205 protein-coding genes, 1 tRNA gene and 9 pseudogenes (2 of these 215 only partly in view) are annotated in these 228475 nt (G+C 66.2%); 88 read left to right on the top strand and 127 right to left on the bottom strand.

Features of this window, described 5'->3' with window-relative positions; all coding sequences use genetic code 11:
• Window positions 1-193: the 5' end (the start) of a GNAT family N-acetyltransferase gene (locus QO058_RS11740; RefSeq protein ID WP_284172194.1), read on the bottom strand. 671 nt of this gene lie to the left of the window's left edge; the window shows 193 of its 864 coding nt (coding positions 1-193); the start codon lies at window positions 191-193; its stop codon lies beyond the left edge, outside the window.
• Between the two features lie 188 nt (window positions 194-381).
• Between QO058_RS11740 and QO058_RS11735 the strand changes: the two genes are divergently transcribed.
• Window positions 382-1659 carry an NAD(P)/FAD-dependent oxidoreductase gene (locus QO058_RS11735; RefSeq protein WP_284172193.1) on the top strand — a complete coding sequence of 426 codons (1278 nt, stop codon included), beginning with the start codon at window positions 382-384 and terminating at the stop codon, window positions 1657-1659.
• A gap of 154 nt (window positions 1660-1813) precedes the next feature.
• Here the strand turns inward: QO058_RS11735 and QO058_RS11730 are convergent, their stop codons facing one another.
• From QO058_RS11730 to QO058_RS11705, 6 genes are all read right to left on the bottom strand, one after another.
• On the bottom strand, window positions 1814-2599 hold the full coding sequence (locus QO058_RS11730) for an ABC transporter permease (RefSeq protein ID WP_284172192.1): 786 nt from the start codon (window positions 2597-2599) through the stop codon (window positions 1814-1816).
• Window positions 2596-3465, bottom strand: coding sequence for an ABC transporter permease (locus QO058_RS11725; protein ID WP_284172190.1), 870 nt, complete (start codon window positions 3463-3465; stop codon window positions 2596-2598). The genes QO058_RS11730 and QO058_RS11725 overlap by 4 nt, the downstream gene beginning before the upstream one ends.
• Before the next feature lie 51 nt (window positions 3466-3516).
• Window positions 3517-4515, bottom strand: a complete 999-nt coding sequence (locus QO058_RS11720) for an ABC transporter substrate-binding protein (RefSeq protein ID WP_284172871.1) — start codon at window positions 4513-4515, stop codon at window positions 3517-3519.
• A 96-nt stretch (window positions 4516-4611) separates the two neighbouring features.
• Window positions 4612-5958 carry an NAD(P)/FAD-dependent oxidoreductase gene (locus tag QO058_RS11715; RefSeq protein ID WP_432212038.1) on the bottom strand — a complete coding sequence of 449 codons (1347 nt, stop codon included), beginning with the start codon at window positions 5956-5958 and terminating at the stop codon, window positions 4612-4614.
• The gene (locus QO058_RS11710) at window positions 5933-6637 is read right to left on the bottom strand and encodes an HAD-IA family hydrolase (RefSeq protein WP_284172187.1); all 705 of its coding nucleotides are present in this window, start codon (window positions 6635-6637) and stop codon (window positions 5933-5935) included. The genes QO058_RS11715 and QO058_RS11710 overlap by 26 nt, the downstream gene beginning before the upstream one ends.
• A 26-nt stretch (window positions 6638-6663) precedes the next feature.
• Window positions 6664-7749 carry an ABC transporter ATP-binding protein gene (locus tag QO058_RS11705; RefSeq protein ID WP_284172185.1) on the bottom strand — a complete coding sequence of 362 codons (1086 nt, stop codon included), beginning with the start codon at window positions 7747-7749 and terminating at the stop codon, window positions 6664-6666.
• 230 nt (window positions 7750-7979) lie between these two features.
• Between QO058_RS11705 and QO058_RS11700 the strand changes: the two genes are divergently transcribed.
• Complete coding sequence (locus tag QO058_RS11700) at window positions 7980-8933, top strand: LysR family transcriptional regulator (RefSeq protein ID WP_284172183.1); 954 nt, start codon at window positions 7980-7982, stop codon at window positions 8931-8933.
• Between the two features lie 18 nt (window positions 8934-8951).
• Here QO058_RS11700 and QO058_RS11695 read toward each other — a convergent pair whose 3' ends face one another.
• Together QO058_RS11695 and QO058_RS11690 are read right to left on the bottom strand one after the other, a co-directional pair.
• Entirely contained in the window at window positions 8952-10421 is a 1470-nt protein-coding gene (locus QO058_RS11695) for an aldehyde dehydrogenase family protein (RefSeq protein WP_284172181.1), read from the bottom strand.
• A 2-nt stretch (window positions 10422-10423) separates the two neighbouring features.
• Window positions 10424-11092: a haloacid dehalogenase type II gene (locus QO058_RS11690; RefSeq protein WP_284172180.1), complete on the bottom strand. Its 669-nt coding sequence runs from the start codon at window positions 11090-11092 to the stop codon at window positions 10424-10426.
• 213 nt (window positions 11093-11305) lie between these two features.
• On the opposite strand from QO058_RS11690, the gene argE reads away from it, so the two are divergent.
• Window positions 11306-12448 (top strand): acetylornithine deacetylase, encoded by a 1143-nt coding sequence (argE, locus tag QO058_RS11685; protein ID WP_284172179.1) that lies wholly within the window; start codon window positions 11306-11308, stop codon window positions 12446-12448.
• Window positions 12449-12451: 3 nt separating this feature from the next.
• Here the strand turns inward: argE and QO058_RS11680 are convergent, their stop codons facing one another.
• Complete coding sequence (locus QO058_RS11680; RefSeq protein ID WP_284172178.1) at window positions 12452-13774, bottom strand: NAD(P)/FAD-dependent oxidoreductase; 1323 nt, start codon at window positions 13772-13774, stop codon at window positions 12452-12454.
• Between the two features lie 64 nt (window positions 13775-13838).
• Window positions 13839-15167 (bottom strand): NAD(P)/FAD-dependent oxidoreductase, encoded by a 1329-nt coding sequence (locus QO058_RS11675; RefSeq protein ID WP_284172177.1) that lies wholly within the window; start codon window positions 15165-15167, stop codon window positions 13839-13841.
• 279 nt (window positions 15168-15446) lie between these two features.
• Here QO058_RS11675 and QO058_RS31400 point away from each other — a divergent pair.
• The 4 genes and pseudogenes from QO058_RS31400 (at window position 15447) to QO058_RS11655 (ending at window position 19753) form a co-directional block, all read left to right on the top strand.
• Window positions 15447-17130: pseudogene (locus QO058_RS31400) on the top strand (peptide ABC transporter substrate-binding protein).
• A gap of 60 nt (window positions 17131-17190) precedes the next feature.
• A complete protein-coding gene (locus tag QO058_RS11665; RefSeq protein ID WP_284172176.1) occupies window positions 17191-18147 on the top strand; it encodes an ABC transporter permease in 957 nt (318 codons plus the stop codon).
• Entirely contained in the window at window positions 18144-19043 is a 900-nt protein-coding gene (locus tag QO058_RS11660) for an ABC transporter permease (protein ID WP_284172174.1), read from the top strand. Before QO058_RS11665 ends, QO058_RS11660 begins: the two co-directional genes overlap by 4 nt.
• Window positions 19040-19753, top strand: a complete 714-nt coding sequence (locus QO058_RS11655; protein ID WP_284172173.1) for an MOSC domain-containing protein — start codon at window positions 19040-19042, stop codon at window positions 19751-19753. Before QO058_RS11660 ends, QO058_RS11655 begins: the two co-directional genes overlap by 4 nt.
• Before the next feature lie 10 nt (window positions 19754-19763).
• On the opposite strand, the gene QO058_RS11650 is transcribed toward QO058_RS11655, so the two are convergent.
• From QO058_RS11650 to QO058_RS11610, 9 genes are all read right to left on the bottom strand, one after another.
• A complete protein-coding gene (locus QO058_RS11650) occupies window positions 19764-21767 on the bottom strand; it encodes a hydantoinase B/oxoprolinase family protein (protein ID WP_284172172.1) in 2004 nt (667 codons plus the stop codon).
• A 2-nt stretch (window positions 21768-21769) separates the two neighbouring features.
• Window positions 21770-23821: a hydantoinase/oxoprolinase family protein gene (locus tag QO058_RS11645; RefSeq protein WP_284172171.1), complete on the bottom strand. Its 2052-nt coding sequence runs from the start codon at window positions 23819-23821 to the stop codon at window positions 21770-21772.
• 90 nt (window positions 23822-23911) lie between these two features.
• Complete coding sequence (locus QO058_RS11640) at window positions 23912-24829, bottom strand: LysR family transcriptional regulator (RefSeq protein WP_284172170.1); 918 nt, start codon at window positions 24827-24829, stop codon at window positions 23912-23914.
• A gap of 210 nt (window positions 24830-25039) precedes the next feature.
• Window positions 25040-26080: a LacI family DNA-binding transcriptional regulator gene (locus QO058_RS11635; protein WP_284172167.1), complete on the bottom strand. Its 1041-nt coding sequence runs from the start codon at window positions 26078-26080 to the stop codon at window positions 25040-25042.
• Between the two features lie 128 nt (window positions 26081-26208).
• The gene (locus QO058_RS11630) at window positions 26209-26853 is read right to left on the bottom strand and encodes a ThuA domain-containing protein (protein WP_091841604.1); all 645 of its coding nucleotides are present in this window, start codon (window positions 26851-26853) and stop codon (window positions 26209-26211) included.
• Window positions 26854-26865: 12 nt separating this feature from the next.
• Window positions 26866-27963 carry a Gfo/Idh/MocA family protein gene (locus tag QO058_RS11625; protein ID WP_284172163.1) on the bottom strand — a complete coding sequence of 366 codons (1098 nt, stop codon included), beginning with the start codon at window positions 27961-27963 and terminating at the stop codon, window positions 26866-26868.
• Window positions 27964-27997: 34 nt separating this feature from the next.
• Window positions 27998-28858, bottom strand: a complete 861-nt coding sequence (locus QO058_RS11620) for a carbohydrate ABC transporter permease (RefSeq protein ID WP_284172162.1) — start codon at window positions 28856-28858, stop codon at window positions 27998-28000.
• Window positions 28851-29741 carry a carbohydrate ABC transporter permease gene (locus QO058_RS11615; protein WP_284172161.1) on the bottom strand — a complete coding sequence of 297 codons (891 nt, stop codon included), beginning with the start codon at window positions 29739-29741 and terminating at the stop codon, window positions 28851-28853. Before QO058_RS11615 ends, QO058_RS11620 begins: the two co-directional genes overlap by 8 nt.
• 116 nt (window positions 29742-29857) lie before the next feature.
• Window positions 29858-31117 carry an ABC transporter substrate-binding protein gene (locus QO058_RS11610; protein WP_284172159.1) on the bottom strand — a complete coding sequence of 420 codons (1260 nt, stop codon included), beginning with the start codon at window positions 31115-31117 and terminating at the stop codon, window positions 29858-29860.
• A 141-nt stretch (window positions 31118-31258) separates the two neighbouring features.
• Here QO058_RS11610 and QO058_RS11605 point away from each other — a divergent pair, with 141 nt between their 5' ends.
• Complete coding sequence (locus QO058_RS11605; RefSeq protein WP_284172158.1) at window positions 31259-32020, top strand: SDR family NAD(P)-dependent oxidoreductase; 762 nt, start codon at window positions 31259-31261, stop codon at window positions 32018-32020.
• Here the strand turns inward: QO058_RS11605 and QO058_RS31395 are convergent.
• A complete protein-coding gene (locus QO058_RS31395) occupies window positions 31949-32287 on the bottom strand; it encodes an alpha-hydroxy-acid oxidizing protein (protein WP_432212059.1) in 339 nt (112 codons plus the stop codon). The genes QO058_RS11605 and QO058_RS31395 overlap by 72 nt on opposite strands.
• A 299-nt stretch (window positions 32288-32586) precedes the next feature.
• On the opposite strand from QO058_RS31395, the gene QO058_RS11600 reads away from it, so the two are divergent.
• The 5 genes and pseudogenes from QO058_RS11600 to QO058_RS11580 all read left to right on the top strand — a co-directional run bounded on the left by QO058_RS11600 (window position 32587) and on the right by QO058_RS11580 (window position 37553).
• A complete protein-coding gene (locus QO058_RS11600; protein ID WP_284172157.1) occupies window positions 32587-32820 on the top strand; it encodes a hypothetical protein in 234 nt (77 codons plus the stop codon).
• 215 nt (window positions 32821-33035) lie between these two features.
• The gene (locus tag QO058_RS11595) at window positions 33036-35060 is read left to right on the top strand and encodes a caspase family protein (protein WP_284172156.1); all 2025 of its coding nucleotides are present in this window, start codon (window positions 33036-33038) and stop codon (window positions 35058-35060) included.
• Window positions 35061-35271: 211 nt separating this feature from the next.
• Window positions 35272-36588 carry a hypothetical protein gene (locus QO058_RS11590; RefSeq protein WP_284172154.1) on the top strand — a complete coding sequence of 439 codons (1317 nt, stop codon included), beginning with the start codon at window positions 35272-35274 and terminating at the stop codon, window positions 36586-36588.
• Between the two features lie 234 nt (window positions 36589-36822).
• Window positions 36823-37002 (top strand): annotated as a pseudogene (locus QO058_RS11585) (hypothetical protein); the annotation flags it as partial.
• Window positions 36999-37553, top strand: a complete 555-nt coding sequence (locus QO058_RS11580; protein WP_284172152.1) for an NADPH-dependent FMN reductase — start codon at window positions 36999-37001, stop codon at window positions 37551-37553. The pseudogene QO058_RS11585 and the gene QO058_RS11580, both read left to right, overlap by 4 nt.
• 11 nt (window positions 37554-37564) lie before the next feature.
• Here the strand turns inward: QO058_RS11580 and QO058_RS11575 are convergent, their stop codons facing one another.
• The 8 genes and pseudogenes from QO058_RS11575 to QO058_RS11540 form a co-directional block, all read right to left on the bottom strand.
• A complete protein-coding gene (locus QO058_RS11575) occupies window positions 37565-39115 on the bottom strand; it encodes a VOC family protein (RefSeq protein WP_284172151.1) in 1551 nt (516 codons plus the stop codon).
• Complete coding sequence (locus QO058_RS11570; protein ID WP_284173094.1) at window positions 39112-39537, bottom strand: hypothetical protein; 426 nt, start codon at window positions 39535-39537, stop codon at window positions 39112-39114. The genes QO058_RS11575 and QO058_RS11570 overlap by 4 nt, the downstream gene beginning before the upstream one ends.
• Window positions 39538-39785: 248 nt before the next feature.
• Window positions 39786-40163 carry a response regulator gene (locus QO058_RS11565; protein WP_284172150.1) on the bottom strand — a complete coding sequence of 126 codons (378 nt, stop codon included), beginning with the start codon at window positions 40161-40163 and terminating at the stop codon, window positions 39786-39788.
• 1 nt (window position 40164) lies between these two features.
• Window positions 40165-42558 carry a PAS domain-containing protein gene (locus QO058_RS11560; RefSeq protein WP_284172149.1) on the bottom strand — a complete coding sequence of 798 codons (2394 nt, stop codon included), beginning with the start codon at window positions 42556-42558 and terminating at the stop codon, window positions 40165-40167.
• A 44-nt stretch (window positions 42559-42602) separates the two neighbouring features.
• Window positions 42603-43604: pseudogene (locus tag QO058_RS11555) on the bottom strand (chemotaxis protein CheB); the annotation flags it as partial.
• A gap of 791 nt (window positions 43605-44395) precedes the next feature.
• Entirely contained in the window at window positions 44396-44956 is a 561-nt protein-coding gene (locus QO058_RS31390; protein ID WP_432212058.1) for a hypothetical protein, read from the bottom strand.
• The gene (locus QO058_RS11545; protein WP_284172147.1) at window positions 44953-45252 is read right to left on the bottom strand and encodes a PepSY domain-containing protein; all 300 of its coding nucleotides are present in this window, start codon (window positions 45250-45252) and stop codon (window positions 44953-44955) included. The genes QO058_RS31390 and QO058_RS11545 overlap by 4 nt, the downstream gene beginning before the upstream one ends.
• A 508-nt stretch (window positions 45253-45760) precedes the next feature.
• Entirely contained in the window at window positions 45761-46015 is a 255-nt protein-coding gene (locus QO058_RS11540; protein ID WP_284172146.1) for a hypothetical protein, read from the bottom strand.
• A 119-nt stretch (window positions 46016-46134) separates the two neighbouring features.
• On the opposite strand from QO058_RS11540, the gene QO058_RS11535 reads away from it, so the two are divergent.
• Both QO058_RS11535 and QO058_RS11530 read left to right on the top strand, forming a co-directional pair.
• On the top strand, window positions 46135-46641 hold the full coding sequence (locus QO058_RS11535; protein ID WP_284172870.1) for a YciE/YciF ferroxidase family protein: 507 nt from the start codon (window positions 46135-46137) through the stop codon (window positions 46639-46641).
• Between the two features lie 294 nt (window positions 46642-46935).
• Window positions 46936-47286 carry an AraC family ligand binding domain-containing protein gene (locus QO058_RS11530; RefSeq protein WP_284172145.1) on the top strand — a complete coding sequence of 117 codons (351 nt, stop codon included), beginning with the start codon at window positions 46936-46938 and terminating at the stop codon, window positions 47284-47286.
• A gap of 98 nt (window positions 47287-47384) precedes the next feature.
• Here QO058_RS11530 and QO058_RS11525 read toward each other — a convergent pair whose 3' ends face one another.
• On the bottom strand, window positions 47385-48092 hold the full coding sequence (locus QO058_RS11525) for a helix-turn-helix transcriptional regulator (protein ID WP_284172144.1): 708 nt from the start codon (window positions 48090-48092) through the stop codon (window positions 47385-47387).
• Between the two features lie 176 nt (window positions 48093-48268).
• Between QO058_RS11525 and QO058_RS11520 the strand changes: the two genes are divergently transcribed.
• The 4 genes from QO058_RS11520 to QO058_RS11505 all read left to right on the top strand — a co-directional run bounded on the left by QO058_RS11520 (window position 48269) and on the right by QO058_RS11505 (window position 52648).
• A complete protein-coding gene (locus QO058_RS11520; protein ID WP_284172143.1) occupies window positions 48269-49558 on the top strand; it encodes a DUF3137 domain-containing protein in 1290 nt (429 codons plus the stop codon).
• A gap of 13 nt (window positions 49559-49571) precedes the next feature.
• The gene (locus QO058_RS11515) at window positions 49572-50141 is read left to right on the top strand and encodes a LemA family protein (RefSeq protein ID WP_284172142.1); all 570 of its coding nucleotides are present in this window, start codon (window positions 49572-49574) and stop codon (window positions 50139-50141) included.
• A gap of 282 nt (window positions 50142-50423) precedes the next feature.
• On the top strand, window positions 50424-51476 hold the full coding sequence (locus tag QO058_RS11510) for a serine/threonine-protein kinase (protein WP_284172141.1): 1053 nt from the start codon (window positions 50424-50426) through the stop codon (window positions 51474-51476).
• Window positions 51470-52648, top strand: a complete 1179-nt coding sequence (locus QO058_RS11505) for a tetratricopeptide repeat protein (protein WP_284172140.1) — start codon at window positions 51470-51472, stop codon at window positions 52646-52648. The genes QO058_RS11510 and QO058_RS11505 overlap by 7 nt, the downstream gene beginning before the upstream one ends.
• On the opposite strand, the gene QO058_RS11500 is transcribed toward QO058_RS11505, so the two are convergent.
• Genes QO058_RS11500 through QO058_RS11470 form a run of 7 tightly spaced genes read right to left on the bottom strand, consistent with a single transcriptional unit; the run spans window position 52639 to window position 58934 of the window.
• Window positions 52639-53193 carry an ECF-type sigma factor gene (locus tag QO058_RS11500; protein WP_284172139.1) on the bottom strand — a complete coding sequence of 185 codons (555 nt, stop codon included), beginning with the start codon at window positions 53191-53193 and terminating at the stop codon, window positions 52639-52641. The two genes, QO058_RS11505 and QO058_RS11500, sit on opposite strands and share 10 nt — an antisense overlap.
• 17 nt (window positions 53194-53210) lie before the next feature.
• Window positions 53211-54077: an ABC transporter permease gene (locus QO058_RS11495; RefSeq protein WP_284172138.1), complete on the bottom strand. Its 867-nt coding sequence runs from the start codon at window positions 54075-54077 to the stop codon at window positions 53211-53213.
• Window positions 54074-55018: an ABC transporter permease gene (locus QO058_RS11490; RefSeq protein ID WP_284172137.1), complete on the bottom strand. Its 945-nt coding sequence runs from the start codon at window positions 55016-55018 to the stop codon at window positions 54074-54076. The genes QO058_RS11495 and QO058_RS11490 overlap by 4 nt, the downstream gene beginning before the upstream one ends.
• Window positions 55015-56145 carry an NAD(P)/FAD-dependent oxidoreductase gene (locus QO058_RS11485; protein ID WP_284172136.1) on the bottom strand — a complete coding sequence of 377 codons (1131 nt, stop codon included), beginning with the start codon at window positions 56143-56145 and terminating at the stop codon, window positions 55015-55017. Before QO058_RS11485 ends, QO058_RS11490 begins: the two co-directional genes overlap by 4 nt.
• Window positions 56142-57542, bottom strand: a complete 1401-nt coding sequence (locus tag QO058_RS11480) for an FAD/NAD(P)-dependent oxidoreductase (protein WP_284172135.1) — start codon at window positions 57540-57542, stop codon at window positions 56142-56144. The genes QO058_RS11485 and QO058_RS11480 overlap by 4 nt, the downstream gene beginning before the upstream one ends.
• Window positions 57539-57835, bottom strand: coding sequence for a (2Fe-2S)-binding protein (locus QO058_RS11475; protein WP_284172134.1), 297 nt, complete (start codon window positions 57833-57835; stop codon window positions 57539-57541). Before QO058_RS11475 ends, QO058_RS11480 begins: the two co-directional genes overlap by 4 nt.
• The gene (locus QO058_RS11470; protein ID WP_284172133.1) at window positions 57816-58934 is read right to left on the bottom strand and encodes an NAD(P)/FAD-dependent oxidoreductase; all 1119 of its coding nucleotides are present in this window, start codon (window positions 58932-58934) and stop codon (window positions 57816-57818) included. The genes QO058_RS11475 and QO058_RS11470 overlap by 20 nt, the downstream gene beginning before the upstream one ends.
• A gap of 108 nt (window positions 58935-59042) precedes the next feature.
• On the opposite strand from QO058_RS11470, the gene QO058_RS11465 reads away from it, so the two are divergent.
• Complete coding sequence (locus QO058_RS11465) at window positions 59043-59948, top strand: LysR substrate-binding domain-containing protein (RefSeq protein WP_284172132.1); 906 nt, start codon at window positions 59043-59045, stop codon at window positions 59946-59948.
• On the opposite strand, the gene QO058_RS11460 is transcribed toward QO058_RS11465, so the two are convergent.
• Window positions 59923-61272: an MmgE/PrpD family protein gene (locus QO058_RS11460; RefSeq protein ID WP_284172131.1), complete on the bottom strand. Its 1350-nt coding sequence runs from the start codon at window positions 61270-61272 to the stop codon at window positions 59923-59925. The genes QO058_RS11465 and QO058_RS11460 overlap by 26 nt on opposite strands.
• Before the next feature lie 20 nt (window positions 61273-61292).
• Window positions 61293-62843, bottom strand: coding sequence for an ABC transporter substrate-binding protein (locus QO058_RS11455; protein WP_284172130.1), 1551 nt, complete (start codon window positions 62841-62843; stop codon window positions 61293-61295).
• A 262-nt stretch (window positions 62844-63105) separates the two neighbouring features.
• Here QO058_RS11455 and QO058_RS11450 point away from each other — a divergent pair, with 262 nt between their 5' ends.
• Entirely contained in the window at window positions 63106-64956 is a 1851-nt protein-coding gene (locus QO058_RS11450) for an ABC transporter ATP-binding protein (RefSeq protein WP_284172129.1), read from the top strand.
• Window positions 64957-65016: 60 nt separating this feature from the next.
• On the opposite strand, the gene QO058_RS11445 is transcribed toward QO058_RS11450, so the two are convergent.
• The 6 genes and pseudogenes from QO058_RS11445 to QO058_RS11420 all read right to left on the bottom strand — a co-directional run bounded on the left by QO058_RS11445 (window position 65017) and on the right by QO058_RS11420 (window position 72633).
• Window positions 65017-66000 (bottom strand): peptide ABC transporter ATP-binding protein, encoded by a 984-nt coding sequence (locus QO058_RS11445; protein ID WP_284172128.1) that lies wholly within the window; start codon window positions 65998-66000, stop codon window positions 65017-65019.
• Window positions 65997-67019 (bottom strand): ABC transporter ATP-binding protein, encoded by a 1023-nt coding sequence (locus tag QO058_RS11440; RefSeq protein ID WP_284172127.1) that lies wholly within the window; start codon window positions 67017-67019, stop codon window positions 65997-65999. Before QO058_RS11440 ends, QO058_RS11445 begins: the two co-directional genes overlap by 4 nt.
• A 4-nt stretch (window positions 67020-67023) precedes the next feature.
• Entirely contained in the window at window positions 67024-67929 is a 906-nt protein-coding gene (locus QO058_RS11435) for an ABC transporter permease subunit (RefSeq protein WP_284172126.1), read from the bottom strand.
• A 40-nt stretch (window positions 67930-67969) separates the two neighbouring features.
• A pseudogene (locus QO058_RS11430) lies at window positions 67970-68981 on the bottom strand (ABC transporter permease subunit).
• A gap of 283 nt (window positions 68982-69264) precedes the next feature.
• Entirely contained in the window at window positions 69265-70881 is a 1617-nt protein-coding gene (locus QO058_RS11425) for an ABC transporter substrate-binding protein (protein ID WP_284172125.1), read from the bottom strand.
• Between the two features lie 162 nt (window positions 70882-71043).
• Window positions 71044-72633, bottom strand: coding sequence for an ABC transporter substrate-binding protein (locus QO058_RS11420; protein WP_284172124.1), 1590 nt, complete (start codon window positions 72631-72633; stop codon window positions 71044-71046).
• Between the two features lie 270 nt (window positions 72634-72903).
• Here QO058_RS11420 and QO058_RS11415 point away from each other — a divergent pair.
• A pseudogene (locus tag QO058_RS11415) lies at window positions 72904-74239 on the top strand (8-oxoguanine deaminase).
• Here QO058_RS11415 and QO058_RS11410 read toward each other — a convergent pair.
• The 4 genes from QO058_RS11410 to QO058_RS11395 form a co-directional block, all read right to left on the bottom strand.
• Complete coding sequence (locus QO058_RS11410) at window positions 74230-74994, bottom strand: pyrimidine 5'-nucleotidase (RefSeq protein ID WP_284172123.1); 765 nt, start codon at window positions 74992-74994, stop codon at window positions 74230-74232. The pseudogene QO058_RS11415 and the gene QO058_RS11410 sit on opposite strands and share 10 nt — an antisense overlap.
• Before the next feature lie 249 nt (window positions 74995-75243).
• Window positions 75244-76140: an acetylglutamate kinase gene (argB, locus tag QO058_RS11405; protein WP_284172122.1), complete on the bottom strand. Its 897-nt coding sequence runs from the start codon at window positions 76138-76140 to the stop codon at window positions 75244-75246.
• Window positions 76141-76228: 88 nt separating this feature from the next.
• A complete protein-coding gene (locus QO058_RS11400) occupies window positions 76229-76600 on the bottom strand; it encodes a DUF423 domain-containing protein (protein ID WP_284172121.1) in 372 nt (123 codons plus the stop codon).
• Window positions 76601-76713: 113 nt separating this feature from the next.
• Window positions 76714-77739 carry a YihY/virulence factor BrkB family protein gene (locus QO058_RS11395; protein WP_284172120.1) on the bottom strand — a complete coding sequence of 342 codons (1026 nt, stop codon included), beginning with the start codon at window positions 77737-77739 and terminating at the stop codon, window positions 76714-76716.
• Window positions 77740-77948: 209 nt separating this feature from the next.
• Here QO058_RS11395 and QO058_RS11390 point away from each other — a divergent pair, with 209 nt between their 5' ends.
• Entirely contained in the window at window positions 77949-78659 is a 711-nt protein-coding gene (locus QO058_RS11390; RefSeq protein WP_284172119.1) for an outer membrane protein, read from the top strand.
• Between the two features lie 11 nt (window positions 78660-78670).
• On the opposite strand, the gene QO058_RS11385 is transcribed toward QO058_RS11390, so the two are convergent.
• Window positions 78671-79495, bottom strand: coding sequence for an AraC family transcriptional regulator (locus tag QO058_RS11385; RefSeq protein WP_284172118.1), 825 nt, complete (start codon window positions 79493-79495; stop codon window positions 78671-78673).
• Between the two features lie 65 nt (window positions 79496-79560).
• On the opposite strand from QO058_RS11385, the gene QO058_RS11380 reads away from it, so the two are divergent.
• Together QO058_RS11380 and QO058_RS11375 are read left to right on the top strand one after the other, a co-directional pair.
• Window positions 79561-80736 carry an amidohydrolase gene (locus tag QO058_RS11380; RefSeq protein ID WP_284172117.1) on the top strand — a complete coding sequence of 392 codons (1176 nt, stop codon included), beginning with the start codon at window positions 79561-79563 and terminating at the stop codon, window positions 80734-80736.
• Window positions 80733-81863, top strand: coding sequence for an aminotransferase class I/II-fold pyridoxal phosphate-dependent enzyme (locus tag QO058_RS11375; protein WP_284172116.1), 1131 nt, complete (start codon window positions 80733-80735; stop codon window positions 81861-81863). Before QO058_RS11380 ends, QO058_RS11375 begins: the two co-directional genes overlap by 4 nt.
• A gap of 2 nt (window positions 81864-81865) precedes the next feature.
• Here QO058_RS11375 and QO058_RS11370 read toward each other — a convergent pair whose 3' ends face one another.
• The 5 genes and pseudogenes from QO058_RS11370 to QO058_RS11350 form a co-directional block, all read right to left on the bottom strand.
• Window positions 81866-82174, bottom strand: coding sequence for a DUF6958 family protein (locus QO058_RS11370; RefSeq protein ID WP_284172115.1), 309 nt, complete (start codon window positions 82172-82174; stop codon window positions 81866-81868).
• Window positions 82167-82322, bottom strand: coding sequence for a hypothetical protein (locus QO058_RS11365; RefSeq protein WP_284173093.1), 156 nt, complete (start codon window positions 82320-82322; stop codon window positions 82167-82169). Before QO058_RS11365 ends, QO058_RS11370 begins: the two co-directional genes overlap by 8 nt.
• 109 nt (window positions 82323-82431) lie before the next feature.
• Window positions 82432-82692 (bottom strand): annotated as a pseudogene (locus tag QO058_RS11360) (GFA family protein); the annotation flags it as partial.
• Entirely contained in the window at window positions 82643-83335 is a 693-nt protein-coding gene (locus QO058_RS11355; protein ID WP_284172114.1) for a TetR/AcrR family transcriptional regulator, read from the bottom strand. The pseudogene QO058_RS11360 and the gene QO058_RS11355, both read right to left, overlap by 50 nt.
• A 49-nt stretch (window positions 83336-83384) precedes the next feature.
• Window positions 83385-84254 (bottom strand): LysR substrate-binding domain-containing protein, encoded by an 870-nt coding sequence (locus QO058_RS11350; RefSeq protein ID WP_284172113.1) that lies wholly within the window; start codon window positions 84252-84254, stop codon window positions 83385-83387.
• Between the two features lie 131 nt (window positions 84255-84385).
• Between QO058_RS11350 and QO058_RS11345 the strand changes: the two genes are divergently transcribed.
• Window positions 84386-85090 (top strand): SDR family oxidoreductase, encoded by a 705-nt coding sequence (locus tag QO058_RS11345; protein ID WP_284172112.1) that lies wholly within the window; start codon window positions 84386-84388, stop codon window positions 85088-85090.
• A 44-nt stretch (window positions 85091-85134) separates the two neighbouring features.
• Window positions 85135-85917 (top strand): trans-aconitate 2-methyltransferase, encoded by a 783-nt coding sequence (tam, locus tag QO058_RS11340; RefSeq protein WP_284172111.1) that lies wholly within the window; start codon window positions 85135-85137, stop codon window positions 85915-85917.
• A 9-nt stretch (window positions 85918-85926) separates the two neighbouring features.
• Here the strand turns inward: tam and QO058_RS11335 are convergent, their stop codons facing one another.
• The 6 genes from QO058_RS11335 to QO058_RS11310 form a co-directional block, all read right to left on the bottom strand.
• On the bottom strand, window positions 85927-87567 hold the full coding sequence (locus QO058_RS11335) for a Na+/H+ antiporter (RefSeq protein ID WP_284172110.1): 1641 nt from the start codon (window positions 87565-87567) through the stop codon (window positions 85927-85929).
• Between the two features lie 96 nt (window positions 87568-87663).
• A complete protein-coding gene (gene kce, locus QO058_RS11330) occupies window positions 87664-88596 on the bottom strand; it encodes a 3,5-dioxohexanoate:acetyl-CoA acetone transferase (protein WP_057191367.1) in 933 nt (310 codons plus the stop codon).
• 34 nt (window positions 88597-88630) lie between these two features.
• Complete coding sequence (locus tag QO058_RS11325) at window positions 88631-89572, bottom strand: 3-hydroxyacyl-CoA dehydrogenase (protein ID WP_284172109.1); 942 nt, start codon at window positions 89570-89572, stop codon at window positions 88631-88633.
• A gap of 202 nt (window positions 89573-89774) precedes the next feature.
• Window positions 89775-92300, bottom strand: a complete 2526-nt coding sequence (locus QO058_RS11320; RefSeq protein ID WP_284172108.1) for a branched-chain amino acid ABC transporter ATP-binding protein/permease — start codon at window positions 92298-92300, stop codon at window positions 89775-89777.
• Between the two features lie 7 nt (window positions 92301-92307).
• On the bottom strand, window positions 92308-93183 hold the full coding sequence (locus QO058_RS11315) for a branched-chain amino acid ABC transporter permease (RefSeq protein ID WP_057191370.1): 876 nt from the start codon (window positions 93181-93183) through the stop codon (window positions 92308-92310).
• A gap of 167 nt (window positions 93184-93350) precedes the next feature.
• Window positions 93351-94610 (bottom strand): ABC transporter substrate-binding protein, encoded by a 1260-nt coding sequence (locus tag QO058_RS11310; RefSeq protein ID WP_284172107.1) that lies wholly within the window; start codon window positions 94608-94610, stop codon window positions 93351-93353.
• Window positions 94611-94804: 194 nt separating this feature from the next.
• Between QO058_RS11310 and QO058_RS11305 the strand changes: the two genes are divergently transcribed.
• The 12 genes from QO058_RS11305 (at window position 94805) to QO058_RS11250 (ending at window position 107843) form a co-directional block, all read left to right on the top strand.
• Window positions 94805-95494 carry a GntR family transcriptional regulator gene (locus tag QO058_RS11305; protein ID WP_284172106.1) on the top strand — a complete coding sequence of 230 codons (690 nt, stop codon included), beginning with the start codon at window positions 94805-94807 and terminating at the stop codon, window positions 95492-95494.
• 38 nt (window positions 95495-95532) lie between these two features.
• Window positions 95533-96309 (top strand): SDR family oxidoreductase, encoded by a 777-nt coding sequence (locus tag QO058_RS11300; protein ID WP_284172105.1) that lies wholly within the window; start codon window positions 95533-95535, stop codon window positions 96307-96309.
• Between the two features lie 207 nt (window positions 96310-96516).
• Entirely contained in the window at window positions 96517-96954 is a 438-nt protein-coding gene (locus QO058_RS11295; protein ID WP_284172104.1) for an SxtJ family membrane protein, read from the top strand.
• A 13-nt stretch (window positions 96955-96967) separates the two neighbouring features.
• Window positions 96968-97117 carry a DUF5989 family protein gene (locus QO058_RS11290; protein WP_164470445.1) on the top strand — a complete coding sequence of 50 codons (150 nt, stop codon included), beginning with the start codon at window positions 96968-96970 and terminating at the stop codon, window positions 97115-97117.
• Between the two features lie 14 nt (window positions 97118-97131).
• Window positions 97132-98964 (top strand): carbamoyltransferase family protein, encoded by a 1833-nt coding sequence (locus tag QO058_RS11285; protein ID WP_284172103.1) that lies wholly within the window; start codon window positions 97132-97134, stop codon window positions 98962-98964.
• 106 nt (window positions 98965-99070) lie between these two features.
• Window positions 99071-100516 (top strand): DUF2793 domain-containing protein, encoded by a 1446-nt coding sequence (locus tag QO058_RS11280; protein WP_284172102.1) that lies wholly within the window; start codon window positions 99071-99073, stop codon window positions 100514-100516.
• A gap of 89 nt (window positions 100517-100605) precedes the next feature.
• A complete protein-coding gene (gene asnB / locus QO058_RS11275) occupies window positions 100606-102504 on the top strand; it encodes an asparagine synthase (glutamine-hydrolyzing) (protein ID WP_284172101.1) in 1899 nt (632 codons plus the stop codon).
• Between the two features lie 2 nt (window positions 102505-102506).
• Entirely contained in the window at window positions 102507-103199 is a 693-nt protein-coding gene (locus tag QO058_RS11270) for an ElyC/SanA/YdcF family protein (RefSeq protein WP_284172100.1), read from the top strand.
• A gap of 154 nt (window positions 103200-103353) precedes the next feature.
• A complete protein-coding gene (locus QO058_RS11265; RefSeq protein ID WP_284172099.1) occupies window positions 103354-104274 on the top strand; it encodes a class I SAM-dependent methyltransferase in 921 nt (306 codons plus the stop codon).
• Complete coding sequence (locus QO058_RS11260; RefSeq protein ID WP_284172098.1) at window positions 104271-105533, top strand: polysaccharide pyruvyl transferase family protein; 1263 nt, start codon at window positions 104271-104273, stop codon at window positions 105531-105533. Before QO058_RS11265 ends, QO058_RS11260 begins: the two co-directional genes overlap by 4 nt.
• 5 nt (window positions 105534-105538) lie before the next feature.
• Window positions 105539-106474 (top strand): lysylphosphatidylglycerol synthase domain-containing protein, encoded by a 936-nt coding sequence (locus QO058_RS11255; protein WP_284172097.1) that lies wholly within the window; start codon window positions 105539-105541, stop codon window positions 106472-106474.
• Window positions 106467-107843: a Coenzyme F420 hydrogenase/dehydrogenase, beta subunit C-terminal domain gene (locus tag QO058_RS11250; protein ID WP_284172096.1), complete on the top strand. Its 1377-nt coding sequence runs from the start codon at window positions 106467-106469 to the stop codon at window positions 107841-107843. Before QO058_RS11255 ends, QO058_RS11250 begins: the two co-directional genes overlap by 8 nt.
• Window positions 107844-107849: 6 nt before the next feature.
• Here the strand turns inward: QO058_RS11250 and QO058_RS11245 are convergent, their stop codons facing one another.
• The 5 genes from QO058_RS11245 to QO058_RS11225 form a co-directional block, all read right to left on the bottom strand.
• Entirely contained in the window at window positions 107850-109031 is a 1182-nt protein-coding gene (locus QO058_RS11245; RefSeq protein ID WP_284172095.1) for an N-acetyl sugar amidotransferase, read from the bottom strand.
• A 67-nt stretch (window positions 109032-109098) separates the two neighbouring features.
• A complete protein-coding gene (locus tag QO058_RS11240) occupies window positions 109099-109854 on the bottom strand; it encodes an AglZ/HisF2 family acetamidino modification protein (RefSeq protein ID WP_284172094.1) in 756 nt (251 codons plus the stop codon).
• Window positions 109855-109857: 3 nt separating this feature from the next.
• Window positions 109858-110490, bottom strand: coding sequence for an imidazole glycerol phosphate synthase subunit HisH (gene hisH, locus QO058_RS11235; RefSeq protein WP_284172093.1), 633 nt, complete (start codon window positions 110488-110490; stop codon window positions 109858-109860).
• Window positions 110484-111758 carry a glycosyltransferase gene (locus QO058_RS11230; protein ID WP_284172092.1) on the bottom strand — a complete coding sequence of 425 codons (1275 nt, stop codon included), beginning with the start codon at window positions 111756-111758 and terminating at the stop codon, window positions 110484-110486. Before QO058_RS11230 ends, hisH begins: the two co-directional genes overlap by 7 nt.
• Window positions 111755-115051, bottom strand: a complete 3297-nt coding sequence (locus QO058_RS11225) for a hypothetical protein (protein ID WP_284172091.1) — start codon at window positions 115049-115051, stop codon at window positions 111755-111757. Before QO058_RS11225 ends, QO058_RS11230 begins: the two co-directional genes overlap by 4 nt.
• Before the next feature lie 135 nt (window positions 115052-115186).
• On the opposite strand from QO058_RS11225, the gene QO058_RS11220 reads away from it, so the two are divergent.
• The 4 genes from QO058_RS11220 to QO058_RS11205 are packed head-to-tail and all read left to right on the top strand — an operon-like array spanning window position 115187 to window position 120070.
• Complete coding sequence (locus QO058_RS11220) at window positions 115187-116083, top strand: class I SAM-dependent methyltransferase (RefSeq protein ID WP_284172090.1); 897 nt, start codon at window positions 115187-115189, stop codon at window positions 116081-116083.
• Entirely contained in the window at window positions 116080-117120 is a 1041-nt protein-coding gene (locus QO058_RS11215) for a lysylphosphatidylglycerol synthase transmembrane domain-containing protein (protein WP_284172089.1), read from the top strand. Before QO058_RS11220 ends, QO058_RS11215 begins: the two co-directional genes overlap by 4 nt.
• Window positions 117117-119090 (top strand): hypothetical protein, encoded by a 1974-nt coding sequence (locus tag QO058_RS11210; protein ID WP_284172088.1) that lies wholly within the window; start codon window positions 117117-117119, stop codon window positions 119088-119090. Before QO058_RS11215 ends, QO058_RS11210 begins: the two co-directional genes overlap by 4 nt.
• Window positions 119087-120070, top strand: a complete 984-nt coding sequence (locus QO058_RS11205; RefSeq protein WP_284172087.1) for a GNAT family N-acetyltransferase — start codon at window positions 119087-119089, stop codon at window positions 120068-120070. The genes QO058_RS11210 and QO058_RS11205 overlap by 4 nt, the downstream gene beginning before the upstream one ends.
• 15 nt (window positions 120071-120085) lie before the next feature.
• On the opposite strand, the gene QO058_RS11200 is transcribed toward QO058_RS11205, so the two are convergent.
• Genes QO058_RS11200 through QO058_RS11190 form a run of 3 tightly spaced genes read right to left on the bottom strand, consistent with a single transcriptional unit; the run spans window position 120086 to window position 123000 of the window.
• On the bottom strand, window positions 120086-120865 hold the full coding sequence (locus tag QO058_RS11200; RefSeq protein WP_284172086.1) for a hypothetical protein: 780 nt from the start codon (window positions 120863-120865) through the stop codon (window positions 120086-120088).
• A 23-nt stretch (window positions 120866-120888) separates the two neighbouring features.
• Complete coding sequence (locus QO058_RS11195) at window positions 120889-122172, bottom strand: ABC transporter ATP-binding protein (RefSeq protein WP_284172085.1); 1284 nt, start codon at window positions 122170-122172, stop codon at window positions 120889-120891.
• 18 nt (window positions 122173-122190) lie between these two features.
• Window positions 122191-123000, bottom strand: coding sequence for an ABC transporter permease (locus QO058_RS11190; RefSeq protein ID WP_284172084.1), 810 nt, complete (start codon window positions 122998-123000; stop codon window positions 122191-122193).
• Between the two features lie 312 nt (window positions 123001-123312).
• Between QO058_RS11190 and QO058_RS11185 the strand changes: the two genes are divergently transcribed.
• Window positions 123313-124269 carry a glycosyltransferase family 2 protein gene (locus QO058_RS11185; protein ID WP_284172083.1) on the top strand — a complete coding sequence of 319 codons (957 nt, stop codon included), beginning with the start codon at window positions 123313-123315 and terminating at the stop codon, window positions 124267-124269.
• A 22-nt stretch (window positions 124270-124291) separates the two neighbouring features.
• Here QO058_RS11185 and QO058_RS11180 read toward each other — a convergent pair whose 3' ends face one another.
• The 10 genes from QO058_RS11180 to QO058_RS11135 all read right to left on the bottom strand — a co-directional run bounded on the left by QO058_RS11180 (window position 124292) and on the right by QO058_RS11135 (window position 135473).
• A complete protein-coding gene (locus QO058_RS11180; RefSeq protein WP_284172082.1) occupies window positions 124292-125566 on the bottom strand; it encodes a glycosyltransferase in 1275 nt (424 codons plus the stop codon).
• Window positions 125556-126767 carry a glycosyltransferase gene (locus tag QO058_RS11175; protein WP_284172081.1) on the bottom strand — a complete coding sequence of 404 codons (1212 nt, stop codon included), beginning with the start codon at window positions 126765-126767 and terminating at the stop codon, window positions 125556-125558. Before QO058_RS11175 ends, QO058_RS11180 begins: the two co-directional genes overlap by 11 nt.
• 134 nt (window positions 126768-126901) lie before the next feature.
• Window positions 126902-128002, bottom strand: coding sequence for a glycosyltransferase family 4 protein (locus tag QO058_RS11170; RefSeq protein WP_284172080.1), 1101 nt, complete (start codon window positions 128000-128002; stop codon window positions 126902-126904).
• The gene (locus tag QO058_RS11165; RefSeq protein WP_284172079.1) at window positions 127999-129156 is read right to left on the bottom strand and encodes a DegT/DnrJ/EryC1/StrS family aminotransferase; all 1158 of its coding nucleotides are present in this window, start codon (window positions 129154-129156) and stop codon (window positions 127999-128001) included. The genes QO058_RS11170 and QO058_RS11165 overlap by 4 nt, the downstream gene beginning before the upstream one ends.
• The gene (locus QO058_RS11160; protein ID WP_432212037.1) at window positions 129156-129755 is read right to left on the bottom strand and encodes an acyltransferase; all 600 of its coding nucleotides are present in this window, start codon (window positions 129753-129755) and stop codon (window positions 129156-129158) included. The genes QO058_RS11165 and QO058_RS11160 overlap by 1 nt, the downstream gene beginning before the upstream one ends.
• A 6-nt stretch (window positions 129756-129761) precedes the next feature.
• Window positions 129762-130700 carry a Gfo/Idh/MocA family oxidoreductase gene (locus QO058_RS11155; RefSeq protein ID WP_284172078.1) on the bottom strand — a complete coding sequence of 313 codons (939 nt, stop codon included), beginning with the start codon at window positions 130698-130700 and terminating at the stop codon, window positions 129762-129764.
• A 61-nt stretch (window positions 130701-130761) separates the two neighbouring features.
• Complete coding sequence (locus QO058_RS11150; RefSeq protein ID WP_284172077.1) at window positions 130762-132102, bottom strand: nucleotide sugar dehydrogenase; 1341 nt, start codon at window positions 132100-132102, stop codon at window positions 130762-130764.
• A 156-nt stretch (window positions 132103-132258) separates the two neighbouring features.
• Window positions 132259-133008 (bottom strand): FkbM family methyltransferase, encoded by a 750-nt coding sequence (locus QO058_RS11145; RefSeq protein ID WP_284172076.1) that lies wholly within the window; start codon window positions 133006-133008, stop codon window positions 132259-132261.
• 66 nt (window positions 133009-133074) lie between these two features.
• Window positions 133075-133926, bottom strand: coding sequence for a metallophosphoesterase family protein (locus tag QO058_RS11140; RefSeq protein WP_284172075.1), 852 nt, complete (start codon window positions 133924-133926; stop codon window positions 133075-133077).
• Window positions 133923-135473 carry an ABC transporter substrate-binding protein gene (locus QO058_RS11135; RefSeq protein ID WP_284172074.1) on the bottom strand — a complete coding sequence of 517 codons (1551 nt, stop codon included), beginning with the start codon at window positions 135471-135473 and terminating at the stop codon, window positions 133923-133925. The genes QO058_RS11140 and QO058_RS11135 overlap by 4 nt, the downstream gene beginning before the upstream one ends.
• Window positions 135474-135622: 149 nt before the next feature.
• On the opposite strand from QO058_RS11135, the gene QO058_RS11130 reads away from it, so the two are divergent.
• A complete protein-coding gene (locus tag QO058_RS11130; RefSeq protein WP_284172073.1) occupies window positions 135623-136477 on the top strand; it encodes a transglutaminase-like domain-containing protein in 855 nt (284 codons plus the stop codon).
• 63 nt (window positions 136478-136540) lie between these two features.
• Here QO058_RS11130 and araD read toward each other — a convergent pair whose 3' ends face one another.
• From araD to QO058_RS11115, 3 genes are all read right to left on the bottom strand, one after another.
• Complete coding sequence (gene araD, locus QO058_RS11125) at window positions 136541-138271, bottom strand: L-arabinonate dehydratase (protein ID WP_284172072.1); 1731 nt, start codon at window positions 138269-138271, stop codon at window positions 136541-136543.
• Between the two features lie 171 nt (window positions 138272-138442).
• Entirely contained in the window at window positions 138443-139357 is a 915-nt protein-coding gene (locus tag QO058_RS11120) for a dihydrodipicolinate synthase family protein (protein WP_284172071.1), read from the bottom strand.
• Entirely contained in the window at window positions 139350-140054 is a 705-nt protein-coding gene (locus QO058_RS11115; RefSeq protein ID WP_284172070.1) for a GntR family transcriptional regulator, read from the bottom strand. Before QO058_RS11115 ends, QO058_RS11120 begins: the two co-directional genes overlap by 8 nt.
• A 203-nt stretch (window positions 140055-140257) precedes the next feature.
• Between QO058_RS11115 and QO058_RS11110 the strand changes: the two genes are divergently transcribed.
• From QO058_RS11110 to QO058_RS11100, 3 genes are all read left to right on the top strand, one after another.
• Window positions 140258-141244, top strand: coding sequence for a Bug family tripartite tricarboxylate transporter substrate binding protein (locus tag QO058_RS11110; RefSeq protein WP_284172069.1), 987 nt, complete (start codon window positions 140258-140260; stop codon window positions 141242-141244).
• A gap of 159 nt (window positions 141245-141403) precedes the next feature.
• Window positions 141404-142123, top strand: a complete 720-nt coding sequence (locus QO058_RS11105; RefSeq protein ID WP_284172068.1) for a ribonuclease activity regulator RraA — start codon at window positions 141404-141406, stop codon at window positions 142121-142123.
• 125 nt (window positions 142124-142248) lie between these two features.
• Window positions 142249-143331 (top strand): SMP-30/gluconolactonase/LRE family protein, encoded by a 1083-nt coding sequence (locus tag QO058_RS11100; protein WP_432212036.1) that lies wholly within the window; start codon window positions 142249-142251, stop codon window positions 143329-143331.
• Between the two features lies 1 nt (window position 143332).
• On the opposite strand, the gene QO058_RS11095 is transcribed toward QO058_RS11100, so the two are convergent.
• On the bottom strand, window positions 143333-144370 hold the full coding sequence (locus QO058_RS11095) for an LLM class flavin-dependent oxidoreductase (RefSeq protein WP_284172066.1): 1038 nt from the start codon (window positions 144368-144370) through the stop codon (window positions 143333-143335).
• 243 nt (window positions 144371-144613) lie between these two features.
• Here QO058_RS11095 and QO058_RS11090 point away from each other — a divergent pair, with 243 nt between their 5' ends.
• On the top strand, window positions 144614-144811 hold the full coding sequence (locus tag QO058_RS11090; protein ID WP_284172065.1) for a hypothetical protein: 198 nt from the start codon (window positions 144614-144616) through the stop codon (window positions 144809-144811).
• Between the two features lie 546 nt (window positions 144812-145357).
• On the opposite strand, the gene QO058_RS11085 is transcribed toward QO058_RS11090, so the two are convergent.
• The 5 genes and pseudogenes from QO058_RS11085 to QO058_RS11065 form a co-directional block, all read right to left on the bottom strand.
• Window positions 145358-145579 carry a flavin reductase gene (locus tag QO058_RS11085; RefSeq protein WP_284172064.1) on the bottom strand — a complete coding sequence of 74 codons (222 nt, stop codon included), beginning with the start codon at window positions 145577-145579 and terminating at the stop codon, window positions 145358-145360.
• A 75-nt stretch (window positions 145580-145654) separates the two neighbouring features.
• Window positions 145655-146104 carry an RrF2 family transcriptional regulator gene (locus QO058_RS11080; RefSeq protein WP_284172063.1) on the bottom strand — a complete coding sequence of 150 codons (450 nt, stop codon included), beginning with the start codon at window positions 146102-146104 and terminating at the stop codon, window positions 145655-145657.
• Window positions 146105-146195: 91 nt separating this feature from the next.
• Complete coding sequence (locus QO058_RS11075; RefSeq protein ID WP_284172062.1) at window positions 146196-146420, bottom strand: hypothetical protein; 225 nt, start codon at window positions 146418-146420, stop codon at window positions 146196-146198.
• Window positions 146421-146454: 34 nt separating this feature from the next.
• Window positions 146455-146712 (bottom strand): annotated as a pseudogene (locus QO058_RS11070) (transporter substrate-binding domain-containing protein); the annotation flags it as partial.
• Window positions 146713-147179: 467 nt separating this feature from the next.
• Window positions 147180-148321, bottom strand: a pseudogene (locus QO058_RS11065) (acyl-CoA dehydrogenase family protein).
• A gap of 162 nt (window positions 148322-148483) precedes the next feature.
• On the opposite strand from QO058_RS11065, the gene QO058_RS11060 reads away from it, so the two are divergent.
• Window positions 148484-149176: a winged helix-turn-helix transcriptional regulator gene (locus QO058_RS11060; protein ID WP_284172060.1), complete on the top strand. Its 693-nt coding sequence runs from the start codon at window positions 148484-148486 to the stop codon at window positions 149174-149176.
• 103 nt (window positions 149177-149279) lie between these two features.
• Window positions 149280-150308, top strand: a complete 1029-nt coding sequence (locus QO058_RS11055; protein WP_284172059.1) for an IS110 family RNA-guided transposase — start codon at window positions 149280-149282, stop codon at window positions 150306-150308.
• Window positions 150309-150642: 334 nt separating this feature from the next.
• Here QO058_RS11055 and QO058_RS11050 read toward each other — a convergent pair whose 3' ends face one another.
• The 10 genes from QO058_RS11050 to mnmA form a co-directional block, all read right to left on the bottom strand.
• Window positions 150643-151203: a PRC-barrel domain-containing protein gene (locus QO058_RS11050; protein WP_284172058.1), complete on the bottom strand. Its 561-nt coding sequence runs from the start codon at window positions 151201-151203 to the stop codon at window positions 150643-150645.
• A gap of 232 nt (window positions 151204-151435) precedes the next feature.
• On the bottom strand, window positions 151436-151771 hold the full coding sequence (locus tag QO058_RS11045; RefSeq protein WP_284172057.1) for a cytochrome C oxidase subunit IV family protein: 336 nt from the start codon (window positions 151769-151771) through the stop codon (window positions 151436-151438).
• An 11-nt stretch (window positions 151772-151782) separates the two neighbouring features.
• The gene (locus tag QO058_RS11040; RefSeq protein ID WP_284172056.1) at window positions 151783-152505 is read right to left on the bottom strand and encodes a heme-copper oxidase subunit III family protein; all 723 of its coding nucleotides are present in this window, start codon (window positions 152503-152505) and stop codon (window positions 151783-151785) included.
• Between the two features lie 23 nt (window positions 152506-152528).
• Entirely contained in the window at window positions 152529-153251 is a 723-nt protein-coding gene (locus QO058_RS11035; protein ID WP_284172055.1) for a cytochrome c oxidase subunit 3, read from the bottom strand.
• 12 nt (window positions 153252-153263) lie between these two features.
• Window positions 153264-155024 carry a cbb3-type cytochrome c oxidase subunit I gene (locus tag QO058_RS11030; RefSeq protein WP_284172054.1) on the bottom strand — a complete coding sequence of 587 codons (1761 nt, stop codon included), beginning with the start codon at window positions 155022-155024 and terminating at the stop codon, window positions 153264-153266.
• A gap of 63 nt (window positions 155025-155087) precedes the next feature.
• On the bottom strand, window positions 155088-155903 hold the full coding sequence (locus QO058_RS11025) for a cytochrome c oxidase subunit II (RefSeq protein ID WP_284172053.1): 816 nt from the start codon (window positions 155901-155903) through the stop codon (window positions 155088-155090).
• Window positions 155904-156339: 436 nt separating this feature from the next.
• Entirely contained in the window at window positions 156340-156729 is a 390-nt protein-coding gene (locus tag QO058_RS11020) for a c-type cytochrome (RefSeq protein WP_284172052.1), read from the bottom strand.
• A gap of 342 nt (window positions 156730-157071) precedes the next feature.
• Window positions 157072-157148: transfer RNA gene (locus QO058_RS11015), tRNA-Met, on the bottom strand.
• 90 nt (window positions 157149-157238) lie between these two features.
• Window positions 157239-157868, bottom strand: coding sequence for a class I SAM-dependent methyltransferase (locus tag QO058_RS11010; RefSeq protein ID WP_284172051.1), 630 nt, complete (start codon window positions 157866-157868; stop codon window positions 157239-157241).
• Window positions 157865-159049, bottom strand: coding sequence for a tRNA 2-thiouridine(34) synthase MnmA (gene mnmA, locus QO058_RS11005; RefSeq protein ID WP_284172050.1), 1185 nt, complete (start codon window positions 159047-159049; stop codon window positions 157865-157867). The genes QO058_RS11010 and mnmA overlap by 4 nt, the downstream gene beginning before the upstream one ends.
• Before the next feature lie 251 nt (window positions 159050-159300).
• Here mnmA and QO058_RS11000 point away from each other — a divergent pair, with 251 nt between their 5' ends.
• The 9 genes from QO058_RS11000 to flbD all read left to right on the top strand — a co-directional run bounded on the left by QO058_RS11000 (window position 159301) and on the right by flbD (window position 167449).
• Window positions 159301-160149 (top strand): hypothetical protein, encoded by an 849-nt coding sequence (locus QO058_RS11000; RefSeq protein ID WP_284172049.1) that lies wholly within the window; start codon window positions 159301-159303, stop codon window positions 160147-160149.
• Window positions 160031-160912 carry a flagellar hook-length control protein FliK gene (locus tag QO058_RS31065; protein ID WP_347976312.1) on the top strand — a complete coding sequence of 294 codons (882 nt, stop codon included), beginning with the start codon at window positions 160031-160033 and terminating at the stop codon, window positions 160910-160912. Before QO058_RS11000 ends, QO058_RS31065 begins: the two co-directional genes overlap by 119 nt.
• 14 nt (window positions 160913-160926) lie before the next feature.
• Complete coding sequence (locus QO058_RS10990; protein ID WP_284172048.1) at window positions 160927-161604, top strand: flagellar hook assembly protein FlgD; 678 nt, start codon at window positions 160927-160929, stop codon at window positions 161602-161604.
• A gap of 223 nt (window positions 161605-161827) precedes the next feature.
• Window positions 161828-162103 carry a CtrA inhibitor SciP gene (sciP, locus tag QO058_RS10985; protein ID WP_038359348.1) on the top strand — a complete coding sequence of 92 codons (276 nt, stop codon included), beginning with the start codon at window positions 161828-161830 and terminating at the stop codon, window positions 162101-162103.
• A gap of 200 nt (window positions 162104-162303) precedes the next feature.
• Window positions 162304-163992 carry a flagellar basal-body MS-ring/collar protein FliF gene (gene fliF / locus QO058_RS10980; RefSeq protein WP_284172047.1) on the top strand — a complete coding sequence of 563 codons (1689 nt, stop codon included), beginning with the start codon at window positions 162304-162306 and terminating at the stop codon, window positions 163990-163992.
• A gap of 95 nt (window positions 163993-164087) precedes the next feature.
• On the top strand, window positions 164088-165092 hold the full coding sequence (fliG, locus tag QO058_RS10975) for a flagellar motor switch protein FliG (protein ID WP_284172867.1): 1005 nt from the start codon (window positions 164088-164090) through the stop codon (window positions 165090-165092).
• A 1-nt stretch (window position 165093) separates the two neighbouring features.
• Window positions 165094-165678: a FliH/SctL family protein gene (locus QO058_RS10970; RefSeq protein WP_284172046.1), complete on the top strand. Its 585-nt coding sequence runs from the start codon at window positions 165094-165096 to the stop codon at window positions 165676-165678.
• A 5-nt stretch (window positions 165679-165683) separates the two neighbouring features.
• Window positions 165684-166040, top strand: coding sequence for a flagellar motor switch protein FliN (gene fliN, locus QO058_RS10965; RefSeq protein WP_284172045.1), 357 nt, complete (start codon window positions 165684-165686; stop codon window positions 166038-166040).
• A gap of 44 nt (window positions 166041-166084) precedes the next feature.
• On the top strand, window positions 166085-167449 hold the full coding sequence (gene flbD / locus QO058_RS10960; RefSeq protein ID WP_284172044.1) for a sigma-54-dependent transcriptional regulator FlbD: 1365 nt from the start codon (window positions 166085-166087) through the stop codon (window positions 167447-167449).
• A gap of 55 nt (window positions 167450-167504) precedes the next feature.
• Here the strand turns inward: flbD and QO058_RS10955 are convergent, their stop codons facing one another.
• The 3 genes from QO058_RS10955 to QO058_RS10945 form a co-directional block, all read right to left on the bottom strand.
• Complete coding sequence (locus tag QO058_RS10955) at window positions 167505-167789, bottom strand: hypothetical protein (protein ID WP_126115404.1); 285 nt, start codon at window positions 167787-167789, stop codon at window positions 167505-167507.
• A gap of 185 nt (window positions 167790-167974) precedes the next feature.
• A complete protein-coding gene (locus QO058_RS10950) occupies window positions 167975-169405 on the bottom strand; it encodes an MFS transporter (RefSeq protein ID WP_284172043.1) in 1431 nt (476 codons plus the stop codon).
• Between the two features lie 83 nt (window positions 169406-169488).
• Window positions 169489-169806, bottom strand: coding sequence for a hypothetical protein (locus QO058_RS10945; protein WP_284172042.1), 318 nt, complete (start codon window positions 169804-169806; stop codon window positions 169489-169491).
• A gap of 224 nt (window positions 169807-170030) precedes the next feature.
• On the opposite strand from QO058_RS10945, the gene flhA reads away from it, so the two are divergent.
• A complete protein-coding gene (gene flhA / locus QO058_RS10940) occupies window positions 170031-172154 on the top strand; it encodes a flagellar biosynthesis protein FlhA (protein WP_284172041.1) in 2124 nt (707 codons plus the stop codon).
• A gap of 6 nt (window positions 172155-172160) precedes the next feature.
• Here the strand turns inward: flhA and QO058_RS10935 are convergent, their stop codons facing one another.
• On the bottom strand, window positions 172161-172715 hold the full coding sequence (locus tag QO058_RS10935; RefSeq protein ID WP_284172040.1) for a helix-turn-helix domain-containing protein: 555 nt from the start codon (window positions 172713-172715) through the stop codon (window positions 172161-172163).
• Between the two features lie 138 nt (window positions 172716-172853).
• On the opposite strand from QO058_RS10935, the gene QO058_RS10930 reads away from it, so the two are divergent.
• Entirely contained in the window at window positions 172854-173741 is an 888-nt protein-coding gene (locus QO058_RS10930) for a DMT family transporter (protein ID WP_284172039.1), read from the top strand.
• Here the strand turns inward: QO058_RS10930 and QO058_RS10925 are convergent.
• The 11 genes from QO058_RS10925 to soxY form a co-directional block, all read right to left on the bottom strand.
• Complete coding sequence (locus QO058_RS10925) at window positions 173738-174832, bottom strand: lysylphosphatidylglycerol synthase transmembrane domain-containing protein (protein WP_284172038.1); 1095 nt, start codon at window positions 174830-174832, stop codon at window positions 173738-173740. The genes QO058_RS10930 and QO058_RS10925 overlap by 4 nt on opposite strands.
• 178 nt (window positions 174833-175010) lie before the next feature.
• Window positions 175011-175394: a CopM family metallochaperone gene (copM, locus tag QO058_RS10920; protein ID WP_284172037.1), complete on the bottom strand. Its 384-nt coding sequence runs from the start codon at window positions 175392-175394 to the stop codon at window positions 175011-175013.
• 87 nt (window positions 175395-175481) lie between these two features.
• Window positions 175482-175871 carry a c-type cytochrome gene (locus QO058_RS10915; protein WP_284172036.1) on the bottom strand — a complete coding sequence of 130 codons (390 nt, stop codon included), beginning with the start codon at window positions 175869-175871 and terminating at the stop codon, window positions 175482-175484.
• A 67-nt stretch (window positions 175872-175938) separates the two neighbouring features.
• Window positions 175939-177213, bottom strand: a complete 1275-nt coding sequence (locus QO058_RS10910; RefSeq protein WP_284172035.1) for an NAD(P)/FAD-dependent oxidoreductase — start codon at window positions 177211-177213, stop codon at window positions 175939-175941.
• A gap of 47 nt (window positions 177214-177260) precedes the next feature.
• On the bottom strand, window positions 177261-177788 hold the full coding sequence (locus QO058_RS10905; protein ID WP_284172034.1) for a DsrE family protein: 528 nt from the start codon (window positions 177786-177788) through the stop codon (window positions 177261-177263).
• Window positions 177789-177820: 32 nt separating this feature from the next.
• A complete protein-coding gene (locus tag QO058_RS10900; protein ID WP_284172033.1) occupies window positions 177821-178138 on the bottom strand; it encodes a c-type cytochrome in 318 nt (105 codons plus the stop codon).
• Window positions 178138-178875 carry a c-type cytochrome gene (locus QO058_RS10895; protein ID WP_284172032.1) on the bottom strand — a complete coding sequence of 246 codons (738 nt, stop codon included), beginning with the start codon at window positions 178873-178875 and terminating at the stop codon, window positions 178138-178140. The genes QO058_RS10900 and QO058_RS10895 overlap by 1 nt, the downstream gene beginning before the upstream one ends.
• On the bottom strand, window positions 178859-180133 hold the full coding sequence (soxC, locus tag QO058_RS10890) for a sulfite dehydrogenase (RefSeq protein WP_284172031.1): 1275 nt from the start codon (window positions 180131-180133) through the stop codon (window positions 178859-178861). The genes QO058_RS10895 and soxC overlap by 17 nt, the downstream gene beginning before the upstream one ends.
• 43 nt (window positions 180134-180176) lie before the next feature.
• Window positions 180177-181874: a thiosulfohydrolase SoxB gene (gene soxB / locus QO058_RS10885; protein WP_284172030.1), complete on the bottom strand. Its 1698-nt coding sequence runs from the start codon at window positions 181872-181874 to the stop codon at window positions 180177-180179.
• An 89-nt stretch (window positions 181875-181963) separates the two neighbouring features.
• Window positions 181964-182293: a thiosulfate oxidation carrier complex protein SoxZ gene (soxZ, locus tag QO058_RS10880; protein ID WP_284172029.1), complete on the bottom strand. Its 330-nt coding sequence runs from the start codon at window positions 182291-182293 to the stop codon at window positions 181964-181966.
• A gap of 43 nt (window positions 182294-182336) precedes the next feature.
• Window positions 182337-182801: a thiosulfate oxidation carrier protein SoxY gene (gene soxY, locus QO058_RS10875; protein WP_284172028.1), complete on the bottom strand. Its 465-nt coding sequence runs from the start codon at window positions 182799-182801 to the stop codon at window positions 182337-182339.
• 171 nt (window positions 182802-182972) lie between these two features.
• Between soxY and soxA the strand changes: the two genes are divergently transcribed.
• From soxA to QO058_RS10860, 3 genes are read left to right on the top strand one after another with little or no spacing between them, the layout of a single operon-like run.
• Window positions 182973-183806 (top strand): sulfur oxidation c-type cytochrome SoxA, encoded by an 834-nt coding sequence (gene soxA, locus QO058_RS10870; protein ID WP_284172027.1) that lies wholly within the window; start codon window positions 182973-182975, stop codon window positions 183804-183806.
• Between the two features lie 11 nt (window positions 183807-183817).
• A complete protein-coding gene (gene soxX, locus QO058_RS10865; protein ID WP_432212035.1) occupies window positions 183818-184441 on the top strand; it encodes a sulfur oxidation c-type cytochrome SoxX in 624 nt (207 codons plus the stop codon).
• A 17-nt stretch (window positions 184442-184458) separates the two neighbouring features.
• On the top strand, window positions 184459-185349 hold the full coding sequence (locus tag QO058_RS10860) for an MBL fold metallo-hydrolase (protein ID WP_284172026.1): 891 nt from the start codon (window positions 184459-184461) through the stop codon (window positions 185347-185349).
• On the opposite strand, the gene QO058_RS10855 is transcribed toward QO058_RS10860, so the two are convergent.
• Genes QO058_RS10855 through QO058_RS10845 form a run of 3 tightly spaced genes read right to left on the bottom strand, consistent with a single transcriptional unit; the run spans window position 185270 to window position 187258 of the window.
• Complete coding sequence (locus QO058_RS10855; RefSeq protein WP_284172025.1) at window positions 185270-186448, bottom strand: YeeE/YedE family protein; 1179 nt, start codon at window positions 186446-186448, stop codon at window positions 185270-185272. The genes QO058_RS10860 and QO058_RS10855 overlap by 80 nt on opposite strands.
• A 28-nt stretch (window positions 186449-186476) precedes the next feature.
• Window positions 186477-186857 (bottom strand): ArsR/SmtB family transcription factor, encoded by a 381-nt coding sequence (locus QO058_RS10850; protein WP_091837552.1) that lies wholly within the window; start codon window positions 186855-186857, stop codon window positions 186477-186479.
• A complete protein-coding gene (locus QO058_RS10845; RefSeq protein ID WP_284172024.1) occupies window positions 186854-187258 on the bottom strand; it encodes a thioredoxin family protein in 405 nt (134 codons plus the stop codon). The genes QO058_RS10850 and QO058_RS10845 overlap by 4 nt, the downstream gene beginning before the upstream one ends.
• A gap of 68 nt (window positions 187259-187326) precedes the next feature.
• Here QO058_RS10845 and QO058_RS10840 point away from each other — a divergent pair, with 68 nt between their 5' ends.
• A complete protein-coding gene (locus tag QO058_RS10840; RefSeq protein ID WP_284172023.1) occupies window positions 187327-187845 on the top strand; it encodes a thioredoxin family protein in 519 nt (172 codons plus the stop codon).
• 26 nt (window positions 187846-187871) lie between these two features.
• Here the strand turns inward: QO058_RS10840 and QO058_RS10835 are convergent, their stop codons facing one another.
• From QO058_RS10835 to phnD, 5 genes are all read right to left on the bottom strand, one after another.
• On the bottom strand, window positions 187872-188408 hold the full coding sequence (locus QO058_RS10835; RefSeq protein ID WP_284172021.1) for a chromate transporter: 537 nt from the start codon (window positions 188406-188408) through the stop codon (window positions 187872-187874).
• A gap of 9 nt (window positions 188409-188417) precedes the next feature.
• A complete protein-coding gene (locus QO058_RS10830) occupies window positions 188418-188966 on the bottom strand; it encodes a chromate transporter (RefSeq protein ID WP_284172020.1) in 549 nt (182 codons plus the stop codon).
• Window positions 188967-189061: 95 nt separating this feature from the next.
• Window positions 189062-190693 (bottom strand): phosphonate ABC transporter, permease protein PhnE, encoded by a 1632-nt coding sequence (phnE, locus tag QO058_RS10825; protein WP_284172019.1) that lies wholly within the window; start codon window positions 190691-190693, stop codon window positions 189062-189064.
• The gene (phnC, locus tag QO058_RS10820; RefSeq protein ID WP_284172018.1) at window positions 190690-191481 is read right to left on the bottom strand and encodes a phosphonate ABC transporter ATP-binding protein; all 792 of its coding nucleotides are present in this window, start codon (window positions 191479-191481) and stop codon (window positions 190690-190692) included. The genes phnE and phnC overlap by 4 nt, the downstream gene beginning before the upstream one ends.
• A 21-nt stretch (window positions 191482-191502) precedes the next feature.
• On the bottom strand, window positions 191503-192552 hold the full coding sequence (gene phnD / locus QO058_RS10815; RefSeq protein WP_284172016.1) for a phosphate/phosphite/phosphonate ABC transporter substrate-binding protein: 1050 nt from the start codon (window positions 192550-192552) through the stop codon (window positions 191503-191505).
• 145 nt (window positions 192553-192697) lie between these two features.
• Between phnD and QO058_RS10810 the strand changes: the two genes are divergently transcribed.
• Window positions 192698-193579: a TIGR01459 family HAD-type hydrolase gene (locus tag QO058_RS10810; protein ID WP_284172015.1), complete on the top strand. Its 882-nt coding sequence runs from the start codon at window positions 192698-192700 to the stop codon at window positions 193577-193579.
• Between the two features lie 12 nt (window positions 193580-193591).
• Here the strand turns inward: QO058_RS10810 and QO058_RS10805 are convergent, their stop codons facing one another.
• The gene (locus tag QO058_RS10805; RefSeq protein ID WP_284172014.1) at window positions 193592-194605 is read right to left on the bottom strand and encodes an inorganic phosphate transporter; all 1014 of its coding nucleotides are present in this window, start codon (window positions 194603-194605) and stop codon (window positions 193592-193594) included.
• Window positions 194606-194620: 15 nt separating this feature from the next.
• On the bottom strand, window positions 194621-195265 hold the full coding sequence (locus tag QO058_RS10800) for a DUF47 domain-containing protein (RefSeq protein ID WP_284172013.1): 645 nt from the start codon (window positions 195263-195265) through the stop codon (window positions 194621-194623).
• Between the two features lie 161 nt (window positions 195266-195426).
• Here QO058_RS10800 and QO058_RS10795 point away from each other — a divergent pair, with 161 nt between their 5' ends.
• The 5 genes from QO058_RS10795 (at window position 195427) to QO058_RS10775 (ending at window position 200593) form a co-directional block, all read left to right on the top strand.
• Window positions 195427-196755, top strand: coding sequence for an ABC transporter substrate-binding protein (locus QO058_RS10795; protein WP_284172012.1), 1329 nt, complete (start codon window positions 195427-195429; stop codon window positions 196753-196755).
• Between the two features lie 139 nt (window positions 196756-196894).
• Window positions 196895-198601 (top strand): ABC transporter permease, encoded by a 1707-nt coding sequence (locus tag QO058_RS10790; protein WP_284172011.1) that lies wholly within the window; start codon window positions 196895-196897, stop codon window positions 198599-198601.
• Window positions 198598-199716: an ABC transporter ATP-binding protein gene (locus QO058_RS10785; protein WP_284172010.1), complete on the top strand. Its 1119-nt coding sequence runs from the start codon at window positions 198598-198600 to the stop codon at window positions 199714-199716. Before QO058_RS10790 ends, QO058_RS10785 begins: the two co-directional genes overlap by 4 nt.
• 92 nt (window positions 199717-199808) lie before the next feature.
• Entirely contained in the window at window positions 199809-200093 is a 285-nt protein-coding gene (locus QO058_RS10780) for a heavy-metal-associated domain-containing protein (protein WP_284172009.1), read from the top strand.
• 8 nt (window positions 200094-200101) lie between these two features.
• Entirely contained in the window at window positions 200102-200593 is a 492-nt protein-coding gene (locus QO058_RS10775) for a DUF411 domain-containing protein (RefSeq protein ID WP_284172008.1), read from the top strand.
• A gap of 25 nt (window positions 200594-200618) precedes the next feature.
• Here QO058_RS10775 and QO058_RS10770 read toward each other — a convergent pair whose 3' ends face one another.
• Window positions 200619-201557: a LysR family transcriptional regulator gene (locus tag QO058_RS10770; protein WP_284172007.1), complete on the bottom strand. Its 939-nt coding sequence runs from the start codon at window positions 201555-201557 to the stop codon at window positions 200619-200621.
• A 79-nt stretch (window positions 201558-201636) separates the two neighbouring features.
• Between QO058_RS10770 and mdlC the strand changes: the two are divergent.
• From mdlC to QO058_RS10735, 7 genes and pseudogenes are all read left to right on the top strand, one after another.
• Window positions 201637-202803: pseudogene (gene mdlC / locus QO058_RS10765) on the top strand (benzoylformate decarboxylase); the annotation flags it as partial.
• A gap of 465 nt (window positions 202804-203268) precedes the next feature.
• Window positions 203269-204723 (top strand): aldehyde dehydrogenase, encoded by a 1455-nt coding sequence (locus QO058_RS10760; protein ID WP_284172006.1) that lies wholly within the window; start codon window positions 203269-203271, stop codon window positions 204721-204723.
• Between the two features lie 231 nt (window positions 204724-204954).
• The gene (locus QO058_RS10755) at window positions 204955-205503 is read left to right on the top strand and encodes a TRAP transporter small permease (protein WP_284172005.1); all 549 of its coding nucleotides are present in this window, start codon (window positions 204955-204957) and stop codon (window positions 205501-205503) included.
• The gene (locus QO058_RS10750; RefSeq protein ID WP_284172004.1) at window positions 205500-206834 is read left to right on the top strand and encodes a TRAP transporter large permease; all 1335 of its coding nucleotides are present in this window, start codon (window positions 205500-205502) and stop codon (window positions 206832-206834) included. Before QO058_RS10755 ends, QO058_RS10750 begins: the two co-directional genes overlap by 4 nt.
• A 46-nt stretch (window positions 206835-206880) precedes the next feature.
• Window positions 206881-207945 carry a TRAP transporter substrate-binding protein gene (locus QO058_RS10745; RefSeq protein ID WP_284172002.1) on the top strand — a complete coding sequence of 355 codons (1065 nt, stop codon included), beginning with the start codon at window positions 206881-206883 and terminating at the stop codon, window positions 207943-207945.
• A gap of 148 nt (window positions 207946-208093) precedes the next feature.
• Complete coding sequence (locus QO058_RS10740) at window positions 208094-208990, top strand: polyphosphate kinase 2 family protein (RefSeq protein ID WP_284172001.1); 897 nt, start codon at window positions 208094-208096, stop codon at window positions 208988-208990.
• Between the two features lie 72 nt (window positions 208991-209062).
• Entirely contained in the window at window positions 209063-210298 is a 1236-nt protein-coding gene (locus tag QO058_RS10735) for an MFS transporter (RefSeq protein WP_284172000.1), read from the top strand.
• Between the two features lie 108 nt (window positions 210299-210406).
• Here the strand turns inward: QO058_RS10735 and QO058_RS10730 are convergent, their stop codons facing one another.
• Window positions 210407-211618 (bottom strand): MFS transporter, encoded by a 1212-nt coding sequence (locus tag QO058_RS10730; RefSeq protein WP_284171999.1) that lies wholly within the window; start codon window positions 211616-211618, stop codon window positions 210407-210409.
• Between the two features lie 131 nt (window positions 211619-211749).
• Entirely contained in the window at window positions 211750-212196 is a 447-nt protein-coding gene (locus tag QO058_RS10725) for a VOC family protein (RefSeq protein WP_284171998.1), read from the bottom strand.
• A 274-nt stretch (window positions 212197-212470) separates the two neighbouring features.
• Here QO058_RS10725 and QO058_RS10720 point away from each other — a divergent pair, with 274 nt between their 5' ends.
• From QO058_RS10720 to QO058_RS10680, 9 genes are all read left to right on the top strand, one after another.
• Window positions 212471-213457, top strand: coding sequence for a LytTR family transcriptional regulator DNA-binding domain-containing protein (locus QO058_RS10720; RefSeq protein ID WP_284171997.1), 987 nt, complete (start codon window positions 212471-212473; stop codon window positions 213455-213457).
• 175 nt (window positions 213458-213632) lie between these two features.
• Window positions 213633-214844, top strand: coding sequence for a D-alanyl-D-alanine-carboxypeptidase/endopeptidase AmpH (ampH, locus tag QO058_RS10715; RefSeq protein ID WP_284171996.1), 1212 nt, complete (start codon window positions 213633-213635; stop codon window positions 214842-214844).
• A gap of 56 nt (window positions 214845-214900) precedes the next feature.
• The gene (locus QO058_RS10710; protein WP_284171995.1) at window positions 214901-221419 is read left to right on the top strand and encodes an autotransporter domain-containing protein; all 6519 of its coding nucleotides are present in this window, start codon (window positions 214901-214903) and stop codon (window positions 221417-221419) included.
• A gap of 183 nt (window positions 221420-221602) precedes the next feature.
• The gene (locus tag QO058_RS10705; protein WP_284171994.1) at window positions 221603-222643 is read left to right on the top strand and encodes an ABC transporter ATP-binding protein; all 1041 of its coding nucleotides are present in this window, start codon (window positions 221603-221605) and stop codon (window positions 222641-222643) included.
• Between the two features lie 54 nt (window positions 222644-222697).
• A complete protein-coding gene (locus QO058_RS10700; protein WP_284171992.1) occupies window positions 222698-223987 on the top strand; it encodes an ABC transporter substrate-binding protein in 1290 nt (429 codons plus the stop codon).
• A 4-nt stretch (window positions 223988-223991) separates the two neighbouring features.
• The gene (locus QO058_RS10695) at window positions 223992-224870 is read left to right on the top strand and encodes a carbohydrate ABC transporter permease (RefSeq protein ID WP_284171991.1); all 879 of its coding nucleotides are present in this window, start codon (window positions 223992-223994) and stop codon (window positions 224868-224870) included.
• Window positions 224867-225733: a carbohydrate ABC transporter permease gene (locus QO058_RS10690; RefSeq protein ID WP_284171990.1), complete on the top strand. Its 867-nt coding sequence runs from the start codon at window positions 224867-224869 to the stop codon at window positions 225731-225733. The genes QO058_RS10695 and QO058_RS10690 overlap by 4 nt, the downstream gene beginning before the upstream one ends.
• A 33-nt stretch (window positions 225734-225766) precedes the next feature.
• Window positions 225767-226609, top strand: coding sequence for an endonuclease/exonuclease/phosphatase family protein (locus QO058_RS10685; RefSeq protein WP_284171989.1), 843 nt, complete (start codon window positions 225767-225769; stop codon window positions 226607-226609).
• 38 nt (window positions 226610-226647) lie between these two features.
• Window positions 226648-227478 carry an inositol monophosphatase family protein gene (locus QO058_RS10680; protein ID WP_284171988.1) on the top strand — a complete coding sequence of 277 codons (831 nt, stop codon included), beginning with the start codon at window positions 226648-226650 and terminating at the stop codon, window positions 227476-227478.
• On the opposite strand, the gene QO058_RS10675 is transcribed toward QO058_RS10680, so the two are convergent.
• Window positions 227475-228475, bottom strand: the 3' portion of a protein-coding gene (locus QO058_RS10675) for an NAD(P)/FAD-dependent oxidoreductase (RefSeq protein ID WP_284171987.1). The gene runs 328 nt beyond the window's last position; 1001 of the gene's 1329 nt are visible here — the last part of the coding sequence; its start codon lies off the right edge, out of view — the gene reads right to left on this strand; its stop codon occupies window positions 227475-227477. The two genes, QO058_RS10680 and QO058_RS10675, sit on opposite strands and share 4 nt — an antisense overlap.

The following is a 228475-nucleotide window of genomic DNA, read 5'->3' as shown; positions in this document are numbered from 1 at the left end:
ACCACATCGCCGAAGCCAGGGCCCGGTCGATCGCGTCGCAGGCGACGAAGCCGTGCCCGACTTCCAGCACGAAGCGCCAGTCCTCCGGCCGGTGCGGCCAGCTGACACCGACGGAGAGCTGGTGCGCCTGGGAGATATCCGCTTCTGTCATTGGCCTGATGGCGAGCTCGTAGTCGAGCCGGCGCCGAGCCATTCCGTGAGCCACCGTTGCAGGCCTCGTTCCTCGAATGCGAGGCGACTATAGGCAGGCACCGGGCTGCGGAGAACTGCAAAATTGTCCAAGAACCTGCCCGGCAAGACGGTATTCTCGACGGTCGGAGCCGGCTCGCCCGGCGGGGCGCGGCCGGTGCCGCCTGTCCGGAGCGCTGAGACCGTAATCTCATGAAACTCGAACCCTACTGGCTCGCGACGGCGCCGGGATTCACTGCCGGCTCCACGGCTCCGCTCGCCGGCAAGGTCGACGTCGCCATTGTCGGCGGCGGCTTCACCGGCCTGTCGGCGGCTCTCGCCTTGGCGAAATCGGGCGCGAGCGTCGCCGTGTTGGAAGCTGGCCGCGTGATCGGCGAGGCCTCCGGCCGCAATGGCGGACATTGCAACAACGGCCTCGCGCATGATCTCGGGAGCCTTGCCGCCAGCCTCGGCGAAGATCGGGCGGTCGCGCTCTATCGCGCCTTCGACAGCGCGGTCGACACCGTCGAGGCGCTGGTCGCGCACGAGGCGATCGACTGCGATTTCATCCGCACTGGCAAGATCAAGCTCGCGGCCAAGCCGGAGCATTTCGCCAAGCTGGAGAAGAGCGCCGTGCTGCTGCGGCGCACGGTCGAGCCGGACCTGACCGTCGTATCGCCGTCCGAGATTCGCCGCGAGATCGGCACGGACGGCTTCTTCGGCGGCCTCGTCTATCCGCGCAGCGCGCATATGCACATGGGCCGCTTCGGCGTCGGCCTCGCCGAGGCGGCGGCGCGAAATGGCGCGGCGATCCATGAGAATGCCGCAGTGACCGGGCTCGAGCGGCTGAACGGCCAGGTCCATCGCGTCGTCACCAGCCGTGGCACGCTGGAGGCGGGGCAGGTGCTCCTCGCGACCGGCGCCTCGCGCCGGGGGCCTTTCGCCTGGCTGAGGCGGCGGATCGTGCCGGTCGGCAGCTTCATCATCGCCACCGAGCCGCTCTCGCCCGAGCGCGCCGAGGCGATCATGCCGACGCGGCGGACGGCGACGACGACGAAGAATATCGGCAACTATTTCCGGCTCACCCCCGACAACCGGCTGATCTTCGGGGGGCGGGCGCGCTTTGCCCTGTCGAGCCCGGCATCGGACGCCAAGAGCGGTGCGATCCTGAGGGCCCGCATGCTGGAGCTCTTCCCCGAGCTTTCCGGCACGCGCATCGACTATTGCTGGGGTGGACTCGTCGACATGACGGCAGACCGGCTGCCGCGCGCCGGCGAGCGCGACGGCGTCTTCCACGCGCTCGGCTATAGCGGCCATGGCACCCAGATGTCGGTGCATATGGGCCAGGCGATGGCGAGGGTGATGGGCGGAGAGGCGAAGGCGAACCCCTTCGCCGGGCTCGAATGGCCGGCTGTGCCCGGCCATTTCGGCCCGCCCTGGTTCCTGCCCTTCGTCGGCGCTTATTACCGCTATCAGGACTGGCGCCACTGAGGGCGCTCCGGAACGCTACTCCGACGGCCGCCTGACGCGGCCGTCTGCGCTTCCGGTGCTCACGGACGAAAAGTCCGCTCCGCTCCGGTTCTCGACGACCACGCCAGTCGACTCGCCGGAGCGCGTTCCACAGCGCCCTCAGACGTGGCCTGCGCTACGCCTCCTTCTTCTGCCCGCTCATGGCGAGCAGGACGAGCAGGAAGGAAGCCGCCGTCAGCAGGGTCGAGATCGAGGCGATGGTCGGGTCGATCTCGTCGCGGAGCGCGGTGAACATGCGCTTGGTCAGGGTCTGATACTGACCGCCGGAGACGAAGAGCGCGATGATCGTTTCGTCGATCGCCGAGATGAAGGCGAAGACGGCGCCGGCGAAGACGCTGGCCTTGATCTGCGGCAGCGTCACGGTGAGGAAGGCCCGCAGGCGGTTCATGCCGAGGCTGCGCGCCACCATCTCCTGCGTCTTGTCGAAACTCTGCAGGCCGGCGACGACCGAGGTGATGACATAGGGCAGGCCGAGCATGACATTGGCCAGCACCAGCCCGGTCAGGGTCTGGATCAGGCCGAGCTTGGCGTAGACGAAGAAGATGCCGATCGCGACGATGATGATCGGCACGATCAGCGGCAGCATCAGCACCATGTGCAGCGACCGCATCAGCCGGTTCTGGGCATTGCTGATCGCATAGGCGGCGGCGGTGCCGAGCGGCGTCGCGATCAGCACGGTCAGCACGCCGAGCATCAGGCTCATCCGCGTGCCCTGCATCCAGTTCGGATTGCCGAAATACTCAGCGTACCAGCGTAGCGACAGCGCCGGCGGCGGGAAGGTCAGGAAGCGCGTGCTCGAGAACGACATCGGCACGATGATCAGCACCGGCAGCATCAGGTAGATCAGGATCAGCCCGATGAGGAGGCCGAAGGCCAGGCGCGGCAGCAGCGAGGTTTTCATTTCTGCCCCAGCATCTTGTCGAGCGGGATGATGCGGCCGACCGCGGCGAAGATCGCGAGCACGCAGACAAGGAGAACGACTCCAACTGCGCTCGCTGCGCCCCATTGCGCGTAGAGCTCGACATTGCGGCTCACCACCATCGAGATCATCACGGTGCGTCCGCCGCCGAGCAGCTCGGGCGTGATGTAGAAGCCGAGCGTCAGCACGAAGACGAGGGTGAGCCCGGCGACGACGCCCGGCAACGACAGCGGCAGGAAGATGTGCCGGAAGCTGTAGAGCGGGCCGCCGCCGAGGCTGGCGCCAGCGAGCATCAGCTCGCGCGGGATCTTCTGCATGGTCGAGTAGAGCGGCAGCACCATGAACGGCAGGAGGATGTGGACCGTGGCGATGACCGTGCCGAGCTCGTTGTGCACCATCGCCAAGGGTTCGGTGGTCAGCCCGAAGCGTTCGAGCAGCTGGTTGGCGACGCCGGTGCGCTGCAGCAGAACGAGCCAGGCATAAGCGCGCACCAGCACGCTGGTCCAGAACGGCAGCATCACGCAGGCCAGGATCAGCACGTTCCAGGGCCGCTTGGCGTGAGCCGCCGCATAGGCGACCGGATAGCCGAGCAGCAAGGTGAGGAGCGTCACCATCAAAGCGATGCGGAAGGTCAGCGCGAAGCTGCGCCAGTAGACTTCTTCCGTGAAGATGCGGCGGTAGTGCTCCAGCGTGAAGCCGTTGTCGTAGACGGACTGGGCCGCCAGCCATCCCACAGGGATCACCACCAGCGCGACGATCACCAGCACGGCGGGCGCCGCGAGCAGGGTCATCAGCGCCTGCTCGCGGCGCTGATGACGGAGGGATGGGTCGATCGTGCTAATGCTCATCTCGTCGCCCTCGTCATGCTCGGGCCTGGCCCGAGCATCTCCTGCGTCGGTTCACTTCTGCATGAACTGGAGCCAGCGCTTCTCGGCGGCCTCGCCGGCCGGCGAGGTCCACCAGGCATAGGACATCAGGGTCTGCACCTTGGCGTTCTCGGGCGCGCTCGGCAGCTCCTTGACCCGTGCCTCGGAGATGACCTTGGTGTCATAGGCCTTCGGATTGGCCGGGCCGTAGTCGATATGCAGCGGCAGGTTGGCCTGGTGCACCGGATCGACCGCCTCGTTCAGGAACTTGATTGCGGTCGGGAGGTTGGGCGCGCCCTTCAGCACGCAGAGCGAGGTACTCTGCAGGATGCCCTGGTTGTAGGTGTAGGTGACCTTGGCGCCTTCCTTGGCGAGCGCGCTGATGCGGCCGTTCCAGGCCATCACCATGTCGACCTCGCCATCGTTGAGGAGCTGCGCCGACTGGGCGCCGGAGGTCCACCACACCGTGATGTTCGGCTTGATTTCCTCGAGCTTCTTGAAGGCGCGGTCGACATCGAGCGGGTAGAGCTTGTCGGCGGCGACGCCGTCGGCCATCAGCGCCGCTTCCAGCGTCGCCAGCGGGTGGTTGCGCAGCGAACGGCGGCCGGGGAATTTCTTCACGTCCCAGAAATCGGCCCAGCTCTTGGGCGCGCTGGCCGCGTCCGGGAATTTCTTCAGATTGTAGCCGAGCACGCTCGAATAGAACTCGTAGGCGACCGAATAGTCGCTGCGATACTCGGCCGGCATCGCCGCGGCGTTCGGGATCTTGCTGAAGTCGAGCTTCTCGACGATGCCCTGCTCGCCGCCGCGCAGGCAGAAATTGGTGGCGACGTCGACGACGTCCCAGGTCGGCTTACCGGTCGCGACCTGCGAGCGCATGATCGGCCAGGCATCGGGCACGCTGTCCTGGTTGATGGTGATGCCGAGCTTCTTGGCGCTCGGGTCGAGGATTGCGATGGTCTGCGCCTTCTGATAGGCGCCGCCCTGCGAGACGAACATGATCTGCTCGGCTGCCATAGCGGAGCCGAGCATTGCGAGGGAAAACCCCGCTGCGGCGCAGGCGGTCCGGAAGTTCAAGCTCTTAGCCATGTCCTGTTCCCCTATTGTTTTGGATCGGAGCTTCGAGGCCTACCGTCCGATCGCATCCAGAAACTGGTACCAGCCGGCGACCAGACGGACCGCCGGTTCTCGAAGCGCATAGAAGGGCACGGGCCGCATGCGGCCGACGTCGAGCAGCCCGACATCGGGGCGTTCGCCGCGCGCGAAGGCGGCAAGGTAACGCCCCATCAGGCTGGACATGGCGACACCGGCGCCGTTGTAGCCCATGGCGACCATGACCCGGTCGTCGACGCGGCCGACATGCGGCACGGAATCGAGCGTCATCGCCACCAGCCCGGACCAGGAAAAGGCCAGCGGCACATCGGCGACCTGCGGGAAGATGCCGATCATCGCCTTGTGCAGGGCGGCGAAGGCGGCAGCGGAATCCGTCTTGCCGAAGGCGCCACGGCCGCCGAAGACGATCCGGTCGTCGACCATGCGGAACCAGCGCATCATCCGCTTGGTCTCGGTATAGGTCCGGCCCGTCGGCATCACGCTGGCAGCGAGATTTGGCGAGAGCTTTTCGGTCGCGATGATGGCGCTGCGGAACGGGATCAGGGTGCGCTGGTACTCGCGGGTCGCGGGCGTGAGATCCGAATAGCTGTTGGTGGCGATGATCGCCTGCTTCGCGCGCACGGTGCCGCGTGGCGTCTCGACCAGCACGCCGTCGCGCTCGCGTTTGAGGCTGAGTGCCGGCGTCTGGCTATGGACGGGGATGCCTTGTGCGGTCAGGCCGCGGGCGAGGCCGCGCAGATAGTTGAGCGGGTGGATGCCGCCCGAGCCGGCATTGAGCACGCCTCCGACGAAGCCGGCGGAGCCCGTCTCCTCGCGCACCTGCCCGGCATCGAGCACGGTCATCGTGGTGTCGCCGAATTCGGTGCGAAGCCACTGCGCTTCCTTCACCGCATAGGCCAGCGTCTCATGGTTGTGCGCGGCCTTGATCTGGCCGGCGCGGGTCAATCCGGCATCCCGGATGCCGTGGGTGTCGACCAGCTCGGCGACGATATCGGTCGCCTCATGGGCGATATCGTACATGCGTTTCGCCATGCCCCGGCCATGGCCGGCGGCGATCGCCGGGAAGGACAGGCGGAATTTGGCGGTGATGACGCCGCCATTGCGCCCGCTCGCGCCCCAGCCGGGCTCGTTCGCCTCGAGCACCAGTGGCGCAAGGCCGCTGGCTGCGAGATGGTGGGCAGCCGAGAGCCCGGTATAGCCGGCACCGATGATCACGACATCCGCCTGCGCATCGCCGGCGAGCGGCGACAAAGCGGGTAGCGGCGATGCCGTCGCCCGCCAGAGCGAGGGCGCGGCGTCGAGGGCCTGCCAGGATGTCGGCGCGGCCGTCACGGGATCAGGCCCGTTCCGCCTCGACCGCATCGGCAAGCGCCTTCAGCGTCGTGAAGTGATAATCGGGCTTGGTGATCTCGGGCACCGCCGGCGTGCCGCCGAAGCCCTTCTGCCCCTGACGCCGCTCGATCCAGCAGGTGGCATAGCCGAGCGACTTGGCGACGCGGATATCGTGATACTGGCTCTGCGCGACGTGGAGGATCTCCTCCTGCTTGTAGCCGAAGGCCGATTGCCGGCCGCGATTATAGGCGAAGTAGAGCGGATCGGGCTTGGGGTGGATCGCCTCGTCAGCGGTGATGCTGTCGTGGAACGGATTGCCGAGCGTGTGCGAGTAGCAGGTGAAGCTCGGCCGATCGGCATTGGTCATCGCCACCAGCCGGTAGTGCTTGCGCAGCCGCGTCAGAGCCTCTGCCGAATCCGGGAAGGCGGGATGGCGCAGGATGGCGAGCTGGAAGGCGTCGGCCGTGGCATCGTCATGCGGTAGGCCGAGCTCCTTGGCGAGGTGGATGTAGACCAGCTTCATCACCTCGCTGGAGCGCTCGTAATGCAGCTCGCGGCCCTTGAGGTAGGGCGCGAAGATCTCGTCGTCGCTGAGCCTGGCGGCCGCCGGGCCGCCGAGGCGCCGGACCGCGCCGAGGACGCCGGCCTCGAAGTCGATCAGCGTGCCGACGACGTCGAATGTGAGAACCTTGAAATCGCTGAGGGCCATGGTTTGGTATCTCTGCTCGGGAGGGGTCAGGCGCCGGCTTTCGGCACGATGATCGTGTCCTGCGGGTGGAGGCTGAGGGCGAGGCGCTCGCCGACCGGCGGGATGCGGCGGGCGGCTTCGTAGTGGCTGGGCTGGCGCAGGCTCAAGAGCGTGCCGTCGTCGAGGGTGAGGAAGACGCGCAGGCTCTCGCCCTGGAAGACGACATCGGTGACGCGGGCTTCGAGCCGGTTGCGCTCCGGGCTGCCGGAACCGTCCTCGACCAGCAGCTTCTCGGTCTGGATCGCGAGCACGAGTTCGCCATTAGGCGCGATCGGGCGGGCGCTCTTCAGCACCGTCCCGGCGAGGGAGACGCTGTCCGACCCCACGCGCTCGACCGGAAGCAACGTCGCCTCGCCGATGAAGCTGGCGACGAAGGCGTTGGCCGGGTGGTCGTGCAGGCGCTCGGGCCGGTCGATCTGGACCAGCTTGCCATCCTTCAGGATGGCGACCCGGTCGCTCATCGTCAGCGCCTCGCGCTGGTCGTGGGTGACGTAGATGATCGTCGCGCCCAGCCGCTTGTGGAGCTGGCGCAGCTCGATTTGCATATTTTCGCGTAGTTGCTTGTCGAGCGCCGAGAGCGGCTCGTCCATCAGGATCAGGCGCGGCTCGAAGATCATGGCGCGGGCGAGCGCGACGCGCTGGCGCTGGCCACCGGAGAGCTGGCCGATGCCGCGTTCCTCGTAGCCGGCGAGGTCGACCATGGCGAGCGCACCGCGGACCTTCTCGGCATAGGTCGATTTGGGCAGGCGCCGGGCCCGCAGGGGGAAGGCGACGTTCTCGCCGACGCTCATATGCGGGAAGAGCGCGTAGTTCTGGAAGACGATGCCGATGTCGCGCTTGTGCGGCGGGGTATAGGTGACGTCGCGCCCGCCGAGATGGACCGAGCCGCCGGAAGGCTGGATGAAGCCGCCGAGGATGCCGAGCAGGGTGGTCTTGCCCGAGCCGGACGGGCCGAGCAGCGAGACGAATTCCTGCGGGGCGATGTCGAGCGAGACGTCGTCGAGCGCGCGCACCGAGCCGTAATGCTTGCTCGCGGATCTGATCTCGACGCGTTCGCCGCCTATGTTGGCCATGGCACTCTCCCGTCCGGATACAGCGACATCGCGGCACTGCGTAGGCAAAGACCGTTTTCGGGACGGGCCATAAGGTGATCTTATGGCGATCCATGCCGGCGCTGGTGCTGTTCGACGGTGCGAGCCTCTGCCGGGCCGTCACCGCAAGCTGCATTCGATCAGCTCATGAAACGGGATTTCAGCTCCTTGTCGCAATTGCCAAATAATCAGGGAAAACATAACCTGGTGTAATGTCAGAGCTGCGCCGCATGGTCTCGTCGAGCAATGCGCTCTTCGTCTTCGAGGCGGCGGCGCGCAGTGGCAGTTTCACCCGCGCAGCCGAGGAGCTGAACGTTACACAGCCGGCGGTCAGCCGCATGCTGTCGCGCTTCGAGAGCCATCTCGGCCTGCGCCTGTTCGAGCGCGGCGGGAGGGGCGCGATCCTGACGCCGGAGGGCGAAGTGCTCTATCGCCGCGTCGCCGATGGCTTCCGCAGCATCGAAGCGGGCCTGCGCGAGGTCGAGCAGCTGCGCGGCGGCAAGGAGACGGTGACGATCTCGGTCTCCTCCGCCTTCACCACGCATTGGCTGATGCCGCGCATGGATCATTTCCAGCGCCGGTTTCCCTCGGTCGACCTGCGCTTCCAGATGATCGCCGGCTCGCTGCGCGGCCCGGTCGACAATGTCGATCTCGGCATGCGCTTCCTCGATGGCGACGAAGCGGTGCCAGCCGAGGCGATGGTGGTGCGCGAGGTCATGCTGCCGATCTGCAGCCCCGGCTACCGGCAGGCCGAGCCCGAAGCCGAGGTGACGGGCGAGGGCAACACGATCATCAACCTGACCGATTCCGCGCTCGACTGGGCCGAGCGCTATCCGCCCTTCGCCACCGGCCGGTCCGGGCCGGTCAAGACGCTGAGCTTCTCGGACTATGCCGTTGTGGTGCAGGCCGCGCTGCTCGGCCAGGGTGTCGCCTTCGGCTGGATCACGGTCGTCTCGCATGCGCTGAGGTCTGGCGCGCTGGTGCCGGCCAGCGACCGGCTGACGCGCGGCGAGCGCAACTGCGTGCTGCTGACGCCGCGCAACCGCCCGCCGAGCCCGGTCGTCCGCGAGATCCGGGACTGGATCGGGGCGGAGCTGAAGGCCGAGATCGAGGCGATCGACGCGCTCCACCCCGGCCTCGGTCTGAGGCAGGCCTGCTATGGCTGACGACGCTGCGCGGCGCCGTCAGCTTGCTATGTCGATCAGCACCGTCTTGTGCCGCAGGTTCTGCTCGACCGCCTGCCGGCCGAGATCCTTGCCGATGCCGGAACTCTTGTAGCCGCCGGTCGGCAGGATGAAGTCGAGCGTGCGGCTGTAGCGGTTGACCCAGACGGTGCCGGCCTGCAACCGGCGCACGGCACGCAGGCCGCGGCCGAGATCGCGGGTGTAGACGCCAGCGGCGAGGCCGTATTCGGGATGGTCGGCGAGGGCGAAGCCCTCGTCCTCGTCGGCGAAGGTCTGGATGGTGAGGACCGGTCCGAAGACCTCCTCGCGCACCGCCGCATTGTCGCCGGTCACGTTGGCGACGATCGTCGGCTGGTAGTAGGCGCCGCCATAGCCGGCCATCAGGCCGCCGCCGAGCAGCACCTCGCCGCCTTGCTCCCGGCTGGCGGTAACGATGCGGTCGATGCGGCGGGCCTGCGCCTCGGACACGATCGGGCCGAAATCGGTCGCAGCCTTCCAGGTATGCCCCGGCGTGATCCGGGGGAGCTTGACCTTCAGCAGGTCGATCAGGGCCTCCGCGATCGGGCGCTGCACGATCACCCGTGAGCCGGCGACGCAACCCTGGCCGGAATTGGCCAGGATCGAACCGGCAATGCAGCTTGCCGCCTTCTCCAGATCGGCATCGGCAAAGACGAGCTGCGGGCTCTTTCCGCCGAGCTCGAGCGTCACCGGCTTGATGCCGCTTTCGGCCGCCGCCTTCATGATCGCCGCGCCGGTCCGGGTCGATCCGGTGAACGAGATTTTGCCGATACCCGGATGGCGCGCCAGGGCATCGCCTGTGACGCCGGTACCCTGGACGATATTGAAGATGCCGGCCGGCATGCCCGCTTCGATCGCGAGCTGCGCCAGTCTGACGGCAGAAAAGGGCGTCAGTTCCGACGGCTTCAGCACGACGGCATTGCCTGCCGCGAGCGCCGGGCCGAGCTTCCATGACGCGGTGCTGAGCGGCACGTTCCAGGGCGCGATCGCGCCGACGACGCCATAAGGCTCGGAGACGATCAGGCCGAGATTGTCGCTGTGCGTCGCCGCGACCTCGCCCCCGAGCTTGTCGGCCCATTCGGCGAAGAAGCGGATGCCGTCGGCCGTGGCTGCGACGTCGCCGGTCACGGCCTGCGAGATCGGCCGCGTCGATCCGACGGCTTCGATCCGGCCGAGTTCTTCGGCATTGGCTTCGATGAGCTCGGCCCAGCGCCTCAAGATGCGGGCGCGCTCGCGGGGCGGTCTCGTCGCCCAGCCGCTGGCCGCGACTGCTGCATGGGCGCTGCCGACGGCCCGGTCGACCATGGCGGCGTCGGCTATCGGGATCTCGGCATAGTCGACGAGATCGGATGGGCGAGCGACCGTCATCGTCTCGCCGCCGCCGATCGCCTCGCCGGCGATGAAGTGCCCTGTCGTGACGTGTATCGCGGCCGGGTCGAAATCACCCGGCATGATCAGAGCCCGACCAGGCCCGGCAGGCCGCCAATGTCCTTGATCTCGTGCGTGCTGTAGTAGGGGTTGGACGGCTCGTGGCCGCGATTGACGAAGACGCGGCGGGCGATCTTCATGTCATAGGCGGTCATCTGGTCGTAGCGGAAGCTCGACGAGCAGTGCATCACATCCTGCGGCCCGCAGCCGAGCATGTCGAACATGTACTCGAAGGCGCGCATGCGGGGCTTGTAGGCCTGGGCTTCCTGCGCGGTGTAGGCGGCGTGGAAGGGCGCGCCGAGCCTGGCGACCGAATGCGGGATCAGACTCGTCATCGAGTTGGAGAGGATGACGAGCGGAATTTCCTTGGCGACCTTGGCAAGACCTGCCGGCACGTCGGGATGCGGGCCCCAGCTCGGGATCTCGTCGATGATGGCCTGGGCATCGGCCGGATCATAGGCGATGCCGAGCAGCTTGCAGCTCCGCTCCACCGCATTGCTGACGACGTCCTGATAGGGCTTCCAGGCGCCGAGGACCTCGTCGAGGCGATAGCTTGAGAAGGCGTCGCAGAAGGCGTCCATCTGCTCGGGCGAAAGCCGGCTGGCATAGGCGCGCCGGGCGGCCGGAGCCATCTCGAAATAGATCAGCGTGCCGTAGCAGTCGAAGGTGATGAATTTCGGCCGGAAGCTGCTCATCGTCTCGCTCTCGATCGTTGCGACGGCTCTCTGCCGTTGGGAAGAGGCTAGAGTGAGAGCGCGGGGAGGGAGGCGGAATCCGATCGGCGCGACCGAATATTCTGCCGATGAACCGGCTTGCTTCGGCATGGATTGCTGCGGCCGCCGGAGCAGGATGGACAGGCCAGTCCGCCTCGCCGAAGTTCGGCTGAACCAACCCTCAAGCGAATCCCCATGACCGTCGAAACTGTTCTCGCCGATCTCGTCGGCTTTCCCTCCGTCTGCCGCACCCCGAACGGGGCGATCATCGAGCATGTCCGGGCCTATCTCGCCGGCCATGACGTCGACAGCGTGATCGTGCCGGGGCCGGAGGGTGACCGCGCCAACCTGTTCGCGACGATCGGGCCGAAGGTCGAAGGCGGCGTCATCCTCTCGGCCCATCTCGATGTGGTTCCGGCGGCGCCGGAAGGCTGGGTCGGCGATCCCTTCAAGCTGCGGCGCGACGGCGAGCGCCTGATCGGGCGCGGCGCGGTCGACATGAAAGGCTTCGTCGCCTGCATGCTGGCGAGCGTTCCCGACCTCATCGGCAAGAAGCTGGCGCGGCCGGTGCATATCGCGCTGTCCTATGACGAGGAGGTCGGCTGCGTCGGCGTGCGCCATCTGATCGCGCGCCTGCCGGAGCTATGTCCGCCGGTGATCGGCTGCATCGTCGGTGAGCCGAGCGGTTTGCGGCCGGTGCTGGCCCATAAGGGCAAGATCGCCCAGCGCGTCACGGTCGATGGCAAGGCAGGCCATTCCTCGCGCACCGATCTCGGCGACAACGCGATCCACTATGCCGCCGGCCTCATTGCCGCGATCCATGAAGAGGCGCTGCGCCATGCCCGGCAGGGGCCTTTCGCCGAAGCTTTTGCGCCGCCCTATTCGACGATCCAGGTCGGCGTGATCAAGGGCGGCACCGGCATCAACATCGTGCCGGCGCAATGCGTGTTCGAGGTCGAGGCCCGCGCCATCGCCGGGCAGGAGCCCGCCGCGCTGCTCGGCTTCCTGCCCGGTGTCGCCGAGCGGATCGCGCGCGAGGCTGCCGCGACCGGGCACAAGGTCGCGTTCAGCTTCGAGACCATGAGCGACTACCCGCCGCTCGCCCTCGACGAGACCGATCCGCTGGTCGCCTTCACCGAGGCTGCTTCTGGCCAGGCGCGCCAGGCCGCCGTCAGCTATGGCACCGAGGCCGGCCGGTTCCAGCGCGCCGGCATCGCCGCGATCGTCTGCGGCCCCGGCGATGTCGACCGCGCCCACAAGCCGGAAGAGTACATCACCGACGCCGAGCTCGCCGGAGCGATGGCGATGATCGCTGATGTCGCCGACCGGCTCAGCTGACCTTCAGAACTCGCCGATCGCGCCGCGGGAGCCGTCGACGAGGCGCGAATGCCTGAACGGGCTGGGGTCAACGATCGGCGTGTCGCCGGTGGCGAGATCGGCGGCGAGATGGCCGGCGGCAGGGCCGAGGCCGAAGCCGTGGCCGCTGAAGCCGGCCGCCAGCACGAAGCCCGAGAGGCCGGCAACCGGCGAGATCACCGGCACGGCGTCTGGCGTTGAATCGATATAGGCGCCCCAGCTTTCGCGCACGGCGACGGTCTTGAGGGTCGGGAACATGGCGTGGGCACGCTCCAGCAGGGTTGTCACCGCACGCCGGCTGGGCGCCGGATCGAGCACGCGGATCGTCTCGAAGGGCGTGACCTCGTCGAGCTTCCAGCTGCCGAAGGCCTCCGGCCCGCTGAAGAAGGAGGAGCCGATGCCGAGCTCGACCGCCTTCAGCCGCTTGATGAACATCGGCAGGAACTCGCGGGCATAGCGCAGGCCCTGCGGCGTGATCTCGAGCGTGCCCTTGCCGCTGATAGCAACCGTGTAGCTGCCGTCGAGCCGGCGGGTCAGCGCGATCTCCGGTGTATAGAACGCGTCGAGGAAGTCCGGCGCTGCTTCGGTGCGCAGGCTTGTGGCGCGGATGCTCGCCTGCGGGAAGGCGATGCCATGGCGGAGGCAGAAGGCCGAGGCCCAGGCGCCGCCGGCGAGCACGACCGCATTGGTCCGGATCGTGCCCTTCTCGGTGACGACACCGGTGACCGCGCCATTGGTGATGTCGAGCCCGCGTGCGGCGCAGCCTTGATGGACGCTGGCGCCGTTGCGGCGGGCGCCGTCGGCCATCAGCGGCGCTGCGAGCGACGGCTCGGCCTTGCCGTCGGTGACGGAATGCAGGCCGCCTAGCCAGCTCTGCCCGCTGGCGGCGGTCATCGCCGCGGTCTCGTGCCCGGTGAGCATCGTGGTCTCGACGTCGAAGGCCTTGGCCGTCTCGCGCCATCGCTCCCATTGCGCCAGCTGCGCGGCGTCGTTGCTGGCGTAGACCAAGCCGCAGCGCCGGAAGCCGCTGTCGCGGCCGAGCTGCTCGCTCAGTCTCTCCCAGAGGTCCATGGCGCGGATCGCGAGCGGCAGTTCGCGGGCGTCGCGGTTCTGCTTGCGGCACCAGCCCCAGTTGCGGCTCGACTGCTCACCGCCGACCACGCCCTTCTCGACCAGCGCCACCGAGCGGCCGCGCCGCGCCAGATAATAGGCGGCGGCGGCGCCGACGATGCCGCCGCCGATGACGACGACATCCGCTGCCGCAGGCAGCGCCTCGCTGCTGGCGATGCGTTCGATGGTCGGCGGCATGGAAGGCTCCGGAAGAAGCTGCACCGCAGGGCGGCTGGACTGCGTGGTCAGGGCAGGGCGAGCGTCACATCAGCCCGGGCTCGCCGAGGTCGGTCCCGTCGACGAGGCGGCTGTAGCGATAGGGGGTGGGATCGACGATCGGGCTGTCGCCGGTGACGATGTCGGCCGCGAGCCGCCCCGCCGCGGGGCCGATGCCGAAGCCATGGCCGCTGAAGCCGGCCGAGACGTGCAGGCCCGGCAGCTTGTCGACCGCGGAGATGACCGGCACCCAGTCGGGCGTGAAGTCGATCAGCCCGCCATATTTGTGCTTGATCTCGACAGTGGCGAGCTGCGGAAAGATCTCGGCGAGCCGCTTCTTGGCGAAGGTGATCAACTCTTCCTGCGCCGGCGGGTCATAGGTCCGCATCCGCTCGAAGGGCGAGATCGAACCATTGCTCCAGCGCATCAGCGCCTCGGGGCCGAAGAAGAAGGACTTGCCCGCGCGGATGGTGAGGAGTCTGTGGCGCTTCTTGAAGGTGCGCCAGAACGGCTTGGCGTTGAGCATGCCGTGCGGCGAGAGCTCGAGCAGGCCGCGCCCGCTGATGCCGACCGTGTATCCGCCATCGACCCGGCGGCGGATGGTGAGGTCGGGCGTCGAGATGCCGCCGGTCGTGATCTCCGGCGCCGGCCCGGTGAAGAACGAGGTCGACTTGATGCCGGCAAGCGGCATGCTGATGCCGTGGTGGCGGGCAAACATCGCCGTCCAGACACCGCCGGAGAGCAGCACCGTGGCGGTGCGGATCGTGCCTTTCTCGGTGACGACGCCGGAGACACGTCCCGCCGCGGTCTCGAGCCCGCGCGCTGCGCAATCCTGGTGGATGGTGACGCCGAGACGGCGCGCCGCTTCGGCGATGGCCGGAACCGCCATCGCCGGCTCGGCGCGGCCATCGGTCGGCGAATGCACGCCGCCGACCCAGTCACCCTTGGCGTGCGGTGCCAGAGCCCGGGCCTCCTCGGGGCTCAGCATGCGCGTCTGCATCTGGTACTGGCGGGCCTTCTCGCCCCAGCCCTCCCAGGCATCAAGGTCGGATTGGCGCGTCGTCAGATAGGTCAGGCCGCTGCGGCGGAAGCCGACATCGGCTCCGACCTCTTCGGAGAGTCCGTTCCACATCTCGACCGCCCGCATCGCCAGCGGCAGCTCGCGCAGGTCGCGGTTCTGCTGGCGGCACCAGCCCCAGTTCCGGCTCGACTGCTCGCCGGCGAGATAGCCTTTCTCGACCAGTGCGACCGAATGGCCCTTCTTCGCCAGGTGGTAGGCGGCGGTGACGCCGGCGATGCCGCCGCCGATGACCACGACATCGGCTGCTGCGGGGAAGGCTCCGTCGCTTTGGACGCGGTTGACCGGGGGCGACATGGCGGCGTTGTCCTTGGCGGGAGAGGTCGTGCTGGCAGCGCCGACCGGGCGGGAGGCCGGTATTCAAGCCCGATCCGCCTGGAACCCTATGCCAAAGGGAGGGCAGGATTCGGCAGATTCTTTTAGTTGTCCCCGCACAGGACGGTGACCATCGCCGGTCGCGGCCTGCCTATGATGGGGCCGGGCCGTCAATTCGACGGCCGATACGGCCAGCCGCCAAGCAAAAGGCGGCGGCCGTGCCACGGTCTCGTGAGGCCGTCGACAACGAGGGGATCAACGATGAACAAGCCGTCCATGAAGGCGTCCGGCCTTGCTCTGCCTGCCCTGCATCGCCGCGAGGTCCTGGCGCTGGGCGCCGGCGGCATCCTCGCCGCGTCCGGTCTTGGCGCTCGCGCCCAGGGCAAGGCGCCGCCGCCCCCACCCGCAAAGCCGAGCGGCCAGGTCGTGGTCGGCCTGTCGCAGGAGCCGACGGCCTTCAACCCGCTGATGCCCGGCATCGAGGTCGACGAGACCGTCTGGATGCAGGTCTTCAACACCATGTGGCTGGCCCAGCCCGACGGCTCGCTGGTCCCCGACCTCGCGGCCGAGGTGCCGAGCGAGGCCAATGGCGGCATCTCGGAAGGCGGCCTCGCCTGGAAGGTCAAGCTGCGCGAGGGCATCACCTGGCACGACGGGGCGCCCTTCACCGCAGAAGACGTCAAGTACACGCTCGAGCTGATCAATGCGCCGGGCTTCAAGGCGCGCACCCGCGTTGGCCACTCGCTCGTCAAGGACATCAAGGTCACCGGCCCGCTGGAGATCTCCTGGCGCATGGAGAAGGCCTATGCGCCCTATCTCGCGCTGCTCTCCAACACCTTCATCGTGCCCAAGCACCTCCTGGAGAAGGCGGCCGACCCGAACACCGCGCCGTTCAATGGCGCGCCGGTCGGCACCGGCCCGTTCAAATGGGGCACGCGCACGCCGGGCGACAACATCCAGCTCGTCGCCAATGAGAAGTACCACGGCAAGGGGCCGTATCTGGAGAAGGCGGTGCTGAAATACGTGCCCGACCAGACCGCGCTCTATGCCCAGTTCCGCACCGGCCAGGTCGACCTGATCATCGGCACCGGCATCCCGGCGAATTTCTACGCCGAGGCGATCAAGCTGCCCGGCCGCAAGGTGGTGAAGATCCCGAGCGCTTCGCTCGAGGTGCTGATGCCGAACCTCGAGCACCCCGTTCTGTCCGACAAGGCGGTGCGCAAGGCCCTCTATGCCTCGATCAACAAGCAGGCGATCATCGACATCGTCTTCTACGGCCTGCACATCCCGACCGAATCCTTCATGCCGCAGGAATCCTGGGCCTATGACCCTAACCTGCCCAAGCAGGTCTACGATCCGGCGCTCGCCGGCAAGATCCCTCGACGATGCCGGCTGGAAGCGCTCCGGCTCGGGTGTGCGCATGAAGAACGGCGTGCCGCTCGAATTTGCCGTCTCGACCACGACGGGCGCCGCCCTGCGCGAGCAGTGCCAGCAGCTGATGCAGCAGGACTGGCAGCAGATCGGCATCAAGATGGCGATCAACAACATGCCCGCCGCCGTGATCTGGGGCGAGTTCTACACCCGCTCCAAGTTCCAGTCCCTGCTGGTCGGCACCGCCTTCCGCACGGTGATCGACCCCGATCCGGCGCACCGTTTCGGCTCGGATGCGATCCCGGCCAAGAGCGGCAACGGCGCCAACCAGATGCAGTGGCAGAACGCCGAAGCCGACGCGCTGATGAAGCAGGGCCAGGAGACCTTCGACCAGGAGAAGCGCAAGGCGATCTACCAGAAGCTGCAGGTGCTGGTGCGCGAAGAGCTGCCGATCCTGCCGGTCTACCAGTACGCCCCGGTCGAGGGCTACAAGGAGGGGTTGATCGGCTATCAGCCTAATATCAACGCCAGGCAGAATACCTGGAACATGGGCCAGTGGTACTGGGCCAAGTGACATGACGCGTGACGTGAACCGCGCCGGCATGAAGCCGGCGCTGGCAGGAGGTAGCGCGCCATGATCGCCTTCCTCCTGCGCCGGCTCGGACAGTCGCTGCTGCTGCTGCTGATCGTCTCGGTGATCGGCTTCGCGATCCTGCATCTGGCGCCGGGCGGGCCGATGTCGCAGTTCGCCGCCGGCGGCGACATGACCCAGGCCGATCTCGACCGCATCGCCGAGCAGCTCGGCCTCAACCGCCCGCTGCCGGTGCAATATGTCGAATGGCTCTGGCGCATGCTGCGCGGCGACTGGGGCGTGTCCTATCGCGACCAGCAGCCTGTGCTGCACATCATCGCCTCGCATATCGGCGCCACGCTGGAGCTGATGCTGACCTCGACGCTGCTCGCCATGGTGATCGGCGCCTGGGTCGGCATCCTCGGCGCGATCCGGCGCTATTCGCTGTTCGACTCGCTCGCCACGGTCGGCGCCATGATCGCGCTCTCGATCCCGACCTTCTGGTTCGGCCTTGTCATCATCTACGTTTTCTCGGTTGGGCTCGGCTGGCTGCCCTCGGGCAACCGCTACACCATGGGCGACGGCTCGTTCCTCAACCAGGTGCATCACCTGATCGGCCCCTGCATCGTGCTGGCGCTGGTCTCGACGGCGGTGTGGAGCCGCTACATGCGCTCCTCGATGCTCGAGGTGGTCAACCAGGACTATATCCGCACCGCCCGCGCCAAGGGCGTGCCGGAGCGGCAGATCCTGCTGCGCCACGCCCTGCGCAACGCGCTGCTGCCGATGATCACCATCACCGGCCTGCATGTGCCGACGCTGCTTTCCGGCGCCCTGGTGACCGAGACGGTCTTCACCTGGCCCGGAATGGGCCGGCTCTTCCTCGATCCGATTAGCTATCGCGACTACCCCGTCGTCATGGGCATCCTGATGTTCACCGCCGTGCTCGTCCTGATGGGGTCGCTGCTCGCCGATCTGCTTTACGGTGTCGCCGACCCGCGCATCTCGAGGGGCGGGCGATGAGCGGCGTGCCCTTCGCCAGCACGGCAGAGCCGGCTTTGCCGCCGGCCCCCGGCTTCTGGAACAGCCCGGGCCTGCGCCGCTTCCGGCGCCACAGGCTCGCCGTCTTCGGCGCGGCGACGATCGTCTTCCTGACGCTCGCCTGCATCGTCGGCCCCTGGCTCCTGCCTTACACCGACACCTTCATCGACATCCGCAACCGCTTTGCGCCGCCCTTCTCGGGCCCGCATGTGCTCGGTACCGACCCGCTCGGACGCGATATCCTCGCACGCCTGCTGATGGCGGGGCGGATATCGCTGGCGGTCGGCTTTTCGGCCATGGCGATCGCGATGGCGATCGGCATCGTCGTCGGCATGGTCGCCGGCTTCTACGAAGGCGTGCTGGGCGCTGCGCTGATGCGCTTCGTCGATGCGATGCTGTGCTTCCCCTCGATCTTCCTGCTGCTGGCGATCTCGGCGCTGATCTCGCCTTCGGTTCCGTCGATCATCCTGTTGATCGCGATGACCTCGTGGATGGAGGTCGCCCGTGTGGTCGAGGCGCAGATCCGCTCGCTGAAGACACGCGAATTCGCCCAGGCCGCTGTCTCCTTCGGCGCGAGCAACCGGCGCATCATGGTCCGCGAGCTTTTGCCGAACGCGATCGCGCCGATCGTCGTCGCGGCGACGCTCAATGTCGCCCACGCCATCCTGGCCGAGAGCTACATCTCCTTCCTCGGCTTCGGCATCCAGCCGCCGACGCCGAGCTGGGGCAACATGCTCGAAAGCGCCCAGAGCTACCTCACCAGCGCGCCCTGGCTCGCCATCATCCCGGGCGCCGCGATCACGCTCGCAGTCACCAGCTTCAACTTCATCGGCGACGGCCTGCGCGATGCGCTCGACCCGAGGATGGAAGGCCAGTGACGGGAGAGGTCGCTGAGCTCTGGCGCTACCCGGTCAGCTCGATGGCCGGCGAGCAATTGGCCAAAATCCATGTCCAGGCTAGCGGCGTAGCCGGTGACCGGATTTGGGGGCTGCTCGATGCCGCGACCGGGCGCATCGCTTCACCCGGCCGCGAGAAGCATTTCATCGGCGTGCCGCGCACCCATGCCAAAGCCGTTGGCGACGGCGTCACCCTCTCGCTCGACGGCGAGACCTGGGCGGGGCCGGGCGATGCGGAGCTGCTGGCGGCCCTGTCGCAGGCCTTCGGTTTCATGCCGGTGCTGAAGCCGTTCGATGCCTTCGGTTCGGGTGGCTTCAGGCCGCGTTACGAGCATGCGCCGATCCATCTCGTCACCAGCGCGGCGCTGCGCAGTCTCGAGCGAGAGCTGCCCGGCAGCGTGATCGACGCTCGACGTTTCCGGCCGAACATCCTCGTCGATTGGCCCGATGGAACGGAGGCCATACCCGAGCATGGCTGGATCGGACGCGAGATCAGGGTCGGCGACGTCGTGTTGCGCGGACGCGAGCCCTGCGGCCGCTGCGGCTTCATCACGATAGCGCAGGAGGGCCTTCCTCAGGACGTCGAAATCCTGCGGACGGTGGTCAAGCGCCATGAGCGCAATTTCGGAATCTATTGCGACGTGGTGACGCCCGGCGAGGTCGCGGCCGGCGCAGTGGTCACTGTCAATTGAAACCAGGCGGCTATTCGGCTGCCTGCGCAATTCCGAGAATATCCTGCGCGACCTCGGGGATTTGCGGATAGTCCCGCCGAACGGCGGCGAAGGCCGCGGCAAGGTCGAGCTTGCCGGAAGCGTCCCGCATCACCGCGAACAGCTTGGTCTTGGTGAAGAAGCGCCAGTGGACCGGCAAACCGGCCAGCAGCCGCGTCAGCACCGCATAATTCTCAACCGTCCAGATCTGTTCGAACGCGTCCCGCTCCGGGCCGAAATGGAAATGCGTCTTGTGGGCGCGCGTCCTCAGCTCGGCTCGCAACACCGCCGTCGCATCGTGATCGACAGTGTCTCCCTCGATCACCACGCCGTAGAGCGCTCGCGCGGCACCAGGGCTGACATAGCCGCGCTCTACATCGAGCAGCACCCGTTCCGGCTCGCGCTCCAGTGGCGAGCCGCGCCCGCCGCCGCCCGGTGAATGGATGTGGATCACGTCGCCCGGCTCGGCGACGGCGATGTCGGTATTGCCGAGGATGCGCTCATTGGGGCGGCCGGGATTGATGATGAAGTTCGAGGTCTCGGCAGAGAGGCCGCCGAGCGTGCCCCAGGGCCGGAAATGCGAGCGGTCGCGGTTGCGCACGGTGATCCGCGAGTTGGGCGAGAACACCTTGAACTCCATCACCGTCGCGAGCCCGCCGCGCCAGCGCCCGGCGCCGCCTGAATCCGGCAGGAGTCCGTAGCGCATGAAGCGGATCGGCACCTCGGTCTCGGTGATCTCGATCGGCGTGTTCTTGAGATAGGCGGCGTCGGCGCCCGAGCCGTTGGGCCCGTCGCGATGCGGCATGCCGCCGCCGCCGCCGACCACCGGGTTGATCGCCGCAATGACGCTGCGATGCGTCTTCTCGTCGGTGGTCATCACGTTCACGATCGAGCTGGAGCCGGCCGGCGCCGCCGGCAGGCGCTCGGGCGCGGCGAGGCTGAAGGCGCCGAAGATCAGGCTGCGCAGCCGCGCGCAGGTCAGGCTGCGCATGCCGACCGCCGCCGGGAAGGAGGGGTTGAGCACCGTTCCTTCCGGCGCGATGCAGGTGAAGGGCCGGGTCAGGCCGGAATTGAGCAGGAGCTGCGGGTTCAGCGTGTAGAGCACGTAGTAGACGCCGACGAGCAGCAGCGTATGGCGCGGGTCGGAGCCGGTCGGCACGTTGAGCGAGGAGCCGAGCTGCGGGTCCGATCCCGTGAAGTCGAGGACCGCCTCGTCGCCCTTGATGGTCAGGGTCAGCGCCAGCCGGCAGGGATTGCCGTCGACGCCATCCTCGTCGGCATAGTCGGAGAAGACATATTCGCCGTCGGGAATGGAGCGCAGGATCTCGCGGGCCTGATGCTCGGCATAGTCCATCAAACCGTCGAGCCCGTCCATGAAGCCCTTCGCGCCGAACTTGGCGACCATCGCCTGGATCTTGCGCTCGCCGGTGTTGAGCGCGCCGGCCAGCGCTTTGAGGTCGCCCATGTTCAGCGCCGGCTTGCGCACATTCATCATCATGATGCGCAGCACGGTCTCGTCGAAGGCGCCGTCGCGCATCAGCGTCATCGGCGGGAAGCGGATGCCCTCCTGATGGATCTCGGTGAGCGAGCGCGACAGGCTCGCCGGCACGGCCCCGCCCATGTCGGTGTTGTGGACATGGCCACCGACGAAGCAGACGATCTGCCCCTCATGGAAGATCGGCTTCCACAGATGCGTGTCGGGGGCATGGGTCGCGAGATAGCCGCTATAGGGATCGTTGGTGAAGGCGATGTCGCCCGGGCGATACTCCGGCACCATCTCGATGGCGCGGTTGTAGTTCATGCCCGGATACCAGGTCGCGCCGAGATCCATCGGCACGGCGACGACGCGCCCGGTGCGGTCCATCACCATCACGGTGAAGTCCTCCGTCTCCTTGACGAAGGTGGAATGGGCCGTGCGGTAGAGCGTGTAGGCCATGTTCTCGGCCGCGGCCCGGCAATGATTGGCCAGGACCTGCAGGGTGACCTTGTCGACCATGATCAGGCTCCCTCGCGCAGGATGAGATTGAGGTTGAGGAAGGCGTCGACCTTCGCCTCGAAACCGGCGGGTATGCAGATCGTGGTGTCCTCCTGCGCAACCACGGCCGGGCCGGAGAAATGCTGGCCGCAGCGCAGCGCCTCGCGATGGAAGAGCGCGATCTCGCGCTTGCTGCCGTCGAGCCAGACCGTGATGAAGCGCGCCGGGATGGCGGCCTCCTCAACCGCCTCGCTCGCAGGAGAAAGCTCGGGCCGCGGCGTCGCGCCGGTGATGACGAGGCGCAGATTGACAATCTGGACCTCGGCCGCCTCGTCGTTGAAGTCGTAGATGGCAAGATGCTGGCGGTGGAAGGCGGCGCGGATCGCGGCGAGATCGCCCTCGACGAGCCAGCCTTCCGAGAGCGGCACCTCGATCTCGAAGGACTGGCCGTGATAGCGCATGTCGGCGCTCAGGCTTTCGACGACCGGCCCGGTGAAGCGCTGGTCCTCACGGATCCAGGCGAGTCCGTCGCGCTTGAGCTGCGCCAGCGCCTCACGCAGCTGCGGCAATGAGGCCGGCTCTGCCGCTGCGAAGACGCTCTGGATGAAGTCGCCCTTCAGATCGGCGATCAGCCCGCCCAGTGCGCTGACGACGCCGGGCCGGCGGGGCACCAGCACGCGCGGAATGCCGAGCTCGCGCGCCAGGAAGCAGCCGAGCATCGGTCCGGCGCCGCCGAACGGCATCAGCGCGAAATCGCGCAGGTCGACGCCATAGCGCGCGACGAGCTTGTTGACCTCGACGAACATCTCGGAGACGGCGATGGCGATGATCGCCTCGGCCGTCGCCTCTGCGCTGCGGCCGAGCATTGCGGCGACCTCGCCGACCGCTTTCTGCGCCAGGTCGCGCCTCATGCCGATCTGGTCGTAGGCGAGGGCGGTGTGGCCAAGGAAGCCGCAGGTCGCCATCGCGTCGGTTACGGTGGCGCGGGCGCCGCCGCGGCCATAGCAGGCGGGACCGGGGGTAGAGCCGGCGCTTTCGGGGCCGACCTTGAGCACGCCGAAGGCGTCCGCCCAGGCGATCGAGCCGCCGCCGGCGCCGATCGAGGTCACCGAGACGCTCGGCACATAGAGCGGGAAGTCGCCGACGACCTCGCCGGTGCCGAATTGCGGCTGGCCGTCGATGATCAAGGCAAGGTCGGCACTGGTGCCGCCGATGTCGAGGGTGAGGATGTTCTTCGCACCCGCCTGCTCGGCGAGATAGGCGGCGCCGATCACGCCGGAGGCGGTGCCCGAAAGCAGCATGTTGACGCAGGCGCGCTTGCCGGTCGCGGCGTTCATCACCCCGCCATTCGACTTGGTCAGCATCGGGCCGGCCGGCACGCCACGCGAGGAGAGCGCCTCCTCGAGCGCATCGAGATAGCCGCAGACGCGTGGATGGACGTAGCCGTTCAGGATCGCGGTCGTGGTGCGCTCATATTCGCGGATCACCGGCCAGACCTCGCTGGTGGTGAACACGAAGAGCTCCGGCGCGAGCTTGGCGATCAGCGCCCTAGCCTCGGTTTCGTGAGCGGGATTGCGGTAGGCATGCAGGAAAGAGACGATCACGCCGTCGACGCCGAGCCGCTTGAGCTTCTCAATCGCATCCGAAAGGGCCTCGCAGTCGAGCGGTTCGGCGATGCTGCCATCGGAGAGGATGCGCTCGCCGACGCCGAAGACGCGGTCGCGCGGGATGAGCTGCTCCGGGCGGGCGCAGAACAGCGAATACATGTCCGGCATGCGCAGGCGCGCCAGCTCGATCACATCCTCGAAGCCGGCGGTGGTGACGAGGCCGAGCCGGCTGCCCTTGCGCTGGATGATGGTGTTGATGCCGACCGTGGTGCCGTGGACGAAGGAGACGATCTCCTCCGGCGCAACGGCATGGCGCTCGTTCAGCAGGTCGAGCCCGGCGAGGAGCTCGCGGCCCGGGGCGTCAGGTGTCGTCAAGACCTTGATGGTCTCGACGCGGCCGCTGCCGGTTTCCAGCGCGCAGAAGTCGATGAAGGTGCCGCCGATGTCGACGCCGATACGCCAGCTCATGATGCGCCTGTTCAAGAAAGGACGAGCGAGTCTTGGCGGCCATGCCTCCAGGGGTCCAACACCAAAACCACGATGCCGGATAAGCCGGCCTTATGCCTCGGTTGCTGTCGGCGCAGGCTGGTCGAGATCGAGCTGCTGGCAGGCCGTGCGGATGTGGTTGCGCAGCAATTCATGGCTGCGCGACAGCGGCCGGCGCGTGCTGGTGAGCAGGCAGAGCGGCAAGGCGACATGCGGCCGGAACGGGCGCGTCACCAGGCCGGGGAAATTATGCCAGGGCAGGAGCCCGTCGACGACGGCGATGCCGAGGCCCTGCTGCACGAAGGCGAGCGCGATGATCGAGACGTCGATCTCCATCTCCGGCCGGAAGGGCAGGCCTTGCTTGGCCAGTGCGTCGCGCAGCAATTGCCCGGGCAGCGATTCGGCGCGGTAGGAGATCAGCGTCTCGCCATCGAGATCCTCCGCGCCGACAGAATCGCGCTCGGCCAGCGGATGCCCGGCGGGCAGGACACAGACCACGCGAGTGTAGCCGACCACCTCCGTCTCGATGAAGGGCGTGGGCTGGTCCATCATGGCGATGCCGAGCCCGGCCTGATCGCGGTCCAGCATGGTGACGATCACCTCGGCCGGCACGACATAGGACAGGACGCGCGTATTCGGATGCGCAGCGCGGAAATGGCGCAGCGCCTCCGGGACGAAGGAGAGGGACGGCGGCGCCGAGGCGGCGAGGCGGACGAGACCGGCCTTGCCGAGACGCAGGTCGCGTGTGCGCCGCCGCAGCGTTTCGAGGTCGCCGAACAGGCGCTCGACCTCGGGGTAGATCTCCTCGGCTTCCGGTGTGGGGATCAGCCGGCCCTTGACCCGCAGGAACAGCTTGAAGCCGAGCTCGTCCTCGGTGTGCAGCAGGATCTGGCTGAGCGCCGGTTGCGAAACGTTGAGCGCCTCGGCGGCGCCGGTCAACGTGCCGCAGCGCATGACCATGCGGAAGACTTCGATCTGGCGGGCACGCATGGCGCGATCCTAGAGGCAACCGCTACAGCTGTCAGCCGCCGCGCGCTCGGCAATTGCCGAACTCGAACTCATCTGCCCGCGACGGATCAACTGTACGCCCATACTCAAACCGGACGCCGAGAAGCGGACGTTCCCCACGTCGGCACCCGCCCGATGCCGAAGCCATCCAGGTTCGCGCTGCATCGATCCGACTCGCCGTCAGTTGCCGGCTCAGTTCATGTTGTCGCGCAGGAAGATCTCGATGCGGATGCGCTCCTGGTCGGGCAGGATCGGTTCGCCTGAGACCTCTGCCATCAGCACGCGCGCCGCGGAGCGCGCCTCATGGCCCGGATCCTGGTTGATCACCGCGGCGACGGTGCCGGAGAGGAGGCCGCGCCGCGTCGCCTCCGTCAGCTCATGCGCGATGAAGACGAGCGGTCTGCCGGCGGCCTCGAGCGCCGCGACGATGCCCTCATTGCCGGCGCCGACATTATAGAGCCCGATCAGGTCGGGATGCTTGGCGAGGAGCCGGGCCACCGCGGCTTCGTTGCGTTCGCTCTGGTCGCGCTCTTCCAGCACCGGCAACAGGGTCAGTTCGGGGTACTCGCCGGACAGCACCTGCTGAAAGCCGAAGAGCCGCTCGACATGGTCGCGCAGTGACATCGAGCCCAGGATGACGCCGACCGGCCCGCTGCGACCGCCGAGGAAGCGGCCCATCAGCGAGGCGCTGGTGCGGCCCGCCGCCGGGTTGTCGATGCCGACATAATGGGCGCGGCGGGAGGTTGGAGCGTCCGAGACCAGCGTAACGACGGGAACGCCGCGCGCCACCAGATCGTCGATGGCGGCGCGGACCTTGGGATGATCGAGCGCCACCGTGGCGACGCCGTGAAAATGGTCGGCGAGGCCGGACAGCCCGCTCGCCAGCGCCTCGGGATCGAAGACGTCGAGTTGCAGCACGTCGATGAAGGCGTTCTGGGGTTCCAGCCAATCCGAGATGCGGCGCACCTGCTGCATCAGGCCGGCCATGAAGGCGTTGGTGCTGGAGGGCAGGATGAAGGCGAAGCGGAAGGACTGGCCGCGCGCCAGCCGCGCCGCCGCCGGATTGGCCCGGTAGTCGAGCTTGGCGATCGCCCGCCTGACGCTTTCGACGGTCTTGGCGCGGACCCCTTCGCGCTGGTTCACGACTCGGTCGGCCGTGGCGAGCGAGACGCCGGCCTCGCGCGCCACATCCTCCAGCGTCGCCCTCCTGATCGAGGCCCGGCTCTGATCCACCTTGCTCTCCACGAACTCTCCTCGAACCTGCGCCGCGGCGATGGAATTTTGCTTCGCGGGCAGAGCAGGCCTTGGCATTTGCGAAGGCGCCGAGTCCAGCCGTCCAGGCCGGCCCGGCGCGCTCATTCCTAGCGCGCGGCCCAGAGCAGGCCGCGCGTCATGATGGTGCGGATCTCCGGCACGTCGAGCTCATAGGCGCGGTGGCCGAGCGAGGAATAGAACACCCGCCCCTTGCCGTAGCGCTTGCGCCAGACCACGGGCATCACCACCCCGTCAATCCAGGGCGCGTGCTCACCGGTGAAGGTCGTTGTCGCCAGTACCTCGTTGGCCGGGTCGACATGCATGTAATACTGCTCCGAGCGGTGCTCGAAGCTGGCGATGCCCTGCATCAGCGGATCGTCGGGCCGGGTGATGTCGACGGTGTAGTCGATGATCCCGCCGGGATGGGCCACCCATTGGCCGCCGCACATGAACTGGTAGTCGACCGCGTCGCGGAACGCGTCGCCCATGCCGCCATGATGGCCGGCAAGGCCGACGCCGCCGGCGACCGCCTCGCACAGGGCAGCCGCCTCCGGCTTCTCGATCTTTGACATCGTGTAGATCGGGACGATCAGCGAGTAGTCGCGGATCGCGGGATCGAGGAAGACGGAGGTCGCGGTCTCCACCCGCACGTCGAAGCCCTCCGCCTTCAGCCAGCCCCGGATCATCGAGCTGCAGAGGTCGGGGTCGTGGCCGCTCCAGCCGCCCCAGACGATCAGCGCAGTCCTTGTCATGTCGATCCCCATTCAATCCAGAATGCCGGTGGGCAGGCCGGGCGGCAGCATGGCCGGCCGCTCGACCGTGGTTTCAAGCGTGACACGCCGTCCTTCGTCGGAGGCGGTCTGGAAGGCTTCCATCGCTTCGAGCACATGCAGCGCCAGCGCGCCGCTGGTCCGATGGGGGCGGCCTGAGAGCAGGCCGGCCGCCATGTCGGCGACGCCGATCGAGCGGAACTCGCCCTCGCTGTTGCCGTGGCTGAGGGCCTGCTCCTGCCAGTCCCCGCCGGCCTTGGCGACAAGGACCTCGCCGCCGAAGCGGTTTGGATCGGGCACGGAAAGGCTGCCCTCGGAGCCATAGATCTCGATCGGGCTGTGGCGGTGCTTGGGCACGTCGAAGCTCATGGTGATCGAGACGACTGCGCCCGAGACGAATTCGAGCACACCGGTGACATGCGTCGCGACCTCGACCGGGATCAGCGCGCCGTTCATCGGCTGGCTGGTGACGAGGCGCTCGGCCTTCGGCCGGGTCGCGAAGCCGACGACGGAGGCGATCGGCCCGAGCAGGTTGACCAGGCCGGTGATGTAATAGGGGCCCATGTCGAGCATCGGCCCGCCGCCGCGCAGATAGTAGAAGCCGGGCGCCGGGTGCCAGCGCTCATGGCCGGGACAGCCGAAGAAGGCGTTGCCGGCGACGGGCCTGCCGATGGCGCCGTCGTCGATGAGCTTGCGGGCGCTCTGGTGGCCGCCGCCGAGGAAGGTGTCGGGGGCCGAGCCGACGCGCAGGCCCTTCTCCTGTGCGAGGTCCATCACCTTGCGGGCTTCGGCGACGTTGACGCCGAGCGGCTTCTCGGAATGGACGTGCTTGCCGGCCCGCAGGACGGCGAGGCTGACATCGGTGTGGGCCAACGGCACGGTCAGGTTGACGACGATCTCGACGTCGTCGCGCTTGAGCAACTGGTCGACCCGCATCGCCGGCACGCCGAACTCGGCGCCGCGCGCCTCGGCCGGAGCGGAACGCATATCGGCGACGGCGCGCAGCTCGATGGTCGAGAACTGCTTCATCGCCGTCATGTACTTCGTTGAGATGTTGCCGCATCCGATGATGCCGACGCCGATCTTTCGCATTGAACGCTCCTTGATAGCCGGAATGGGCAGCCGCTCAGCCTTTCACCGCGCCGGCAGTCAGGCCGGCGACGATGTGCTTCTGGGCAAAGAGGAAGAGGATGATGGTGGGCAGGATGGTGAGGGTGATGAAGGCGAGGATCAGGTGCCATTCGGTCGAGTATTCGCCCTGGTAGACCATGATGCCGAGCGGCCAGGGATAGAGGTTGTCGCTGTTGAGCATCACCAGCGGGATCAGATAGGCGTTCCAGCTGTGCACGAAGGTGATGGTGCCTACCGTCGCCAGGATCGGGCGTGAGAGCGGCAGCGTCACGTACTGGAAGAATCTGGGATAGGAGCAGCCGTCGACGAGCGCAGCTTCCAGCAGTTCTGTCGGCAGGTCCCTGAAGAAGCGCCGCAGCAGCAGGATGCTCATCGCCAGCGCGAAGGCGACCTGCGGCAGGACGACCCCGAGATAGCTGTCGAGCAGGCCGAGATCGCGCACCTTGATGAACATCGGCAGGATCGCCGTGGCGGCGGGGAAGAGCAGGCCCATCGTCAGGTAGTTCAGCAGCATGTCGCGGCCGAAGAAGTGCAGGTGGGCGAAGACGAAAGCGGCCATCGCGGCGCAGATCAGCGTCAGCACCACGGTCAGCGTGGCGATGACGAAGGAGTTGCCCAGCAACTGCCAGTAGCGCCGCGAGAGCAGGATGTCGGCGTAGTTGCTCCATTCCCAGACGCTGGGCAGCCCGAACGGGTTGGTTCGCAGTTCGCCCAGCGACTTGAAGCCGCCGAGCACCGTCGCAATCAGCGGTGTCATGACGAACAGGACGACAGCGAGGAGATAGAGCGCCTTGCCGATCGCGGCCGGGCTGAAGCCGTCGTCGCTGAAGGGGGCGGAGGTGGCGGGCTCACTCATCGCGCATGATCCAGCGCTTGTAGGTGAAGGCGAACACCACGCAGATCAGGAACAGGATGACACCGACGGCGCTGCCGAAGCCGACGCGCATGCGCGTGATTCCGAAGGTGTAGAGGAAGCTCACCATGGTGTGGGACGAGTCCGATGGCCCGCCGCGCGTCAGCGGCATCACCAGGTCGAAGAGCTGCAGCGAGCCGACAATGGCGAAGAAGGCCGAAAGCCGGATGGTGGGCGACAGTGCCGGGATGACGACATAGCGCAGGCTCTGCCAGCGGCTGGCGCCATCGATCCGGGCCGCCTCCAGCATTGAGCGGTCGAGGCTCTGGAGCGCTGCGATGAACAGCATCATGTGGAAGCCGAAATACTTCCACACGACGACGACGAGGATGGCGGCGAAGGCTGTCTGCGGGCTGGCGAGAAGATGCGGCGCCTCGGCTCCGAAACTCTTGTAGATCGCCGCCAGCAGGCCGTAATCGCCGTCGTAGACGAAGCTGAAGATCAGGCCGGTGGCAATCTCCGCCAGGATGTAGGGTAGGAAGAACACCATCCTGAGCACCACCGCGCCGCGGAACCGGTCGGCCAGGATGATCGCGAGCGACAGGGCCAGCGGCAGCTGGATCAGCAGCGAGACGATGATGATCAAGAGGTTGTTCTTGAAGGCGGTGCCGAAGGCGCGGTTGTCGAAGACGAAGCGGTAGTTGTCGAGGCCGATCCAGTTGGTCGGCGAGCCGAATCCGTTCCAGTTGAAGCCCGAATACCAGGCCGCTTCGCCGACCGGCAGGACCACGAACAGCGTGAACAGCAGCAGCGCCGGCGGCAGGAACAGCAGGATGGTCGAGAGCTTGCCGATATCGGCGCCTCTGCGCCCGGCGAGAGCAGCCATGATCACCTCGCTCGATGACGGGACGGGCAGGGGAGGTCGTCCGGCGGGAGGTGCCTGCCGCCTGACGCTTCCATTGGCAAGGGGCGCGTGTCGCGCCCCTGGATTGTCGCTCGCCGTCAATTGCCCTGGCGGAAAGCGTCCTGGATGGCCTTGGCGGCTTGTTTCGGCGTCATCGTGCCGGCGGCGATCTCGGTGGTCGCGTCGTTCACGACACGGCCGACCGACGGGCCGAGATCCTGATCGTAGAAGTTCTGGTGATAGGTCGAGTTGGCGATGTTCTGGGCGATGTTTCGCATGAAGGCGCTGCCGAGCCCGGCCTCGGCCCCCTTGTAGACCGGCACGATGAAGTTGCCGGCGGCGAGGCGCTTCTGCGGCTCGGCGTTGACGAAGTATTTGAGGAAGGCAACCGCTTCCTTCGGCGCGCCCTTGGTGATGAGCCAGCCATTGATGCCGCCCAGCGTGTCGCTCGGCTGCCCCTTGCCACCCGCGACGGTGGGGAAATTGATCCAGGCGAGCTTGTCGTCCGGCACGCCAGCCTTGTCGACCGCGAAGACCTTCTGGGTGTGATAGAAGCTGGAGATGGCGAGCAGCATCGCCGCCTTGCCATCGCCGAAATGGCCGATGGCCTGCTGGCTCTTGAAGCCCAGAAAGCCGTTCTGATAGGGCTGGAGATCGACGAGCTGCTTGAAGAGCTCGCCCGACTTCTGGAAGGTTTCGCCTTCGAAACCGCCATCCTGCCCCTTCAGCGCCGCCTGCATCGCCGCCTTGCCGCCGAGGCGCACGGCCAGATGTGTCCAGTAGAAATGCACCGGCCATTTGTCGGCGCCGCCGACCGCCAGCGGCGTGATGCCGGCGGCCTTGAGCTTCTTCACCGCGTCGAGGAAGTCGTCATAGCTGGTGATCTTGCCGGCATCGACGCCGGCCTTGCCGAGCAGGTCTTTGTTGGCCATGAAGCCGACCTGCGAGACGCCATAGGGCACGCCATAGATCCTGCCGTTGACTGTGAAGGCGTCGACCGCGCTTGCGGACAGATTGTCCCTGTAGCCCTGCATGGCCGGCGTGATGTCCTCGAGGACGCCGGCCTCGACCTGTGACTTCAGCACGCCGCCGGCCCAGCTGTAGATGATGTGCGGCCGATCCTTCGACTGCAGCAGCGTTGGCGCCTTGGCCTTGTAGGCCTCGTTCTCGAGATACTGCATCTCGATCTTCACGCCGGGGTTCTTCGCCTCGAACTCTCGCGCTACTTCCTCCCAGATCTTCACCGGGACGGGATTGGCTTCGATGTGCAGCCATTTGACCGTGGTCTGGGCGAGGGCGGCTCCGCTACCGAAGGCGAGGGTGGCAACGCTGACGAGCAAGCGCTTGAAACGAGCCATGGGGTTCCTCCTGGGTTCGGCCTCTGGCGGGCCGTGATTTTCAAAGAGCGTAACCTCAGGATTTGAGGTGCGCAACTCAAAATCTGATGCTATTCGAATCCGGAAGTCCGCGGGTGCGCGGCGGTGACGAGGGAGGTGGTCTTGGCGGGTGCGATTTATCCCGATCTGGCGGGCAAGGTGGTGCTGGTCACGGGTGGTGGCTCGGGGATTGGCGAAGCGATCGTCCGCGCTTTTGCCCGGCAGGGTTCGAAGGTCGGCTTCATCGACTTGAAGCAGGCTGAGTCCCGCGTCATCGCGGCGGAACTCTCCGCTGGTGGGGCGAGCGTGCATTTCGAACACGCGGATGTGACCGACATCGCGGCCTTGCGCCAGGCGATCGCTGCAGTGCGGGCCGCGCTCGGCCCGGTCGATGTGCTGATCAACAATGCGGCGCACGACCAGCGTCATGACGCGCTGGAGGTCACCCCGGAATACTGGGACGAGCGCATGGCGGTGAACCTGAAGCACCAGTTCTTCGCGGCGCAGGCGGTGCTGCCCGACATGATCGCCAACAAGCGCGGCGCGATCATCAATTTCGGCTCGACCTCCTGGATGATCGGCCAGGGCGGCATGGCCGGCTACACGGCGGCGAAGTCGGCCGTGCTCGGGCTGACGCGCTCGCTGGCGCGCGATTTCGGCGTGCACAATATCCGTGTCAATGCGATCGCGCCGGGCTGGATCATGACGCAGCGCCAGATCGATCTCTGGCTGACGCCGGAAAGCGAGGCCGAACTGATGCGTCGCCAGTGCCTGAAGCGACGGCTCGTCCCCGAGGACATCGCGCGCGCGACGCTATTCTTCGCTTCGGAGGAGGCCGGGGCCTGCACCAACCAGCACTATGTCGTCGACGGCGGCTGGGTCTGAGCCTTGCCGTAGCGGTCGCCTCCCAGACTGAACCGCCTGCCACACCGCCGATGTCGAGCCTGACCGCCTCCGCAGCGTTGCGATGCGTTCGATCGCGGTGATCGATTGTGTGGAGACGCAGAAGGGAATGCCGGCTCTGGCTGCCGCCTTGGCGAGAGCGATCTTGCTATCATGCCAGAGAAGGCCGGCCACCGCGGTGGGGGCGACGACCTGCGGAAGCGGCAAGCGCTGGCCGAGGATGTCTGCCTTCGTGGACAGAAGCGACACGTCGACCAGCACCTTGGGCGCGAGCCGGATCGCGTCGAGCTGTCTGGGTTCATCGTGATCGCGATCTTGTCCTCGCTACCGCGGTCGACATATTCGAACAGCCCGCGCGGCAGGCGGAGCGCGGTGGCGCGACGGCCATCGGCAACGGTGGATATGGCCGAAGGCAGGCTGGCCCGTCATCGTGGCGGCAGGTCCGAATGCCGCGTTCGGGTGCGCGGCCGACAACGAGATGAGCGATGGCGAGATCGGCAAGCGCGAAACCACGGAAGCAGAAGGAAGACCGCGCGGGGCGCCGTGGGATGGACGGCGTCGGCAAGTTCGACAAGGTCGTGGCCGAAGGTGACGGTCGTCACGGGATTGCCGTCGACGTCATGAGCAGCGTTAGAGCCAGCTGGCTCGCGACTAAGCGGCATGGTGAAGCAGACCGCGCGAACAACGGGCATGTGTCCGTTGCCTCGCGAAGCGCTCCGCGGGCCTGCATCGTTGCCCACGCCTGCGCGGCCACTTCGCTCCGGACCGAATCGAGCCGCTGATGCTCTCTCAGCGGAGGCGTCGGGGCCCGACACAGCTTATGCTCGATCATCGCCAATTCGACGCGAAGGTCGTGGTCCAGGCAGATCCAGCCGGTCATCGCTGAAGGCCTGCCGATCGTGCCGAAATCGCAATTCAGGCCGGCTCGCCAAGCATCCACCCCTATGGCAGCATGCCGCAGTGTTAGGGATTGGCGATGCGAGCGATACTGAGCTTAGTGTTGTTGTGTCTAAGCGCATGGTGCTTATCCGCCTCAGCGCAGAGCCCTGCGTTCTCCGACAATGCCGAGTCGATCGCGGTCGTCGTCGGCAACAGGACGTACAAGCAGACCAGCACGGTCGACTTCGCCCATAATGATGCCGAGGCGATCAAGGCCTGGCTCACCGGCACGCTCGGCTTCCTTGAGCAGAACGTCTTCCTGCTCAAGGACGCGACCCTCGGCGAGCTCAACCAGGTCTTCGGCAGCGAGGCCAACCCACAGGGCGGGCGGCTCTGGCGCAGCGCGGTCGAGGGCCGCTCCAACGTCTTCGTCTATTATTCCGGCCATGGCGTGCCCGATCTCGCGACGCGCCAACCCTTCCTGCTGCCGCAGGACGGCAATCCCAATGCGAGCGAGAGCGGCTATGCCGTGCAGACGCTCTATCGGAACCTGGAGCTGGTTCGGCAGAAGATCGGGCCGCAGCGCCAGTTGATCGTGATGATCGACGCCTGCTTCACCGGCGAGACCGGCCGCAAGGGCGAGAGCCTGCTCGCGGTGTCAGCGCCGGGCTTCACCCCGGCCAAGCCCCGCACCGGCGGCGGCATCGTCAAGCTGGTTGCGACCTCCGGCACGACCCCGGCCAACTGGGACGAGAGCCAGAAGCTCGGGCTGTTCACCAGCCGCTTCCTGATGGGCGCGGCAGGGCTGGCGCGGCCGGCAGGTGCGCCCGAGACCGGCCCGCTCGCCTGGTCCGACCTGCAGCGCTACCTCAAGGACACGGTCGAGGCCGCCGCACGGCGCGACAGCGGGCGCGAGCAGGTGCCGGAGATCGATCCGGCTTCGATCGCGCTGCCGGTGGCGCAGCCGGTGCCGGCAGTGGCGCGGGCTGTTGCGCAAGCACGGGACGAGGCCAACTGGCAGCGGGCCAAGGCGGCGGGCGAACGAAGCGCGCTTGAGACCTACGTCGCGCGCTGCGGCGAGACCTGCCAGTACCGAGAAACGGCGCTGGCGCTACTCTTCGACAAGCGCCGCAGCACCGAAGCCGTCAGCGACGAGCAGAACTGGGTGAGGCTCGGCGGCTCCGGTAAGTACGAGGATTATCTCGAGGGCTGCGGCACGGTCTGCGCCTATCGCGCGCTGGCCGAGGGCTATCTCGGGCGCACCGACGCCTCGCGCGACCCGCGCGTCCAGGAATGCGACGAGCTCGCGAGCGATCCGAACGATCCTGACAGGCGCGAGGGCGTCAAGGGCGTGAAGTTCGGGCGGCTCGATACCCGCGCCGCGATCGCCGCCTGCCGGCAGGCGGCGGAGGCGCAGCCGGAGGTGAGGCGGCTCTCCTACCAGCTCGGCCGCGCCTATGACAAAGCCGAGCGCCACAAGGACGCGCTCGCGGCCTATGACAAGGCGGCCGAGGCCGGCAGCGCCGCGGCGATGAACAACCTCGGCACGCTCCATGAGAACGGCCAGGGCGGCAAGGTCGACTTGCAGAAGGCGTTCGTTTTCTACGAGCGCGCCGCCGGCACCGGCAATGCCATTGCGATGAGCAATGTCGGGCGCATGCTGCAATATGGCCGCGGCCGGGCCCGCGATGAAAGCGGGGCGCTGCGCTGGTACCAGAAGGCGGCGGAGGCGGGCGATGCCTTCTCGATCGCCAAGCTGGTGCCGGCCTATCTCGAAGGACGACCGGGCTTCCCGAAGAATCCGCAAAAGGGTTTCGACCTGTTCCGCCAGGCGGCCGACAAGGGCGACCCGATCGCGATGGTCTCGATGGCGACGCTGATCGACAACGGCTTCGGCTCGTATTTCCCGGGCACGAATGCGCTGCAGATGTTGATGAAGGCGCTGGAGAAGGGCGAGGCCGGCGCGGCTGCGGTCTCCTCCAGCGACGTCTCCGACCAGAAGCTGAAGCCGGACACGGTGCGGGCCTTGCAGCGCGCCACACAGAAGGCGGATCATTACAGCGGCGCGATCGACGGGCGCTTCAACCCCGTCTTCGTCCGTGCGCTCGATTCTTATGCGCGGTCGCTGGAGCAGGAGCGTTAGGCTTGGAGATCAGGCACGGCACTTCGTCCGTCTTTCCGGGGCTTCGCGAAGCGAAGAGCCCGGAATCCAGAGCCGATGCCGGATTCGGAAGAGACAAGACGACTGTTCGGCCTTCATGATCGAGCGCATCGGTTCTGGGTTCCGGGCTCAGGCCTTCGGCCTGCCCCGGAATGACGGCGAGAGGTTCTGCGCAATGCGCTTGATCTACCGAATGCTCATCGCCGGGGTGGTGGTCGCCGGTTGTGGTTCGGCCCGCGCTGATGCGCTGTCCACCTGGCTCGATAGCGTCGCCGCGTGCGCCGGCAAGCGCGATCTCTCGCTGGCGGTGGTCGGCTTCGACGCTGGCCAGCAGGTGCTGTCGCGCAACCAGGCCGATGAGGTCAGGCTTGCGATCGAGAGCCAGCTTCAGAACGAGGGTCGGATCAGGCTGGCGGCGAGCGGCGATGTCGTCCGCATCAAGACGCTGCGCGACAGTCTCAACCTGCAGAAGCTGGGTGACGCCGAGGCGCAAATCCGACGGGCTTTCGACGGCGACGCCAGCGTGTTCTTCACCGAGCCGGCTCGGCAGGACGACAAGGCGAGCTTCCGCCTGCAGGCGATCGCTCGGGCCGGCGACTGCAAGGCGACCAGCGAGCCGGTCGAGATCGCGATCAGGACCAGGCCCGGCGTGGTCGATATCGACCAGGTGATGAACAGGGCGGTCGCGAACCTCGTACGGGCCGCGCCCGAGCTGAAGCGGGTCGATATCTGTCCCTTCGCCGCGGCGAGCGGTTACAGCGGCTGCAGTGCCGCGCTCGGGGAACGGCTGCTGCTCGCGCTCGACGCTGAATCGCGCTCGGACGATCGCGTCCTGCGCTCGCGGCCGCTGGAAATCCGCAAGGCCGCGCCCGGCCAGTGCCCTGCGCCCGGCAGCGAGGTGACGACGCGCGGCCGCTTCGGCGGGGATCGCGACGGCCAGAGCTGGATGGAGCTCGAATTCGACCGTGCCGGTGCTGTCCTCGCGCCGACCGGGCGCAGCCGCATTCCGGTCGAGGGGTTGGGCTGCGACCCCGCAGTCAGGCCCTTCCTCGACCATGTCGCCGCCACCGCCGGCTCTGATCGAGCGCGGCTCGCCTTGCTGCCAGCGGCCTCGCCCTTTGCCAAAGGCCGGCGGCTCGACATCCGAATCGAGGGCAAGGCAGGTGCGCGGCTCTCCTGCTGGGTGCTGGCGTCGGACGGCACAGCCTCCGTCGTGCTGCCGGTGCGCGGCGAGGAGGGGAGGAGCGTGCTGCGTACCGGTGGCCAGTCCTATCCTTACGATTTCGGGCTGAACGACATCGTGCTCGACTCCGCTTTCGAGAACCTGTTCGCCTGCTTCGGAACGGAAGCCGAGCTGCCGGCGGCGCTGCGCGAGCGCTGGCTCAAGGCGGCGCCGAGCGCGAACGAGGATGCGGCGACGCTGCCGCCGGACGAGGTGCTCGATCTGATGGAGAAACTGCGGGCCGTCCCCGGCGTGGTCGAGGCCACCGTGCCGATCGTCGTGCGCTAGAGGTGCTTGCCTTCCTTCGAGCGCTCCGCCACCTAAGAGAACGTGCACTGCCGCCTCGTCTTCGAAGACCTGCCGCGCGCGGCGTTCCGCTGATCGTGAACGGCTCGATCGTGTCGTCGCCCGGCGTGACGGTCGTGGCGGGCGCGACATTGGGCGGCTCGGGGCAATTGCCCTCGTTGACGGTCAACGGCATGCTGGCGCCCGGCAACTCGCCGGGGCACGCTGACGGTGAACGGCAATCACAGTCTGCGGCGGACGAAAGTTGCCGTGATCTACAAGCGCATCGGCAACCTTCGGGCCTCTCAGCTTCTCCTGGGCCGCACGAAGTTAGAGAGCACCGTACGCTATCTCGGTACAGCATCGGGTTACAAACCCAGCCTGAATGCCGGATCACGGGCGCGAGAGAGCAGATGACACGACTTCTGGGAATTTCCGGCAGCCTGAGGACGGCATCCTTCAATACCGGCCTGCTGCGCGCCGCGGTCGACCTGGCGCCGGCGGGAGCGACGCTGCTGGCCGGCAGCATCCACGGCATTCCGCTCTACAATGGCGATGACGAAGGTGAGCTGGGCATTCCGGCCACGGTACAGGCGCTCAAGAAGCAACTGGCCGAGGCGGACGGCTTGCTGCTGTTCACGCCCGAATACAACAACTCCCTGCCGGGCGTGTTCAAGAATGCCATCGACTGGCTGACCCGGCCCTCTTCCGACATCGCGCATCTGTTCGGCGGCAAGCCGGTCGCCGTGCTCGGCGCATCTCCGGGCGGATTCGGGACAATCCTGGCGCAGGATGCCTGGCTGCCGGTGTTGCGCACGCTCGGAACCAGGCCGTGGTTCGAGGGGCGCATGCTGGTGTCGCGGGCGCAGGGCGTCTTCGATGCCGACGGCAATCTGACGGATGAACCCACCCGCCAGCGCCTCGCCCAATTCATCGCTGGCTTCGCCGCCTTTGCTGCCGGGCGCTGAGGCGCCTCCCGTCAGGGTGAGTGGCGCGAGAGCCAGTCCGCCGCCAGATCGCGGTCCTGCTCGGTGAGCGCGTGCCCGGCCGGGATGACCTGCGCCTCGACGTCCGCGCCGGCTTGGCGCAACGCGGATTCGAGTCGCGCGGCCAGATCGCCATACGGGTCTTCGGCGCCGGTCAACAGCAGCACCGCGGTGCCGGTGAGCGCAGTGGCAGGTGGCTCCTCCAGCACCGCTGCAGGACGCAGAAGCACCGCTCGCTGCACCAGTTCGGGGTGAAGCTGCATGGCGGCCGCGAGCAGGTTGGCGCCGTTCGAATAGCCGAGGAAGATGAGACGCTCCGGCGCAAGGTTGTAGGCGGCGCGAGCCCCTTCGACGAAAGCGGCGAGGGCGCCAGCTTCGAAGCGGATATCGTCCTGGTCGAAGGCACGTTCAGCGTGGCGCCGGAACCAGCGCGCGGTCCCTTCCTCCGTGCTGCGGCCGCGCAAGCCGAGCAGCGTCGCCCGGGGAGCAATCCGCTGCGCCAGCGGCATCAAATCGGTTTCATTGCCGCCGCTGCCATGCAGCAGCACAATCACGCTGCCATCGGAGTCGGCCGGCTGGTGGAAGCGATGCACGAAGGGCAGGTCGCGATAAATCACCCGCTCCTCGCCGGGGAGGGCGAATTGCGGCAGGACCGCCAGGATGTCGTCGGCTTCGTTCTGAGCCTCGGGCGGAACGAAGAGCTGTGTACCCAGCGTCTCGACGGGCTCATCGACGGTGAAGCCGGGGCCGTCCGTGGCGAATTCGATCAGCGTCCCGCCCGGCTCGCGCACATAGAGCGAGATGAAATACTGGCGGTCGTGCAGCGTGGTCGCGCTGGAGTTAAGCTTCGAGAGGTCGCGCTCGATGCCCGACAGCCGGGCAGCGTCGGGAACTCGGACCGCCACATGGTCCGCCGTGCCGGTGCCGGGGATTCCCGGCCAGAACCCGCCGGCATCACGGATATCGAGGCAGTCGCCGGTATCGGAGCGCAGGCGCTGAATGCCGCCTTCGCTTGCCTGGCGGGCGAACCCTGCATGCGTCGTCAGGAAATGCGCGGTTTCTTCGGTCGTCGCGGTGAGCAGGGTCACGCTGCGCAGACGGTGGATGCGATGCTCCGGCGGAACCCCGGCGGATTCCCAGCCTTCGCCGGACAGCGCGCTGCCGACCAGCTTCACCACGAAGCCGTCGGGATCGCGCAGGCGCAGCACGGTTTCACCGAATTGCTGGAGCGGTCCCTCGATCGCGATCCCGAAGCGTAAGGAGCGCTCCAGCCAGAAGCCGATCGCAGTGGGTGCAACGGCGAACGCGATCTCGCTGACCTGGCCATGGCCGGCGCGCCCGGGCGAGCCGTCCTCCCAGACCAGGAAGGTGACGAGCGAGCCGGGCGAGCCATGCGCGTCGCCATAGAAGAGATGGAGCTGGCGGGCGTCCTCGTAACCGCCCGTGCGCTTGACCAGGCGCAGGCCGAGGAAGCCGACATAGAAGTCGACATTGGCCTGCACCTTGCGGGTGATCAGGGTGACGTGATGGAGACCGCTGGTCACGACAGACTTTCCTCCGCTAGAGCCTTGCGGACGTCCCGGTCCGCGGCGTCGTGCAACGCCGCGACACGGGGAGCGTCCCGCAATCCTTCCGGCAATCTGGCGATGGCCCAACACAACATCGGGAAGGCATAGGCGTCGATGACATTGCGCCGCTCGCCGAGGATGCGGAAGCGCCGACGACAGGCGAACTGATCGTGGACGAAATCCAGCGACCAGCGCGCATTGACCTTCGCTTCGACGAGGGTATTGATCTGTTTTCTCGCCGGATCGGCGTTATCCAAAGGTGTCCGCTTCATCGGTTGTGTCTTAGTGGACGGATTACAGGTGCCGAGGCTACTGGCCACTACGCGCAGGCCGTGGTCCGCTTCCCACCCTTCAGACAGCGATGTGATTGTTTCAAGCTTGCGGACGAGCTTTTTCAAGATGCTCGCGTTTATCCATCCCCTCCGCTTTGTCGCTGAACGCAGTCAGGCTGCGGTGTCGAATGGCAGGAGCATCCGCCCAATCAAGCCCGGATTTAAGCGCTGAAGAGCCTGTAAGCCAACCGCGTGGAAATTTGCCGCGACGAGCTGCCCGAGAATACGCTGTGCGCAAATGGCCGGCGCGATGTTGCTCGCGGGGGACGGAAGAACCGTCTGAGCCAACCGGCATGGCATCGCGCGACGTTCATCTACTGTGCCAGAATCTTGACCAGGATCGCGCCGATATCGGAAGGGGTGAAGGGTTTGTTGATCCGCGGAGCGGACTGCAGCAGGGCAGTGGCGAGATCAAGATTGCCGTACCCGGTCACTACGACGAACGGTATGCGACGTGCGGCAAGCTCCCCGGCGATAGGGGCGCTGCTCGTTCCGGCAAGATTGGCGTCCAGGAGCACAGCATCCATGCGCTCGCTGGCGATCGCCGCGATCGCCGCGGGAACCGTTGGCGCAGGACCCACGACCTCATAGCCCAGATCCTCGAGCGTCGCGGTGATGTACTCGGCGATCAGATACTCGTCTTCGACGACGAGGATGCGGCGGCCTGTGCCGGGAGATGGATCAGCTGACATCCTACGACTCCTCGCTGGGTCTGATCGCGCTAGTCGTGTTCACTGCATCCTTGAGGGGAAAAGCGATGGTCGCAAGAAGCCCCTCGGGCAGAAAATCGAGGGTTGCCTCGCCCCGCAGCTCGTGGCGCGCACTTCCCTTGATGAAGCGGGTTCCCTGGCCAACTCGACCAGGCGCGGACACGGCCGGTCCGCCGCTCTCCGTCCAGGTGAGTGAAAGGTGCGGGTTGCTGCCGTTCGCCTCGATGCGCCAGCCGACCGAAACCATGCCGGCGCCGGTCGACAACGCTCCATATTTGAGCGCGTTGGTCGCCAGCTCGTGCAGCATCAAGGTCAGCGATTGGCTCACGACCGGCTCAAAGTCGACGAGCGGGCCCTCGGCGATTTCGATGCGGCCATTGATCCTGAACGGCGCAAGCGCCTGACCGACGATGCCGCCCAGCGCGACACGCTGAAAGCCACCCCGCAACGCGATGTCGTGCGCGCGGCCGAGCGCCTGGATGCGCCCGGTGAAAGCTTTGCCGAACTCTTCCAGCGTTCGGCTGCTATTGAGCGTCTGAGCCGCCAGCGACTGAACCACCATGAGCGAGTTCTTCACCCGATGGCTGAGCTCGGCGACCAGCATCTCGCGATGTAGTTCTGCCTGCTTTCGTTCGGTCATATCGTTGAACGCCAGCAGGATAAGACCTGGGCGGTCGCCATAGCCGATGATCCGTTGCGCGTTCAGCGCCAGCCAGCGGCGGCCGATCTGTGGAAAGTCATGTTCCACCAAGAAATCGGCGATCCAGCCCTGCGTCGGCAGCAAGTCCTCGAGCAGTTTGCGAAGCGCCGGGATACCCCATTGGCCATTGCCCAACTCATATACGTGATGTCCCTCGGTCTCCTTCGCGTCGACCTGGAAATACTGGTAGAAAGCCGGATTGGCCGATTGGACGCGCAGACTGCCATCCAGCACGATCATCGGGTTATGAACGGTCCGCACGATCGCCTGCGCATAATCGCGGGCCTCGGCGATGCGGGTTTGTGACCGTTCCAGTTCTGTGACATCGACGAAACTCGCAACCGCGCCAGCGATGCGGTTGTCGCCGGTGCGATACGGTTGCACGCGAAGCGAGTAGGAACGGCCGTTGTCGGCACGGATCGTCTCTTCTGACATGGCAAGCTTATCGACGGCCGCGCGCGCCTTGCCGACGAGATCGCCATTGACGAACTTCTGCGCGAGATTGGCGATCGGTCGCCCGATATCGGCATCGATAACATCGAACAGTCGGTTCACCGCAGGCGTGAACCATTTTATCCGCGTATGTGTGTCGAGGAAAATCGTCGCGATGTCGTTGCCCGACAAAAAGATTGCGAAGGTCATCACCGGTCTCGTCGAGTTCGGCCACCTTGTGCTCGAGTTCGGTGTTGACCGCGTTGAGCTCCTCGTTGAGCGATTGCAATTCCTCTTTGGACGATTCGAGCTCCTCATTGGTCGCCTGAGTTCCTCGTTGACGCTGGTGGCTTCCTCGTTCGCGGCCTTCAGCTCCTCATTCGCCGTTTCATATTCCTCGACGATTGCCTGAAGCTCCTCGCGCGCCTCCTTGAGCTCGTCGTCATAATCGCGCTCCTGGTCGGGGTTCCCCTTCTTCGTTCGCGAAGCGGCTGGGCGGAGTTCCGAGCCCTTCCGGGCCGGTGAAAAGCTGACCAGTATCAGCCCGTCGCCGCTGCGGCCGCCGAGCGGGCTGGCAGTAACCTCGACCCGGCCGGTCTTGGCGCGAGTTGCGACGGATTTTGCGGCTTCATTGTTTTCGAGCGCCTGCTTCACAGCGCGCCGTATCGCCAACGCCAGTCCATCGCGCGCCATTGCCATCAGATCGAGTGTCGGCGCGCCAGGCGGCTGCGTCAGGTAATCCACGGTCGTTCCGTGAAAATGCTGAATCCGGTAATGGCGGTCGATGACTACCGAGGCGGGACCGAAGCGATCGGCAAGTGCCTGGACCGCGACGTCGGCGAGCTTTGGTTTGGCGCGCTCGTGTTCCGGCGATTGAACCGGCGGCCAGATCGGAAGGTCGACAGCTTTGGGGCCGCCGCTCCTCTGGTAGATGCGCCAGCGCTTCGACACGATCGAGAACAGATGATCGCGCTGCCCGACCGATTCAGCGTTCCCGAGAAACAGGTAGCCGCCCTCGCGGAGCGCGAAATGCGCGAGCGACAGGACGCGATTTTGCCCGTCAGCGTCGAGATAGATGAGCAGGTTGCGACAGCTCACCAGGTCCATCTTCGAGTAAGGCGGGTCGGCGAGCAGATTTTGCGGCGCAAAGACGACGGTTTCACGGATTTCGCGCTTGATGCGATAGCTTTCGCCGGTCTTCTCGAAGAAGCGATCGAGCCGGTCCGAAGAGAGACGCTCAACCATGCTGCCGGGGTAGACGCCGCGGCGCGCGCGGCCGCCAGATTGTTGTCGGCAAGATCGGTGGCGAAAATCTTGAGCTGCAAGCCCTTTTCGGCCGTCTCGGCATGCTCGGCGAGCAGCATCGCGATCGTATACGCTTCCTCGCCCGTCGAGCAGGCGGGAACCCAGGCGCGTATTGCCTGGTCGGGCGCTGCCCGTTGGACAAGCGGCCCGATGACATCGCGGTCGAGGGCATCCCATGCTTCGGGATCACGGAAGAAGCCGGTGACGTTGATCATCATGTCGCGGACGAGCGCCTGCAATTCGGCGGGATCGTCGCGGAGCTTCAGCAAATAGTCATCGAACGAGTCCAGCCCGGCCAGTCCCATCCGCCGGTGCGTCCGCCGCGTCAGCGTCGTGCGCTTGTATTGGCGGAAATCGTGGCCGCCCCGCGCGCGGATGAGCGTCAGGACGTCGCCGAAGCTCGATTCCGATGCACTGGCGATGACCGCGGTGGCGTCACCCTCGATATAGGGGTGCTGCGCGTACCGCATCAGCGCCGCCGGCATCTCGGCCGGTGCGAGCACATAATCGACCGCGCCCGAGGCGATCGCATGCCGCGGCATGCTGTCGAACTTCGCGGTCTCAGGCGTTTGCGCGATGCACATGCCACCCGAGAGCTTGATGTCCTGGATGCCGGCGGAGCCGTTGCTGCCGGCGCCGCTCATCACCACTGCGATCGAACCAGTCTTCCGGTCCTTGGCCAGCGCGGTGAAGAAATGATCGATCGGATGGCGCCGGCCGCGTGGCTCGACGGGTTCTATGAGCCGCAGAATTCCGTCTTCGATCAAAAGCGTCTGCGCGGGGACGATCACGTAGACATGGTTGGCTTGGACCGCCATCCCGTCCTCGACCTCGATGACAGGCATGTCCGTATGCTTGCCGAGCAGCTCGGCAAGCAGGCTTTTTCGCGTCGGCTCGAGGTGCTGGACGATCACGAAGCCCATGCCGCTATCGGGCGGCATCGCCTTCAAGAATTCGGTCGCGACCTCAAGGCCTCCCGCTGACATGCCGATGCCGACGATCGGAAAGGCGGCACCGTCGCTCTCGTCAGCGTTCACACTCTGGGGATCGGCGGCCGCAGGACGCTGAGTGCCACGCGCCCGGCTTTTACCCAAGACCGTCTTTTTTTTGAATGGGAGCCGTATTAGCCATCTCATTTCCCATTTGAGAGGCGAGCCCCAGGCCGTTGATACACATTTTATATCGGGGAGAACCAGACGGAGAACGGAAGGTTCCGGCCGGCAGCTAAGTGCCACGATGATGTAGCAGGCATGGCGATGCGCTGACATGCCCAATCGGATGGGAAGCGAACTGTTAGAGAGGTCGGCTTTTCGGGCGGATCGGCAAGCCACTTGAACGAAGCGGCGCATCTCCGACCTCGGGGTTTGCCGCTAGGCCGCCTTCTTCGCCGGCTTCCGCTTTGCCGTCTTGGGCTCGCCTTGCTCAACAAACACTCGCGCGCAGTGCTTCCATCAGGTTGCCCACCTTCGGCTGCTTCGCCTTCTTCGCGAGCTTCGCTGGCTTGCCGGGTCGTCTGTACCAAAAAACCGAATGGCCCGGCCTTCATGAGAAGGCCGGGCCTTGGATCGCCGAGAGCGACCGCGTTTTTCCAATTGGCCGTTCCCTTGACCTCCGGCCGGCGCCGTCGAGCTACCGATACATCCGCGGCTTGCTCGATTCCGGTTCCTTCGGCTTGCCTCAAACCTAGGCGAGCGAGCTGCCAATGCCAGTGGCGATTATGGAGGGGCCGGGCACCCTTCCGAGCGCCAGGCAGGAAATGCGGATAGAACGAGCGTCGTTAGATCAGAGGTCCGCGATAGCGCTCCGCCTTGTCGTCGAACCTGCTCCAGCCTTCGTCGCGATACTCGGTAAGCCGGGTGTCTCGATCGATCGGCGTCGCGCTATCCATGATGGCCTCGGCCGAAGGGACCTGATCCTCCGACGCCTTGACCGACACCACGGTTCCACCACGTCGAACGGTCTCGGCGTGATAGTTGGCGCTCTCCTCATCCTCGCCAGCGCTCGTGAACGCCCCGATGATGCCGCCGGTGGCACCGCCAGCCGCGGCGCCAGCGGCGGTGGACGCAAGCCAGCCAGCCGCGACGACTGGGCCAATACCGGGAATCGCGAGCAAGCCTAGCCCAGCGAGCAGGCCAGCTGCACCACCGACGGCAGCGCCGATGCCTGCACCTTCGCCAGCATTGCTGTCATCGACGTCCTTGTGGCGGCCGACCAGGCTGATGTCCGAGTCCGGGAACCCGGCTGATTCAAGTTCCTCGACGACTCGACGGGCGATATCGTAGCTCTCATAGGATCGCGTGACGGTGCTCCTCCTGTTGTCATCAAAACCGAATGTCAGTTGCGGGTGATGTTGCCCCGGTAGTCGACCGAGACGGTCACCTGAGCGCCGGCGTGTGTCGCGTTCCCCTTCCAGACGCCGTTGTCGTCCTTCTTCAGGCCGGCGATATTGGTGTAGCCATTGGCCTCGAGCCGGCTCTTGGCCTGTCCTTCCGTGAAGCTGTTGGCTCCCGGCAGGGGCGCATTGGCATCAGCTGGAGCAGTCGGCGAAGGCGTTGGCGCGGTTGTCGATGTCTGCGCGACGCCGACGGTTGAAATCAGGGCGCAGAAGATCGACGTGATAATCACGTTTCTCATGAGAATCTCCTTGAATGTCAGCAGGTTATGCCAGTGATAGGAGAAACTTCCAGATTGAGGAGTGGTTCCGCCCGATAAGTGAAAGTCACTGTGAAACTGATGATTGCGCGTCCCCAAAACGGGGTGGCTATGGAACCGGCGGTCTACGAGAGAAGAACCCAAGCCGGCGCATGATCGCTCGCCTTCTCCCAGCCGCGCAGATGCCGATCGACAAGCCAGCCCTGCACCGGCAGGCGCCCATTGATCCCGTTGACGTTGAAGCTGGCGATTTCACGAGCGAGACGATTTGCGGCGGCCGCGTCTCGAGCGATCACGGGCGATCTGCTGAAGGACGCAGCCCAGAACAGCGAAGGTCAGCGGCGGTGTCCGGAGCCGCGAGACGAGATAGCCCAAGGGCAACGCCAAGCGCTTGGGGATCTTCCCACCCGCAATCTCGTTTGCGAGCAATAGGCCTACCAGATGTACCAGCGTTCGCATGGCGGAAATTGCTCCGGGCTTTGGGGTCTGCCTAATCGAGCTTCAGCTTGCCGAAGTTTCCGGGCAGCCCCGCGACTGGGAGGTCATCCGGACTGCGGTTCGTTCCCGGCTCAGGATTGGCTTCCGGTCCATTTCGCTGGTCCCCGCGGTGATCCTCGTCCCATTGGCGAAGCGCTGCGACCAGGCCTTTCAGCTCTTCGGCAGCGGCGGAGCCTTCAGGAGCATCGCTCAAGGCGTTGGCCCGCTCGGCCGCAGCCGCATAGTCGGTATGTGATTGAATCAGCATCGCAGCCTCCGTGTCGGATGCGCCTCGCCCGCTACGGCTTGGCATATTTTGCTGTGGGATCGGAACCGCGTGCGACGCCCTTCGTTCCATGGGCTTCTCAGCCAGCCAGGGAGCGCGACATGGCCAACGAACCTAAAACCCTAGACGATCTGTTCTTGGATACGCTCAAGGACATCTACTATGCCGAAAAGCAGATCCTGAAGGCCCTTCCAAAGATGGCGAAGGCCGCAACCGCGCCGGAACTCAAGCAAGCGTTCGAGAAGCATCGCGACGAGACCGAGACCCATGTCGAGCGTCTCGGCGATGTGTTCGAGATGATCGGCAAGGCTCCTCGGGGCAAGACCTGCGACGCCATTCTCGGCATCATCGAGGAAGGCAAATCGATCATGGAGGAGTTCGAAGGCAGCCCGGCTCTCGATGCCGGCCTCCTCGCCGCGGCCCAGGCCGTCGAGCACTACGAGATTGCACGCTACGGCACGCTGAAGGCGTGGGCTCAGCAGCTTGGCTTGGGTAACGCTGCCAAGCTCCTCGACCAGACGCTGATCGAGGAGCTGAAGACTGACCAGACGCTCTCCAAGCTCGGCGAAAGCAAGGTCAACAAGCAGGCTCAGGCCAAGGCCGCCTGACCTCTTGCGGCTCCGGTTCGCCGGAGCCGCTTTTCACTTACGTGGTCGCCTGGGACGGCCGAGGATCGAGAAGTCAAGCTAGTGGTCAGCTCGAAGCTGTCAGCCGCACAGAGATGTGGAGCACAGCTGTAGCCCGACGCGATCTTCTGCATCCCCGGCCTGCCCGTACCCCGGTTTTTGAAATGCGGGTCACTGTTGAAAGGTATTCCGAAGACGGGAACTTCCTCCTCGAAAATTCGTAGTCCGTCTTGCCGCCCAAAACCCCTGGTCTCGGGCCCAGCACCGAGGACGACCATGACAATCCGCAAGTTCGCCATCGCCGACGCGTCCTTGGAGCGATCTCCCGGGCAGCAGGCGGAAATCTACGTCGGAAATCTGGTCGACGAGCGGCATGGCGGGCCGATCACCATCGGATATGGACGCTACTCACCCGGCCAAAGCCTCACCGAGACGATGGCGGTCGACGACGTCATGATCGTTCTGGAAGGGCGGCTTTCGGTCTCGACGAACGCGGGTACGGTTACCGCTGGGCCGGGCGAGATCATTTACACGCCCAGGGGTGAAGCGGTGACCATCCGGTCACATGAAGAGGGGGCGGTGACCGCCTATGTCACCTATCCGCATTGGCGGACGGCGCACGCATAGGGCACGGTTCCACCCTTTGCGAACGCAGGCGACATCGCGATGAACTTGGTGCTGCAGATGACTGCAGGGCTCAACCAAAACCAGGCCGGCTTTCGTGATCACTGGACGTAGCGCGCGACGAGGCAGGCGAACTCGCTCTGGCGATGCGTATCCGTCTTGGCCATGATCCGTTGCAGATGCGTCCGTACCGTCGCGGGAGCGACTCCGAGGCGCCTGGCGGCGAGGATCGTGTTCTCGCCCGCCAGGATGCGTTCGGCCACGCGCTGCTCCGCATGGGTCAAGCCGTGGTCGCGCGCGACCTTGGCGAGCTTGCGGTCGATCGCTGCGGCCTCTTCCTGCACGAGCACGACGAAGCGTGTCGAAACGCCTGGTGCATCCAGGACGTCCGCGCGGGATGCCGTGACCGAGAAGTCGCCCTGGCCGTCGCGATAGCGCAGCCGCAGCTCCGCCTCCGCTGCGGCGTTGCGAAGCCAGCGGCGCATCTTGCTGTTGAGCTCGTGATCGCGCGTCGCGAACGGGCGGGCTGCAACGATGTTCTGGCGCACGAGCAGTGCGGCTGCCGCGTTCATGCTCTCGACGCGCAGGTCAGGATCGAGCGTGAACACCGCAGTCACTCCGGGGGCGACCGCGGGCACGGCCTCCTGCGGGCAGATGCGATCGGCACGTACAGGGGAGGTCGCGTGGCTATGCAGATGGGTCATCGACATGGAAAAAGGCGCTCCGGCGCTGAGGGTCTCAGCAGCAGAAACGGAAACCGCCGGCAGAACCGGACATGGCGATGTCGAGCGAAGGTTCAGCGCAGACAATAGCCTCCTCGATTCGGATGACGCCGCCAGAATCGCTCGGCCCTATTGAGGATCGGCGGGCGCGCTGCTTTCCGAACCGCCAGCACCGGCGTGCCCGTACGCATCCGGCTCCTCCGTCTGGAGGACGCCGGATGCACTTCGGATCGTCTTCTGAGATCGGGTGGAGCTGATCAGCCGTGGCTACCGGGCCAAAACGCTACACGGCCGTCGAGATGCGCCAGGCGCAGCAGAAGGTCGGGCGCTATGGCGGCTGCCTGATGATGGCGCTGTTCGGGATTCCGCTCGCGATCGTCGGAATCGTGCTGCTGTCGACGGTCCTCGGCCCAGTCGCGGCGGCGCTGCTGTTCATGGTGGCCGTCGTCGTCGGCTTCCTTTTCGGGCTCTTCCAGAACGCGCTGGCGCTGCTGATCCCGAGCGCCATCCTCGCCGCGCTGATCTATGTGATCTACCGGCAATATCATGTGCCGGTCGCGACAGCGCCGACCGGTGCCGGCGAGCGTTTTGCCCCCGAGATCGCACGGCTCAATGTCCTGCGGCTGGAAGCAGCGAAGGATACGCGCCGCCGGGTGATGCTCTACGTCCCGGTCGGCCTCGCGCTGGCGATCGGCATCCTGCTCCTACCTGGCCGCGGCGGCGCCAAGTCGGGGCAGCTGGCGCAGTGGCTGCTGATCCCGTTCGTCCTCGGCTTCGCCGTCACCGTGCCCTGGCTGATCGCGCTGATCCTGCCGTCGGATCGCTATGCCAAGGTCTTCAAACGCGAACTGATGCCGCTGCTGCTGCGGCGCTATGGCGAGCTGCGCTATGTCGAGGGCGCCGTGCCCGCGATCGGGCCGCTCGCGACCAAAGGGCTGCTGCCGAGCCACGACCGGGCCGCGATCGATGATGCGATCGCCGGCGGCTATGCCGGCTACGAATTGCGCCTGAGCGAGATCGCGCTCGAACGTAAGACCGGCAAGAACAATTCAACGGTATTCGACGGCCTCCTGCTCGTGCTTTCGGTCGATACGCCCTTTCTCGGCACGACCATGGTGCTCGACCATAGCCGCCCGGCACCGGCCGGGCTGATGCCGGTTCGCCTCGAGGATCCGCGCTTCGCCTCGATCTACGACGTCTACGGCAATGACCAGGTCGAGGCCCGCACCGTGCTGACGCCGGCGGTGATGGAGCGCCTGCTCTCGATGGCGGATGGCGGCGACTTCTTCCCGCCCTTCTGCCTGGTCGAGCGCGACGCCATCACCTTCGCGGTGGCCGGGACCGGCACGCGCCTGCTCTTCGAGCCGCCGAGCCTGCAGGCTCACGACGCCGCCACGCAGCTGCAATATCTCGAAGACGAGCTCGCGATGATCTTTCGCCTCGTCGACGCGATGATCGCCATGCATGTCGCGGTCAAGCCGGGCGGTGCCATGCCGACGGGCATCTCCTTCTCCGAGCGGCCAGCCGCACCGCCGATCGACCCGTCGCCCTGAAAGGATAAGAGCCGTGACCGCTGTCCTGATCCTCCTCCTTTGCCTCGGCGCCGTGTTCTACGGCTGGTACGCCGCGATCGTGAAGCGTCGCAACGCCGTCGGCGAGACTCTCGGCTCGATCGACGCCCAGCTCCAGCAGCGCCACGACCTAATCCCGAACGTGCTCGCCATCGCCCGGCGCTTCCTCGAGCACGAGCGCGCCCTGCTCGAGGATTTGACCGCCTTGCGCGCTCGGGCGATGCCGAGACTGGGCGAGCGCGATTTCGCCGGCATCGCCGAGAAGTTCAAGACGGAAGCGGCGATTTCTGCCGACATGACGCGGCTCTTTGCCGTCGCCGAGAGCTATCCGGAGCTGACCTCCTCGGCGCCGATGGTCGAGGCGCAGGAGAGCTATGACGAGGTCGAGGCCAACATCGCCGCCGCGCGCCGCTTCTACAACACCGCTGTCGGCGACCTGCGCAATGCGGTCCAGATCTTCCCCGGCATGCTGCTCGCCGGGCTTGCAGGTGTGCGCGAACTGCCGCCCTTCTATGAGGCGAGCGAGGCGGCGCGCCAGCCCGTCAAGGCGAGCGACCATTTGTGAGGGCATGATGCGGACGTCCGGGGAGGCCGATGAACCAGCGCGTCGATCTCAACCGGGAGCAATGGATCGCCGTCCGCGGCCTGTTCGACGTGCTCGCCGAGGCGCCGGCTCAGGAGCGCGAGCGCGTGCTGGCGCAGAGCGGCCAGCCGGCGGCGGTGATCGCCGAGACGAAGGCGCTGCTGGCTGCTGCGGATGGCGCCGGCGACTTCATGGCGATCGATGCGAACCGGCTCGCCGGTACGCCGGGCCCGGCGGCCGAGTCCCATTATCAATCCCCTGCCGGTGGGGGCCGAGATCGGCTCCTTCGCCATCGTCGCGTTGGTCGGCCGCGGCGGCCAGGGCGAGGTCTACCGGGCCGAGCGGCGGGAAGGCGGCTTCGACCAGGTCGTCGCGCTCAAGCTGCTGCGGCCGGAAGCGGCCGAGCAGTTCACGCGCTTCGAATACGAGCGGCAGATCCTGGCGGACTTCGAGCATCCCGGGATCGCCCGTCTCGTCGATGGCGGCACGGCGCCGGACGGGCGGCCCTATCTCGCCATGGAGTTCGTCGATGGCGCGCCTATCACCCGCCATTGCGCCGAGGCCGGGCTGATGCTCGCGGCCCGGCTCGACCTGTTCGACCAGATCTGCGACGCCGTCGCCTATGCGCATCGCAACCTGATCGTCCATCGTGATCTCAAGCCGTCGAACGTGCTGGTGACGGCGGATGGCCGGGTCAAGCTGCTCGATTTCGGCGTCGCCCATACGCTGGAGACGGCCGGCCAGACATTGATGACGCAAGCCATCTTCACGCCGGACTACGCCGCCCCGGAGCAGTTCGAGGGCCGCAACCCGACGACGGCGACCGATGTCTACGCGCTCGGTGCGATCCTGTTCGAGCTGCTCACCGCCCGCCCGCCCTGGCAGCTCGCCGAATCCGCTTTCGCCGGCGCGATGCGGGTGATGCGGGATGCGCCGCCGCTGCCCAGCCGCACGGCCCGCGATGACGCGCCGGTGCCGCCCGAGCGCCTGCGCGGCGACCTCGACATCATCGTCCAGAAGGCGATGCGCTATGAGCCGCAGGAGCGCTATCAGAGCGCCAGCGAGCTCGCCGATGATATCGGGCGCTACCGCAAGCTGGAGCCGATCACGGCCCGGAAAGGCGACCGGCTCTACCGGGTCCGCCGCTTCCTGCGCCGCAACCGGCTGCCCTTGATGGCGGCCGGCCTGCTCCTGACGGTGCTGGGGGCAGGCATCGTCGGCGTCGTCCTGCAGATGCGCCGCACCGAGATCGCCAGGCTCGGCGCTTCGGCGGAGAACGAGCGCGCGCCACGGCGCTGCGCGACGGCTTCATGCTGATGCTGCGCGCCGCCTCGCAATCGGGCGGGCCGGGCTTCGCCTCGGCGCGGCAGGTCCTCGACGCCGCGGCCGGGCAATTGCAGCGCGAGGCGGATGGCAGCGCACCGCTATTGTCGCGCACGCTTGCGGAGCTCTATGGCGAGATCGGCGATCCGCGCGCGGCGGTCGGCCTGATGCAGCGCTATGCCGACGGGGCGCGTGCGGAGGGCAACCTGCGCCGGCTGGCCGAGGCCAATCTCGCGCTCGCCGCCTATCACGCCCAGCTCGGCGAGCGCGACAAGGCGCAAGCGGCCGTGCGCGATGCGAAATCCTATTTCGATGCCGATCGGGCACGTCACCCCAAGCAACTCGCCGAGCTCGCCGGCGTCGATGCCGCCCTGCTGCGCGAGGCCGGCCGGCGCGACGAGGCGATGCAGAGGCTGCGAAGCGCGATCGCGCAGCTCACCGCCTTATTCGGTGCGGACAATGGCGAGATCGCCACTTTGCAGCACAATCTTGCCGTCCACGCGCTCGAGGCCGGCGATGTCGACGGCGCAGTCAAGGCGCTCGACGAAGCCGAACGCGTGCTTGCCGCTTCGGGGCGGAGCCGCTCGGTGGTTGCGATCGCGACGCTCGGCCTGCGGGCCGCGGTGGCCCTGCGCCGTGGCGATGCGGCCGGCGCCGAGCGGCAATGGCGAGAGGCGGTCGACTGGCAGCGGCGCGATTACGGGCCGTCGCTGGCACTCGCCGCCATCGAACTCAATCTCGGGCGGCTGATCATGGCCGGCAGCCGCTTTAGCGAGGCGATGCCGATCCTGGACCGGGCGCTCGCCGTCGCGGCGCCTCTGGCCGGCGAGAGCAGCGCCGTCACCATCATGCTGCGCCAGAGCCGGGCGATCGGGCTGATGGCGGAAGGCAGGCTTGCGGAGGCGCGGGCCGAGATCGAGGGCACCTTGAAGAGCGCACAAGCCGCCTTCGGTGAACGCCATCCCTATGTCGGCCTGGGACTCGTTGCGTGGTCGCAGATCCTGCTGGCGCAGGGCGATCCGGTCGGGGCGAAGCAGGCGCTCGATGCTTCGGAATCAATGTTGCGCGCGGCCGGCCCCGCGGGCGCGCCGCATCTTGCCGAGCTCGGTCCGACGCGCGAGCTGATCGACGAAGCGCTGCGGGCTCGGACGCCGACTCAGCCCTGAAGCTCGCGATAGAGCCAGGCTTTGGCCTGCAACCAGTCGCGCCGGACCGTCCGGTCGCTGATGCCGAGGATGCGCCCGGTCTCCTCTTCGCTATAGCCGGCAAAGAAGCGGCATTCGACAACCTTGACCAGCCGGGGGTCGAGCGCTTCGAGCGCGGCCAGCGCGTCGCTGATGCGCACGACCTCGTCGTCATTCGCCTCGGGCATGTCGTGCTGCTCGTCGAGGGCGACGGGCCGGATGCCTTCACCACGCTTCTGGCTGAGGCGGGCGCGGGCGGCATCGACGAGCGCGTGCCGCATCGCGGTGGCGGCGCTCGCGAGGAAATGCTCCTCGCTGGTCCAGCCGGCGCTCTGCCGCAGTTTGAGATAGCCCTCGCTGACCAGCGCCGTGGTCTGGAGCGTCATCGGCTTGCCGGCACGAAGACGTTCGCGATGCGCGATCCTGCGCAGCTCCTGATAGAGCGCGTCGGTCAAGACATCGAGCGAAAGGCTGGGGTCGGCGGCCGTCATCGCCGCGACGATACCGGCGCGGGTCTGGTGCGGCAACAACGCTGCGGGCACTGTCACCGCGCGCGGGAGCGGGGATCGGAGGCGTCGCGCAGCGCATCGCCGAGCAGGTTCAGCGCCAGCACCGTGACGAGGATGGCGAGGCTCGGGAAGACGGCGAGCCACCAGGCGTCGAGGATGTTCTCGAAGCCCTCGCGGATCATGGCGCCCCAGGTCGGCGCCGGCGGCGGCACGCCGAGACCGATGAAGCTGAGCGAGGCCTCGGTGCGGATCGCCGAAGCCAGCCAGAGCGAGCTCATCACCACCACGTCCGAGATCATGTTCGGCAGGATGTGCCGCGTCATGATCCGGAACGGGCCGCAGCCATAGGAGCGGCTGGCCTCGACGAAATCGCGCTGGCGCAGGGTGATCGTCGGGGCGCGGGCGACGCGGGCGAAGGGCGCGACCTCGGTCACCGCGATCGCGATGATCAGGTTCTCCAGGCTGGCGCCGAGCATGGCGGCGATCATCAGGCCGAGCAGCAGGGTCGGGAAGGCGAGCAGCACGTCGAGCACGCCCATGACGAGCTGGTCGAAGATGCCGCCGATATAACCGGCGAGCACGCCGATCGCGGTGCCGACCAGCATCGCGATCAGGATGGCGACGAAGCCGACGAAGAGCGAGATGCGCGCGCCGTAGATCAGCCGCGAGAGCACGTCGCGGCCATAGGAATCGGTGCCGAGCCAGAACTCGGCCGAGGGTGGCTCGAGCCGCGCGACGATGTTCTGCTCGAGCGGATCATGCGGCGCGAGCCAGGGCGCAAAGAGCGCGATGAAGACGATCAGCGCGAGCAGCACGAGCCCGACCCAGGCGAGCCGGTTCTGCGTGAAGGCGAGCCAGAGGCCGCCAGGCTGGATTGCGATGGGGGTGTCGGCCGTGCTCATGAGTATTTCACCCTGGGATCGACGAGGCCGTAGGCGAGATCGGTCAGCGTGTTCACGACGATCACGCAGATCGCGAAGATGATCATCAGCCCCTGCAGCAGGGTGTAGTCGCGGGCGTTGAGCGCGCCGATGATCAGCTTACCGAGGCCGGGCCGGTTGAAGATGATCTCGGTCAGCACCGAATTGCCGATCAGCGTGCCGAAATAGAGCCCGACCACGGTGATGATCGGGATCAGCCCGTTGCGCAGGGCATGGGTGACGACGAGCTGGGTCGGGCCGACGCCCTTGGCGCGGGCGGTGCGGATATAGTCCTCGGTCAGCACGCCGAGCATGGCGGCGCGGGTCACGCGCATCACATAGGCGGTCATGATGATGCCAAGGTTGAGCGCGGGCAAAGCCAGCGCGCGCATGCGCTCACTGAGGCTGCCGGCGCCGCTGGTGTTGCCGAGCACCGGGAACCAGCCGAGCTGGATCGAGAAGACGATCAGCATCAGGATGCCGGAGACGAAGGCCGGGAAGGACAGCCCGACCAGCGAGACGACGCGCGAGACATAATCGACCCAGCCATTGCGGGCGAGCGCGGCGGCGATGCCGAGCGGCAGGCCGAAGACGAGGCCGATCGCGATTGCGGCGACGGTCAGCTCGATCGTCGAGGGCAGGACGAGCAGCACCTCGCGGATGACGCTGCGCCCGCTCGACAGCGACTGGCCGAAATCGCCGGTCAGGATCTTGCCGAGGAAACTGAGGTATTGGACGTGGACCGGCTGGTCGAGGCCGAGCTTTTCCCGCAGCGCGGCGAGCGAGGCAGCGCTCGCCTGGTCGCCGAGGATGACGGAGGCGGCATCGCCCGGCACCAGGCGGACCAGCACGAAGATCGCAGTCAGCATCACGAACAGCGTCGGAATGGCGAGCAGGATGCGCCTGACCAGATAGCCGATCATGCCACTGCCCTTTCCTGCATTAGTCGTGCCGGCGTGAAGGCGGCGATCTCGCGGCGCGTCTGCCCCTCGCAGACGAGCTCGGCGAGGATCGAGCCGACGACCGGGACGAGCTGGAAGCCGTGCCCGGAGAAGCCGAAGGCGTGGACGAGGCCCGGTGCGTTCGGCGACAGGCCGATGACGGGGATATGATCACGAGTCTCAGCCTCGATGCCGGTCCAGCAGCGCGCGATGCGCACGCCCTGGACGGCCGGGAAGAGGTCGCTCGCGGCGCGCGCGCCCCTGGCGAGCTGGCGGAAATCGACGGTGCTGCGCTCGCGGTCGAGATCGGCCGAGCCCTGCAGGCCACCGCCGATCACCAGCGTGCCCTGGCCGGCCTGTTTGAAGGAGAGCGCGCGGCCGACGACGCTGACGACGGGATCGAGCAGAGGCGCGAGCCGCTCGGTGACGATCATCATCGAGGCGCGGACGCCGAGCGCGATCGCATCGCCGAACAGGGCAGCGAGCCGTCCCGCCCAGGCGCCGGCGGCGTTGACGATGTAAGGCGCGCGAAAGCGCCTGGTACCGCAGACGAGTAGCCAATCGCCGCCCTGCCGATCGACCGCCTCGACGCCGCAGCCTTCGGCGATGACGACGCGCTCGGCCTCGCAAGCGCGGCAGAAGGCGGCGATGGTGCGGTGCGGGTCGGCGGCGCCGTCGCGCCGCGCCACCAGCGCGCCGACGCAATGTGGGCTAAGCGCCGGCACGAGCCGGCGCAGTTCGGCAGCGTCGATCAGCTCTTCATGGCTGTAGCCGAGGGCGGTCGCGCGAGCCTGCCGCTCGATCAGGGCCGGCATGTGTTCGGGCATCTCGGCGACACGCAGCTGGCCATGGGCGTGGAAGCCGCAATCGTCGCCGACGATCGTCTCGATTCGGTGCCACATCGCCATGGCTTCAAGCGAGATCGGGATCTCGGCGATGTCGCGGCCGAGGGTGCGCACACCCGCTGCCGTGGCGCCGGAGGCGTGGCGGCCGGTCCAGCGCCGCTCGACCAGTGCGACCCGCTTGCCAGCGCGCGTCAGATGCAATGCGGCAGAGAGCCCGTGCAGGCCACCGCCAACCACGATGACGTCGAACGCGGCCTCCGTCATGCCGCCGGCTCCTGTTCGTCGAGGCTGGCGAGCTCGCCGAGCGTCACCGGCTTCAATGGCGGCCTGATCCGGTAGAAGCCGACCTCCTCGACCGATCGGCCCTGCGCGGCTGCAATAATGTGGGCCATGGTGTAGCCGCACTGCCGGCCCTGGCAGGGCCCCATCCCGGCGCGGGTGAAGGCCTTGAGCTGGTTGGGGCCGGGTCGCCCTTCGACCGCACGAGCCCGCAACTCGCCGGCCGTGACCTCCTCGCAGCGGCAGACCAGCGTCTCGTCCGGCGGCGCATAGAGCTGCGGCCGCGGCGCGTAGAGCGCATCGAGGAGGGGCCGCAAAGCCAGCGCGCTGGAGAGGGCACTTCGCTCGGGCGCAGCCGCGGTTTCGGCAGTGGCGCCATCGAGCCGGCCGAGTCTGGCCGCGATGCGGAGCGCCGCGAGCCGCCCGCGGGGTTCGGCCGCCTCTGCCCCGCCGATGCCGGCGCCATCGCCGGCGACGAAGATGTTGGCCTGCGAGGTCTCGCCCCAGGCGTCGAGCAGCGGAACATAGCAGTGCTGGTCGGCATGCCAGCTCACCGCGCAGCCGAGCGCCAGCGGCGCATGGATGTTCGGCACCACGCCCTCATGGACGAGCAGCACCTCGGCCGAGACTTCGGCCTCCTGCCCATTCTCTGTGCGGTAGTGCAAGCGCTGGAGGCGGCCTTCGCCTTCGGCGCGGAGCTCGGTGACATGGCGGATGATCGGGATGCCGGCCCGGCGCAGCGCCAGCGACCAGGACAGGCCCTTGATGAGATCGCCAAGGCGGCCGAGCCCTTGCGGCAGATGACGCAGCGCAGCTCCGATACGCCCGCGCGGGGTGGTGTCGAGGAAGCCGGCGATGCGGCCGCCCGCGGCCAGCAGCTGGGTCATGTAGAGCAGCGGCAGCGGTCCGCAACCGGCGATCCAGACCGGCTTTTCCGGCACGGAATCGGCTGTCTTCAGCAGGATCTGCGCCGCGCCGACCGTCAGCACGCCCGGTAGCGTCCAGCCGGGGAAGGGCACGGGCCGTTCCTGCGCGCCGGTGGCGAGGATGATAGCCTGCGCGGTGACGGTGCGGGCCTTGCCACCACGCGTGACGAAAGCGCGGAAGCCCGGTTCGATCTGCCAGAGCTGGCTTGCGGGCTCGTAGATAGCGCCGCAGGCGCGGAAAGCCGCGGCGCGCTCGGCGCCGGAAAGGTAGCTCTCGCCGAGCCGCTTGGCGCGGGGCGTCGCGGCGACCGTCTCGATGCCGCGCCAAATCTGGCCGCCGGGCGCCGGCTGGTCATCGACGACGCGCACGGAAAGGCCGTGGCGGCGGGCGGTGACGGCGGCGGCCATGCCGGCGGGGCCGGCGCCGACGATCAGGAGGTCGGTGTGATCGCTCATGCCGACAAGCTCCGGCGGCCCTGCTGGCGGGCGATGCGCATGCCGGCGGCGACCGGCGTCAGGCAGCTCTGGACCGAGCCCTGGCCATCGATCTCGACCAGGCATTCGAAGCAGACGCCCATCATGCAATAGGGCGCGCGCGGGCTCTGCGAGACCGGCGTGGTCCGGCTCCAGCCTTCCTGCTGGCGCAGCAGCACCGCGGCGACGCTTTCGCCGAGCTCGGCGGCGACGGGGCGCCCGTCGATGAAGATGGTGACCGCCTGCGGCCCCGGGTCATGCAGCTTGCGGAACATCGAAACGACTCTGGTGGAAGGGAGAAAAGCGCTCCGGCAGGCTGCCGGCGACGATGGCTGCGGCCAGTTCCTCGGCGTGGAAGGCCGCAAGCGTCACGCCGGAATGGCAAAGCGCGACGAAGGCGCCGGGATGGCTCTGCGACTGCGCGTAGATCGGGTAGCCGTCCGGCGTCATGATGCGCAGGCCGGCCCATTGCCTGACGAGGCCGACCCTGGCCAAAGCGGGGACGATCTGCACCGTCTTGCGGCTGAGCCGCGCTGCAGCCTCGCCGGTGGTGGAGACATCGAAGCCAGGATCGTCCTTGGTCGCGCCGATCATCACTGTGCCTTCGGAGGTCTGGCGCAGGCCGCTCGCCGGCAGCGGCAGGAAAGGTTCGAGCCGCTCGGTGACGAGGACCTGGCCGCGCTCCGGGCGCAGCGGCACCTCCAGCCCGACCTGGCGCGCGAGATCGGGCGAGCCGAGTCCGGCGGCGATGACGATCCGCGGGGCCATCAATGTTTCGTTGTCGAGCACGAGGCGGAAGTCGGTTCCCGTGGGCTCGATCCGTCGAACCCGGGCGCGATGGCGCAGCGCGCCGCCATGGTGGAGGACGCCGGCATGCAGCGCCGCCAGTAGTCGCAATGGGTTGGCGTGCCCGTCGTGCCGGCCGAAGCTGGCGCCGGCGACATCCGGACCGAGCGTCACCTTCGGCAGCAGCTTTGCTAGCGCCGAGCGATCGAGCATCTCCCAATCCGGCTCTTCGTCGCCGCGTTGGTTATGGAGGCGCAGCAGGTCGAGCCGGCGCTTCTCGAAGGCCTCTTCGCCGATGCAGAAGGCGAGTCCGCCATTCTGCTCATAGGCGAGATCGATCGTGGTCTCGGCCTCGAGCTGTTCAGTAAAGCCGCGCCACAGCGCGATGCTGCCACAGGTCAGGGCCTGATAGGCCGGCATGCCCAGGCCCTTGCCCTGCAGCCAGACCAGTCCGAAATTCGCCCGCGCCGCGCGGAAATCGCCATCGTCGCCGTCGAGCAGCAACACGTTGTTCTGCTTGTGGGCAAGGCCATAGGCGATGGCGGCGCCGACCGTTCCTCCCCCGATGACGACAATGTCCGGCCGCATGTAATTCCCTCGTTGGCTTGGAGGTTAGGGAGGGACATTGTATTTCGTCAAAGTCGTTTTTCGCTGCACTCTATTCCCAGGGGTTATGTCATGGTGAGGCGGCTCAACTTGCGGCAAGTCGAGGCTTTCAAGGCGGTCATCGAGTACGGCACCGTCAGCCGCGCGGCCGAGATGATGAACGTCTCGCAGCCAGCGATGAGCAAACTGATCGCCCATTTGGAAGAGGATACCGCCCTGCGCCTGTTTGACCGGGTGAAGGGCCGTTTGGTGGCGACGCGGCGCGGCATGCGGCTCTATGAGGAGATCGACCGGATCTTCGCCGGCGTGCGCCAGGTCGAGAACGCGGTCGAGGCGATCCGCCGCGACGAGCAGAGCCGCCTCTTGATCGGCGTCATGCCGGCGCTGTCCGGCTCCTTCATCCAGGAGGCGACCTCGCGCTTCCTCGCCAGGCAGCCCGGCGTGTTCTGCTCGGTCCAGTCGCGCAGCTCGCAATGGATTTCCGACGCGCTCGTCACGCACCGGCTCGATGTCGGGCTGATCATCGCCCCGGTCGACAACCCCTATGTCGCCGCCGAGCCGATGATGGGCCATCCGGTGGTCTGCATCCTACCGCTCGGCCATCCCCTGACGGCGAAGGAGGTGATCACGCCGCGCGATCTCGCCGGCGTTCCCTTCATCTCGTTCGATCCGGAGAGCCATACTCACCGCAGCATCAGCCGGGTGCTCGAAGGCCATGGTGTTACGCCGGAGGTGGTGATGATCGCGAACGTCTCGCCGACGCTGTGCGAGTTCGTCGCCGCCGGCGTCGGCGTCTCGCTGGTGCATCCGCTGATCGTCGGCGGCCTGCGCGACAAGATCGCGATCCGCCGTTTCGAGCCGGAGTTCCAGCTCGATTTTCAGCTCTGCCGCAATCGCGACAGCCGCAATGCCCGGCTGGTCGCTGCCTTCCTGGAAAGCGCGCGCGAGGCGGCGGCGGCGATCTCGCGGTCTATCCTGACGCCGAATCCAGCCTGATCGTCGCGAGCGCGTCGAGCAGCGGCGCATGGTCGCCCTTGCGCAGCCGGTTGCAGGCCGCGATCAACCTGTCCTGCTGGGCTGGCGTAGCGGAAAAGCGGCCGGCTTGCCGCAGCTTGTCTTCGAGCTCGGCCCAGGAGGGCGGTGCGCTCGCTTCGCCGCGCGGCGCCGTTACTGGCGAGGCGAAGGTACGGCCGCTGTTGTGGAGGGTGATGCGCGACAGCGTTTCTACCGGAAAGCGGGTGTCGAGCTCGGGGTCGAGGCGCAGCGAGACTTTCTTCGCCAGGGCAATGACATCGGGCCGATCGAGGGCATCGGGCGTCAACGGCAGCAGGGCGCCCGGCCCGTCGATCGCGACCAGTGCCAGGCAATAGGGAATGCTGAACTGGATGTCGGTGAAGCCGCTGGGCTCTGGCCGGTTGGCGATGCGTAGGGCGCCGCTGTAGGTCGCGACCTCGATCGCCTCGATGTCGTCAGGCGCGAGTGGGTGCTGCGCGAGCAGGCCGAGAAGCGCCTCGACCGGTGCGTGCACATGCCGGCAGCAGGCATAGAACTTCATGTAGTTGCGGGCGATATAACGCTGCTGGCCGAGACCGTCGGCGAGCCCTTCCAGCTGAAAGTGTTCGGGATGATCGAGCAGAGCGAGCGGCCCGCTGTGCCCGGCCTCGGCCAGGAGCAGCGCGTGGATCGCTGTCGCGCTCGACCAGGCGATCCCTTCCTTGACGTCGTTGCCTTCCTGGGCCGGAAAGAGAGGGCCGGCGCCGGCGTGCAGCTGGTTCGGCGCGCTGATGCCGGCAATGGCGAAGGCGTGGGCCAGGATGTCCGGCGGCGTCCGCCTGAGAAAGCCCAGTGCAGCGACGACGCCGTAGCCCGACCACATCCCGGTGTTGGCGTAGAAGCGGCGGGCCGCGCCGATGGCGACGCCGACCTCGTAGCCGACGGCGATCGCCCGCAGCAGTTCGTCCGTCGTGGCGCCCATCTCCTCGGCTGCCGCGAGAGCCGCCGGGATGATCGCCGCGCCGGGATGGCCCCGGGCGATGCGGTGCCCATCGTCGAGATCGAGCGCCGCTGCGGCGGAGGCATTGCACCAGATCGCACCGGCGAGGCCGGCTCGCTGTCCGGTGAACCAGATCGGCAGGGAGCCGCCGGCCATCGTCGCGGAGGCCACGCGCCGAACCGCGCGCGGACCGGGCGCATCAATCCCGGGGAGCGCTGCGGCGACGAGGTCGAGCACGGCCCGGCAGGCCGCTTCACGCAGATCGTCCGCCAGCGCCTCTTGGCGTGCGCCGGCGACATAGTCGGCAAGCCGGCGGACCGTTTCCATGTCGCGTTTCTGCCTTCGCCTCAGCGCGCCTTCAGCGTGGTCGCCTCGGTGATCGGCGGAGCGAGGTTGAGTGCGCCCTTCAGCTCATAGCCGAAATCGAGCTTGTCGCTGCGGGCCCAGACCTGGCGCAGTTCGAACAGCGGGATGGCGCAGACATCGTCCATGATCTTGCGCTGCGCCTCCTTCCAGAGGCCCTTCTGGGCCTCGGCGTTCGGTGCGACCCGCGCGTCCTCGATTTCCTTATCGGCGATGGCGCAGTGCGAGAAGTTCGTCGCGGCGGTCGGCGTGCCGACGGTCGCGCGCGAGTGGAAGAACTCGCTGAGATAGGTGTCGGCGATCGGGAAGCGCGCCGCGCCGTAGAAGACCAACCCGCTCAGGTCCTTGCGGGTCTGGCTCTGATAGGTCGCATGGTCGACGACCTGCATCTCAAGCTTGATCCCGGCCTTGGCGAGCTGCGCCTGGATGATCTCCATGAAGGGCTGCTGCGCCGAGATGTTGGAGACGATGGCCTTGACGGTGATGCCGTCCTTATGACCGGCCTCGGCCAGCAGCGCCTTGGCTTTGGCGACGTCGAAGCCGTAGCGGACCGTGCAATCCTCGCCGAGATAGCCGGGCGGCACGATCGAGCAGCCCTTGGGGCCGACATCCTTGCCGACATAGCGCACGAGATCGTCGACATTGACCGCGGCGGCGATGGCGCGGCGCACGCGGATGTCGTCGAGCGGCGGCTGGCTGCGGTTGATGTGCAGCAGCCGATATTCGCCGGGCTGGAAGATCTCGACATTGAAACCAGGGCGACGGCGAGCGGAATCGACCCAGCGCTGCTCGCGCTTGCCATAGAACAGGTCGAGCTCGCCGGAGGTAAAGGCGAGTTCGCGCGCGCTGTCGGAGGGAATCGCGCGCATCATGATCGTGTCGATCTTGGGCTTGCCGCGGAAATAGTCGGGATTGGCGGCGAGCTTCACATATTGCTGCGTCACCTGCTCGACGAAGGTGAAAGGGCCGGTCCCGACCGGCTTGGCGCCGTAGCGGTCGCCGAGCTCCTCGCCGGCCTTGCGGCTGACGATGTTGCCGCCATGGTAGTTGGAGACGCGGCCGAGGAAGTTGACGTCCGGGTATTTCAGCGTAACGCGGACGGTGAGGTCGTCGACCTTCTCCACCTTGTCGATCGCCGAGAAGTCCGAGGAGAAGGTCGAGCGCTTGGGATCGGCGGAGCGCTGCAGGGAATAGACGACGTCGTCGGCATTGAGCGTGCCCCAGTCGCCATGGAACTTGACGCCCTTGCGCAGGTGGAAGGTCCAGGCCTTGCCGTCCGGCGAGGTCTCCCAGCGCTCGGCGAGATCGGGTTCGAGGTCCTTGGGATCGGCGCTGCCGGGCTTGAAGCGGACAAGGCCGTTATAGAGCCAGCCGACCAGCGCCTTGTCGTCGGTCGCGCTGGCGCGGTGGGCATCGAGGGTCGAGACATTGCTGGCGCCGGAGCTGACCCGGAGGACGGTTTCCTGGGCACAGGCTTGCCCCTGGAGGCCCGCGAACAGCATCAGGCCCGCAAGCCCGGCGACATGCGTTTTCATGGTGTGATCCCCTCGATCATTCTTCGCGCGATAGTGGGGATCGCCGTCCCAGTCTGTCCAAGTCGAAATCGGCGATGAGGTATTCTCTGTGGTTATGGCGTGTGCAAACGGCAGAAGCGCTCAATATTTTATCACGCAGCCTGCTGACATCCGCCGCGCTCTGGTTATTCTGATCCGGCTTTTGAACGCGGCCCACCGGCTGCGGGGTGGGCGTTCGTGCCCAGTCCGCAGCCTCTGATCAGATCGCAATAAAGGACCTGGCATGACCTCTCCCATCCTCTCGGTCTCGAACCTGACGACCTCATTCCGGGTCGAGGGGCTCTGGAAGCCGGTCGTGCGCAACATCTCCTTCGACATCAAGCCGCAGGAGACACTGGCGGTCGTCGGCGAATCCGGTTCGGGCAAGAGCGTGACGGCGCTGTCGATCATGCGGCTGACCCCACCCAGCTCAAGCAAGATCGAGGGCTCGATCAAGCTCAACGGCAAGGAGCTCCTGACCTTGCCGGATGCGCAGATGCGCGAGATCCGCGGTAACGACATCGCGATGATCTTCCAGGAGCCGATGACCTCGCTCAACCCGGTGCTGACCATCGGCTTCCAGATCGCCGAGGCGCTGATCTTGCATCGCAACATGTCGCGCAGCGAGGCGGAGGCCGAAACGGTGCGCCTGCTGGAGAAGGTCAAGATCCCCGCTGCGAAGTCGCGCTTCCACGAATACCCGCACCGCTTCTCGGGCGGCATGCGCCAGCGCGTGATGATCGCGATGGCGCTGGCCTGCAAGCCCAAGCTCCTGATCGCCGACGAGCCGACGACCGCGCTCGACGTGACGATCCAGGCGCAGATCCTCGAGCTGATCAAGTCGCTGCAAGAGGAAGAGGGCATGTCCGTCCTCTTCATCACCCACGACATGGGCGTCGTCGCCGAGATCGCCGACCGCACCGTCGTCATGTACAATGGCGACGAGATCGAGACCGGCGCGACCGAGGACATCTTCGCCAATCCACAGAAGCCCTATACCAAGTCGCTGCTCTCGGCCGTGCCGCGGCTGGGCTCGATGGATGGGCGCAGGCGGCCGATGCGCTTTCCGGTGGTCGATCGCCTGACCGGCCAGTCGGATGTCCCGACCGAGGTTCCCGATACGGTCCAGGCAGCCGAGCGCCCGGTGCTCGAGGTCGCCGGGCTGACCACCCGCTTCGAGATCCGCTCGGGACTGCTCTCCTCGGTCAAGGGCCGGGTGCATGCGGTCGAGAACGTCTCCTTCAGCCTGAAGGCGGGCGAGACGCTGGCGCTGGTCGGCGAATCCGGCTGCGGCAAGTCGACGACGGGCCGCTCGGTGCTGCGCCTGGTCGAGCCTCTCTCCGGCTCGGTGCTGCTCGACGGCGTCGATGTGCTCAAGCTCAACCAGCATGACCTGCGCGAGCAGCGCAAGCGCATGCAGATGATCTTCCAGGATCCGTTCGCCTCGCTCAATCCGCGCATGAACATCGGCGCGGCCGTGGCTGAGCCGCTGCTGATCAACAATCTCGCCACCCGCTCGGAAGCGCGCGACAAGGTCGCCGACCTCCTGAAGCGCGTCGGCCTGCTGCCCGACATGGCGAACCGTTTCCCGCACGAGTTCTCGGGCGGCCAGCGCCAGCGCATTTGCATCGCCCGTGCGCTGGCGGTCGAGCCGCGCCTGATCGTGGCTGATGAGGCCGTCTCGGCGCTCGACGTCTCGGTCAAGGCGCAGGTGGTCAACCTGATGCTCGACCTGCAGGCCCGCATGGGGCTGGGCTATCTCTTCATCTCGCACGACATGGCGGTGGTCGAACGCGTCAGCCACCGGGTCGCGGTGATGTATCTCGGCGAGATCGTCGAGATCGGCCCGCGCGAGGCGATCTTCGGCAACCCGCAGCACCCCTATACCAAGCGGCTCTTGGCGGCGGTGCCGATCGCCGACCCGGCAAGGCGCCTGGAGAAGCGCCCGGTCTCGAACGACGAGATCAAGAGCCCGATCCGCCCGGCCGATTACGTCCCGCCGGTGCGCCAGTATCGCGAGGTCTCGCCCGGCCACGCCGTGATGATCTGGGGCGAGGAATGGGAGGCCAAGCCGCTGATCGCCAAAGTGGCGTGAGCAGGCACCTTCGCGGGACGTCGACAGCTCTCCGATCAGCCTGCGTCGCAGGCTGATCGTTCAGGCGGCCGCCTTGGCCAAGAAAGTCTCGGCGTAGTGGCAGGCGACCTGCCGGCTGTCGATCTCGCGCTTTTGCGGGCGCTCGGTGCGGCAACGATCGGTCACGAAGGGGCAACGGGTCGAGAAGACGCAGCCCGTCGGCGGGTTGAGTGGCGAGGGCAATTCGCCGCGCAGCACGATCCGCTCGCGCTTGTCGCCGCCGACGCGCGGGGTCGAGGCGAGCAGCGCTTGCGTGTAGGGATGGAGCGGCCGGGCGTAGATGCGCTCCTTCGGGCCATGCTCGATGGCATTGCCGAGATACATCACCATCACGTCATGGGCGATGTGACGGACGACGCTGAGATCGTGCGAGATGAAGAGGTAGGCGAGCTTGAGCTCGTCCTGCAGATCGGCCAGCAGGTTGAGGACCTGCGCCTGGATCGAGATGTCGAGCGCCGAGACCGGCTCGTCCGCCACCACGACCTTGGGCGATAGGATCAGCGCGCGGGCAATCGCGATACGCTGGCGCTGGCCGCCTGAGAACATGTGCGGATAGCGGGCGTAATGCTCCGGCCGCAGGCCGACCTTGGCCATCATGGCGCGGGCCTTCTCGGTCCGCTCGGCCTTGGAGAGGTCGGTGTTGATCAGCAGCGGCTCCTCGAGGATCGTGCCGATCTTCTTGCGCGGGTTGAGCGAGCCATAGGGGTTCTGGAAGACGAACTGGACGGTGCGACGCAGCCGCTTGCGCTCGCTTACCGGCGGCGAGACGGCGTCGAGCCCGTCGAGCATCAGAGAGCCGGATGTCGGCTTTTCGATCAGCGTCGCCATGCGGGCCAGCGTCGATTTCCCGCAGCCAGACTCGCCGACGACAGCCAGCGTGCGCCCGGCTTCGACCGCGAAGGAGACCTTGTTCACCGCCTGCAGCTGCGCCGGCGGGCGAAAAAGACCCTGTCTGACCTGGTAGGTTTGGACCAGCTCATTGGCTTCGATGACGGGCTTGCTCATCGTGCCGCCTCCGTCGTCAGGCCGGCTTCGTCGCGAGCGCGCTCCGCCTCGCGCTGGCTATCGCCGAGCGGGTAGTGGCAGCGGACATGCCCGTCCTGCCAGGCGCGAAGCTCGGGCTGGACGGTACGCGAATGCTCTGTGGCGTAGGCGCAGCGCGGGCTGAACAGGCAGCCCTTCGGCCGGTCGTTGAGGCCGGGCACCATGCCGGGGATGGTGGCGAGCCGGCTTTCGCCCTCGCTGCGCTCCGGCAGGGCCGCGAGCAGTGCGGCGGAATAGGGATGCTGCGGCGCGGAGAAGAGCGCGTCGACCTTGCGCTCCTCCATGATCTGCCCGGCATACATCACCATGATGCGCTGCGCGGTCTCGGCGACGACACCCATATTGTGGGTGATCAGGACGAGCGCCATGCCACGCTCGCGTTGCAGCGACATCAGGAGATCGAGAATCTGCGCCTGGATGGTGACGTCGAGCGCGGTCGTCGGCTCGTCGGCGATCAAGAGGCGCGGATTGCAGGCGATCGCCATGGCGATCATGACGCGCTGGTTCATGCCGCCTGATAGCTGGTGGGGATAAGCCTTGAGGCGGCTTTCCGGGGCGGGGATGCCGACCTGCTCGAGCAGTTCGATCGCTCGGCGCTTGGCCGCCTTGCGGTCCATGCCCTCATGCTTGCGCAGCGTCTCGGCGAGCTGGAAGCCGATGGTGAAGCAGGGGTTCAGGCTGGTGCTCGGCTCCTGGAAGATCATCGCCACGTCCTTGCCGGTGAGCTGGCGGCGCTCGCGTGGCGACATGGTCAGGAGGTCGCGGCCGTCAAAGCGCAGCTTGTCGGCGCGGACGCGGCCGGGGTAGCCGACGAGGCCCATCAGGGCGAGCATGGTGACGCTCTTGCCGGAACCGGATTCGCCGACGACGCCGAGCACCTCGCCCTCGTCGAGGGTCAAGTCGATGCGGTCGACCGCGCGCAGCAGCCCCTGGGATGTGGGGAATTCGACGCTGAGGTTTTCGATCTCGAGCAGGGGCATGGGATCAGCGCTTCAATTTGGGATCGAGGGCGTCGCGCAGGCCATCGCCGAGCAGGTTGAAGGCGAGCACGGTGATCAGGATGGCGAGGCCCGGGAAGGTGACGACCCACCAGGCGCGCAGCACGAATTCACGGGCGTCGGCGAGCATGGTGCCCCATTCAGGCGTCGGCGGCTGGGCGCCGAGACCGAGGAAGCCGAGCGCCGCTGCGTCGAGGATCGCGGTCGAGACGCCGAGAGTCGCCTGCACGATCAATGGCGCGGCGCAATTCGGCAGGATCTCCGAGAACATCAACCTGATAGTCTGTGCGCCGCTGACCTTCGCGGCGACAACATAGTCCTTCGAGGCTTCGGTGATGACGGCGGCGCGGGTGATGCGGACATAGTGCGGCAGCACGACGATGGCGACGGCGAGCATCGCGTTCATCAGGCCGGGGCCGAGGATCGCGACGATGACGATGGCGAGCAGCAGGCTCGGCATGGTCATCAGGATGTCCATCACCCGCATGATGGCGATATCGGCGAGGCCCTTGAAGAAGCCGGCGATCAGGCCGAGCACGATGCCGACGACGATGGCGATGGCGACGACGGCGATGCCGATGACGAGCGAGAGCCGCGCGCCGTAGATGAGCCGCGAGAGGATGTCGCGGCCGATCGCGTCGGTGCCGAGCGGGTAGGAGAGCGAGCCGCCCTCCTGCCAGAATGGCGGCTTCAGGAAGACGGCGTTGTTGGTCAAATTGGGATGATGCGGGGCGATCAGCGGCGCAAACAGGGCGCAGAGCAGCACGATCGCGATGATGATCAGTCCGGCGACCGCGCCGCGATTGGCGCTGAAATAGCTCCAGAACTCGCGGGCGGGGTGCGGCGGCGCGCCTGCGGGCGTGGCGGGAACTTGCAGGGTTTCGGCGCTCATGGGCGAAGGCTCCGATGAGAGCGAAGGGACGGAAGATCGATCATCGTGCGTGCCTGATGCGCGGGTTGATCAGGCCGTAGAGCAGGTCGACCAGGAGGTTGACGCTCATCACGACCATGCCGAGCAGCAGCGTGCCGCCCTGGAGGATGGGGTAGTCGCGGCGGCTGATCGCCTCGATCAGCCATTTGCCGACACCGGGCCAGGAGAAGATCGTCTCGGTCAGGATCGCGCCGGTGAAAAGCGTGCCGACCTGCAGGCCGATCACCGTCACGATCGGGATCAGCGCGTTGCGCAGACCGTGCAAAGCGACGACCCGCAAGGGCGCCATGCCCTTGGCGCGGGCGGTGCGGATATAGTCCTCGCCGAGTACTTCGAGCATCGCCGAGCGCGTCATGCGGGCGATGACGGCGAGCGGCACGGTGCCGAGCACGATCGCCGGCAGCACCAGGTGCGACAGAGCCGACCAGAAGGCGTCGATGTCGCCGGCGAGCAGGCTGTCGATGGTGAGGAAGCCGGTGACCGGCTCGATGAAGTACTGCACCGCGATCCGGCCCGAGACCGGGGTGATGCCGAGCTGCACCGAGAACAGCAGGATCAGCAGCAGGCCCCACCAGAAGATCGGCATCGAATAACCGGTGAGCGAGATGCCCATCACGCCATGGTCGAAGATCGAGTTTCGCTTCACCGCGGCGATGATGCCAGCCGGCAGGCCGATGATCAGCGCGAGCAGGATGGCGCAGAGCGCGAGTTCGATGGTGGCCGGGAAGAGCTGGCCGAATTCGGAGAGGACGTTCTCGCGCGTCACGATCGACTTGCCGAGATCGCCCTGGACCACGCGCTCGATATAGCGGCCGTACTGGACGAGGAGCGGCTGGTCGAGGCCGTACTCCTTCAGCAATTGCGCATGGCGGGCGGCGTCAATGCCGCGCTCGCCGGCCATGGTCTCGATCGGATCGCCCGGCACGAGCCGGACCAGAAAAAAAGGCCAGCAGCGTGATGCCGATGAAGGTCGGGATGACGAGGCTGACCCTGGTCAGGATGAAGCGAAGCATGGTTGTGCCAGTCTTGTCGGCCGGGCGTCTCGTCGCTCGGCGGCCTGTTCTGTCGTCTTATTCAAGTTCGAATTCTGGCGCAGCGCAAACACCAGAACGCTGCAAAGATCAAGAACGCGGTAGCAAGAGCGGTGGATAGTGAGAGTGAGGGAGCGAGTTGGCGCCCGCACGCAACGCAAGACTCGAAAAACGATCGGGCGTATCAGCGCAACAATAGGAATAATCGGGGCGCCCGCGAAGCAATGAATGCTGTGCGGGCGCCGGGATTATTTGACGCAGAAACTCACTTGCTGACAGAAACGCCGTAGAAGGGCTGCCCGCCGAAGAAGTGGATCTTGTAGTCCTTCACCTCCTTGCGCACCGGCGTGAAAGCCTGAGCATTGGCGAAGAGCAGGCCGGCGACATCGTCGTGGAAGAGTTCCTGGAAACGCTTGTAGAGCTTGCTGCGCTCGCCCTGATCGGTGATCGTGTTGGCCTTCGCCAGCGCGTCCGACGCTTCCTTGTTGCACCAGCGGGCCCGGTTGGCGCCGGTCGCCACGCCCTCGCAGGTCCAGCCCGAGAGCAGGATCTGGCTCGGATCGGGATAATCCCAGGTGTAGCCGAACATGCCGACCTCGTGCTCGCCGGCGCGGCCGCGCTTGAGATACTCGCCCCATTCGAAGGTCTGGATCGTCGCCTTGACGCCGATTTTGGCCCAATCAGCCTGGATCAGCTCGGCGGCGCGCCGGCCGTTCGGCATGTAGGCGCGCACGACGGGAATGGCCCAGAGCGTCGTCTCGAAGCCATCGGGATACCCGGCCTCCTTGAGCAGCGCCTTGGCCTTGTCGAGATCATAGGGGCGCGGCTTGAGGTCGGCATCGTGCGACCAGAGCGACGGCGGAACCGCGGCCGCCGTCTGCTTGCCGGTGCCCTGATAGACCGCGTCGATGATCGCCGGGATGTTGACGGCGTAGGCCAGTGCCTCACGCACGCGCTTGTCGCCGAAGGGCTTCTTCTGCTGGTTGAAGGCGAGGAAGCTCTGGTCGGCGATGCTGCCCTGCTGCAGGTTGATGCTGGCTTCCGCCTTCATCGCCGGCAGGTCGCCGGGATTGGGATAGCGCGCGATCTGGCATTCGCCGGAGCGGACCTTGGCGAAGCGGACGGCGGCGTCGGGGGTGATCACGAAGATCAGGTCGTTGACCAGCGCCATGCGGTCGCGGTCGCCGGCGGCCTTGGTCCAGTGGTCGGGTACCGCCTTGAAGCGGATCACCGCATCCTTCTGATAGGAGAGCAGCGAGAACGGGCCGGTGCCGATCGGGGCGAAGTCGAGCTGCTCGGGCGTGCCGGCCTTGCTCATCGCCGCGGCGTATTCGGCCGAGAGGATCGACATCGGCTCGACCGAGAGTGCTGAGAGCAGCGGCGCGTTCGGCTTGGTCAGGACGAGCCTGACCGTGAGGTCGTCGACCTTCTCGACGGCCTTCAGGCTCGGCTTCACGATCTCGCTGAAGAACTGGTAATTGCCGCTGCCGACCTTGTTGTAGGGGTGGCTCGCATCGAACATGCGGTTGAACGAGAACAGCACGTCGTCGGCGTTGAGTTCGCGGGTCGGCGTGAAGCTCTTATTGGCGTGCCATTTCACGCCTTTGCGCAGCTTGAAGGTGTAGCTCAGCGCGTCGTCCGAGATCGTCCAGGACTCGGCCAGGCTCGGGATGATCTGCGAGCCGCCACGCTGCGTCGCTGTCAATCGCTCATAGATCTGCGCCGCCACGTCATAGGCGGTGTTCTGGCTGCTGAACTGCGGATTGAGGAAATCGGGGCTGGCTTCCGAGCAGATAACGAGCGCCTGGGCGCTGGCGATGGCGGGCAGCAGCAGGGCGCCGAGGCCCAATGCCAGAGCGAGGGGGCGGGCGGATCCGGACATGGCGATCTCTCGAGAGGCAGGCTGGAGCCGGATCGGGCGCGAAGCTGCATGCCCCATCGTCTTCCGGTCCCGGAGGAGCGCGGCCATGCGGCCGCGCCGTTGGTCGGCGTCATCCCGCACCGATGGCCGGCGCGGGATGACGGGGAGGCTCACTCGCCGAGCTTACTTGATGTCGACGCCGTAGAAGACGTGGCGGCTGAACGGCGAGAGCTTGAAGTCGATGACCTCCTTGCGGACCGGCTTGAGCTGGACCGCATGGGCGATGGTGAACCAGGGCGCCTGCTCCTTGAAGATCACCTGCGCCTGCCGGTAGAGCTTCTCGCGCTCGGCCTGGTCGGTGATCGTCTTGGCCTTGGTCACCAGCTCGTCGAAGGGCTGGTAGCAGAACTTGGCGACGTTGCCGCCATTGTTCTTGGAGGCGTCGCAGCCGAGCAGCGTGTGCAGGAAGTTGTCCGGATCGCCATTGTCGCCGGTCCAGCCGAACATGCCGGTCTGGTGCTCGCCTGCCTGCAGGCGCTTGCGGTACTCGCCCCATTCGAAGGTCTTGATCTCGGCCTTGACGCCGACCTTGGCGAGATCGGCCTGCATCAGCTCGGCGATGCGCTTGGCGTTGGGGTTGTAGGGACGCTGCACTGGCATCGCCCACAGGTCGATCTCGAGGCCGTTCGGGTAGCCGGCATCGGCCAGCTCCTTCTTGGCCGCCTCCGGATCGAAGGGATCGTCCTTGATGGTCTCGTTATAGGACCACATCGTCGGCGGGATCGGGTTGGTCGCCGCAACGCCGCTGGTGAGATAGACCGCGTCGATGATCGCCTTCTTGTTGATCGCCTTGTTGACCGCGCGGCGAACCTTGACGTCGTCGAAGGGCTTCTTGGCGGTGTTGTAGGCGAGATAGCCGATGTTCAGGCCCGGCTGTTCCAGGATCTGGACGTTGGCGTCCTTCTTGATGGCGTCGAGATCGGCCGGGTTCGGATAGGGCATGACATGGCATTCGCCCTTCTGCAGCTTGGCCCAGCGCACCGAGGCGTCAGGCGTGATCGCGAAGATCAGGTCGTCGATCTTGGCCTTGCCGGCCCAGTACTCGGGGAAGGCCTTGTAGCGGATGATCGCGTCCTTCTGGTACTGCACCAGATAGAACGCGCCGGTGCCGACCGGCTCCTGGTCGAGCTTCTCGGGCGTGCCGGCCTTCAGCATCGCATCGGCGTATTCCTTCGACTGCACGCCGGCATATTGCATGGCGAGGTCGGCGAGGAACGGCGCTTCCGGCTGGTTCAGCGTGATCTTGACGGTGTAGTCATCGACCTTCTCGACCGACTTCAGGAGCTTGGGCATGCCCATGTCGTTGAAGTACGAGTGGTTCGAGCTGGTCACCTTGTAATAGGGGTGCGCCTCCTTCCACTGCCGCTCGAACATGAACATCACGTCGTCGGCGTTGAAATCGCGCGTCGGCTTGAAGTTCTTGTTCGTGTGCCACTTCACGTTCTTGCGCAGATGGAGGGTGTAGGTCAGGCCATCAGGCGAGATGTCCCACTTCTCCGCCAGGGCTGGCTGCACCTTGACGCCGCCACGCTCGAACTGGACGACGGTGTCGTAGATCTGGGTATTGGCGTCGAAGGACGTGCCGGTGGTGTTGACGCTCGGCGCGAAATTCTCCGGGCTGCCTTCCGAGCAATAGACCAGCGTCTTGGCCGCCAAGGGCTGCGCCGCCATCAGCGCGGAGGCCGACAGCGTCGCCAGCAACAATTTCTTCATGGGATCTCTCCTTGAGCCACGCTTCGCCTCGCAAGGCGAACGTTTTCCCCGTTGGACCGGAAGCCTCGCGAACGAAATACCGTGGGCCGCCTTGCCAACAGCTTATTGAAAGTTGGCGGGCGCGAACAGCCGCCAGCGCTCACGCTGAACGTGCGTTTTAGCAGTGCAGGCGCGGAAAACCTCACCCGGAAGACCCAGCGGGCAAGGCTGGTCTTCGCCACTGTCCAAGCCTATGTCATTGCTGGAGAATCACGCAGCGCCGGACCCGCCATGCGCATCTGGATCAGGAACCCGCTCGCCATCCTCGCCGAGAATGCCGAGGGCGGGATCGTGGTCGAGGATGGGGTGATCGTCGAGCTCGTCGCGAGCGGCGCCTATCCGGCGCTGCCCGTGACCGAGAGCTTCGACGCTTCAGATCACGTCGTGCTGCCGGGGCTGATCAACACCCACCACCATTTCTACCAGACGCTGACCCGTGCCCATCCCGCCGCGATCGATCGCGAGCTCTTTCCCTGGCTGAAGGCGCTCTATCCGCTCTGGGCGCGCCTGCGGCCGGAAGATCTGCGCCTCGCGGTGCGCGCTGCGCTGGTCGAGCTCATGCTCTCCGGCTGCACCACCGCGGCTGACCACCACTATCTCTACCCCGCGAGTCTGGAGAATGCCGTCGACATCGCCGTCGAGGAGGCGCGGGCGCTCGGCATCCGCGTCACCATCTCGCGCGGCTCGATGAACCTGTCGCAGAAGGATGGCGGCCTGCCGCCCGATGAAGTGGTGCAGGACGAGGACACCATTCTTGCCGACAGCGAGAGGGTGCTCGGCCTGTTCCATGACCCGAAACCCGGCAGCATGGTGCAGATCGCGCTCGCGCCCTGCTCGCCATTCTCGGTGACGCCCTTGCTGATGGCGAGGTCGGGCCGAGCTCGCGGCCCGCTTCCACGCGCCGCTGCATACGCATCTGGCGGAAACCGAGGACGAGGACGCCTATTGCCTGGAGGTCTATGGCAAGCGCCCGCTCGACCTGCTGGAGGACGTCGGATGGATGCGGCCGAAGACCTGGCTGGCGCATGGCATCCATTTCTCCTGCGAGGAATGCGAGCGGCTCGGCAAGGCCGGCGTCGGCGTCTGCCATTGCCCGACCTCGAACGGCGTGCTCGCCTCGGGCTTCTGCAAGACGCGCGAGCTCGAGGCGGCGGGTGCGCCGGTCGGTCTCGGCGTCGACGGTTCGGCCTCCAATGACGGCTCGAACCTGATGGAGGAGCTGCGCCACGCCCTGCTGGTCAACCGGCTGCACTACAAAAGCGCAAGCGCGGTGACGGCGCGCGATACGATCCGCTGGGCGACTGAGGGTTCGGCCCGCTGCCTCGGCCGCGCCGATATCGGCAGGATAGCTATCGGCCTGCAGGGTGATCTCGCTCTCTACAAGCTCGACGAATTGCGCTTCTCGGGAGCGCATGACCCGATCGCAGCGCTGGTGCTATGCGGCGCCAATCGCGCCGACCGCGTCATGATCGGCGGGCGCTGGCGCGTGATCGACGGCGAGATTCCGGGACTCGATCTGGCATCCCTGCGCCGCGCTCATGGCGCAGCGGCAAGGCGCTACAGCTGAAGGCCGGAGACCGGGAGGGTTTCGCCCGGCCGTGTCAGCGGCTTCAGGAAGCCGGTCAGATCGTCGGTGACAAAATCGACATGGCCGGCCTCGACTACGGCCTGCTCCCAGGCCTCGCGGAACGGATCGGGCGTGCGCGGCACGATCAGCACCGTCTTCATGCCGAGCGCGCTCGGCACGAGGAGGTTCTTGTCGATGTCCTCGAACATCGCCGCCCGGGCGGGATCGACCGCATGCCTGGCGAGGAAGTTCTCATAGGTGGCGCGCTCGGGCTTGGGCAGGAAGCCGGCCTCGACGATGTCGAAGATGTCTTCGAAGTGATGGAGGATGCCGAGCTTGCCGGCGACATTCTCGGCATGGCCGCGCGAGCCATTGGTCAGGATCAGCTTGCGGCCGGGCAGGGCCGCGATCGCCTCGCCGAGATCGGGATTCGGATCGAGCAGCGACAGGTCGATGTCGTGGGCGAAGGCGAGGAAGTCGCCGGGATCGACGCCGTGCTCCGACATCAGCCCGTTCAGCGTCGTGCCATAGCGCTCGTAATAATAGCGGCGCAGCTCGTGCGAGGAGAGACCGTCGAGACCGAAGAGCTCGAGCAGGTACAGGGTGATCCGCTCATTGACCTGCGGCCAGACCTGCGCCTCATGCGAATAGAGCGTGTTGTCGAGGTCGAAGATCCAGTGGTCGACATGGCCGAACGCCGCCTGCTCCGGCAGGAGCGGAATGGCAGTGGCTGGAATGGTCGTGTTCTGGTTCATGGGGGCATGTCATGTGGGGGGCACCATCATGACATGCAAGATGCTTGCAAAGTGGTTGCGACGATGAGGTCCTCCATAGGAGGGAGCCGCGAGTTCTTGCCTTCTCCCGTATGGGAGAAGGTGGCGCGGAGCGCCGGATGAGGGCCTGCCCTGTCCGCAGAAGACGCAACGGCGCCGTTTCGCCCCAATAACCAGCGGCGATCCCTCACCCCTGCCCCTCTCCCATCCGGGAGAGGGGTTCCCCGCGCTTCACTTCCGGATGATCGTGCCCGAGCCGGTATCGGTGAAGAGCTCGATCAGCGCTGCATGCGGAACCTTGCCATCGAGGATGACAACGGCCTCGACGCCCTTTTCCAGCGCGTAGATGCAGGTCTCGATCTTCGGGATCATGCCGCCGGAGATGGTGCCGTCGGCGATCAGGCGCCGGCACTGCTCGATCGTGAGCTCCGGAATCAGCTGCTTGTCCTTGTCGAGCACGCCCGGCACGTCGGTGAGCAGCAAAAGGCGCTTGGCGCCGAGGGCGCCCGCGATCGCACCGGCGAAGGTGTCGGCGTTGACATTATAGGTCTGGCCGTCGGCGGCGGCGCAGACCGGCGCCAGCACCGGGATCAGCTCTTCCTTCAGGATCGCCTTGAGCACGGTGGTGTCGACCGTCTCGGGCTCGCCGACGAAGCCGAGGTCGAGCACCTGCTCGATCTTCGAATCGGGATCGACGATGGTGCGCGTCGCCTTTCGGGCGAGGACCATGTTGCCGTCCTTGCCGCAGAGGCCGATCGCCTTGCCGCCCTCGCGCGAGATGTAGCCGACGATCTCCTTGTTGACCGAGCCGGCGAGGACCATCTCGACGACATCGACGGTCGCGGCGTCGGTGACGCGCAGGCCTTGCTTGAACTCGGACTTGATGCCGAGCTTCTCCAGCATGCGGGCGATCTGCGGGCCGCCGCCATGGCAGACCACCGGCTTCAGGCCGGACTGCTCAAGCAGCACTACGTCCTCGGCGAAATCCTCGGCGGTGGCGGCGTCACCCATGGCGTTGCCGCCATATTTGATCACGATCACCTCCTGGTCGTAGCGCTGCATGTGCGGCAGCGCCTGGACCAGCAGCTCGGCGGCTTGCGAGGGCGTGAGATTGTGAGGCGCGTTCATCGGCAGGCTCCGCGAAGGCGCAGGAGGCAGCTGCGCCGCGCCGCGTTCTAGCGGAAGAAGGAAGGCTGTGAAAGCGCGCCGATGCCGGTCAGGCGCGCCTGGCGAACAAAGCGGCGATAACCAGCCCGAGCCAGCCAGCGAGCATCATGAAGCCGCCGGCCGGTGCGGCACCGAGGAACAGTCGCTCGCCATGGAAGCCACGCACGGAGAGATCGGCAGAAAAGAGCGCGACGCCGAGGATCACGAGCGAGATCGCGAGGCGCGCCGGCCAGTCGGCGAGCAATTCGGCGCGCCGCGCCGCGCAGGCGGCGATCACCGCAGGCGCATGGAAGAGCAGCATCTGTCCGGCGGTCTGGACGTTGTCGGAACCACCGGCATGCGTCCCGGCCGCGAGCAGCGTCACGCCGGCGAGCCCCATCAGCATGGCGATGGTGAGGTGGATGCGGGTGGCGGTGATCATGACGGGTCCATGTCGTTAGCCGTGGGCGGGGCCTTGGTGTGAGGGCGAACAGATGCCGTAGCCGCGGGCGAGGTCAAGCATCCGCGGCTGTGGCATGGTGCGCCAGCTGCGATTCAGTCTCGTCCCGATGCGTTGCGGGTGAGTTGCGTCACCGGCGCGGGCGCCGAGCCATAGCGGCTCTGATGCTCGAGCTCGGCATTGAGCTCGGCGCCGGCGAGAACGATGATCGCGGATAGCCAGAGCCAGGTCATGAACACGACGATGGTGGCGAGCGAGCCATAGGTCGCGGTGTAGCGGCCGAGCGTGCTGACATAGAAGGAGAAGCCGACGGAGGCCGCGACCCAGAGCAGCGCCGCGGCGACAGCGCCAGGCAGCACCCAGGCGAAACGCGGCAGCTTGCGGTCCGGGCCGATCCAATAGAGGCAGCCGATCGCGGTGATGCCGACCAGGAAGAAGGCGGGCCAGCGCAGCCAGCGGATCACGACCTCGATCTCGTGGCCGAAGGGAAAGAGCGCAGTCACCACCGGCAGACTGGCGATCAGGGACAGCGCCAGGATCAGCACGAAGAGTGCGCTCAGCGTCGTCCCGAGCGAGATCAGGTTGAGGCGGATGAAGCCGCGCTGCTCGCGCACGCCATAGATGATGTTGAGCGCGTCGAAAGCCGCCTTCATTGCCGCGTTCGCGCTCCAGACCGCGACGAGGAAGCTGATCAGAAAGGTCAGGGAGAGATTGGTCACATTCTGGCCTGCCAGCCGCATGGCCTGCTCCCGGATCAGCTCGCGTGCCGCCTGCGGGAAGACGATGGTGACGTCGTCGAGTTGGCCGACGATGGTCGCCGGATCGGTCAGCATGCCGTAGAGCGTCACCAGCAACGACAAGGCCGGCACCAGCGAGAGCAGGGTGAAGAAGGCGACGGCGCCGGCGAGCGAGAGCACGCGCGCTTCCTGGATGCGGGTGCTGAAGCGCAGCAGGACGTCCTTCCAGCCGCGCCAGGGCAGAGCGATCGGGCTCGCGGCGCCTTGGCCACGCCGGGCCTGACGCAAGGGTTCGCCGACCCGCCTTGAGACCAGGCCGTGGACGTAGCCGGCGACCACAGCCGCGAGCCCGGCGGCGCCCGTCAGTCGCTTGAAATAGGCCATGCGCGCTCCGGTCCAGGGGCAGTCGATCCTAGACAGCTCCGTCGCGCTGGCAACGTTGCGGCAGGCGTTTTCGTTCCGGGAGGGCGCGCGGAAGCGGGGCCGCTTAGAGGTTCGTTAACCTTAACATTTTCATAATGCCGCTCCTGACGCCATCGCAGCGCCGGCTGGATCACCCGCCGGAAGCAGCCGTTGTTCGAGCCGAGATTTTGATGAAGACGCTTCTCCGAGCGACCGTCGCGGCCATCACCCTGCTGGGTGCCGGCGCCGCCCTGGCGGCTGACTTCTCCAAAAAGGGCCTTCTGCCGCCGGCGCCGGAACTGCCGACCTTCTACAACTGGAGCGGCGTCTATCTCGGCGGCCAGGTCGGCTATTCCTGGGGCTCCGACCGGGCCAGCGAATTCGCGACCGCCGGCCGCGCGCCGCTCGGCCGCTCCTTCGACTACAGCCCGTCCTCCTTCATCGGCGGCGCCCGTGTCGGCTTCAACTACCAGCTCGGCTCGATCGTTGTTGGCGTCGAGGGCGATATCGAAGGCGTGAACGCCCATGAAGGGAAGGGCGATCTCGGCGGCACCGTCCGCGTGCGACAGGACTGGCAGGGTTCGGTGCGCGCCCGTCTCGGCTACAGCCTCGACCGGATCATGGTCTACGCCACCGGCGGCGTGGCCTTCACCAAGCTCGAATATGCCTATGTCAGCCCGCTGGCGGGCCTGACCGAGACGATCAATTCCTCCAGGACTGGCTGGACGGTCGGCGGTGGCGTCGACTACGCCGTGACCGACAATATCATCCTCGGTGTCGACTATCGCTACTCCGACTATGGCCGCTTCGATCATGTGGGGCTAAGCGCCTATCTCGGCCGCACGGTCGAGCACGAGCCGTCGGCGCATGCGGTGCGCGCCAGCCTCGCCTACAAGTTCTGAGAGCAGGCGCCTCAGCCCGCCTTGCGGAACATGCCTGGCGTGATGCCATGCACGGCGCGGAAGCTGCGCGAGAGATGGCTCTGGTCGGCGAAGCCGGCGGCGAAGGCGGCGTCCGCCAGGCTCAGCCCCTCCTGGATCAGCCGGTTGGCGCGGCGCAGGCGGCGGTCGCGGATGAAGGTGGCCGGCGTCGAGCCGGTCAGCTTCTTGAAGTCGCGGATGACCTGGAAGCGGGTGACGCTGGCGGCCGCGGCGAGCCCTTGCAGGTCGATCTCGCCAGCGAGCCCGTCCTCGATCAGCTGCTCATAGCGTGAGAAGCGGCGCTGCGAGCCGGAGCGGTCGAGCGGCTCGGCCGGCCGATCATTGTCGCCATGCTGCAGGATCAGTCGGCGCAGCGCGGTGAGCAGGGAGGTTTCCGCGCGGGTGGCTTCCGACGAGGCCGATTCCGTATGGGCCGCGGTGAGCAGTCGACATAGCTCGGGATCGTCGAGCAGGGCCTGCGGGAAGAGCGGCAGATGCGTCTGCCCGAGTTCGGTCGCGATCTCCGACAACAGCGCCACCGAGGGATAGAAGGTCCGGTAAGCCCAGCCTTCATCGGCACCGGCCTCGCCATCGTGCCACTCTTCCGGATTGACGACGAGCACCGAGCCGGCCGGAGCCAGCACCTCCTGGCGGCCGACGCGCACGCGCTCGCAGCCCTCGGTGATCAGCGCGATGACGTAGCCGTCATGGGTGTGGCGGTCATAACGATGTTCACGGAAGCGCGCCTTGAGCAGACCGAGCTCGCGGAAGGCGGCGTGGCGCCAGAATTCCTGACTCTCCTGTCGCGGCTCATTCATCGGTCAATCTGGTTCAAGACGTTGCCCGGTCCACTCTCCTAATCCATGTGGGACAGGAGAGAACCATGCTGCACAATGACCCGATCGCCGCGCTGACACCAGAGGTCGTCGCCTGGCGCCATCACATCCACGCCAATCCCGAGCTCGGCTTCCAGGAGGTGGAGACCGCCCGCTTCGTTGCCGACAAGCTGCGCTCCTTCGGTCTCGAAGTGCAGGAGGGCATCGGCGGCACCGGCGTCGTCGGCACGCTGCGCGCCGGCTCCGGCACGCGCGCGATCGGCCTGCGTGCCGAGCTCGACGCACTGCCCGTCATCGAGCGTACTGGCCTGCCCTACGCCTCGAAGAAAGAGGGCGTGATGCATGCCTGCGGTCATGACGGCCACAGCGCCATGCTGCTCGGAGCCGCGAAACTCCTGAGCGAGAACCCTGAATTCGACGGCACCGTCCATTTCATCTTCCAGCCGGCCGAGGAGAACGAGGGCGGCAGCATGAGGATGATCGAGGCAGGGTTGTTCGAGCGCTTCCCGGTCGAGGCGGTCTATGCCGTGCACAACTGGCCGGGCGTGCCTTTCGGCACGATCGCGGCCCGGGTCGGGGCGCAGATGGCGGCGGTCGACAATTTCGAGCTGCGCTTCTCCGGGCTCGGCGCCCATGTCGCCATGCCGCATCTCGGCGACGATCCGATCCTCGCCGCCGGCGCCTTCATCCAGAGCCTGCAGCGCATCGTCTCGCGTGCCGTCGATCCGCAGACGCCGATCGTCGTCAGCCTGACCCAGGTCCATGGCGGCAATGTCGGCAATATCGTGCCGAAGGAGGTCTGGCTGCAGGGTACCTGCCGCTTCTTCGATCCGGCGTTGTCCGATCTCTGCGAGAAGCTCATCGGCGAGATCGCGCAGGGCGTCGCCGCCTCGCATGGCGTCACCGCTGCGCTCGGCTACAAGCGCGGCTATCCGCCGGTGATCAATACAGTCGAGGCGGCGGCATTGGCGGCGCGGGCGGCAGCTGTGGCTGTCGGGCCGGAGAACGTCATGGCCGAATTCAAGCCGAGCCTGGGCTGCGAGGACTTCGCCTTCATGATCCGCGCCGCCAGTGGCTGCTATGCCTGGATCGGCGCTGGCGAGGTCGGTCCCGGCGAGGGGCTGCACGGCGACCGTTATGTCTTCAACGACGCAATCGTCCCGCATGTGCTGCGCTACTGGCAGAACCTCGTCGCGGGCGCGCTGCCGAAGGCCGCGCCATGAACGCGCATGTCCCGACCCGCCGGATGATCGAGCGCCGCTGCGGCGGGCGCATCCTGCTCGACGGCGTCGACACGATCATGCTCGGCGCCAACGACTATCTCGGCCTCTCGACCGATGAGCGCGTGCTCGCCGCGACCAATGAGGCGATGCGGCTCTATGGTACCGGGACCGGCATCTATCCGGTCTTCGTGACGACACCGCTGCACGAGGCGCTGGCCGAGAACCTCGCCTCCTTCCTCGGCGTCGAGGCGGTGGCGCTGTTCTCCTCCGGCGGCAGTGCCAATGGCGGCGTGCTGACGACGCTGGTCGGAGCGGGGGACGTCATCATCTCGGATCGGCTGAACCATGCCAGCATTATCGATGGCTGCCGCCTGAGTCGCGCCGATGTCGAGGCCTACGAGAACCGCAATGTCGCGGGTCTGCGCCGGGCGCTGGAGGGTACGAGGCGGGCGAAGCGACGCCTCATCGTCACCGACGGCATCTTCAGCATGGAGGGTGGCGCCGCGCCACTCTCTGAGATCCAGGCGCTGGCGCGCGAGTTCGATGCGCTGCTGATGATCGACGAAGCGCATGCGACCGGCGTGGTCGGGCCAGGTGGCGCCGGCACCGCGCCGCTCTGCGGCCTTGCGAATGGCGCGCCCGACATGCTGCTGACCGGCTCACTGTCGAAGGCGCTGGGCGGCGCCAGCGGCGGCTTCGTCGCCGGTCCGCGCGTTCTGACCGAGAAGCTCAAGGCGCAGTCGCGCAGCTGGATCTTCACCATGGGGATGACGACGGCGAATGCCGCGACGGCGTTGACCGCGCTGAAGATCTGCCGCGACGATCCCGGCCCGCGCGAGCGGCTCTGGCGCAATGTCGCTCATTTACGCGAGGCGCTGCGCTTCTATGCGCTCGCCTGTCATGACAGCGACAGCGCCATCACTGCCGTGAAGGTCGGCGGCGAGGAACGGGCGCGCGCCATGACCACGCGCTTGATCCGGGCTGGTGTCTTCGCTCCGGCGATCTCGTTCCCGATCGTGGCGCAGGGCGAGGCGCGGTTGCGGCTCCAGGTCAGCGCCGCGCATGAGACCGCCGAGCTCGACGAGGCAGCGGCAGCGCTGGCGACGGCCTTCGCCGAGACGGGTTGAGCTCAGGCCGTCCCGAGCCGGTAGAGATGCACCGGCTTGCGCGGCGCGCGCCTGATCACGCCCTTCGCCTCGAGGTCGAGCTGGACGGCCTTGAGCCACCAGCCGGCCGTATTGCCCTGCGGGAAGACATCGTCCGGCAGGAGCGGCAGCAGCGCCTCTTTCGCATCGGGCACGGTCAGGCCAGGCGCCTCGTCCGGCAGGACCGACAGAAGCGCCTTGCGCATCGCCAGATACTTGGCGCGGTCGACCCGCTCGGACTTGCCGGGCTTGTTGACGTTGACGTTCTCGATCTCGATCTTGTGGTCAGGCATCGATCGTCCCCGCTGTGGTGATCTTCGGATTGCGGAAGCCCATGGCGATCCAGGCGCCGAGCAGCTTCATGTAGAACGAGACCGTGTGGGTCTTCAGGTTCGGGATGTCGGCCGGCAGGGCCGAGGCGTCGGGCAGGTCGCCGGTCATGGTCCGCAGCGTCGCGTTCCGGGCGGGCCGCCTCGGGCCAGAGATGCAGATAGAGGCTGAGCCAGTGCGCGCCCTTCATCTCCAGGAAGATCGGCGTGTTGCAGCAAGTCGCGACCACGCGGCGCGAGCCGGCATCAGGAGACAGCCGGAATTCGCGCAGGGTTTCCGCGCCGGAGACGAACCGGATCCGGTCCTTGCGATATTCGGCGGTTGGCGTCGCGTCGTACGCGGTCAGGATGCTCCTCGCATTCGGCAGTTTGGCGAGCCGGGCCGCCGCCGCCCGGCAGCTGTGGCACAGGCATTCGGAGACGAGGATCGGTTCACCCTCGACTTCGAGCCGCGTATGCCCGCAGGCACAGCTGATCGTCATGCGCTGGCTCATGCTCCAAATCCTCCGCGACGTGGAAAAGGTGCCGGATGTATCGGTCGAGGTGATCGAGGCTTTCGCGCGCGAGCTCGGGCTCGTTGCCGGCCTTGGCCAGGACGAAGCCGCCCTGGAGGACGGCCTGGGTGTGTCGCGCCAGGCTCTCGGCGGTCCAGCCAGCTGTGATCCCGCGCTCCTGGCGGGCCTGTTCGATGTCGGCTTCCAGCGTCGCGGCATGGCCGAAGATGCTGCGGCCGCAGGCGTCGCGGATGTCGGGTGCGCTCGCATGGACCTCCTGCGCCATCGTCCCGACGAGGCAGGTGAATTCGAAGAGATCGCCGGCGATGATCGCCTTGCGGAAGGCGACATAGGCGAGGACGCGGTCGAGCGCGTCGGCCGGCTTGTGATAGGGCGCAGCTGCGAAGAAGGGGGTGACCTCCTGCGTCCAGAACTCCGCCGCTGCGACGCCGAGCGCCTCCTTGCTGGCGAAATGATGGAAGAACGCGCCCTTGGTGACGTCTGCGGCACGGCAGAGGTCGTCGACGCTGGTGGCGGCGAAGCCCTTGGCGCGGATGACGTCGCGCGCCGCTTCGAGGAGCCGGGTGCGGGCGCTGCCGCGTTCGGGCGACTGTTTGGTTGGCCGTGGCATCGCATATACATACCATTCAGTTGGTATGTTGCAAGTGACTTCTTTTTGATCAACCTCGCTGGGCGAGCAGCCAAGCCCTGACCTGCACCGTCGGTTCGGCGTGCCGCGGCTTGCGGGCGCTGACGACGTAAAAGTCGAGGCCGCCGCGCATGCTGGCCGGCGTCGCCAAAGCGAGGCGGCCGGCGGCAAGGTCGGGCTCGACCAGGAAGCGGCTGGCAAGCGCGACGCCCTGACCAGCGATCGCGGCATCGATCGCGAGTGCGGTCTGGTTGAAGCGCGTGCTGCGGATCGTCAGCGGCAGTGACCGTCCCAATGCGCGTTCGAAGAATTCCGGCCAGAGATCGTGCCCGTCGCGCAGCAATGGCAGGCGCGCCAGGTCTTCCTCGGCGGGACGCATGGCGGGCTGGCAGGCCGCGACGATCTCGTGCTCGAACAGCAGGTCGGCGCTCAGGCCGGGTCCGAAGGGCGGGCGGCCCTGGCGAATGGCGATGTCGACGCCATCCGACTGGAAATTCGCCAACGCATCGCTGGCGAGGATGTTGAGTTCGAGCTGCGGATGGGCGGCGGTGAAATCAGGCAGTCGCGGCACCAGCCATTTCGCCGCGATGCTCGGCGTGGCGCTGATCGTCAACCGCAAGGGCTGCGGACGAAGGTTGTCGGTCGCCTCGACCAGGAGGGCAAAGGCGCGGGCGACATGGGTCGCATAGCTGCGCCCGGCGCCTGTCAAAGCGAGCAGGCGCGGCTGGCGCTCGAACAGCTTCAGGCCGAGATCGCTTTCCAGCCCGCGGACATGCTGCGCGACCGCGCCTTGCGTCACGCCGAGCTCATCGGCCGCGGCGCGGAAGTTGAGATGCCGCGCCGCCGCCTCGAAGGCGCGCAGCGCATTGAGCGACGGCAGGCGCTGCTGCGTCTCGATCATCCAGTAGTTTTTCTATCGATATGACGCTGACCAACTGGCTGGCGAGTTTATGCGGCTAATGCGAGAAAGGCCACAATGGGCGCTATAGTTCGCAGCATCCATATGTCCTTCGCAGAATGATGGAGCGTCCTATGGCAGGAGAAAAAGTCGCAATAATTACCGCCGGCGGTAGCGGCATGGGCGCGGCTGCGGCGAAGCGGCTGGCGCAGGACGGCTTCAAGGTTGCGATCCTGTCCTCCTCCGGCAAGGGCGAGGCGCTGGCCAAGGAGCTCGGCGGGTTCGGCGTCACTGGCTCGAACCAGTCGAACGACGACCTGAAGCGCCTGGTCGACACGACCCTGGAGCGCTTCGGCCGCATCGACGTGCTGGTCAACAGCGCCGGCCACGGCCCGCGCGCGCCGATCACCGAGATCACCGACGAGCAATGGCATACGGGTCTCGACGTCTACTTGATGAACGTGATCCGGCCGACCCGGCTGGTCGCGCCGGTGATGGCCGCGCAGAAGAATGGCGCGATCATCAATATCTCGACGGCCTGGGCCTTCGAGCCCGCGGCGAACTTCCCGACCTCGGCCGTGTTCCGGGCCGGGCTCGCCGCCTACACCAAGCTCTTCGCCGACCAGTATGCGGCGCAGAACGTGCGCATGAACAACGTCCTGCCGGGCTGGATCGACTCGCTGCCGCAGACCGACGAGCGCCGCGACGGCGTGCCGATGCAGCGCTACGGCACCAGCGAGGAGATTGCCGCGACGATCGCCTTCCTAGCCTCGGACGGTGCCGGCTACATCACCGGCCAGAACCTGCGCGTCGATGGCGGCTTGATGCGCTCGCTTTAGGGGCGTAGGCCGTCGGCGCCGGATGGACGGACGGAGCAGGCGCGATGACGGGCAAGGTCGACTGGGATGCGAACCAGTATCTGCGCTTCGAGGACGAGCGGACGCGCCCACCGCTCGACCTGATCCAGCGGGTCCGCCTCACCAACCCGCAGCGCTGTATCGATCTCGGCTGCGGGCCGGGCAACAGCACCGAACTGGTCGCCGCCCGCTTTCCGGATGCCAAGGTCGAAGGTCTCGATTCCTCGCCGGACATGCTCGATAAGGCGCGCAAGCGCCTGCCGCAGCTCTCGTTCACCTTGGCCGATCTGGAGACCTGGTCGGCGGACGGGCGCTACGACCTGATCTTCGCCAACGCAGCGCTGCAATGGATCCCCGACCATCCCGCTTTGTTCGCGCGGCTGGCGCAGTCACTGGCGCCCGGTGGCACGCTCGCCGTGCAGATGCCCAACAACCTCAGCGAACCCTCGCATGTTTCGATGGACGAGGCCGCGGCCGAAGGGCCGTGGGCTCATCGTCTCGCCAATGCGCGGGAATCGAAGGCGGTGATCGGTTCGTTCTCGGATTATCGGCGCTGGCTGATGGAGGCCGGCTGCCAGGTCGATATCTGGCAGACGACCTATGTCCACGCGCTCGCCGGCCACGATGCGATCGTCGAGTGGTTCAAGAGCACGGGCCTCAAGCCCTATATCGACCCACTGCCGGTGGGGGAGCGCGAGGCTTTCCTCGCGCGCTACCGCGAGAAGATCGCCAAAACCTATCCGGTCGAGCCGGACGGCAAGGTCCTGCTCCGCTTTCCGCGCCTGTTCATCCTCGCGGTTCGGGCGTAGCGCCGGCAGTCAGCGGGATCTGGCCTTGGCCTCGGCGAGCACGTCGTGCAAAGCGAGCTCGTGCGCCAGCGCGTTGAAGGTGGTGTCGTCGATGTCGCCGCTCTTGAGCAGGCGGCGCAAGGCCTCGCGCTCCGCCGCCAGGGCGGCATGGCGCAAGGCACCCTCGGCCCTTTGTAGCGTTACCGCTTCCTCCTGTGGCATCTTGCCGTCGTCGAGTAAGGCGAGGCGGCGCCGGTAAGTCGCGATCAGGCCTTCCGCCACAGCCTGGTCGACAGTGGCGGCGCCGTCGGTACCACCACGATGGGCAACGCCCTCCAGGCGGGCGATCGCGGCTTCAGTGGCGGTGATGCGCGCCCTGCGCACCTCGGTGGCATGAGCGGCGTGTCCGACAACGAGCCCGCACACGATCGGCGGCAGCCCGACACTGGCGATCACGAGCCAGAGCAGGATCACGCCGGCGGCCAGGAAGATCGCGACGTCGCGTCCTGGAAAGGGCGAGCCGTCGAGTGCGAGCACGGGCAAGGACAGGACGCCGGCCAGCGTGACGGCGCCGCGCACGCCCGCGATCGAGCTTGCAAGACGGATACGCAGGGTGGCGTTCAACGGAACCTCGCGCCTGAGCCGGCTGACGAGACGCCCCGCTGCGACAGCAACTGTGATCCACAGATAACGCAGCAGGATCAGGCAGAGCGTCAGCGCGACGATGATGCCGAGCGGCTGCCAGAGCCAGTGCGAGCTGGTCAGTGCCGGCGGCACGGCACGGATGATCGCCGGCAATTGCAGGCCGAGCACCACGAAGAGCGTGCCGTTGAGGAGGAAGGCGAGCATCGTCCAGAACGAATGGGCGAGCATGTAGGCGGAAACGCTGAGCTGGTTGGCGGTGCGCGTGCGACCGACGGTGAGACCGGCGACGACGGCTGCGAGCACGCCCGAGGCATGGACGGCCTCCGCCGCGAGGAAGGCGGCGAAGGGCAGGAACATCACGACCAGGACCTGCGCCTCCGGCGGGATCCGGTCGAACTTCGCCAGCAGCTTGAGCGCCCAGGAGACCACGATGACTGCGAGCAGGCCTGCGGCGATGCCGCCGGCGACGGCGAAGAGGAAGGCGAGCGAAGCCTGCCAGAGCGAGAAGCTGCCGGTCAGCGCCGCGGCGGTGGCGAAGCGGAAGATCACCAGGCCGGAGGCGTCGTTGAGCAGCGATTCCCCTTCGAGGATATGCATCAGGTCCTTCGGTACGCTCTCCTTGTCGACGATGGAGGAGACCGCGACCGCATCGGTCGGCGAGAGCACCGCGGCGAGCGCGAAGGCCACCGGCAGCGGCATTGAAGGCACCAGCCAGTGCAAGGCAAGGCCGCAGCCGAGGGTGGTGAAGAAGACCAGGCCGAAATACAGCGACAGGATCGGCCGCAGCAGCCGGCGATATTCGCGTTTGGGCGCTTCCCAGGCGTCGGCGAAGAGCAGCGGCGCGATGAAGAGCAGGAGGAAGAGCTCCGGCTCGATCTTGGTGTGGAAGCCTGAGGTCGGCCAGGCCAGGGCCGCGCCGAGCGCGATCTGGACGATTGGGAGCGGGACGATCCTGAACAACCGGGTGAGCGGCTGCGAGGCCACCACGGCCATGACCAGGATCAGGATGAAGGTGAAGGTGTGCATGCCTGCGCTGCCGGCCCGGTTCGCTCTGGGGTCGGCGCGAGCTTTATCCTACCCGCATCCGACGAGCCAACCTCGCCGGACGCGAGTTGAGACCTGTCAGAACGCGACCTTGTCGGCGCCCTTCAGCTGCAATTGCTCGCGGGCATCGTCCGGCGTCGCGATCTCGAGGCCGAGGCCTTCGATGATCTTGCGGGCGGCGCGGACCTGGTCGGCGTTCGACTTGGCGAGCTGGCCCGGGCCGAGCCAGAGCGAATCCTCGAGGCCGACGCGCAGGTTTCCGCCCATCGCGACCGCCATCGCCGCGATCGGCAATTGATGGCGGCCGGCGCCGAGCACCGACCAGTGATAGTCGTCGCCGAAGAGCCGGTCGGCGGTCCGCTTCATATGGGCGACATCCTCGGGATGCGGGCCGATGCCACCGAGCAGGCCGAAGACCGACTGGACGAAGAAGGGCGGCTTCACCAGCCCGCGGTCGACGAAATGGGCCAGCGTGTAGAGATGGCCGATATCGTAGCACTCGATCTCGAAGCGCGTACCGTTCTCGGCACAGGTCGTCAGGATATTCTCGATATCCTTGAAGGTGTTCTTGAACACGCGGTCGTTCGAGCCCTCGAGATAGGGCCGCTCCCAGTCGTGCTTGAACTCCTTGAAGCGGTTCAGCATCGGGTAGAGCCCGAAATTCATCGAACCCATGTTGAGCGAGGCGACCTCTGGCTTGAAATGGGCGCAGGGCTTGAGCCGCTCCTCGACCAGCATGGTCGGTGCGCCGCCGGTGGTGATGTTGATGACGCAGTTCGAGCGCTGCTTGATCACCTTGAGGAAGGGCTCGAAGGCTTCCGGCGACTGGTCGGGCTGGCCGGTCACCGGGTTGCGGGCATGGACATGGACCAGCGCCGCTCCGGCCTCGGCCGCGCCGACGGCCGCGTCGATGATCTCCTCCGGCGTCACCGGCAGATAGGGAGACATCGACGGGGTGTGGATCGCGCCGGTGACGGCGCAGGTGATGATGACTTTGCGGTTCTTGGCCATGCGTTACGTCCTTCGCTGATTCCTATTCAAAAACTCACGCCGGCTTGCGCTTTGCCGCGCGCTTATGGGCCTGCAGGGCGGCGAGGCGGCTGTCGCGCCAATCGCTCAGACGCTTGACGCGGCTGGCCTCCTGCGCGCCGCGCCATTCGCGCATCACTTCGGCGACGGTCTCCGGCTTGAACGGATTGCCGAGCCCCTCCGACGACTTGACCATGCGGTCGAGCGATTCCGAATAGCGCGCGCAGTAGTCGGGGATGCCGCCGGGCGCGTTGAGCTCGATCGTCTCGAACGGCCCCATGAAGGACCAACGCAGGCCGAGCCCGTCGCGGATCGTCTTGTCGACATCCTCGGCGCTGGCGACGCCCTCGCCGACGAGGCGGAAGGCCTCGGCCAACAGCACCGCCTGCAGGCGGTTGAGCACGAAGCCGGGCTTTTCCTTGCGCAGCATGATCGCGACCTGGCCGGCCTGCTCGTAGATGCGCTTGGCCTTGGTGACGACCCTGGGATCGGTCCAGGGCGCCGGGGCGAGCTCGACGATCGGCACCAGATGCGGCGGGTTGACCGGGTGGGCGACGAGGCAGCGGGCCCGGCCCTTCAGCTCCTCCGAGAATGTCGAGGCCATGATGAAGGAGGTCGAGGACGCCAGGATCGCGGAAGCCGGCGCGAGCGCATCCATCTGCGCGAAGAGCTCGCGCTTGGCCTCGACCGTTTCCGGCCCGTTCTCCTGCACCAGCGCGACGCCCTTCAGCGCATCGGCAAGATCCTTGGCGACGCGGATGCGGGCGAGCGAGCCCTTGGGATCATCGACGAGGCCGTGACCAGCGAGCTCCCTGAGGTTCTTGCCGATATGGGTGCGGGCGGCCTTGGCGGCGTCGGGCTTCACATCGTGCAGCGCGACCTCGAAGCCGTGGCTGGCAAAGACAGTGGCCCAGGCACGGCCGATCAGGCCCGAGCCGACGATGGCGATCTTGGTCATGCGAAAATATCCAGGTTCAGACGCACGGGAGCCTCTCCGTCATTCCGGGGCACGCCATAGGCGTGAGCCCGGAACCCATAACCACAGGTGGTCGTGGGCAAGGCGCGACAATGGCGACGCTTCTTCCGGAATCGGTAACGGTTATGGGTTCCGGGCTCTTCGCTGCGCGAAGCCCCGGAATGACGGTGGAGGGCCACCATCGTCACAGCCACAGCACCTGCCGCCTCAGCGCGAGGTCCTGGCTGAGGGCGCGCGAGGGGCCGATATGGGTGACCTGGCCGCGCTCGAGCACGACGGTGCGGTCGGAGAGCGCCAGCGCGAGGTCGAGATGGTGGTCGACGATGACGATGGCGATCTCCCTCCTGAGCTTGTCGAAGGCCTCGAACAGCTCCTCGACCACCGCCGGGGCCAGGCCCTCGAACGGCTCGTCGAGCAGCAGCACGCGGGTGTCGCCGGAGAGCGCGCGCGCCACCGCCACCATCTGCTGTTCGCCGCCGGAGAGGTAATCGGCTGGCGAATGCCAGCGCTGCTTGATGCGCGGGAAGAAGGCGAAGATCTTCTCGTCCTCCCAATGGGTGCCGTTGCCGGTGCGCCGACGCAGACGGCCGAGCTCCATATTGTCCTTGACGCTCATGCCGGCGAAGAGGCCGCGGCCCTGCGGCACATAGGCGATGCCAGCGCGGGCGATCTGGGCCGGCGGCAGGCGGGCAATATCGCTGCCGGCGAGGCTGATCGTGCCGAAGGCCGGCGGGGCGATGCCGGTCACGGTCTTGAGCAGGGTCGACTTGCCGGCGCCATTGCGGCCGAGCAGAGCGACGATCTCATTCTCGTGCACGCCGAAGGTGACGTCGCGCAGGATGTGGCTCTTGCCGTAGAAGGTGTCGACCTTATCGAGCCCCAGCAGGACCTTGGAGCCGGCGGCGCTCTCGCGCGGCTTCTCGGCGAGCGCATGGGCGCCGGAGCCGATATAGATTTCCTGCACCCTGGGTGAGGAGCGTGCATCCTCGACCGTGCCGTCGACCAGCACCGAGCCCTCGTTCATCACCGTGACATGGTCGGCGATGGCGAAGACGCGGTCGATGTCGTGCTCGACGAGCAGCACCGGCAACTCGGTCGAGATCGACTTGATCAGGTTGCCGACGCGTTCGCGTTCAGCCGCGGCGAGGCCGGCGAGCGGCTCGTCGAGCAGGAGGATGCGCGGGCTGGTGGCGAGCGCGAGCGACATGTCGAGCAGGCGCTGGCCGCCATAGCTGAGCGAGCCCGCTTCCGCCTGTTCGATGCCGGAGAGGCCCATGGTCGCGATGACCTGGCGGGTCTCGTCATTGACCTGATCGAGGGCGCCGGCCGTCTGCCAGAGGCCGAAGCGCTCGGGCGCTCTCGCCTGGACGGCGAGCCGGACGTTCTCGGCGACCGAGAGCGTCGGGAAGAGGTTGGTGATCTGGAAGGCGCGGCCGATGCCGGCCCGGGTGATCGCCTCCGGCGAGAGCCCGGCAATGTCGCGATCGCGCAGGCGGACCTGCCCGCGGTCCGGCTTGAACAGGCCGGAGATCAGGTTGAAGGCCGTGGTCTTGCCGGCGCCGTTCGGGCCGATCAGCGCATGCAGGCGCCGGTCGCGCATGGTGATATCGACATTCTCGACCGCCTTGATGCCGCCGAAGCTCTTGGCGAGGCCGGTCGCAGTCAGGATGGTGCCGTCGCCGGCATCCTTCGGCTTCATGAAAGCGGGGAGCTCGACAGCGCCGGCCTTGCGGGCCGACATCGCGGCATCCTCTGCGACCTGCTTGCGGAAAGGCTTGAGCAGGCGCTGGCCGACACCGACAAGGCCGTCCGGCGAGAACACGATGAAGGCGACGAAGAGCAGGCCGAACCAGAACAGCCAGTTCTCGGTGACGCTGGAGAGATAGTCGCGGAAGACGACGAAGAAGAGCGCGCCCAGCGCCGGCCCGAGGAAGGAGCGCATGCCGCCGATCACCACCATGGCCAGCAATTCGCCGGAGAAGGCGACCGAGATCGGCTCGGCCGAAGTCATGCGGTTGTTGAAGAGGAGGAGCGTGCCGGCAAGCCCGGTCAGCGCGGCCGAGACGGTGAAGGCGACGAGCTTGTAGCGGTTCGTCGCATAGCCGAGGAAGCGGGCGCGCTGCTCGTTCTCGCGGATCGCGACGAGGACGGTGCCGACCGGCGAGCGATGGAAGCGCCAGAGGCCGTAGACCACGGCAAAGCCGATCGTCGCGACCAGCATGTAGAAGGGCAGGGCGGTCTCGAAATCGATGCCGGCGAAGAGCGGGCGCTTGATGCCCCCTAAGCCGTCTTCGCCGCCGGTGACCGAGGTCCAGCGGAAGGCGACCGAATAGATCATGGCGGCGAGCGCCAGCGTCAGCAGCGAGAAATAGACGCCCTTGCGACGCAGGATCAGCGCGCCGAAGGCGAAGGCGATCACGGCAACGAGCGCGACCGCGAGCAGGATCGGCAGGGCGAACTGGCCGGGCAGCCAGTTGCGCTGGATCAGGCCGGCGGCATAGGCGGCAATGCCGAACCAGGCGCCATGGCCGAAGGAGACCAGGCCGGTCGTGCCGACGAGGATGTTCAGCGCCATGCAGGCGATGGCGAAGACCACGACCTCGGTGGCCGAGGTGGTGCCGAGCCCGACCGCATGCATCAGCGAGGGCAGGATGGCGAGGCCGAGGGCGGCAAGGATGAGCGGGAGATAGTCGCGCTGGGAGCTGGTCATGACGGCCTCACTCGAAGCGCTGGATGCGCTCGCCGAACAGGCCGCGCGGACGGAAAAGCAGGACGAGCAGCATCATCAGGTAGATCACCGCGGTCGACCATTGCGTCAGGCCAAGGCCGATGGTGATGCCCTTGACCAGGCCGACCATCAGCGCGGCGACGACGACGCCCCAGAAGGAGCCGAGCCCGCCGATGACGACGACGACGAAGGCCGGCGTGATGATCTCCTGGCCCATGGCCGGATGGATCGAATAGATCGGCGCGAGCAGCACGCCGGCGAGGCCGGCAAGGCCGATGCCGATGCCGGCGACGGTCATCATGTAGGGCTGCAGGGAGATGCCGAGCGCGCCGACCATGTCGGGGTTCTGCACGCCGGCGCGCACGACGCGGCCGAAGGCGGTGCGCTGCAGCAGGAACCAGAGGCCGAGCACGCAGGCGGCGGCGATCAGGATCAGCAGCGCCCGATAGCGCGAATAGATGAAGTCGCCGATGAAGATCTGGCCGCGCAGCGCCGGCGGAATCGAGAAGGACAGCGGCGGCGCGCCGAAGATCATGCGTAAGGATTGCTCGGCGACCATGGCGAGGCCGAAGGTCAGGAGCAGCGAGAGGATCGGGTCAGAGCGGTAGAAGCGCTGGAACAGGCCGCGCTCGATGACGATGCCGATCAGGGCGACCAGCACCGGCGAGGCGATGATGGCGCCGCCGAAACCGATATGGGGCGCGAGCACGATCGTGAGATAGGCGCCGATCGCATAGAAGGCGCCATGCGCCAGGTTGACGATGCCGCCGAGCGAGAAGATCAGCGACAGGCCGAGCGCGATCAGGAGGTAATAGACCCCGTCGAGCAGCCCGTTCAGCACCTGCTGGATGAAAAGGGTGAGCAAGGGATGGCCTTTGCGGGGTTGCGCAGTGAGGTGGTTTGCCGGGCGAAGTGCTCGTCATGCTCGGGTTTGACCCGAGCATCTCAGGCAGAAGGAGGCGCCAACCGGCGCCTTCCCATCATGAGATTCTCGGGTCTGCGCTTCGCTTCGCCCGAGAATGACGTACGAATTCAGCTCATCTTGCAGACGGCTTCGTCGCCCTGGGTGGCGATGACCTCCATGTCCTCGTTCGGGCCGGGGACCGGGGGCGAGGAGGTGAAGAGGTCCCACTGGTTCTTGACCTGCGCCGCCGGCAAGGCGGTGATCGTGTACATCTCGCTGATCAATTGGTGGTCGGAGGCGCGGAAATAGCCCTGGCGCGGCTTCATCACGTCGAACTTCGCGCCCTTCTCGAGATGCTCGAGGATCTTGGCGGTGTCGATCGACTTCAACTCGTTCATCGACTGGGCCATGACCTTGACGCCGACATAGTCGCCCCAGGCCTGGTTCTCCGGCGGCTTGCCGTATTTCTTGGTGAAGGCGGCGACGAAGGCCTTGGTCGAGGGCGTGTCGATCAAATGATGCCAGACGCAGGGCCAGGTGCCGCCGAAATTGTCCTTGCCGGCGGCCCAGGCCAAAGCCGTGTCGAAGCCGAAGCCGGCGATCGGGAAGGTCAGGCCGAATTCGGAATACTGCTTGAGGAAGTTGGTGATCTGGTTGCCGGCGAGATTGGAGATGACGAGATCGGGCTTGGCCGCGCGAATCTCGAGCAGCAGCGCCGAGAAGTCGGTCGCATCGGTCGGGACCAGCTTGTCGGCGGCGAACTGGCCGCCATTGGCTTCCATGAAGCGCTTGGCGACCTTGCTAAGGTCATGGCCGAAGGCGTAGTCGGCGGTGAGGGAGAACCATTTCTTGCCCTTGACCAGCCCCTGGGCCAGCAGCGAGCGGCCGCAGCTCTTCACATACATCGAGTTCTGATGCTCGACATGGAACATGTAGCGGTTGCAGTTCTCGCCGCGCAGCGCATCGGAATTGCCGCCGGTGTTGAGGAACAGCGTCTTGTTGCGCGCCGCGACCTGCGAGATCGTCAGGCAGGAGGCCGACGAAATCTCGCCGATGATGCAGGCGACCTTGTCGCGCTCGATCATGCGCTCGGCCTTGGTCGAGGCGGTCTGCGGGTTGACCGAATCCTCCTTCAGCAGTTCGAGCTTGCGACCGTTGATGCCGCCGGCGGCATTGATCTCCTCGGCGGCGAGATCGGCGGCCATGACGCCGTATTCGCCGAGCGGGCCGAGAAAGCCGGTGCGCGGCGTCAGATGTCCGAAGCGGATCGCCTCGGCGCTCTGCGCGAGAATGACCGCCGGGCTGGCGATCAGGCCGGTGGCCACGCCGCCGAGCCCGGCCAACGTCTGGCGACGCGAAAGGCCCTTGATTCGTGACTGCTCTGACATTCCGTTCCTCCCAGAACTTTCCCGCGCTCTTTGGCGTCGGATTGCGTCGATCGTCATTCTTGGTTGCGCGGCCTCGGAGCCGCTTGTCGTGATCTGTGATCACAGTTAGGTTGGCAGACATGGTTGCCCGAGTCCAGCCCTCCGATGTGCCGTTAGCTCGGCCTGCCTCTCCCGGAATGGGGAAGGTCGGAGAGGTGTCGGCGCTCGACGAGGTCGGCTCGCTCCAGCACGAAACGCTGGGCGAACGGGTCACGGGTGAGCTTCGGGCGCTGCTGATCGCCGGGCGGCTGGCGCCGGGCGAGAAGCTCTCGCTGCGCCGGGTCGCCGAGGCGCTTGGCGTCTCGATGATGCCGGTGCGCGAGGCGGTGAGCCGGCTCGCCGCCGACAAGGCGCTGGAAGTCCTGCCGGGGCGGGCGGTGCGGGTGCCGGTGCTGACTTTGGCGCAGTTCCGCGAGCTCACCCGGATCAGGCTTGTGGTCGAGGGCTTTGCGGCCGAGGAAGCAACGAAGGTGATCACCGACGCGCAGATCGCCGTGGTCGCTCGACATGAGGCGGCGTTCCTGGCCGCGGCCAGGGCGGACCCACCGGATCCTGCCGCTGCGGTCGGCGCCAATCGCGACCTGCATTTCGCGCTCTACGAAGCCGCCGGCATGCCCTCGCTGATCGAGATGATCGGGCGGCTCTGGCTCAAGGCGGGGCCAGTCCTCAATCTCGACATGCGGCACGAGCCGAAGCGGCTCGACGGCGGCAGTGCCGTCGTCGCGCATGCGCAATTGCTGGAGGCCCTCCGGCGGCGCGATCCGGTGGCGGCGAGGCAGGCGCTGGTCGAGGACATCAGCGCCGCGGCAGAGCATATCGAGCGGACGGCGCGGCTGGCGGAGTAGCCGGTCGCCTGAAGAACGACGGAAAAGGGACGGAAACGATGGATCTGACGATCAAGGGCCTGCGCGTGCTGGTGACGGCGGGCGCCAATGGTATCGGCCGCGCGACGGCCCGCGCCTTCGCGGCGGAGGGCGCCAGGGTTCATATCTGCGACGTCGACGAGAAGGCGCTCGCCGAGATGGCTGAGAGCGATCCGGCGATCACGCGCTCGGTCTGCGACGTCTCCGACCGCAAGGCGGTGGCGCGGCTGTTCGAGGAGACGCTGGCCGCGCTCGGCGGGCTCGACTGCCTCGTCAACAATGCCGGCATCGCCGGGCCGACCGGCCGCGTCGACGAAATCGCGCCTGAGGACTGGGATTCCTGCGTCGCCATCGACCTGACCGGCCAGTTCAACTGCACGCGGCTCGCGGTCGAGCACCTCAAGCAGTCGAAGAATGCCTCGATCGTCAATCTCTCCAGCCAGGCGGGCAAGCACGGTTTTCCGCTGCGATCGCCCTATGCCGCAGCGAAATGGGGTGTGATCGGCTTCACCAAGGCGCTCTCGGCCGAGCTCGGCGAGTTCGGCATCCGGGCGAACGCGATCTGCCCCGGCCTCGTCGACGGGCCGCGCATCCAGAGCGTGATCGCCAACAAGGCGCGCTCGCTCAACGTCTCGCATGACGAGATGACCAACCGGCTGTTCGCCGGCGTCTCGATCAAGCAGTTCGTCGATCCCAAGGACATCGCCAGGCAGATCGTCTTCCTGGCCTCGCCCTTCGCCAGGACGATCTCCGGCCAGGAGATCTCGGTCTGCGGCGATACGCGGATGCTGAGCTGAGGCCTATTGGGTCGCCAGGTATTTGGTCATCCCGGACAAGCGGCGAAGCCGCGCCGATCCGGGATCCATTCCTGAACCGTTCCGGAATGGATCCCGGGTCTCCCTGCGGTCGCCCGGGACGACTGCTCGTTGAAGAGCTCGGTTGCCATACCCTGTACCTTCGCCCCCGGATCGCCTAGAGGATGCCGCCTGAACAGGAGCGGCGGCTTGTCGAAGGGCGTCCATCACGAATTTGGGGCCGGAGCCGGCCATGACGACACCGAAGGATCGAGCGATCGTTCCTTCGGCTTCGTCTTTGCGGCCGTCTTCGCGCTGATCGGCCTCTACAATCTCTGGCACCACGGCCGGGCCTGGCCCTGGCTCGGACTGGTTGCAGCCGGCTTCCTCGCGGTCGCGCTGATCCGGCCGGTGGTGCTCGCGCCGCTGAACAAGCTCTGGATGAAGTTTGGCCTGCTGCTGGCCATGATCATCAACCCGATCGTGCTCGGCATCCTGTTCTTCCTCGTCTTCACGCCGATGGCCTTCGTCGCCCGGCTCGTCGGCAAGGATTTCCTCCGGCTGAAGAAGCAGCCTGAGGCGAAGAGCTACTGGATCGTCCGCGATCCGCCGGGACCGGAGCCGGTCTCGATGAAAGATCAATTCTGACCTGGATAGGCCAATGTCGTTCCTGCGCGAGTTCTTCCGCTTCATGGCGGCGCGAAAGAAGTTCTGGCTGGTGCCGATCCTCTTGATGTGCGTGCTGCTCGGCGGCCTGCTGTTCCTGACCAAGGGCAGCGCAATCGCGCCCTTCATCTACACGCTGTTCTGAGCGTCCCGGCTGCGATGCGCATTCTCGGAATATCGGGGCTCTATCATGACAGCGCGGCTGCGCTCGTCATCGACGGGCGGATCGAGGCGGCGGCGCAGGAGGAGCGCTTCACGCGGCGGAAGCACGACGCCGAGTTCCCCAAGCACGCGGTCGAATACTGCCTCTCGGTCGCTGGCTGCGGGCTCGATGAACTCGATGCGGTCGTCTTCTACGACAAGCCCTTCATCAAGTTTGAGCGGCTGCTCGAGACCTATCTCTCCTTTGCGCCCCGCGGCTTCACCTCGTTCCGCATGGCGATGCCGCTCTGGCTGCGCGAGAAGCTGTTCCAGAAGCAGATCATCGCCAAGGAGTTGAAGAAGCTCTCACCCGGCTTCGACATCGAGAAGCTGCTCTTCACGGAACACCATCTCTCGCATGCGGCCTCGGCCTTCTATCCCTCGCCTTTCGAGGAGGCGGCGGTGCTGACCATGGACGGGGTCGGCGAATGGGCGACGATGACGCTCGCCATCGGCAAGGGCAGCGACCTCAAGGTCCACAAGGAGCTGCATTTCCCGCATTCGCTCGGGCTGCTCTACTCTGCCGTGACCTATTACATCGGCTTCAAGGTCAATTCCGGCGAATACAAGGTGATGGGGCTCGCGCCCTATGGCGAGCCGCGCTTCGCCAAGCGGATGCTGGAGACGCTGGTCGATCTGAAGGACGACGGTTCCTTCCAGCTCGACCAGAGCTATTTCAATTACGGCGTCGGCCTGACCATGACCAACGACAAGTTCGCCGCTTTGTTCGGCGAGCCGGTGCGTGGCCCCGAGCAATTGCTGACGCAGTTCCACATGGACATGGCCGCCTCGGTGCAGGCGGTGACCGAGGAGATCGTGCTCCGGCTGGCGCGCTCCATTCGCGCCGAAACCGGGCAGAAGAACCTCTGTCTCGCCGGCGGCGTCGCCTTGAACTGCGTCGCCAATGGCAAGCTGCTGCGCGAGGGCCTCTTCGACGGGCTCTGGATCCAGCCGGCGGCGGGCGATGCTGGCGGAGCGCTCGGAGCCGCGCTCGCTGGCTATCACCTCTTCCATGGCCAGCCGCGCGCGGTGCCCGCCACGGGTGACGCCATGCGCGGCAGCTATCTCGGGCCGGAGTTCAGTCAGGCTGAGATCGAGGCCGAGCTGACGGCCGCCGGCGCCAAGTTCGATGTCCTGGACGAGACGGTGCTGATCGAGGCGACGGCGCAGGGTCTTGCCGACGGCAAGGCGATCGGCTGGATGCAGGGCCGGATGGAGTTCGGCCCGCGCGCGCTCGGTGGCCGCTCGATCCTTGGCGATCCACGCTCGCCGGCGATGCAGAAGACGCTCAATCTCAAGGTGAAGTACCGCGAGAGCTTCCGGCCCTTCGCGCCCTCGGTGCTGCGCGAGGACGTCGCCGACTGGTTCGAGCTCGACGGCGACTCGCCCTACATGCTGCTGGTCGCCGATGTGCGCGAGGAGCTGCGCCGCGAGATGACAGCGGAGGAGAAGGCGCTGTTCGGCATCGACAAGCTGAACGTGCCGCGCTCGACCATCCCCGCCGTCACCCATGTCGACTATTCGGCCCGCATCCAGACGGTCCATGAAGACACCAATCCGCGCTATCATCAGCTGATCTCGCGCTTCAAGGCGCTGACCGGCTGCCCGGTGGTGGTCAACACCTCCTTCAACGTCCGTGGCGAGCCGATCGTCTGCTCGCCGGGCGATGCCTTCCGCTGCTTCATGGGCTCGGAAATCGAATTGCTCGTCGTCGGCAATTGCCTGCTGCGGAAAGAGGATCAGGATCCGGCGCTGAAGCTCGACTACAAGGACGCGTTCGAGCTCGACTGAGTTGAGACGGGGATAGAATCGCAATCGATCCCCGCTGCTTCCGGCGCCCGCATAATCGGCCGGCATGGCGCGTACCCTGCGCGCCGCTCCGATCCTGCGAGGCTCCATGAGCGATACGCCGCGTCTAGGCCTGCCCCTGCTCGCCGCCGGGCAGGCGCAGAAACACGTCACCCACAACGATGCGCTGATGCGGCTCGACGCGCTGGTGCATCTCGTCGTCGCCAGCCGGACGCAGACCGTGCCGCCGTCGGCTCCCGAGGAAACCTCCGCCTACATTGTGCCTGCTGACGGCACCGGCGTTTTTGCCGGGCATCAGGACGATCTCGCCATCTTCGAGGACGGTGCCTGGAGCTTCCTTCCGCCACGCGCCGGCTGGCAGGCCTGGGTGAGCGACGAGGCGGAGCACCATGTCTGGACCGGCACGCAATGGCGGCGCTCGCAGCCGGAAAGCAGCCTTGGTGCTGCGCTCTGGGGCGTCAACGCGACGGCCGACACGACTAACCGCTTCGCCGTCGCAGCCGATGCCAGCCTGTTCAACCATGCCGGCACTGATCATCGGGTGAAGCTCAACAAGGCAAATGCGTCGCGGACGGCGAGCCTCCTGTTCCAGGACGGTTTCTCCGGCCGGGCCGAGATCGGCCTTACCGGCGACGACCAGTTCCGGATCAAGGTCAGCCCGGACGGCACGAGCTGGACCGAGGCATTGGTCGTGGACCGGACGAGCGGTCTTGTCACCCTGCCGGCCAGCGCCTGGGCGCGGGAGGCGCCACGGCCGAATCTGCTGATCAACGGCGACTTCCAGATCAATCAGCGCGCTTTCGCCGGGGGTGCACTGGCGGCGGGTGCCTATGGCCATGATCGCTGGAAAGCGAGCGGCGCCAGCAGCATGACGCTCGCTGGCGATGTCCTGACGCTGGCGTCCGGCGAGATTACGCAGCTGGTCGAGCGGGCGTTCTGGGGCATGGCGTCCCTGGCTTCGACGACCGTCACGCTCTCTGTCGAAGCGCCGACGCAGGACCTGGCGGTCACCGTCGGCTCGGCCAGCGGAACAATTACCGCTGGCACCGGCCGGCGCAGCGTAACACTGACCACCGCCGCGGGCGATACCGGCAACATCGCAGTCAGGCTCGCCCGGAGCGGAGCCGGTTCCGCCAGCTTCGGCCGCGTCAAGCTGGAGCTCGGAACGGGGGCGACGCCGTGGCAGCCCCGTCCCGAGGAGAGCTGGCTGGCGGCGCGCTATTGTCATGTGATACGGCCTGGTGCGGCCGGTGTGCGCTTGGCAGCGGGACAGCTGATCGACACCGGTGAGCTGTCGGTCTGCATCGCCTTGCCGGCGGCGTTGCGGACGAGCAGCCCCAGCGTGACTCATTCCGGGCTCAACCGTCGCGTCTTCTCTGATGGTGTGGTGACCGGTGTCGCCAGTAGCGCGGCCCACGGCACGATGCTGTCGTTGATCCTGACCTCGGCAGCCCTTGCTGCCGGTACCTCCTACCCCGCTTTGCTGACTACAGCCGGCAGCGGCAGCTACCTTGCAATCGACGCCGAGCTGTAGGGCTGCGACTTTGCTGGAATGGCCCGGGCTTTTGCCGGCGCGCCTCCTCAGATAAGAGAGCCACGTGCCGAGCGGGGACCGAGAGCGCGATGTGCGGGCTGTTTGCATCTATAGGGTTCGAGCCTGAGCGCGCGCGGATCGACATCGTCGCGCATCGCGGCCCGGATGGCGGCGGCTGGCAGACCTATGCCAGCGCCGCCGGTCCCGTCGCGCTCGGCCATCGCCGGCTTGCGATCATCGACGTCTCCGATGCCGGCCTGCAGCCGATGGCTGATGCGTCAGGCCGTTACCAGCTCGTCTTCAACGGCGAGATCTACAATTACATCGAGCTGCGCGAGGAAATGCGGGCGAAGGGCGAGGTTTTCGCCAGCGAGTCCGATTCAGAAGTGCTGCTGCGCGCCTACATGCTCTGGGGCGAGGAGGCGCTGCCGCGGCTGCGCGGCATGTTCGCCTTCGTGATCTGGGACGATCGCGACAAAAGGCTGTTCGCCGCGCGTGATCGCTACGGCATCAAGCCGCTCTATTTCGCTGCGACGCCCCGCGGCGGCGCTTTCGCTTCCGAGATCAAGCAATTGCTCGGTCTACCCGGCGTCTCCGGGCGGATGAACATCGCCCGGGTACATGATTTTCTCGCTTCGGGTGTTTCCGACCATACCGCCGAGACGATGTTCGAAGGTGTCGTTCAGCTCCGCGGCGGCGAATGCGTTACGATCGACGCCAGCCGCGATGGCGTGCTCGCCGCGCCGGTCCGGCGCTGGTATCCCGCGACGGCCGGCGAGATCACGATCAGCGAGAGCGAGGCGGCCGAGCGCTTCCGCGAGATGCTGGCGGAGGCGGTCAAGCTGCATCTGCGCTCCGACGTTCCGGTCGGTTCCTGCCTGTCGGGCGGGCTCGATTCCTCGGCGATCGTCTGCCTGATGTCCGGCATGATGCACTCGGGGGCCGGCGGATCGAAGGTCAACACCGTTTCGGCCTGCTACGCCGAGAAGAGTGTTGACGAGAAGTCGTTCATGGATTCGGTGGTGGCGCATGCGCATACGCAGCCGCACTTCATCTTCCCGAAGGCGGAGGAGGTGTTCGCGCGCGCCTCGGATATCACCTGGCATCAGGATGAGCCCTTCGGCTCGACTTCTATCTTTGCGCAATGGTGCGTGTTCGAGGAGGCGCGCCGCGTCGGTGTCAAGGTGATGCTGGACGGGCAGGGCGCCGACGAACAACTCGGCGGCTACCATCACAGCTTCTCTTTCCATTTGGCGGGGCTGATCAAGCAGCTCAGACTGGCCGAGGCGCTGGATACCATGCAGAAGCGCCAAGCTTGGCACGGCGTGCCGATCGCGCAGCAAGCGAAGCATGCGCTGATCCCGCTGCTGCCGACAAGCCTCGCCGGCATGCTGCGCAACCGGCACAGGGCGCTGACCCAGCATGACTGGCTCGGTGGCGAGTTGCTCCGCGAACAGGGAGCCGGCAGTACGGCCTTCGAGCGCGCCCGCACCGAACTCGGGCTGCCGCCGGTCACGGATCTGCGGACGTTGTGCATGAACCTGACCTATGGCTCCAACCTGTCGATGCTGTTGCACTGGGAGGACCGCAACTCGATGGCGCATGCGATCGAGGCGCGTGTCCCGTTCCTCGATCATCCGCTGGTTGAGTTCAGCCTGGCGCTCGGCAATGACCACAAGATCGTCGGCGGCGACACCAAGCGCGTGCTGCGCCGCGCCATGGAGGCGATTCTGCCGCCAGAGGTACTTCAGCGACGGGACAAGCTCGGCTTCGCGACGCCTGAGCAGGCCTGGTTCCGCGGGCCGCTGAAGGGGATGATGAACGATGGCGTCGAGGCGACGCTGGCGCGCTATCCCGGCCTATTCAATGCCGATGGCGTGCGTGCGCTCGCGGCCGATATGCTGGACGGCCGCAAGCCTGTCGATTTCCTGCTCTGGCGGATCGTCAATCTCGGCATCTGGGGCGAACGGTTCGGAGTCGGGGTCTGAGCATGGCCGAGTTGGCGGGAGCGGAGACCCAAGTCGCGCTGAAGCATGGACGCCGATATTGGTGGCGCGCATTCGTCTCCGTTGTCGCAGCGGCGCTCGCGGCGGACATGGTGGTGGCCTTTGCGCTGTGGTGCTACGCCGATGCCCGTTATGGCCGCGAGACGCTGCCCGCTGCTGCCGGCCCCGCTGCCGCAGTTGTGTTCTACAATAGTACCGAGCCGTTCCAGACGCAGCGCTTCGAGCGCGCGATTGCGCTGTTGCGCGAAGGCAAGGTCGATCGGCTTCTCTTCGTCGGGGGCTATCGGGTGTGGCGCCGTACGATCGGTGCCGAGACACAGGCACAGCGAGCGCGGGCGCTGATCGGACGCGACGATGTCGCTGCGGCTGATGACGGCTCATATGACACGCTCTCGAATATGGCGGCGATCTGCGCCCTGCGCGAGCGGACGGCACCCGGCCGCAATCTGATCATGGTTTCGGACGCCCTGCATCTGATGCGGATCTGGGGAGATCGGGACTCGCTTGCCTGTCTGGATGGCGACGGGCTTGGCTTCGCGGCGAGTGCGCTCTATTCCGACGCGATCTCGATGTGGATCATCGCCAACAAGGACATGGCTGCCCGCCTGGCCCGTTTCGCCCTCGGCGAGGAGCGCTACCGGGACCTCGTCCAGCGCTGGCGCTATCTTCCCTCCTGAGACGTAATGGCTTTGGCGCGCGTCTGTGGGCTTGATTAATGATGGGCAACCCGCTACCCGACCGGCGTCGATACCGGGGCGGCCAGGCGCTCCTGAGGGAGCAGGGCATGCGTGGCCTGGGTCCTTTCATCGAGCCGCATTCGGCGGGAGCGCAGTGACATTGACGACGAGTGGTTGCCCTATCTGCCGGTCAGGAGCGATTTCTCTCGCCTACAAGGTCACTCGTGGCGACCTGAGTTCGCAACCGATCTACAATGTCAGCTGCTGCAGCGATTGCGGCCATCTCTGGGCTGAAGGCGAAAGCTCCAAGGAACTCTTCAGCGAAATCTACTCGCGCTATTTCTACGGGACGAGCCAGCAATCGGCTCCGCACAATCCAGACGGCTCGCTGAAACCCGAAGCGGAGAACTATCCACCACTGGTCAATGCCCGCCAGCGTGTCACGTCGCTGACGGCGGCGGGCATGCGTGGCACCCTGCTCGATGTCGGCTGCGGTGTCGGCTATTTCGTGCTGGCGGCCAAGGACGACTTCGACGCCGAGGGGCTCGAGATCGAGCAGACGGCGGTCGATCAGGCGGCACTGATCGGTGCGCGCGTGCGTCTTGGCGATGCGCTGGTGCAGGAAGAGAACCCGAAGCGCTACGATGTCGTTACCCTCTGGGATGTCTTCTCCGGCTTCACGGAGCCACAGGAGACTGCAGCCCGGCTGCTCGACCGCGTTGCCGATGGTGGGCGTCTCGTCCTGACCATGCCCGATGCCGGCTCGCTGGTGGCGCGGCTCGCCCGCGCCCGCTGGCCATTGATGATCCCGCCCGGCAACATGCAGTTCTATACCGAGGCTTCGGCCCGCCGGCTCTTTGCCGGTCTCGGCGCGACCGATGTCACGATCACACGGCCAGCCAAGCTAGTTAGCGTCTCCTTCCTGGTCCACAAGGGGCTGCGCGCGTTCGGCTTCTACCGCGCCGCCAAGTGGCGCCTGCCAATCCCGCCGGACTGGAAGATCCCGCTGAATCTCGGGGACATCATGACGGTGACCGTCCGCAAGCCGAGAGCGTCGGTCGGACCGGCTGCATGACTGAGCAATCCCCAGCCCCGCGTCGGCTGCGCGTCGGCATCGTCGGCGTGACACTCACCGGCAATATGGGTGGGCAAGCGATGCTGGAAACGGTACGCCAGCAATTGGAGAGGCTCAAGCCGGCACCGGAACTGCGGCTATTCTCCATTTATCCGGAGGCGGACCGGGCCTCGCCATTGCGAGGCGAGATGGAAATCGCGCCGATTGCGCCGGTGAAGTTCCTCGCCGTAGACTTCAGCCTGGCGATCCTGGCCAATCTGCTGGCGCTGATCGTTGGGCCGCGCGTAGTGCGCAGGCTCGCCTCCGGGCATCTGCGCCGGATCGCCGAGTGCGACGCGATTGTCGATCTCTCGGGCATCGCCTTCGTCCAGGGGCGCGGCCTGCCGCTGCTGGCTTACAACCTTGCCTGCTGCATTCCGTCGTTCGCAGTCGGCGTACCGCATTTCAAGCTGGCGCAGTCGCTCGGCCCGTTCCGCTCCGGCTACTGGAGGGCGATCTCGCGCTGGGCGCTGACGCGCTGCTCGGCGGTCGTCGCTCGCGGTGCGCAATCGGCCCGGCAACTGGCCGAAATCGGCATCAAAGCGCCCGATGCTCCCGATTGCAGTTTCCTGCTCGATCTGTCGGAGGCCGATTTCGCCGCCGCGAGGGCGCTGGTGCCGGAAGCCATGCGAGGGACGCCCTTCGTCATCGTCTCGCCGAGCCGGGTGACGCGGCGGGCTTGCGAGGCGGCCGGCGTCGAATATCTTGGCGCGCTCGCCGCCGCGATCGATCAGCTCAACCGGGCGGGCATTTTTGTCGCCATCCTGCCGCACAGCCTCAACACCGACACCGGCAAGAACAACGATATCGCCGAGGCGAAGGAGCTGCATCAGCGCATCGCCGACGCCAATATGACCTTCGCAATCGACCCGCCGGCCGATGCCAAGATATTGCGGGCGGCGTTCTCCGAGGCGAGCTTCGCCATCACCTCGCGCTATCATGCGACCGTGGCCGCGCTGGCTTGCGGCGTGCCGCCGCTGACGATCAGCTGGAGCTTCAAATATTCCGAGCTGCTCGGCTATTTCGCGGGCGAGGACCTGATCATCCCGGCCGGCGAGCTCTCCGCCGAGCGCATCTGCACCGAAGTCGCGAAGCTCGCGGCCGCCGCCCCTGCGCGCAGGACGCAGCTCGCCGGGCTGCGGCCGCAAGTGCTGCGCCGCGCCGCCATCAGCTTCGAGGCGGTGATGGAAAACCTCGCCGCGGCCGACCGCGGCCGTTGATCAGCATGACGCGCAAGCAGCTCTTTCGCCTGATTAACATCGCCATGTTTGCGATCGGCATCGCGGCGCTATGGTATTATGCCGGGCTGCAATGGGACAAGCGGCCGCCGGCCTGGCCACAGGTGAACTGGCCGCTGGCATTGCTCTCGCTGGTGCTCGCCGTGGCCTATTCCTTCTCCTATGGCGTCGGCTGGCATTTGATCACCCGGGTGATGGGCATCGCCTTGCCGCTCCCGACCAGCATTGCGATCTGGGGCTATTCGCTGTTCGGCAAATATGTGCCGGGTAATATCGTGCTCGTCACCTATCGTATTGGCGCCTATATGCTGCGCGCCCAGGCGCGGACGCAGGAGGTGCTCGCGGCGATCGGGCTGGAGAGCCTGTTCTCGGTCGGCAGCGGCTTCGTCTTCCTGCTGCTCGTCGCGGGGCTGGCGCAGCTCGACCTGGTCTCGGCCTATGTCTCGCCGCAGCAGCTCGTGCTGGTCGTCGCCGGCTTGGCGGCGCTCGGCTTCGTCCTGCTGCTGCCGCCGATCAAGCGCCGGATCTTCCGGCTGCTACGACTGGAGGCGGCGGTCGACAGCGTCAATTTCACCGTCATCGCCCGCCTGCTCGCCTATTACGTTTCGGCCTGGTGCATCATCACCTTGTCGTTCTGGCTGCTGTGCAAGAGCATGGGCATCGACCAGCTCTCCTGGAGCAGCTGCGCGGCGATCTATGGCGCAGCCGGGCTGTCGGGAATCCTCGCGGTGTTCTCGCCCTCCGGGATTGGCGTGCGCGAGGGTCTGCTCGTCGCACTGCTCTCGCAGTCGGTGCCGCTCGAGCTCGCCCTTGCTGTCGCGCTCGCATCGCGGATCAATTCTCTGATCGGCGACCTGGCCGCCATCGGCGTCGGTTTCGCCGGCTTGCGGGTCCTGAGCATGCGCGAGGCCGAGGATGGCTGAGGAGGGGGAGCTGCATCCTCTCGCGGCGATCGTCGCGCGTGGGCAATGCATGGGCTGCGGCTTCTGCGTCGCGACGCTCAGTGGCGCAGCCGCAGGCGTCTCCGTCGCGATGGCGCGCGACGAGGATGACGGTACCTACCGGCCGGTGGTCTCTGGCTGGGAACCTGGCCGCGAGACTGGGAGCTTCCTCTGCCCTGGAGCCGAGATGGACTTGCCGGCGCTGGCACAGCGCGCCTATGGCCGCGAGCCACCTGATCCAATGCTGGGCGAGGTCGTCGCAACCAGCGCGGCCTATTCCAGCGATCCGGACGAGCGCATGCGGGCGGCGTCGGGTGGCGTGGTGCCGGCGCTGATCCGCCTGCTGTTCGACAGCGGCCGGATCAGCCGGGCCTATGTGCTGGGCACGCTGCCCGGCGCGCGCGACGGCGCTGGCCGAGAGATCAGCAATGCGGGCCAGTTCGCGACGGCGCATGGCTCGCACTATCATCCGTCCGATTTCGGCGTCGGCCTGCGCAGCTTCCTTGAAGGCGAGGGGCCGTTTGCCTTCGTCGGTCTGCCCTGCCAGGTCGCGGCGATGCGCAAGCTCATCCTCGAGCGTCCGGCGCTGCAGCGCGACGCGGTCGTGCTGATCTCGCTGTTCTGCGGCGGGCTCAACAGCTATCGCGGCATCGGCTACTACCTCGCCCGCCATGGCGTAGACCCGGGCGCGGTTCGCGAGATCGGCTATCGCGACGGGGCCTGGCCCGGCCGGATTCGACTGCGGCTCGCCGACGGCGCGACAAAGGCGATCGCGCGCATCCGGGGCAACAACCGTGCGATGGTGATGCATTATATGGCGGCGTTCCAGGGCTTCTGGATGCTGAAGCGCTGCCGGATCTGCCCCGACCAGATCGGCGACTTCGCCGATATCGCCGTCGGCGATCCGCATTCGCGCCGCTTCCGCGAGATGTCGGCGGCCGCCGGCGGTGGCGGCTTCTCGGCCGTCGTCACGCGCAGCGCCGCCGGGCAGACGCTGATGGAGGAAGCGGCGGCGAAGGGTTACCTGGCGCAGTTGCCGATGTCGCCGGAGGAGGTGGCGGAGTCGCAGGGCTATACGCTGGTGCAGCGCCGCGCCGCCGAAGCCTATGCCGAGATCGACCGCAAGCTCGGGGGAACGCCGCCGCATGTCGCCGTCTACAGCGCGCTGAGGGGCAAGGAATCGGCGACGGCGCGGCGTGTGGCCTGGATCGACCTCATCAAGCTGAAACTCGACCTGCGCAAGCCGCTGCCGGCCGCCATCTGGGTCTGGCAGGTCGCGGAATACTTGATCCTGCGCTTCCCGCTGGTCGAGTTCGGCCGGCGGTTGAAGAACATCATCTTCAACCGCTGAGATAGATCAGCGCGGCTTGCCGATGCCGATCAGGCGGCCGGCGCGGCTGACGACCGCATAGGCACGCAGCGCCCATTTCAGCTGCCGTTCGTTGGTCGGGTAGTCCTTGTAGTGCCGTGGTGGCCGGTGGATGAACTCGTCGAGCTCGGCCTCGGTGATGCCGAGCTTCTTGGCGATGAAGGCCTTGTCCTCGGCGAGCTCGTTATCGGTGACCAGCGGCTTCTCCAGCTCGGCCAGCGCCTCCTCGCGCGTCATCTGGTCCGTGACGATCAGGCTGGCGAGATGGGCCTTGCGCTTGTCGTAGCCGAATTTCTGCGGGAGGTAGTAGGACTGGTAAAAGCGCGTCCAGCGCGACTCGTAGTGCTTGCCGCCGTAATAGCGCCAGCCATAACCCTTCTCGAGATGGTAGATGGCCTCCTGCTTCGAGTAGGGAATGAAGTTGAGCGGCGAGACGATCTCCATCCTCCGGATCTTCGGAAAATAGAAATAGTAGTTGAACAGCGAGATCAGCGGGAAGTTACGGAGCGGCTTCTTGCCGAACTGCTTGTGGATCGCGACGATATGGCGGGCGTCCATGGCATCGTAGCCCCAGCCCTGCGGCAGGATGCTCTCGGTCGCGAAATTGGTGCCGTTGATGACGTAGCGGATGTCGGCCTTGATCGCGTAATTGTAGAGTGCCGCGAAGAAGGCATGATCCTGCGGGATGTCCTGATTGGCGACATCGGAGCGCAGGAAGGCGAGCTGCAGTTCCTTCATCGCCTCCCAGTCGACGACATGGGTGACGAGGTCGAGCCCGAGCTTGGTGACGATCTGCTCGATGTTCTTGACCGCGAGCTCGGAATTCCAGCCGGCATCGACATGCACGACCAGCGGGCGGAGGCCCCATTCGACGGCCTTGGTGGCGAGATAGGAGGAGTCGACGCCGCCGGAGAGGCCGATGATGCAGTCGTATTCCTTGCCTTTGCCGTAGGCCTTGATCTCGGCGAGCTTGCTCTCGAATTCGGCCCAGCCCTCCAGGGTCGGCTTCCAGTGCGGGCGGAAGTCGGTCTCGAAATTGCGGCAATGGCTGCAGACACCGGCTTCGTCGAAGCTGATGTGGGGGTCGGTCGTATCCATCACGCAGCGAACGCACATGCGGTAGGGGCGCTTGCGCCCGTCCGGCATCCAGGCGTCGGTGATCAAGGCCATCGTTGCTTCCCAGTTCGTCCCGGCGCGTACATCGCAGGCCGTGTCGCGGTTCACAAGCCCGCAAGTGTCACGGCAATAGCTGCGTCAGCGTCTTGCGCTCGGGATAGCTGATCAGGACAGCGCGGTGTTTGCCGCGGAAGACGAACATGCTGCCTGCAGCCACGGCCGAGGCGCCGACGTCGACTGCCTGCTTGAAGTCATCGACCGTCGCCGCGCCGCCACAGGCGACGACGGGAGCGTCTATCCGCTCGGTGACATGGCGCAGCAGCGCAAGATCATAGCCGCTCATCGTGCCGTCGCGATCCATGCTGTTGACGATGACCTCGCCGACATTGAGCTGGCGCAGCGCGGCGAGATGGTCGTCGAGCCCGACCGGGCGCTTGCGCTTGCCGCCATGGCTGAAGAGCTCGTAGCGACCGAAGAGGTTCTTCTTAATATCGAGGCAGGCGACCACCGCCTGGGCGCCATAGACGCCGACCAGCCGCTCGATCAGCGCCTGGTTGTCGAACATGGCGGCGTTGAGCACGACCTTCTCGATGCCGGTCTCGAAGATGCGCTTGGCCTGCTCGAAGGAGGTGATGCCGCCGCCGTAGCCGACCGGCATGAAGGCCTCGCCGGCGATGTCCTGGATCATCCGGTAATTGGGCTCGGCGCCAGCTGGGGTCGCGCCGATGTCGAGCAGGACGATTTCGTCGACCTCCTTCTCGTTGAAGATGCGGATAGTGTTGATGGGGTCGCCGACATAGGTCGGCTCCTTAAAACGAATGGTCTTGACCAGCCCCTGCTCCTTCAGGAGCAGTACGGTGATGACGCGCGTCTTCATCGCTCAGGCGGCCTGCGCATGCTCGAAGGGCATCTGCGCGAAGCCGCGCAACAGGGCCATGCCGAAGCGGTGCGACTTCTCCGGATGGAACTGCGTGCCGAAGATGTTGCCGGAGCCGACCACCGAGGCGAAGTCGACACCGTACTCGGTCTGCGCCAGCACGATGCCGGGATCGCTCGGCTCCATGTAATAAGAGTGGACGAAGTAGAAGCGCGCCTCGCTGTCGAGCTCGGCCAGCAGCGGCGTCTGACGCTTCACGGCGAGCGTATTCCAAGACATGTGCGGCACCCGCAGACCGGGCGTGTTCGGGAAGCGGCGGCAGGCGAAAGGCAGCCAGCCGAGTCCGGGCACGGAGGGGGCCTCCTCGCTGCCGGTGCCGAGGATCTGGGCGCCGACGCAGATGCCGAGCAGCGGCTTCTTCTTCTCGAAGGCGTGCTCGATCACCGCCTGTTTGAGGCCGGCGGCCTCGAAGGTCTGCACGACATGGCCAAAATGGCCGACACCCGGCAAGATCAGCCGCTCGGATTCGCGGATCTCATCCGGGGTCGTCACCAGCCGTGCCGCGCCGCAGGCCTTGCGCGCCATGTTCTGCACGGAACTCAGATTGCCGACGCCGTAGTTGACGATGCTCAGCATGCCGAGCTTCCCCGCTCGCGCATCAGTTCGTCGAAGAGCGCGATCATGATCCGTTGCTCGCTTTCCCAGTTAAGGACGCGCGCAGCCGCAAGGGCCTGCGCTTTGTAATGCATGATCCTGTCGCGGGATAGGCTGTTCACCGCTTCCGCCACCGCATCGGGACGCAAGTGCCGAGCCAGCACGCCGAGGTCGTGCCGCTGCAGGAGTGCCGCCATCTCCGGCAGGTCGGCGATGCACAGCGCCAAGCCCGCCATGACATATTCGAAGAACTTGTTGGGTAGAGCGAGACGCTTTTGCGGCGAAAGGTCGCTCTGCACGAACAGGCCGATATCGGCCTGATTGGCGGCAGGGATGATCTCGCCAAAGGGGACGGCCGGCTCGAAACGGACGCGCCCGCCGACGCCGGCCTCGTGGCTGAGGGCTTTCAGCGCATCAACATAGGCGCTCTCGCCGTTGCCACGGATGGTCAGGCGATAGTCCGGCCTCCAGTCGCGCACCGACTGGATCGAGACCTCGAGACCGCGCTCGGGGCCGACGATGCCGTGATAGAGCACCTCGATCATCTCGCCGACAGGGCGCAGTGGCATCTCCCTGAAGAAGGGCAGGCTACGGACTGTAATCGCCGGCCGCTTCAGGCGCTGGTCGCGATCGAGCAGGCGAGCGATGCCATCCGAGACGGTGGTCACCGCATCGGCGCGAGCGAGATAGTCATCCTGCAGGGCGACGACGAACGGACGCTCGCGGGCCATCCAGCGCGGATTGCCGGGATATTCATCACGCGCGTACTCGTGGCAGTCGACAACGAAGGCCGCGCCGGAATGGCGAGCGAGCTCCGCTGCCGGTGGGCAGGTATGATAGTCGTGCGCGATGACGAGATCGGGACGCAAGTCGGTGCGTTCGGCAGCAGCCAGGATTTCGCTCTGCGCGGCCGACCAGAGTGGCAGGCCGCGATAGATCAGCCGAGCTCCCGCCTGCGCGATGGCGGGCCAGCCGGCGAGGTGGATGCAGGCGGAGCGGCCGAGCTCGCGCTCACCGAGTTGCCAGATCCGCTTCGGCAGCGAGCGTGACGGGATGGTGTCGTCGAGGCGGATATATTGCCATTCCGGTGGGCGGGGAGAGCGGCCGTCATGGCCAGCGACGACGACGCACCAGCCTGCATCAGACAGGGCTTTCGCCTGGCGCAGGACGCGCGGCTCGTCGGAGACACCGGTATAGGACAATATCCAGGCTGTGAGGCGCGCGGGCGCTGTCCCGCCAGCGCCCGTCACCGTGGCAACTCCCGCAGGCGCTCGACATGGAAGGCGGAGATCGCCCCCCGCTGCCCGCAGCCGCCATAGAAGCCAACAGCGATCGCATCGGATCCGGCCGGCCGCTGGAACCAGAGCGCTGCCTTTTCACCAGGCTGGAGCGCAAAATGCATGAAGTCTGCATTCGCGACCGTATAGTCTTCGCCCGACTGGCTCGGCGGCATCCGATGCAGGATGCGTAACCCGGCACAGCCGACGGAGACCATATCGGCCTCGAGTCGATAGGTCTCACCGTCCTTGGCCGGTGGCAGCCGGATCCAGTTCTGGTCGGCATAAGCGTTAAGGCAGCTCGTGCGGACCAGGCGAGATATGACCTGCGCCCGGTACCAGCCGAAGATATCACCGTGGACGTCCCGCAGCCCAGCGCAAGCACCGAGGCTCTTCGGGAACAGGTCGAAGGCCGCCCGCTTGAGGAGCAGCGGTTTGCTCAGTTCACCGCGATAGATCACGTCGGCGGTGATGCGACCAGGTTCTGGCGCCACTTCGAAGAGGGTGAACACACTGCCATCGGACTGCTTGGCGATACGTACCATATCGCGGCGCGCCAGAAGCTCACCCAGGCCGTTGAAGCTGTTGGTCGGGCTAGAATAGTTCGGCATGTAAAGATGGTCGATCCCCTTCTGCAGCAGAAGGGCATGCGCTTGCTCCGCGGTCTTCGTGGCGTAGAGATCCCAGATGCGCGGGTCGTAGTTGGAAAAGATCGTGCCGCTGCCATAGGCGAAGACCTCGGCATCGCGGAAGGTCAGTGTCTTCGGCGTCTTGCCAGCGCCCACCTCGTCGCGCAACAGCAGCGAAGGTTCGAGATATTCGAGGCCGCCGCTGACTCCTCGGGTCGCCTCGGCCTTGGCAATATCGCTCTGGAAGATCAGCGACGGCCGCATGTAGAGTGGGTGGATCAGACTGCGCAAAGGCCCGAGGCCATAATAGAGATTGGCCAGCAGCAGCGGCATGAACAGATAGGAGATCGTCACATAGCCGGCTTCGGTCGGCTGGTTGGCGAGCAGGTAGCCCAGCATGCGCCGGCTGCCCGCCTTGACCGGGGTCAGGATCACGGCGCGACGTCTCCAGACAAAGCGCGTCGCGAGCCAGGCCGCGAAGGTCGCAAGACAGGCCAGCACGACGCCGGTCAGGATGGCCAACTGGAGCTTCGCGGGGGAGAGGTTCGAAGCCTGTAGCAGCAGGTCGAGCGAGAATGCGTAGCCGAGCGCTGACAGCCAGCAAAGAATGAGGAGCGGATAGGTGCCCGGATACCGTAGCCATCGCGGGAAGCGTCCGGCACGCCAGCGCCAGAGAATAATGAGGGCGATGGTGCAGAGGACGGAGAGGCCGACAAGCGACCGCACGCCGCCATTGCTGGCATTGACCAATGCCCTGACCCCGAGGGCTTCGGCCGCGCCATAGACCCTGCCAAGCACCGGCAACAGGAAGATGCCGATCGGCAGCAAGACAAAGAACTGCCACCCGAAAAGCTGCAGGTCCTTCGATCGGTCGGTGTCCAGGCGTGTCTTCGCGGCTCCCGGCGAGGCGAGGGCGGTCGGCAGATTATTGCGAACCCATGCGGCTGCCTTGAGCCCGAGGACGACCCATGTCGCCAGAGCAAGGAGCGACAGGGGCAGGCCAAGTCCCAAACTGGCTAGGCGCGCAATGGCCGGTTCGTTCGGGGCTGAGATCAGGCCGAACGCCACGACGCCATCGCGTGCAAACGGAAACAGCACCTGATAGAGCGAGATGAAGGCAGGGAAGATGACGAAGCCGGCGAAGACGAGGGCCGCTTTGGGCGAGCTCCTGCGGTACTGGTCACCAGCATCATCGCTGTCGAGCGAGGTGGCATCGCGCTGAAGCAGCATATCGAACAAATAGCCGCCAAACACCGCCAAAACCGGCAGCATGACAAGCATGTAGCGGGTATTCATATAGAACGACTTGTAGCGGACTGCGATCGCCAGACACATGATCGCCGTGTAGATGAGCACGGCGCCGATCAGAACCAGCACGGGCCGATGCCGGTGTTGGCCTTGGGCGAGGGCGAACACGATGCCAACGAGGCCCAGCCAGAAGCCAATGGCAAACCAACCCAGGTCACCCAGGGGGCGAGGGCACCATTCAAGATGATGTCCGGCAGGCTCACAAGGCTGCGTTGAATCTCGGTCCAGCGCTGGAATGGTCCCGGATTGAGCCGTTCCAGCGCATAGTCGACGCCGAGCAGGGAGCCATAGGTACGCAGATTCACGACGAATTGCGGGCTGACCAGGACCAGCGCTGGTAGGCCAAGGGCAGCGCCGTGCAGGATGCGCTTCCAGATTGGCCCTGGCGCGGCAACGAGAAAGAGCGGACCCAGGAAGCCGAGGAGCATCAGATTGCCGGCATGGCTGTGCAGCGCTTCGACGAAGGCGAGCGCGCCAAGGAGCAGCCACCAGCGCTCGCCGCGCCTGGCGAACTCCGCCAGCAAAGCGAAACATAAAAAAGAAGCCGTGCACGCGCAGCGGGTCGATATGGGCGGTAGCGACCGAATGCAGCAACAGCGGCGTGCAGGCTACGATCAGCATGGAGAAGGCGGCTGCGGCGTTGCCGAACAGCCGGGCGCTCAGCGTGCCGACGGCAAGCAGAAGGTAGATGAAATAGACCGCCGTGAGCGGCTTGTGCCAAGGCGTGTCGAGATCCCCGAGCAGGATCATGAATACAGCCTTGGAAGCGGGGAAGCCGAGCGGGTGGACGCCTTCGAGTAGGAAGCCGGTGATCCGATCTGCCGTTGCGAGAGGATAGGCTGCGGCCGACAGATCGCGGGAGATGATCCGCGCGATCAGCGTATGGACAATGGAGTCGTTCCCGGTCAGGGGCTCGCTGAGGTTCTGCACCAGGAAGAACGCGCAGATGACAGTGACAATGCCGATCGCGATCCGCGCGTAAACGGACAGGGATTTCCAGTGCGTCACGAGACAGCGCAGGAGACCGGAGGTGGGAGGAGTGTTTTCCGGCCGGGCGCGCGACCTTGTCCAGAGTGCACCGCAGGCAACGCCGGCGACGGCCACGGCATAAGCGATCAGATAAGCTTGCCGTGGCAGGTCGGGCAGGAACCGCAAAGCGAGGTCGAGGGCGAGCGCCGTCCCCGCCGACCACAGCCCGAGCCCGTAGAGGATGAAGGCTGTGCGGTCCTCGCGCGGCACGCCGGCGAGACGAGCCATGAGAACGCCGCACAGAAGCGGCATGATCGCTGTTTGCAGGGCGAACAGCCCCGCGCCGGCAAGAACAGTCATAACCGCGCTAGCCGTGGCGTCATGTCGGCATCCGGGTCAGGTCCGGTCACGGCCCGGGGTGCGAATGATGCCGAGTGCGGACGGCACGGCAGCAGATCGGCCGCAGCTCGGGAGTGAGGGTGTCGCAAGGTCAACATGATGAAGAAGCTGCCGGGTTGCGTGTCGGCCGGCTTAGCTCCGATCGCCGGGCTTGCCAAGTTGCGGCGCAGTGAACTAAGGCAGGCGCGCCTGAGCGAGCCCTCAGCCCCAGCTTCCGGACCAGCAGTGGAAAACCCTCTCATGGAAGAAGATGCCTATATCGGGAAATGGGTGCGGCCCAACAGCGACGCTCCGCTGGAAATGGTCGGGCGCAAGGGCTCGCATGATCTTGATTGGATCGCCGGCTATATCATTCAGCTTCTGGACATCCGGCCGGACGATACAGTGCTGGACGTTTGCTGCGGTAACGGTCTGATCACCGCGCGGATCGCCCCGAAGGCCAAGGCAGTCACCGGGCTGGATTACTCGCAGGTCCTGTTGAAGCAGGCGCGTGAGATTTCGGCTGCTCCTAACCTTGTGTACGCTCAGGCCGATGCTACCAAGATCAGCGAGGCTCTTGGCGGCCAGAAGTTCAACAAGATTCTGCTTTGCTCGGCCTTCCAGTATTTCGACGATGCGGCCGGGCGGAAGGTGCTTTCCGGTCTTCGGGAAGCTCTGCTGCCGGGCGGTACCGTCGCGATCTGCGACATCCCAGACAAATCGCGGCGTCTCGGTCACCGTGTACGCGCGGCCGCTCGGCTGCTGTTGCCCAGCAAGGCTGAGGGCGGCGCGAGTTCGAATGAACGATTCCCCTCCATCAGGGCTCGCTTGAGCTATCTCGCACGAAATGTCGCCGCCGTCCTGAAGCGGAAGAAAACGGACGATCTAGGCTGGTGGTGGGCGCGACGCGATTTCGCGGCTGCGGCCGGTTCCGTCGGGTTCGAGTGCCAGCTTCTCGACCAGCCCAAGAATCACCCACTCCATTCATATCGGTTCGACGCTCTTCTGACATGAAGGGCACACAGGCCGATGCGGTTCGTGGTGCCGCCGTGACGCAGCTCGACGCTCCCGAACTCAAGCCGGAACAGGCGGCCGTCAAGCCCACCCGACCCTGGAAGCGGCGCGCAGTAACGCTTGCCTATTACCTCCTGATCGCCGTCATCGTCATCGCGGTCGTCCGCTTCGGGCGCGACAACTGGAATACGATCGAGATCATCCTCAACAAGCCGCTCTGGCTGTGGATGCTCGCCGCGCTGCTCTACCTGATGTTGCTGGTCTTTCGTGGTTTGTGGTTCGACATCCTGGCGGTCGCGCTCGGCGGGCACATGCCCTTGAAGGATTCGGTCGCGCTGACGGCATCGGGCCTGCTCGGCAATTATTTCTTGCCGGGCAATATGGCACTGCCCCTGCGTAGCCTCTATCTGCAGCGGCTTCAGGGGATCAGCTACAAGCGCTTCATCCCGATCGCGATCGCCGCCGCGATGTTCTCTATCGGCGTCGTCGGCGTCGTCGTTGGCCTCATCGCGCTGTGGCTCGGGCCGGTTGCTTCGAAGCCCTATACTGTGGTCGTCTCGCTGTTCGGCTTCGGCGGCGTTGGAGTAATCCTGCTGCTGGTGCTGCCCTTCCCGTTCGGGCGCCTGCCTTTCATCGGCAGCTTCGTCGAGAAGGCGCTGGCGGGCTGGCGGGTTCTGATCTCGTCGCCGCGCCTACTCGGTCGCTGGCAGTTGATTGAGATCGGCCGCGCTTCGACGGACATCCTGTTCTTCTGGGTCGTGGCGCAGATGTTCGACCTGCCGATCACACTCGGGCAGGCTGCGATCATCACCATGGTCAAGGATTGCGCCGTCTTCTTCCGTCTCACGCCTGGCGGTTTCGGCGTCGCTGAAGGCGTGCAGGCCTTCTTCGCGCTGGCATTCGGCCTCGACGTCTCGCGCATCATCATGATCGGCCTGGCCTGCCGCGTAATCGAGATCGCCTGCCTGGCGGTGGTGTCAGGGCTTCTCGTGCCCGGGCTCAAGCGCAAGATCGGCAACCCGGCCGAGACGCGATGACTGCGATCTACGGTCTGTTCCTGCTGGCCTCGGCACTGGCCCTCGGCCTCGCGATCGCCGGCCGATGCGGCGATGATCCGGCGCGGCGTATCGGCGCCGGCCTGCTCGCCGCCGCGCATGCGCCGCTGCTGCTGGCAACGCTCGCCATGGCAGTTGCCGTAGTCCTTCCTGGCCAGATCGCGGCGATACGCTGGCTTCCGGTCGCGGGCGCGCTCGTTCCCGCGCTGGTCGCCTTGTGCCTGCAGCCTCGTATCGCCAGGGAAGCAGCGCCGCGGAGCTGGCGCCGACCCACCCTTGTCGCATTGCTCGTTCTTTGCGGTGGCACGCTTGCGGTCCTTGCCAAGCTTCTTGCCATCCTTGTCAGCAACCTGTTTCCGATCATCGCCAACGATGCGCTGACCTATCTTGCCGAGGCGCGGATGTTCGCTGCCCAGGGCAGCCTCGCCGCCTTGGCGCATGGGCTGGGCGACCCGGCGAGCGGCGCTCCGCCAACCCATCCGCATACTGCGCTGTTCGCGGTCTATCTCGGCCATTCACTGCTGTTCTCGCCCGGTCCGCAACCCGCAGGGGCTGCGCTTGGCGACGACATGCCGGTACGGCTGGCCTTCCAGTTCACGGTGTTGTGCCTGGCCATGGCGGTTGTCGGGATGACGATGCTGCTGGCTGCGGGCCGGCGGCATGCGATCGCGGCCGGCGCCTTCGCGCTGATGATCTTCTGCGCTTTCCAGGCGTTCGAGTATACGAGCTTCAACAGCTCGCGGGATCCGTTCCGATTGATCCCGTGGCTGGGCCTGCTCACGCTGCTGATCGTGTTCGTCGACCGCCGCGGCTTGCCGCCGTCGTTGCTTCCGGCCGTTGCGACGACTGCGGGCTGGCTTGCCGCCAGCCATACGATCAACCTCTATTTCCTCGCCGTCGTCGCGCCGATCTTCGTCGTCGCGACGCTGCTGCGGCGCGTACCGGTCGTGCAGGTCCTGCTGATCGCTCTGGCGGGACTCGTCGGGCTGGCGCTGCCGGTGCTGCACTATGTCGACAACCTGCGCCGGATCGGCAACGTGCTCGGCAACGGCATGAACTACTTCCACTATCCCGGCACGGCTCTGGCCGAGGCGTTCCTGCGCTATGGCAACTGGAGCGCCCGCGACCTCAGCCCACTCGGTGCCTTGCAGAAGATGCTCGAGCAGCAAGGCATGATGATTGGCCTCGCCGCGCTGGCCGGGACCGTGGTGCTGCTAGCGATCGCATGGCTCGGTCCGCGTGAACGCCGCACCGTGCCAGTCGTCCTGGCCGCCGCCTTTCTGTTTCTGCTGGCGATCCCGCTGATCGAGCTGAAGCGCCTGTTCCCGATCGACATGAAGGAGGCGATGGTCTCGAACTATCGCTATGCCTATACGGTCTTCATCTTGTCACCGGTGATCATGGCGCTTTCCGTGCAGGGCATCCTCGCGGAGGTTGAGCAGCGCTTCGGCGCGTGGGCGGCCAGCATCTTCCTCGTTGTTGGCGCTGTCGCAACTGCCCTGTTTGCGCGGGCCGAGCTGCATCGCTGGCGGATCTACCCGACCTGGGATGTGCCGACCGCCTATCGCGCTAAATTCGAGCCGATCTGCGAGGCGGCGCGCGCCTTGCCTGTCGGTTCGGTCTGGCTCTCGGATCGCAGCACCGTGTCGTATCAATGCGGTATCTGGCCGGTATTCCTCTATTCCCCTGCTGGCCGCCGCTATTTCCTGCCGACGACCGTGGAGGAGGCGCGCAAAGTGCTAGAGGGCGACAAGGTCGGGCTGGTTTCGCTGGAGGAGGCGATCCCCGGATGGTGGCCCGAAACGGCCTTCTACAAGGCGCTGACGCAACTCAAGGACGAAGGCGTCTTCGATCTGCGTCGGGATGGCGGATGGCAGATTTTTACACGTCGACCTGCTAAGGCCGCAGGCGAGATACTTCCCTTCCAGGCGAGAGCCAACGCCAGATCATGAGCATCGAATGCTTGCCCGACACGCCTGAGGCGAAGGCGGAGTGGAACGAGTTCCTGCGCCGTTGCCCGGCCGGAACCGTGTTCACGTCGACGATCTGCCTGGACGCACTCGGCGCGCGCTATGATCTATGGGTGCTGCGCAAGGATGGTCGGATCGAGGCCGGGCTACCACTGACGCACGGCGTCGGCGGGCTCAGGACCAATCCGCTCTATTGCAAATATCTCGGCCTCGTCGTGGACGAGACGGTGCTGCGCAAGCCCAGCCATTATTATGCTGTGGCGGACGCCTTCGCCGGGCTGATCGGCAAGACGGCATCTTTTGACTATGTCTGTCATCCCTCGCTTCCGAACTGGATGCCGTTCCACTGGATGGGGCTGCACCAGCAGACGGCCTATACCTATGTCCTGCCGACATCGGCGAAGGACAGCTGGTGGAACGCTGCCGATTCCCGACTGCGCAATGCGGCGCGGCGAGGCCAGAAGGGCGGCGTGCAGATCAGGCAGGGCGATATCGGTTCGGCCGCCGATGTCGATGCTGTCTACAAGCTTTGCGTGATGCCGTTCACCAGCCGCGGTGCCAAGCCGCTTATCTCGCCGGAGCGCTTCGGGAGGTTGGTCCGTGGGCTCAGTGCGGCCGGTATGGCGCGGCTCTGGCTGGCGGACGAAGAGGGGCGCGGCGGCACATCCGCTGCAGTCGTGTTCGAGGACTGGAGCAGCGCCTATTTCGTCTTCAACGGCTCGCTGCCGGATGCACAGACCGGGACCAATGCGGCGCTTCTGACCGCGCTGGTGCAGGATGCGCATGCCCGCGAACTCGACTTCGACTTCGAAGGGTCGATGATCAAGCCGATCGAGAATTTCTACCGTAGCTTCGCCGCCGAACTGCGCCCCTATTCGCGCATCTATCAGCCGAGCTTCGTCAATTTCTGCAAGCGCACCGCGATCCAGGCGGTGCGCCGCTTCGGCGGCTATTCGCGTTGAACCGCGACTGACACTTCAACCCGGCCCGGCCTGGGCCTTGCGCATCAGCTTCAATCCGCGCTTGACGCTGTTGGCAGCGAAGTCGAAGGCCCATTGCCGGGCCCAGGGTAGGGCAGCGTCGTTCCAGCGCTCCGGATGGACACCAATATGGACGCGCTCATAGCGGCGGGCGCGCAGGAAGGCGGCGAGATCGTCGGAGGAATGGACGTCGTCAATCCGGTCCTCGCCCCGCAGATAGTCGCGCAGATTGGCGCCGGTCTGGCCGAAGGTGCGTCCAGCATCGGTGAACGAGGCGAAGCCTTTGAAGTCGAGCGACTCAATTGCGTCGATCACGCCCCAGTCGCGGAAATCGCGATGCTTCCAGATCGTCAGATTACTCTCGCGCGAGAGCGGGCTGCCATGCATCGCGATCGAGGAGACCGGTGCGAGCTCGCGCAGCCGCTTGAGATTGGCGTCGAACATCTCGATGGCACGCGCCTTGTCGAAGCGGGCGAGCGACCAGTCTTCATAGTGGTAGCCAATCTCATGGCCGAGATCTCGGATGCCAGTGACGACCTCCGGCACCAAGGAACAGGGCAGAGCGCGGAAATAGTAGGAGGTACGGACGCCGCGCGCGTGCTCGTTCCGCGCCATTTCGAGCGCGTTCCAGGGCTGCCGGTCGACATCGTGGCGTACGATCAGGACGCGGCCCTGCTTGGCCGGGTCGTCGTACCAGTCGCGGATGCCGCAGACATGGTAGTCCGCCGCGAGGGCGGCTTCGACGATCGAGACATATTTGGCTTGGGTGAAGTCCATGTCGTTCCTTCCCGGCGGAGGCGTCAGCCCTCAGTGGCCTGTTGGCCGGGGCGGATCGTCCAGTCGAGCTTCGGCCGGACCATGCCGCTGATCGGTCCGAGATAGTCGCCGCGCGCGCTGTCGCCTGCAGCCTGGTCGCCGATGAAGAGCGTCAGCGCCTCGCGGCTCTCGGCCAGCCGCTCATGCCGCTCGAAGGAGAGCACGCGCACTGTGAGATGATGGACGCCCTCATTGAGCAGATCGGCGGGCACGGTGACGCGCCCGACATAGGTGCCGGGCCTCGAAGCGGCGGCCGCCTGTCCCGATTGGCGCACACCGGTGACCAGGATCTCCTGATGGTTGGCGTCGATCAGGCTGATCTCCGGCGCGACCTGCAGCCCGTCAGCCACCACCTCGTAGCTAAGCTCGAAGGTGATCGGATCGCGCACGTCGAACTGCGTCGTCGCCTCACCATCCGCTTTGAGCGCGCGCAGGCTGATCAGCCGCACCGGGTCGCTGGCGCCCTTCGGCCGGTAATTCTCGTAGTCCTCGCCGGTCATGTTCATCTGCTTGGCGCCATAGGCGGCGGCGACATCGGCGACCGCGCCATCCATCGCCACCTTGCCCTGATCGAGCCAGATGCCGCGCGTGCACAGGCGCAGCACTTGCGGCATTGAATGCGAGACGAAGATCACGGTACTGCCCTGCTCGCCGAGGCTGCTCATCTTCTGCAGGCAGGCGCGCTGGAACTTGGCGTCGCCGACCGCCAGCACTTCGTCCGCGATCAGAATATCTGGCTCCATGAAGGCGGCGATGGAGAAGGCGAGGCGGGCGCGCATACCGGTCGAGTAGAATTTCAGCGGCGTGTCGATCGCATCCTCGAGCTCTGCGAAGGCGACGATCTCGTCGAGGTTGCGCTTGATGAAGCGACTGTCCATGCCCATTACCGCCGCATTGACCGTGGCGTTCTCGCGTCCGGTCAGGTCGGTGTTGAAGCCGGTGCCGACCTCGAGCAGCGCCGCCATGCGCCCGCGATACCAGGCGCGCCCCTTGGTCGGACGAACGACGCGGGCGAGGATCTTGAGCAGCGTCGACTTGCCGGCGCCGTTGCCGCCGATCACGGCGAGGCGCTCGCCGGGGCCGACCTCGAAGGAGATGTCACGCAGCGCCCAGAAGGGTTCGCCAAAGCGCGAGAAGAAGGAGGGTTTCTCTGCCTGCGCCTCCGAGCGGCCTGCCTCCACCAGGGCGCGCAGCGCGATATAACCGGTCTGGGCACCGTGATAATGGCGTTTGGAGAGGCCCTCGATGGCGAGGATCGGTCTGGTCATGCCACTATCCTTTCCACGTCAGAGAAAATCGATCAGCACGCGATCGAGCGCGCGGAAGAAGCGAATGCCGATCAAGCAGCAGACCAAAGTCGAGCCGAGCGACACCCAGATCCAGAATGGGTCGCAAGTCATCTGGCCGAGCACGCTGGCGCGGAACAGTTCGATGACCCAGAGCGCCGGGTTGAGCGCCAGCACCGGCTGGAACAGGGCCGGGACTTTATCGAAGGGATAATAGACTGGGGTGAGGAAGAGCAAGAACTGCAGGATCAGGTTGGTGAGCTCGCGAAAATCCCGGAACAGGCCGGTCAGCGGCGCTAGGAACAGGGAGTAGGCGAGCACGGTCAGCGGTGTCCCCAGCGCGATGACAGGCGCGAGGATGATGGTCCAGCCCGGCACGAAGCCGCTGACCAGCAAATAGGCCACCAGCACCACGAAGCTGACGAGGAAATCAACATAGGTCGAGAGTGTACCGGCCAGCACTGGGATGAAATGTGGAACATGGACCTTGCTGATCGTATCGCTCTCCTTGAGCAGCGACATCGCCGAATTGCTCAAGGCGTAGCTGAAATAGAACCAGATGATGCTGCCGACGAAACCGAAAACGAAGATCGGAATGTCGCCGGTCGACAAATTGGCGACGCTACCGAGCACGAAGGCCATGATCACGGCCGAGAGCAGTGGCCGCAAGATGATGATGCCAAAGCTCAGCACGGTCTGCTTGTAGCGCAGTTTTATATCCCGGACTGTCAGCGCCCAGGCCAGAAAACGCCAGTTCCAGAGCGTCCGGAAGGATCCGAAGGCGGTGTCGGTGGCAGAGGTGATGTCCACGGCGTCGTCGGATAGCGGCCGATTGGCTGTCACAGATCCTCGCTTGCGCTGCCGTCAAATGGTGCCGCTCGAAGCTCTCCGGCGGCGCGGCATTGCACATCAGACCGTTCTTCTCCTGTCAATGATGAGTTGATGACGCCGGCAAAACTGGTCGCAATTGTCGTGTAACAAAAGTGACGCGCTTGCTCGAGGCTGCATTGATCGTGTAGAGGGGCGGCGACGCCCAGGAGACCTCGTCTTTTGGGCGGTTCTTTTTGCCGCGCCGTCGTGTCAGCCCGGGTCGTTCCAATGCAAGACGTTTCAGCCGAAGACATGGAGAAGATCCGCCGCGCCGTCGTGGTCGCCGTGGTGCCTGCGCACAACGAAGAGCGCAACATCGTCCATGTCATTGAGACGATGCCGGACTACGTCGATCACATCGTCATTGTCGACGACAAGAGCAGCGACGCGACGGCCGAGCGGGTCAGAGCCGCTCAAGCGGATCATCCGCGCGTCGTCCTGATCCAGCATGCGGAGAACCAGGGCGTCGGTGGCGCGATCGCGTCCGGCTATGAATGGGCGCGCGACAACAATGCCGATTGTGCAGTCGTCATGGCCGGCGACGGCCAGATGGATCCAGCCGACTTGCCGCGCCTGCTCGCGCCCGTCGTTGTCGACGATGTAGACTATGCCAAGGGCAACCGCTTCCTCTTCCCGGGCGGCGTCGCGCTCATCCCAAAAGTTCGCTTCTTCGGCAATGCCTGCCTGTCCTTCCTGACCAAAGTTGGGTCGGGCTACTGGCACGTCTCCGACACGCAGTGCGGCTACACCGCGATCAGCAAGAGCGCGCTCAGGGCCATCGACTGGCAGAAGATGTACAAGCGCTACGGCCAGCCGAATGACCTGTTGGTGTCGCTCAATATCAACAACATGTCGGTGCGGGACGTGCCGGTAAAACCGCTCTACCAGGTCGGCGAGGTCAGCGGCATCAAGATCCGCCGTGTCATCTTCACGATCAGCAGTCTACTCCTACGGCGCTTCCGTGAGCGCATGTTCCTGAAATACATCGTGATGGATTTCCATCCGTTGGTTCTGTTCTACCTCATCGGGCTGCTGCTCGCTGCTATCAGCATCATCTTGTTCGGCCGCATCATCTGGCTGTGGGCAGACGAGGGTAGCGCGCCGGCGCTCAGCGCCATCGCCTTCATGTTTGCCTTTACCACCAGTATGCAGAGCTTCTTCTTCGGTATGTGGATGGATATGGAAGCGAACAAGTCGCTGCGCGGTTAGCAGGCTTGGGAGGCCGAGGCGGTCAGGGATCAGCGCTGGGCACGATCCCATGCAGCAGGGCCGTGCAGGCGTCGACCAGTCGGCTACCTTCGCTCTCCCAATTCAGGCTTTTTCCTGCTTTCAGGGAGTTGGTCCGGTAACGATCGAGGGCGGTCGCATCGAGCGAATTGATTGCGGCCGCGACGGCCTCTGGCGTATCGCCTTCAATCAGCACGCCGAGCTCGTGCTCGCGTACCATTGTCGCCATCTCAGGAAGAGCCGAGACACAGAGCGCCAAGCCGGCCATCGTGTATTCGAACAGCTTGTTCGGTAGAGCGAGCCGGTTCTGCAGCGAAGAGCCCGGCAGGCAGAACAGGCCTATGTCGAAAGCTGCGGCCTCTCGGACGAGCTCGGTAACGGGGACGGGCTCAGCGAGTGTGACACGATCGGCAACGCCGGCTGCGAGAATTTCCCGTTCCAGCACCTCGCGATAATCCGGCTGTGCCGGGCCGCGGATGGTCAGCGTGTAGCCATCGCGCCATTGCGGCACCGAGCGGATACAGGCTTCAAGCCCGCGACCGGGCGAGACCACGCCATGGTATAGGACCCGAACCGGCCGGCCGGTCGGACGAGATCCCACCCGGGTCATGGCTGGAATATTGCGGATCACGGTCGGTGTGGTGGCCAGAGTGTATTCGCGCTGCAACTCGGCGGCGATACCGGCCGAGACACAGGTCACCAGAGCGGCATCGCCGATGCAGGCGCCCTCCACAGCCATCACCAGCGGGCGGTGGAGCAGGCGCCAACGAGGATTGTCACTATATTCGTTGCTGGCCAGTTCATGGGTGTCGTAGACGACAATCGAGCCTTGGCGCCGCGCGAGTTCCAAGGCGATCGGCAGCATCTGCCAATCATTGGCGAGCCAAATGTCCCGACGCCTGGGCGATGCGAGCGCGAGCAGGGCCCGGAAGCGGGAATCGAGGCGCCAGTAGATCCGCGGCCAGGCCAACGCGCCGAGCTGCAGACCAGCAAGCCCGAGTATCTTCGCTAGGCGGCGGCGTATGCGGACGCTCGTGGTCTCGCGCATTCCGCCGGGGCCGCCGGCGGCTTCGGCGTCAGACAGTGTGGTGACAGGCCATGCCGGAGCCTGCGCGCGCGCGCCGGGCAGAGCGAAGGCCTCGACCCGCCAACCGGCCGCGGCGAAGGCGTCTCCCTGGCGGCGTACTCGCGGGTCATCTGCGGCCGAACCGAGGACCAGCAGGCCGATCGACGGAGATTTCCGGACGGAGGCGCCGTCGCCGACGAGGCTAGCCAGCATGCTGCGCCTGCCCGGCCGCGGAAAGTGTCTCGTAGAGGCTGATGAGCCGCTGACGTTCCTCGTCCCAGGATAATGCCCGTGCGGAGGCCAGGGCGTTTCGGCGCATCTGGTTCAGCTCGGGAATGGGTAATGCCCGCAGGGCGGCGGCGATGGCGTCCGGCGTCGAGTCGGTCGCAGTCAAGCCGCAGCCATATGTCTCCACCAAGTCTGCGAGGTCCGTCTCGGCCGTGACCAGCACCGCCAGCCCCGCCATCAGATATTCGTAGATCTTGTTGGGCATCGCAAAACGGTTGTGCCGGGTGTCGCGCGATGCGCAGAAAATGCCGATATGCGAACTCGCCGCCGCCTCGACGACTTCCTCATGCGGCACGGCGGGTTCGAAGGTGATACGCGAAGCGACTCCCAGTTTGGCGGCCAGCGCCTGCAACTTGGCGAGATAGTGCGGCGCACCATCACCGCGAAGGGTGAGCCGGTACTCCGGCAATAGCGGCATCGCCCCGATCACGGCTTCGATGCCGCGCCCACTTTTCAGGATGCCGTGGAAAAGCAGGCGCAGGGGCTGAGTGAACGGCGCTGGTGCGACGGTGCGATAGGCCGGCGCGTTGCGGATTACCAGAGGACGGCTGGGCAAGGCATAGAGAGCTTGCAGGGTGTCGGCGATGCCGTCGCTGACCGTAACGACCGCATCTGCCCGGCGAATGAAGCGGGCTTCGATGGCACTGGTGTGTCGTTGCGCCACGAGCCGCCAGACCCAGTTGTCGGCGTGTTCTTCGCCAGCGAGTTCGTGACTGTCGTAAACGATCCGGGAGCCGACTGCCTGTCTTGCAGCATCGGCTGCGACCAAGGCCTGCCAGTCATTGGCGTGGACGATGTCGGGGCGCAGCGCAAGTAGTGCCTCGCGAGCGGCCCGGTGCGGCGGTAAAAGCATATGCAGGAGCGGAGCGGAAGCCGGGATCAGGTTGGCGGGAAACTGGGTCGCCATTATCCCGAGACGTTGGCCCGCACGCCCCGGAGGATCAGGCAGCCGAATCATCCTGACCGGCAAGTCGGGGGCCTCGCCGAAGCCGACGGCGATTACCTCATGGCCGAGCGCAGCAAGGGTCTCCAGCGTGCGCAGAACCCGGTAGTCGCGCGCAATCGTGGTGTAGGACAGAACTGCGATCCGCAGCGTCCGCTTGGCACGACTATTCACAGAGAGCACGGCCCCAGAAATTTCAGAATCGCTTTCATATCCAATTCGCCAAATGCCAGAATACTTTAATAGCCAGGGCTTGGACTATCTTAAATGATGTTTCGAGGGACAGGCATCCTGGGCGCAGCAAGGCTGCGGCCGATTCAGCTGGCCAGCATTGTCGCACGCAGGATGTGGTCGATCTGGTCGCCTCGCCGGCGCCAACTCGCTTCGCGCAGAACGTAAGTGCCTCCATTCCTTCCCAGCATGGCAGCCCTTTCCGGAGCCTCGGCAAGCATTCTTATCGTTTCCGCAATCCTTGCAGCTGAGGCGGCGGGCACGACGAGGCCTGCTTCAGCCTGTCTGACGATCTCGGCCTGGAACGGCAAGTCGCTTACGATGACCGGGATGCCGCAGGCCATTGCCTCGAACAATTTGAGCGGCGCGACGCCAGCGGCTGAGCGGCCGTCCTGGTCCTCGATCACGCAAAGAGCGGCGAGCGCCCCGCGCAGCAGGGCAGGGACCGCCTCATAGGGCTGCCGGCCAAGCCAGAGCAGGCGGGGATTACCCTTCGCGGCCTCGACCCTGTCGCGCTCAATGCCGTCGCCGACGATGACGAGCCTGACATCCGCCGGCCAGGCCGGCTCCCGCAAGGCTGCGAGCATGGTGCCGATCCCGTGCCAGGCGACGAGGCCACCGACGAAGATCACGTAGCGGCCGGCGATGTCGGCGCGGGGGCCCTCCGGCGTGAACAGATCGGTATTGGCGCCATTGGAGACGGTGCTGACCCGGTCATGCCCGGCGAAGGAGCGGGCCCACTGCGCCAAGCCTTCGGTCACCGCGACCAGATGCGCCGCCATGCGATACTGCGTCCGGTAGAGCCAGGCGAAGAGCGGCGAGAACGGCTTCAGGGCCGGATAGGTCACGCCGATATCGGCGGGCTTGCCGTTGATCTCGTGGATGACGGGCACCTTGCGCCGGCGGGCCCAGAGCGCAAGCGGCAGCGCCATGAAATGTGAGCGAACGAAGACCGCGTCGAACTCGCGCAGGCGGCGTGCCAGGGCAAGCTGGACCCGGCCGTAGTCGAGCAGGCGCTGCAGGAAGGAAGTACGCGCACTCGCCCCGCCACGCGTGGTGGCGAAGAGCTCCACCTGCCAGCCGGACAGCCTCAGGTTGGCGATGATCTCGTCGATATGGGTCTGCGAAGCCTGCCCCGGTCGCGGCGTCTCGAGCGAGAGATAGGCCAGCCGGAGCGGTCGGTTCATGCCACCGCGGCCGTCGGTGCAGCCAGAGCCTCGCGGACCTGTTCGATGATGTAGTCCTGCGTCGCCTCGTCGAGATAGGGGTGCATCGGCAGCGCGACGACCTCCTGCGCGACGCGCTCGGAGATGGGCAGGCCGTTGCCGGCGACGGGGAAGTGCTTGTAGGCGGTCTGCTGGTGCAGGGGCTTGGGGTAGTAGACCGTGGTCGGCACGCCCTTGGCCTTCAGAGCGGCCTGGAAGGCGTCGCGGCGGCCGGCATCGACGCGGATGGTGTACTGGGCCCAGGTCGAAACGCTGTCGGGCATGACGTAGGGCGTGGTGACGAGGTCCTTTAGCGCCGCGGTGTAGCGCGCGGCGACGCCCTGCCGCTGCTCGAGCTCCTCGGCATAGACCTTGAGCTTCTCGATCAGCACGGCTGCCTGGATGGTGTCGAGTCGCGAATTCACGCCGACGCGGACATTGTCGTATTTGTACGAGCCCTTGCCGTGGAAGCGCAGCGAGCGCAGCAGGTCGGCGTGCTCGTCGCTGTCGGTCAGGATCGCGCCGCCATCGCCGTAGCAGCCGAGCGGCTTGGCCGGGAAGAAGCTCGTGGTGGCGAAGTCGCCGATTGCGCCGGCGATGCGGCCCTTGTAGCGGGCGCCATAGCCCTGCGCCGAATCCGAGATCAGCACGAGCCCGTTCTGCTTGCAGAAGGCCTCGATCGGCTCGTAGTCACAGGCTTGGCCGAAGAGATCGACCGTGATCAGGGCGCGCGGCTTGAGCTCATGCTTCCTGGCGGTATCGAGCGCGGCGGCAAGGCCCTTCGGGTCGATGTTGTAGGTCGGCTCGTCGATTTCGGCGAAGATCGGGGTCGCACCCATCCAGGCGACTACTTCGGCGGTCGCTGCGAAGGTGAAGCTCGGGCAGAGCACCGCATCGCCGGGGCCGATGCCGAGCGCCTCCAACACCAGGATCAGCGCGTCGGTGCCGTTGGCGACACCGATCGCGTGCTTGGCGCCGCAGAAGGCTGCGAGCTGGGTCTCGAACTCGCCGACCTGCTCGCCGAGGATGTAGTTGCCGTCATGGACGACCTTGAGGATGGCGTCGTCCATCGCCTTGCCGATGCGCTGGCGCTGGGCCTTGAGGTCGATGAACTCGATCGCGGGACGCTCGCTCATCAGACGATCTCCTCGAGGGTGTCGGGCCCGGTCTCGCGATAGCGCCGGCCGGTTTCGGGGCAGATGAGGTCGGGGCCGAGTTTGGCGCCGTCATGGCTCATCCAGCCGATGCGGCGCGCCGGAACCCCGGCCATCAGGGCGAAATCCGGCACGTCCTTGGCCACCACCGCGCCAGCGGCGATGAAGCAATAGGCGCCGAGCGTGTGGCCGCAGACGATGGTGGCGTTGGCGCCGATGCTCGCGCCCGTCCTGACCAGGGTGCGGCGGAATTCCGACTTGCGGTTCAGAAAGGCGCGCGGGTTGTTGACGTTGGTGAAGACGCAGGACGGGCCGCAGAAGACGCCGTCCTCGAGCACGACGCCGTCATAGAGCGCGACATTGTTCTGGACCTTGCAGCCATCGCCCATGCTGACGCGCGGGCCGACCATGACGTTCTGGCCGAGGACGCAGTCCTTGCCGATCGCGGTCTCGCCGAGGACGTGGACGAAATGCCAGACCTTCGAGCCGGCGCCGATGGTCACGCCGTCGTCGACATAGGCGCTTTCGTGAATCTTCACGCCGGGAAAGCGCGGATCGTCACGCATTTCCGACGCGGCCATCGACGCTCAGCCCTTCAGATACTTGTCGACGAAGGGGTGGCGCTCGCCATTGGCGACGATCGAGGCATTGCGGAACTCGGAGACGACCTCGACGCAGAAGCGGACATCCTCGAGCCCGTAGCCCTTGCCGGCCAGGATCTCCTGGTAGCTGCGGGTGTGCAGGTCGGTGAAGCCGTCGGAGAACTCGACCTCCTCGCCGTCGAGGGTGATCGAGCGGTAGGTGGTCTTCTTGCCCTTGACGTTCTCGGGCAGGTCGTTGGCGTCGACCGAGAGGAACCAGCGCACATCGGCCTTCTCGTATGAGAGCAGGCCGCCGGCGCGCTCGGGCTCACGCAGGCTGGCAGTCTGCGACTTCAGTGGGCCGAAGACGTAGGCCAGCATGTCGAAGAAATGCACGCCGATATTGGTTGCGACGCCGCCCGACTTGCTGTCGTCACCCTTCCAGGAGGCGAAATACCAGCGGCCGCGCGAGGTGATGTAGGTCAGGTCGACCGCGTGGCGCTCGTTCGACTGGGCGATGCGCTCTTTGAGTGCCTGGATCGCCGGATGGAGGCGAAGCTGCAGGATCGTGTTGATCTTGCGGCCGGTGTGCTGCTCGATCTCAGCCAGGCCGTCGATGTTCCAGGGGTTGAGAACGAGCGGCTTCTCGCAGATCACGTCGCAGCCGGCGCGCAGGCCGAAGCGGATATGCGCATCGTGCAGGTAGTTCGGCGAGCAGACGCTGACATAGTCGATGTCCTCGCCGCGCCGGTGCAGCTTGTCGACATGCCGGTCGAAGCGCTCGAATTCGGTGAAGAAATGCGCCTGCGGGAAATGGCTGTCGATGACGCCGACGGAATCGTTGGGGTCGTAGGCAACCTTGAGGTCGCCGCCGACGGCCTTGATAGCCTGCATGTGGCGGGGGGCGATGTAACCGGCGGCGCCGATCAGCGCGAAGCTCGTCATGATTGTCCGTCTCGATCTCGTGCGTCGTGCCGGCCAGGCAGGCCTCGCCGGCGCCGTTCTATCAGGCCTTGAAGACGTTGTCCGCCTTGATGCCGGCGCGGGCGCAGGCATTGCGGGTATCGACCACAAGCTTCGAGCCGGCGACGATCGCCTTGTAATCGACGTCGTCATGGTCGGTCGCGATCAGCACGGCGTCGAAACCGGCGAGCGAGGCCTTGTCGACCGGGGCGCTCTTGCGGCCGGTCAGCTCGGCATGCTCGCGCGTCGGCGGGACCACCGGGATGAAGGGGTCGTGGAACTCGACATGGGCGCCGCGTTTCTCGATCAGCTCGATCAGCTTGAGCGAGGGGCTCTCGCGCATGTCGTCGATGTTTTTCTTATAGGCGATGCCGAGGATCAGGATCTTTGCGTCACTGAGGTTCTTGTGCCCCTTCGAATCGAGCAAAGCGGCGAGCTGGTCGACCACCTGATAGGGCATCCGGGTGTTGATCTCGCCGGCGAGCTCGATGAAGCGCGTCGCGACATCGTATTCGCGCGCCTTCCAGGTCAGGTAGAACGGGTCGATCGGGATGCAGTGACCGCCGAGGCCGGGGCCCGGATAGAAGGGCATGAAACCGAAGGGCTTGGTCTTGGCGGCCTCGATCACCTCCCAAACGTCGATGCCCATCGCCGCGTAGACGGTCTTGAGCTCGTTGACGAGGGCGATATTGACGGCGCGGAAGATGTTCTCGGTCAGCTTCACCGCCTCCGCGGTCGCGGTCGATGAGACCGGCACCGCCTTGACGACGAGAGCGCCGTAGAGTGCCATCGACATGGCGAGCGCATCAGCCCCGTCACCGCCGACGACCTTGGGAATCGTCGAGGTCCCGAAATCGGGATTGCCCGGGTCCTCGCGCTCCGGCGAGAAGGCGAGGAAGAATTCCTCGCCGCTTTTCAGCCCGGTCGCCTTTTCCAGGATCGGACGCATGACTTCGTCGGTCGTGCCGGGATAGGTCGTCGATTCCAGCACGACGAGCTGATCCTTGCGCAGACGCTTGGCGATCGCCTCGGTCGTCTTGACGACATAGGAGAGGTCGGGCTCTCGGTACTTGGTCAGCGGTGTCGGCACGGCGATGAGCAACGCGTCGGGCTCGGCCATGCGATCGAAATCGGTGGTCGCGACGAAATTGCCGGCCTTGGCGCCTTCGATGATCAGGTCCATCGGGATGTGCTTGATCGCGCTGCGACCGGCGTTGAGATCGTCGACGCGCCTCTGGTCGATGTCGAAGCCGACGACCTTGATGCCCTGGCGCAGGGCCGCGAGCGCCAGCGGGATGCCGACATAGCCGAGGCCGACGATGCCGATCACGACCGAGCGGTCGTTGACGCGTTCAATAAATCGCTGCGCGGTTGGCGAAGTCACAGAGCACCCCGGAATGTCGGCAGGCAGGCCCAGTGGCCTCGTTGCTTCGGGCGTGCTTCTTCCAGACTTGCTAAACTACGTCAACATCCGCTTGGGCATGCGCCCTGCTGACCGGCGTGGTTACCACGGCTACCGGGCTGAGATGCCAGCCGGCGTCTAGTCTTTGAAAATGCTCTTGAAATGCCGGTTGATGGCGATGTGGTCGACGACCAACCCGCGGTTGCGCGCGGCGAGGGTCGCAGAGTGCCAATACCAGTCGTCGAAGCCGACATTGAGCCGTTCATAGCCGGCCTCGGCGAGCAGACGCCGCATCTCTTCGCGCCGCGGCTCGACGAAGTTGTGCTCGATGGTGAGGAGCGCGATGCGATGACGCGCAAGATCGATGGTGCGCAGGATATCGAGCTCAGAGCCTTCCGTGTCGAGCGAGACATAGTCGAAGCCGGTCTCGGCGAAATCGCCCATCGTCGCGATCTCGGCGAAGCTGATGGTCTCGACCTGGATCAGTCCATGCGTCGCGGCCGAATGGGCGCGATCCTCGGCATAGCGATCGCTGCCGGCGAATTCGGCCAGGGTGCCGATTTCCTGCGAGGGAATAAAGGACAGGACCTGCCCCGACTCACGGTAGACGGCCCGTTCCAGGCAGATCGCTGTGCGGCTGACGCTCAGTTTGGCGAAGAGGCCGGGATTGGGCTCGACACAGACGCCCTGCCAGCCATGCGCCGTTTCGAGGAAGTAGCTGTTGCTGTGCAGGACGCCGTCGAAGGCGCCGATCTCGGCGAAGCGGCCATCGCGACGGCCATTGCACATGGCGAAGACCCAGCGCTCCTGCTCGATCTGCGAGTTGGTCGGCATCTCATAGGCGACCGCAGGATCGAAACGGCGCTCGTCCAACTCAGATTTCGTCATCGCCGCCCTTGCGCCCGCTGCCCGGAACAAGGCTAGTCGGGCCTCGCCGGAAGCGCCAGTTGGCACTCAGGCCGCAATCCGCGGCGGCGAAGGCGGCATCTCGCGCAGAAAGCGATAGCGGCCATGCTGCTTGATGGCGGCGAGGTCATGCGAGACGAGGCCTGCTGGCCTGATGATCTCGACGCCGACATGGTCGCCATCGAAGTCCAGCACGGCGAAGCCGCAGCGCCCGTCACCGTCGAGCCCATGGCTGCCGGAGAACGCGAGCGACGGCACCCAGAGATGGCGTAGGCCATCGATGCTGCGGTCGCGATACGCGTGCAGGTGACCGCTGACGACCAGCCGGATATCGGCCTTGCAAAGGCGCTGTATCAGCTCGCCACGCGGGGCCGGGCAGAGGGAGGCAGGGCTCGGCAGGGCCTCGTCCGGGCTCTCGACGAAGAGCGGCTTGTGCAAAACGAGCGCGACGCGATCGCCCTTGCTCTCCATGAGCATCGCATCGAGCCAGTCGTTCTGCTCGGCTTCGCGGGCAAGCCCGGAACCGAAGAGCTGCGCGTTGACGCCGAGCAGGGTCCAGCCATCGAGCTGGAAGCGCCAGCGATCGGCGCCGATGGCGTTATCCCAACGGGCGAGGCGGGGCTCGTCGACGATCTGGTTCGGATCCTGTCCCGGTGGCTCGTCGCCGATGTCGTGATTGCCGGGCAATGGCAGCACGGTGCCTGGCAGCGCGGCCAGTGCCCTGGCGGCGAATTCCATCTCGGCGTCGCTATCGGGCCCGTCGATGCAGAGGTCGCCGTTGACGATGGTGCAGGCCGCCTCGATCCGGCCCGCGGCATCGCAGGCGAGCTGCCAGTTCGGCCAGAAGAAGCCATGCGTGGGGGAGAGATGCGGGTCGGAGAGGACGATGACGCGGGTCATGCGAAGCTCAGGTTGAAGGGGCGGAAATCCATGTAGTAGAGCGGGTAGTGGTTCCACTTCACGTCGCGGCGCTTCGCGAAATATTCCCGCACCTGGTAGAGGGTCAGCGCCGGGGCCTCCGCCTCGTATTCGTCCATCAGCGCCAGCCAGAGCCGCTTGCGCTCGGCCGGATCGGTCGCGAGCTTGAGCTCGTCGCTGATAGCGTTGAACTTCACCGGCTGCCAGAAGCCGGCCTTTTGGGTCGAATAGTCCTTCGACAGATTGACCATCAGGCCGCCGCCGAGCGGATCGGGAAAGCGGAACGAGACCGAGATCGGCCGGACATCGGCGCCGGGACGAATCACCTGGGCGACGTTCTCGGCGGCTTCGAGACGGCTCCTGACGCCGACCGCTTCCCACATCTGCTGGACCACCTGCACGGCGAGGTCCATCTGCAGATAGTAGCCCGGCGCGATCCGGATCACGATCTCCTCACCCTTGTAGCCGCCTTCCTTCAGGAGCCTGCGGGCAAGGTCGGGGTCATAGACGTGACCACGGCGGCCGGCGTCGTAATAATCGCCGAAGGCCGGCGTCTGCAGCGCCGCCATGCGCTGGAAATTCGGCCCCCAGAGCGACTTGCCGAGCGTCTCCATGTCGACGGCGTGATTGAGTCCGCGCCGGACGCGCGCATCCCTGACCACCGGGTTGCGGGTGTCGTAATAGAGGATATGCGCAAGATCGAGCACGATCTCGACGCCCTCGAGCGTCGGGCTGCCCCTGAAGGTCTCGGCCTGTTCGGGGAGCAGGTTGGTGACGAGGTCGAAATCGCCGGCATGCAGGCCGGCGAGGCGGGTCGAGGCTTCCGGCACGGCGATGAGGATGATCTGGCGCGCAGCAGGGCGGCCCATCCAGTACTCGTCATGGCTTTCGAGCACGAGGCGCTGGTTGCGCTGGAATGAGGCGATGCGATAGGGGCCGCTGCCGACCGGCTTCTGGCGCATGCCGGCGAGGCCCTGCTCCTTGTAGAATTTCGCCGAATGGATCCAGCCGCCATAGGAGGCCAGGCGCTGCGGCATCGCGACGTCGGGGGTCGCGGTTCTGAACACGACCGTGTCGCGCCCCTCTGCTTCGACCGCAGTAAGGTGGCCGAAATTGACGCGGCCCTCATGGTGCTGGACCTCCTTGCCGTACATGCGCTCGGGCGAGAAGGTCGAGAGGACGTCCTCGGCCGAGAGCACGCTGCCGTCATGCATGCGCACGCCGTCGCGCAGCCTGGCCTCCCAGGTCAGCGGGTCGCGCTGCCGCAGCGAGGTCGCAAGATGCGGCAGCAAATGCTGCCCGCCTTCCGCAGCCTCGCGGTTGAAGTCGCGGCGCCAAAGCGTGTCGAAGACGTTGTAGGTGTGCCGCAACCCGACATTCGAGATCGCTTCGAACGGCTCCAGCGTCGGTGGCAGCGCCTGGACGGCGATACGCAGCACCGGGCGCGTATCGGCCTGCGCCCGCGCCAATCCGGGCAGGAACGCAGGCGCGGCGAGGCCGGCGGCGAGAAGGTTGCGGCGGGTGACCATGGCGGCTCCTTAGGGAGCCGCGACGCTGGTCGCGCGCGGTTACAGCGATGTGACGGCGCTCGAAAAAGGACCGCCAGCGAGGCCTTGCACAAGGCGGGCGAATTGGAGTTCCGTGCCCGGATCGATCTGGGTTTGCGATGGATGATCCGATGGACCCTGGCAGCGCAGACGGCGAGCATACGTGGTGGAGCGATCCGGGCGCGCACAGGCTGCGGCTGAGCGAACTCCCCGCTCACCCGGTAGCGATCGCGGACAATCTGGAAGAGTTCGTCATCCACCATGCGGTGGCGCGCCAGATCGGCTTCGGCGTCCCGGTGGCTGCCGAAGGAGATCGCAGCCTGCGCCGTGTGTCGCTTCTCCTGGGGGAGGTTGTCCGTCGCGACGCGCGTCCACTTTCTGTGCATCGCGCCATCGAAAATTACCTGTACGTCACCTGCCGCGATTTTGCCCTGCTGGCCGTGAGCGCGCTCCGCGAGAGGGGCGTTCCAGCCCGGCTGCGAGCGGGCTTCGCAAGCTACTTCAACCCGGGTTACTGGGAAGATCATTATGTTTGCGAGCACAGTTTCGATGGCGAGTGGGCGGTCCTCGACGCGCAGCTCGGGCCGCGAGCCCGCGCCGGCTTTCGAATCGCATTCGATGTCGCCGACGTTCCGTCCACTGGCTGGCGATCGGCGGCATCGGCATGGCGCGCAGTTCGCTCTGGCGAACTGGACCCGGGCATTGTCGGTTTGGCATCCGCCGGCATAGCAGGCGAGTGGTGGATCGCGGCCTCCATCCTTCGCGACGCCGCGGCGCTCGCGGGAAGCGAATGCCTGCCCTGGGACGATTGGGGGCTGAGCATCTCGTTCCGCGACGCGCGCCGCGTCTCCCCAAAGCAAGCGCGCGATATCGATGCGTTGGCCGAGGCACTCGACCCCGCGCCGCGCAACAGGCAAGAGGCCGAGGCCGTACTCGCTCGCTTCCCTTGGGCGGCGCCTCCGGACGGCGCTTTCGACGCCCTATGAGGTCGGCGGGGAACGAGTCGGCGGCCGTCCAGATCGCCTTCCCCAAACCGGTCGGATTCGGATCTAGTGGATCTCGGGCTCCGCCACCTTCGCCGTGCCGGTGAGGTAGTCGAAATCGCAGCCCTTGTCGGCCTGCTGGATATGGGCCGCGGACATCTTGCCCCAGCCGCGGGGGTAGTCGCGGTCGGGCGGCGACCAGGCCGCGAGCCTCGCCGCGATCTCGGCATCGCTGAGCGCAACCGAAATCGTGCGGGCCTCGACATCGACTGTGATGATGTCGCCGGTCTGCACGGCTGCCAGCGGGCCCTTGATATAGGCCTCGGGCGCGATGTGAAGCACGCAGGCGCCGTAGCTGGTGCCGGACATGCGGGCGTCGGAGAGGCGCAGCATGTCGCGCACGCCCTGCTTCAGCAGCTTCTTGGGGATCGGCATCATGCCCCATTCCGGCATGCCGGGGCCGCCGACCGGGCCGCAGTTCTTCAGCACCATGACATGGTCTGCGGTGACGTCGAGGGCCTCGTCGTTCACCGCCTTCATCATCGCGTCGTAGTCCTCGAAGACCAGCGCGGGGCCGCTGTGCTTGAGCAGGCGCGCCTCGGCCGCGGAGGGCTTGATAACGCAGCCATCGGGGGCGAGGTTGCCCTTGAGCACGGCAAGGCCGTTGGCGGTCGAGACCGGCCTGTCGAGCGGGCGAATGACGTTGTCGTCATAGACCTTGGCGAGCGCGATCGTCTCGGAAAGCGGCTTGCCGGTCACCGTCATCGCGCTGGTGTGGAGCTTGCTCTCGAGCTGCTTCAGCAAGGCAGGGAGCCCGCCGGCATAGAAGAAGTCCTCCATCAGGAAGTCGCCGGAGGGGCGGAGATTCGCGATCACCGGGACCTTGCGCGAGAAGGCGTCGAAATCATCGGGCGTCAGCGGCACGCCGGCGCGGCCGGCCATGGCGACGAGGTGGATGATGGCGTTGGTCGAGCCGGCCACGGCCATATGGACGGTGAGCGCGTTCTCGAAGCTCTCGCGGGTCAGGATGCGGTCGGGCGTCAGGTCCTCCCAGACCATCTCGACGATGCGCTTGCCGGCGGCGGCGGCCATGCGCGGATGAGCGGCGTCGGCGGCGGGGATGGCGGAAGCGCCGGGCAGGGTCAGGCCGAGTACCTCGGCATGGCTCATCATCGTCGCGGCCGTGCCCATCACCATGCAGGTGCCGTGCGAACGGGCGATGCCGCTCTCCATGTCGCGCCAGTCGGCGTCGGAGATGTTGCCGGCCTCCTTCTCGGCCCAGTATTTCCAGACATCGGCGCCGGAGCCGAGCGTCTTGCCGGCCCAGTTGCCGCGCAGCATCGGCCCGGCCGGCACGAAGATGAAAGGCAGCCCCGCGCTGCAGGCGCCCATGATCAGGGCCGGCGTGGACTTGTCGCAGCCGCCGAGCAGCACCGCGCCGTCGAGGGGATGAGAGCGGATCGATTCCTCCGCCTCCATCGCCAGGAAGTTGCGATAGAGCATGGTCGTCGGCTTCTGGTATTGCTCAGAGGCCGACATCACGGGGATCTCGACCGGGAAGCCGCCGGCGGCCCAGACCGCGCGCTTAACCGCCTCGGCGCGGTCGCGCAGATGGGTGTGGCAGGGGTTGATCTCGGACCAGGTGTTGAGGATGCCGATGACCGGCTTGCCCATGAACTCGTCATGGTTCAGGCCCATCTGCAGCGCCCGCGAGCGATGCCCGAAGGAGCGCAGGTCGCTGGCGCCGAACCAGCGCTTCGAGCGCAGCGTGTCGGGCGTCTTGCGGGGATGGGACATCGGCGTTTCCTCGGTGTGTTCTTTGTGAATTCAACGACTTGTCATTCCGGGGCGGCCCGCAGGGTCGAGCCCGGAACCCACGACTGGGTGAAACGACTTTCACTGGACGAGGGGCTCACCCGGTCGTGGGTTCCGGGTTCATCGCTGCGCGATGCCCCGGAATGACAGAGGTTATTCCGCTGCCGCCCGCTGCGCGCCCCAGCTTCCGACAATCTTGCGCAGTTCAGCGCGCTCAGCCTCGTTGAGTTCCGGCAGGCCCGGAAGGCGCACGGGGCCGACCTTGGTGCCGAGCAGGCCGAGCGCCTCCTTGACCACGGTGACGTTGGCGCCGTTGCCGTATTTGGTTCGCAAGGTCTCGAAGCCGGCGATCTCGTCGACGAGGCGGCGAGCGCGGTCGTAGTCATTGGCCTCCAACGCCCGCCAGATCGCCAGCGAGCGTTCGGGCGCGACGTTGACGAGGCCGGAGGTGAAGCCGCGGGCGCCGAGCGCGTGGAAGGGCGCGGCCCAGCCCTCGGCGAGGCCGCAGATCCAGTTGGCGCTGGTGCCTTGCGTGGCGCGGACGCATTCGGCGAGCAGCATCATGTTGGGGGAGGCGAACTTGACGCCGGCGACGTTGGGATGGGTCGCGACACGGGCGAGGTCCTTCACGCCGATCGCATCCGAGCGGATATAGGCAACGAGCGGGATATCCAGCGCATCGGCGATGGCGAGGATGTAGTCAGCCTGGCTCTGTGGGGCGGCGAAGGGGTCGAGCGGGTGATGCACCATCACCGCATCGCAGCCGGCCCTGGCGGCGAGCTTGCCGGTCGCGATTGCCTCCCGCAAAGACCTTCCGATGCCGGCGGTGACCAGCGCCTTGCCGGCGGCAGCTTCCGCCGCGACCGCGTGGCTGCGCACCACTTCATCGGTCGTCATCGGGTAGAACTCGCCCGTATTGCCTGCCGAGACGATGTTGTGGATGCCGGCATTCGCGATGCGCGCGACGATCGTGCCGGTCAGCGCCCAGTCGGCCTCGCCATCGCCCTTCCAGGCGGTGACATGGACGCCGGAAATGCCGCGCAGCGCGCTGCGAACCTTGTCATTCATCGTAGTCCAATCCTTCCGCATCGGCGCCGAAGACCTGGCGCACATGGCTCTTGGCGGAGCGCACGATATGGCTGCGCATGCGCTGCTCGGCCCGGGCCGGCTCATGCGCACGCAGCGCCTCGAAGATGCCGCGATGCTCCTCGAACCCTCTGGCCCGCTCACTCGGTTCGCCCAGCAGGGCGATACGCTGGGCATGGTCGTACATACGCTGGCCGTCGAGCCGGCGTTCGAGATAGCCGCAGCCCGAGATACGGTGGATCATGCCGTGATAGGCCTCGTTCAGGTTGACGAGGTCTTCCAGGTCTCCGTGCTCGGTCGCGTGGGCCATCTCGTCGATCAGGCGGCCCATCCCGGCGATTTCGGCATCGGCGATCCGATTGGCGGCGATATGCGTCATGACGCTTTCGAGCGCGGCGCGGCCGAGCGCCATCTCCAGTGCCTGCCGGGCCGAGAACTCGACGAAGACGCCGCGGCGGGCCTCGGTCCGCACCAGCCCCTCGCTCTCCAGCATGCGGATCGCGTCCTTCACCGGCGTGGTCGAGACGCCGAGCATGTCGGCGAGCTGGCGCTCGTTCAGGCGCTCTCCGTCGCGGAAGCGGCCGGAGACGATCGCCCGGCGCAGGCGCTCATGCACGTGCTCGCGCAGCGAGCGCAGCAAATGCGGCGAGACGGGTTCGATCGCGAGCGCTTCCGACATTCAATTTCCTCTGGCGTACCGTCGAGCGATTCCGCCTCGCGCCAGTTCCTCGCCATTGCCTCACCAGACATCACAAAGCGCAAGTGACATCAAGTCTGAAATTTCAGATTTCAAATCTGAAATTGCGTGCTATGCAGTCGAGCAAGACGGCCGCAAGACGCCGGAACGGCATGGGCCGGATGGAAATGACGAGGGAGGATTGGATGACATCGATCACACGCCGCAGCCTGCTCGCCGCAGCCGGCGCCATGCTGGCCGCGCCTGGCTTTACACCGGCCTTGGCACAGAGCGGCTATCCTGGAGGCAGGGTCGTCACCATCGTGGTGCCGTTTGCCGCGGGCGGAACGACCGACCTGCTCGGCCGCATCGTGGCGGATCGGCTCAGTGCCAGACTGAATGGCAAGTTCATCATCGAGAACCGCGTCGGAGCCGGCGGCAACACCGGGGCGGCGGGGGTCGCACGATCGGAGCCCGACGGCTACACGCTGACGCTCGGCACGGTCTCGAGCCATGCCATCAACCCGGCGGTCTATACGAAGATGCCTTATGACCACATCAAGGACTTCGCGCCGATCTCGCAGCTCGCGAGCGTGCCGAACATCCTGATGGTCAATCTCGACTTGCCGGCCAAGACGGTGCCGGAGCTGATCGAGCTCTTGAAGAAGAATCCGGGCAAATATTCGTTCGGCTCGTCCGGCGCCGGCACCTCGACCCATATGGCCGCCGAGCTGTTCAAGGTCTCGACCGGCACCGATATGGTCCATGTGCCCTACCGCTCGAGCGGGCAGGTAACGCAGGATCTGCTCTCCGGCCAGATCCAGATCACCTTCGACAACATCACCATTGCCTGGCCGCATGTCGAAGCCGGCAAGATCCGGGCGCTCGCCACCGCGACGCCGAAGCGGCTTGCCGTCGCGCCCGACCTGCCGGCGCTGTCCGAGTTCATCCCGGGCTACGACGCCAGCTCCTGGCACGGCTTCTTCGCCCCGTCGAAGGTTCCGCCGGAGATCGTCGCCAAGCTCTCCACCGAGACGCAGGCGATCATGCGCGAGCCGGCGGTGATCGAGCAGCTCAAGAAGCTCGGCGTCGACCCGGTTGGCTCGAGCCAGGCCGAGTTCACCGCCCATATCGCCAACGAGACCAAGCGCTGGGCCGAGGTGGCGCAGAAGGCCAACGTCAAGATCGAGTGACCGACCGCGCGATCATTCCGCCATCGCGGCCGTCTGACGCGACTGTCTGCGCTTCCGGTGCTCACGTACCAATGTACGCTCCGCTCCGGTTCTCGACAGCCGCGCCAGCCGACTCACGCTGACGAAATCCTCTCACGGTCTCCGGAGGAGCCTGAAACTATGACATCGACCACCCTGACCCCCGAGAATCGCGAGAAGCTGAAGCGCGTCTCGACCGCGACCCTGACCACGGCGCTGTTCAAGCGCGGCCTGCGCAACCAGTTCATCCAGGATGTGCGGCCGCTCTCGCCGAACGCGCCGCACATGGTCGGCGAGGCCTTCACGCTGCGCTACATTCCGGCGCGCGAGGATCTCGACCATCTCGGCGTGTTCGAGGGCACGCAGCATCCGCAGCGCGTCGCGGTCGAAACCTGCCCGCCCGGCCACGTCATGGTGATCGACAGCCGCAAGGATGCGCGCGCCGCCTCGGCCGGCGGCATCCTGGTGACGCGGTTGATGCAGCGGGGCGCCGCCGGCATCGTCAGCGATGGCGGCTTCCGCGACAGCCCCGAGATCGCCGCGCTCGGCTTCCCGGCCTATCACAACCGACCGAGCGCGCCGACCAACCTGATCCGGCACCATGCGCTCGACATCAACGCACCGATCGGCTGCGGCGATGTCCCGGTCTATCCCGGCGACATCGTGGTCGGTGACGGCGAGGGCGTCTGCGTGATTCCGGCCGACATCGCCAATGAGGTCGCGGTCGAGGCCTATGAGCAGACTGCCTATGAGGATTTCGTCGAGGCCAAGGTCAGGGAAGGGCGCGGCATCTTCGGGCTCTACCCGGCCAATGCCGAGACCAAGGCAGAATTCGCGAAATGGCGGCCGGACTGGAAGTGAGTCCCGCATTCACCCGCTGCTGATGCGGTGGCGAGCCTTGTGAAAGCCCGCCTAGCCGGCGCCGCCAGCCGGCGGCGCCGGGAACCGTCAACGACAACAAAAGCATGGGGGAAACAATGGTGCAGATGTCTCGCCGTCGCCTGCTGAAGGGCGGGCTCGCGGCAACCGGCTCGGCGCTGGCCGCTCCAGCCCTGGCACAAGGCTTCCCGTTCAAACCGAACCAGCGTTATCCCGATCCTTCGGTCGATATCCTCGATCCGAGTTTCGCCAAGTACCGGATCTATTCGAGCACGGTCGAGCAGGTTGGCACCGGCATGCGCTGGGCCGAGGGGCCGGTCTATTTTCCGGAAGGGCGCTACCTCCTCGTCAGCGACATCCCGAACAATCGGATCATGAAATATGATGAGGTGAAGAACAGCTTCACCGTCTTCCGCGAGAACGCCAACTACGCCAATGGCAATGCCCGCGACCGGCAGGGCAGGCTCGTCACCTGCGAGCATTCGGTGACGCGGCGCATCACCCGCACCGAGAAGAACGGCCGGATCACCGTTCTCGCCGACAAGTTCGAGGGCAAGCGCCTGAACGCGCCGAACGATGTCGTCGTCAGGTCGGACGACACGATCTGGTTCACCGACCCGCTCTTCGGTATCAGCGGCGAATGGGAAGGCTCACGCGCCAAGCCGGAGCAGGCGACGACGAACGTCTACCGGCTCGCGCCCGACGGGAAGCTGACGGCGGTGATCACCGATCTCGTCAATCCCAACGGGCTCGCCTTCTCGCCGGACGAGAAGAAGCTCTATGTCGTCGAATGGCGCGGCACGCCGAACCGCAGCATCTGGAGCTACGATATCGACGCGCAGGGGGCGGTCTCGAACAAGGTCAAGCTGATCGACGCCGCCGATTTCGGCGCGCTGGACGGCTTCCGTGTCGATCGCGACGGCAATCTCTGGTGCGGCTATGGCAGCAATGGCGCGCTCAATGCCGAGCCCGCCGATGTCGGCGGGCGCAAGGTCTTCGGCCTGCGCGGCAAGTCGGAGGATCTCGACGGGGTGATGGTGTTCAGCCCGGCCGGCAAGCCGCTTGCCTTCATCCGGCTGCCGGAGCGCTGCGCAAATCTCTGCTTCGGCGGACCGAAGGGCAACCGGCTCTATATGGCGAGCTGCCATTCGCTCTACGCCTTCTATGTCGAGGCGCACGGGGCGGTGTGAGCTAGCCCGTGCCGACCATACCGCGCACCATCGGGATGACCTCGCGACCATAGAGCTCGATACAGCGCAGCAACTTGTCCTGTGACAGGGGGCCGGCACTGATCTTAAGCTGGAAGCGCGAGAGGCCGAGCGCCTTGACCGTCGCTGCGATCTTGCGCGCGACGGTCTCGGGCGAGCCGAGATAGAGCGAGCCGCCTGCGACCTCGCGCTCGAACTCCTCGCGCGACATCGGGCCCCAGCCGCGCTCGGCGCCGATTCGGTCGCGCATCGCCTTGTAGGCCGGGAAGAACTCCTCGACCGCCTGCGCATCGTTCGCGGCGACATAGCCCGGCGAATGCACGCCGATCGGCCGTTCGGCCTGGCCGAGCCGCCCCATCGCGTCGCGGTAGAGCTGGGCGTAGGGGGCAAAGCGCTGCGCCGGGCCGCCGATGATGGCGAGCATCAATGGCAGATCGTAGCGCGCTGCCCTGATCACCGATTCCGGGCTGCCGCCGACGCCGATCCAGGTCGTCAGCTCGCCTTTCTCCAGCCGCGGGAAGACCTGCTGGTCCTTGAGCGGCGGTCGAAGGCTGCCTTCCCATGTGATGTTCTTCTTGCGGATCAGCTCAGCGAAAAGATCGAGCTTCTCTTCGAACAGTACTTCGTATTGGCTGAGGTCAAAGCCGAAGAGCGGGAAGGATTCGGTGAAGGAGCCGCGGCCGAGGATGACCTCGGCGCGGCCGTTCGAGAGCGCGTCGACCGTCGAGAAACGCTGGAAGACGCGGATCGGATCGTCCGAACTCAGCACGGTGACGGCCGAGCCGAGGCGGATACGACTGGTGCGGGTGGCGATGCCGGCAAGCACGGTCTCGGGCGAGGACACCGCGAAATCGGCACGGTGATGCTCGCCGATACCGAAGAAGTCGATGCCGAGCTCGTCGGCGAGCACTGCCTGGTCGACGAGGTCGCGGATGACCTGCGCATGCGAAAGCAAAGCGCCGTCCGGGTCGGCGGTGACGTCGCCGAAGGTGTCGAGGCCGAGTTCGAGATTGGCGGGCATAAGCGAGGTCCGGGCTGGTGCGGCACGCCGCAACGCCGGCGCCCGAGGCATCTGGCGCTATGATCATCACCGTTCAAGATGCGCCGGCGCCGAGGGCTCTATGCGAATTCGCCAAAATCAGTACCATAAGGAACAATAACGTCGGCCGCCCCCATTTGGGTGTGGCGGGACGCATAAGATTGATGTTGCCTCAGCGCGCTCCCGAAGGAGCCGATGCGAGGGCGACGCATGGGGGGAAGATTCATGGACGGCGAGGCTGTAGCCGAGAGCGATCGTTCGATCGTCGGCAACCCGATGCTGCTGCCGTTTTTCGATCTCTCCTTCGATGAGATCGAACTGCTGTGCCGGGTGACGGCGCAGTGGCGCGACGACTCCAGGGAGATCGTCGACGGTGCCTGGTTCGCGAGTTTCATGGACGCACGGAAGGAACCGGCTCGATAGGCGAGGCGCTTCTTGTCACGCTCGGCATGCTCGCCATCGTGGCGGCTGCATGGTGGGCAACGAACCGATGGCGGCTTTGAACCGGCCAGCCGCAGGCAATCACGCCGCCGGCTCGAGCCGGGCGCGGCCAAGAACCATTACACGGTCGATCTGGAAGCCGCTGCGCTGGAGCGGATCGTGATCCTGCGGCCAAGCGGCCGAGCGGCCTGGCGCATCCTGCAGGTGATGATGCGGGGGGCGCCTCTAGGAGCGACAAGGCGCTAGCGAACTCGCCGCGGCGACGTCATCGGCAGCGGCGGAAACGCCTGGGACTGAATTCAAAGCCGCGCTGACGAACGAACGAAAGCGTATCGCCATCGACGCGGACGGTGAACGCTGCGCGCACCGACCGGCGAGGTGGTAGCGGGAGAGGGACTTGAACAACATTTTAAATAACTGATAACTATCACAATTCAATTCAAATCTGCAGAGGGAGGCCAACGTTCGTTGAGGTTGCCGATGAACGTCAGCGAATAGAATTGCGGCGAAGCGGGCAGAGTGTCGCACCTAGCCAAATTCGTAAACCCGCTCTTCGTCGGCCCCGATGCAGACGACCACGGTCGGCGGTTCGGCCGCAAGCGCGGTCAGCGATGTCGCGGTCAGACCGGCGCGCTCGCCGGCATGGGAAGCGGTGATGATGCTGACCGCGCCCGCGACATTGCGCATCACCGCCTTGAAGGCATCGGAGTGGATATCGGCGGCGCCGGGCGGGGCGAACTGCTGATTCATGATCATAACCGGAATGCGGTTCCGCTTCGGCCGAAAATAGGTTCTCGTGATAATTTGTCTACTAAGTAATAGACTTCAGATCGCGAAGTCGATCTCTCGCTTGTGAGCTGCGGCGCGGCCGACGAGATCGGCAATGGTCGTATTGTCGACGACTGCAGCCATCGCGTCGCGCACCTCGCGCATCACCGAGCGGACGACGCAAGCTTCGATATCGCCGCAGTCCTGGCACGGCCTGAAGGCCGATTGGCTAGCGCAGTCGATCGGTGCGATCGGCCCTTCGAGGGCGCGAATGACCGCGCCGACCTTGATGGTGCGGGCCGGCTTCGCCAAGGCATAACCGCCGCCGGGGCCTTTCTTGCTGCGCAGCATGCCGGCATTGCGCAGATCCAGCAGGATGGCGTCGAGAAACTTCTTCGAGATGTTGTTGCGCTGGGCGATTTCGGCGATCTGGGCGGTTTCGCCGGCCTCGAGCCTTGCGAGGTGAACCATCGCCTTGATGCCGTATTTGCCCTTGTTCGTCAGCACCTGCCCATCCCCGCATAGAAGTACACTATATCGATCTATTTTGCGGGGGCTGCAAGTAACGGCTGCGAGCTGAGGCCTAGGCCACGGACGTTCAGGGCGCCGAGCTGCCATGGAGCTGATGGGCCGCGTCGATCCATGCCTCGATCTCGGGAGTGATCTTCACTTCCAGTGCTGCAACGGCGAGGAACATCGCGTCGAGCTTGCCGCGCTCGGCGATCTTCGCGGTGCGGACATAGTGCTCGACATCGATGCTGGCGCGCGGATCGGCCTGCGGCGCACGCCGTCGTGCGGCTCTGGATGCCGATGGTGGCCCCATCGAGCTCGGCCGCCTTGCTGACACCGAGCGCCTTCTTCACCAACAGACCCTGGCCGTCATAGAAGATGATCGGGCCGAAATGGAAGCCGAGCTTGAAGGAGCGCGTCGCGGTCTGGGTGACGCCCGAGAGCAGGATGTCGAATTCGCCGGCCTGCGGCGCCGGCAGCCGCTGCTGCGGCGAGGACGAGGTGAAGCCCACCTTCTCGGCGTCGCCGAACGCGGTTGCCGCAAGCGCCCTGCCGAAATCGACGAAGAAGCCCTGCCATTTGCCGTGCTGTCCGAGGAAAAAGAAGCCCGGCGAGGTGCCGACGGCTTGGCTTCTATCGGGAGGCCTATGTCTTCGCCGCCATGGTCTATTTCATCGCTTGCTTCAGCGCGTCCCGCTATAGTTTGTGGCTGGAAGTCAGGCTTGCAGCCGGGCGACGAACGCGGGTGGGCGGCTAGCCGGCCCGAAATGAGTATCCGCTGGCAACCACTGACCAATTGCAACGATTAGATTGTTGGTTCCCTCGCGGTCGGGTCTGCGCCAGGAGCGGAACCTGGAGTATTGCCCGCAAGCTGACGTTGGTGGGGCGGTCCTCGGCTTCAATCGGATATCCGTTGTTCCGGGGCTGGTTGGGAGGTTGAGCACGCCATCCCGCCAGTGCACGGCGACAGGTTCGGGGGAGCCCGCAAACGCCGCGCTAAGCGCGTTCGAATCAGCCATAGGGCAGAAGGAAGCTTGAAATGTTGCTTCCTCTTCCGGCCCGTATCGGCCTGTCAGAAAATCGAACCCGTCGGCAGGCCTAGCGCCATTGCACCGGCATAGCGTGCTGGGGACTGGCCTGGAGCGGGTGAAAACGTGCACCTTGGATGTCACGGAAGCGCCGCTCCAATCCCGCTGCCCGGTAGAACGATGCGCCGCCCGCCAGCTCCATCGCCAGATCGACAGCTGCAATCGCGTGACGGGCAACCAGAGTACGCCCGATCATGACCTCGTTGACCGTCTCCGCGCACGGCGCGTTGCGCGCCACGGTATCCAGCATCCAACGGTGTGCGAGCTGCGCGGCCCGCAATTCGGTGTCCATGCGTCCGGCCAGCGACGGGTCGGATGCCTGCTTCTTCTTCGCGATCTCGATGGCGATGTCGCGCGCGCTCTCGGCAACTCCGAGGTAGACAGCATAGATCAGCGGGAAAGCGATGGTCGCAATTGTCTCGAAAACAGGGTGCCACTCACCGGCCTTGCGCGAAAACGCGACATTCGCGGCAGGGATAAAGAGATTCTCGATCACGACATCGTTCGACGCGGTGCCACGCATGCCCAGCGTGCGCCAGGTGTCCTCAATGCGCACCGCCGGGGACTTCATCGGCGCACCGAAGTGGATGACCGACCGGTTCCCGTCTTCTCCTTCATGGATCGCTCCGGTCATCAGGATGTCGCCGGCTTCGGCGCCGGAGGTGAACACCTTCCGGGCGGTGATACGGTAGCCGTCGCCGTCCCTCTCGGCCTTCCCCGAGCCGCCGATCCAGTCCGAGCCGCCGGACGACAACAAAATGATTCTCTCCGCGGCGACCCGTTTCAGCAGAGGCTCGACAGCGGCGACCTTCTGGTGTCGCCAACGCCAAGCGGGGATGGCGACCTGATGGGTGTGCATGGAAAAAGCCAGTGCGGTGGAACCGCATGCCCGTGCGAGCACGCGCAGCATTTCGGCGAGCTCGGGTATTTCGGCGCCGCCACCGCCGAGTTCTCGCGGAACGCCGGCCTCGACCAGCCCTTCCTGTTTGAACAAAGCGTAGTTCTCGCTGACGAAACTGTCGTTCTGATCGGTTTCAGCGGCGCGCTCAGCGAGCCTCGGCGAGAGACGATGCGCAGTTTCCACGACATCATTGGGGCAAGCTCCGGCGCCTTCGGATGAGGCCATAAGAGTTTTCGAAGCGGCGTTCGTTGACATGGCGTCCTCCCTGGTTGTGAGGCTGACGGTGGCCGCTACTTGCCTGCGCTTCTAGTTCAGCAACTGAACTGCCGGCGTTTTCCGTACGACGCCGATCTGGTACCATTCGCCAAAAGAAAAACGGGGTTCGCCATGAACAATCGCGGCGGCTATGGCCAATTCTGCCCGGTGTCGATGGCGTCAGAGATATTGTGCAGTCGCTGGACGACATTGGTGGTGCGTGAGCTGCTCTGCGGGAGCACTCGCTTCAATGATCTGAGGCGCGGCCTACCGAAGATGTCGCCCGCCCTGTTGTCGAAACGGCTCAAGGAACTTCAGCAAGCCGGGGTGATCACGGTATCCCGCAGGACCAGCAGTTCTGTCGAGTATCACCTGTCCGAAGCTGGCGAGGAGCTCAGATCTTTGATCATGGGGCTCGGCAACTGGGCGCAGCACTGGATGGAATCGCGGCTTTCGCTCAAGAACCTCGACCCTTCGCTGCTGATGTGGGACATGCGCAGAAGTCTCAACGTCAAGCTGCTGCCCGAGCATCGCTGCACGATACAGTTCCTGTACCCCGAACTTTCAGGGTCACAAAAGAGGTGGTGGCTGGTGGTGGCCGACGGTGCCGTCGACCTCTGCAATTTCGACCCCGGCCATGAGCTCGACCTGCTTGTCACGACTTCCTTGCGTACGATGACGGCCGTCTGGATGGGGCTGACAACGATCAAGAAGGAGTCGGACAGCGGACAACTTGAGATCGATGGCGATCAGGCTCTGGCTTGCTCAATGCAACAATGGCTGGGGCTCAGCGCCTTCGCCTTCGAACCGCGTCGGGTGCAGTGACGGACGCGGCGGTCTACCGCCACAAGCATGCGTAATCGGGCGGACCCGCGAGGGTTCAAGCTCCCATTAGGATCTCGGCAGATCCAAGAGGGAGGGAGACGCGATGTTCTACGCTGCGCTGGATGTGTCGTTGCGCTCGGTGGCGATCTGCATCATCGACTATGACGGGAAGATTTGCCTAGAGCGCTCGGTGCGCTCGGCCGTGCCCGATGTCCTTCTTTGCCTTGCGGGATTTGGTCAGCCGATCCATCAGGTCGGGTTTGAGGCCGGCGCGCTGACACAGCCCATCACCTACGGACTGACGGAGGCTGGCTACAACGTCGTCTGCATGGAAGCGCGTCAGGTCGCGGCTGCGCTTTCGGCCATGCGGAACAAGACGGACAAGCATGACGCCCGCGGCATCGCCCAGATTCTCCGGTCGGGGTGGTATAGCCGAGTGCATGTGAAGAGCGTCGAGAGCCACCACATGCGAGCGCTGCTGACGAGCCGCAAGGTGATGCAGCGAAAGTGCATCGACCTTGAGAACGAGATCCGCGGCCTGTTGCGCATCTTCGGCGTCGTGCTGCCTCTCCGATTGTCCCGGGGCGCTTTTGATGCCGCTGTACGTGAGACGATCGAGACCGATCCTGCACTCAGCCAAGCGCTTCTGCCGATGCTGGAGGCGCGGGCGATGCTCTTCGAGACCTTCACCGAGCTTGATCGGCGGGTGAAGCGAGCCGCCCGCGAAGATACGATCTGTCGGCGCTTCATGACCGTGCCGGGCGTTGGCGAGATCACCGCCCTCAGCTTCAAGGCTGCCGTGGACGATCCTGCTCGCTTCAAGAGCTCGCGGACGGTCGGGGCTCACTTTGGGCTGACACCTCGACGCTTCCAGTCCGGCGAGACGGACAATCCAGGTCGGATCTCCCATGCCGGAGACGTCGACGTTCGCGCTGCGCTCTACGCGGCCGCAAACGCCATGTTGATGCGCTCGATCACCTGGTCGAGTCTCAAGGCCTGGGGTGTGCGGCTGATGAAGACGAAGGGTCGCCGGCGCGCCATTGTCGCGGTGGCGCGCAAGATTGCCGTCGTGCTCCATCGTATGTGGGCCGATGGTACCGACTTCCGACTGGGATCGGAGGCTGCGGCATGACCTGACCACAGCTCTCAGCGATCCTGGCCGGGATCGTCCCACGCGGACGAAGGAATGGATGAAGCCGAAGATGTCTGCTGCGCTTCAAAGCGCGTCCACAAGCGAGGCTCTCCAGACCCAATCCGATGCATGCGTGCAGCGGCTTCGCTCGACAGAAGCCACCAGACTGCGAAGAGAAGCGTGACCCGCGTGAACGAGACCCCGGCATAGAGGTGCAATCCGAGCTTGACCCTGCTGCCCGATTAGAGGAGCTGACATTGGATACCTGCCCGAAAGCGGACGCTGATGTTACACCGAGACCGCCGAGGGCAGCCCCGGAGCAGGTCCGAATTGGTCAGTTGGGAACGTCGTTCCAGTAGTCACTCATGTCCTGCTGACGTTTCTGGTCTGGCAAAACGCCTTTGTCGCCATACAGGGCCGCGGCGCCTCGGACCTGTGCCTCGGTGAGCTCAGTGCGATAGCCCTCGAGCTCCTTGTCGTAGGTGAGCTTTTCCCATGGGATCGTAACATGGTGACTGCCAATGCCGAGAAAACCTCCAAACGTGACATCGACGAAGAAAACACGGCCACTGACCTTCTCGATCAACAGCCGCTTGATGGTTCCGATCTGGTCATACTTGCGATCGAACACGGCGGTCCCTTCGACACGATCACTTTCGATGATCAAGTGCGGTGCCGGTCGCTCGGCGGGCCCCCAAAGATAAAAGCCGTTCTCGATAATGCCGGCCGCGACGACCGCCCTGCTGATGGGGATCGTCCATTCCTCATTGGGCCGGATCTCTCGCACGAGGGTCCACGGCCCAAGATCCGGAGGCAACCTGCCGCCGGCAGGCTCCTCGGCGAAGGCGCGTAGGTCCGGGGAGTTCACGGCTTGGAACAAGCAGTAGGTTCTCATGAGCACCTCCCTTTGCCTGATCACAGCCTATTGGGCTGCTGCTCCATCTCAGATCTGCGCGGGCCTTGGTCACATTTCTCGTGCCGTAGCAGATGCCGCGTCGCCGGCTTCCGCGCATCGACGGCACGGCATGGCATTCATGGGGGCCGGTCCTATCGAGCGAGCCATTGCCTCCTCGAAAACCTCCCCAGACGCCGGCATGCCTAGTGACCAAGAGCCTCCAGATCGCCCGTCATGAACCCGCCACGAAGAACGCCAGCCGGGTGAAGAGCGTGTAGTTTGATTCAAAGACCATGATCCCGACGAAGACCAGCAAAGCCAGCGGCGGGACGAGGATCGCATAGGCCAGCGCCAGTCGCTCCCAGGCCATGTGCATGAAGACGGCGACGATCAGGCCGGCCTTGAGCGCCATGAAGATCAGGATCAGCGACCACCGAAGATAGCCGGCGACGTGGAAAAAATCGACCAGGTAGGAGCAAGCGCTGAGGATGAACAGCCACACCCAGACCACGAGATAAAGTCTGATCGGGTGGTGCTGCCCCTCGTTACGGGTTGTCGGTTGCGACATGGCGGCCTCTCTCACCAGAGATAGAACAGCGCGAAGATGAAGACCCAGACGAGATCGACGAAGTGCCAGTAGAGCCCGGTGATCTCGACGATCTCGTAATGCCCCCTCCGGCTCGTGAAGAAGCCGCGCCGCTCATCGTCGAAATCGCCGCGCCAGACCTTCCGGGCGATGATGATCAGGAAGATTACGCCGATCGTGACATGGGTGCCGTGGAAGCCGGTGATCATGAAGAAGCTGGAGCCGAACTGCTCTGCGCCCCAGGGATTGCCCCAGGGGCGGACGCCTTCCGCAATCAGCTTCGACCATTCGAAGGCCTGCATGCCGACGAAGGCCGCGCCGAGCACCGCAGTCAGCAGCATCAGGATCGCGGTCTTCTTGCGGTCGCGGCGATAGCCGCAATTGACCGCCATCGCCATGGTGCCGCTGCTGCTGATCAGGACGAAGGTCATGATCGCGATCAGGATGAGGGGCAGATGGTGGCCGGCGATCTCGAGCGCGAAGACCTCGCTCGGATTGGGCCAGGGCACGGTCGTCGACATCCTGACCGTCATGTAGGAGATGAGGAACGTGCCGAAGATGAAGGTGTCGCTGAGCAGGAAGATCCACATCATGGCCTTCCCCCAGGAGACGTTCTTGAAGGCCCGCTGATCGGACGACCAATCCGCCACGATCCCTTGCCAGCCGGGGGCGCGACCGATCTTGGGGTTCAGGGTGTGCGGCGCGACCTCATTCATCGTTCCGACCTCGCTTGGAGCCTCTAAGTCAGCAGTCCGCGGCAGATCGCGATGAGATCATCCGTCCAGCGCATGAGGAGGCTGAACAGGACGAGCCAGACCAGCAGCAGGAAGTGCCAGTAGAGGGCGCAGAGCTCGACGCTGAGCGTGAGCTCGCCAACCGCCCGCGGAGGGCTCGTCGCCGATAGGGCGAACGCCCTGACGCTGGTTCGGTAAAGCGCCACGAGCCCACCCAGCATGTGCAGGCCGTGGACTGCGGTGATCAGGTAGAAGAAGGCGCTGGCGGGATTGGCAGCGGTGAAATAGCCGGAGGCGGCAAGCTCGCGCCATGCCAGCACCTGAGTTGTGAGGAAGGCGAGCGAGCACACGCCGGCGGCAAGGATGCTGGAGCGGACGTGGCTGAGTTCGTCGCAGCGCGCGGCGATCACCGCCATGTGCAGGGCGATGCTTGCGAGGATCAGCAGGCCTGTACTGAACCACAGGACGGTCGGCATCGGCAGGGCGCGCCAGTCCACCATGTCCATCCGCATGGAATAGGCGCTGACCAGAAGCGAGAACAGCGAGCCGGCCACGACGAGGAAGGCGCCGAGGCCGACCTTCGCGGTCGGGGAAGACGGCAGCTCGGCACCACCGGCTTCGACGCCCACCCCGACCTCGAGCCACGGCTTGTCGGCCAGCCCCTGGCGCGACAGCCACCAGCCGGCGAGGGCTGCCATCAGGACCATGAAGAGGACGATCCCGACCATGGCGGCACCTCGTCACGCGGTCCGCGGGGTCGGCGGCTGGTTCTGCGGCAGGAAATCCTCCGCGGCGCCGGGCACGCTGTAATCATAGGCCCAGCGGTAGACCACCGGCAGGGTCTTGCCCCAGTTGCCATGCGCGGGCGGCGTCTGCGGCGTCTGCCATTCCAGCGTGGTCGCGCGCCAGGGATTGCCGCCGGCCGGCCGGCCGTGCCTGACGCTCCAGATGAGGTTGAACAGGAAGACGAGCTGGGCGGCGCCGACGATCAAGGCGACGATCGTGATGAACTCGTTCAGCGTTGCCGCCGAGGGCGGGACGAAGGCCATCCCGCTGATCTCGTGATAGCGGCGGGGCACGCCCATCAGCCCGATATAGTGCATCGGGAAGAAGATCAGGTAGGCCCCGAGGAAGGTCACCCAGAAATGCAGCTTCCCGAGGACATCGCCGAGCATCCGCCCGGTGACCTTCGGATACCAATGGTAGATCGCCCCGAAGATCACGAGGATCGGCGCGACGCCCATCACCATGTGAAAATGCGCGACGACGAACATCGTGTCGGAGAGCGGCACGTCGACGACGACATTGCCGAGGAACAGGCCGGTGAGCCCGCCATTCACGAAGGTGACGATGAAGCCGAGTGCGAACAGCATCGGCACGGTCAAATGGATGTCGCCGCGCCAGAGCGTCAGCACCCAGTTATAGACCTTGATCGCGGTGGGGATCGCGATGATCAGCGTCGTTGTGGCGAAGAAGAACCCGAAGGCCGGGTGCATGCCGCTGACATACATATGGTGCGCCCAGACGACGAAGCTGAGCGCGCCGATCGCCACCAGCGCCCACACCATCATGCGGTAGCCGAAGATGTTCTTGCGGGCATGGGTGCTGATCAGGTCGGAGACGATGCCGAAGGCCGGCAGCGCCACGATGTAGACCTCGGGATGGCCGAAGAACCAGAACAGGTGCTGGAACAGGATCGGGCTGCCGCCCTTGTGGGCCAGCCGCTCTCCCATCGCGACGATCGCCGGCATGAAGAAGCTCGTGCCGATCAGCCGGTCGAGCAGCATCATCACGGCGCCGACGAAGAGCGCCGGGAAGGCGAGCAGCGCCATGACGGTGGCGGTGAAGATGCCCCAGATCGTCAACGGCATGCGCATCAGCGTCATGCCTCTGGCCCGCCCTTGCAGCACGGTCACGACATAGTTCAGCCCGCCCATGGTGAAGCCGATGATGAACAGGATCAGCGAGACGAGCATCACGAGGATGCCCCATTGCTGACCGGGCGTGTTGGCGAGGATCGCCTGCGGCGGATAGAGCGTCCAGCCCGCTCCCGTCGGTCCGCCCGGTAGGAAGAAGCCGGCGACGAGAACCAGCACGGCGAGGAAATAGATCCAGAAGCTCAGCATGTTCACATAGGGGAACACCATGTCCCGCGCGCCGAGCATCAGCGGGATGAGATAGTTGCCGAAGCCGCCGAGGAACAAGGCAGTCAGCAGATAGATCACCATGATCATCCCGTGCATGGTGATGAACTGATAGTAGCGGTCAGGGTCGATGAAGGAGAACGCGCCAGGGAAGCCGAGCTGCAGCCGCATCAGCCAGGACAGGACCAGGGCGACCAGCCCGATCGCCAGCGCCACCATGGAGTACTGGATGGCGATGACCTTGGCATCCTGCGAGAAGACGTACTTCGTGATCCAGCTCTTCGGGTGGTACAGCTCGACATCGTCGACCTCGGCCGCCGACAGCGGTCCGGCTGCGTCATGCGTCACGTCGGCCATCGGAGCATCTCCCACTCCTTTCGGACGCGGCCCCTGTTTCGGAGCTCGATCCCGTATCGATCCCTAGTTCTTCGCCTGCGTCCTCACCGGCGCCTGGAGTTGGGCGAAGGTTTTTTGTTGCTGCAGCCAGGCCTGGTAGTTCCCCTCGGGCTCGACCACGACATTGCCGCGCATGAAAGTGTGGCCGGTACCGCAGAGCTCGGCGCACAGCACGTCGAAAGTGCCGGCCCGCGTTGGCGTGAACCAGTAATAGGTGACGCTGCCCGGGATCATGTCCATCTTGGCGCGGAACTCCGGCACATAGAAATTGTGCAGGACATCGACCGCGCGCAGCAGCATCTTCACCGACTTGCCGAGCGGGAGATGGAGGTTGTCGCCCTGGATGACGACGTCGTCCTGCCCGTGCGGATCCTTGGGATCGACGCCGAGCGGATTCTCCGGGGTGATGTGGGCGACATCGGAGGCACCAAGCCGGCCATCGCCGCCCGGCAGCCGGTAGGCCCACTGCCATTGCTGGGCGACGACCTCGACAATGGTCGCGTCCTTTGGGACGGTGATGAACTGGTGCCAGACGACGAGGCCGGGTGCGAGCATGGCGGCGACGCCGACGCCGGTGCCGATCGCGAGCCACCATTCGAGCCGCTTGTTCTCCGGCTCGTAGGCCGCGCGGTTGCCCTCGCGATGGCGAAACCGGAGGACGCAATAGGCCATGAACAGGACGACGGCAGCGAAGACGACGCCGGTGATCCAGAACGTGATGATGATAGTGTCGTCGATATAGCCCCAGTTGGAGGCGATCGGCGTCCACCACCACGGGCTCAGGAAGTGGAACACCACCGAGCCGATCACGACCAGAGCCAAGACGACCGCGATACCCATTCCTTTTTCATCCTTGCCGAGGGCGGCATGAACAGGAACCAGGCAATGCCGCGGCACAGGTAACGCGCCACGGCGCTACGTAAACGAGCTCATTTTCGATATGAAAACGGGGTTGGGGCCCGAAACCAAGCGGGCCCATTGCTTAAAACGATCGAGATCAACAAGATCGGAGGCGGCACATGACTGCCGCTGGGCGCGGGCTCGGACGAGCGCACCGTCGGGCTGCAAGCTTTGCTTCCTGTTCGCCATCGCCGAACCTTTGGTTCGCCTGGACGACCACGCGTCGCATCTGACGCACAAACTCTCAGCCGGACTGCAGGACATTCAAGCCTCCAGCCCATAGTCACCTGATGTTGTCGTCCTGCTCGCGGTGGTTGTCAATCGAACCCACATCGCAGCCCGACGCGGCTGCGGCCGAATTCAAGCGCCGATCCGGCTATTTTTTCTTTCCGTCCGCGTCAAATTGCTTGAGGAAGGCGACGATGTCGTCGATCTCCTGGTCCGACTTGAGACCTGGAAACACCATCTTGGTGCTCGGGATCTTCACCTGTGGCGCCTTGATGTAATCCCGGAACGTGGGCTCATCCCAGGTGATGCCGGAATTCTTGTTGGCGGGCGAATAGCTGTAGCCCTCGATCGATCCCGCCGGCCGACCGAGAAGGCCATTCAGTTTCGGCCCGACGGCGTTCTTGGCCGTCTCTCCGATCTGGTGGCAGGCGCGGCACTTCAGGAAAACCTTCTCACCTGCGGCGGGATCGCCGACCGCTTTGGCCGGATGAGGCAGGGCCGCAAACATCAACGAGGCCATCAAGGTCCAACGCAGCATCGAAGGTTCTCCCTCGAACTCGGAGGCGACCCTATCCGCCGGACGGGCGGCCGCGCCGCACAACCTTTCGCAATATGCTTACATCATTGCCGGCCCCTCTCCAATCCGGGGTCGATGGACGTCGCGGCAATCCGCCTGAGGCAGCCTTAGAATGAGAATGCCGAGCTTAGGAATCACGGTCAGGGGCATTGTTGGCCTCGGACCTGCTGGCCTTCCCCTGAGGCCACCAGGAAGGCCAACAAACGGCGTGACAGTCGACGGCCGCCGACGAACCGGAAACAAAACAAACCAGCCCTTTTGGAGCCGGTTACGGTCGTCATCGAATGTCGATGAAAGATATTTTGGTAGCGGGAGAGGGACTCGAACCCCCGACACGCGGATTATGATTCCGCTGCTCTAACCAGCTGAGCTACCCCGCCCCGATGGCGACGCGCCGTGGACGGCGGTCAATCGCGACGGCGCGGATATAGGGGGCGGCGGGTGTCGGCGTCAAGCCTTGATGGCGCCGGTCAGCTGAGCTTCCGCAGCCTGACCACCTTGAAATAGCCCTGGCCGACATGGACAGTCTCGTAGCGGCCGGTTCGCGCGGCCCAGTCGGTCAGGCGCGAGACCTTGAAGTCGCTGCTCCAGCCGATCGCCTTCGCCAGCGGCGCGACCAGCTTCCAGAACGGCGCGGCAAAGCCGCCATCGTCGACGAGGCGGCTGGAGATGACGATCTCGCCGCCCGGGCGCAGCACCCGGTCCATCTCGGCCAGCGCCTGCTCGGGATCGGGGACCAAAGTGATGACGAACTGGGCGGTGACCGCGTCGAAGGAGTTGTCGGCGAAGCCGAGCCGGCAGGCGTCCATCACCATCAGGCCGCGGACATGGTCGAGCTTCTGGCTCAGCACCTTGGCTCGCGCCATGCGCAGCATGTCGAGCGAGAGGTCGGCGCCGACGACCTGCTTGTCGCGCTCGAAATAGGGCAGGGTCAGGCCGGTGCCGACGCCGATCTCGAGGATGTCACGGCCGCTGGCGCAGGCCGCGGCCACCGCCTCGCGCTGGGCGCGGGCGAGCAGGCCCTGATAGACCCGGTCGTAGAATTTCGCCCAGACCGCGTAGACGCGCCTTTGCGCGTCGAGACCGTTCGTCGTCGTCATGTGATGGCGTAGGCAGGCTCGGGCTGTGGCGCCGGGCGCGGGGCCCGGTTGGCCATGATGACGCCGCCGCCGAGCACGCGGGCTCCGCTGCCGGCATGGTCGTAGATCACGCAGGCCTGGCCGGGCGAGACGCCCTCCTCGCCCTGCGCGAGCAGGACATGGACCCCTTTGTCGTCGGCGAGCAGGCGGGCCTCGCGCGGAGCGCGGGTCGAGCGGACACGAACCGCGACCTCGATGCCACCGGACGGCAGCTCGGCGAGCGGAATATCGCTGAGCCAGTTCAGGTCGCGCAGGTCGACGCGGCTGACGCTCAGCGCCTCGCGCGGGCCGACGATGACGCGGGCGTTCGCGGCGTCGAGCGCGACGACATAGAGCGGCTCGGCGCCGCTGATGCCGAGACCCTTGCGCTGGCCGACCGTGTAGCGCAGCACGCCCTCGTGCTCGCCGAGCACGCGGCCGTCGAGATGGACGATGGCGCCGGGGCGGGCGGCGCCAGGCTTCAGCCGCTCGATCACCTCGGCATAGCGGCCGTTCGGCACGAAGCAGATGTCCTGGCTGTCGGGCTTGTCGGCGATGGCGAGGCCGAACTCGGCGGCGAGCATCCGGGTCTGGGCCTTGTCGAGCCCGCCGAGCGGGAAGCGCAGCAAATCGAGCTGCTCCTGCGTCGTCGCATAGAGGAAATAGCTCTGGTCACGGCTCTCATCGGCGGCGCGGAACAGGCCGCGATGGCCGTTGCCGAGGTCGCTGCTGGCGACATAGTGGCCGGTGGCGAGCGCATCGGCTCCGAGCTCGCGGGCGAGGCCGAGCAGGTCGCGGAACTTCACGGTGCGATTGCACTCGACGCAGGGGATCGGCGTCTCGCCGGCAAGATAGCTCTCGGCAAAGCGCTCGATCACCGCGTCGCGGAAGCGGCTCTCATAGTCGAGCACGTAATGGGGGATGCCGATCGCCTCGGCGACGCGGCGGGCATCGTGAATGTCCTGGCCGGCGCAGCAGGCCCCGGCGCGGTGCACAGCGGCGCCATGGTCGTAGAGCTGCAGCGTGACGCCGACGACGTCGTAGCCCTGGCGCTTCAGCAGCGCTGCGACGACCGAGGAATCGACACCGCCCGACATGGCCGCGACGACGCGCGTCGCCGCAGGCGGCTTGGCGATGTCGAGCGAGTTGAGCGAAGCGGTCATCGGAATTCCGGGCGGGTTCGGACGTGAAGCGTCCGAGGATTTGGGCGCTCTATAGCGGTTTTGACAGATGCGGGCCAGCACAAGGCCGGCAATTCCTGCCGGGCCAGGTAACCCGAGGAAGCGATTCCTGCCGGGTCAGGGCAGGGTGCGATTCAGCCAAGCTACTGAAACGGTTTGGTTTTCCGGTTGGCTCACCTCTTGCTCCGGACATGGCGGCCACGTCGTCACGGTTCTGTTCCGGAGAGTATCCCATGTCCGCCGCGCCGGTCTCGCGTTCGTCCGCGCTGCCTGAGATTACGCCTCCGAGCCGCCGCAGCCCCGAGCGGAGCGAGCCCGAGCAGGCCTTCGCCCTGCCGCCGGAGCCGGTGGAGCGGCCGCGTCCGCGCGTCGAGGACGACCGCAATTCACGCGATAGCGCGGAGCTGCGCGAGCCCTTGAGGTCCGATGAGGGCGTCCGCAAGGAGGCCAACGCCGAGACCAGGTCGTCCGCTCGTGCCGATGAGGCCGGCAAGGACCGGAAGTCGGCAGGCGCGATCGACCGGCCCGACAAGGCGAAGACGGAGCCTGCAACCGACGAGACATCGACGAAGGACGCCACGGCTGCCGATGGCAAGAAGGCTGAGACGGCTGCTGGTGACAAACCAGCCGGTGGCAAGGCAAGTGAAGAACAGAAAGCCGCGCCGGCCGCGCTCGACGGGTTGCCCGTCGTCGGCAAGAACACGCTTGAGGAACAGGCCGCTCCCGTCGTTGTGCCACAGCCAGCGCCGGTTCCCACCGTCGCGGCCGAGTTTCTGGCGCTGGCGGCGCTGACGCTCCAGGGCGGCGAACAGGCCAAGCCGGATGGTGCTGCCACGCCGGAGAGCAAGCCGGAAGGGCAGGCGGTCGCGGCGACCAGCGAGGCGGGGGCACACGGAGAGCCGGCTGCGACCAGCGTCGTCCTGCCGGTCCCGGCGGCGTTGCTGAAGGTTGACGGTCAGGCCGGTGCGGGTGGCGAAGCCGCCGTGGCTGGCGTCAAGGCCGGCGTGCCGGCACAGCCCCCCGGCCGTAGGGGGCAAGACCAAAGGCGAAGCGCCATCCGGCGCGGCGCCGCAGCAAGGTGATGCCAAGACGGTCGACGGCCCGGCGGTTCCGAAGGAAGCGGTCGAGACAGGCAAGGCGACGGCAGCCACCGGAGGTGGCGAGATCAAGCCGGCCGAGGCGATCGCGACGAGCCAGCCCGCGCAAGCCAGCACCGCGGATGATGCCGCACCGGCCGCCAGCCCGCAGCCAGCCAGTGCGCCCTTGAACCCGCAGGCCCTCCTCGCGGTCGGGCCGCAGACCCTGACCGCGCCGCAGGCACCGTTGACCGAGCTCGACGCTGCCTCGCAGGCGACGGCCCATGCCCAGGCTGAGGCCGCCCACAAGCTGGTCTCTGGCGAGACGGGCCGGGCGACGCCGCTCCACGTCGTGCCGGTCGAGATCGGCGCCCGGGCGCTCGCCGGCAACAAGCGTTTCGACATAAGGCTCGATCCGGCCGAGCTCGGGCGCATCGATGTCACTCTGGAAATCTCCGACAAGGGCGAGGTCAGCGCCAAGCTGACGGTCGACCGGGTCGAGACGCTGCATATGCTTCAACGCGATGCACGCACGCTCGAGCGCGCCTTCGAGCAGGCCGGCCTGAAGCCGTCGGAAGGCGGCATCGACATGAGCCTGCGCGATTCCAGCGACCAGCAGGCGGGTGCGCGCCAGCAGCGGCAGGATGACGAGACGCCGCGCGGCCGCCGCGCCTGGGTCCAGGCCACAGATGATAGTGCACTCATCACCAAAGCGGCGACATTGCCGCGAACCGGCGGCCGCCTCGGCGGCGTCGATCTCAGCATCTGAAGGAGGGACGGGCAATGGCCGTTTCCAACACTGGCACCTGGAGCCCCCAGCAGATCGCGGCGGCGCAGAACAACACCGCGACCGGCAGCGGCACGTCGATCGCCAATAATTTCGACCAGTTCCTCAGCCTGCTGACGACACAGCTCAAGAACCAGAACCCGCTCGACCCGCTCGACACCAACCAGTTCACCCAGCAGCTGGTGCAGTTCGCCGGTGTCGAGCAGCAGCTCAAGCAGAACGAGACGCTGAGCGCGCTGCTCGGCGTCAGCAAGGCGACGACGGGCGCGAGCGCGATCGGCTTCGTAGGCCAGACAGTCACGGCGGACGGAGCGGCGACACAGCTCAAGGACGGCAAGGCGGAGTGGAAGCTCAATGCCTCCAAAGGCGGCACCGGCACCGTCACGATCAAGGATGCCAGCGGCAAGGTGGTCTACAGCGGCAGCAAGACACTCGTCGTCGGCGACCAGACCTATAGCTGGGACGGCAAGACCTCGACGGGTTCGGTGGCGCCGGCCGGGGAGTACACCATCACGGTGGACGGCACCGACGTCTCCGGCGCGGCGATCACGGTCAAGACCGAAATCACCGGCAAGGTCGACGGCATCGACTTCTCGACCGCAGTGCCGACGCTGCTGATCGGAGCGATCAAGGTGCCGCTCGACAAGGTCAAATCGGTGAAGAGCAGCTCCTGACGCATGTTCGGCAAAGGTGGAAACCGCTTTTGCGATCAGAACCTGCGCCAGCCCGCCGAATGAGTGAACTCTCGCCGCTCGACCGCAGCCGGTTGGGCGGAAAGCGCGGATGGAAAGCGCCATGAGCCATGCCGAAAGCCTGTGTGATTGCTTTAGGCAAAATTTAAGCCCGTCGGGGTTAGGCTCCTGGGCAGTAGGTCTGTTGAGTTGTGTGAGAGTTACCATGACCGAGCCGCTGCGACCGCGCGTCAAATATGTGATCGGACCCGATGGGAGTCCGCTGACCATTGCCGACCTGCCGCCGATGAATACGCGTCGCTGGGTGATCCGGCGCAAGGCTGAGGTCGTCGCCGCCGTACGCGGTGGCCTTCTCAGCCTGGAGGAGGCCTGCCAGCGCTACACGCTGACGGTCGACGAATTCCTGAGTTGGCAGATGTCGATCGACCAGCATGGTCTCGCCGGCCTGCGCACCACCCGTATTCAGCACTACCGCCAGTAACCCTGCAGGCGATCCGCCGGGTTTATCGGGCGTCGGCCGAGCGGCCGGCGCCTTTTCGCGTTTGCGGCGGTGTGTCTTTCCGGCCGAATTGCCCGTTTCCTAACCGCTGTTAACCCGGTGCTAACCATGCACTGGGAAAAACTTGCCTAGTGGTGTGTCTGCGCGTTGGTTTCGCAGGCACCGGGCAACGGAAACGTGGCGTGAACGGGCTAGTCGATCAGTTCCGGAGATTCGGTGCGGCGCGGCTGGCAGCGATGCTGGCGGTGACGCTGGCGCTGATCGGCTTCTTCGCCTTCGTGATGCTGCGCATGTCGCAGCCGGCGATGGGCGTGCTCTTCGCCGACCTGTCGAGCCAGGACGTCAGCGCCATCGTCAAGGATCTCGATACGCGGGGTGTGAAATACGAGCTGCGAAGCGATGGGCAAACGATCCTGGCGCCGCGCGCCGACGTACCGCGGTTGCGGCTCGATCTCGCCGGCAAGGGCATCCCGTCGGGTGGTGGCGTCGGTTACGAGATCTTCGACAAGGGCGACGCCTTTTCCTCGACGAGCTTCGTCCAGAACATCAACCATCTGCGCGCGCTCGAAGGCGAGCTCTCGCGCACCATCCGCTCGATCAGCCGGGTCCAGGCAGCGCGCGTCCATCTCGTCATTCCCGAGCGGCGCCTGTTCGAGCGTGACCGCGAGCCGCCTCGGGCTTCGATCGCGCTCAAGCTCGCCGGTGACCTCGACGCCGCCCAGGTCCGGGCGGTCCGCCACCTCGTCTCCTCGGCGGTCGACGGGCTTAAGCCCGAACGGGTCTCGATCGTCGACGAGCGCGGCCGGCTCCTCGCCGACGGTGCGCAAGGCGAGCAGGGCATGGTCGGCGTGGCGCTGGACGAGCGCCAGGGAGCGATGGAGCGGCGGATCAAGGCGCAGGTCGACGATATCGTCGCCAGCATCGTCGGGCCGGGTCGCGCCCGCGTGCAGGTCTCGGCGACGCTCGATACGAACCGGATCGAGAGCCGTTCCGAGACATTCGATCCCGAGAGCAAGGTCATCCGCTCGAGCCAGAACCGGACGGAGGCCTCCGCCACCAACGAGCAGCGCGAGGGCGTCACCGTCGGCAACGAGTTGCCGGGCGCGCAGCAGAACCAGGGCCAGCAGCAGGGCCAGCAGCGCGACAGCAGTTCGAAGAACGAGGAGGTCGTCAATTACGAGATCTCTCGCACGACCCGCACCGAGGTGCAGGATGGCGGGCGTGTCCGCAAGCTCTCCGTCGCCGTGCTGGTCGATGGCGTCTACAGCCGCCAGGGCAACGAGACGAACTATCAGCCGCGGTCGCCGGAGGAACTGGAGCGCATCGGCCAGCTGGTGCGGACCGCGATCGGCTTCGACCGCCAGCGCGGCGACCAGGTCGAGGTCGTCAATCTGCGCTTCGCCGAGGCGCCTCAGGCCCCGACGGACCTGACCGAGCAGACGCTGATGCAGCAGCTCACCTCCTTCACCAGGGAGGACCTCGTGCGCTTTGCCGAGATGGGCGTGATCGCGCTCCTCATCCTGATCGTTCTGATGGTGGTGGTGCGCCCGTTGCTCAAGCAGGTGCTCGCGCCAGATCGCGAGGCCAGGGCCCTTCCGAGCTTCATGCGCAACGGCATGCTCGTCGTCGACCAGGGCACCGGTGACCCGGCGACGTTCTCCTCCGTCTCCGGCGGAGCGGGCTCGGCTGGCGGCGCAGACGCCGGCCAAGTCGATGTCGAGGCACCATCGGAACGGATGCTCGCCATCGCGCAGATCAAGGGCCAGCTCAAGGCCCAGTCGGTCGAAAAGATCGGCGCCATGGTCTCACAGAACCCGGCGGATTCCGTCGCGGTGCTGCGCGGCTGGATCCACGAGAAAGCACCAGCGTGACGGGAGCCTGAACCATGGCCGCGACACGCTCCATCGCAACCCGCAGCAAGAGCTCCGGCTCCGACGGCGAAGCTGCGAGCTATGGCGACGGACCGATGTCGGTCGAGAGCATGACCGGGCCGCAGCGGGCCGCCGTCATCCTGCTCGTGCTTGGCGAGGAGCATGGCCGGGCGATCTGGGAGGAGTTCGACGACGAGGAGATCCGCATCATCACCCGGGCGATGGCGGAGCTCGGCACGGTCGATTCCGACCAGGTCGAGAAGCTGATGCTCGATTTCGTCGGCAGGCTCTCCAGCGCCGGCGCGATCACCGGCTCATTCGACCGTACGATCTCGCTGCTCGAGAAGATCCTGCCGACCGATCAGGTCGCACTGATCATGGAGGAAATCCGCGGTCCCGCCGGCCGCAACATGTGGCAAAAGCTCGGCAATATCGACGCCGTCGTGCTGGCGAACTTCCTGAAGAACGAATACCCGCAGACGATCGCGGTGATTCTCTCACGCATCCGGCCCGATCATTCGGCGAATGTGCTGCGCAACCTGCCGAACGAGCTTTCCATCGAGGTGGTCGGGCGGATGCTGCGCATGGAATCGGTGCAGAAGGAGGCGCTCGACCATATCGAGAACACGCTTCGCACCGAGTTCGTCTCGACGCTGACGCAGACGCGCCGGCGCGATCCGCACGAGATGATGGCGGAGATCTTCAACGGCTTCGACCGCCAGACCGAGGTGCGCTTCCTCGCCGCGCTCGACGTGACCAACCAGGACTCGGCCGAGCGCATCCGCGCCCTGATGTTCACCTTCGAGGACCTCGGAAAACTCGATTCCGCCGGACTGCAGACGCTGATGCGCCAGGTCGACAAGGACATGCTCGCCCGCGCCCTCAAGGGCGCCAACGAGGAGATGCGCGCCTTCTTCCTCGGGGCGATGTCGCAGCGCGCCTCCAAGAATCTGCAGGACGATATGCAGGGGCTCGGCCCGCTGCGGCTCAAGGAGGTCGACGAGGCGCAGATGAAGATGGTGACCCTGGCCAAGGACCTCGCCGAGAAGGGCGAGATCGTCATCGCCAAGGGCAATTCCGAAGACGAGCTGGTGTACTGAGATGGCAGCAGCCAAGAAATTCATGTTCGACACCGACTTCCGCGGCAATGGCCGCAAGGCGGTCGACGAAGCCGCGCTCGAGGCTGCCAGGGCAGAGGGCTTCCATAGCGGCCTCGACCAGGCGCGGCATGAGTCCGAGCAGCGGCTGGGAAGCCTGCTGGCGCAACTGGTGCGCCATGGCGAGCGGTTGCTGGCGCAGCAGGATGAGCGCCTGGCGGAAATCGAGGCCCAGGCAGCGCAGCTTGCGATCGCGACGGCGCGCAGCCTCGCCGGCGCCGCATTGGCCGACAAGCCGCTGGTGCAACTGCTCGCAGCGGCGCGCGAATGCCTGGCCCATGCCCGGCATGCGCCGCATCTGGCGATCCGGGTGCATGAAAGTCTGGTCGAGACCGTCGAGGGGAAACTCTCCGGGCTCGCTCGCGAGACCGGCTTTGCCGGCCGGATCGTCGTGCTTGGCGAGCCGGACATCGCCATCGGCGACGGCCGGCTCGAATGGGCCGATGGCGGTATTGCGATCGAGCGCGCAGAGCTCGACGAAGCGGTCGACAGGGCGGTCAAGGCCGTCTTCGGGCCGGAAGCGGGGTAAGCAAGATGCCGAACGAAAACGATCTCAACCTGCCGCCGCTCAATCCGGCCGACCTCTCCTTCGACCATAATGCCGGGGGCGACTCGATCGCGCGCTCCGGGCCGGTCCCGGTCAAGACGGCGGAGGATCTCGAGCAGGTCTTCGACGTGCCGGTCACGGTCTCCGCCGTGCTGGGCTCGTCGCGGATCGCGGTCGGCGATCTCCTGCGCGTCACGCCCGGCACCGTGCTCGAGCTCGACCGGCGTGTCGGTGAGGCGATCGACATCTTCGTCAACGAGCGCCTGGTGGCGCGCGGCGAGGTCGTCGTGGTCGAGGAGCGCCTCGGCGTCACCATGACGGAAATCATCAAGACCGACCGGTGACGAGCCGGTCGGAGCGAATGCATCTTTCAAGGAAGGCCTGAGTCATGCGCCTCATCATCGTCGGCAGCCTCAAGGGCCAGCTCATCACCGCCGCGAAAATCGCGGTCGCGCAGGGCGCCGCCGTCACCCATGCCGAGAGCATCGAGCAGGCGCTGGCCGTGCTGCGCACCAAGGGCGGCGACCTCTTGATGGTCGATGTCGAGCAGCCGATCGCCAAGCTGGTCGCGGCGCTCGATGCCGAGCGCATCCGCACCCCGCTCGTCGCCTGCGGCACCTCGACCGATGCCCGCGCCGCCGTCGCCGCGATCCAGGCCGGCGCGCGCGAATACGTGCCGCTGCCGCCCGATCCGGAGTTGATCGCGGCCGTGCTCGCCGCAGTCACGGGCGACAAGGCGAGCCTGATCTGGCGCGATCCCGCGATGGAGCGCGTCGTCCAGCTCGCCAACCAGATCGCGCGCTCCGATGCGCCGATCCTGGTCACCGGCGAGAGCGGCACCGGCAAGGAGATGATCGCACAGCATCTGCACCAGAAGTCACTGCGCAAGGACAAGCCCTTCGTCGCGGTGAACTGCGCGGCAATTCCCGACAACCTGCTCGAATCGGAGTTGTTCGGCCATGAGAAGGGCGCCTTCACCGGCGCGATCGCACGGCGGATCGGCAAGTTCGAGGAGGCGAATGGCGGCACGTTGCTGCTCGATGAAATTTCCGAGATGGATGTGCGCCTGCAGGCCAAGCTCTTGCGGGCGCTGCAGGAGCGAATGATCGATCGGGTCGGCGGCTCGCAAGCCGTCAAGGTCGACCTGCGCATCATCGCGACCTCGAATCGCAATCTCGGCGATGCCGTGCGCGAGGGCTCCTTCCGCGAGGATCTGTTCTACCGGCTGAACGTCGTGCACCTGCGCCTGCCGGCGCTGCGCGAGCGGCCGGGCGACATCCTGGCGCTCGCCGACCATTTCGCCAAGAAATACGCCGAGCTGAACGGGTTGCCGCTGCGCCCGATCGCGGCCGACGCGCGCAAGCTCCTGCTCGGCAATGGCTGGCGCGGCAATGTCCGTGAACTCGAGAACACCGTGCACCGCGCCGTTCTGCTGGCGCAGGGCGTCGAGATCGGTACCGAGGCGATGCTGACGCCCGAGGGCGAGACGCTCGGTCCGGCCAGTGGGCGCGATGTCGCGACGCGGGCGGCGCAGACCGCCGAAGCGGTTACGCGCGGCCTTGTCGGGCGCACGGTCGCCGATGTCGAGCGCGATCTCATCCTCGATACGCTCGATCATTGCCTCGGCAACCGGACCCATGCCGCCAAGATATTGGGCATCTCGATCCGGACGCTGCGCAACAAGCTCAGCGAATACGTTGCAGACGGCGTTCCGGTGGCCGAGCCGGGGCAGGCGCGGACAAACTCTCTTTGAACGGCCCCGAAATTGAAACGGGCCGGGGCTTCTGCCCCGGCCCGGTCCCGGCCGCTCAGTAGTAGTAGCGGCGACGGTAATAAGAGCGCCGCGGGCGGTAATAGTAGCGCGGGCGGTAATAGTGACGCCGATAATAGCGCGGCCGGCGATAATAATAATACTGGCTGAAGTCGGCATCGGTCTTATCGAGGCCCTCCTTCAGTTCCTCCGGCAGCTCTTCCGGCTTCTTGGCCGGGAGCGGGGCGAGCTTGGGCTGTGCAGCTTCAGAGGCGGCGATGCCGCCGACGCTGGCAGCGGCGAGACCGCCAAAGAGCGCCATTACGAATGAACGTCTATCCATGTCATGCCTCCAGTTGGTTCGATCCGGGCGCCGCGTTCCCACGAGGCCACTCTATTCCCCTTTTTGACCGATCGTCACGCTGGCGTTGTGATGATGGTTACAAAGGGCCGACGGCGCGGGATACCGGCCGTTAGCTTGTTGCGACGGTCTGAGGCGCAATCGCTTCGCCGATGTCCGCCTCATTCTCAGACCGCTCCCAGCGGCTTGCTGATGTCTTCGAGCGAGCGGCGCTCGGCCTTGACCGCAAAGCGCCAGGCGATCAGCCCGGCGCCGATCATCAACACGGCGCCGAACAGATAGCCGCCGAGCACGCTCATCCGCGAGCCGGTATCGATCAGCGCGCCGAAGAGCCACGGCCCGGCGACGCCGCCGAGCCCGGTGCCGAGCGAATAGAACACCGCGATCGCAAGGGCCCTGATCTCGAGTGGATAGGTCTCGCTCACGGTCAGATACGCTGAACTCGCCGCGGCGGATGCGAAGAAGAAGACGATGCTCCAGCAGATGGTGAGCTGGCTGGCGCTGACCATCTCGCGTGCGAACAAGAAGCCGGTCCCGGCGAGGAGCAGGCCGGACAAGATATAGGTCCCGGCGATCATGGGGCGCCGGCCGAGCGTGTCGAAAAGCCTGCCGAGCAGGAGCGGGCCGAGGAAGTTGCCGGCGGCGAAGGGCAGGATGAACCAGCCGATCGCCTGCGACGGAACGGCGTAGAAATCGGTCAGGATCAACGCATAGGTGAAGAAGATGGCATTGTAGAAGAAGGCCTGCGACGTCATTAGCGCCAGCGCCACCAGCGTGCGTGGCCGATGCGTAACGAAGAGCGTGTGAGCCACTTCGCTCATCGGCGTGCGCGAGCGCGGGCGCAGGGTGAGCGTCGGCAGTTTGGCGGCTGGCTGCGGCGGTGAGAAGGATTCGATGTGGGCAACGACCCGCTCGGCTTCGGCGATTCGGCCATGGCTCATCAGCCAGCGCGGGCTCTCGGGAATCCAGCGTCGGAGTATCATGATGATCAGGCCGAGCACGGCACCGATGAAGAAGGCGAGGCGCCAGCCGGTGTCGGGAGAGACCAGATTGGGATCGAGCAGGACGATGGCGGCGACGCCGCCGATCGCGGCGCCGACCCAGAAAGAGCCGTTGATGACGAGGTCGGTCCAGCCGCGCACGCGTGCCGGCACCAGCTCCTGGATCGCCGAATTGATCGCGGTGTATTCGCCGCCGATGCCCATCCCGGTCACTAAGCGGAAGAGCAGGAAACTCCACAGATTCCAGGAGAAGGCGGTCGCGGCAGTCGCGCTCAGATAGACAAGGACGGTGATGGTGAAGAGCTTCTTGCGGCCGAGCCGATCGGTCAGCCAGCCGAAGAAAACCGCCCCGAGGACCGCACCGGCGAGATAGGCGGCGCCCGCCATCCCGACCTCGGTGTTGGTGAAGCGCAGCACCGGGCTTTCCTTGAGGGCGCCAGACACGGCGCCGGCGAGGGTGACCTCGAGCCCGTCGAGGATCCAGGTGATGCCGAGCGCGACGACGACGAGCGTGTGGAACCGCGACCAGGGCAAGCGGTCGAGCCTGGCCGGAATATCGGTGACGATCTCGCCTGAACTCTCGCGTCCTTCGTTCAAAAGGTCGTCCCTTCGGCAGGCGGTCTTGGCGCCGCTTCAAAAGCGACGGGCGGCTAGATGCCGCCCGTCGATAGGCTTCGCTCTCAGCGGTAGATCACGCGCCGGCGCACGACGACCGGGCGGCGGTAAGGCCGCGGGCGGCGTACCACGACGGTACGGCGCACGACGACGGGGCGGCGGTAAGGCCTCGGCCGACGAACGACGACCCTGTCGCGGACCACGACCTGGCTGAAGTCGGCATCAGCCTTGTCGAGGCCGGCCTTCAGTGCCGGGGCGAGCTCTTCCGGGCTCGGCAGCGGGGCCGCGGGAGCAGCGATCGCGGCCTGGGCGATGCCCATGCCGCCGACGCTGGCGGCGGCGAGACCGCCGAAAAGGCTGAGCATGAATGAACGTCTATCCAAGGTATCCTCCAAAGGCTTCGGCCTTGATGGCCGATGTCGTCGACCCCGTGCGAGTTGGCTGGCCGAATGCGGCCACAACGCGGCCAATCGATAACAGCTTGTTCAGGGAAAGGTTCCAGACGGGATTTTTTGAGGGGTCTTAACCACTCGTTCACCATGCGCTCGGCAAGAATTGCCGGGTACGACAGCCGTCCGGATGGGCGACGCGTGGGAGCTTCTGGTCGATGAGCGATGTGACGGCAGGCAGCGGCGGGGGCATGCAGATGCCGACGCGCGGCCAGATGGGCGCGCTGCTCAACCGGCCGGACCTGTTCCTCGCCATCGGCGTGATGGGCATCCTCGTGGTGCTGATCTTCCCACTGCCGGCGATGCTGCTCGACATGCTGCTGGCGCTTTCGATCATCCTCTCGGTGCTCGTCCTGATGACGGCGCTGTTCATCGAGGAGCCGCTGGAGTTCTCCGCCTTCCCGACGGTGCTGCTGATCGTGACGATGCTGAGGCTGGCGCTGAACCTCGCCTCGACGCGCCTCATCCTCGCCCACGGCCATGAGGGCACCGCCGCCGCCGGCCACGTCATCGAGGCCTTCGGCAATTTCGTGATGAGCGGCAATTTCGTGATCGGGGTGATCGTCTTCACCATCCTGATCATCGTCAACTTCGTCGTTATCACCAAGGGCTCGGGCCGTATCGCCGAGGTCGCGGCACGCTTTGCCCTCGACGCCTTGCCGGGCAAGCAGATGGCGATCGACGCCGACCTTTCGGCCGGGCTGATCGACCAGGACGTCGCCAAGGCCCGCCGCAAGGCGCTGGAGGACGAGGCTAATTTCTTCGGTTCGATGGACGGCGCCTCGAAATTCGTGCGCGGCGACGCGATCGCGGGCCTGCTGATCACCTTCATCAACGTGATCGGCGGCATCATCATCGGTGTGGCGCAGCAGGGTATGAGCTTCGGCGCGGCGGCGCACAGCTACACCCTGCTGACCGTCGGCGACGGCCTCGTCAGCCAGATCCCGGCGCTGATCGTCTCGACCGCGGCGGGCCTGCTCGTCTCGAAATCGGGCGTGCGCGGCGCCGCCGACAAGGCGCTCGGCAAGCAGCTCTCGGGCTACCCCAAGGCTCTCGGCATGTCGGCGGCGGTGATGCTGCTGATCGCGGTCCTGCCGGGTATCCCGATGCTGCCCTTCCTGGTCCTCGCCGCCGGCTCGGGCTGGCTGGCGCGCCATTTCGGCCGGCTCGCCAAGGCGCGCGAGACGGAAGCCGCCGTGCAGGCGCAGGCGGCCTCGCCGCTCGCGCCCGATGGCACGCCGAAGGAAGAGACGCTCAACGACCTGCTCAAGCTTGACGAGCTCAAGATCGAGATCGGCTACGGCCTGCTGCCGCTGGTCAACGCGCCTGGTGGCGCCGACCGGCTGACCGATCAGGTCCGGGCGCTGCGGCGTCAGCTCGCCGCCGAACTCGGCTTCGTCATGCCGGCGGTGCGTATCGTCGACAACGTCCAGCTCGAGGCAAACCACTACTTCATCAAGATCAAGGAGATCGATGCCGGTCACGGCATGGTCTATCCCGGCCAGTACATGGCGATGGATCCGATGGGCGGCAGCGTGACGTTGCCCGGTCACAACGTGCTCGAGCCGACCTTCGGCCTGCCGGCGACCTGGATCGACGGGGCGCTGCAGGACGAGGCGCAATTGCGCGGCTACACCGTGGTCGATGCTGCGACCGTGATCTCGACCCATCTCACCGAGGTGTTGAAGTCGCACATGCCGGAGCTGCTCTCGCATGGCGAGGTGCAGAAGCTCCTGCGCGAACTGCCCAAGGACCATGCCGACCTGGTCAAGGAGATCGTGCCGAACCAGATCTCGACCACCGGCATCCAGCGGGTGCTGCAATTGCTGCTCTCCGAGCGCATCTCGATCCGCGATCTCGGCACGATCGTCGAGGGCATCGCCGAGGTCGCGGGCGCCATCAAGAACCCGCGCGACATCGCCGAGCATGTCCGCGTCCGCCTTGCCCGCCAGATCTGCGCGCAGTTCTCCAACCAGCATGGGCAATTGCCGATCATCACCATGTCGCCGGCCTGGGAGAGCGTCTTCGCCGAATCGATCGTCGGCCAGGGCGAGGACCGGCATCTGGCCATGCAGCCCTCGCGTCTGCAGGATTTTGTCCATCAGGTCCGCGAGAAGTTCGAGGATGCGGCGCGTCTCGGCGAGATGCCGTCGCTGGTGACCTCCGGCATGGCGCGGCCCTTCGTGCGCCAGATCATCGAACGCTTCCGTCGCGAGACGCCGGTGCTCTCGCAGAGCGAGATCCACCCGCGGGCCAAGCTCAGGACGGTGGGGAGCGTCTGACGGCGCTCAGCGCCTGCTCACGACGACCAGGTAGCGCGCCGGCTCGCTGCCGGGATTGCTGAAGCGGCAATCGGCTGGCGGTCCGAGCTCCATGCAGTCGCCGGGCCCGAGCCGGGTGACGATGCCGCCCTCGTCGAAGTCGAGTTGGCCCGACTGCATCCAGATCTGCTGGCGGATGAAGGCGTAGGAGCTGGCGGGATAAGCGATCGCCGCTCCGGGCGGCAATTCGCCGGCGACGAGCTCCAGATCGCCATTGCCGGCCGGCGATATGGCGCGGCGGACGAAGCCGGTCTCGGGGTCGCGCCAGAGCGGCTGCTGCGTGGCGCGGCGGACGCGCTCGCCGGCATTCTCGATCCGCGCGAGCAGGTTCGACAGAGTCAGGCCGAAGGCGCCCGAGAGTCGGCCGAGCAACACCGCGGTCGGGCTCGCCTCGCCTCGCTCGATCCGGCTGATCATGGCGCGCGAAACGCCGGAGCGCTCGGCAAGATCGTTCAGGCTCCAGCCCCGCGCCTCACGCTCGCCGCGCAACCGTTCCGCCAATCTTGACGCGAGATCGTCCATCATCATACCCTTGATTCTCTTATAATAGAGCGCTGCAAGGGCGTTGGCCAGATGGCGGGCAGGCACCTTGTGTCGTCACCATGGCTGCATGCCCGGTCGACATCGGCCCCGTAGCATCTTTCTTGGTAAGCGCAGCCCATGTCCCGCAACGCCGCCTACTTCGCGCTGATGTGCCTTGTCTGGGGCCTGACCTGGCTGCCGATCAAGGTCGGCTCACAGCATGTGCCGCCGGTCTTCCTCGCCGCTTCGCGCTTTGTCATCGCCGGCGCGCTGATGCTGGCCTGGGCCGGCCGCGACGTGCTGCGGGTGCCAAGCGAGGCCTGGCCGCGCGTCATCATGACCGCGCTCCTGTTGAACACCGGCAATTACACCCTGCTGTTCTGGGGCACGGCCCAGGCGCCGACCGGGCTCGCGGCGATCGTCAACTTCGCCACCATCCCGATCTTCACCATCATCGCCAGCCGCCTGATCGAAGGGCACACGATCGGCGGGCGCAAGCTTGCAGCGATCGGCCTCGGCGCGGTCGGCCTCGGCTTCCTGTTCTCGACGCGGGCGTTGGGCGGGCTGGCGGCAGCCAAGGGCGGACCGCTCGAGCTCTGGGGGCTGGCGGCGGTCGCGGCCGGGACGCTGCTCTACTGCTTCGGCGCGGTCTGGTCGCGGCCGGTGATGGGCCGGATTCCGACGCTGACGCTGGCTGGCTGGCAGACGCTGATCGGCGGCTTCGGGCTCTGCCTGATGTCGGCCATGCTGGAGACCGTCACACCGGCGCACTTCACCGCGCTGCTGTCCTGGCCGACACTGCCCGCGCTGGCGGTGCTCGTGATCGGCGGCTCGCTGATCGGCTTCACGATCTATCTGCGGCTGGTACGTGACTGGGGCGCCTTCCGGGCGGGGCTCTACGCCTTCATCAGCCCAGCTGTCGCGGTCGCGGCCGGCGTGTTCGCGCTCGGCGAGCCATTCGGCCCGGCCGAGGCGATCGGCAGTCTCCTGATGTTCGGTGCGGCGGCGATCGCGCTCAAGCGCTAGCGTGGCTGTTCGAGGTCGAGCGCCGCGGCCTTGGCGGCCGCCTGCTCCTGAGCCTTCACCTGCGTCTCGTGTGCCAGCGCCTTGCGCAGCTGCGCCCGCTCGAAGCCAAGCACGATCGGCAGCGACACGACCAGCGGAATGATCAGGTAGAACATCCGCCAGACCAGCAATGCTGCAAAGACGGCGGGGGCCGGCACGCCCGGCATCACCGCGAGGAAGACCGCCTCCATCACGCCGACCCCGCCCGGAACCTGGCTGAGCAAACCAGCCGAGAACGAGATCAGGAAGGCGCCGAGCACGATGAAGAAGCCGGGATTGCCCTGCTCCGGCAGGGCGAAATAGATGATGCCAGCAGCGCCCATCAGCTCCAGCGGGGCGGCAAAATACTGCCGGGCGACGATCGGCAGGCGCGGATAGACCAGCTCGAACGAGCCGATCTTCAGCGGCTTGAAGCGCAGCCAGGAGCCGACCGTATAGAGCACGCAGAAGGCGAGCAGGCCGAAGCCGATCAGGCGCGCCTGCTTGTCGCCGATGCCGAACCAGTCGGAAAGCCGGTGCAGCGGTCGCAGGATCTGGGGTTCGCCAATGAGCACCAATCCCATCAGCAGGATGGTGCCGAAGGCGAAGGTGAAGGAGCAGAGCGCCACGAGCACCGCGATCTCAGGCCCGCTCAGGCCCTTCGCGTGATAGGCGCGATAGCGCACCATGCCGCCCGAAAAGACCGAAGCGCCGATATTATGCGAGAGCGCATAGGTGACGAAGGAGCAAAGTGAGATATAGGCCCAGGAAATGCCCTTCTCGCGGTGCAGATGCAGCAGCGCGATCCGGTCGTACCAGGCGAGCGCGGCATAGGCGACGAGCGTCGCGAGCCCGGCATGGAAGAAGGCGGCGGGCGGAATGACCGCGATCTTCTGGCCGATGCCGGTGGCGACAATCCTGACCGAGTCCCAGAGACCGGCCTGCTCGAGCTGGGTTGCGAGCGCCTCATTGGTCAAGGCCTCGGCCTTGAGCTTGTCCCAGAGCAGGTCGACTGACCAGATGACCGCGACGAGGCCGATGAGCGGCCAGAGATAGTCCAGATACTTCTTCATAGAACCCGCGAGCGGCCGAACGGCGAGAGGGAAGCCTATGTGAGTTTCGCGGCCTGTGCATGCAGGGATGCGTAGACGCAAGTCGCGCCGCCTCTCTGCCAGCGCCGGCCTTGCAGGGCAAGCGGCGGCATGACGCCGCCCCCTGATCTGTCGATCCGGAGCCGGCAGGGCGAGAGGGTCACTGACCGCGCTTCTTCAGCCACTCGCGCAGGAAGGCGATCTCCTTTTCCTGCTCGGTGATCACGCCCTCGGCGAGCTTGCGCAGCTCGGGGTCCTTGCCATGAGCGAGCACGACCTTGGCCATGTCGACCGCGCCCTGATGGTGCGGGATCATGCCGCGGGCGAAGTCGACATCGGGATCGCCGCTGAAGACGACGCCCATCTCCTTGTGCATCTTGTCGTTGGCCGCCTTGTAGGCCTGCGTCGCGGCGGTGTCGGCCGCGGCCGGCGCGGCTGCGCCGTGGCTGCCATGGCCCTGATGGCTCTGGGCCAGGGCGAATCCACCAAGGGCGAGCGTGCCGAGAAGGGCCGCGCCTGCGAGAAGGTTACGGCTGGTGGTCATTCGGAAGGTCCTTTCGGGCCGATTGCGGCGTCCCGTCAAACCTCCGGGCCGATCATGTCATGAGCGCGGCAGGCTGGTTGCGGCCCGTCACATCTTCTTGCCGTCCTTGCCGAACTGCTTGAGGTAGGCGGTGAGGTCGGCGATCTCTTTTTCGTTCTTGATGCCGGCGAAGATCATCTTGGTGCCGGGGATCTTGGCCTTCGGGTCCTTGATGTACTCGGCGAAGACCGCCTCGTCCCAGGTGATGCCCGCGCCCTTGTTGGCGGTCGAATAGCTGTAGCCCTCGACCTCGCCGGTATGACGGCCGAACAGGCCGTTGAGCTGCGGGCCGACCAGGTTCTTGGCGCCTTCGCCGACCTGGTGGCAGGCGCGGCACTTGTTCCAGGAGCGCTCGCCGGCGGCGACGTCCTGTGCCTGGGCGCTGCTGGTCGTGATGAAGGTGGCGGCGAGCATGGCGGCAATGATCGGCAGTTTCATACGTAGTCCCTGATAAGAAGAGCTGAGGTTGGCGCCCCCGCACGAGGCGAGGGCGCAGTGAGTGGTTTCAGCTGAACATGTCGGCGGTGATGCCGGCATACCAGCCGATGTTCTCGGCCTGGTTTTCCTTGCGCAGTTCGGCGCTCTCGCGGGGTTGCGAGACGAAGGTCTCGGTCGCGGCGATCTTGCCGTCCTTGGCCTCGTAGCGGCCGCCGACCTTGATGGTGTCGTCGGTCTCGATCAGCGACCAGCAGGTGTTGATGTAGCGGGCAGGGAAAGTGCGGGCATTGGTGAGCTCGCCGCGGATCACCATCGCCGCGACCTTGGCCTGGCTGTTGGCGGAGAAGGCCGATTTCGGCATGTCGCCGCCGATGCAGGCGTCACCGAGCACGAAGATGTTGGGATCGGCGACGGATTTCATCGAGGCGGGATCGATCGTGCAGTAGCCGCCGGCTGGCGCGAGCCCGGCGGAGCGGGCGATCTCGCCGGCCATCTGGGCCGGGATGACGTTGACGAAGGCGCAGTCCTTGTAGGTCTCGAAGCCCGTGACGACGGTATTGCTCTTCGGGTCGACCGACTTGATGCCGTCATGCACCTTCGGCCCGAGCCATTCGATCATCGCGCCGTAATGCTTCTCCCAGCCCTCCTGGAAGACGCCCTGCTTCGAGAAGCTGTCCTTCGGGTCGAGGATAAAGATCTTGCAGTCGCGCTTGCCGCTCGCCTTGAGCACATGGGCGAACATTGAGGCGCGCTCATAGGGGCCGGGCGGGCAGCGATAGGGGTTGGGCGGGGCGATCATCAGGATCGTGCCGCCATTCGGGACGGCGTCGAGCTTCTGTTTGATCAGCTGCGTCTGTCGGCCGGGCTTCCAACCATGCGGCATGGCTTCCTCGGCCTCCTTTGACCAGCCGGGGACGGAATCGTATTTGAGGTCGATGCCGGGCGAGACGACGAGGCGGTCATAGGGCAGGCGAGCGCCGGTCGAGAGCACGACCTCCTTCTTGTCGCGATCGATCTGGGTGGCGCGGGCGCGGGCGAGCGTGATGCCGTGGTTCTTCGCCAGCGCATCGTAGCGATGGCTGATCTCCTCATAGGATTTGAAGCCACCGATGAAGAGATTGGAGTGGAAGCAGGTCTGGTAGACCTCGTTCTCCTCGACCAGCGTCAACGCAATGGCGCCGCCTGAATCCTTGGCGATGTATTTCGCCGCTGTCGCGCCGCCGGCTCCGCCGCCGATGACGACGACGCGCGGCTTGCCCTGGCCGAGCACGGCGGGCGAGGCGATGGCGAAGCTGCCCGCGGCGGCAAGCCCGGACAGGAATGTGCGGCGACTGGTCGACATGGTTTTCTCTCCCCTTCCCACGGCTGACGGCAGGCCTCTTGCGGGCCCTATCCGACCTTCAAATAGGCGAAGCCCTTGGCCTGCAGCGCGGCTACAGCGGCGACGCCGGAGGGCACGAAGCCGACGAACTCGGCCTTGCGCGCCTTGCTCTTGTCGATCTTCAACCGGGCGAAGGTGATCTCGCAGAGATGGACCTTCAGCCCGTTCCTGGCGACGTCCTCGACCCGCTCGAAGATTTTCGGGACCGTGGCCGCTTCGTCACCCCAGCTGGTGCCGTCGAGGCTTTCCAGGAAGAACTTCACGCCGGGACCATGCGCGACGATGGCGAGCTGGAGCGCGAACGGATCGGCGCCATAGGCGGAATAGTGGTTGGCGATGTTCTGCAGCATCTGGATGAAGCGCTGGGGATCGCCGAAATCGCAATGGTAGAGGCAGGCAACATCGGCGTCCTTCTTGAGGTCGGCGAGCGCCGTCTGCCGGGGGACGGCAAGGGCCGGGGCGGTCGCAGCGACGACCCCGCTCGCCGCCGCCAGCATCAGCGCCCGGCGCGAAGCCTGGTGAGTGTCCTCCGACATCGTGTCCTCCTCGGCTCGGGCCATATGCCCTGCTATGGATTGGGCTTCAGACTCTCGTAGTAGGCAGCCAGCGCTGCGATCTCCTCGCTGGAGAGCCGCGCCGCGATCGTCTGCATCACCTGGTTGTCGCGCTGCCTCTCGCGATAGGCATTCATCAGCGCGACGAACTGCTCGGCCGGATGGCCGATGATCGCCGGGATGCCGCCGACCTGCCGGCCGCTGGTCTGGTGGCAGCTCGTGCATTCCGACGAGAGATATTCCCCCAGTGCCCGGTCGCCGGCCGCTTCTGCCGGTGCGCAGGCCAGGACGAGGCCGAGCACCGCAAGACGGACGGCGCCGGCCCTCTGCATCAATCGACCTTCGGCGCGGACTTGGAATCCGGCGTCACGTCGAGCACCGCCGCGCGTCCGGTGATCTTCACCTCCGGCTTGCAGTTGCTCATGCACGGCTCCTTGCCCCAGAACGCCTTCTCCGTCGTCTCGCGGTCGTCATCGTAGAAGGCGGCCGCGTTCGGCAGCTTCACACTGGTAAAGTTCTTATCCGACAGTTCGAAGTCCTCGTCCTTCACGATGTCGTTCAGGTAGAGCAAATAGGCGGTGACGGCGTAGAGCTCGTTCGGCGACAGCGACTGGGCGTTGCCATAGGGCATTGCCCGGCGGACATAGTCGAACACGGTCGAGAGATCGGGCCAGAACGAGCCGATCGTCTTCTCCGGCCGGTCGGATTTCAGCGAGCCCATGCCGCCGGCCAGCACCGGCCAGCGGTTGTTGCCCTGGCCGAATTCGCCATGGCAACTGGCGCACTGCGCCTGGAAGATCTCGTCGCCCTGCTTGACCGTGCCCTTGCCGGGCGGCAGGCCCTTGCCGTCGGGGCGCACCGCGATGTCCCAGGCCTTGATCTCCTCCGGTAGCGCCTCGCGGCCGAGGCCGAGCTTCGCCGCGGGGGCGGGGGCCGGAGCGGCTTTTGCCGGCGGATGCGTCTGGGCCTGCTTGGCCGGTGGCTTGGTCTGCGCGATCAGCGGCGCAGCCGCGAGCACGACGACTGCTGCGAAGCCTGCAAGCAGGACGGGATTAACCGATCTCGACATTTTCGGTCTCCCCGTTCGCCTTCACATGCCAGGTCTGGATGCCGTTGTTGTGGTAGATCGAGTTGGTGCCGCGGACCTTGCGCAGCTCCTCCTTGGTTGGCTGGAGATAGCCGGTCGAATCGATGGCGCGTGACTGGATCAAGAGGTCCTGCCCGGCCCAGTCGAAATCGACGTAGAAGCGGGTCAGCGACTTATCGAGCACCGGCCCGTCGATCCTGGCGTGTTGCCAGTTCTTGCCGCCGTCGAGGGTGACGTCGACACGTTTGATCGTGCCGCGTCCGGACCAGGCAAGGCCAGAGAGGACGTTGCGGCCCTTCTGCTTCAATGGCGCCTGCGGCGACGGGTTGGTCACCACCGATTTGGCGTCCATGAAGAAGGTGAAGCGGCGCGAGCGGCCATCGGCCAGGAGGTCGGTGTATTTCGAGGTCTCCTCGCGCGCCTGCCAGGGCTGGTCGCCGACCTCGATGCGCCGGAGCCATTTGACCCAGAGATTGCCCTCCCAGCCGGGGATGACGGCGCGCAGCGGATAGCCCTGCTCGGGCCGCAGCGCCTCGCCGTTCATGGCGAAGGCGATCAGCACGTCGTCGAGCGCCTTCTCGAGCGGCAGCGAGCGGTTCATGCCCGAGGAATCGGCGCCTTCCAGCAGCAGCCATTTGGCTGTGGTCTTCACCCCGGCCTCGGCCAGCAGCAGCTTCAGCGGCACGCCGGTGTACATGACGTTGTGGACCATGCCGTGGGTGAACTGGCAGCCGTTGAGCTGCGCACCACGCCACTCCATGCCGGAATTCGCCGCGCATTCGAGGAAGTAGATGCGGTTCTGCCGCGGCATCCGCTTGATGTCTTCCATGGTGAAGACCAGCGGCTTCTCGACCAGGCCATGGATCATCAATCGGTGACTGGCCGGCTCGATGTCGGCGATGCCGCCATGATGGCGCTCGAAGCAGAGGCCGGACGGGGTGATGATCCCGTCGAGCTCGTGCAGCGGCGTGAAGTTGACCGAGGATTCCGGCGAGGCCGTCAGCCAGGAGACGTCGCGGCGGATCACGTGCTTCTCGAAGCGCGACGGCGTGCCATAGGGCCGCTTGTCGACGCCTTCGCCGAGATAGCGGCTCCAGTCCTGGACCTCGGTGATCAGCGGATCGGGCTTGCCTGTTTCGGCGCGGGCCAGCCCGGTGCCGGCGAGGCCGGCTCCGGCGAGCGCCGCCCCGCCGAGGAAGCGGCGGCGGCTGAGCGGATCGGGCTTTGCGGGAGAGGTCATGCCTCGTCTCCTTGCTCTTTGACCGGCGTGATGGCGGAGGCGCTCATGCCCCGCTCACCTTCACGGCGTCGTTCGGCTTGATGGTGATGGTCTTGGTCGCGGCGACGTGGTCGCGGACCACGTCCCAGATCGGCGGACCCTGCGTGCCCTCATTGACGCTGGCCCAGCCGGCGACGACGTATTTGCGGGAGGCATCGATCGGCTTGCCGGATTTGAGATGGGTGAGGCCGGAGATGCGGCTGCCCATCGGCTTGCCGACATCGATGGCGTAGCCCATGCCGCCGATGCGGACCATGTCGCCGCCGCCCTGGAAATAGGGGTCGGGGTGGAAGATGTTGTCGGCGACGTCCTCGAGGATCTCCTTGAGCTGCGCGCCGGTCATCTCCATCCGGTAGCAGTTCGGATAGGTGATTGCGGTCGCGTTGCTGATTGCCTCCCAGGTGATCGCTTCGCCCGGCAGCAGCGAGCCGCCCCAGCGGAAGCCTGGCGAGAGCGCGATCTCGGCGTCGCGCTGCGAGAGCATGGCGTCGCAGATCAGGTCGTCGAAGCTGCCGTTGAAATTGCCGCGCCGGTAGAGGAGCGAGTCGGTGCGGCCGATCTCCTTGGCGAGGTCGGTGGCAAAAGGCGCGCGCAGCTTGGTCACCAGCGCCGCCATCTCCGGATCGGGCGCGATCGCATCGGCGAAGACCGGCATCAGCTTGAAGCGGATATCGGCGACCTTGCCCTCCTTCACTGCGATGTCGAGGCGCGAGACGAACTTGCCATGCGAGCCGGAGGCGACCAGCGCAGTGTTGCCGACCCGGATCAGCCCGGGCATGGCGTCATGGGTATGGGCGGTCAGGATGACGTCGATGCCCTTGACCCGGCTCGCCAGTTTGCGGTCGACGTCGAAGCCGTCATGCGAGAGCAGCACGACGATCGCGGCGCCTTCGGCGCGAGCCTCCTCGACCTGCTTCTGGATTTCCTCCTCGCGGATGCCGAACTCCCAGCCCGGGAACATCCAGCGCGGATTGGCGACCGCCGTGCGCGGCAGCGCCTGGCCGATCACCGCGACCTTGACGCCGCCTTTCTCGAAGACTTTGCGCGGCGGGAAGACCGGCTCGTTCCATTCCTTGTCGCGGATGTTCTGAGCAAGGAAGGCGAAGGGTGCGGCCTCGACGATCTCCTTGACCCGCTCGGCGCCGAGGGTGAACTCCCAATGCGAGGTCATCGCGTCGAGCTTCAGGGCCGACATGACGTCGACCATGTCCTGACCCTTGGTCTGGAGCGCGCTCCAGCTGCCCTGCCAGGTGTCGCCGCCGTCGAGCAGCAGAACCTTGTCGTCGCCGCGCTCGGCCCTGATCGCCTTGACCAGCGTCGCGATCCGGTCGAGCCCGCCCATCCGGCCATAATTGCGGGCGAGCGAGACGAAGTCGTCGGAGGTCAGCGCGAAGGCGTCGGCCGAGCCTGCCGCGATCTTGAAGTGCTCGCGGAAGGCGACGTCGGTCAGGTGCGGTGGCAGGCCCTTGACCTCGCCGACGCCGAGATTGACCGCCGGCTCGCGGAACTGCAGCGGCATCAACTGGGCGTGGATATCGGCCACATGCAGGATGGTGACCTGGCCCTGCGGCTCGAAGCGCAGGATATCGGCCTGCGACAGCTTCTGCTGGGCGGCGGCGCGCCCGAGCGGGCCGAGGCCGGAGCCGGTCGTCAACGCTGCGGCGACCGCCGTCGCCTGCAGGAATTCGCGTCTTGAGATCATGGCTCATCCTTTGGATGCGCGCACATCGCGATCCAGGGGATCCAAAGCGGAAGCGCTGCCGAAGCCGGCAGCGCTGCGATTCTAAAGGCTCAGCCGACCGTCAGCTTGTTCTTCGAGACGTATTCGGAGCCGTTGTCGTCCTTCCAGGTGAAGGTGAACTCGCCCGATTCCGTCGCCTTGAAGAAGAAGGATTGGTAGGGATTGGCCGAGATCGCCGGGAACCAATCGGCCGCGAAGACCGGCTTGCCGTTGAAGCTCGCCGTGAACTTGTTGATGATCTGGCGTGGGATGGTCTCGCCCTTGGCGTCCTTGCGCTGGCCGGATTCCATCTCGTGCGAGATCAGCGTCTTGATCTCGATCATCTCGCCGGCCGTGGCCTTGGCCGGAACACGCACGCGGGGCGTGGGCTTGGTGGTCATGGGGATGTCCTCGCCTTGTTCTGGTCGATGGTGATGCGGGGCGTCAGCCGCCGCAGCCGCCGATCGTGACCTTGATGTTGGCCTTGGCCGTGTGCAGCGCGCCGTTCGACATCTCGGCAACGCAGATGATGTCCTGCGTCTGCGCGAGCCGCATGCGCGTCGCGGCCGAGGCCTTTCCGCAGGCCGGCGTGAACTGGTAGCTGACGACGCCGGGCTGGGGATTGCCCTCGGCGAAGATGTGGACCGCCTTGACGTAGTCGGCCTCCGTCATCGGGCTCTCGATCTCGATGTTGATCGGAACGACCAAGCCGTTCTCGGCGATCTCGGGCACGTCGAGCTTGATCTTTCCCGAGGCCATCGGCTTGTCGCCGTAAAGCTTCTTGATCTCGGCAGCGACGGTCTTTTCGTCGGCGAAAGCGAGCTTCGGCGCGATCGCGGCGGCGGCGAGAGCCCAGGCGGCGGCCTTCACCGCATCACGGCGCGACAGCGTCGGCAGGTGGGTCAGCATACGAGGGCTCCTCCTTCACATTCGTCTTGTTTTAACTCTTGACGGCGCCGCGGCGGGACGCCAATCATTTGCACGTATCGTGATATTGTTTTTTGTGAATGTAAAGCCCCCGAGAGGGCCGGCGACGAGATCGCAGGATAAGCGGTCCCGGAGGAAACGAAAGGGCGAGGGATGAAGCTTCCCATCATGGGGGCGGCGCTACTGGCGGCCGTTGTGACACTGGCGGCTGGGCCATTGACCGCCCAATCGCCGCCGCAGGACGACAGCGAGAAGGAGATCGAGCGCTATCGCCAGATGCTCTCCGATCCGTTCTCGAATCCGGGCTTCCTCGCGGTCGATCGCGGCGAGGCGCTGTGGGCAGAGAAGCGCGGCACCAAGAACGTCTCGCTGGAGGGCTGCGATCTCGGCGAGGGGCCGGGCAAGCTCGAAGGCGCCTTCGCCAAGTTGCCGCGCCATTTCGCCGACGCCGACAAGGTGATGGACACCGAGCAGCGCCTGCTCTGGTGCATGGACAAGTTGCAGGGGCTCGACACCAAGGAGGTCGTCCTGCGGCGCTTCTCGGGTCCGGCCCGGGCCTCGGACATGGAGGACCTAGTCGCCTTCATCGCCAACAAGTCGAGCGAGATGAAGATCGAACCGCCGCTCTCGCATCCCAAGGAAAAGGAGATGGCTGCGGTCGGCGAAGCGCTGTTCTACACGCGCGGCGGCGTCAACGACTTTTCCTGCGCCACCTGCCATGCCGAGGAAGGCAAGCGCATCCGCCTGCAGGGCCTGCCCAACCTCTCGGTCAAGGGCAAGACCGCGCAGGAGACGATGGGTTCCTGGCCGACCTATCGCGTCTCGCAGAGCGCGCTCCGGACGATGCAGCACCGGCTCTGGGACTGCTATCGCCAGCAGCGTTGGCCGGTGCCGGAATACGGCTCGGAGGCCCTGACCGCGCTCACCGTCTTCCTGCAGAAGCAGGCTGAAGGCGGCGAGATCAAAGTTCCGTCGATCAAGCGCTGAGGGGAAACGTGATGATCAAGGTTCGCATTCCCCTGGCAGCCCTGCCCCTGGCGGCCCTGCTGCTCGCCGCGGGTTCGGCCACTGCCCAGGACCGGCCGTCGCAGGCTGTGATCGACGCCTATCTGAAGTCGACCTTCGGCAAGGCCTCGGCCGAATGGCAGGCCAGGATCAAGCCGGACGACTCGCTTTCGGTCTGCAATGTGACGCGGAACAACCCGTCCTCGGCGCAGTCCGACGAGATGGTGAAACGTGAATCGGCGCGCGTCGTCTACCCTGCCGACGGCAAGTTCCTCGGCAACTGGAAGAACGGCTATCAGGTCGCCAATAACGGCCGCGGCGGCCAATTCTCCGACCCGGCCGGCACGGTCGCCGGCGGCAACTGCTTCGCCTGTCACCAGCTCGATCCGAAGGAGGTCAGCTACGGCACGCTGGGGCCGAGCCTCGCGGCCTATGGCAAGGACCGCAAATACGATCCCGAGACGATCAAGGACGCCTACACCAAGATCTACAATTCGATGGCGGTGGTGCCCTGCTCGAACATGCCGCGTTTCGGCGTCAACAAGGTGCTGGACGAGCAGCAGATCAAGGATGTGATGGCCTATCTGTTCGATCCGGAATCGCCGGTGAACAAGTAGGCCTTGTCGGAGCAGACATGCTGACGCGTCGCCTGTTCGTCACTGCCGGCGCCTGCGCCCTGGCCTCTCCGGCTCTGGCGCAGGTCGTTGCGACGCTCGGCAGCGGCGAGGAAACGTTGACAGTCCTCAGCGACGGCAGTTTCGAGCTGCCGCTCTCGATGCTGGCGCGGGACGTTCCGCCGGCGGAGCTTGCCGCCGAGGCAAAGCAGACGGGGCCGACGCGCTCGGTGCTGAACGTCACCTGCCTGAAGCGCGGCAAGGACGTCATCCTGTTCGATTGTGGATCGGGCGCGAATTTCCTGGCCGGCTCGGGCAAGCTGGCCGAGAGCCTGAAGACGGCCGGGATCGAGCCCGATGCGGTGACGCATGTGCTCTTCACCCATCTCCACCCCGATCATTTCTGGGGTGCGCTCGACGATTTCGACAGCCCGCTCTTTCCCAATGCGCGCTGGCTGGTGGCCGCGCCCGAGATTGGCTTCTGGACCGATCCGAAGGTCTATGCGGGCTTGCCGGAAGATCGGCACGCCTTCGCCGCCGGGGCGCAGCGCATCGCCAAGGAGCTCGGCGACAGGCTTGAGCGGGTCGAACCTGGCCGCGAATGGCTGCCGGGCATCGAGGCGGTGGCGACGCCCGGCCATACGCCGGGCCATGTCTCGTTCGCGTTCAAGGCGGCTGGCGGGCCGGTCATGGTGCTCGGCGACGCGCTGACGCATCCGCTGATCTCGTTCGCGCGGCCGGACTGGCGCCCGGCGTCCGATCATGACGCCGATCTCGCGGTCGCGACGCGGCGCCGGCTGCTCGACCGGCTGAGCCAGGAGAAGGGGCAGATCATCGGCTACCACCTGCCCGGTGCCATCGGGCGGGTCGAACGGCAGGGTACGGCCTACCGCTTCGTTGCGGTGTCCTGAGGCCGGTCGGAGCGGTGTGGCTCCTCAGCCGCGTTGCCAGAGCCCCCTTGATCGAGCCTTCCATCAGAATGGCGATGCCGATCCGCGCGCCGATCATCATGCCGGCGATCGCCAGCGGCCAGGACAGAGCCAGCATCGAGCCGGCCGAGATGCCTTGTCCGATGGTGCAGCCGCCGGCGAGCACGCCGCCACCGCCCATCAGCACAGCGCCGAGCAGATGCCGGCGCATCTCGCGGTCGTCGTCGAAGGCTTCCCAGCGGAACTCGCGATCGTAGAGCGCCGAGAGGAACGAGCCGAGCGTCACGCCGACAAGCGTGCCGATGCCGAATTCGAGCAGGGCGGAAGGCGCGCTCAGCACGGCATAGAGCGCCCGGCCGACCGGCGAGACGAAGGTCAGGCTCTGCGCCCGCGGGACGGTCTCGAAGGCATCGACGGCAACCCCCGTCACCCACCAGCCGGCGACGACCGCAAGGCCGAGCGTCGCGCCCGCCAGCAACAGGCGCGGCGAGCGCCGCAGTCGCGGATCGACCGCGACGATGGTGATCAGGACGAGGGCGCCGACGGCGGTAAGCAGCGCGCGCGCGCTGGGCGCGCCGAGATAGGTCAGGATGCCGGCGAGGTCGCCCTTGAGGCCGCCGGGTAGCGGCCAGTAGACCTTCTCCAGCACCTCGATCCGGATCGGCGCGAACATGCCGCGCAGGGTCGCATAGGCGACCGCGCCGAAGACCATCATCACGATCAGGCTGCGCAGGTCGCCGGAGCCGAGCCGGACGAGCGAACCGAAGCCGCAGGTTCCGACCAGCGCCATGCCGAGCCCGAACAATGTGCTGCCGACCACGATCGACAGCCAGGGCAGGGCCGGCTGGACATAGGTCGAGTTCGCGGGGTCGAGCAGGCTAAGGCCGATCAGCGTCTGTGTGCCGATCAGCGCGATGGCGAGGGCGAGGCCGAAGACCCGCAACCGGCGGGTGTCGCCGCCCATCCAGGCATCCTCGACCGCGCCGAAGGAGCATAGCCGGGCCCGGCGGACGGTAAAGCCGCAGGCTGCGCCCACGGCGACGCCTGCGAGCGTCGCACCCCAGGCGGAAAGCGCGATCATGACCAGCGCCGATGAGGGCGGTGGGTGCTCACGATTTCCCGGCTTCGGGTCCGGGCGGGTTGCAGAAGATGTCGTAGATCACGGCGATGACGCGCCGGACATCGTCGCTGGCAAGGCTGTAATAGATTGCCTTGCCGTCGCGGCGGGTGGTGACGAGTTGGTCGAGGCGAAGGCGAGCGAGCTGCTGCGAGACCATGGGCTGGCGCAGCGAGAGCAGGTTCTCGAGCTCGGTCACCGTCCGCTCTCGCTCGGCGAGCAGGCAGAGCAGCAGCAACCGGTTCTCATGCGAGAGGGCTTTGAGGAAATCGCTGGCCTTGCGGGCCTTGCGCATCAGCTGGTCGAGCTCGGGCGAGAACTCGGCGCCGTCGCGCAGTTCGGTTTCGAGCGCTTTTGAGACGATCGCGGTCATTGTTTCTCCGCAACTGATCGTTGAACCGGGTCCGGAGTGTCAATGACAGCAACGAGCCGTCCGAGCAAACCCCAGAACATGTCGTCGTTGAGATAGCCGGTGATGCGGCCGACCTCGCGGCCATCCTCGACCAGCACGAAGGTCGGCGTGGCGATGACGGGCTCGCGCAACTCTCCACCACGGACGCCGCCGGCCGGAAGCTCGATCCGCCGCAGCGGCGCGGCCCTGCCTTCCGGGGTTTTGGCGTAGACCGGCGCGACCTCGCGCTCGAAGCGCACGCAGAAGGGACAGCCAGTGCGGGTGTACATGACAAGCTCGGCGGCGGCCGCCGGCAGCGACAGGACTATCGACAACGTGAACGCCGCCGCCAGCCCCGCGCGATATCGCCCGCTTGCAATCATTCTCAGAACATAGTCGTATTCATATGTTTATACCAGAGCCCGCCGAGGCTCTGTACGGAGGCGACGCCATGATCACACGACGCGGCCTGATGGCAGGCACCATAGTGATGATGGCGGCGGTGCCGGCCCTGGCGAAAGCGCGGCTTGGCGAGGACGGGCTCTACCAGGAGGACTGGTATCTCGAGAGCTTCCTCGACCTCGCCGAGGACCTCGGCACTGCGAGCCAGGGCGGCAAGCGCTTCGCGATCCTCTGGGGCTTGCGCAATTGTCCCGCTTGCCGGCGCATGCACGAGGTCCATCTCGCCGACCCGGCGATCGAAACCTATATCCGCGACAATTTCGCGGTGCTGCATCTCAATATCCTCGGCGCCCGCGAGGTCACCGATTTCGACGGGAGCAAGCTGACCGAGAAGGCGTTCGCAGCGCGCTACGGCATCGAGGGGACGCCGGCGATCCAGTTCTTCCCGACCAGCGTGAGCGGGCTTGCAGCCAAGGCGCCAAAGGAGCGGGAGGTCGCCCGCATGGCATCGCTGCCCGATCCGCAAGCCTTCATCGCCCAGTTCCGCGCCGTCCGGAACGGCGTCTGAAGCAGTGGGCCGGTGCGCTCCGCACTCTAGATCAGCGCCAGTGTATGCAGGCCGACGAAGCAGCCGGCCCCGGCTGCGATCAATAGCAGCGGGTTGACCGGCGTCAGCATCAAGAGGGCGGTCGAGACCAAGGCGAGGCCGCGCCCGAACCAGCCGCCGTCGAGTGCCTGGATCAGGACATAGCTGCTCGCCAGGATCATCCCGGCGGCGACGGGCCGCAGGCCCGTCTCCAGTGCGGTGAGGATGCGGGCGCCCTGATAGCGCGACCAGAGGCTGGTGACGGCATAGATCAGCACGGCGGTCGGCCCGAAGATGCCGACCGTCGCGGCGACGGCTCCCCAGAAGCCGGCGAGCTGCCAGCCGATCAGCGTCGCCAGAAGGGAGCCGGGCCCAGGCGCCAGCCGCGCGATGGCGAAGGCGTCGACGAACTGCGCGGCGGTCAGCCAGTGGTTCACATCGACGATCTGGCGATGCATGTCGGCGATCGCGCTCTGGCCGCCGCCGATCGTGACCAGCGAGAGCGGCAGGAAGACGAGCAGGATACTGAAGGGCGTAGCTGGCACGATGCGCCCTCAGCTCTGGTGGTAGGAGACCGCGACGCTGAGCGAGCCGATGCCCAGCACCGTCCAGAGCAGCGGCAACTGCAGCACGATGACTGCGATGAAGGTCGCGGCCATGACGGCGAGCGGGAAGACCCGCCGCGGCACGCGCCGCGCCGCCGTCAGCCCCATCGCCAGCGAGAGGCCGATCGCCGCGGCAGCGGCACCGTTGAGCGCGACATGGCTGAGCTCGTAGCCGGAGATCGAGGCGAAGGCGCCGCCGATCAGGACGATGACAATCGCGGCCGGGACGACCATGCCGAGCCAGGAGGCGATGGCGCCGCTGCGTCCGCCGAGCCTGCAGCCGATCCAGATCGCCATGTTGGTGACGTTGACGCCGGGCAGGGCCTGCGCGATCGAAAGCCCGTTGAGGAAGTCCTCCTCGCTCAGCAGCTGACGCCGCTGCACGAACTCCCTGAGCATCCAGCCGCTGAGGCCGCCGCCGAAACTGGTCAGGCCAATGCGGGAGAAGATCAGGAAGAGTTGCAGCGGCGTCGGCCGCTGGGCCTGCGTATCGGGCATGGGCATTCGTGCCTGCGGCGTCTGTGACCAGACAATGCAGGGTTTGCGCCGTTGGACCAGTGCAACGGCGCATATCCGGCATGAGCCGCGTGGCGCTAGATGACCTTGGCGCGCAGCGTGGCGGTGACGATCTCGGTGACGACCACCACCGCGAAGATCACGGCGAGCACCAGCCCGACCTGATCCCAGTAGAGATTGTCCATCGCCGCCTGCAGGGCGACCCCGAGGCCGCCGGCACCGACAAGACCGAGCACGGCGCTCTCGCGCACATTGATGTCCCAGCGGAACAGGCTGACAGCCAGGAAGGCCGGTTTTACCTGCGGCCAGAAGCCCTTGAGCAGGACCGAGCGCCGTGGCGCGCCCGCCGCCCGCAGCGCCTCGATCGGGCCGGGCTTGGCCTCCTCGATCGCCTCAGCCAGGAATTTTCCGGTGAAGCCGATCGAGTGGACTGCGACCGCCAGGACACCGGCGAGCGCTCCCGGGCCGAAGACGGCGACGAAAAGCAGCGCCCAGACCAGTGTGTGCACCGAACGCGTCGCGACCAGGATGAAGCGGCCGAGCGTGTTGACCCAGGCCGAGGAGGTGATGTTGCGGGCGCACATCAGCGCCACCGGCGTCGCCAGCAGGATCGCCAGGATCGTGCCGAGCGTCGCGGTGTGCAGCGTCTCGACCAGCGCCTGCTGCACGGTCTTGGGGAAATAGGCCCAGTCGATCGGCCACATCCTTGCGAAGAGATCGACCGTCTGTGCCGGGGCGTCATAGAGGAATTCCGGGATGATCTCGATGGTCTGGACCGACCAGCCGAGCGCCACCGCCGCCAAGCCCCAGAAGGCGAGGCGCATGCTGCGCTCGGCCGTGGTGAAGCGGTGCCAGACCGGGCCGGAGGCGCCGATCTTCACCTCTCCGCTCGGCGCCTCGTCTTGGTAGACCCGGCGCATGAAGGCGGAGAGGATCTCGCCTGCCATCACCGCCAGGATGATCGCGATGATGATGGTCAGCACGAAATCATAGTCGAAGCGCTGGAAGGCGGTGAACAGGGTGGCGCCGATGCCGCCGCCGCCGACCAGGCCGACAAGAGCGGAATTGCGCAGGTTCGAATCGAGTTGGTAGGCAGCGAAACCGATGAAGCGCGGCAGCACCTGCGGCACCACGCCCATGGTCACCACCGAGAGGAAAGGCGAGCCGGCGGCGCGCAGCGCCTCGATCGGCTTCATCGACATCTCTTCGATCGCCTCGGCGATCAGCTTGGCGATGAAGCCGATGGTCGCGACGATCAGCGCGAGAATGCCGGCCAGCGCGCCGAAGCCGACGGCCTTGACGAAAAGGATGGCGACGATGACCGGGTGGAAGGTGCGGCAGAGCGCGATCAGCCCGCGCGCCAGCACCGTCACCGGCAAGGGCATCAGGTTGCGGGCAGCGCAGAGGCCGACGGGCAAGGCGAGCAGCACGCCGGCCCCGGTCGCGATGATGGCGATCTGCAGCGATTCCAGCATGCCCTGCGCGAGCAGCTGCAATTTGTCATGGGCCAGGTTCGGCGGGAACATGCGGCCGAGGAAGCGCGCGCCGTTGCCGAGGCCCTGGACGAAGCGTTCCCAGCGGATGTCGACGATGCCGGCGGCGTAGATGACATAGGCGACGAACAGCAGCGCGCCGATGCGCAGCGGCCAATTCGCCGGAAAGGCACGGGCGCGCAGGCTGCTGCCGGCGCTGACGGGAAGAGCGCTCATTCCATCCAGCCTTCGCCGCCATAGATCTCGGCGAGATGGCTTTCCTGAAGTCCGGCCGGCGGGCCGTCATAGACGACGACGCCCTTCGACATGCCGATCATCCGCAGCGCATAGCGGCGGGCCAGCGCCACATTGTGGATGTTGACCAGCACCGGGATGTCGCGTTCGCGGCCGACCTTGGCGAGCAGCTCCATGATCTCGACCGAGGTCTTGGGGTCGAGCGAAGAGGTCGGCTCGTCGGCAAGGATCAGGTCGGGCTCCTGCATGACCGCACGAGCGATGCCGACGCGCTGGCGCTGGCCGCCGGAGAGCTGGTCGGCGCGGCGGGTGGCGAAATCGGCGAGGCCGACCGATTCGAGCAGGGCGAAGGCGCGGGCGATGTCTTCCTCGGGGAAGCGCCGCGTCCAGGCACGCCAGACCGGGACATAGCCGAGCCGGCCGCAGAGCACGTTCTCGATCACCGTCAGCCGCTCGACCAGGTTGTACTCCTGGAAGACCATGCCGAGCCGCCTGCGTGCGGCCCTGAGCGCCTCGCCCTGCAGCTTCGCCAGATCGGTCCCACCCAGCATGATCGAGCCTGAGGTCGGGTCGACCAGCCGGTTGATGCAGCGGATCAGCGTCGACTTGCCGGTGCCGGATGGGCCGATGATCGCGACGATGCCGGGTTCGGTGACACTCAGCGAGATGTCGCGCAGGACCGGCTGCCCCTTGCGGTACTCCTTGACGAGGTTGCGGATGACGAGCGCCCGGCCATGGCCGGGCGCTTCTGCGGCGGGAATCGCGCTCATGAGCTTGTTACGGCCTTCGCGTCAGGGCTTGGCCGGCGCTGGCTGCTGCGCCTTCTTCTTGGCGAGTTCGTCGGCCTCGCGCTTGGCCTCGGTGTCGTAGGCCGACTTGTTGTAGGGCGTGCCCGACTTCTCGGCGACGTCGCGCACGACCGCCCAGTCCTTCTGGTAGGTGATCGGCAGGAAGCGGTCGTCGCCGTTGAACTCCTTGGTCATCTCCGGGGTGAAGCGGAAGGAGAAGAAGCAGTCGGTCAGCTTCTTGGCGAGCTCGGGCTTGAGGTCGTGCGCATAGGCGAAGGACGAGGTCGGGAAGATCGCGCTGCGATAGATCTCGCGCACGTCATCCTTCTTGATCGTGCCGCGCACCACCATGCGCTCATAGACGTCTCCGGCGACCGCGCCCATGTCGTAGTCACCCGAGACGACGCCGAGGATCGACTTGTCGTGGCCGCCGGACATCAGCGGCTTGTAGTCCTTGTCGGCTTCGAGCCCATGCTCGGGGAAAAGCACGCGCGGCGCGAGGTTGCCGGAATTCGACGAGGGCGAGGTGTGAGCGACCTTCTTGCCCTTGAGATCGGCCAGCTTCTGATAGGGGCTCGACGCCTTGACCACGGCGACGAGATTGTAGCCGCGCACGCCGGCGGCCGAGCCCTTGGCGGCGAAGGGGATCGCGCCGGCAAGGTTCACCGCAAAGCCGGTCGGGCCGGTCGAGAAGCCGGCGAAATGCAGGCGGCCGGAGCGCATCGCCTCGATCTCGGCCGAGTTCGACTGCACGGGATAATAGACGATGCGCTTGCCGGTGCAGGTGGCGAGATGGTCGGTCAGCGGCTTGAAAATGTTGGCGTAGACGGCGGGGTCTTCAACCGGCGTATAGGCCCAGACCAGCGCCGACGGGTCCTTCTGCTTCGAGGCGTCGGTCGGCACGTCGGCGACGAGGTCCTTGTTGGCGTCGCAATACATCGTATCGAGCTGGCCGCGATTGGGGCAGGCGTCCTGTGCCTGCGCCGCGCCGGCGAGCCCGAGGCCAAGGAGCAGCGAGGTCGTGGCGGACAGGCAAGTCAGTATCTTGGTCATTGGTAGCGTATCTCCCGGTCGTTCTTCATTATAAGCTGGCTATAGTATGTGACACAAAACTGTCATATTCCAGCCGAGCGAGAGCCCTAGCCTTACGACTAAAGTGGCCTTGTCCACGGCAACAGCCGGCGTGGCCCCAACCCTGATGATGCGACAGCTTCTTTCTACAACCTTTCCGGACAACCTGGCCGCGCTGGTGCCGCGCTATGACGGCTTCCTGCTCGACCAGTGGGGCGTGCTGCATGACGGCGTCCGGCCTTATCCCGGCGCCGTGGCCGCGCTCGAAGCACTGCGCCGTGCCGGCAAGCGCTTGATCATCCTGTCGAATTCCGGCCGCCTCGGCAGCGAGAACGCCGTGCAGCTGGCGAAGCTGGGCTTTGCGCGCGAGCTTTATGACGAGGTCGTCTCGGCCGGCGACGATGCCCGCGAGGCTCTGGCGACGCGCGACGAGCCGCTTTACCAAGCGCTTGGGCGCCGCTGCCTGCTGCTGGCGCGAGAAGGCGAAGCGCATCTGGCGGACGGGCTCGGGCTCGAGCTTGTCGATGAGGTCGAGACCGCCGATTTCATCCTCCTGATGACCATGGACCCGCCCCGGCAGTCGGTCGCCGGCTGGATGGAGCTGCTCGAAGCGGGTAGCCGGCAGCGCCTGCCGATGATCTGCGCCAATCCGGACCTGCATCGCGCCAGCCCCACCGGCGGCCTGCAGGAGGCACCTGGCCTCGTCGCGCGGGCCTATGAGCAACTGGGCGGCGCGGTGCGCTATCATGGCAAGCCCGAGCCGCGGATCTATCGCACCTGCCTTGCCCGGCTCGGGCTCGACCGGAGCCGTGTCGTCGCGATCGGCGATTCGCTGGAGCATGACATCGCTGGTGCGCAGGCGGCGGGCCTCGACAGCGTCTTCATCGGTGGCGGCATCCATCGCGGCGATATCGGCTGGGATGGCGCAGCGATGGGCAGGGCGAGCTGCCTCGCGCTCTTCGCCCGCGCCGGCCGGACTCCGACCTATGCACTGCCGCTGCTCGGCTGACGGAGAAGCTGCTCAGCGCCCGGTCAGGAACAGGCCGGAGACGAAATAGGCCAGCGCCGAGATCAGGCCCGCTGCCGGCATGGTGACGATCCAGGCGAAGACGATGCCGCGGGCGACGCCCCAGCGCACCGCCGTGACCCGCCTTGCCGCGCCGACGCCGATGATCGCGCCGGTGATGGTGTGCGTGGTCGAAACGGGGACACCGAGATAGGTCGCCATGAACAGGGTGATCGCGCCACCGGTCTCGGCGCAGAAACCCTGCTGCGGCGAGAGCCGGGTGATCTTCGAGCCCATGGTGTGGACGATGCGCCAGCCGCCGCAGAGCGTGCCGAGCGCCATCGCCGCCTGGCAGGAGATCACCACCCAGAACGGCACCGAGAAGGTCTCGCCCATCATCCCGTGCGAGAACAGCAGCACGGCGATGATGCCCATCGTCTTCTGCGCGTCATTGGCGCCGTGCCCCAGCGAATAGAGCGAGGCCGAGACGAATTGCAGGAGGCGGAAGGTCGAATCGACCTTGATCGGCGCGACCCGCAGGAAGGTCCAGGAGACGATCAGCACCAGCAGCAGCGCCAGCGCGAAGCCGATCGCCGGCGACATGAAGATCGCGATGAAGGTCTTGCCGAGCCCCCACCAGACGATCGAGGAGAGGCCGACTTTTGACAGGCCGGCCCCGACCAGCCCGCCGATCAAGGCATGCGACGAGCTCGACGGGATGCCGGCAATCCAGGTCACGACGTTCCAGACAATCGCGCCGGTGAGCGCGCCGAAGATCACGCGGTCGTCGACGATCGCCGCCTGGATGATGCCGGAGCCGACCGTCTGGGCGACGTGGAGGCCGAAAAACAGAAAGGCGATGAAGTTGAAGAAGGCGGCCCAGAACACCGCCCATTGCGGCGCCAGCACCCGGGTCGAGACGATAGTCGCGATCGAGTTGGCGGCATCGTGCAGGCCGTTCAGGAAGTCGAACAGCAGCGCGACGGCGATCAGGAAGATGAGGACGGGAGCGAAACTGGCGAAATCCACGGCGCGGGGCGCCTCTCAGAGGTGTTCGAGGACGATGCGGCTGACGCGCTTGGCGACGTCCTCGAAGCGGTCGACCACCTTTTCCAGGTGATCATAGACCTCGGCGCCGACGATGAAGCCCATCGCGTCAGTACCGCGATGCGCCTTGAACAGCTCCTTCAGGCCGCGATCGTAAAGCTGGTCGGAGCGCTCCTCGATCGCGCCGATCTCCTTGGCGAGCGCGCCGATGCCGATCGCATGCTTCTTGATGTCGCGCAGCATGGGGAGGAGCTCGCCGACCTTGAGCGAAGCGGCGACGATCGTCTTGCCGAGCTCCTGCATGCTCGGGGAAAAGCTCTCGACCTCGAAGAGCCGGATTGCCTTGGCGGTCTTCTGCATCTGATCGATGGCATCGTCCATCGAGCCGATCAACTCCTCGATGTCGCCGCGGTCGAAGGGCGTGATGAAGGTGCGGCCGACCTCGAGCATCACCTCGCCGGCGATGGCGTCGGCAAGGTTCTCCTCGGCGAAGATCTCCGCGCAGCCGGTCTCGATCGGCCTTTCCCCGCTGAGCACGCCGTCGAGTGCGAGCGCTCCAGCCTTCAGCGTCTCAGCATGACGCTCGAACAGCACGAAGAACTTGTCTTCCTTCGGAAGCAGTTTCTGGAACCAGCCCAGCATCGGAACGGCCTCTCACCAGCTTCGTCAGTCCGCAGCAAGCAGCGGGGATGACACGCCTGCGCCTTCTGTGACAGTTTTGCGACGACGGCAATCCGGATTCCCGGCCTTGCCCTCCGCGGACCTCGACGTCGGCGGGTGAAGAACGATCAAGGGAGGACTGAATGTTTACACGCAGGATCGCGCTCGTCTCGGCGCTGGGGCTCGCTTTGGCGACGACGGCTGCTCACGGGCAGGCGCCATCGGGCAAGGTCACGGTCGTCACCTCGTTTTCGAAGGACGTCACCGACCCGATCAAGAAGGCCTTCGAGAAGGCGGTTCCAGGCGTGACGCTCGAGGTCCAGAACCGCAACACCAATGCCGGCGTGAAATATGTCGAGGAGACCAAGGCCAACAACCAGGTCGACCTGTTCTGGGCCTCGGCGCCCGACGCCTTCGAGGTGCTGAAGGGCAAGAAGCTGCTGACCGCCTACAAGCCCAAGGCGTCCGGCATCCCCGAGAAGATCGGCTCCTATCCGATCAACGACCCCGACGGCTTCTATTTCGGCTTCGCCGCTTCGGGCTACGGCATCATGTGGAACGAGCGCTACGCCAAGGCCAACAAGCTGCCCGAGCCCAAGGACTGGCAGGACCTCGCCAAGCCCGTCTTCTACGACCATGTCTCGATCGCCTCGCCGGCACGCTCGGGCACCACGCATCTGACGGTCGAGACCATCCTGCAGGGCGAGGGCTGGGAGAAGGGCTGGCGGACGCTGAAGGAGATGTCGGGCAATTTCCGCTCGATCACCGATCGCTCCTTCGGCGTGCCGGAGGCGGTCAATTCCGGCCAGGTCGGCGTCGGCATCGTCATCGATTTCTTCGCCTTCTCGGCGCAGGCCTCGGGCTTCCCGGTCAAGTTCGTCTACCCGACCGTGACCACGGTCGTGCCGGCCAATGTCGGCATCATCGCCAATCCGCCGAACAAGGCGGCAGCCGAGGCCTTCATCGAGTTCCTGCTCTCGCCGGCCGGCCAGGAGGTACTGCTCGAGCCGGGCATCCGCCGCCTGCCGGTCAATCCGGCCGTCTACGCCAAGGCCGGCGCCGATTATCCCAACCCCTTCACCGACCCGCGCTTCCAGAAGATGATCGGCTTCGACGTCGACAAGTCGGAGGCGCGCACCGCCGTGGTCGACACGCTGTTCGACCAGCTGATCTCCTTCCAGCTCGATGCGCTGAAAGGCGTCACCAAGACCCTGCACGAGGTCGACGCGGCGCTCGCCAAGAAGCCGAACGCCCAGGCCAAAGCGCTCGCCGACGAAGCCCGCACCCTGATCGCCGCCTTGCCGGTGACCGAGGCGCAGGCCGCGAGCCCCGAGCTCCGCGGCGCCTTCACCGGCGCCAAGGAGAAGGGCGCGCGCCAGGCCGAGGTCGAGAGCCAGTGGGCGAGCTTCGCCCGCGACAACTACGCCAAGGCGAAGGCCAAGGCCGAGGAGGCGCTGAAGGCGGCGCGCTGAGCGTACTGACAAATCTCTCTGTCATCCCGGGCTTGACCCGGGATCCATCGTAAGGCGCACCGCTCTACGATGGATCCCGGATCTCAGCTTCGCTGCGTCCGGGATGACGGCCCGCTTGTTCGCTAACGCCCAGGTCATCATGACGGCCGTTTCTCCACTCCCCCGCGCCCGCACCTTCTCCGCCACGCCCGGCCAGATCGCGCTGGCGCTCGCCATCGCCGTCTTCCTGCTCGTCTTCCTGATGCTGCCGGTGGCGACGGTGATCTATGTCGCCTTCACCGAGAAGGGCACCTCGACCTTCACGCTGGTCAATTTCTACGACTTCGCCCGCACCGAGCTGTTCATGCGCTCGCTGTGGAATTCCTTCTACGTCTCGGCGATGTCGGTGGTCTGGGCCTCGGTGCTGGCGCTGCCGCTGGCCTATCTCACCACGCGCTTCGCCTTTCGCGGCGCCGCGGTCGTGCAGACGCTCGGCTTCCTGCCGCTGATCATGCCGCCCTTCGTCGGCGCCGTGGCGATGCAGCTATTCTTCGGCCGCAACGGCTCGGTCAACCTGCTGCTCGACGACTGGTTCGGCTTCAAGATCGATTTCATGGAAGGGCTGAACGGCGTCATCTTCGTCCAGTCGGTCCACTATTTCCCGTTCATCCTGATCAACCTCTCGGCGGCGCTGCGCAATATCGACCGCGCCATGGAGGAGGCCGCGCAGAACCTCGGCTCCTCCGGCTTCCGCCTGTTCCGGCGGATCGTCTTCCCGCTTGCTCTGCCGGGCTATCTCGCCGGCGCCTCGCTCGTCTTCGTCAAGGTCTTCGACGATCTTGCGACGCCGCTCCTGCTCAACGTCAAGGATATGCTGGCGCCGCAGGCCTATCTGCGGGTGACCTCGATCGGCATCGCCGACCCGATGGGCTATGTCATCTCGGTCGTCCTGATCGTCGCCTCCGTGCTGGCGATGTGGCTCTCGGCGCTGGCGCTCAAGGGCCGTGACTATGCCACCACACAGCGCGGCGGCGGCGGGCTCGCGCAGCGTGTCATGCGCCCGCACGAGGCTGTGCTCGGCTATGGCGTCGTCATCCTGATCCTGGCGCTGGTGCTGGCGCCGCATCTCGGCCTGTTGCTGCTCTCCTTCGCGACGATCTGGTCGTTCTCGCCGCTGCCGGACGCCTATACGGTCGCGCATTACGGCCGCGTCTTCGGCGAGAGCTCGCTCTACATCAAGAACACCCTGATCTATGCCGCGCTCGCCGGGGGCATCGACGTCGTGCTCGGCGTCGCTATCGCCTATCTCATGCTGCGTACCAAGCTGATCGGCCGCGAGTGGCTCGACTGGATGGCCTCGGCCGCGCTCGCCATTCCCGGTGTCGTGCTCGGCATCGGGTACCTACGGACCTTCTACGGCATCACCTTGCCGGACGGCACGCCGCTCGCCGCGCTCTGGATCACCATCGTGCTGGCTCTGGCGATCCGGCGCCTGCCTTATGCCTTGCGCGCCTGCCATGCGGCCCTGCAGCAGATCTCGGTCTCGTTGGAGGAGGCGGCGGAAAACCTCGGCGCCACCAAGGCCCGCACGGTGCGCCGCATCGTCGTGCCCTTGATGACCGGCGGCATCCTCGCCGGTTTCGTCACCTCGTTCGCGACCGCCGCGGTCGAGCTCTCGGCGACGCTGATGCTGGTCCAGTCCAATTCCGACGCACCGCTGGCCTATGGGCTCTACGTCTTCATCCAGTCGGCGGCAGGGCGAGGGCCGGGCGCGGCGCTCGGCGTCGTCGCTGTCCTGCTCGTCGCAGCCTGCACCTTCTTCTCGCATCTCATCGTCGAACGCAGCCAGAAGGCCAGGGGCCTATGAACTCGCAAGCCGGTCTAGTCTCCGCTCCCGCTCCGCTCAACACGCCGGCCGTCTCGGTCGCGATCGAGGGCGTCAATCTGTCCTATGGCGACAACCATGTGCTGAAGGACGTGAACCTTGCGATCGAGCCGGGCGAGTTCTTCGCCTTCCTCGGCCCCTCCGGCTGCGGCAAGACCACGCTGCTTAGGCTGATCGCCGGCTTCAACCGCGCCGATACCGGCCGCGTCACGATCGGCGGACAGGACATCTCCAACCTGCCGCCGTGGAAGCGTGATGTCGGCATGGTTTTCCAGTCCTATGCGCTCTGGCCGCACATGACGGTTCGCCGCAATGTTGCCTTCGGCCTGGAGGAGCGCGGCGTGAAGCGCGCCGAGATCGAACGGCGGGTCGAGGCGGCGCTCGGGCTGGTCGGGCTTGGCCATCTCGCCGAGCGCCGGCCCTCGCAGCTCTCCGGCGGCCAGCAGCAACGCGTCGCGGTAGCGCGCACTGTCGCGGTCGAGCCCAAGGTGTTGCTGCTCGACGAGCCGCTCTCCAATCTCGACGCCAAGATGCGGGTGCAGGTCCGCCGCGAATTGCGCGACCTGCAGCAGCGCCTCGGGCTGACTGCGATTTTCGTCACCCACGACCAGGAGGAGGCGAACACGATCTGCGACCGCATCGCCGTGATGAACGATGGCGTCGTCCAGCAGGTCGGCACGCCGATGGAGCTCTATGAGCGGCCCGCCAATCTCTTCGTCGCCGGCTTCCTCGGCACGGCCAACATCCTGAAGGGGCGTGTCGTCGGCAGCGGCGCCGGTCGTCATTTCGAGATCGAGGGTGGCGCTCAGGTTCCGGTCGCGGAGGCGGCGAGCCTGCCGGAGAACTCGACGCTGGTCTTCCGCCCTCAGCATGCGACGCTCGCGGCGGACGGAGCGCCGGGCGGGGGAGCGATCGCGCTGCCTTGCACGATCGCGCATCGCGAGTTCCTCGGCGCGAGCATCCGCTATGGCGTTCGCATCGGCAGCACCGAGGTCGCGGTCGACATGCCGTTCCAGTCGGGCAGCGAGCTGTTCGAGAGTGGGAGTCAGGCGACCTTGACGCTGTCGCCGCGCTCGCTGCGCTGGCTGCCGGCATAGGCTCGTCGCAAGCAACAAGACCTGCGTCGGGGTTGCACGAAAAGGCCCTTGACCTTGCCATCGTGGGAAGGTGCAGGCTGATGCAATCGTCAATGAAGGACATTGCAGCCATGTGCTCCTGCCAGCAGCATTCTACCACAGCCTCGACCGCGACGCCGGCCCCCGGCGGGGCAATCAGCTTTCGCGTCGAGGACATGACCTGCGGCCATTGTGCCGGCACGATCAAGCAGGCGATCGAGGGCCGGCTTCCAGGTACCGCGGTCACGGCGGATCCGGGTTCGAAGCTGGTCAGGGTGCAGGGCACGGCTGATTTCGCTGCGATCAGGTCGGCCGTGGTTGCGGCGGGATATACGCCGAGCGTGGATCAGGTCGGTTGAGGCAGGACATGACAAGCAAGCTTTCCCCATCCCGCCGCGGCCTGCTGATCGGCGCTGCGCAGCTGGCCGCTACGTTCGGGCTATCGCGCCCTGCGGCCGCCGCCGAGACGCTGCCGAAGATGGTCGTGACCCGCGATCCGAGTTGCGGCTGCTGTGGCAACTGGGTCAAGCATGTGCGGGCGGCCGGCTTCCCGGTCGAGGTGGTCGAGGTCGCGGATGTCGCGCCGCTCAAGCTCAAGCTCGGCGTGCCGGATGCGCTCGCCTCCTGTCATACCGTCGAAGTCGGCGGCTACGTCGTGGAAGGCCATGTGCCAGCCGAGGCGATCAAGCGCCTGCTTGCCGAGCGGTCCAAGGTCACGGGCCTCGCCGTCGCCGGCATGCCGGTTGGCTCGCCCGGCATGGAAGTGCCCGGCCAGGCGCCGGATGCCTATGACGTCGTGGTGTTCTCCGCCAGCCGGCAGAACGTCTTCGCGCGCTATCGCGGGCTGAAGCAGATCTGACAGCCGCTCCCGCGGCATGATCGACCTAGCCGCCGGCCATCTCGGGGGGCTCTGATCGCTGGGGGCTCTGGAACAGCTCCAGGATGACCCCGCGCGCCCAGCGCAGCATGGCGTTCTGCGCGTGCCGCCGGCTCCAATGCAGCGCCACGCTGAAATCGCGCTGGGGCAAGGCGGGCTCAAGCAGGGCGAAGGACGCGACCGGCTCGAGGCCGAGGCCAATCTGGCGCGGCATCAGCACGGCTAGGTCGGTGGCGCGGATGATCGGCGGCAGCGCCGTGAAGCTGGAGACGACGAGGCGGATGCGCGGATCGAGATGCAGCATCTCCAGGATCCGCTGCGTCTGGGCGTGTGAGCGCACGGAGACGAAGTCCAGCCGCGCGATAGCGTCGGCGCTCAAGGCGCCGTCGACGGCCTGACGTGTGACCGGGTGCCCGGCGCGAACGAAGATCTGGTAGCGATCGGTCAGCATCTCGGCCTGGGCGGAGCCGCTGACGGTCGGGAGAAAACCCAGCGCGAAATGAAGCTGGCCATTGTCCAGGGCCTCGGAAATCGCGTCCGGCGGCCAGGCGCGCGAGGTGATGCGCAGGTTCGGCGCGATCTCTCGGAAGGTGGTCATCAGCGGCGGCAAGAAGCGGCCCTCGCCGATATCGCTGAGATGCAGGCGCAACTCGGCGTCCGTGGTCGCCGGATCGAAGCTTTCATCCTCCTTCAGGCCGGCTTCGAGCAGCGCAAGGCCGGCCTGGACCGAATGCGCCAGGCGCTCGGAGCGGGCGGTCGGCCGCACGCCGCCGGCGACGCGCTCAAACAGCGGATCGCGCAACAGCAGTCGCAAGCGTGTCAGGGCCTGGCTCGTCGCGGGCTGCGAGAGGCCTAGCTCCTCGGCCGCACGGCTGACATTGCGGGTGCGGTAGACCGCATCGAACAATCTCAACAGGTTCAGGTCGATCGTATCGATATTCGCCATGCGAATAATACTTAGTCGCTTCATCTAATTGAGCAATGGCCAGCGTGCCGCCACAGTGCCGCCGATCCGAGGGACGCGCATGCCAGCTGACATCACATCATCCTCTGCCCGCCCGACCGTTAGGGAAGCCGTGCTCGACCTGCTGCGCCAGTTTGGGATCGACACGGTCTTCGGCAATCCCGGCTCGACCGAGCTGCCGATGTTCCGGGAGTATCCGGAGGATTTCCGCTATGTGCTCGGTCTGCAAGAAGCGGTCGTGGTCGGCATGGCCGACGGCTATGCGCAGGCGACGCGCAATGCCGCGCTGGTCAACCTGCACTCGGCCGCCGGCGTCGGCCATGCCATGGGCAACATCTTCACGGCGTTCAAGAACCAGACGCCGCTGCTGATCACGGCCGGCCAGCAGGCGCGCTCGATCCTGCCCTTCGACCCGTTCCTTGCCTCGGTGCAGGCGACCGAGCTGCCAAAGCCCTATGTCAAATGGGCGATCGAGCCGGCCCGCGGCGCCGACCTGCCGCTCGCTCTGGCGCGGGCCTATCACATCGCCATGCAGCCGCCGCGCGGCCCGGTCTTCATCTCGATCCCGGCCGATGACTGGGATCAGCCGAGCGAGTTCGTCCTGCCGCGCCGCGTCAGTCAGGCGATTGCGCCGGCGCCCGATGGCATCGCGGCGGTTGCCGAGCGCCTGAACGCCAGCAGGCGGCCGGCCTTCGTCGTCGGCGCGGGCGTCGCGCGTGACCAGGCCGTCGACGACGTCGTCGCGCTGGCCGAGCGCCACCACGCTTCGATCTATGTCGCGCCGATGAGCGCGCGCTGCGGTTTCCCCGAGCGCCATCCCCAGTTCTGCGGCTTCCTGCCGGCGATGCGCGAGAAGATCGTCGAGCGCCTCGCCCCGCATGACTTCATCCTGGTGCTGGGTGCGCCGGCCTTCACCTATCATGTCGAGGGCAACGGGCCGCATATTCCTGAGGGAGCGCAGCTCGCGCAGATCGTCGACGATCCGCAGCAGGCGGCCTGGGCGCCGGTCGGTGACAGCGTCGTCGCCAGTCTCGATCTAGGGGTAGGTGCGCTGCTCGCCGCCAGCGCGCCTGGCGCCGGACGCGAGGCATCGCTGTTCCGACCCGCTCCGCAGACACCCTCACCCGGTGTGCCGATGTCGGCCGCTTATGCGCTCTCGGTGATCGACCGGGAACGCCACCCCGACGACGTCGTGGTCGAGGAGGCTCCGAGCACCCGCTCGACGATCCAGACCTATCTGCCGATGAGCGGCGCCGACAGCTTCTACACCATGGCGAGCGGCGGGCTCCGGACACAGCATGCCGGCGGCGGTCGGTGTCGCGCTGGCCCGCCAGCGCATGAAGCAGCCCGGGCGGACGATCGCGCTGATCGGCGACGGCTCCAGCCTCTATTCGATCCAGGCGCTCTACAGCGCCGCGCAGCTCGACCTGCCGATGACCTTTTTGATCCTCAACAACCGTCGCTATGCGGCGCTTCAGGATTTCGCCCCGGTCTTCGGCTATGCGCCGAACGACAAGCCGGCCGGAACCGAATTGCCGGGCCTCGATTTCGCGCAATTGGCTGGTGGGCAGGGCGTGCCGGGCGAGCGGGTCGAGCGGCCCGAGGACCTCGCCCCGCGCCTGCGCGCCGCCTTCGCGGCTTCCGGGCCGAACCTGATCGACATCGTGATCGCCTGAGCTTCGAGGATCGAGAGATGACCGATACCATCAACCTTTTGATCGACGGCAAGGCGGTCGCGGCGACCGGCGGGCGCGTCTTCGAGCGCCTCAACCCGCTCGACGGCTCGGTCGCGAGCCGCGCCGCCGCGGCCACAGTCGACGACGCTCGCGCGGCCGTCGATGCCGCCGCTCGCGCTTTCCCGGCCTGGTCGCAGACGCCGCCGGCCAAGCGCCGCGAATTGCTGGTCAAGGGCGCGCATGCACTCGAAGCCCGCGCCGCTGAGTTTACGGCGGCGATGTCGGCCGAGACTGGCGCTTCCGCCATCTGGGCCGGGTTCAACGTCCACCTCGCAGCCGACATGCTGATCGAGGCCGCCGCGCTGACGACGCAGATCAGCGGCGAGGTCATCCCGTCCAATGTGCCCGGCAGCCTCGCCTTGGCGGTGCGCCAGCCGGCTGGCGTCGTACTTGGGATGGCGCCGTGGAATGCGCCGGTCATCCTCGGCACGCGCGCCATCGCCGTGCCGCTCGCCTGCGGCAATACCGTCGTGCTGAAGGGCTCGGAGCTCTGCCCGCGCACACATGGGCTGATCATTGCAGCTTTGCAGGAGGCCGGGCTGCCGGATGGCGTGGTCAATTTCGTCACCAATGCGCCTGAGGACGCAGCCGAGGTCGTCGCGGCGATGGTGGCGCATCCGGCGGTCAGGCGCGTCAACTTCACTGGCTCGACCCATGTCGGCCGCATCATCGCGAAGCTTTGCGCGGAGCATCTGAAGCCGGTCGTGCTGGAGCTCGGCGGCAAGGCGCCGGCGCTCGTCCTCGACGATGCCGATCTCGACGCGGCGGTCGCCGGCATCGCCTTCGGCGCCTTCGCCAATTCCGGCCAGATCTGCATGTCGACCGAACGGATCGTGGTCGACAGCCGCATCGCTGACGACTTTGTCGCGCGCCTTGCCGCCAAGGCACAGAAGCTGCCGCTTGGCGATCCGCGCCAGGGACCGGTCGTGCTCGGCTCGGTGGTCGACATGAAGGCGGTCGAGCGCTGCAACGCCCTGATCGACGACGCCTTGGCGAAGGGCGCGACGCTCGTCTCCGGCGGCAAGGCGGATACGACGCTGTTTCCGGCGACGCTGCTCGACCACGTCACCCCGGCGATGCGGATCTACGGCGAGGAGAGTTTTGGGCCGGTCAAGGCGATCGTGCGCGTCGACGGCGAGGAGGCGGCGATCGCCTGCGCCAACGACAATCCCTATGGGCTTTCGGCCGCGGTGTTCACGGGCGACACGGCGCGCGGCTGGCGCGTTGCTGGCCGCATCGAATCCGGCATCTGCCATGTCAACGGTCCGACCGTGCATGACGAGGCGCAGATGCCGTTCGGCGGCGTCAAGAACAGCGGCTATGGCCGCTTCGGCGGGCGCGCCGGCATCGAATCCTTCACCGAATTGCGCTGGCTGACGCTACAGACCGCGCCACGCCATTACCCGTTCTAGGTGCGAGAGATGAGCGTCGTTACAAAGGGATGCATGGTCATCATCGAGAGGTCGGACGAAGACGTCCGGCAAACCCTGCAGGCGAGATGGCCCTGCTGTCCCGAATTTCCTGTTGCACATTATTTAACATGTGAAATAATTTACTGAACCACCTGGATGGCGGAGCGGGCCGCCTGACGACCGGACGCGCGGAAACAAGCGCGACGACGACCAACAAGGGGAAGAAAGCCGATGCAGGAAGCCGTGCCGGGCCAGGTAGCGAACGATCCGATTGCCTTCGGGGCGTCCGGGCGCGTGTTGCTCGCCGTTTCGAAGGTTCTGGCGATCACCGGAGGGCTCTTGTTCGTCGGCCTGGTCGGCATGTCGATCGTCTCGATCGTTGGCCGCAAGCTCCTGTCCGCCCCCATTCCCGGCGATGTCGAACTTCTACAGATGGTCGCGGCGGCCGCTTCTGCCGCCTTCTTCGCCTACTGCCACCTCAACCACGGCGACGTGAAGGTCGACTTCTTCACGGCGGCCGCCCCGCCATGGGTCAATCACATGCTGGATGCCTTCGGCTCGCTCCTTGTCGGGCTTGTCGGTGCCGTGCTGACCTGGCGCGTCTATGTCGGGGCGATCGGTACCCGCGAGGACGGCGAGACCTCGGCGATCCTCGATATCCCGGTCTGGTGGGCGCAGATCGCGATGGTGCCGGGCTTTGCGATGCTGGCGCTGGCCGGCTTCTACATGGCGACGCGTCATGTTCAAGAAGCGGCGCATCGCGAGGGAGCCCGTCGATGAGCGGGATCTCGGTCGGCTTCACGATCTTCGCAGGTCTGCTCGCGCTGATGGCGTTCCGCGTGCCGATCGGCATCGCGATGTTCGTCGCGGGCTCGGGTGGCTATGTCTATCTGATGGGTGGCAACTGGGCGCCCTGGCTCAACATCCTGAAATCGATTCCCTATGCCCGCCTGTCGAACTACGACCTGACGGTCATTCCGCTCTTCCTGCTGATGGGCCAGTTCGCCACCCATGGCGGCTTGTCGGCGAGCCTGTTCCGCTGCGTCAGCGCCTTCATCGGCCATCGCCGCGGCGGCGTCGCCATGGCGGCGATCGGCGCCTGCGCCGGCTTCGGCGCGATCTGCGGCTCCTCGCTCGCGACCGCGGCGACGATGGGCCAGGTCGCCCTGCCGGAGCTGCGCCGCTACCGCTATTCGGGGAGCCTCGCGACTGGCGCGCTCGCGGCCGGCGGCACGCTCGGCATCATGATCCCGCCCTCGGTGCCGCTGGTGATCTACGCGATCCTGACCCAGGAATCGATCGGCAAGCTGTTCATGGCCGCCGTCCTGCCCGGCCTGATCGCGATGTTCGGCTACATGTTCGTGGTGCAGCTGGTCGTGCGCCGCAATCCGGAAGCGGGGCCGGCCGGCCCGCGCGTGCCCTGGCCGGAGCGCCTCAAGGTCCTCGCCGGCGTACTCCCGGTGATCCTCGTCTTCGTGATCGTCATCGTCGGCATCTATGGCGGCTGGGCGACACCGACCGAGGCGGCTGCGATCGGCGCGGCGGCCTGCGGCGCGATCGCGGTGGTCAGCGGCGGCATGCGGCTACGCGGCCTGATCGACAGCGCGCTCGGCACGGCGCAGGCGACGGCGATGATCCTCTTGGTGCTGCTCGGCGCCGACATGCTGAACACGGCGCTGGCCCTGTCGCAGATGCCGGCGGAGCTTGCGGGTTGGGTCAAGGACAGCGGCCTCGCACCGCTCTTCGTGCTGGCGATGATCCTCGTGATCTACATCCTGCTCGGCTGCGTCATGGACTCGCTGGCGATGATCCTGCTGACGATCCCGATCTTCTATCCGATGATCATCGGGCTCGACTTCTACGGCATGTCGGTCGAGGACAAGTCGATCTGGTTCGGCATCCTCGCATTGATGGTGGTCGAGATCGGCCTGGTGCATCCGCCGGTCGGCATGAACGTCTACATCATCAATCGCCTGGCCAAGGACGTTCCGCTGGTCGAGACCTTCAAGGGCGTGATGCCCTTCCTGGCCTCTGATCTCGTCCGCATCGTCGTCCTCGTCGCCTTCCCCTCGATCTCGCTCGTCCTGGTCAAGGCGTTCGGCGCGCTGTGAGGCAGTTCACCACGAAGCAGACAACAACCACACAGGGAGGTGCAGCATGAGCAAGCAACGGAAGTCCATCCTCAACCGGTTCCGCAGCGGTCTGTTGGCTGTCGGTGGCCTGGCAGGCCTGATGGCGGCGACACAGGCCTCGGCGCAGCAGATCATCATCCGTGTCCACCACTTCCTGCCCTCGACCTCGAGCGCGCAGGTCAAGCTGATCCAGCCCTGGTGCGACAAGATCGCCAAGGAATCGCGCGACAAGCTCAAATGCCAGATCTACCCGGCGATGCAGCTCGGCGGCACGCCGGCGCAGCTCTTCGACCAGGTGCGCGACGGCGTCGTCGATGCGATCTGGACCGTGCCGACCTATGCCTCCGGACGGTTCGCCAAGTCCGAGGTCTTCGAACTGCCCTGGATGGTGGTGACGGCCAAGGCCGGCAGCCGCGCCTTCTGGGATTATGTCGAGAAGAATGCCGAGGACGAGTTCAAGGGCGTCAAGCGCATCTTCATGCACGTGCATGACGGCGCGCTCTTCCACTTCACCAGCAAGCAGCCGAAGACGCTCGCCGACATGAAGGGCCTGAAGATCCGGGCGGCGACACGCGCCAATTCGCGCATGCTCGCGGCGCTGGGCGCGACCCCGGTGCAGATGCCGCTGCCGGCCGTGCCGGAATCGCTCGCCAAGGGCGTCGTCGACGGCGCGGCCGTGCCCTGGGAAGGCTCGCCGTCGATCAAGTTGGCCGAGATCGCCAAGTACCATCTCAACGTGCCGGCGGGAGCGCCGCGCATCTCGAACACGATCTTCCTGTTCGGCATGAACCAGGCGAAATACGACAGCCTGCCAGCCGATCTGAAGAAGGTGATCGACGCCAATAGTGGCCCGGAGACCTCGGCCTGGGCCGGTGAGATCGGCTTCGACGCCGTGGTCGAGCCCTTCAAGAAGCAGGCGGCCGATCTCGGCGGCGTCTTCTACGACCTGCCGCAGGACGAGTACAAGCGCTGGGTCGACGCGACCGCCTCGGTCGAGGAGGACTGGATCAAGGAGGTCGGGGCGAAGGGCGCCGACGGCAAGAAGCTGATCGCGGATGCGCGCGCACTGATCCAGCAATACGCAAAGTAGGCGGAGATGCGGGCTTCGCCGGCGGCCGGCCGCTGGCGAAGTCCGCAGCAACTGCTGCTCAGTCTCTCGGACGAGAGCAGGCCAAGGGCTGGACAATCACCGGCATGAAGTCAGACTGGCGGCCGATCTTCCTCACGGGACGCCGGGCATGCTGAAAGACGGATTGGTCGAGCACTTCAGGGTTGCCGATGGCGCTGATTTCCGGCTGAAGCGTTTCGACCCCGCCGACACCGGCGGCCTCGATCTCGACAAGGACGAGGCGCGCGAGCTGCTGCAGAGCGGCGTCAAGCGCCTGCGCAACCTGCAGGAGCGTCTCTTCGCCGAGAAGCGCTGGTCTGTCCTCATCGTGCTGCAGGCGATCGATACCGCCGGCAAGGACGGGACGATCGAGCACGTCATGTCGGGCGTCAATCCACAGGGCTGCGAGGTCACCTCGTTCAAGGCCCCGAGCTCGCTCGAGCTTCGCCACGACTTCCTCTGGCGCACGACGTGCGCGCTGCCCGAACGCGGCGAGATCGGTATCTTCAACCGCTCCTATTACGAGGAGGTGCTGGTCGTCCGTGTCCACGAGGAGTTGCTGGCGAAGCAGGGGCTGGCGCCTGAGCTCATCGGCAAGGACATCTGGCGCGAGCGCTTCGAGAGCATCCGCGATTTCGAGAAGCACCTGGCGCGCAACGGCACGGTGATCCTGAAATTCTTCCTCAACTTGTCGAAGGAGGAGCAGCGGCGGCGGTTCCTGGCGCGGATCGACGAGCCCGACAAGAACTGGAAGTTCGAGCCTGGCGATCTCGCCGAGCGCAAGCACTGGGACGCGTATCAGCGCTTCTACGAGGACGCGATCGCCAACACCGCGACCGAGCACGCCCCCTGGCATGTGGTGCCGGCCGACAACAAATGGTTCACCCGGCTCCTGGTGGCAGCGACGATCGTCGATCGCTTGGAGCAGCTGGACCCGCAATTCCCGGCGGTCGATGCCGAGGCGCGCAAGGCGCTGACCAAAGCCCGCAAGGAATTGCTGGCCGAGGACGACAAGCGCAAGGATTGAGCCGCCAGCCTTTCCCGAATCCGGGTGAGCTGTTAGCGTCGCCGAAACAGACTTTCGGGATGTGACCACGCCGTGACAGCAAAAGCCCATGGCGGTTCTGTCGCCGCGCTCGGCGCAATCGTCGCGGGTGCCTTGATCCTGCAGGTCGCCGGCACGATCGTGAACACGGTCGTGCCGTTGCAGATGGCGATCGCAGGCCAGCCGCCGCTATTGATCGGCCTCGTCGCCTCGGCCTATTCGCTCGGCTTCCTGATCGGCTGCTTCGTCAATCCCTCGCTCGTGCGCCGGGTCGGGCATATCCGCGGCTTTGCGGTGTTCGCGGCGCTCCAGGCGGTCTCGACGCTGAGCTTTCCGCTGCTGCCGGAAGCATGGTGGGGCCTCGCGCGGCTGGTCATGGGCCTGGCGGCAGCCGGCCACGGCATCTGCATCGAGAGCTGGATCAGCGGACAGGCCAACCGGGCCCAGCGCGGCCGCATCTTCGGCATCTACCAGATCCTCAACCGCGTCGCGCTGATCGGCTCGCAGATCGGCGTCGGCTATGTCGCGATCCAGTCGCAGGACGTCTTCCTCTTCGCCAGCATGGCTTTCTCCCTGGCGCTGATCCCCGTCGCGCTGACGCGTGCCCGGGGGCCCGAATCAAGCGAGATCGTTTCGGTCGGACTGCGGACACTATGGTCGCAAGCGCCGGCTGCGGTCGTTGGTTGCCTCTATGTGGGGCTGGTTGGCGGCCCGCTGACGAGCGTGACCCCCGCCTACGGCATCCTGTCCGGCCTCGATCAGCGCGCCACCATCCTGCTCACAGCGGGCATCCAGATCGGCGCGCTCCTGCTGCAATGGCCGATGAGCCTGCTGGCGGACCGGGTCGCCAGCCGCCTGATCATGCTCATCGCCACCAGCATCGTCGCGGTTACCGCAGCCGGGCTCGCGGTGCTCCTGCAAGCAGATCCGGCCCATGGCCGGATCTGGCTCTTCGGCCTGTTCGCACTGATCGGCGGCTGCGGCATCCCGCTCTATACGGTTGCGGTCACCCATGCCTATTTCCGCATGGGGCGCGACCATGCCGTCGGGCTTTCGGCACAGCTTTTGTTCCTCTGGGGCACGGGCTCCGCGATCGGACCGCTGGCCGCAACCCTGCTGATGCAGTTCATGGGCCCGCAGGGGATGCTGATCTATCTCACCGGGCTGTCGGTGGCCGTCGCGATCTATATCGCGCTGCGGATCTCGCGAAACCCGTCGCCACCAATGGTCGATGGCGAGCGCGGTACGAGCGGCCCGACGATTCCGGACATCGAGATGACCAAGCGCTAGAGCATTTTTGAGCGAAGTGGACACCGGTTCGCGTGAAGAAAATGCGATAAAACAAAGAGCTGGAGCATGTCCGCGATTCAGGGAATCGCGGGCTTGCTCCAGCAGGCGCTACGCCATCGCCAATTCCGGCTGCTTCTTAGGAAATGGCCGGAACGTCATCAGGATCAGCATCGCCGCCAGACCCATGACCCAGGAGCCGACATACATCGGCGCATAGGTGCCGAAGCGGTCATAGATCAGGCCGCCAAGCAGCGGGCCGGTCGACATGCCGAGGCTCCCGGCCATCGCGGTGCCGCCGATGATCGTGCCCATCATCTTCAACGGGAAATTCTCGCGAATGATCACGGCGTAGAGCGGCATCGTGCCGGCGTAGATGAAGCCGACCAGCACCGCCACGGCATAGAAGCCGCCGAGCTGGCCGACGAACGCGTAGGCGAGCACGCCGAAGGCTTGCGTCAGCAGCCCGATCACCAGAACGCGCTGCGCACCGAATCGGTCGCCGGCCAAACCGAAGCCGATGCGACCGAACATGCCGGCCAGCCCCTCGACGCTGTAGATCGACACGGCCGCGAGCATCGGGATGCCGCAGGTCACGGCGTAGCTCACCGTATGGAAGATCGGGCCGGAATGAGTGGCGCAGCAGAAGAAGTTCGCCAGCATGAGCGTGATGAACTGCGGCGAGCGCACCGCTTGGCCGACGCTCATCCCCGATTGCGGCTCATCGGCAATCGCCTCGCCCTGCGCCGCAGCCTCCAGCGCGGGCGGCCGGCGCACGAGCAGCGCCGCGGGGATCATCAGCACGGCAGCGATGCCGGCGATGATCTGCATGGCGGTGCGCCAGTCATGACCGGTGACGAGCCAGGCTGCGAGCGGCGCCATCGTCATCGGCGCCATGCCCATGCCGGCAGAGACGAGCGAGACGGCGAGGCCGCGCTGTGTGTCGAACCAGCCGGTGACGCAGGCCATCATCGGCGCGAAGACGGCAGCGGTCGCCGCGCCGACGAAAAGGCCGAAGAGGAGCTGGAATTCGATCAGCGAGTCGGCGCGGCTGGCGAGCGCCAGGCTCGTGGCCAGCACGACCGATCCGGTCAGCACCACCGGGCGCGGCCCGTAGCGGTCGGAGAGGCCGCCCCAGACCATGCTGGCGGCTGCCATGGCGAGGAAGCCGAATGTCATCGCCGTCGAGATGCCGGTGACGGACCAGCCGGTGTCCTGCGACATCGGCCGCAGGAAGACGGGCAGCGAGAACATGGCTCCGATCGCAACGCAGCCCAAAAGGCCGCCTGCCGCGACGATCACCCAGCGATAGGATTGATTCATAGGAATCTCCGGGACGTTTCGCGTTCCGCTGGCGACGCCATGCGGTCTCACGCGCTCAATGCCCCTAGGACGCAGCGGCTCCGGCCGTGCCGACAGGCCGCTGCGATTTTTTTTGCGACGATGTCGCCAGGTCAGCCCTGCGGCTTCCAGTCGCCCGACGGGATGGTGTTGACCATCCAGGGGACCCCGAACTTGTCGACCAGCGAGCCGAAGCCGGGCGACCAGAAGGTCTCGCTGAACGGCATCACTGCCTTGCCGCCCTCGGCCAGCTGATCGAACCAGCGCTGGCCTTCTGCCTTGTCATTGGTGTGCAGGGTGACGTCGAAGCCGTTCTTCGGCTTGTCGACATTGGGAGCCCAGGCGGTATCCATGTCGGCGCCCATCAGCGCCTGATCGCCGACCTCGAGCCAGCAATGCATCAGCCAGCTCTTGTACGTGTCGTCGGTCGGCATGCCCATACCGGGCGGCGCATCTCCGTAAGGCATGGCCGCGGTGATCTTTCCACCCAGCACCTTGGCGTAGAATTCGAACGCCTCGCGGCACTGGCCGCGGAAGCTCAAGCTGGTCACGATCTTCATGGTCGTCTCCTTTTCCGAGAGAGGCTTCGATAGGCGTCCGGCAAGATAGCCGCGGGGGCCCCAGAAGCGGTCAGTATCGTTCCATGAAAGTTGATATCAACGTATATGGCTGGCCGATGTCAACCTCCTGGGGGCTGCGAAGTTCCGGGTGTCGTGATCGCCTGCCCGGTAAATATCCATCACTGCACGGCGGCCGGGCAGCCGCCATCGAGATTTCAGTTGCGAGCGCGCTATCGCCCGGCCAAATACGCCGATCCGGCGAGGGGCGAACGCTGTGCGTGAGATCGGGAGCCAGCAGCACAAGGACCACGGTCGCGCCGGGGACGATGTCCTCGCCGACCATGGACCGGATGCGGCTTACGAAGCCCGCTCGCTCGCCGATTGCGGTGATGCCGCCGGATCGAACTGGCCCTATCGCATGGCCAGATGGCTGCTCCGGGAGCCGGTCGATATCGCGATCACTGCAGCACTAGCCGAGATCGGCGCGCTCGCCGGGGCGGACCGGGCCTGGATGTTCGAATACGACGCCGAATTGCTGCGCTTCCGGAACACCCATGAATGGAGCCGGCAAGGCGTCCAGTCCTTTGTCGAGGATCTGCAGAACACGCCGGTGACGATGATCGCCTGGCTCCACCAGTTCCTGGTCAGGGGCAGGGCGGTGATGATCAACCGCGTCGCCGAGCTGCCGCGCCCGGCCCGTCCGCTCCAGGTCGAGATGCTCAGGCAGAGCGACAAGAGCGTGCTCAGCGTCCCGGTCTTCCATGATGGGCGCTTGCGGGCCTGCATCGGCTTCGATGCGACGATTGCCACCCGTGGCTGGCCGCCCGGCGATATCGGGGCGCTGTTCCAATGTGCCGAACTGATCGCGCTGGCACGCTATGGATCCCTCCATGGCGGGCAAGCTCTCGCCAACTCTTCCAGAGGGTTCGCGCCGCTGGTCTATCTGCGCCGGCAGGGACAAATCATCGGCGTCGAACCGCAAGCCATTCTCGGTGTCAGATCGGCGCGCGATTATGCGAAGGTCTGGCTGCAGGATGGCTCGACGGTGCTGGACCTGCGCCCGCTCACAATCTGGACCGGGCTCCTGCCGGCAGCGTCCTTCCTGCGCATCCACCGCACGGCGATCGTCAACCTGCAGCATGTCAGCGGCCTCGACCGACGCGCCGGGGATCGCTGGACGATCGGGATCGGCCGCCTCACCGAGGCTTGGCCGGTGTCGCGCTCCTATCGGCAGGAGCTGCGGCAACGCCTCGGTGTTTGACTGTCGGCGTTTGATTCGGCGCCGCCGAGGTAACCCGCCAATTAACTGATTTCTCACGATGAATCTGGCCTGAAGCACCGTTCGTCGAACCGGCATGTCCGTTGGTCGAATTCCGCTTGCCGCTTCGCCTGTGCGCGAGACCATACGGAAATCGACCAAGAAACCCGCCTAGCCCATGCCGTTTCATCGCTACCGCAGCTTCACCGCCTCGCATTCGAGACGCGTCCCGGCGCGCAAGGCGGCACGGCTCGTCCTCGGTTGCTTGCTCGCCTCGCTGTCGACCATGAGCTGGCAGCGGCGGGCTGTCGCCGAAGATCTCGCTTTGCGCGAGGCGGCCTCGATGACCGGCGTCGCGATGTTCCTGAACGCCCGCGCACCGGGCCTGATCCTTGCCGTCGTCCGCGGCGAGGACAGTGTCATCGCCGGTTATGGCGAGACCGCGCCGGGCAGCGGCAAGGAGCCGGATGGCCGTTCGATCGTTCGCGTCGGTTCGGTCTCGAAGGTCTTCGCGACCGACGTGCTCGCCGCCATGGCGGCGAATGGGCAGCTCTCGCTCGACGCGCCGCTCGCCCGCTATGCCCCGCCCGGCAAGGCGCCGCAGGCTTTCGACGACCGGCCGATCACCCTGCTCGACCTCGCGACCCATTCCGCCGGATTGCCGCGCGAACTGGCCGATCCGGCGACACCGCCTGGCGAGCAGAACCCGTTCGCTGGCTACAAGGCTTCCTATTACTGGGACTGGATATCAGGCCACCGCCCCGCCTATCGGCCGGGCACCACGGCGATCTACTCGAATGTCGGCTTCGGCCTGCTCGGCGAGGCGCTCGGCAAGGCCGGCGGCAAGCCCTTCGCCGAGTTGGTGCGTGAGCGGATCGCCGTGCCGCTGGGCATGGCGGATACGACCTTACGCCTGTCGGAGGCGCAGAAGCCCCGGCTGATGACCGGGCTCGATCCGTTCGGCAAGCCCGATCCGAACTGGGAAGCCGGCGAAGTGATGCAGGCCAGCGCCGGCATCTACACCACCGCCGAGGACATGGTGCGCTGGATGCGCTGGCACCTCGCCGACGATGCCGCGGATCGCCCAGTGCGCTCGCTGGCGCATGCGCTCTGGCGGCCGCATGACGGTCTCTCGCGCCTGGTCGGCGTCGAGGCCACGGATTCGGAGGGGATGGGGCTGGGCTGGATCGTCAGCCGGCCGAAGGACAAGGTGCCGCTCCTGCTCGGCAAGAGCGGCGGGCTCGGCGGTTTCATGAGCTATGTCGTGCTCTCGCCCAACCGCAGGCTCGGCATCTTCGTCGTCGCCAGCAAGGTCGACTTCGCCATGTTCGAGGGGCTGCGGACCGCGGTGCGCGAGCTCGCAGCAGAGCTCGCGCCAGCGCACCCGTAGCAAGGTCGGGGTTCGAAAGATTTCGTGAGTAGGGCTCGGGGCCATTGAGACACTGGATGGACGTCAAGCTGGCAACCACGGCGCACGCGCCGGCTGCCGGCCTGGGTCCCGTCCATGCGTCGAACGGCTTCGCATCATCGACAGCGATGCTGCGCGCGCTGCTCGCCATGGCTGGCCCGGTCGCGTTGTGCGCGCCCCTTGTGCTGGCTTTGCCCGCCTGGGGGCAAGTGAGCGGCAAGGGAGGAGCGGGCGGTGCGCATGGTGTCAGTCGTCCCACCGCCGGACAAGCAGGGAGTTCCAGTAACGAATATTCCGGCGGCGGTGGTGGAGGTGGTGGTGGGGCGAATGCCCAGTCGGGTGGCGGATCCCAAGGGGGCAAGGGTGGCAGCGGTGTGCGCGGCCACGGTGGCGGCGCAGGCGGAGACATCACCGGCACCTCGCCCGTTCTCCAGTCGATCCCGCCCGGTTATCTCGGGCATGTCGGGCAGTCCGGTTCGACAGGTGGCTCGCCGTCGCACGGCGCAGCTGGTGCGCCGGGACATGATGGCGGCAGCGGCGGCGGTGGTGGTGGCGGAGCCGTCGGCCTCGATTTCTACGGGAAATCGCTGACCGCGGGCCAGACGATCAGCCTGGTAGGTGGCCATGGCGGTGATGGCGGGAACGGAGGGACGGGAGGCAACTCCTATAGGGATCCTTTCATCGGGCATGGGGGCGCAGGCGGCGGCGGTGGTGGCGGCGGCGGCGGCGGCGCAGCGGGGTTAACACTTCCCGGCCAGCAACTCACCTACAGCCCATTTTCAGGCGGGTTTCATTGGATAGCGCCGTCCAACCTCATCGTGACGACCACCAATGCGACTCTCCAAGGCGGCCATGGCGGCCGGGGCGGAAATGGCGGAGATGGCGGGCATGGTTCCGGCGGCTATGAGACGCAAGTCTGCCTTCCGGCAGGCAGGGGCTGCATACCGATCCGCATGTACCCAGGCGATGGCGGCCCCGGTGGCTCCGGCGGCGACGGCGGCTCCGGCGGTGCTGGACTTCTGTCGTTGTATGGCCGGCAGATCAGTCTCTTCGCGACCACTGCTCAGGGCGGGAATGGAGGCGATGGCGGGGATAGCGGAGGTGGCGGCGACGGCGGTTCCGGCCACGGCTACGGCGGCATGCCGGACGGCAATCGCGGCAATTTCGGAAACGGCGGAAACGGCGGTCGCGGCGGCTCAGGCATCGAAGTCGACGGGCGCTTCGGTGGCAGCACGATCATCACGCTGGCATCCAATAGCCGCGCGCGGGGCGGCAATGGTGGCCGCGAAGGTTACGGCGGCGCGGCTGGAATGGGGGGTGACGGCATCCATGTGACGGGTTCCGCCACGATTACGGTGGGCGGAATCGTGACCGGTGGTGGTGGCGGCAATGCCAGCTATGCGACGTTCGGAGCCCCCGGAGGCAACGGCATCTTTGTCGACGGTCAGGCCACCATCACGATCCAGGGCGGCGGGCAGGTCGCCGGCGGGCTCGGCGGCCTCGGCCAGCAATCATCGAGCGGCCGTGGCGGCGCCGGCGGGTCCGGCATCGACGTGACCGGTGGTGGCACATCGCTGACGATTGCGGGCGAGGTTCGCGGTGGCGGCAGCCAGGGCTTCGTTCCGGGCTCTCAGGGCGCGGCGATCGCCCTCAACGGCAGCGGTAACTCGGTCGAATTGCAAGCAGGATACAATCTCGTCGGCAAGGCGACCGGCGGCAGCAATGCGACGCTCGTCCTGGGCGGCGCGGTGAATGCGAGCTTCGATCTGCGCGGACTGGGTTCGCAATATCAGGGCTTCCTGGATTTCAACAAGAGCGGTGCGAGCACCTGGACGCTCTCGGGCGCTGCGACTGCCCGCGTCGGCAACATGGCGATCGATGTCGGTACACTCGTCTTTGCGCCGGGAGCGCAACTGACGGCTGCGAACGCCCACATCACGAACGCTCCAGGCGCGGTTGCGGCCGTCGACGTCACCGGGCCCGGGGCGACGTGGACTGTCGGGAGCCGGCTCGCCATTGGAGATGAAGGCCAGGGCAGCCTCACCGTCGCCAATGGCGGAACCGTTCAAGCCGGTTTGATCACCACCGCGGCGGCGGCCGGAGGAGCCGGTGCGATCAGCGTCACGGGCAATGGATCGCATGTCGGGGCTCGGGAGCTCGTGCTCGGTGAGAACGGCACAGGCTCGGCGCTGGTCACCGGTCCGGGATCCAGCCTGATCGCGACGACATTCACGGTCGGCGCGTCCGGCAGCGGCACGCTGACGCTCTCCGATGGCGGCGGGGCTGGGCCAGGGCCCGGCAAGCGGATCGACGTCGCCAGGATGGCCGGCAGCTCGGGCACGGTCATCATCGGCGCTGCGGCGGGACAGGCTGCGGTTGCCCCCGGAGCACTCGAGGGAGACATCCGCTTCGGCGCCGGTGCCGGTGCGCTGGTCTTCAACCACACCGCTAGCGACTACGCGTTCTCGAGCGCGATCTCCGGCGCCGGGGCGATCGGTGTCCTCGCTGGCACGACGATCCTGAGCGGAGACAGCTCGGGGTTTTCGGGCGCGACGACGGTCGCGGGCAGCACCTTGCGCCTGGCGGGCAGCGCGCGGCTTGGCGGCACGGTGGCGATCAACAATAGCGGCCGGGTCGAGGGCGAAGGCGCGATCGGCGCGACCACGATCAATGCCGGCGGGACGCTGGCGCCGTCGGGCAAGACCTCGCTCACGGTGGGCGGCAATCTCACGGTCGAGAGCGGCGGCACGGTGCGCCCGTCAGATGGGCCGGCGCTGCTCGTCGACGGCAGGCTGACGCTGAACGCCGGCAGCCATTACGCCTACCGGATGGCGAGCGCCGATACGCCCGGCCTCGGTTCGGCGACGACGCGGACGACCGACCTTTCCCTCAATGGCGGCACGGTCGATCTGTCGGGCGGAAGCCAGCCGAACATCGGCTATCACCGCGTCGTCAGCTATAGCGGCAGCCTTTCGGGCAGCGGCCTCGTCATCGGTAGCACCCCGGTCACGAGCCCGGTGGCCTATACCTACACGCCTGACACCTCGCAGAGCGGCAAGGTCGACGTCCTTGTCACCGCAAACGGGCTCAACATCCTGCAGCTCTGGGGCACGACGACGGCCGGCGGCGCCTCGGGCACCTGGAACGCCGCCAATCCGAACTGGTTCGACCTCGGCGGTTCGACGCCGGTGCAATGGGGCGGCGCCTATGGCGTCTTCCGCGGCCCGGGCGGCACGATCACCCTGGACGGCCAGCAGAACGCGGTCGGCCTGCAGTTCGTCGGCGGCAGCTACACACTGGTCGGTGGCGCCGGCGGCAGCCTCAACCTGCACGGCTACAATAATGGCGGCTTTGTCGTCACCACGCCGGAGCTTCGCGTGCTCGATGGCGAGACCGCGACGCTCGCGGTCACCGTCACCGGCACGGAGGGGCTCGAGAAGACCGGCGATGGCAGGCTGATCCTGTCCGGCGCCAACAGCTACAGCGGCGGCACCATCATCTCGGGCGGCACCTTGCAGATCTCGGCCGACGCCAATCTCGGTGCCGCGAGCGGCGGCGTGACGCTCGACGACGGCGCGCTGCACACGACGGCCGACATCACCTCGGCCCGCGCCGTCACCCTGCGCGACACCGGTGCGATCGAGACCGCCGCCGGTACGACGCTGTCCCTGAGCGGCGCGGTCAGCGGCCCGGGCGGGCTGATCAAATGGGGCGATGGCACGCTCGCCCTCTCCGGCACCGGCAGCTGGGCGGGCGGGACCCTGATCAGCGCCGGTACGATCCGGGCCGACAGTGCCGGCGCGCTGCCGACGATGACCGACTGGGTCCTGACCGGCGGCAAGCTCGACCTCGGCGGCTACAATCTCGGCATGCGCTTCCTCGCCGGCAGCGGCGGCGAGGTCGCACTCGGCGGCGCTGACCTCACGGTCGACCAGAGCGATGACAGCCTCTATGCCGGGAGGATCACCGGCACGGGTACCTTCTTCAAGGACGGAGCCGGCACGCTGTTGCTCACCGGCACGAACACCCAGAGCGGCGGAACCGCGATCCTCGGCGGCACGCTCGCCATCGTCGCCGACGCCAATCTCGGCGCAGCCTCCAGCCCGCCCATCCTGATCTCGAACGCCCGGCTGGCGACGCTCGCCGACATCAGCAGCAGCCGCAGCTTCTTCCTCGACGGCGCCGCGACGATTGCTACGCAGATCGGCACGACCTTCGCCATTGGCGGCGACCTCACCGGTCCCGGCAGCCTGATCAAGGCGGGCTGGGGCACGCTCGTCCTGACCGGCAGCGCAATCCATACCGGTGGTACGACGGTCGCGGCCGGCATGCTGCAGATCGGCGATGGTGGCACGACCGGCGAGCTCGCCGGCAATGTCGTCAACAACGCTGTCCTGAGCTTCAATCGCGCGAACGACTACAGCTTCGGCGGCGCCATCTCCGGCAGCGGCGTCGTCGCGCAGTCCGGCTCCGGTACGACCACCCTGACCGGCACCAACTCGTATTCCGGCGGCACGCTGATCCAGGCCGGCACGCTCGAGGTTTCGGCCGACGGCAATCTCGGCGCCAGCGGAACCGCAATCAGCTTCCTCGGTGGTGCGCTGCGCTTCGGCGCTTCGTTCAATACGGACCGCACCATGCTGCTGATCGGCAACGGCACCTTCGATACCAACGGCCATGATGCGACGCTCAGTGGCGGCGTCTATGGCCAGGGCGACCTGATCAAGACCGGCGCCGGCACGCTGACGCTGACCAGCTCTAGTTTCTACCGCAACACGATCGTGACGGCGGGCACGCTCGTTGGCGATGCCGCCTCGATCTCCGGCAACATCGCCAACAATGGCGCGGTTATCTTCAACCAGCAGGGCGATGCCAGTTTGGCGAGCGTGTTCTCCGGAGCGGGCCGGTTCACCAAAGCCGGCAGGGGCGGCCTCGAACTGACCGGCGACAGCTCGGGCTTTGCCGGCGCGACGACGGTCTCCGCCGGCAGGCTCGTCGTCAACGGCGCGCTCGGCGGCGAGCTCGATGTGCACGCGGGCGCCCGGCTGCAGGGCAATGGCACGGTCGGGGCGACCATGATCCGCTCCGGCGCGACGATCGCGCCGGGCAACTCGATCGGCACGCTCACGGTCGCCGGCGACATCGGCTTCGCGCGCGGCGCGGCCTATGAGGTCGAGGTCAGCCCGGACGGCACGTCGAGCGACCTGATCCGCGCCAGCGGCAAGGCGCGGCTTTCGGGCGGATCGGTCATCCATCTCGGCGAAGACGGCAATTACTGGGCAAACCAGCGTTACACCATCCTGACGGCGGCGCAGGGCGTCGACGGCCGCTTCGACGACGTCACCTCGCGCTATCTCTTCCTCGACCCCTCGCTGGACTATGACGCGACCAGCGTCACGCTGACCCTGCTGCGTAATGACCTGCAGTTCGCATCGATCGCGAAAACGCGTAATCAGGTGCAGACCGCGCTTGGCCTGGAGAGCCTCGGCGATACCAGCCCGCTCTGGCTGAGCTTCACGCAATTGCGCGACGAAGGCGAGGCGAGGCGCGCCTATGACAGCCTCTCCGGCGAGATCCACGCGTCAGCCAAGACGGCCGTGATCGAGGGCAGCGGCATCGCCCGCAGCGCCGTCTCCGACCGGGTCCGTGCCGCCTTTGACGGGATCGGGGCGCCGCGCATCGCGACGCTGGCCTATGCTTCCAGCAAGGGCGCGGTGTCGGCGGGATCGGCGGAGAGCTTTGCGCTCTGGGCCCGCGGCTTCGGTTCCTGGGGCCAGACGCGGGGCGACGGCAATGCCGCTTCGCTGACCCGCTCGAACAATGGTCTGGTCGCCGGCTTCGACATCGCGGCGGCGCAGGATGCACGGATCGGCATCGCCGCCGGCTATTCGCGCTCGACCTTCGAGGTGGCCAAGCGCCTCTCCCGCGGCGAGGCGGACAATTACCATGTCGGCCTCTATGGCGGTGCCCGCTTCGATCGCTTCCGCCTGACCGGCGGGCTGACCTATGCCTGGCACGAGCTGTCGACGCGGCGCACCGTCTCCTTCCCGGGCTTCGGCGAGACATTGAAGTCCGGCTATGATGCCCGCAGCCTCCAGGCCTTCGGCGAGATCGCCTACCGGTTCGATCTCGGCCCGGCCGCATTCGAGCCCTTCGCCAATCTCGCCTATGTCAACCTGCGCAGCGGCGCCTTTACCGAGACCGGCGGTGTCGCCGCGCTCTCGGCCAAGACGCAGACCACCGCGGTTGCCTTCGCGACGCTGGGCCTGCGCGTGCAGATCGGTTTCGACCTCGGCAGCCTGCCTGTGCGGTTCGACACCACGCTCGGCTGGCGCCGCGCCGCAGGCGATGTCACCCCGTTGTCGTTGCAGAGCTTTACGGGCGGGTCGCCATTCTCGATCGCGGGCGTTCCGATCGCACGGGATGCGCTCGTCGTCGGTGCAGGTTTGGCACTGAACCTCACGCCCAGCGCCGAAATCGCGCTCTCCTATGACGGCCAGCTCGCGCAGCGGGCTACCGACCACGCCTTCAATGCCAGGCTCGCGGTCAGGTTCTGACGGAACAGGGTGCTGGCAAGGTTCGGCCGTTTGTTTGAAATCGCATTGGAGCGTGCGGACCCGTACGGGCGCGCTCTTGTATCAGCGTGGTTTTTGGCATCATGCTCGCGCCTCGGCGCGTAGCCGGCAGGTCGGATTTTTGCGCCGGCTCACGACAAATTGCTGGGGATGGCCGGGTCGCGAATGGTTTCGGTAGAGCTCAAGGCCGTTTCGAAGAGCTGGGGCGGCGCAGCCGCCGTCGATAATGTCAGCTTCACCGTCGAGGGCGGCAAGCTCGTCGCGCTGCTCGGCCCCTCCGGCTGCGGCAAGTCGACCACGCTCAGGCTGATCGCCGGGCTGGAGGACAGCAGCACCGGCACGATCGCGATCGGCGGGCGCGACGTCACCCGTGCGGCTCCGTCGCAACGCGGCATCGCCATGGTGTTCCAGAACTATGCGCTGTTCCCGCATTTGTCTGTGGCGGAGAACATCCTGTTCGGACTGAAGGTGCGGAAGGTGTCGCGCGCGGATCGCGACGAGCGGCTCTCCCGCGCCGCCTCGATCCTCGGGCTCGCCGGCCTGCTCGAGCGCAAGCCCTCCCAGCTCTCCGGTGGCCAGCAGCAGCGTGTCGCGCTCGGCCGTGCCATCGTCGCCGAGGCGCCGGTCTGCCTGATGGACGAGCCGCTCTCCAATCTCGACGCTCAGCTGCGCGTCGAGATGCGTCGCGAAATCCGCGAGCTGCAACAGCGCCTCGGCATCACCATGGTCTATGTCACGCATGATCAGGTCGAGGCGATGACCATGGCCGACCAGGTCGTGCTGATGCGAAACGGACGGATCGAGCAGGATGCTCCGCCCGACCAGCTCTACGAGAATCCGGCGACGATCTTCGTCGCGCGCTTCGTCGGCACGCCGCCGATGAACGTCATCCCGCTCGCCTCCATTCTGGCGAGCGGCGGCACTGGCCTCTCGCCGCCGGCTCATGCCGAGCCGGGCTCGCTTGCGGTCGGCATCCGGCCCGAGATGACCGAGCTCACCGATGCCGGCATCGCGGCCGATGTCGTGGCCGTCGAATATCTCGGCGCCGACACGCTGGTCGAGACCCGTATCGACGGTCAGCCCTTCATCGTGCGCCGGCCCGGAAAGGTTCGCGCCGCGGCGGGCGACCGGGTCCATATCAGGCTGTCGCAGGCGGCGGTGCACTGGTTCGACCTGAAGACCGAGCAAAGGCTCGTCCTCGACTGACGACGCCTGAACAACCAAGGCGTTTAAAACGCCGTACAAAGGGGAGTGTGAGACATGGACAGGCGTGAATTTCTGGGCAGCACCGCGGCTCTGGCCGGTTCGCTCGCCATGGCGAGACCGGTCCTCGCCCAATCGGCCGAGCTTTCCTTCTTTTATCCGGTTGCCGTCGGCGGGCCGATCACCAAGCTGATCGACAGCTATGCCGCCGGCTTCGAGAAGGAAAACCCGACCATCAAGGTGAAGCCGATCTATGCCGGCACCTATCAGGAGACGATCGTCAAGGCGTTGACCGCGCATAAGAGCGGCACGCCGCCAGTGCTCTCGGTGCTGCTCTCGACCGACATGTTCACCCTGATCGACGAGGAGGCGATCGTTCCCTTCGATCCCTTCATCAAGACCGAGGACGACAAGAAGTGGCTGTCGAGCTTCTTCCCCGGCTTCATGGAAAACAGCCAGACCGGTGGCAAGACCTGGGGCATCCCGTTCCAGCGTTCCACGGTGGTGCTCTATTGGAACAAGGAGCTGTTCAAGGAGGCCGGGCTCGACCCCGAGAAGCCGCCGACGACCTGGGCGCAGCAGCTCGAATTCGCGCAGAAGCTGACCAAGCGCGATGCCGCCGGCAATACCAGCCAATGGGGCATCCAGATCCCGTCTTCCGGCTTCCCCTACTGGCTCTTCCAGGGGCTGACGACGCAGGCCGGCGCGATCCTCGCCAATCCGGCCGGCGACAAGACCGATTATGCCAATCCCGGCGTCGTCGAGGCGCTGCAGTACTGGGTCGACCTGGCGCAGAAGCACAAGGTCCACCCGCCCGGCATCGTCGAATGGGGCACCACGCCGCGCGACTTCTTCGAGAAGAAGGTCGCGATGATGTGGACCACCACCGGCAACCTCACCAATGTCAGGGCCAACGCCAAGTTCCCCTTCGGCGTCGCCGTCCTGCCCGCCGGCAAGAAGCCCGGCAGCCCGACCGGCGGCGGCAATTTCTACCTCTCCAAGAAGGCGAGCCCGGCCGAGCAGGAAGCGGCGTTCAAGTTCGTGCGCTGGATCACCACGCCGGAGCGTGCGGCGCAGTGGAGCGCCGATACCGGCTATGTCGCGGTGACCCCGGCGGCCTACGAGACCGAGGCGATGAAGAAATACGTCGCCGATTTCCCGCAGGCCCTCGTCGCCCGCGACCAGCTGCCGACCGCCGTCGCCGAGCTCTCGACGCATGAGAACCAGCGCGTCACCAAGGCGCTGAACGATGGCCTGCAGGCGGCCCTGACCGGCACGAAGCAGCCGGGCCCGGCGATGGCCGACGCCCAGGCTGAAGCTGAGCGCATCCTGAAGTCCTATCGCTGAGCCGATGACCAACCGCGCGACCGCGACGATCCATGGCTGGCTGCTTTTGCTGCCGGCCATGGCTTGCCTGGCCCTGTTCACGCACTGGCCCGCGATCGCGAGCTTCGTCGACAGCTTCATGTCGACCCCGCGGGCGCGCCGCCCGGCGCGTTTCGTCGGGCTCGACAACTACCAGCAGATGGCGGCCGATCCGATCTTCTGGAAGGCGATGGCGAACAATCTCTGGTTCGCCATGGGCACGATCCCGACCTCGATCGCGCTCGCCTTGCTGATGGCGGTCTGGGTCAATGACAGGATCGCCGGCCGCACTCTGGTCCGGATGGCCTATTTCACCCCGACTATCCTGCCGATGATCGCGGTCGCCAACATCTGGTTGTTCTTCTTCACCCCGCAATACGGCCTGCTCGAGCAGATCGTCGGCGCCTTCGGCGGGCGCTCGACCAACTGGCTTGGGTCGCAGGATACGGCGCTCTACGCCGTTACCGTCGTTGCGATCTGGAAGGAGGCCGGCTTCTTCATGATCTTCTACCTCGCGGCGCTGCAGGCGATCCCGCCCAGCCTCGGCGAGGCGGCTGCGATCGAGGGCGCCTCGCGCTGGACCTTCTTCCGGCGCGTGCAGTTCCCGCTGCTGATGCCGACGACGCTGTTCGTGCTGATCAATGCGGTGATCAACGCCTTCCGCATGATCGACCACATCTTCGTGATGACGCGCGGCGGCCCGGACAACGCGACGACACTGCTGCTGTTCTACATCTACCAGGTCGGCTTCGGCTTCTGGGACACCGCCTATGCGGCGGCGCTGACCTGCGTGCTCCTGTTGCTGCTCGCGCTGGTCGCCTTCGTCCAGTACGGCTGGCTCGAACGCAGGACGCATTATCAATGAGCGCCGCGTCTCAACCGCAGCCGGCGGCCACCAGCCGTCCCGATCCTTACGCGCCGAAGGGCCTGGCGCTGACGCTGGAATCGACCGGCGCGATCCTGCTCGCCTTGCTCTGGATTCTGCCTCTGGCCTATGCCGTGTGGGCGGCGATCCATCCGGCCGAGTACACGACCCGGTTCGAGCTGAGCGCGCCGCTGACGCTGGACAACTTCACCCGCGCCTGGGCGGCCGCGCCTTTCGCGCGCTATTTCCTCAACACTTTCATCCTCGTCACCATGATCCTCGTCTTCCAGCTCGTGCTGGGGACGCTCGCGGCCTACGCGCTGGCGCGGCAGGATTTCTGGGGGAGGGACATCGCCTTCGCGCTGATCCTGGCGCAATTGATGATCATGCCCGACGCGCTGATCGTCGAGAACTACCGCACCCTCGCCAGGGTGAACCTGATCGACACGATCCCGGCGATCGCCTTGCCCTATATCGCCTCGGCCTTCGGCATCTTCCTGCTGCGGCAGACCTTCAAGACCGTGCCGAAGGAGCTCGACGACGCGGCCCGCGTCGAGGGCGCCAGCCCGCTGCAGGTGCTGATGAAGGTCTATGTGCCGCTCGCCAAGCCGACCTATATCGCCTACGGGCTGGTCTCGGTGAGCTATCACTGGAACAACTTCCTCTGGCCGCTGCTGGTGACGAATTCGGTCGAGTCGCGGCCGCTGACGGTCGGCCTGCAGGTGTTCTCGTCGAGCGACCAGGGCATCGACTGGGCGGTGATCTGCGCCGCGACGCTGATGACCTCGGCGCCGCTCCTGGTCGGCTTCCTGCTGTTCCAGCGCCAGTTCGTGCAGAGTTTCATGCGCGCAGGAATCAAGTGACGACATGAATCGAGTGACGACATGGCGGCTCGGATGAAACTGATCACCTGGAACATCCAGTGGGCTCGCGGCATGGACGATCGTGTCGACCCGGCGCGCGTCGTCGCCCATGCCCGGCAGATGGCGGATTTCGACGTGCTCTGCCTGCAGGAGGTCGCGGACAATTTTCCCGAGCTCGACTTCAACGACGAGACCGACCAGTTCGCCCGTTTCGCCGAACTGCTGCCGGGCTTCACCGCGATCGAGGGCATCGGGGTCGATGTCGCTGATGGGAAGGGCGGCCGCCAGCGCTTCGGCAATCTCCTGCTGACGCGCTATCCGATCGCGCAGGCGCTGCGCCATCTTCTGCCCTGGGAGGCGGCCGAGACCCGCAACATGCCGCGCATGCTGATCGAGGCGATGGCGCTGACGCCGCTCGGCCCGGTCAGGCTGATGACGACGCATCTCGAATACTCGTCCTCGGAGCTGCGCGCCGCGCAGATCGACGGCATCCGCGAGGCCCACCGCATGGCGCTGGCGCGTCATGCCAAGCCTCGGGCAGCCGGGCCGCACACCTATCGGATGACGCCGAGCTCGGCGAGCGCTGTGCTGACCGGCGACTTCAACATGCGGCCGGACGATCCGGTGCTGGCACGGTTGCTGGCGCCGTTCGACGGTGGCGAGCTGCCGCTGGTCGACCTCTGGCCTTCGGTGATGGGCGAGGCGCCGCATCCAATGACCGCCAACCTGTTCGACCAGACCTATGGTCAGCCCGGCTGCCTCGATTATGTGCTGGCGACGCCCGATCTCGCGGCGCGAGCCCGCACCATCATTTGCGATATCGAGACCAAGGTCTCCGACCACCAGCCGATCCTCGTCGAGTTCGACCTCGGCTGAATGCCGCGCGCACAATCCCCCTTGCCGACTGGGCCACGATGATCTTCACACGCCAGGATCATGAGACGCTCGCAGGGATCCTCGCCGAGGCGGGCCGGCGCGAGGTGATGCCGCGCTTTCGCAACCTCGCCGAGGGTGAGATCCGTGAGAAGCGCTCGGCGACAGACCTCGTCACCGAGGCCGACGAGGCGGCGGAACGCTTCATCAGCGCCGAGTTGGCCAAGGGGTTTCCCGGCGCCGCCCTGATCGGCGAGGAGGCGGTCGCCGCCGACCCTGCCCTGCTCGAACGCCTCGCCGATGCCGAGCTCGCCTTCGTCATCGACCCGATCGACGGCACCCTCAACTACGCCTCCGACCTGCCGCTCTTCGCGGTGATGGCCGCGGCGCTGGTCAAGGGCGAGGTCGTCGCCGCGGTCATCCATGATCCAGTCGTCTCCGACAGCGCCATGGCGTTGCGTGGCGAAGGCGCCTGGCTCGCCGGCGACGGCACCAGCCGAGACCTGCGTGTGGCACCGCCAGCCGCCCCGCGCGAGATGACCGGGATGATGAGCTGGCAGTATTTCCCGGAGCCGCTGCGCAGCACGCTGCCGGGGCGCACGCCCGCCTTCGCGAATGTCTGCTCCTTGCGCTGCTGCGGCCATGAGTACCGGCTCGCCGCTGCCGGAAACGGCCATTTCCTGCTCTATGGCCGGCTCAACGCCTGGGATCACGCGCCGGGCTCGCTGATCCATGCCGAGGCCGGTGGCCATGTCCGCATGCTGGACGGGCAGCCCTATCGACCGGCGCAGCCGACGCTCGGCCTGCTCTGTGCGCCCGATGCGGAGAGCTGGCAGGAGATCCGCACGATCCTGCTGGGAGAAACCGCCTAGATCTCCTGCGCGTCCAGCTTGCGGTAGAGCGGCAGGGCGAGCGGCGCGATGCGGCGGATCAGGCCCTGGAAGGGCTGCGCCCTCGGCGCCGAGAGCGGCAGGCCCAGCGTCTCCAATGCCGTTCCTTGCGTCGCCTTGGCCAGTTCGCGGCCGAGCGAGATCGACAGCGCGACGGCGCGGCCGTTGCAGCCGACCCAGCCGAAGCCGTTCGGCCCGAGCTGATGGATGCGCGGATAGCCCGGTACCTGCGGTTGCAGCAGGTTGTCGGGGGTCATCCCGACATAACCGGACCAGACATAGTCGAACTCGACATCGCCGAGCTGCGGCCAGAGCCGCTTCAGCCGCGCCGCGACCGCCGGGCGCAGATTGGCGCCGCCAGCACCCGGCAGGATCGCGGCGCCGCCGGTCACCAGGCGGTTGCGGGCATCCCAGCGGGCGAAATAGAGCTCGCGATGCGTGTCCGACATCGCCTGCCGGCCGGGGATCACCGTCTTGGCGATGTTGTCGCTGACCGGCTTGGTCGCCATCTGCCAGGACAGGGCGGGGATGACCTCGCTGGCGATATCGGGGGCGAGGTCGGGCTCGAACTCGCTGGTATAAGCATTAGTCGCCAGCACGAGCGCGCGGGCCGTCACCGACCCATGTGCCGTTTTCACCAGCCAGCGACCGTTCTGGTGCGCCATGCTCACGGCCGGCGAGCGCGCATGGATGGTCGCGCCGAGCCTGAGCGCGACCTCGGCCAGGCCGCGGGTCAAGGCGAGCGGGTTGATATGACCACCGGTGGGGTTCCAGAAGCCGCCGTACCAAGCATCCGAGCCGAGCATCTCGGCCGCTGCCGCGCGATCGAGCAATTCGACCGGCGCGCCGATCGCCGACCATTCCCTGACGCGCTTCTCGGCGAGCTTGAAACGCCCCGGCGAATGCACCGGCTGGATCCAGCCCGCCTGCTCGGCTTCGGCCGGGATCTCGTATTTGCGCACGAGATCGAAGAGATATT

Source organism: Bosea vestrisii (assembly GCF_030144325.1).
GTDB classification, from domain to species: Bacteria; Pseudomonadota; Alphaproteobacteria; order Rhizobiales; family Beijerinckiaceae; genus Allobosea; species Allobosea vestrisii_A.
This window is presented reverse-complemented; position numbering and strand designations above follow the sequence as displayed.

Coding starts and splice junctions, on each gene's coding strand:
- QO058_RS11735 (WP_284172193.1), top strand. CDS start 382: ATGAAACTCGAACCCTACTGGCTCGCGACGGCGCCGGGATTCACTGCC.
- QO058_RS11730 (WP_284172192.1), bottom strand. CDS start 2,599: ATGAAAACCTCGCTGCTGCCGCGCCTGGCCTTCGGCCTCCTCATCGGG.
- QO058_RS11725 (WP_284172190.1), bottom strand. CDS start 3,465: ATGAGCATTAGCACGATCGACCCATCCCTCCGTCATCAGCGCCGCGAG.
- QO058_RS11720 (WP_284172871.1), bottom strand. CDS start 4,515: ATGCTCGGCTCCGCTATGGCAGCCGAGCAGATCATGTTCGTCTCGCAG.
- QO058_RS11715 (WP_432212038.1), bottom strand. CDS start 5,958: ATGCGGTCGAGGCGGAACGGGCCTGATCCCGTGACGGCCGCGCCGACA.
- QO058_RS11710 (WP_284172187.1), bottom strand. CDS start 6,637: ATGGCCCTCAGCGATTTCAAGGTTCTCACATTCGACGTCGTCGGCACG.
- QO058_RS11705 (WP_284172185.1), bottom strand. CDS start 7,749: ATGGCCAACATAGGCGGCGAACGCGTCGAGATCAGATCCGCGAGCAAG.
- QO058_RS11700 (WP_284172183.1), top strand. CDS start 7,980: ATGTCAGAGCTGCGCCGCATGGTCTCGTCGAGCAATGCGCTCTTCGTC.
- QO058_RS11695 (WP_284172181.1), bottom strand. CDS start 10,421: ATGCCGGGTGATTTCGACCCGGCCGCGATACACGTCACGACAGGGCAC.
- QO058_RS11690 (WP_284172180.1), bottom strand. CDS start 11,092: ATGAGCAGCTTCCGGCCGAAATTCATCACCTTCGACTGCTACGGCACG.
- argE (WP_284172179.1), top strand. CDS start 11,306: ATGACCGTCGAAACTGTTCTCGCCGATCTCGTCGGCTTTCCCTCCGTC.
- QO058_RS11680 (WP_284172178.1), bottom strand. CDS start 13,774: ATGCCGCCGACCATCGAACGCATCGCCAGCAGCGAGGCGCTGCCTGCG.
- QO058_RS11675 (WP_284172177.1), bottom strand. CDS start 15,167: ATGTCGCCCCCGGTCAACCGCGTCCAAAGCGACGGAGCCTTCCCCGCA.
- QO058_RS11665 (WP_284172176.1), top strand. CDS start 17,191: ATGATCGCCTTCCTCCTGCGCCGGCTCGGACAGTCGCTGCTGCTGCTG.
- QO058_RS11660 (WP_284172174.1), top strand. CDS start 18,144: ATGAGCGGCGTGCCCTTCGCCAGCACGGCAGAGCCGGCTTTGCCGCCG.
- QO058_RS11650 (WP_284172172.1), bottom strand. CDS start 21,767: ATGGTCGACAAGGTCACCCTGCAGGTCCTGGCCAATCATTGCCGGGCC.
- QO058_RS11645 (WP_284172171.1), bottom strand. CDS start 23,821: ATGAGCTGGCGTATCGGCGTCGACATCGGCGGCACCTTCATCGACTTC.
- QO058_RS11640 (WP_284172170.1), bottom strand. CDS start 24,829: ATGCGTGCCCGCCAGATCGAAGTCTTCCGCATGGTCATGCGCTGCGGC.
- QO058_RS11630 (WP_091841604.1), bottom strand. CDS start 26,853: ATGACAAGGACTGCGCTGATCGTCTGGGGCGGCTGGAGCGGCCACGAC.
- QO058_RS11625 (WP_284172163.1), bottom strand. CDS start 27,963: ATGCGAAAGATCGGCGTCGGCATCATCGGATGCGGCAACATCTCAACG.
- QO058_RS11620 (WP_284172162.1), bottom strand. CDS start 28,858: ATGAGTGAGCCCGCCACCTCCGCCCCCTTCAGCGACGACGGCTTCAGC.
- QO058_RS11615 (WP_284172161.1), bottom strand. CDS start 29,741: ATGGCTGCTCTCGCCGGGCGCAGAGGCGCCGATATCGGCAAGCTCTCG.
- QO058_RS11610 (WP_284172159.1), bottom strand. CDS start 31,117: ATGGCTCGTTTCAAGCGCTTGCTCGTCAGCGTTGCCACCCTCGCCTTC.
- QO058_RS11600 (WP_284172157.1), top strand. CDS start 32,587: ATGGACGGCGTCGGCAAGTTCGACAAGGTCGTGGCCGAAGGTGACGGT.
- QO058_RS11590 (WP_284172154.1), top strand. CDS start 35,272: ATGCTCATCGCCGGGGTGGTGGTCGCCGGTTGTGGTTCGGCCCGCGCT.
- QO058_RS11580 (WP_284172152.1), top strand. CDS start 36,999: ATGACACGACTTCTGGGAATTTCCGGCAGCCTGAGGACGGCATCCTTC.
- QO058_RS11565 (WP_284172150.1), bottom strand. CDS start 40,163: ATGTCAGCTGATCCATCTCCCGGCACAGGCCGCCGCATCCTCGTCGTC.
- QO058_RS11560 (WP_284172149.1), bottom strand. CDS start 42,558: ATGGTTGAGCGTCTCTCTTCGGACCGGCTCGATCGCTTCTTCGAGAAG.
- QO058_RS11545 (WP_284172147.1), bottom strand. CDS start 45,252: ATGAGAAACGTGATTATCACGTCGATCTTCTGCGCCCTGATTTCAACC.
- QO058_RS11540 (WP_284172146.1), bottom strand. CDS start 46,015: ATGCTGATTCAATCACATACCGACTATGCGGCTGCGGCCGAGCGGGCC.
- QO058_RS11535 (WP_284172870.1), top strand. CDS start 46,135: ATGGCCAACGAACCTAAAACCCTAGACGATCTGTTCTTGGATACGCTC.
- QO058_RS11530 (WP_284172145.1), top strand. CDS start 46,936: ATGACAATCCGCAAGTTCGCCATCGCCGACGCGTCCTTGGAGCGATCT.
- QO058_RS11505 (WP_284172140.1), top strand. CDS start 51,470: ATGCTGATGCTGCGCGCCGCCTCGCAATCGGGCGGGCCGGGCTTCGCC.
- QO058_RS11495 (WP_284172138.1), bottom strand. CDS start 54,077: ATGAGCACGGCCGACACCCCCATCGCAATCCAGCCTGGCGGCCTCTGG.
- QO058_RS11490 (WP_284172137.1), bottom strand. CDS start 55,018: ATGATCGGCTATCTGGTCAGGCGCATCCTGCTCGCCATTCCGACGCTG.
- QO058_RS11485 (WP_284172136.1), bottom strand. CDS start 56,145: ATGACGGAGGCCGCGTTCGACGTCATCGTGGTTGGCGGTGGCCTGCAC.
- QO058_RS11480 (WP_284172135.1), bottom strand. CDS start 57,542: ATGAGCGATCACACCGACCTCCTGATCGTCGGCGCCGGCCCCGCCGGC.
- QO058_RS11475 (WP_284172134.1), bottom strand. CDS start 57,835: ATGTTCCGCAAGCTGCATGACCCGGGGCCGCAGGCGGTCACCATCTTC.
- QO058_RS11470 (WP_284172133.1), bottom strand. CDS start 58,934: ATGCGGCCGGACATTGTCGTCATCGGGGGAGGAACGGTCGGCGCCGCC.
- QO058_RS11460 (WP_284172131.1), bottom strand. CDS start 61,272: ATGGAAACGGTCCGCCGGCTTGCCGACTATGTCGCCGGCGCACGCCAA.
- QO058_RS11455 (WP_284172130.1), bottom strand. CDS start 62,843: ATGAAAACGCATGTCGCCGGGCTTGCGGGCCTGATGCTGTTCGCGGGC.
- QO058_RS11450 (WP_284172129.1), top strand. CDS start 63,106: ATGACCTCTCCCATCCTCTCGGTCTCGAACCTGACGACCTCATTCCGG.
- QO058_RS11445 (WP_284172128.1), bottom strand. CDS start 66,000: ATGAGCAAGCCCGTCATCGAAGCCAATGAGCTGGTCCAAACCTACCAG.
- QO058_RS11440 (WP_284172127.1), bottom strand. CDS start 67,019: ATGCCCCTGCTCGAGATCGAAAACCTCAGCGTCGAATTCCCCACATCC.
- QO058_RS11435 (WP_284172126.1), bottom strand. CDS start 67,929: ATGAGCGCCGAAACCCTGCAAGTTCCCGCCACGCCCGCAGGCGCGCCG.
- QO058_RS11425 (WP_284172125.1), bottom strand. CDS start 70,881: ATGTCCGGATCCGCCCGCCCCCTCGCTCTGGCATTGGGCCTCGGCGCC.
- QO058_RS11420 (WP_284172124.1), bottom strand. CDS start 72,633: ATGAAGAAATTGTTGCTGGCGACGCTGTCGGCCTCCGCGCTGATGGCG.
- QO058_RS11410 (WP_284172123.1), bottom strand. CDS start 74,994: ATGAACCAGAACACGACCATTCCAGCCACTGCCATTCCGCTCCTGCCG.
- argB (WP_284172122.1), bottom strand. CDS start 76,140: ATGAACGCGCCTCACAATCTCACGCCCTCGCAAGCCGCCGAGCTGCTG.
- QO058_RS11400 (WP_284172121.1), bottom strand. CDS start 76,600: ATGATCACCGCCACCCGCATCCACCTCACCATCGCCATGCTGATGGGG.
- QO058_RS11395 (WP_284172120.1), bottom strand. CDS start 77,739: ATGGCCTATTTCAAGCGACTGACGGGCGCCGCCGGGCTCGCGGCTGTG.
- QO058_RS11390 (WP_284172119.1), top strand. CDS start 77,949: ATGAAGACGCTTCTCCGAGCGACCGTCGCGGCCATCACCCTGCTGGGT.
- QO058_RS11385 (WP_284172118.1), bottom strand. CDS start 79,495: ATGAATGAGCCGCGACAGGAGAGTCAGGAATTCTGGCGCCACGCCGCC.
- QO058_RS11380 (WP_284172117.1), top strand. CDS start 79,561: ATGCTGCACAATGACCCGATCGCCGCGCTGACACCAGAGGTCGTCGCC.
- QO058_RS11375 (WP_284172116.1), top strand. CDS start 80,733: ATGAACGCGCATGTCCCGACCCGCCGGATGATCGAGCGCCGCTGCGGC.
- QO058_RS11370 (WP_284172115.1), bottom strand. CDS start 82,174: ATGCCTGACCACAAGATCGAGATCGAGAACGTCAACGTCAACAAGCCC.
- QO058_RS11365 (WP_284173093.1), bottom strand. CDS start 82,322: ATGACCGGCGACCTGCCCGACGCCTCGGCCCTGCCGGCCGACATCCCG.
- QO058_RS11355 (WP_284172114.1), bottom strand. CDS start 83,335: ATGCCACGGCCAACCAAACAGTCGCCCGAACGCGGCAGCGCCCGCACC.
- QO058_RS11350 (WP_284172113.1), bottom strand. CDS start 84,254: ATGATCGAGACGCAGCAGCGCCTGCCGTCGCTCAATGCGCTGCGCGCC.
- QO058_RS11345 (WP_284172112.1), top strand. CDS start 84,386: ATGGCAGGAGAAAAAGTCGCAATAATTACCGCCGGCGGTAGCGGCATG.
- tam (WP_284172111.1), top strand. CDS start 85,135: ATGACGGGCAAGGTCGACTGGGATGCGAACCAGTATCTGCGCTTCGAG.
- QO058_RS11335 (WP_284172110.1), bottom strand. CDS start 87,567: ATGCACACCTTCACCTTCATCCTGATCCTGGTCATGGCCGTGGTGGCC.
- kce (WP_057191367.1), bottom strand. CDS start 88,596: ATGGCCAAGAACCGCAAAGTCATCATCACCTGCGCCGTCACCGGCGCG.
- QO058_RS11325 (WP_284172109.1), bottom strand. CDS start 89,572: ATGACCAAGATCGCCATCGTCGGCTCGGGCCTGATCGGCCGTGCCTGG.
- QO058_RS11320 (WP_284172108.1), bottom strand. CDS start 92,300: ATGACCAGCTCCCAGCGCGACTATCTCCCGCTCATCCTTGCCGCCCTC.
- QO058_RS11310 (WP_284172107.1), bottom strand. CDS start 94,610: ATGTCAGAGCAGTCACGAATCAAGGGCCTTTCGCGTCGCCAGACGTTG.
- QO058_RS11300 (WP_284172105.1), top strand. CDS start 95,533: ATGGATCTGACGATCAAGGGCCTGCGCGTGCTGGTGACGGCGGGCGCC.
- QO058_RS11290 (WP_164470445.1), top strand. CDS start 96,968: ATGTCGTTCCTGCGCGAGTTCTTCCGCTTCATGGCGGCGCGAAAGAAG.
- QO058_RS11285 (WP_284172103.1), top strand. CDS start 97,132: ATGCGCATTCTCGGAATATCGGGGCTCTATCATGACAGCGCGGCTGCG.
- QO058_RS11280 (WP_284172102.1), top strand. CDS start 99,071: ATGAGCGATACGCCGCGTCTAGGCCTGCCCCTGCTCGCCGCCGGGCAG.
- asnB (WP_284172101.1), top strand. CDS start 100,606: ATGTGCGGGCTGTTTGCATCTATAGGGTTCGAGCCTGAGCGCGCGCGG.
- QO058_RS11270 (WP_284172100.1), top strand. CDS start 102,507: ATGGCCGAGTTGGCGGGAGCGGAGACCCAAGTCGCGCTGAAGCATGGA.
- QO058_RS11260 (WP_284172098.1), top strand. CDS start 104,271: ATGACTGAGCAATCCCCAGCCCCGCGTCGGCTGCGCGTCGGCATCGTC.
- QO058_RS11255 (WP_284172097.1), top strand. CDS start 105,539: ATGACGCGCAAGCAGCTCTTTCGCCTGATTAACATCGCCATGTTTGCG.
- QO058_RS11250 (WP_284172096.1), top strand. CDS start 106,467: ATGGCTGAGGAGGGGGAGCTGCATCCTCTCGCGGCGATCGTCGCGCGT.
- QO058_RS11245 (WP_284172095.1), bottom strand. CDS start 109,031: ATGGCCTTGATCACCGACGCCTGGATGCCGGACGGGCGCAAGCGCCCC.
- QO058_RS11240 (WP_284172094.1), bottom strand. CDS start 109,854: ATGAAGACGCGCGTCATCACCGTACTGCTCCTGAAGGAGCAGGGGCTG.
- hisH (WP_284172093.1), bottom strand. CDS start 110,490: ATGCTGAGCATCGTCAACTACGGCGTCGGCAATCTGAGTTCCGTGCAG.
- QO058_RS11225 (WP_284172091.1), bottom strand. CDS start 115,051: ATGACTGTTCTTGCCGGCGCGGGGCTGTTCGCCCTGCAAACAGCGATC.
- QO058_RS11220 (WP_284172090.1), top strand. CDS start 115,187: ATGATGAAGAAGCTGCCGGGTTGCGTGTCGGCCGGCTTAGCTCCGATC.
- QO058_RS11215 (WP_284172089.1), top strand. CDS start 116,080: ATGAAGGGCACACAGGCCGATGCGGTTCGTGGTGCCGCCGTGACGCAG.
- QO058_RS11210 (WP_284172088.1), top strand. CDS start 117,117: ATGACTGCGATCTACGGTCTGTTCCTGCTGGCCTCGGCACTGGCCCTC.
- QO058_RS11205 (WP_284172087.1), top strand. CDS start 119,087: ATGAGCATCGAATGCTTGCCCGACACGCCTGAGGCGAAGGCGGAGTGG.
- QO058_RS11200 (WP_284172086.1), bottom strand. CDS start 120,865: ATGGACTTCACCCAAGCCAAATATGTCTCGATCGTCGAAGCCGCCCTC.
- QO058_RS11195 (WP_284172085.1), bottom strand. CDS start 122,172: ATGACCAGACCGATCCTCGCCATCGAGGGCCTCTCCAAACGCCATTAT.
- QO058_RS11185 (WP_284172083.1), top strand. CDS start 123,313: ATGGAGAAGATCCGCCGCGCCGTCGTGGTCGCCGTGGTGCCTGCGCAC.
- QO058_RS11180 (WP_284172082.1), bottom strand. CDS start 125,566: ATGCTGGCTAGCCTCGTCGGCGACGGCGCCTCCGTCCGGAAATCTCCG.
- QO058_RS11170 (WP_284172080.1), bottom strand. CDS start 128,002: ATGAACCGACCGCTCCGGCTGGCCTATCTCTCGCTCGAGACGCCGCGA.
- QO058_RS11165 (WP_284172079.1), bottom strand. CDS start 129,156: ATGAGCGAGCGTCCCGCGATCGAGTTCATCGACCTCAAGGCCCAGCGC.
- QO058_RS11160 (WP_432212037.1), bottom strand. CDS start 129,755: ATGGCCGCGTCGGAAATGCGTGACGATCCGCGCTTTCCCGGCGTGAAG.
- QO058_RS11155 (WP_284172078.1), bottom strand. CDS start 130,700: ATGACGAGCTTCGCGCTGATCGGCGCCGCCGGTTACATCGCCCCCCGC.
- QO058_RS11145 (WP_284172076.1), bottom strand. CDS start 133,008: ATGACGAAATCTGAGTTGGACGAGCGCCGTTTCGATCCTGCGGTCGCC.
- QO058_RS11140 (WP_284172075.1), bottom strand. CDS start 133,926: ATGACCCGCGTCATCGTCCTCTCCGACCCGCATCTCTCCCCCACGCAT.
- QO058_RS11135 (WP_284172074.1), bottom strand. CDS start 135,473: ATGGTCACCCGCCGCAACCTTCTCGCCGCCGGCCTCGCCGCGCCTGCG.
- QO058_RS11130 (WP_284172073.1), top strand. CDS start 135,623: ATGGACCCTGGCAGCGCAGACGGCGAGCATACGTGGTGGAGCGATCCG.
- araD (WP_284172072.1), bottom strand. CDS start 138,271: ATGTCCCATCCCCGCAAGACGCCCGACACGCTGCGCTCGAAGCGCTGG.
- QO058_RS11120 (WP_284172071.1), bottom strand. CDS start 139,357: ATGAATGACAAGGTTCGCAGCGCGCTGCGCGGCATTTCCGGCGTCCAT.
- QO058_RS11115 (WP_284172070.1), bottom strand. CDS start 140,054: ATGTCGGAAGCGCTCGCGATCGAACCCGTCTCGCCGCATTTGCTGCGC.
- QO058_RS11110 (WP_284172069.1), top strand. CDS start 140,258: ATGACATCGATCACACGCCGCAGCCTGCTCGCCGCAGCCGGCGCCATG.
- QO058_RS11105 (WP_284172068.1), top strand. CDS start 141,404: ATGACATCGACCACCCTGACCCCCGAGAATCGCGAGAAGCTGAAGCGC.
- QO058_RS11100 (WP_432212036.1), top strand. CDS start 142,249: ATGTCTCGCCGTCGCCTGCTGAAGGGCGGGCTCGCGGCAACCGGCTCG.
- QO058_RS11095 (WP_284172066.1), bottom strand. CDS start 144,370: ATGCCCGCCAATCTCGAACTCGGCCTCGACACCTTCGGCGACGTCACC.
- QO058_RS11090 (WP_284172065.1), top strand. CDS start 144,614: ATGGACGGCGAGGCTGTAGCCGAGAGCGATCGTTCGATCGTCGGCAAC.
- QO058_RS11085 (WP_284172064.1), bottom strand. CDS start 145,579: ATGAATCAGCAGTTCGCCCCGCCCGGCGCCGCCGATATCCACTCCGAT.
- QO058_RS11075 (WP_284172062.1), bottom strand. CDS start 146,420: ATGGGGCCACCATCGGCATCCAGAGCCGCACGACGGCGTGCGCCGCAG.
- QO058_RS11060 (WP_284172060.1), top strand. CDS start 148,484: ATGAACAATCGCGGCGGCTATGGCCAATTCTGCCCGGTGTCGATGGCG.
- QO058_RS11055 (WP_284172059.1), top strand. CDS start 149,280: ATGTTCTACGCTGCGCTGGATGTGTCGTTGCGCTCGGTGGCGATCTGC.
- QO058_RS11050 (WP_284172058.1), bottom strand. CDS start 151,203: ATGAGAACCTACTGCTTGTTCCAAGCCGTGAACTCCCCGGACCTACGC.
- QO058_RS11045 (WP_284172057.1), bottom strand. CDS start 151,771: ATGTCGCAACCGACAACCCGTAACGAGGGGCAGCACCACCCGATCAGA.
- QO058_RS11040 (WP_284172056.1), bottom strand. CDS start 152,505: ATGAATGAGGTCGCGCCGCACACCCTGAACCCCAAGATCGGTCGCGCC.
- QO058_RS11035 (WP_284172055.1), bottom strand. CDS start 153,251: ATGGTCGGGATCGTCCTCTTCATGGTCCTGATGGCAGCCCTCGCCGGC.
- QO058_RS11030 (WP_284172054.1), bottom strand. CDS start 155,024: ATGGCCGACGTGACGCATGACGCAGCCGGACCGCTGTCGGCGGCCGAG.
- QO058_RS11025 (WP_284172053.1), bottom strand. CDS start 155,903: ATGGGTATCGCGGTCGTCTTGGCTCTGGTCGTGATCGGCTCGGTGGTG.
- QO058_RS11020 (WP_284172052.1), bottom strand. CDS start 156,729: ATGCTGCGTTGGACCTTGATGGCCTCGTTGATGTTTGCGGCCCTGCCT.
- QO058_RS11010 (WP_284172051.1), bottom strand. CDS start 157,868: ATGACGACGACGAACGGTCTCGACGCGCAAAGGCGCGTCTACGCGGTC.
- mnmA (WP_284172050.1), bottom strand. CDS start 159,049: ATGACCGCTTCGCTCAACTCGCTCGACATCGCCAAGCCGCCTGCGGCG.
- QO058_RS11000 (WP_284172049.1), top strand. CDS start 159,301: ATGTCCGCCGCGCCGGTCTCGCGTTCGTCCGCGCTGCCTGAGATTACG.
- QO058_RS10990 (WP_284172048.1), top strand. CDS start 160,927: ATGGCCGTTTCCAACACTGGCACCTGGAGCCCCCAGCAGATCGCGGCG.
- sciP (WP_038359348.1), top strand. CDS start 161,828: ATGACCGAGCCGCTGCGACCGCGCGTCAAATATGTGATCGGACCCGAT.
- fliG (WP_284172867.1), top strand. CDS start 164,088: ATGTCGGTCGAGAGCATGACCGGGCCGCAGCGGGCCGCCGTCATCCTG.
- QO058_RS10970 (WP_284172046.1), top strand. CDS start 165,094: ATGGCAGCAGCCAAGAAATTCATGTTCGACACCGACTTCCGCGGCAAT.
- fliN (WP_284172045.1), top strand. CDS start 165,684: ATGCCGAACGAAAACGATCTCAACCTGCCGCCGCTCAATCCGGCCGAC.
- flbD (WP_284172044.1), top strand. CDS start 166,085: ATGCGCCTCATCATCGTCGGCAGCCTCAAGGGCCAGCTCATCACCGCC.
- QO058_RS10955 (WP_126115404.1), bottom strand. CDS start 167,789: ATGGATAGACGTTCATTCGTAATGGCGCTCTTTGGCGGTCTCGCCGCT.
- flhA (WP_284172041.1), top strand. CDS start 170,031: ATGAGCGATGTGACGGCAGGCAGCGGCGGGGGCATGCAGATGCCGACG.
- QO058_RS10935 (WP_284172040.1), bottom strand. CDS start 172,715: ATGGACGATCTCGCGTCAAGATTGGCGGAACGGTTGCGCGGCGAGCGT.
- QO058_RS10930 (WP_284172039.1), top strand. CDS start 172,854: ATGTCCCGCAACGCCGCCTACTTCGCGCTGATGTGCCTTGTCTGGGGC.
- QO058_RS10925 (WP_284172038.1), bottom strand. CDS start 174,832: ATGAAGAAGTATCTGGACTATCTCTGGCCGCTCATCGGCCTCGTCGCG.
- copM (WP_284172037.1), bottom strand. CDS start 175,394: ATGACCACCAGCCGTAACCTTCTCGCAGGCGCGGCCCTTCTCGGCACG.
- QO058_RS10915 (WP_284172036.1), bottom strand. CDS start 175,871: ATGAAACTGCCGATCATTGCCGCCATGCTCGCCGCCACCTTCATCACG.
- QO058_RS10910 (WP_284172035.1), bottom strand. CDS start 177,213: ATGTCGACCAGTCGCCGCACATTCCTGTCCGGGCTTGCCGCCGCGGGC.
- QO058_RS10905 (WP_284172034.1), bottom strand. CDS start 177,788: ATGTCGGAGGACACTCACCAGGCTTCGCGCCGGGCGCTGATGCTGGCG.
- QO058_RS10900 (WP_284172033.1), bottom strand. CDS start 178,138: ATGCAGAGGGCCGGCGCCGTCCGTCTTGCGGTGCTCGGCCTCGTCCTG.
- QO058_RS10895 (WP_284172032.1), bottom strand. CDS start 178,875: ATGTCGAGATCGGTTAATCCCGTCCTGCTTGCAGGCTTCGCAGCAGTC.
- soxC (WP_284172031.1), bottom strand. CDS start 180,133: ATGACCTCTCCCGCAAAGCCCGATCCGCTCAGCCGCCGCCGCTTCCTC.
- soxB (WP_284172030.1), bottom strand. CDS start 181,874: ATGATCTCAAGACGCGAATTCCTGCAGGCGACGGCGGTCGCCGCAGCG.
- soxZ (WP_284172029.1), bottom strand. CDS start 182,293: ATGACCACCAAGCCCACGCCCCGCGTGCGTGTTCCGGCCAAGGCCACG.
- soxY (WP_284172028.1), bottom strand. CDS start 182,801: ATGCTGACCCACCTGCCGACGCTGTCGCGCCGTGATGCGGTGAAGGCC.
- soxA (WP_284172027.1), top strand. CDS start 182,973: ATGAAGCTTCCCATCATGGGGGCGGCGCTACTGGCGGCCGTTGTGACA.
- soxX (WP_432212035.1), top strand. CDS start 183,818: ATGATCAAGGTTCGCATTCCCCTGGCAGCCCTGCCCCTGGCGGCCCTG.
- QO058_RS10860 (WP_284172026.1), top strand. CDS start 184,459: ATGCTGACGCGTCGCCTGTTCGTCACTGCCGGCGCCTGCGCCCTGGCC.
- QO058_RS10855 (WP_284172025.1), bottom strand. CDS start 186,448: ATGATCGCGCTTTCCGCCTGGGGTGCGACGCTCGCAGGCGTCGCCGTG.
- QO058_RS10850 (WP_091837552.1), bottom strand. CDS start 186,857: ATGACCGCGATCGTCTCAAAAGCGCTCGAAACCGAACTGCGCGACGGC.
- QO058_RS10845 (WP_284172024.1), bottom strand. CDS start 187,258: ATGATTGCAAGCGGGCGATATCGCGCGGGGCTGGCGGCGGCGTTCACG.
- QO058_RS10840 (WP_284172023.1), top strand. CDS start 187,327: ATGATCACACGACGCGGCCTGATGGCAGGCACCATAGTGATGATGGCG.
- QO058_RS10830 (WP_284172020.1), bottom strand. CDS start 188,966: ATGCCCGATACGCAGGCCCAGCGGCCGACGCCGCTGCAACTCTTCCTG.
- phnE (WP_284172019.1), bottom strand. CDS start 190,693: ATGAGCGCTCTTCCCGTCAGCGCCGGCAGCAGCCTGCGCGCCCGTGCC.
- phnC (WP_284172018.1), bottom strand. CDS start 191,481: ATGAGCGCGATTCCCGCCGCAGAAGCGCCCGGCCATGGCCGGGCGCTC.
- phnD (WP_284172016.1), bottom strand. CDS start 192,552: ATGACCAAGATACTGACTTGCCTGTCCGCCACGACCTCGCTGCTCCTT.
- QO058_RS10810 (WP_284172015.1), top strand. CDS start 192,698: ATGATGCGACAGCTTCTTTCTACAACCTTTCCGGACAACCTGGCCGCG.
- QO058_RS10800 (WP_284172013.1), bottom strand. CDS start 195,265: ATGCTGGGCTGGTTCCAGAAACTGCTTCCGAAGGAAGACAAGTTCTTC.
- QO058_RS10795 (WP_284172012.1), top strand. CDS start 195,427: ATGTTTACACGCAGGATCGCGCTCGTCTCGGCGCTGGGGCTCGCTTTG.
- QO058_RS10790 (WP_284172011.1), top strand. CDS start 196,895: ATGACGGCCGTTTCTCCACTCCCCCGCGCCCGCACCTTCTCCGCCACG.
- QO058_RS10785 (WP_284172010.1), top strand. CDS start 198,598: ATGAACTCGCAAGCCGGTCTAGTCTCCGCTCCCGCTCCGCTCAACACG.
- QO058_RS10780 (WP_284172009.1), top strand. CDS start 199,809: ATGAAGGACATTGCAGCCATGTGCTCCTGCCAGCAGCATTCTACCACA.
- QO058_RS10775 (WP_284172008.1), top strand. CDS start 200,102: ATGACAAGCAAGCTTTCCCCATCCCGCCGCGGCCTGCTGATCGGCGCT.
- QO058_RS10770 (WP_284172007.1), bottom strand. CDS start 201,557: ATGGCGAATATCGATACGATCGACCTGAACCTGTTGAGATTGTTCGAT.
- QO058_RS10760 (WP_284172006.1), top strand. CDS start 203,269: ATGACCGATACCATCAACCTTTTGATCGACGGCAAGGCGGTCGCGGCG.
- QO058_RS10755 (WP_284172005.1), top strand. CDS start 204,955: ATGCAGGAAGCCGTGCCGGGCCAGGTAGCGAACGATCCGATTGCCTTC.
- QO058_RS10750 (WP_284172004.1), top strand. CDS start 205,500: ATGAGCGGGATCTCGGTCGGCTTCACGATCTTCGCAGGTCTGCTCGCG.
- QO058_RS10745 (WP_284172002.1), top strand. CDS start 206,881: ATGAGCAAGCAACGGAAGTCCATCCTCAACCGGTTCCGCAGCGGTCTG.
- QO058_RS10740 (WP_284172001.1), top strand. CDS start 208,094: ATGCTGAAAGACGGATTGGTCGAGCACTTCAGGGTTGCCGATGGCGCT.
- QO058_RS10730 (WP_284171999.1), bottom strand. CDS start 211,618: ATGAATCAATCCTATCGCTGGGTGATCGTCGCGGCAGGCGGCCTTTTG.
- QO058_RS10725 (WP_284171998.1), bottom strand. CDS start 212,196: ATGAAGATCGTGACCAGCTTGAGCTTCCGCGGCCAGTGCCGCGAGGCG.
- ampH (WP_284171996.1), top strand. CDS start 213,633: ATGCCGTTTCATCGCTACCGCAGCTTCACCGCCTCGCATTCGAGACGC.
- QO058_RS10710 (WP_284171995.1), top strand. CDS start 214,901: ATGGACGTCAAGCTGGCAACCACGGCGCACGCGCCGGCTGCCGGCCTG.
- QO058_RS10705 (WP_284171994.1), top strand. CDS start 221,603: ATGGTTTCGGTAGAGCTCAAGGCCGTTTCGAAGAGCTGGGGCGGCGCA.
- QO058_RS10700 (WP_284171992.1), top strand. CDS start 222,698: ATGGACAGGCGTGAATTTCTGGGCAGCACCGCGGCTCTGGCCGGTTCG.
- QO058_RS10695 (WP_284171991.1), top strand. CDS start 223,992: ATGACCAACCGCGCGACCGCGACGATCCATGGCTGGCTGCTTTTGCTG.
- QO058_RS10690 (WP_284171990.1), top strand. CDS start 224,867: ATGAGCGCCGCGTCTCAACCGCAGCCGGCGGCCACCAGCCGTCCCGAT.
- QO058_RS10685 (WP_284171989.1), top strand. CDS start 225,767: ATGAAACTGATCACCTGGAACATCCAGTGGGCTCGCGGCATGGACGAT.
- QO058_RS10680 (WP_284171988.1), top strand. CDS start 226,648: ATGATCTTCACACGCCAGGATCATGAGACGCTCGCAGGGATCCTCGCC.